Raw genomic sequence first — 222287 nt, forward strand, 5'->3', positions numbered from 1 at the left:
GAGACGCCCCAGGCCGGGTTCCAGCTTGCCTCGACATGATGGATGATCCGGCCGTCCTTGAGCGAATAGGAGCCGGAATAGGCGAGCATGGAATCAAACAGTGCCGCTTTTTCGTCGTGAGACGGCACGAGTCCTTTGAGCTGCGGTCGATCGCGTTTCACCACAACGGCGGTCATCCGGCCATCGGGAAAGTACGAGAGATAGCCGATAGGATCAGGGCCCATGGCATCGGTGACCTCGCCAGTGGCGACGACCTCGCGCGTCCAGGAAAGCATCTTCCAGGTGCCGAGCAATCCAGACTCGTCCGCCATGACCCACCTGTTTGATTTTAGGGTAAACTAAAATAGCAGATGCTTCCTGTCCGGCAAAGCCGGGCCGATCCCTAGGATGAGATCAAAGAAAAGGGCCCCCGACGCGCGGGAGCCCTTCGTTGTTTCTTGCGCCGCTCGGGCGCAGCCCGAACGTAGCTGGTCAGTGTTCGCCGAGGTCGCGCACAGCACCGCGGTCGGCGGAGGTGGCAAAGGCGGCATAGGCCTTGAGTGCCGTCGTCACCTTGCGCTTGCGCTGTTCGGTCGGCTTCCAGCCCTGGGCGTCCTGCTCAGTGCGGCGACGGCTAAGTTCCGCCTCGTCGACGCGCAGGCTGATCGTGCGGTTCGGGATGTCGATGTCGATCATGTCGCCTTCGCGCACCAGGCCGATCGTGCCGCCATTGGCCGCTTCCGGCGAAACGTGGCCGATCGACAGGCCCGAGGTGCCACCGGAGAAGCGGCCGTCGGTGATCAGCGCGCAGGCTTTGCCGAGGCCCTTCGATTTCAGGTAGCTCGTCGGATAGAGCATTTCCTGCATGCCCGGGCCGCCCTTGGGGCCTTCATAGCGGATGACGACGACGTCGCCGGCCTTGATCTCGTTGCCGAGGATCGCCTTGACCGACGCATCCTGGCTTTCGAAGACGCGGGCCGGGCCGGAGAACTTCAGGATGCTCTCGTCGACGCCCGCGGTCTTCACGATGCAGCCGTCGATCGCGATGTTGCCCTTCAAGACGGCGAGGCCGCCATCCTTGGAGAAGGGATGTTCGACCGAGCGGATGACGCCCTTTTCGCGGTCGGTGTCGAGCTCGTCCCAGCGCGCTTCCTGGCTGAAGGCCACCTGGGTCGGGATGCCGCCCGGTGCCGCGCGGAAGAAGTTGCGAACGGTTTCGCTGGTCGTGCGGGTGATGTCCCAGCGGTCGATGGCGTCGCCGAGCGTGGCGCTGTGGACCGTCGGGCAATCGCGGTTGATGAGGCCGCCCTTCTCGAGTTCGCCGAGGATCGACATGATGCCGCCGGCACGGTGCACGTCTTCCATGTGCACGTCGCTTTTCGCCGGAGCGACCTTCGACAGGCAGGGAACCTTGCGCGACAGGCGGTCGATATCCGCCATGGTGAAATCGACCTCGCCCTCATGGGCGGCGGCGAGAATGTGCAGCACGGTGTTGGTCGAACCGCCCATGGCGATATCGAGCGCCATGGCGTTTTCAAACGCCTTCTTCGAGGCGACCTTGCGCGGCAGCACGTTCTCGTCTTCCTGCTCGTAATAGCGGCGGGCGAGATCGACGACCAGGTGGCCGGCCTCGACGAAGAGGCGCTTGCGGTCGGCGTGGGTGGCGAGCGTCGAGCCGTTGCCGGGCAGCGACAGGCCGAGCGCTTCGGTCAGACAGTTCATCGAGTTGGCGGTGAACATGCCGGAGCAAGAGCCGCAGGTCGGGCAGGCCGAGCGTTCGATGACCTTGACGTCCTCGTCCGAGACGTTGTCGTCGGCTGCGGCGACCATGGCGTCGACCAGGTCGAGTGCATGCGTCTTGCCGTGCAGCACGACCTTGCCGGCTTCCATCGGGCCGCCGGAAACGAAGACGGCGGGGATGTTGAGGCGCAGCGCCGCCATCAGCATGCCGGGCGTGATCTTGTCGCAGTTGGAGATGCAGACCATGGCGTCGGCGCAGTGGGCGTTGACCATGTACTCGACGCTATCGGCGATGATTTCGCGCGACGGCAACGAATAGAGCATGCCGTCGTGACCCATGGCGATGCCGTCGTCGACGGCGATGGTGTTGAATTCCTTGGCGACGCCGCCGGCAGCCTCGATCTCGCGGGCGACGAGCTGGCCAAGATCCTTAAGGTGCACGTGGCCGGGCACGAACTGGGTGAACGAGTTCACCACCGCAATAATCGGCTTGCCAAAATCGCTGTCCTTCATGCCCGTCGCGCGCCAGAGGCCGCGGGCACCGGCCATGTTGCGGCCGTGGGTGGTGGTACGTGAGCGATAGGCAGGCATGGCATGTTCCTTCACGGACAAGGGGTATTGCTCGGGAATGGCGATCCCTGATCGCCACCGAAGGGGCTACCTAGCGCAAAATTGCGCGCGCGTCATCTTTTGCGTCAGATTATTTCGACGCTGCGCGCGCTGTCGCGCCAGGCTTTCGCCGCTTCGGAAATCAAATCTAGACCGCGGCCGGCGCCTTGGACAACACCCGCCGAAGCGCTTTACGGAAATCTTATGTCGAGCGCCTGAAGTCGCAATCGAAACTGGACGCCTGACGGGTCTAGCCTTGCCGCATCGAATAGGGATGCGTGCCATGTCTCTCCAGGATTTCAACATCCACCGTCATTTGCCCGGGGCTCTACGCGAGGTCGATGCGGGCCCTGAGCTCACCGGTGGCGAAAGGGCTCCGGAGGCGCTCGATGCGCTCATGCTGCGGCTCACCGCCGTTCGCCGCCTGCGCGAGCACCATGTCTGGGAGGCGGTGCGGGTGATCGCGGACCTGCCGGATCTGGCGGCTGGAGAATGGCCGTCGCGTCGGTACCGTGAACTGATGGCCGCCGATGCACTGGTCGATGCCGTCATTCACCTGACGTCGGCGACCGAAGCGAAACTGTGCCTTCGAACGCTCAGTCACGAGTTCGGGCTGTGGACCTGCGCGCTGCGCTATCAGCCACCCGGAGCCGGCCGCATCACCTTCAAGGCACGGCATGCCGACCTTGCCGCGGCGATCCTTGGCGCCTTCCTGCGCTCCTGCCGCGGCCATCAGCTTGCGGCTGCTGCCGGCCGTGGCCAACTTCCCACCTGAAGGATATTTCCATGAACATACATTCGCTGCGCCTCGAAGGCGCGATCACGGCGCTCGTCACACCGTTCCGGGACGGCAAGGTTGATGTCGTCGGCCTGATGTCGCTCGTGGAATGGCAGATCCGACACGGCATTTCCGGCATCGTCGCCTGCGGCACCACCGGCGAGGCGCCGACGCTCTCGCGGGCGGAACGGGCCATGGTGATCGAACGCTGCGTCGAGGTGGCGGAACGCAAGATCCCGGTTATCGCCGGAACCGGCACCAACAGTACTGCGACGACGATCGAACTGACGGCGGAAGCCAGGACGCTCGGCGCCGACGCGGCGCTCGTCGTTGCGCCCTATTACAGCAAGCCTTCGCAGGAGGGGCTCTATCGCCACTTCGAGGCGGTCGCCCGGGCGGTGGATCTTCCCATCATCATCTACAATGTGCCCTCGCGCACCGGGGTCGATCTCGCCGCGCGGACGATCGAGCGGCTGGCGGAGCTTCAAAATGTCGTCGGCATCAAGGATGCCACCGGCGACGTCGGTCGCTTCCAGTCTTCGTCGCCAGCCCTCAAGGCCAGACTCATGCAGCTCTCGGGTCACGACCAGACGGCGCTGCCGTTCAATCTCTGCGGCGGTCACGGCACTATCTCGGTGGCGTCCAATGTCGTGCCGCGGCTGGTGGTCGCCATGCACCAGGCTGTCACGACCGGAAATGTCGCAGCGGCGCTCGCCCTTCATGAGCGGCTCCGCCCGCTGCTCACGGCGCTCGAGCGCGAGACCAATCCGGGGCCGGTGAAATACGCATTGCACCTGGTGCGGGCGCTCAGCCCGGAGGTGCGTCTGCCGTTGACGCAGGTGGCGCCGGAGACGGCGGCCGAGATCCGCGCGGCGCTCGAACCGCTGACCGAGCTTCCAGCCTCCACCCAGATCGGCCGCGGGGTGCGCATCGCGCTTGCTGGCTGACGGTTCGTCCTCGCACGGATCTGTCGTGCCCGATTGCCGCGGCGGCTCCCGCCGTCCGCATCCATCTCACCCGAAAGGAAAGACCATGTCCCGTTTCCCCCATCTTGCCGCGCGCGCCGCTGAGCGCCGGCGCGTCGAAAGCAGCGAGCGCGCTGAGCGCCTTCCGCCCAGGGACAGCGCCGTTCGCGATGCCTTTCTCGGCATCGGCATCAGGCTCGCCGTCGTCCTCGGCCTTGCCTACGGCATCCAGGCCGCACTTCCGTGGATTGCCGGCTAAGGCTTCGCTTTCGTCAACAAGGATTGTTCGATCATGGGCAGTATGCAGCAGATCCGTCGTGGTTTCCTGGCGCGCGCGCGTTTCGTCGTCGGCCGCGACCGGCACGGCTGGTGGGTCGTATCCGACCGCAAGGGTCTCGTCGGCGGCCTCTTTACCAATGAGAGCGCCGCAATCCATTTCGCCGTCGAAGCGAGCGACCGGCATCCGGAGGAGGTGTGCCGCGCGCCGGAAGGGGCGGCCATCGATCTTGATACGTTTTCGCGCCGGCCGAGGGCCATGCGACAGCGCCGGCGCGGCGCCTATGCCTGACGCCGCATCCTGATGCAGGCGTAAGGAAGAAACCCCACCAGCTCGGCGCTGGCGGGGTTTTCTCTTGTCGGGGCGCCGCGCTGGCGGACGGTCAGCCGAGCGAAGCGATCGCCTCGTCGATCAGCGCCACGATCTCCTTGGCGTGCGAGGCAAGGGAGGCGTGGCTGGCATCGAGCGTGATGATCTTCTTCGCCTTAATGCGCTCGGCCATCCATTGTTCGGTTTCCGGCGGGATCATGTGGTCGTGGCGCGAGACCTGGTACCAACTGGGCTTCGTCTTCCAGGCGGGAGCCCCGGCCTTGTCCTCGAAGCAACGCCCGGCGATCGGTTTCTGTGCGACCGCCATGACCAGTGCTTCGGTCTCGCTCAGGTCCTGGCCGAAACTCTCACGGAACGTATCCTGCGCCAGCCAGAGGAAGCCGTCCTTGTCGGGACGGATGCTGGCGGCGCCGGATGGCGGCTCGCGCCTTGCAAAGATGCTGCCGAGGCTGTCGCCTTCATCCGGCGCGAAGGCCGCGACATAGACGAGCCCGACGACGTTGGCCGCATGACCGGCGCCGCTGATAACAGCACCACCATAGGAGTGGCCGACGAGCAGGGTCGGGCCCTCGAGCGATTCGGCCAGCTTGCGGGTGCGCTCGACGTCGTCGGCAAGCGAGGTCAGCGGGTTCTGAACCGCGGCAATTCTGTAGCCCTTGGCGTGGAGCGGCGGAATGACGTGGCGCCAGTGGGAGGCATCGCCCCAGGCGCCGTGCACAAGCACGATGTTCTTGACTGCCGGCATGATCAGTTCCTTTCGCTCGAATGGAGAGGTGCTCGGTTCGGCATCACACTCGCTCGTGGTGAGGCGAGGCATGCTGCCCGTCGTCGGTTTTGGTGGGTTCCCTTGCTTTGCGCCTGGCGCATGGCAAGGCGTTGAGATTGCGGACGTAAATTAGGGCGGGAAGGCGTGCGTTCCATGACGCAAACCACAAATTTTCGTGACGGAAGACCAACCCTGCGCGTCCCCGCAGGCGGTGGCCGCGATGGCAGGCCGATGGCGACAGGATGAGGAGAAGACGGGGTCCCAGAGCGGCGTATTGGGGCTACGGGGCATCGCTCTGGGACCGGTTGCGCCCAGGAGGCGGGCTGTGCTTCCGGGCGCATCGGCATCAAGTCACTGCGAAGCCGATTCGACAATGCGCCCCGGACCTTTGCCGGCCCCCGTCGGACCAAAGTCTGAGCGTTGGCTGTGGGCAACTTGGCGCACAGCGTTTTGACCAAGGCCGCGGCGAGCTGGCCGTTCGTCTGTTGCTGCCAGGAAGAAATCGAGGGAAACGAAAAAGGCCTTTCGATTTCTCGAAAGGCCTTTGAATTCGAATGGTGGGCGTGACAAGGATCGAACTTGTGACCCCTACGATGTCAACGTAGTGCTCTCCCGCTGAGCTACACGCCCATCCGATGTGGCGCATAGACCACAAAAGCCGTTGTCGCGTCAATAGGGTTTTCGAAGGTTTTTTGACAGAAATTTAGAGGCGGTGATTTTCCCCATGGGGGCGGCGTCGATGAGACACCGGCAAGACGCCGGATTTGCTGGGTTTCCGCTAAGGTATTGAAACGAAAAGACCGCCGGAGATCCCTGTGGATCGCGGCGGTCGGTTCTAAGTCGCATTCTTTACAGTCGCGGGACGTCGCGCCTGTGGAAAACTGACTTGATCAGGCAGCAGCCAGCATCTTGTTGACCTCGTCGACGAGGTCACGCAGGTGGAAGGGCTTGGACAGCACCTTGGCATCCTTCGGCGCCTTGCTGTCGGGGTTGAGCGCAACGGCGGCAAAGCCGGTGATGAACATGACCTTGAGGTCCGGGTCGAGTTCCGTCGCGCGCCGCGCCAGTTCGATGCCGTCCATCTCAGGCATGACGATGTCGGTCAAAAGGAGCGAGAACGGTTCCTCGCGAAGCCGGTCGTAAGCGCTGGCGCCGTTGTCATAGGACATGACCTTGTAGCCGGCCTTTTCCAGCGCCTTCACCAGGAACCGGCGCATGTCGTTGTCGTCTTCGGCAAGAAGGATTTTCGCAGTCATGAATTGGGCCGTGCTTCTCTTTATTCAGTTCATTGCGCGTAGATTGCGGCGTTTTATCCAAACCGCAACGCGGTAAATATCTCGTGAACGCGGGACGTCAATTCCCCGGGATGCTGTGATTGGCCACTATGGACACAGAGCGGGCCAACTGGCAACATGATGACAATTGCAAGTACCGCATATGGTAAAAAAGGGTTCAGATGGGGGAAATTGCGGAGAGGGAACTGTTCGAGGTCCTTGAACCTCCAATCCAGCGCATTCCCTTTGTGTTCAATTCGCCGCACAGCGGCCGCTCCTATCCCCAGAGTTTTCTCGACCAGTCCAGGCTCGACGCGCTTTCGATTCGCCGGTCGGAAGACCACTATGTCGATGAGCTGTTCCAGAACGCGACGTTCCTCGGCGCGCCGATGCTGCTTGCGCATTTCCCGCGCGCCTTCCTCGACGTCAACCGCGAGCCATACGAACTCGATCCGCGCATGTTCGACGGGCCGCTACCGCCGCATGCCAACATCAGCTCGATGCGCGTCGCAGGCGGGCTCGGAACGATCCCGCGGCTGGTGGCCGAGAACATGGAAATCTATCGTGGACGGTTCCCGGTCGAGGACGCGCTGACGCGGATCGAGACGATCTACAAGCCCTATCACGCCACCTTGCGCAAGCTGATCGCGCGCACACACGTGCAGTTCGGCCTCTCGGTGCTGATCGACTGCCACTCTATGCCGGGCAATGTGCATCTGCCGGGCAGCGCCCAGCGGCCCGACTTCATCATCGGCGACCGTTACGGTACCAGTGCTGCCGGTGAGCTTTCGCGCGCTGCGGTTGATCTGCTGCAGCAGCTCGGCTACAGCGTCGTGCGCAACAAGCCCTATGCCGGCGGCTTCATCACCGAGCATTACGGCCGACCGACGCGCGGGCTGCATGCGCTGCAGATCGAGATCAACCGGGCGCTCTATGTCGACGAGGCGACGCTGGTGCGCAAACCTGGCTTCGGTGCGCTGGTTGCCGATCTCACGACCTTCATCGGCTCGCTTGCCCGCCACGTCGAGGACTACGGCGCTTACCTGCCGCTGGCGGCCGAGTAGCCTTTCCCAAAAACCAGGAACAACCGGCAAAGCGGGATGGCGTCCAGCAAGGTACTGGCGACGCTTGGTATTTTGCTGTCGGGGAGGTTCAAAAAAAACCGCGCCAACGGCGCGGTCAAGTCTAGGGAGGAAACACCCAAGGAGGGTATTTACAGTCACAGGTGACTGTAGGAAAACCATAATATTGCACTGCACAAATGTCAAGTTTGCTGGTGAAAACTTTTGCGTCGCGTCAAAAGTTTTTCAGCCAGAAATGGCGAATCAACCGATTGAATTCTCCAAAGTCGCGTTTGAAGTGCGAAGCGGTCGTGGTGCAGTGCGAAATGCTCCGGCCCTGACGCCGACGACGCCCGCAGGTGGGCGTGCTCGGTCGTTTGCCTTTCGACAAATTTCGTCTATGCAGGACGTACCTTCCTCCATGTTTTTCAGAGAGATCGCCATGTTGCCTGACCGCGCCTTCTTCGATCGCCTTGCAGATGCCGCCAAGGCGGAAACCCTGCCGCGCTTTCGGATCGGGACCAGCGTGGTCAACAAGCTGGAGAGCGGCTTCGATCCGGTAACGGAAGCGGACCAATCGGCGGAAGCGGCGATCCGCGCGCTGATCGAGGCGCATTTCCCGGACCATGGCATTCTTGGCGAAGAGTACGGCAATATTGGCCTCGACCGCGAGTATGTCTGGGTCATCGACCCGATCGACGGCACGCGCGCCTTCATTTCCGGCTTGCCGGTCTGGGGCACGCTGGTCGGCCTCTATCGCAATGGCGATGCGGTCATGGGCCTGATGGACCAGCCTTTCACCGGCGAGCGCTATTTCGCCGACGGCACGAAATCGGTCTACCGCGGGCCGGGTGGCGAGCAGGTGCTTTCGACCCGCGCCTGCAGATCGCTTGACGACGCGGTGCTTTTCACCACCTCGCCGCATCTCTATTCCGGCGATCTCAAGACCCGCTATGAGACGGTGCAAAGCAAGGTGCGTCTGTTCCGCTACGGCTGCGATTGCTACGCATTCGCACTTCTGGCCGCCGGCCATGTCGATCTGGTAATCGAATGCGGGCTGAAGCCCTATGATGTCGGCGGGCTCATCCCTCTGATCGAGCAGGCCGGCGGCATCGTCACCAACTGGCAGGGCGGTCCGGCGGAAATGGGCGGCGAAGTTATTGCTGCCAGCAATGCCGAACTGCACGCGCAGGCGCTGGAAATCCTGAAGGGCTGATGCGCCCTGCGCCTCGCGCGGCGGTCCAGACATCCGTAAAATCAACGTGTTACAGTGACCTTTGCGCGTCTGATAGGACGTGCGGCGCTGTGTAGCGCGAGCGACCGCTTGCTTCAGGCGGCGGTGGTTTCGCGCGCGTCGCCTTCTTCGGGGATGACGAAGGCGAGGATCGCCGCCATCGCCTGGGCGCGGTAGCGGTCCGCCTCGTGCAGCAGCTCGTGTCGGGCGCCGTCGATCGGGATCATCTGGGCGGCGCGGAAATTGCGCGCCAGCCATTCGACGGCGATATGGGGTACCAGCCGATCGGCCGTCGGCGCCAGGATGATCGTCGGCAGGGTGATGCGGGTCAGATGCTCGCGGCGGATGACCCGGCGCATGGCGTGGAAAGCCTCGCTCAGCCAGCGCGCCGTCGGGGGCCCGAGCCTCAGTTCCGGATGCGCATCGGTTAGCGCGATGTTGCGGGCGTAGCGGCGGCGATCGGCCGTCAGCACGTTGTTTTCGAAGGGGCGGTTGCCCTTGTCGGGGTGTGCCGGCAGGGCGCCGAGGCCGACCAGCCGCATGAAGGTCGCAACCGTCGCGATGCTCTTTTCGCCGAGCGCCTGGCCGCCAAGGCCGACGAAGGGTGCGAGCACTACAAGCCGATCGATGCGGCTTGCCAGCATCGGGGCGAGGGAGAGGGCAACGAGAGCGCCCATGGAATGGGCGACGATCGAGAAGGGCAGGCGGGTATCGGGCAGCACGATCTGTTCGAGGAAGGTGCTGAGGTCGCGCTCATAGTCGGAAAAGTGGTCGACATAACCGCGTCCGGGGTGCGCCAGCAGCCGCTCGGAGCCGGCCTGGCCGCGCCAGTCGAAGGTGGCGACCCAGAGGCCGGCCGCAGTCAGATCAGCAATCGTCTCGAAGTACTTCTCGATCGATTCGTTGCGGCCCTGCAGCAGAACGACCGTGCCGCGCGCCACCGGCTGCTTCGTCTTGAAGATTGCATAGCGGATCTTGCGGCCGCCGATGCCATCGAAAAAGCCAGCGACATGATTGTCCGGGATCGGATTGTCCGGTGTCGCGTGGAGGATCGAGGTCATGGGGTCGTGGCCGGAGGTGAAAGCGTGTTGATCGGTAGCATCAAGGGATAGGCGGCAGGGTCTTCGCCGTCAAAGAAAAAAGCCGGAAACGGTGGGTGAAATCCGGACGATCACCGTTTCCGGCCGCTGAAGGGGAAGGGACATGTCACTTCAGCCTGGGCGTTGCGGCCCAGGATTTCGTTTTAGTCCCGCCGGGCTGAACGGAAGCCGAAGCCGGCGTTCATGTCGGGTTCACGGAAAAATCGTCGGCGGGGGCGTCTTGAAGTCGTCAAATCGCCTCCCCAAATCAGGGTCACGGGCGCCGAAGACGGGTCCGTTCACCGGTCCTGCCACTGCCAGAATGGGGTGGCCGACCAGACATCGCAAAAGTTGCTCCAAGGAGGACACCATGCGTCACTTCGATTTCTCTCCCCTTTACCGCTCGACCGTCGGATTCGACCGCCTGTTCACCATGCTCGACAGCCTCGGCCAGCCGGGTGAAGCCCAGACCTATCCGCCCTACAACATCGAGCGCACCGGCGAAAATGCCTACCGCATCACCATGGCCGTTGCCGGTTTCGACGAGAGCGAGCTTTCGATCGAGGCGCGTGAACACACGCTGACGGTCAAGGGCGAAAAGGCCGAGGACAAGGGCGAAGAAAGCCAGTTTCTCCATCGCGGCATTGCCAAGCGCGCCTTCGAGCGCCGCTTCCAGCTCGCCGATCACGTGGAGATCAAGTCCGCTTCGCTGAAGAATGGCTTGCTGCACATCGATCTTACCCGCGAGATCCCGGAAGCCGCCAAACCCCGCCGGATCGAGATCGCGTCGGTCGCATCGCAGCCGAAGCAGATCGAGGCTCAGACCCTCTGAACATCACGCCCGAACAGGGCATGAAACAGACCTCCCACAAAAAACGGCGTCCTCTACGGGCGCCGTTTTTTGTTGTCGGATCAATCAGGGCTGGGCCGGTACCGGCATGGCGGAAGCAGCCGCTTTCCTTGCTGCATAACGCTGGGCAATCACCGCGCAGGCCATCAGCTGGATCTGGTGGAACAGCATGACGGGCAGCACGATCGCGCCGATGTTCTGGCCGGCGAAGATGGCGCTTGCCATGGGGACGCCGCTCGCAAGGCTCTTCTTCGAGCCGCAGAAGGTGATGGCGATCTCGTCGGCCTTGTCGAAACCGAGCAGGCGGCTGCCGTACATGGTGACGGCAAGCACGAGCGCCAGCATGACGATTTCGATGACGACGAGCACGCCGAGATCGGTCAGAGAAAACGTCTGCCACAGGCCGGAGGTGACCGCCTGGCTGAAGGCGAGGTAGACGACCATCAGGATCGAGCCGCGATCGACCGGCGCCAACAGTCCCTTGCGGGCGCGGATCCAGTTGCCGATCACGGGCTGCAGCATCTGGCCAATGAGGAAGGGGGCAAGCAGCTGCAGCAGGATCTGCTTGACCGCATCGAGCGTGACGGTGCCATGGCCGCCGGCGGAAAACAGCAACCCGACGAGCAGCGGCGTCAGGAACATGCCGAAAATGTTGGAGGCCGACGCCGAGCAGATCGCGGCCGGCACATTGCCACCGGCCATGGAGGTGAATGCGATCGACGACTGCACCGTCGAGGGCAGCACGCAGAGGAAGAGGATGCCGGTATAGAGCGATTGCGGCAGGATCGAATCCGGCACGAAGCCGACCGCAAGGCCGATGAGCGGGAAGAGCACGAAGGTCGAGGCAAGGATGGTCAGGTGCAGGCGCCAATGCAGGATGCCGGCGATCACCACGTCGCGCGACAGGCGCGCCCCGTGCAGGAAGAAGACCATTCCGACAGCCACCTTCGTCGCCAATCCGAACCATTCGGTTGCCTCGCCATGGATCGGCAGGACGGATGCAAGCAGCACCGTCGCCAGAAGCAGGATCGTGAAGGTATCGGGAAGGTAGCGGCGCATATCAGCTCACTTGCTCGTTAACGAACGTCTTGCGGGGATCGCTCATTGTGAAGCAGGATGCAAGGAATAACAGTTATCACGAAATGAGATGAGCCATGTTGGATCTCGTGCAGTTGCGCAGTTTCGTCGCCCTCGAACAGATGGGCAGCTTCACGCTTGCAGCGGAAAAACTATCGCTCGGGCAATCGACGGTCAGCCAGCATATCCAGCGGCTCGAAGCCTCGCTCGGACGCACGCTCGTCGACCGCGATACGCACCGCGTTTCGCTGACGGCAGACGGGCAGGCGCTGCTTGCCCACGCGCGTTCGATGCTGGCGATCGACGGCGAGGTCCGGGCGCTGTTTGCCGAAAGCAGTTTGCGCGGCCGTCTCCGCCTCGGGGTCTCCGAGGACTTCGTCATGAGCCGGCTGCCGGCGGTGCTGGAAGACTTCGTCCGCGCCCATCCGTCGGTCGATCTGGAACTGACGGTGGCCTTGAGCGGCGTGCTCTACCAGATGCAGGACAATGGCGAGATCGATCTGGTGCTTGCCAAGCGCAGGCTCGGCGGCCTCAGGGGCGAGCTCGTCTATCGCGAACCACTGGTTTGGCTGGCGCGCGATCCCGAGAGGATCAAGCGCGACAAGGTGCTGCCGCTGATCGCCTTTCCGCCGCCGAGCATCACCCGCAGCGTCGCGCTCGAAGTGCTCGACCGTCACCGTCTGCCGTGGCGGATCGTATGCACTTGTGGCAGCCTCAGCGGCCTGACGGCGGCGGCCCGTGCCGGCATGGGCGTGCTCGTGCAGCCGCGCAGCATGGTGCCCTCGGGGCTGAAGGAAATCCGGCCGGGCTCCTGCCGCCGCTCGAAGACGTGGAATTCGTGCTGGTGCCGAGCAAGGGCGTCGACCGAAAGCTGAGTGCGGCGCTCTCGGTCGAAATCCTCGCCAATCTGAGGACCCTGCAAGGGCAGTCTTGAAGGCAGGGCTGATACCGATACTGCTCAGCAGCTGGCGACGAAGCGGTCGACGTCCTCGGCCTTGGTCGCAAAGCTGGTGACGAGGCGATAGAGGCCCTCGTTCTTAGCAAGCTTGCCCTCGAGGTCGTGCGGCACTGGCCAGTCGTAGAAGACGGCGCCATCCTGCCTGAGCTTCGCCGCCACATCCTTGTTGATGATGGCGAAGACCTCGTTGGCATCGGCCTGCCAGGCAAGCCGGCTCGTCTTTGCGGCGGCAATGCCCTCGGCCAGGCGTGTGGCCATGGCGTTGGCGTGACGGGCGAGATTCAGCCAGAGATCGCCGGCGAAATAGGCGTCGAACTGCGCCGAGACGAAACGCGACTTGGAGAAAAGCTGGGCGGAGCGCTTGCGCAGGAAGTGCATCTCGTGGGCCTTGGAGAGGTCGAACAGCACCAGCGCCTCGGCGCACCAGCAGCCGTTCTTGGTGCCGCCGAAGGAGACGAGGTCGACGCCGCGCTTCCAGGTCATTTCGGCGGGCGTTACGTCGAGGCTGACCAGCGCGTTGGCGAAGCGCGCACCATCCATGTGCAGCGGCAGCTTGTGTCCCTTGGCGACGGCCGAGATCGCTTCGATTTCGGCGAGCGAATAGACCGTGCCGCTTTCCGTCGCCTGCGTCAGCGATACCGCACTGGGCTGGCCGCCATGGACGTTATCGAGCGGGAAGCGCCGGATCTCGGCTTCAAGGCGGGAGGCCTCCATCTTGCCCCGCGGTCCGTCGACGGGTTTCAGTCGGGCGCCATGCGAAAAGAATTCGGGCGCGCCGCATTCGTCGGCGATGACATGGGCCTCGCGATGGCAGAAGGCGACGCCGCCGGCGCGGTTGGCTGTTGCCAGTGCCAGCGAATTGGCGGCTGTTCCGGTGCCGACGAAGAAGACGGCGACGTCCCTTTCGAAGATGTCCGCGAACTTCTTCTCCACCTTCCGGTCAAGCTCGCTGGTGCCATAGGCCGACGCGTAGCCGCCGGCATGGGCCATCAGGCTTTCGGCAATCGCGGGATGGGCGCCAGCCCAGTTATCAGACGAAAAAATCATCACTTCTCACCCTGTTTCACCGTCAATTCGACGGCTTTTGCCGACCTTAGCCGAGTTTATAGCCGGATCAATCACGGTCAGCGGCCGAAAGGCCAACAGGAGACCAGTTTGAAACCAAAATGAAGAAAACGACGATATGCCGTAATTTAATTATAAAAGCCGGAAATTTCCGGCAATGTTCGGCAAAATCTTCTCCATTATTTGCTGATATGCCTCTTGCAGAGGGGGGTGGTTTCTGGCATAGAGCACATGAAATAGGACAGGTTTGCTGTCCTATTTCGGTCTAGGGACCGGAACAATCGCCGTGAGTGCCTAAAAAAGTGGCATCCGGCGTGCGAAGCGGGAGGATTGGCCGGATTTCATCCGGTTGTTATCGCCTGCCGTCAGGATGGTCGCAGACATCAGTGCCTGATGATGCCGTGCTTATTTGCGACCTGATCAGGATCATGAGACGATGAGTGCCCCGGCTTTTCGGCGTGTCTTTGCACGCAACGAAGAGTCATGCGCGGGCGGTGCCATGCCCGGCGGTGCCGGGTTCAACAGGAGGGAAAACGATGACGGATCATTCGCCATCACAGCAATCTGGGCTCAACCTCGCACACAGCGTTGCGACGGCTGAAAAAACGCCCGCATTCCCGACTGGCCTGCCGCGAAAACAGGGGCTCTACGATCCGCGCAACGAACATGACGCCTGCGGTGTCGGCTTCGTCGCCCATATGAAGGGTCAGAAGTCGCACCAGATCGTGCGCGATGGCCTCTTCATGCTCGAAAACCTGACGCACCGTGGTGCCGTCGGCGCCGACCCGCTGATGGGAGATGGCGCGGGCATCCTCGTGCAGATTCCCGACCGTTTCTTCCGCGAGGAGATGGCCAAGCAGGGCATCACCCTGCCGAAGGCGGGCGAATATGCCGTCGGCCACATCTTCATGCCGCAGGACGATGCGCTCGTCGAACACTTCAAGCAGGTGATCAAGGACGTCGTCACCGAAGAGGGCCAGGTGCTCATCGGCTACCGCGACGTGCCCGTCGACAACGCGTCGCTGTCGAAGGCGCCGGAAATCGCCGCGACCGAGCCGCGCCATGTCCAGATCTTCATCGGTGCCGGCCGTGACGCCGCCACGAACCCGGAGTTCGAGCGCCGTCTCTTCACGCTGCGCAAGGTGATCTCCAACCGCATCTATGACGAATACAAGGGCGAGGAGAGCAACTTCTACCCCGTGTCGCTGTCGTCCTCGACGATCGTCTACAAGGGCATGTTCCTCGCTTACCAGGTCGGCGCCTATTACAAGGATCTGTCCGACCCGCGCTTCGAAAGTGCGGTGGCGCTCGTTCACCAGCGCTTCTCGACCAACACGTTTCCGTCGTGGAAGCTCGCCCATCCCTACCGCATGGTCGCCCACAACGGCGAAATCAACACGCTGCGCGGCAACGTCAACTGGATGGCAGCGCGCCAGGCCTCGGTTTCCTCGCCGCTCTTCGGCGACGACATCTCCAAGCTCTGGCCGATCTCCTACGAAGGCCAGTCGGACACCGCCTGCTTCGACAACGCACTCGAGTTCCTGGTGCAGGGCGGCTATTCGCTGTCGCATGCCGTCATGATGCTGATCCCCGAGGCGTGGGCCGGCAACCAGTTGATGTCGCCTGAGCGAAAGGCGTTCTACGAATACCACGCAGCGCTGATGGAGCCGTGGGACGGTCCGGCAGCTGTCGCCTTTACCGACGGTCGCCAGGTCGGTGCGACGCTCGACCGCAACGGTTTGCGTCCGGCCCGCTACATCGTCACCTCGGACGACCGCGTCATCCTCGCGTCGGAAGCCGGCGTGCTGCCGGTCGACGAAGACAAGATCGTCAAGAAGTGGCGCCTGCAGCCGGGCAAGATGCTGCTCATCGATATGGAACAGGGCCGCATCATCTCCGACGAGGAGGTGAAGTCCTCGCTCGCGCAAAAGCACCCCTACAGCAAGTGGCTCGAAGACACCCAGCTGATCCTCGAGGAGCTGAAGCCGGTGGAGCCGCGTGCGCTCCGCCGTGACGTTTCCCTGATCGATCGCCAGCAGGCCTTTGGCTACACGCTCGAAGACACCAAGATCCTGATGTCGCCGATGGCGACGACCGGCCAGGAAGCGATCGGCTCGATGGGCACCGACACGCCGATCTCGGCGATGTCGGACAAGCGCAAGCTGCTTTACACCTATTTCAAGCAGAACTTTGCGCAGGTCACCAACCCGCCGATCGACCCGATCCGCGAGGAGCTGGTGATGAGCCTCGTCTCCTTCATCGGTCCGCGTCCGAACATCCTCGACCACGAGGGCATGGCGCATGCCAAGCGGCTCGAGGTGCGCCAGCCGATCCTAACCAACGGCGATCTCGAAAAGATCCGCTCGATCGGTCACACCGAGGATCGTTTCGACACCAAGACGCTCGACTTTACCTATGACATTTCGCGCGGCGCCGAAGGCATGCCGGAAATGCTCGACCGGCTCTGCGAACGTGCGGAAGCGGCGGTGAAGGGCGGCTACAACATCATCGTTCTGTCGGACCGCCAGGTCGGACCGGACCGCGTGGCTATCCCGGCGCTGCTCGCGACCGCGGCCGTGCACCACCACCTGATCCGCAAGGGTCTGCGCACGTCGGTCGGCATCGTGCTTGAATCCGGCGAACCGCGCGAAGTGCATCAGTTCTGCCTGCTCGCCGGCTACGGCGCCGAGGCGATCAACCCCTATCTCGCCTTCGATACGCTCACCGACATGCACAAGCGTGGCGAGTTCCCCAAGGAAGTCGACGGCAGCGAAGTGGTCTACCGCTACATCAAGGCCGTCGGTAAGGGCATCCTCAAGGTCATGTCCAAGATGGGCATCTCGACCTACCAGTCCTATTGTGGCGCGCAGATCTTCGACGCCGTCGGCCTGTCGTCGAAGCTTGTCGACCAGTTCTTCTTCGGCACGGCGACGACGATCGAAGGCATCGGCCTCGAAGAGATCGCCGCCGAAACCGTCGCCCGCCACAAGGCGGCCTTCGGCGCCGACCCGGTTCTCGCCAACTCGCTCGATATCGGTGGCGAATATGCCTTCCGCATGCGCGGCGAAAGCCATGCCTGGACGCCGGACGCGATCGCCTCGCTGCAGCACGCCGTTCGTGGCAACGCAGAGGACCGCTACCGCGAGTTCGCCGAGATGGTGAACAACTCGGCGCTGCGCATGAACACCATCCGTGGCCTGTTCACGATCAAGAGCGCCGAAGCCCTTGGCCGCAAGCCGATCTCGGTCGACGAGGTCGAACCGGCCGTCGATATCGTCAAGCGCTTCTCGACCGGGGCCATGTCCTTCGGCTCGATCAGCCGCGAGGCACATACGACGCTGGCGATTGCCATGAACCGGATCGGCGGCAAGTCGAACACCGGCGAAGGGGGCGAGGAAAGCGACCGCTACCTGCCGCTGCCCGATGGTTCGATGAACCCGGAACGCTCGGCGATCAAGCAGATCGCGTCCGGCCGCTTCGGCGTGACCACCGAGTACCTGGTCAATGCCGATATGCTGCAGATCAAGGTGGCGCAAGGGGCCAAGCCCGGTGAAGGCGGGCAGCTGCCCGGCCACAAGGTCGATGCGACGGTTGCCAAGACTAGGCATTCGACCCCGGGCGTCGGCCTGATTTCGCCGCCGCCGCACCATGACATCTACTCGATCGAAGACCTGGCGCAGCTGATCTACGATCTGAAGAACGTCAATCCGGAAGCCGACGTTTCGGTCAAACTCGTCTCGGAAGTCGGCGTCGGCACGGTTGCCGCCGGCGTTGCCAAGGCGCGTGCCGACCATATCACTGTCGCCGGCTTCGACGGCGGTACCGGCGCTTCGCCGCTCACCTCGCTGAAGCACGCAGGCAGCCCCTGGGAAATCGGTCTTGCCGAGACCCAGCAGACGCTGGTGCTGAACGGCCTGCGTTCGCGCGTCGCCCTTCAGGTCGATGGTGGTCTGAAGACCGGTCGCGACGTCATCATCGGCGCGCTGCTCGGTGCCGACGAATTCGGCTTCGCCACCGCACCGCTGATCGCCGCCGGCTGCATCATGATGCGCAAGTGCCACCTCAACACCTGTCCCGTCGGCGTTGCGACCCAGGATCCGGTGCTGCGCAAGCGCTTCAAGGGCACGGCCGAGCACGTCATCAACTACTTCTTCTTCGTGGCCGAGGAAGTGCGCGAGATCCTGGCGTCGCTCGGCGTCAGGAAGCTCAACGACATCGTCGGCGCTTCGGAACTGCTCGAAAAGGACAGTGCGCTTGCGCACTGGAAGGCCAACGGCCTCGACTTCTCGAAGATCTTCCACAAGGTGGAAGCCAAAAAGGAAGAGACCTACTGGACCACGCGCCAGCAGCACCCGATCGACGATGTTCTCGATCGCAAGCTGATCAAGGAAGCGGCGGTCGCGCTCGAAACCAAGGCTCCGGTCAAGATCGAAGCCGAGATCAAGAACGTCGACCGTTCGGCCGGCGCGATGCTTGCCGGTGCTCTTGCCAAGCGCTGGGGCCACAAGGGCCTGAAGGACGACACCATCCACGTGACCCTCAAGGGCACGGCTGGCCAGTCCTTCGGCGCGTTCCTCGCACGCGGCATCACCTTCGATCTCGTGGGTGACGGTAACGACTATGTCGGCAAGGGTCTTTCGGGCGGTCGCATCATTGTCCGGCCGCCGGAAAATGCGACGATCGTTCCGCAAGAATCGATCATCGTCGGCAACACCGTGCTTTACGGCGCGATCTCGGGCGAGTGCTACTTCAACGGCGTTGCCGGCGAACGTTTCGCAGTGCGCAACTCCGGCGCGGTCGCGGTCGTCGAGGGCGTGGGTGACCACGGCTGCGAATACATGACCGGCGGCGTCGTCGTCGTGCTCGGCGGAACGGGGCGCAACTTTGCGGCCGGCATGTCGGGCGGTGTCGCCTATGTGCTCGACGAGGAAGGCGATTTCGCCCGTCGCTGCAACATGGCGATGGTCGAGCTGCAACCGGTTCCGGAAGAGGACGACATGCTGGAGAAGCTGCACCACCACGGCGGCGACATCATGCACAAGGGCATGGTCGACGTGTCGGGCGACATGACGCGCCACGACGAGGAGCGGCTTTATCAGCTCATCTCCAACCACCTTCACCACACGGGTTCGCCCCGGGCGAAGGAGATCCTCGATCACTGGACGGATTATCGGCCGAAATTCCGCAAGGTCATGCCGGTCGAGTACCGCCGTGCGCTCGAGGATATGGAACGCATGAAAATGGCAGAGGCGGCCGAATAGGAGGCCCCGGTGACCAAGGCTCCCGGTTCATCACAGATCGGTTCGGGGGCCCCTCACGCGCGCTCGCAAAAAGCGCCTGTTCAGACGCACAGCTTTCAGGATGAAACGATGGGTAAGGTAACTGGATTTCTCGAGATCGACCGGCAAGTGGCAAAGTACCAGCCGGCGTCCGACCGCATCCGCCATTTTCGCGAATTCACCATTCCGATGTCAGAACCGGAAGTGCAGAAGCAGGCTGCTCGCTGCATGGACTGTGGCATCCCCTATTGCCATGGGCCGACCGGCTGCCCGGTGCACAACCAGATCCCGGACTGGAACGATCTCGTCTACAACGGCAACTGGGACGAGGCGATCCGCAACCTGCATTCGACCAACAACTTCCCGGAATTCACCGGCCGCGTCTGCCCGGCGCCGTGCGAGGAAGCCTGCACGCTGAACCTCGAAGACACCCCGGTCGCGATCAAGACCGTCGAACAGGCGATCGCCGACAAGGCCTATGAAATGGGCTATATCGTGCCGCAGCCGGCCGTCACAAAGACCGGCAAGAAGGTCGCGATCATCGGCTCGGGACCTGCCGGCATGGCCGCGGCCCAGCAGCTTGCCCGCGCCGGCCACGAGGTGCACGTCTACGAGCGCGAAACCAAGCCCGGCGGCCTGCTGCGCTACGGCATCCCGGACTTCAAGATGGAGAAGAACTTCATCGATCGCCGCGTCGACCAGATGCGCGGCGAAGGCGTCACTTTTCACTGCGGCATCAATGTCGGCGTCGACGTTCCGATGCAGCGCCTGCTCGACGAGCATGACGCCGTGCTCTACTGCGGTGGCTCCGAGACCCCGCGCGACGCGGGCATCCCCGGCGTCCAGTTCGCCGGCGTGCATGACGCGATGCCCTATCTCGTCCAGCAGAACCGCCGCGTCGGCCGCGAGAACATCGACAGCGTCGGCTGGCCGTCGCAGCCGATCCTTGCCGGCGGCAAGCATATCGTCGTCGTCGGCGGTGGTGATACCGCGTCCGACTGTGTCGGCACCGCTTTCCGCCAGGGCGCCGTCAAGGTGACCCAGCTCGACATCCGTCCGCAGCCGCCGGAAAAGGAAGACAAGCTCGCCGTCTGGCCGTTTTGGGCGACGAAGATGCGCACCTCCTCCAGCCAGGCCGAAGGCGCCATCCGCGAGTTTCAGGTGGCGACGCTCGAATTCATCGGCGACGAGGACGGCAACCTGACCGGCGTGAAGTGCTGCCAGGTGGATGATCGCCGCAAGCCGGTCGCCGGCACGGAGTTCATCATCAAGGCGGATCTTGCCTTCATCGCCATCGGTTTCAGTGGTCCCTTCACCAACAGCGTGATCAAGGACCTCGGCGACAAGCTGACGCTCAACACCGACCGCCGCGGCTCGACCAACGTCGTCGCCAACGAGCGCGACTACAAGACCTCGGTCGACAAGCTCTGGACGGCCGGCGACGTGCGCCGAGGCCAGTCGCTCGTCGTCTGGGCGATCCGCGAAGGCCGCCAGGCGGCACGTGCGATCGACGAGGCGCTGATGGGTTCGACCACCCTGCCGCGGTAACCCAAGTTTACTCCCAAGCATGAAAAAGCCCCGCAGCGATGCGGGGTTTTTTTGTGGCAGGGCCAGAAGGCCGAATGGGGATCGTCGACCTAGTTGCGGATCACCGGGTTGCTGATGACCGTGTTTGGCTTCGAGAGGCGGAAGTCATCGACGCGGCCGGCCGGAGCGGCGGCGACGTCACCCTTGCCAACCAGCAGGTCGCGTGGGCTCTTGCCGTTGCCCTTGTCCGGTGCGGCGCTGCCGAGCAGGGACGCGGCGCCATCCAGCGCCGGATCGGTCAGCCCGATCGGCTGGGTCTTGACGATATCCTCGTTGCCGAGCGGTGCGGTCACCACCAGGTCCTTGAGCTCGTCGGCGCCCGGCACGTTCTTGTCGGTGGCGGCGGCATCGCCGAGCAGCCGCCGGATGTCCTTCTCGACGTAGAAGGCAAGCTTGCGCTTGCCGGCCTTGGTGAGGTTGACGCCGTCGGCGCCGCGCAGGCGCACCTGCTGGCCGTTGATGTCGGAGCCGGTCAGAACGAACTTGCCGCCCTCATCGACGAAGCCGTCCCAGATGTCGACGAACTGTCCGCCGACCTTCTCGATCTCCTCGCGATAGATGCCGTTGAAGGTGACCATGTCGGCGGTCATCGCGGCCGACTGGAACGGCGGCATGCCGACCCAGAGAACCGGCAGCTTTTCCTTGCGCGCAAGGGCTGCCAGCGCGTTGACACGCTTGCGATATTCTTCCGTCCAAAGGTCGGAGCGGAACTTCTCCTTGGTGCTGCCGATCTGCATCTGCTGGCGATCGTTGGCGCCGAGGCTGATGATGATGACCGACGGCTTCACTTCGCCGACATAGCCCGGCAGCGTGCCCGGCCAATTGAAATAGTCTTCGCGCACGAGACCGGACGAACCGTTCGCCCGCGTCTCGATGGTGATGCCGGGCGTCATCTCGAAGGCGGTCTTCAGGCCATCGCCGAGGCTGCCGGCCATGAAGTCGCCGACGACGAGCACCTTCTTGGCATCTGGCGCCTTCTCCACCACTACCGGCGCCGGGGCAGGGGTGTCGGCAACCTTTGGCTTCTGCTTCTGCTGCCCCTGGCCCTTCTGCCGCTGCTGCGGCTGGCGCTGGCGCTTCGGGCGCGGCTGTTCGGGATAATAGTCGCGATCCTGGTAGGCCGGCCGTTCTCGGGTCAAGCCGCCGAAGAGCATCTGAAACAAGGTGCGGCGTTGAACGCGCTCCTGCGCCTCGGCAAAGCTCGCAAAAAGGCTGACGGTGAGCATCGCCACAAGGGCAATGCAGATCGTCGCAATCCCGAACGGCGTACGGCTATCGTGCCTGCGGCGCCTGCTGATCATCTGCTTTCTGCCCCGTTCATCGCGTATTCGGGCGGCCTTGCCGCGCCAAAGTTTCAGCGCGCCGCACGGGGGTGCAGCGCGCTTGCCCTATTGTATCTCACGGATACTCAGATCGTGAAACCGTTTCGAACCTGCTAGTTGCGGAGCGCCCGCAGCAGCATCTGCGTCGGCTCACCATCCGGCGCCAGTCCGTTCTTCGACTGGAATGCCTGGATCGCGGCCTTGGAGCCGGAGCCGAAGTTGCCGTCGACTTCGCCACTGTAGTAGCCAAGCTCCTTCAGCCGGTTCTGCAGCTCGAACTTCTCGCTGATGTCAAGCGAACCGTCCGGACGCGGCCAGCGCTGCTGCATGCCCTGGTAGCCGGCGATCTGGTCTGCGAGCAGGCCGACGCCGAGCGCGTAGCTGTCCGAAGCGTTGTAACGCTTGATGACGAAGAAGTTCTTGGTCATCAGGAAGCCGGGGCCGTTGCCACCGCTCGGCAGCTTGAGCTCGGCGCGTGTGCTGCCGTTGCGGAAGCCCTTGCCGTTCGGCCGGGCAAAACCGAGCGACGCCCATTCCTTGAGCGTCTTCGTCTGGCCCGAATACTTCGCGGCGTTGGCTGGCGGGGCGACTTCGTAGCCCCAGGTCTCGCCCGGCTGCCAGCCATTTTTCTTCAGAAGGTTGGCGGCGGTCGCCAGCGCGTCTGGCACCGAGTTCCAGATGTCGCGGTGACCGTTTCCGTCTGCGTCGACCGCATAGAGCAGGTAGCTCGTGGGGATGAACTGGGTGTGGCCCATGGCGCCCGCCCAGGAGCCCGTCAGCTCACGTGGGGTGATATCGCCCTTCTGCAGGATTTTCAGCGCGGCGATCAGCTGCTTCTTGGCATAGTTCGACCGCTTCGGATCCGCATAGGCAAGGGTCGCGAGCGCGCGCGGCACGTAGTGCAGGCGGTCATCCTTCTCCAGCACGGCGCCGTAGTTGGACTCCATCGACCAGATGGCCAGCAGGATGGTCTTGTCGACGCCGAAGTGTTTCTCCAGCGCGTTCAGCGTGCGGGCGTGCTTGGTCGCCATCTCCTGGCCGACGCGCTTGGTGTAGGGGTTCACGCGGGAATCGATATATTCCCAGATCTTGTGCTTGAACTCCGGCTGGTAGTTGGCCTTGTCGATCACCGTCTGGTCGGGCGACTTTACGCCGGCAAAGGCCTGGCGATAGGTCGCCTTGGTGATGCCGGCCTGGGCGGCGGTCGCGTAAAACTCGTTGATCCAGTTCTGGAACCCGGTATCGGCGCGCGCGGGGGAGGTGCCGAGCGTGGCGGCGGATAGGACGAGGGCGGCTGCGATATGACGGAAAAACGTCCTGCGGTTTCTGATCATCAGCTGTCGGTTCCGTTTCTCTGCGGAGCTTCGGCCGTCATGGCCCGAATCACTCCGCAAGGTGGCAGTCTGGGGCCAGCCTGGACGGTGGGGGCAGTCGTCGGCGGCTCCTGTTTCGGATCCGGCCGCGCTTGTTGCATTGCCGGATTGCAACGAATCTACAGAAACGTGGTCAACAAACCCTTTACCATGAAAATGTGGTGGCGTCTTCGGCCACAGAAAATGTCAAGCCTTGGTCGTGGAGTTCGCATATGCATTTGTTTCGTCGGTTCATGCTGTGTTCAGCTGACGGCATAGAGATTGCGGCTCCATTACGGAGCGCTGTATGGTTCGGGACGGATTGACGTCCAGGACCATTCGGCAAGAGTTATGAGTGAAATCCTTTCAAGGAGGTATCGATGACCGACAAGCGTAAAGTCCGCAAAGCCGTGTTCCCGGTCGCAGGACTGGGCACCCGTTTCCTGCCGGCAACCAAGGCCGTGCCGAAGGAAATGCTGACGGTGGTGGACAAGCCGGTCATTCAATATGTGGTCGACGAAGCGCTGGAAGCCGGTATCGAGCACCTGATCTTCGTGACCGGCCGCAGCAAGGCTGTCATCGAGGACTATTTCGACATTCAGGTCGAGCTCGACCAGACGCTGCGCGAGCGCAACAAGAAGGCCGAGATCGCGTTGCTCGACGGCATCCTGCCGAAGGCCGGTACCACCAGCTTCACGCGCCAGCAGGCGCCGCTCGGCCTTGGCCACGCGGTCTGGTGCGCCCGTGAACTCGTCGGCAACGAGCCCTTCGCGCTGCTCCTGCCCGACATGATCATGAAGGGTGAGAAGGGCTGCCTGAAGGGCATGGTGGAGCTCTATGAGCAGAGCGGCGGCAACGTCATCGCGGTTGAGGAATGCGCGCCGGACCAGGCGCACAAATACGGCATCGTCGGCGTCGGCGACAAGGTCGGCGAAGGTTTCAAGATCACCAAGATGGTCGAGAAGCCAGCACCGGGCACTGCCCCCTCCAACTTCTTCATCAACGGCCGCTACATCCTGCAGCCGGAGATCTTCCCGATTCTCGAAAAGCAGGAGCGCGGCGCCGGCAACGAGATCCAGCTGACCGACGGCATGCTCAAGCTTTCCGACAACCAGCAGTTCGCCGCTTACCACTTCCGTGGCGATACCTATGACTGTGGCGCCAAGGACGGCTTCATTCTGGCCAACGTCGCCTTCGCGCTCGAGCGTGGCGATATCCGTCCGACCGTCGAAGGCCCGCTGAAGAGCCTGCTCGGCAGCCTGAAGTAATCGGCTTTCTCTTCTCGAAGGCAAGAAAGGCCGCGTCCATCGGGCGCGGCCTTTTTTTTATCTGGATGATGGGATTGCCTTAGCGGCGCAGCGTCAACCCGACGCCGACGCGGGTGATGTCGGTGGTGTCGCCCTGATCGCGGGTGGTGCGCTCGTAGCTGACGTCGCCCGTCAGCGCCAGGTAGCGGTTGATGTCGTAGGTGAGGCCGGCGCCGGTGCGCCAGGTAGTCTCGTCCGACGAGCGGGCGTTCGAGGGGTAGTTGCGCAGCGTCAGGCTGTTCGTCAGGCGCGCGACCAGATCCGAGCGCATCTGGTGGGTGATGATGTTGGTGAGGTTGTAGTCGATCGAACCAGCGTCGCCGGGCGTCGTCGACGGGTTGAGGTCGGTCGACACGGCGAAGAGCACGTCGGTGCCGCGTTGCGGCGACCAGTTGAGGCGGCCATCGACCGACAGGCCGCGGAGTTCGCCAAGCCGGTCATCCTCGAAATTGTAGGTTTCGTAGCCGAGGCCGAGCTCGCCATAGAGTTTCTCGCCGAGGTCGAGCTCGATACCGCCGCGTGCGGCATAGGTCTGATAGGAGCGTTCGAAACCGAGCGGATCTTCGCGCAGATCGTAGAGCGACTTGCCGACGGAGGCTTCGAGGAACGGGATCAATGCCGGCGACAGTTCGTAGCCGACGCGGGCCGTGAGCACACCGGTGTTGCGGTTTCGATACTTGACCGAAAGGTTCGTGCCGTTTTCGAGTTCGACATCACCATAGGTGCGCCGGTCGAAATCGATACCGACCGAGCCGCGGATCAGACCGAAATCACGCTCAACGGCCGCGCCGAGGCGGTAGGTGTTGACCGCGGACTGGTTTTTGGCGTTGGAGATCGCGTTCGGGTCGTCGGCGTCCTCGCGCTCGAAACTGTAGCCGGCGCGCAGACGGGCGATCGTTTCGTCCCAGAGATCGAGCCGCAGTTCCGCATCGACATTGGCGCGGGGCTCTTCCTCGCCCTCGCCGGAGATGTTGTTCTGCAACACGCCTTCGCCGGTGACGGTCAGCTGATGCCGCGACCAGTCCGAGGTCAAGGTGCCGCGGATTCCGGTTTCGAGATAGCCGCGGTTGGTCTTGGTGTCGCCGTCCTTGCGCCATTCGTGGTTGATGGTCTCGCTGACGCTGGGGCGCAGCGTGAAGGTGCCGATTCGGATGCCCGGGGCGCGATCGTATTCGGGGTTATCAGTCCGCAACCGCAGACCGTCGATCGTCGGCTCGCGCTGGTTCAGGCGAAGGTAATCCTCGTTAGAGGCCGGGGTCAGGTCGTCAGCGCTGACGGCGCCGGTGGTCTGCGGATCGGTGATTGCGGGCGTCGCGGCCGGAACGGCTGAAGGCGCTGTGCCCGCGCCATAGGTGGTCGTCGTCGGAGCGGTGGCGGGTGCGGTCGTGGCCGTCTGGGCGTTCAAGGATGCGGGGGCAAGCATCGCCGTGCCGGCCAGCAGCAACGCCAGCGACGTCGAACGCCGCGCGCCTCCTTTGATCGAGCGAGATGAGCCTGGCACCATATGCCGTTTGTCCACGAGCCTGATTGCAATCCTTTCGCAACCGTAAAGCGACGTGGTTAATCAATCGTTTCCAAACGGAAAAAACGTCGTGGCATCAGCCGCTTGCGGTTACGCTTTCGACGGTCAGGTTGCGGCCGTGGGTGGAAACGACGCGCACCCTTGTACCGGCCGGCAGGTCCGGTCCCTCAACGACCCAGAACGTGTCGTCGAGCCGGATGCGCCCTCGGCCTTCGGCGATCGGTTTTTCCAGGACCGCGGTGCGGCCGACGAGGCTTTCGGCGCGCTGGTTCAAAAGCGGCTCGTCGGTGGTCTCGGATGTGGAGAGAACGAAGCGGCGGCCAAGGAGAACGGCCGCCACCGAGAGCAGCGCGAACAGCACGAGCTGGACCTGCCACGTCCAGAAGCCGACCTCCCAAAGCATGAGGGAGAGGATGCCGACTGCCAAGGCGGCGACACCGATCCAGATCAGGAACACGCCGGGGGCGATGAGCTCGGCGGCGAGAAGCACGAAGCCCAGAACCCACCAGCTCCAGGGCCCGAGTTCTTGAATGGCGCGTTCGATCATCGTCTACTTCCCTTGCGCGGGATCGGTCGGGAAAGCCGGCGTGGTGCGTGGCGTCGACTGGCGCGGGCGGGTCGCTGGCGCCGTCTGGCTGTCGCCAAAGACTTCCTTGGCGATGGCGCCGATGCCACCGAGCGAACCGATCAGCGCGGAAGCTTCCATCGGCATCAGCACGATCTTCTGGTTGTTGGCGGTGCCGATCGAGGCGAGTGCTTCGGTGTACTTCTGGGCGACGAAGTAGTTGATCGCCTGCACGTCGCCGGCCGCAATGGCCTCGGAGACCACCTTGGTTGCCTTCGCCTCGGCCTCGGCCAGGCGCTCGCGCGCTTCGGCGTCACGAAACGCCGCTTCGCGCTGGCCCTCGGCCTGCAGGATCGCCGACTGCTTGGCGCCTTCGGCGCGCAGGATCTGGGCGTTTCTGGCGCCTTCGGCTTCGAGCACCTGCGCGCGTTTCTCGCGCTCGGCCTTCATCTGGCGCGCCATGGCATCGACGAGATCCTTCGGCGGGGCGATATCCTTGATCTCGATGCGGGTGATCTTGATGCCCCAGGGGCTGGCAGCTTCGTCGACGACGTGCAGCAGCCTGTCGTTGATCGTATCACGGTTGGAGAGCAGTTCGTCGAGGTCCATCGAACCCATGACCGAGCGGATGTTGGTCATCGTCAGGTTGAGGATGGCGTTTTCCAGATGCGCGACCTGGTAGGCGGCCTGCGCCGCATTCAGGATCTGATAGAAGGCGACGGCATCGGCCGAAACGCTGGCATTGTCCTTGGTGATGACTTCCTGGGTCGGAACGTCGAGCACCTGTTCCATCACGTTCATCTTGGCGCCGATGCGGTCGATGAACGGCACGATCAGATTGAGGCCCGGCTCCAGCGTTTTGGTGTAGCGACCGAAGCGCTCGATCGTATAGCGGTAGCCCTGCGGCACCGTCTTGATCCCCATGAAGAGGACCAGGATGATGAGCACCACGAAGCCAATGACGACGATATCCATTCCGCCCAAGACTTACCCCCTTAAATTGCAATCTCGACCTGTGGCTGCAGTCTAGCGTATTCCGTTTCCCTTCGGAATCGGTTTTCCGCGGATTGCGCGTAAATTCAAAATGTTAGATTGCCGCGCTCGCCGGTGGGCAAGAGCGCGGCTCCTTCATCCTGAGTTGGCGGCCAGCGCGCCGTTCAAGTGGGGTGATGGGACGCTTAAAGCCAGCCGGCAAGCTCCCGGCGCACGACGTGTTCGAGCACGGCCATGCCTTCGGCGCTGTCGTTCAGACAGGGGATGTGGGTGAACTTCTCGCCGCCATTGTGATGGAAGCTTTCGGCCGCCTGCTCTGCGATCTCTTCCAACGTTTCCAGACAGTCGGAGACGAAGCCCGGGTTGAGGACGGCAATGCGCTTGACACCGTCCTGCGCAAGTTTTTCGACCGTCTTGTCGGTATAGGGCTGCAGCCATTCCTCAGGCCCGAAGCGCGACTGGAAGGTGACCTGCAGCTTCTCCTTCGACCAGCCGAGCTTTTCGCGCAAAAGCCGCGCGGTCTTCTGGCACTGGCAGTAGTAGGGATCGCCCTTGTCGAAATAGCTCTTCGGAATGCCGTGGAAGGAGGTCAGAACCACCTCCGGCTCCCAGTCGAGCGTCGCCAGGTGACGCTCGATCGAGGTTGCCAGAGCGTCGATGTAGACGGGATCGTCGTGGTAGGGCGGAACGGTGCGCAGTGCCGGCTGCCAGCGCATCTTCAGAAGCGCCTCGAAGGCCTTGTCATTAACGGTGGCGGTGGTGGCGGCGGCATATTGCGGATAGAGCGGGAAGACGAGAATGCGTTCACAGCCGGCCTTCTGCAGTGCGTCCATGCGCGAGGCGATCGACGGCTGGCCGTAGCGCATGCCCCAGTCGACGATGACGTTAGGCTGGTCGGCGAAGGACTTCGCCATCAGTTCGGACTGGTTGCGGGTGTAGGTCCGGAGGTAGCTTTCGTTCAAGTCCTTGTTCCAGATCGTCTCATAGGCCTTGCCGACCTTGCCGGGGCGGGTGTTGAGCACGATGCCGAACAGGATCGGGTACCAGAACAGTCGCGACCACTCGATCACCCGGCGGTCGGTCAGAAACTCCTTCAGGTAGCGGCGCATCGAGGTGTAGTCGGTGCCATCAGGCGTGCCGAGATTGACCAGCAGGATACCGACCTTTCCGGATTTGACGGACGGGTGGCTGGCAGGGGTGGTCACGGCAAGCTGATCGGTCATCTTCATCCTCGTCGGGTCCCCGTATCGGGACGCCGCTTTCGTTCCTTCGGTTTCCAGTCCTTCTAAAAAGAAAAGCCGGCGCGGGGAAGCCGCGCCGGCTCTGAAAGTAGAGGCAAATTGTCTTACTTTGCCGGAATCTCCAGTTCCTTGCCGACATGCAGGTGGCGCGGCGCCGGCTTGCCGTTGGCGTCGGAGATCTTCTTCCAGAGCGCGCCTTCGCCGTAGAAGGCCTTGGCGAGATCCCAGAGCGTGTCGCCCTTGGTGATCACGTGCTTCTGCGGGCCGCTCGCTGCCGCCGTGCCGCCGGCCGTTGTTGCCGGCTGGGCTGCCGTGGCGTCGGCAGCAGGCTTTGCGTCCGCCGCCGACTCGGCCGTTGCCGCACCGGCCGCCGAAGCGACCTCGGTGATGCGGCCGTCGGTATAGGGCTTGAACGGCTGGTGGGCGGCAAGGTAGTCGGCAAGCACGGTTTCGAGGCCCGGACCGTAGTCGTAGGCGTTTTCACCCTTCTCCTTGAAGACGTCGTAGCCGTCGCCGCCATTGCGCATGTAGTTGTTGGTGACGAGCGAATAGGTCTTGGCCGGATCGAGCGGGACGTAGGCCTCGCCTTCCTTCACCTCGACCGAGACGACGCGGCTGCCGACCGGCTTCGACTTGTCGAAGGAGAACTTCATGCCGGCCACCTGCGGGAAACGGCCGCCGCCTTCCTCAAGCTTGCTGAGACCGTTTTCCAGGGCTTCATGAATGCCGGCGCCCTTCATCTGGAAGGTCGCAACCGTGTTCTGGAACGGCAGGACCGTAATGGCTTCGCCCATCGAAACGTCGCCGGCATCGATGGAGGCGCGCAGACCGCCGCCGTTGGTGATGGCGATGGTCACACCCTGGCCCTTGACGCGGTCGAGCATGGCGTCGGTGAGCAGGCTGCCCATTTCGCACTCTTTGGTGCGGCAATTCTCGCGCGAGCCGTCGATCGGCGCCTCGGTCTTGGCGATGATCTTCGAGCGCAGCTCTTCGATCGGCTTGCCGAGTTCGGCGACGCGGGCAAGCACCGCCTCATCCGGCTTGACCGAGCTGTCGACCAGGATCGGGTCGCCCTTGGCGGCCTTGACCACGCCCTTGTCGTCGAATGTGACGACGAGATCGCCGAGATACTTGGTGTAGGAGCCGGCCTGGACGACCGGAACCTTGTAGCCGCCTGGGTTGTCGACCATCGTCGGGTAAGGGCCTTCAGCCTTCGCATCGGTGTTGGACAGCAGGCTGTGCGAGTGGCCACCGACGACGACGTCGACATCCGGGATCTTGGCGATGGCCGCGAGGTCGCGCGGATAGCCGACATGGGTGAGCGCTATGATCTTGTCGACGCCCTGCTTCTTCAGCTCCTCGACGGCTGCCGTGGTGGTGGCGACGTCGTCGCCGATCAGGATGTCCGGGCCGGGGGAAGAGAGCTCCGGCGTGTCGTTGGCAACGGCGCCGACGATGCCGACCTTCTGGCCACCGACGTCGAGCACGATCGACGGCTTGATGCGGTCGCCGATCTTCGACTTCTGGCTCGGCAGCACGTTGGCGGTCACGACCGGGAAGGCGATCTTGTCGAGGAAGCCGGCAAGGCCGTCCTCGCTCTCGTCGAACTCATGGTTGCCGACGGTCATCGCGTCGAACTTCATCAGGTTGAGGAATTCGGCTTCCGCGAGGCCCTTGTAGGTGGTGAAGAACAGCGAACCCTGGAAGTTGTCGCCGGCGTTGAGCAGCAGCACGTTCTTGCCCGAGAGGTCCTGGCGCTTCTGGTCGATCAAGGCCTTGAGGCGCGCGACGCCGCCGAAGCACTCGTTCTTGCCCTCCTCTTCCGCCGAGCAGGTGGAATCGAACTTGTTGATCGATTCGATGCGGGAATGGAGGTCGTTGATATGCAGGATGTTCAATTCATAATCGGCGAAGGCTGCGCCCGAGGAGAGGGCAAGAATGGACGCGGTCATCAGGCCGGTCCGCACGTGTCTGATCATGATGTTCTCCTGTTTTGCCGGTTGTCGCCCGACCGCATCCGGTCCGCCGAAACGGATCCGGTCCCCACGGTCGGGGTGGCTTTGCCGGGCCGGATGTTTTCATCACTTGAAGGCGACTTCAAGCGCTAAAACCATGCCCTGGTTGTCGGGTTTACCGTTAAGGTTAAGTCGTGGCCCGCAAACGAAAAAAGCCTCCGGACGGAGGCTTTTGCAATTTCGTGTTTTCTGTTTTAGCCGCGACGCGCGAGCGAGAACTGTGCCCCGGCGTCGGTGGTGCAGTTGAGCTGGTTCTGCGTGACCAGAGCGCAAGCGACCTTCGACTGGGTGTTGCGCACCAGCGAGGTCATATTGATCTCGACAAGCGTCGGGCTCGTCTTGACGTAGTTGCCCGAGGCGAGCAACTGGTTGGTGTCGGTCGTGCGCGTGGAGAAGGTACCACCGGCAAATGTCGAGACGATACCGTTCGGGTCTACCCAGGAGCCCTCGACGCCCGAAGCCTGGCGTGCCGGCTGCCCACCCTCATCGATGATCCGTGGCGACGACTGGCAGGAGGCAAGCGCGGCCGCGGTTGCGATTAGGGTCAGAACGGCGAATGGCTTCATAGGCGATTTCCCCCGCGTTTGGGTCGAGCGGATTGTTTCATTCCGGCAGACCATGCCGCGATCATGAGTTGAAAGCAAGAGCGGCAGGCCGCGGCCTCGGGCTTTTCCGCCAGAGATGAAAAGGCCCGGGGCACGTTCGTGTCCCGGGCCGGATGCGCTTACGTCTCAGCAGCTTAGCGAACGAGGATGTTCTTGAACTGCCACGGATCCTTGGTGTCGATGTCTTCCGGGAACAGGCCCGGGCGACCGTCGAGCGGGGTCCAGTCGGTGTAGTGACCTTCGACCGGGCCGAGGTAGGGCAGTTGGACTTCGAGGCAACGCTTGTAGTCCATCTCGTCGGCTTCGACGATGCCGGCCTTCGGGTTCTCGAGAGCCCAGACCATGCCGGCGAGAACGGCCGAAGTGACCTGCAGACCGGTCGCGTTCTGGTAAGGCGCGATGCGGCGGGTTTCTTCGAGCGACAGGCGCGAGCCGAACCAGTAGGCGTTCTTGTCGTGGCCGTAGAGCAGCACGCCGAGTTCGTCGACGCCGTCGACCAGTTCCTTTTCGTCAAGGACGTGGTGCACCGGCTGGGCGTTGCCGCCGTTGCCGAACATTTCGTGCAGCGACAGAACGGCGTCGTTGGCCGGATGGTAGGCGTAGTGGCAGGTCGGGCGATAGGTGACTTCGCCTTCCTTGTCGCGAACCGTGAAGAAGTCGGCGATCGAGATCGCCTCGTTGTGGGTCACGAGGAAGCCATACTGCGGGCCGGGGGTCGGGCACCAGCTGCGCACGCGGGTGTTGGCGCCCGGCTGCTCCAGATAGATCGCTGCCTTGCAACCCTTCTTGTGCTTCTTGGCGTTCTTCGGCATCCAGTTTTCATGTGTGCCCCAGCCGAGTTCGGCCGGCTGCAGGCCTTCCGAGATGAAGCCTTCGACCGACCAGGTGTTCCAGAAGGTGTTGAAGGGCTTCGGGTTCTTGGTGCGCTGGGTGTCGCGCTCGGCGATGTGCACGCCCTTGACGCCGACCTTCTTCATCAGCTTGGCCCAGCCTTCGCGGTCGTCCTGATGCGGCTCTTCGAACTTCACGCCAAGGTCGTTGGCGAGGTTGAGGAGGCCCTGCTTGACGAACCAGGAGACCATGCCGGGGTTGGCGCCGCAGGTGGAAACCGCGGTCGTGCCGCCCGGGTTCTTTTCCTTTTCCTTGCGCACGGTTTCGCGCAGCGCATAGTTGGTGCGCTCGGAATTGTCCATTTCGGCGTCGAAGTAGAAGCCAAGCCACGGCTCGACGACCGTATCGACGTAGAGCACGTCGAGCTTGCGGCACATCTTCATCAGGTCGAGCGACCCGGTGTCGACCGACAGGTTGACGCAGAAGCCCTGGCCTTCGCCTTCGGTCAGAAGCGGCTTCAGCAGTTCCTTGTAGTTGTCCTTGGTCACATGCGCGCGAACGTGACGAACGCCATGGCGTTCGAAGATCTCGTTGTCGGCAGCATCCTCACGGGGCTCGACCACGATCAACCGGTTCTTGTCGTATTTGAAGTGGCGCTCGATCAGCGGCAAGGTGCCGCGACCGATCGAACCGAAACCGATCATCACGATCGGACCGGTGATCTCGCCATAAACCGGATAGGTGGTATCTGCCATTTTTGTCTTACTCCTGAGAAAACTTTCCCTGTGGCGGTGGGTGACTAAGCATGAGGAAGCGGCTGTGGCCGCTGTTCTGGCTCGTATGAATGTGCCGACGGCCGCGATGCCCGTGGGGCACGCGGCGCTGTAGAGCATAGATTGCTGTCACAATAAAGAGCCGGCGGGTCAACCGCTATTTGCGTCTGTGCTTAACCGGCGATCGTGAGCAGTGCTTCAATCAGCCCGTCCCGCTTGCTGACAAGCCCCTTGTAGGCGGCCTGCGGCAAGGTCAGGGCGCGCAGCTGCTCGACGAAGGACGCGGCCAGCGCCGCGGCATCCGGTCGCTTGCGCAGCATCGTCAGCGGGTCCGAATAGATGCGGATAGTGAAGACGAGCGCACCGGTCTCAGGCAGCTTGCGCAGCGTCTGCCGTTCGATGCGGATGAAGGTCCGCTCCTCGGTCATCTCGACCGCACCGGCGGCGATGCCTTCGGATTTCGATTTCGGCAGGTGCAGCGCGCCGTCGACATTGACCGCCCAGTTGAAACGCTCGACGAAACGGCCGGGCGGCAGATTGTCGAACATGCGGGCAATCAGGTCGGCGTTGCGGGTGCCATGCTCGAAGCCCGGGACGGGGCCATGGATCTCGTTCATGGTGCGGCCGTATTTTTCGGCGAGCGACCAAGACGAGGGAAAGGCGACATAGGCGGCGTTGAGGCGCCAGCCGTCGTCGGTCTTCTGCATGATGGCGAGGTCGTCCTGAACGAGCGAGCCGGAAACGACCAGCGGCACATCGCCGTCGAGCGGCACGGGCGCATCTCCGACGATCATGCTGTCGCCGTCGCGGCGGTAGATCTCGGGATAGGCGGTCGGCAGGTAGTCGACCAGAATGCCGAGCAGTTCGCGCTGGGCGTCCTGCGTACCGTCGGCTGCGGCAAACACGGTACCGCGCGCTTGCGCAAGCAGCCGCTTCTTTTGGGAGAGATAGTGCTGCAGCTGGTCGTCCGGCTCAATCCAGCGATCGGGGTCGAGCTGGGCAAGGCCGATGGTGAAGGGTTTTGAAGAACCGTCGTAAGGCGTATGCTTCATGCGGAGCGACCGGTCGAGGTTGCGATTTAACCATATTCCCTATCGTTTCGCACGGTGAAACGCTTGTCACAAGCGGTTCGTGCTATAGCTACGGTAGAAGCATCCGCTTCGCGCCATAATTGATTAGTTCCCGGAGGCGTGACAGACCGTGACCGGTAGTCATCTCAAGGCTCTTGCGGCCCTACAGAGTAAAACACCCGTGCTGATCGCACTTTATGATCAGCACGATCGACTGCGCTTCGCCAATCCGGCGTTTCGCGCGGCCTACCATGTCGGTCCGGACGAGAGCCCGACCTGGGAAGAGATCATGCGTCGGAACCATGCCGCCGGACAGGGCACCATCCTGAAGTCGGAAGACATCGATGCCTGGATCGCCTCGACATTGCACCGGCGCGGCAAGGTGCCGTTCCGCGCCATGGAAACAGACCTGCACGACGGTCGCTGGCTGTGGATGACGGAGACGGTGGATGCGGATGGCTGCATGCTGTGCATCGCCGTCGACGTCACGACGATCCATGCGGAAGAACGGGAACTGCGCCAGGACCGCGACTTTGCGCTTCGGGCCGCCCAGGTCGACGAGCTGACGAGCGTGCCCAACCGCCGCTACACGATGGGGCGTCTCACCGAGTTCATCGCCAACTGCGCCGAGAACCCGCATATGTGGGGCTGTGTCGCGATCATCGATATCGATTACTTCAAGGCGATCAATGACCGCCACGGGCACCAGCGCGGCGACGAGGTTTTACTCGACTTTGCGCGCCAGATGCAGGAGTTCGTGCGCCGTTCGGACTGCTTCGGCCGGATTGGCGGCGAGGAATTCATGCTCATCCTGCCTGATACCACCATCAGCGAGGGCCACCGCATTCTCGATCGTCTGCTCGAACGGGTGCGCAATTCCCGACCGCTCGAGAACATCCCGGAGTTCTTCTACACCTGTTCGGTCGGGGTTGCGGAGTATCGCGACGGGGACACGGTCAGCGACCTCTATGCACGCGCCGATCAGGCGCTCTATCTCGCCAAGCGCGATGGACGGGACCAGGTCAGGCGCCACACGCTTCCCGGCTCAGACCAGGAGGTTCACCCGGATCAGGCCCCGTAGCGAGTTGCCGAAATAAACGTCGCCGCGGGCGAGGTCGTTAAGCGAAAGCCGCGCAACTCGCGCGCGGCGCTGGCAGATGAGCTCGGTACGCAGCACGCCGGCAAGCAGGCCGCAGGCGATCGGCGGCGTCTTGAGGATGCCGCTGCCGTCGTCGAGGAAGACGGAGGTGATCGTGCCTTCGCAGACCTCATCCTTCTCGTTCAGAAGCAGAACTTCGTCGGCCTCGCTCGGGCCGAACTCGCCGCGGGCTGCCTCATAGGCAGCGCGGCGACTGGTCTTGTAGCGCAGCAGCGGATCGCCCGACTTGAGCCGGGTGCTGGCAACCCGTACCCGCCAGACCGTATCTTGGGGGAGCGGCGCGAAGGGGGCGGTCTTCACCTCGATATGGCCGTCCGGGAAGAGCTCGAGGCGAACGCGAAGCGCGGCGCCGCCATCGCCGGCCTTGACCGCTGCAAGCAGCGCGGCCTGCGCGCCATCGGCGCCCGAAATGCCGAGACGACGGGCGGATCGGACCAGCCGGGCGAGGTGCAGACGCAGGCGGATGAAACCGGCTTCGGGCTCGTAGCGCAGGGTTTCGATCAACGAGAAATCCGTCATCGGACGACCGCGTCGTCGGCGGGCGCGACATCGCCTTCGCCGAGCGCGATCCTATCGTCGCCAACGGCAAAGCGGGCCTTCAGGAGGCACTCTTCGTATTCGGACTGGGCGGTGCTGTCGAAGACGATGCCGCCGCCGACATTAAAGACGGCATCGCCATTTTCGAAGAGCGATATCGTCCGGATCGCGACGCTGAAGCGCATCACGCCGTTCGGGGCGATGAAACCGATGGCGCCGCAATAGGCGTCGCGGGGACCGTCTTCCAGGTCGTGCAGGATTTCCATGGCGCGCATCTTCGGCGCCCCGGTGATCGAGCCGCAGGGGAAGAGCGCCGTGAAAATATCCTTGAGGCTGATCTCGGGGAGGAGCTTTGCTCGGACGTGGCTCACCATCTGGTGCACGGTCGGGTAGGTCTCGATGTCGAAGAGCTTGGGGACATCAAGCGTGCCGACCTCGGTGATGCGCGAGATGTCATTGCGCAGGAGATCGACGATCATTCGGTTTTCGGCCTGGGTCTTTTCGTCGGCGCGCATGGCGGCGATGATCTCGGCGTCTTCCGCGGCCGACGCGCCGCGCTTGGCCGTGCCCTTCATCGGGTGGGTCTCGATCCAGCCGTCCGCATCGACTCGGAAGAAAAGCTCCGGCGAGCGCGACAGGAGCACTGGCCCGTCGAGCGCGACGAGCGCGCCGTACTTGACCGGCTGCCGGTCGATCAGCGACCAGAAGGCTGCGCGCGGGTCGCCGGACCAGCGGGCATGGATCGGCATCGTCAGGTTTGCCTGGTAACAATCGCCCTTTCGCAGATGCAGGTGCAGGCGGTCGAAACGTTCGCGGTAGGTATCGAAATCCCAGCCGGCGCGCGGTCCGCTCAAGAAGGGTTCGTTCTCGGTTCGCCGCTGCGGCTCGGCGAGGGGATGATCCTCGCTCGGCGCATCGAAGATGCCGAATGACATCAGCGGCGTCTTGCGATTTTCCTCGGCAAAGCCTTCGAGCTTTTCCTCGAAGAGATGGCCGGCCTCATAGGACATGAAGCCGGCAATCCATTTGCCTGATTTGTGCGCGCGTTCAAGCTCGGCAAGGCCGCGGACAAATTCGGCCTTCGTGCGGGCCGTTATGACGCGCGAAGGCGATGCGAAAACCGTGGTGCGGCTTTCGCTGTCGTCCCGGAACAGCACATAGGGTGCAGTGTCGTTCATAAAGTCGTCTTGTCGATCGCGCCGCGATCCGGACCCTTGTCCGGATCAGGCCTTATCAAGCGCTTCGAGTTCGTCGATGAGCCCTTCGATCATCGACAGTCCCTGTGCCCAGAACGACGGATCGGTGGCATCGAGGCCGAAGGGGGCGAGCAGTTCGGAATGGTGCTTGGTACCGCCGGCCTTCAGAAGCTCGAAGTACTTGTCCTGGAAGCCCTGTTCGGCGTTCTGGTAGACCGCGTAGAGCGAGTTCACCAGGCAGTCGCCGAAGGCATAGGCATAGACGTAGAAGGGCGAATGGATGAAGTGCGGGATATAGGCCCAGTAGGTCTCGTAGCCTTCGGAAATCCGGATGGCCGGGCCAAGGCTCTCGTTCTGCACCGACAGCCACAGCTTACCGATATCGTCGGCCGTCAGCTCGCCTTCCTTCCGCGCGGAGTGCACCTTGCGCTCGAACTCGTAGAAGGCGATCTGGCGCACGACCGTGTTGATCATGTCCTCGACCTTCTGGGAGAGCATGGCCTTGCGCTCGCGCTTGTCCTTCGTCTGGTCGAGAAGCGCGCGGAAGGTCAGCATCTCGCCGAAGACAGACGCGGTTTCGGCGAGCGTCAGCGGCGTCGAGGCCATCAACGCGCCCTGTCCGCCGGCAAGCACCTGGTGCACGCCGTGGCCGAGCTCGTGGGCGAGCGTCATCACGTCGCGCGGCTTGCCCATGTAGTTGACGAGCACATAGGGGTGAGCCGACGGCACCGTGGGGTGGGCGAAGGCGCCCGGCGCCTTGCCGGGCCGCACCGGCGCGTCGATCCAGCGCTCGTCGAAGAAACGGCGGGCGATATCAGCCATTTCCGGCGCGAAGGCATTATAGGCGGAGAGCACCGTGTCCTTGGCCTCGTCCCAGGAGATCAGCGCGTTCGGCGTTTCCGGCAGCGGCGCGTTGCGGTCCCAGAAATCCATCTGCTCCATGCCGAGCCACTTTGCCTTCAGCGAATAGTAGCGGTGCGACAGGCGCGGATAGGCGGACTTGACCGCTTCGGCGAGCGCATCGACGACCTCGCGCTCGACGCGGTTGGCCAGATGCCGGCTGTCGGCAATATCCTTGAAGCCGCGCCAGCGGTCGGAGATTTCCTTGTCCTTGGCGAGCGTGTTGGTGATCAGCGTGAAGGTGCGGATATTGGCCTTGAAGGTTTCCGCCAGCGCCATCGCCGCCTTCTTGCGAACGTCGCTCGACGGGTCCTGCAGCAGGTTCAGGGTGACCTCGAGCGGCAGCGCTTCACCGTCGACAGTGAAGGTGAGGCTTGCCATAGTCTCGTCGAACAGCCGGTTGAAGGCGGCGGCACCGGTCATCGATTTTTCCAGGAAAAGCTGCTCCAGCTTGTCGTCGAGCTGATAGGGCTTGTCCATGCGCAGGTCGGTCAGCCAGGGCTTGTAATGGGCGGCGAGCGCGTCTGTTTCGAGTGCCTTGTCGAGGATCGCGTCGTCGATCCGGTTCAGCTCCAGGGAGAAGAACAGGAGATGCGCCGACATGTCGGTGAGCTTCGACTGCACATCGCCGTAGAGCTTGCCATTCTCTGGCTTGGACGTGTCCGAAAAATAGGTGAGGCCCGCAAACGACGCGATGCGGCCCATGATGTCTTCGAGCGCTTCGAATTCCCGCACGGCAGCGCCGATGCCGGCTTCGCCGCTCTGCGTCGCCGCTTCGGCCAGCTTGCCCTTCCACTTGGTCTCGAAGGCGATCGCGTCGGCATCGGCCTTCTTCATATCGTTGCGAAACGCATCCGAGGAAGCGGAGGCATAAAGATCCTCCAGCCGCCAGGAGGGCAGGTCACCGAGGTCGGCAGCGGCGCCATGGCTCTGGCCGGCGGCGGCGCGGACAACAAATTGCTCGGGGGCGAAGGGGCGGAAGGTCATCGTCGGATTTCTCTCGTTCGTGACAGGAAGAGGCAGCGATATGGGCCCCATTGCTATCGCCGGCAATGGATAAAATGCAAGCATTTCTCAAAACATGATGTTCAGCCCTTTATGGCACAGATGCCTGACGTGATTTGGCACATGAGGTTGGCCAAAGAGTACCGCGTGTCCAGAGCAGGAGGCTTCCGTGACATCACACATTCTGGTCATTGATGACGATCCGGTGCAGCGCCGGTTGCTGACGAACATGATCGAGCGTCTCGGTCATGTGGCGCATCTCGCCGATAACGGCCGCAGCGGTCTGGAACTGCTGGAGCGCAAGGGCGGCATGATCAATGTCATCCTTCTCGATCTCCTGATGCCGGAAATGAACGGCCACGGCTTCCTCGAAGCGCTGGCCGAGCGCGGCGTCGACACGCCGGTCATCGTCCAGACCGGACAGGGCGGCATCGAGACCGTGGTGCACGCGATGCAGGCCGGCGCCTTCGACTTCCTGGTCAAGCCGGTCTCTCCGGAACGGCTGTCCGTGGCCATCAGCAATGCGCTGAAAATGGCAAGCCGTGACGGCAAGGTCAAAACCTCGCGCCGTCCGCGCGGTGGCGCCGTCGGCTTCGACGATATCGTCTCGGCAAGCCCCGCGATGATCCGGGTGATCGACCTTGCGCGCCGCGCCGCGCAGTCCAACATCCCGATCGTGCTCGAGGGCGAATCCGGCGTCGGCAAGGAAATGGTGGCGCGCGCCATCCAGTCGGCAAGCGACAGGGTCGGCAAGCCCTTCATCACCGTCAACTGTGGCGCCATCCCGCACAATCTGGTCGAGAGCATTCTCTTCGGTCACGAAAAGGGTGCCTTTACCGGCGCGACCGAAAAGCACACCGGCAAGTTCGTCGATGCGGACGGAGGAACCCTGTTCCTCGACGAGATTGGCGACTTGCCGCTCGAGGTTCAGGTGAAGCTGCTGCGCGCGGTTCAGCAGGGCGAGGTCGAGACGATCGGCGCGCGCCATCCGCAGAAGGTGAACGTGCGGCTGATCTCGGCCACCAACAAGGATCTGATCAACGAAGTGCGCGAAGGGCGGTTCCGCGAGGATCTCTACTACCGCCTCAATGTTTTCCCGATCACCATTCCGGCGCTTCGCCGACGCAAGGAAGATATCCCGGTGCTGGTGCGCTCCTTCGTCGAGCGCTTCGCCGCCGAGCAGCGGCTGAACCAGCCGCTGACGGTATCGAGCGGTGCGCTCGCGCTTCTGACCGCCTATGATTGGCCGGGCAACATTCGCCAGCTCGAGAACGCGATCTTCCGCGCCGTCGTGCTTGCCGAGGGCAACGAACTGACGGTGAAGGATTTCCCGCAGATCGCCACTCAGATACCCGGCTACGTGGTTTCCGATCGTTCGGGCTTCTCCTGGGGCGAGGGCGGACCGGAGCGGGCGCCGGCTGGCGGCGAGACGGCATCAAGCGTCTATCCAGACTTCGCGAGTGCGGCGAAATCCATGGAGGCGGAAACCTCCAGCGACCCGCGCATGGAGAATGCGATCGCCAGCGTCGACGAGGGCGGAGACGTGCGCAAGCTTGCCGAAGTCGAGGAGGAATTGATTCGTTTTGCGCTGAAATTCTACCGCGGCCAGATGAGTCAGGTGGCCCGAAAGCTCGGTATCGGCCGGTCTACCCTCTACCGCAAGCTGAAGGATTATGGCATCGATCCCGATAACCCTTTGAGAGAGGCGGCATAAAATCGACGCATTCACGATTCATTAGCCGTGCTATTCAGTCACCGCCGTTTAGACCTTGTTAGTGAAGTATTCACTATATTATAAGGGGCGGTGACGACTGTGGCAAATTTGCCATGCTGTCACCTTATTTGACAGTCATCTGAGACAGCGAAGCACGGTTGTCCGTCGGACGGGGATTGAATGCCAAATTTGTTCGGTTTTAAGAAGCCGCTCGGCTCCTTAGCGAGAGTCTGCGCGGCGGTCACCCGCCGGGTGCCGCAGGTTCTGACATCCGTTGCTCTTGCGGCTGCCCTCGTTACGCCTGGTTTTGCTCCTCCCGTGGAGGCCGCAGGCCAGACCCGGACACTGAAGCTCTATTTCATTCATACTCAGGAAAAGGCGCAGATCACCTTCAAGCGCAATGGCCGCTACGACGCCAAGGGTCTGCAGGAAATCAACCGTTTCCTGCGCGACTGGCGTCGCAACGAGCCGACGAAGATGGACCCGCGCCTGCTCGATCTCGTCTGGGAAGTCTACCAGAAGAGCGGATCGCGCGATTACATCCACGTCGTTTCGGCCTATCGTTCGCCGGCGACCAACGGCATGCTGCGTTCGCGTTCGAAGGGCGTCGCCAAGAAGAGCCAGCACATGCTCGGCAAGGCGATGGACTTCTATCTGCCGGATGTGAAGCTGAAGACGCTGCGTGAAATCGGCGTGAAATTCCAGGTGGGCGGCGTCGGTTACTACCCGACTTCCGGCTCGCCTTTCGTCCATATGGATGTCGGTGGCGTTCGCGCCTGGCCGCGCATGAGCCGTGCCGAATTGGCGCGCCTGTTCCCCGACGGCAAGACCATGCATCTGCCGTCCGACGGCAAGCCGCTTCCGGGTTATGACCAGGCGGTTGCCGACTACAAGCGTCGCGTCGGCGCGTCGGCGATCCAGGTCGCTGGTGGCGGCGATACGGGCCCGGGCGATACGGCGAGCGGCAAGCGCCGCGGCAACCTGTTCGCCATGCTCTTTGGCGGCGGCGGTGATGAGGATGAAGAACCCTCGGCAATCGCAGCCGGCCCCGGTGCCGACGATGAAGGTGGCGCAGCTCCTGCTGCCAAGGTGCAGACGGCTGCCGCGCCCGCCGCTCAGGAAGCGCTGCCCGGCGTCGCCGGTTCTGTCGCCGCCGAGCCGACGGTTGCTGCCGAACAGAACATCAATGCGCCGGTCCCGGCGGTGCGGCCTGCCTTCAAGCAAGCGCCTGCCGATGGTGGCGTAGCCGTGGCCCTGGTGGCGCCGGAGAAGAACCCGGCGCAGGAAGCCCTTGCTGCCGCCCTGCCGCCAACCTCGGAAATGCCGAGCGAGTTTGCCGACCTCGGCTCGATGAAGGTTCCTGTGCCGCAAATGCTTGACCGCCGTGACATGAACACGCTCGTCGCATCCGCCGATGCCGAGCCGGACATGCAGGCGCTCGGTTTCGTGCCGGTTCCGGCCGTGCGGCCCGCGGGTGACGCGGCGCTTGCCGCCGTTGCCGATGCACAGGTCGTGATCCCCTCCTTCGCGGAGCGCCCGGTCGTGGCATCCGCCGAACCGCCGCGCGACGTGGCGGCCGAAGCCAAGACCCGTGTCGCGCTTGCCCAGCCGACGCCAGCTGAACGTCAGCCGGTTGCCCAGCCGCAGCCGATCGAGATGGCAGCCTATGCGCCGCAGTCGGGTACAAATGCGCGCGCCGCGATCTTCGACAGCGCCTTCGACACGCAGGCGGAAGCTCCGGCCAAGGGCGGCCGACCGAAGAAGAACGACGCCGATGCCGCGACCCGCTCATCGGTGCGCGCCGAGCCGAAGCTGACCCAGAAGATCATTTCCGAATGGGCGCTTTCGACCGGCCGCGTCGCAACGCTTTCCAAGCCGGTGAAGGCGCCGCGCTTCGTCAGCAAGTCTCTGCGTACTGCTCCGACGACAGTCTATGCCGCCGGCTTCTCCAGCAGCGCCGGACCAAACGTCGACACGGCCCGGTTCAGCGGCAATGCCGTCAACTTCATGGAAGTGAAGAAGTTCAGCACCAACTGAGCTTCCACCAAACCATAGACACGAAAAAGCCCGCCGACCTGGCGGGCTTTTTCGTATCTGCATTCTGTCTTCGCCTTATGTCGGCTCCCGGCTGCATTGAGAGCCTCTGCTGCCGGCGTTCACGCGCGGAAGGCGAAGGCCGCCGACAGGCGGCCTTCAAAAAGGCTTGCTTATTCCTCGTCGGCTGCCGGCACCATGCCGAGCGCCTGGAGGTAGGTGTCGAGGATCGCTTCCTGTTCCATGCGCTCGTCGTGGTCCTGCTTGCGGATCGAAATGACCTTGCGCAGGATCTTGGCGTCGAAACCTGTGGACTTGGCTTCGCCATAGACGTCCTTGATGTCGTCGGCGATGGTCTTCTTTTCTTCTTCCAGGCGTTCGATCCGTTCGATGAAAGCACGAAGCTGATCGCGTGCGACGCCGTGAGCATCCGACATGGTCTTCTCCTTGATAGGGGGAATAGAATTTCTTGGGTGCCGTGACGTGCCGCGAACGGCCGCCAAGGTCAAGGGTGATTGCGCAACAACGCGGTCATTTCCGTGGCAGAGGCGGGCGAAACGACCCTTATTCCTTTGATCACGACGGTTTGCGTCGGCTCGATCCAGCCATCATTTTCAAGCGGCTTACGAGTTAGAGTGGAATGCCGCGGAAACCCGCACACGCCTTTCCTCACTCAGCGTTGGGCCGGTTGAGCTCGAACGCCGCCTTTTGTTCTGCGGATGCTTCCCTCTGGTTGCGCTCGCGCCATTCCTCGTAGGGCATGCCGTAGATGATCTCGCGCGATTCCTCCTTGGCAAGCGGAACGCCCGCCTGTTCGGCGGCTTCGCGATACCAATTGGACAGGCAGTTGCGGCAGAAGCCGGCGAGGTTCATCAGGTCGATGTTCTGGACGTCGCCGCGCTCGCGCAGATGATTGACCAGCCGGCGAAAGGCGGCGGACTCGAAGGCGATCTGTTGCTCCGGGGTCAGTTCGGTCATGGTCGCTCGTCCTTTTCATCATAGGCGCCGGTGCGCGAGACGTGGCGCTCATAGCGATGCAGCTCCGGCATGGCATTGAGGCTTGCCAGGATCGGCGCCAGTCGCTCGGCCCAGGCGGTAACGCCTTCAGCGTCGGCGATCAGGTCCTGCCGCACCTCGATCAGCGCATGCGCAATGCCCGGCACCATGCAATGCCGGAACATCGTATCGCCACGCAACGCTCCGTCATAGGGTTCATTGTTGCCGACGACGATATCGCCCGGCGCCTTGAGCTTGTCGATCAGCGGCAGCACGGCACGGCCGTCGCTGTCCCAGAGGACGGCGGCGTGCCAGGGACGGGCGACGCCCTTCCAGGCCGGCGTGTAGGAATGGATGGAGATGACCAGCGGTGCTGCGCCATGCGCCTCGGCGCTTCGGCCGATCGTCTCGGAGACGGCGCGGTGATAGGGACGATGGAACCGGTTCAGCCGGTTTTCGCACTCCTTATCGGTGATGGGATGGTTTCCCGGAATGATCGCTCCGTCGGAAATCCGCATGATCAGCGTCGGGTCGTCCTCGCCGCGATTGGGATCGATCAGCAAGCGCGAGAAGCAGCCGAGAACGGCCGGCGCATCGAGCATCGCAGACAGGCGCCGCACGAGCGCTTCGACACCGATATCATAGGCGATGTGCCGCTCGAAGGCCGCGGCGGGAAGGCCGAGACTGCCATACTCGGCAGGCAGCCGGTTCATCGCGTGATCGGCAAGGAGCACGAGCCCGGTTGTGGGCTTGGCTTCGATAATCTCATAGGGAGAATAGTGTTGCATGCCGTTCCAGTCCGTTTCAGCGCCCCGTCTCGCTGATCGCACGCGAGGGCGTCAATCGCAAGAAAAACGCAACTGTTTATCGAAATCCGAAAGCAATTTACCGATTGTAATCGATTAGAGTTACGTTGACTTTCGGGGCTGCCCGTCGCAAGAAAGTGCCACGCAAATCAAAACGGAGTTCCATCGGAAACCGTGTCCAGATATCCTTTTTCCAAAGCGAAGCCGGGGCTGACGACACTGGGAGGCATCCTCCTGTTTCTCCTGGCAACATCAAGCTCATTTCTTTTCGCCAGCGACGCACGCGCCGACTTCCGCGTGTGCAACGGCACCCAGACACTGGTCGGCGTAGCCATCGGCTACCGAGCCAAGGACGGCTGGATGACGGAAGGCTGGTGGCAGGTGCCTGCCAACACCTGCGCGACCCTGATCGAGGGCGAGCTACAGTCACGATATTATTATCTTTACGCGGAAGATGCGGCCCGTGGCGGCCGCTGGACCGGTGACGTCAACATGTGCGTTGCCGAGAACGAATTCAAAATCACGGGCGTGCAGGACTGCTTCGCCCGCGGCTTCCAGCGCATGGGATTCAAAGAGTACGACACGGGACGGCAGGGAAGCTGGATGGTTCAGCTTTCGGATCCGTCCGGCACGCAGGAAAGCCAGAATTGATGAAGCGGAACAGAAAAGTCAAAATCCTCGCAACGCTCGGACCGGCGTCTTCGGACGAGCAGATGATCCAGAAGCTGCACGAGGCCGGGGCCGATCTGTTCCGCATCAACATGAGCCATGCGAGCCACGACGTGATGCGCACGCTGGTGCAGCGCATCCGCGCAGTCGAGGCGCGCTGTGGCCGGCCGATCGGCATCCTCGGCGACCTGCAGGGACCGAAGCTGCGCGTCGGCAAGTTCGCGGAAGGCAAGGTGGACCTGAAGGTCGGCCAGACCTTCACGCTCGACAACAAGGACGAGCCTGGCGACAACACCCGCGTCTATCTGCCCCATCCGGAGATCCTCGAAGCGGTCAAGCCCGGCCATCGCCTGCTGATCGACGACGGCAAGCTGCACCTGAAGGCTGAAAAGACCGATGGCAAGAGCATCGTCACGACGGTCGTCGCCGGCACGAAGATCTCCGACCGCAAGGGCGTCAGCCTGCCCGATACGCTGCTTGCCGTCGGCGTACTGACCGACAAGGATCGTGCCGACCTCGACGCCGTTCTGGCGACCGGCGAATTCGACTGGGTGGCGCTCTCCTTCGTGCAGCGTCCGGAAGACCTGGCAGAGGTTCGCAAGATCGCCCGCGGCCGCGTCGGCCTGATGTCGAAGATCGAAAAGCCGCAGGCGCTCGACCGCATCGACGAGATCATCGAGCTCTCCGACGCACTGATGGTTGCCCGCGGTGACCTCGGCGTCGAGATGCCGCTGGAATCGGTGCCGGGCCTGCAGAAGCAGCTGACGCGCGCATGTCGCCGCGCCGGCAAGCCGGTAGTGGTCGCCACGCAGATGCTGGAATCGATGATTTCGGCTCCGGTCCCGACGCGTGCCGAAGTCTCCGACGTCGCGACGGCCGTCTTCGAAGGTGCGGACGCCGTCATGCTTTCGGCAGAATCGGCCTCGGGCGAATATCCGGTGGAAGCCGTTTCGACCATGGCGTCGATCGCCAGCAACGTCGAGCGCGACCCGCATTATTCCAGCATCATCTACGCGCAGCGCACGCCGCCGGAAGCCACCGGTGCCGACGCGATTTCGCTTGCGGCCCACCAGATCGCCGAGACGCTGCGGCTCTCTGCCATCGTCTGCTACACCTCGTCGGGTACGACGGGTCTGCGCGCCGCCCGCGAGCGGCCGCAGGTGCCGATCATCGCGCTGTCGCCGATCGTGCAGACGGCGCGCCGCCTCTCGGTCGTCTGGGGCCTGCATTGCGTGGTCACCGAGGATGCGACAGACCTCGACGACATGGTCAACCGCGCATGCCGCATCGTTGCCTCGGAAGGCTTCGGCAAGCCGGGCGAACGCATCATCATTTCGGCCGGCGTGCCGCTCGGTACCCCGGGCGCGACCAACATGCTGCGTATCGCCTATATCGGCTCGGACGGCATGAGCGGCGTCTGACGCCCGCTCTCTTTCTCGGACTGCAACGAAACCCCAGGAGCGCTGATCCGCTCCTGGGGTTTCGTGTTTTGTTGATGATGGCAGCTAGCGGGATAACGGGCGCGCCGAGAAAGGCTGCCAGATGAGGTGCGGCCCAACGGATGGCCTGGCACGATCAGGGTGTCTTGGCGGCGGCAAGCCTTTCTTCGGCGCGCTTTACTGCCGCATCCAGATCCCCGGGCTTGCCGGCCAGCTTCTCCACCGCGGCGACGATGACATCGGTGACCACATAGTCGGGCTTATGGCCGAGATTGCCGATCCAGAGCAACTCGGCGCCGGGGATATCGCGCGCCAGCCCGCGTGAGTGGATATCGGCCAGCACGATGCCATCGCTGTCGCCGGTGATGATCACCGTCGGTGCGGCGATCTCCCGGTAGCGCGGCGCGGTCGCGGTCAGATAGGCGTGCAGGTTGGCGATGTCGCGGGCATTGCTGAGGAAGGTCGAGGGACGCAGCACGAGATGCGGGCCAGTCTTGTCGATGTAGTCGGCCGGCCGTGGATTGGGCGAAAAGATCGAGTGTGTGCCGCCCTCGATGCGCCGCTGCCCGAGCGGCGTCACCAGCGTGTGGGCGAAGAGCCAGCCGACGAAGGGCAGGGCCGTCAGGCGGTAATACCAGTCGATGCCGCCGGGCCAGGGATGGGTCGCCGGCGCCAGCAGGACGAGGCCGGCGGTCTTGTCCGGGTGGTTAAGGGCGAAGCTCGCTGCAATCGCGCCGCCGAAGGAGTGGCCGACGATCACGGCGCGACGAATGCCGCGCTTGTCCATCAGCTTTGCGGTCGCGTCCGCCTGACCGTCCGGCAAGTCGTTTTCCGGCCCGCCGCGCTCCGAGTAGCCGTGGCCCGGGCGATCGACGAACAGCATCTCGGCGCGGCCGTCAAGGGCCGGTGCGAAGGCATGCAGCTGGTCGAGCAGGTTGCCGCTGGCGCCATGGATGAAGACGACGGGCAAGAGGTCGGCTTGTCCGCCGGCGGGCAGGTGTACGCTGTTCATGCGGTAGCCGCCGATGTCGATCAGTTCGCCGACATTGGGAAAGCGCCGGGCGAAGCTACGCGCGTGCCAGAGGCTGTAGGCGACGCCGGCGAGTATCAGTGCAAGGGACAGGAGCGCAACTGGGAACATAGTCTCTATTTGTCTTCCGGCGCCCGGCTTTCAAGGCGTAAGCGAACCCTTGGGGCCACCGGCACTTATCCTTTGCCATTGCGGCCAGATGTCGTCCACGGCGCGCCGGCGGGCCAGCACGAACTCTGGCAGCGCCCCATCCCGGTTGCCTTTGTTGTAGCGGTTGTCCGTGCGATCGACAACGAGGACCGGAGGCGCGCCGAATTGATCGGCTGTGATGTCGACGACGAAATCGCCGCATTCGACCCAGGCATGGCTTTGCCAGCTCTTCCCGCAGTTGAAGCCGAACGGTCCGATTTCAGGCTCCAACGGCCCGCTGCGCGGCGTTCCGCGGACCCAGTCGGCGCTGAAGCCTTGGGTGCTCAAGACGCGCTGCAGGAACAGGCTCGTGCGGCCGCAGGTGCCTTGCGAGGCGATCGTGGGGCGGTCCGCGCCGGCGTGACGATGCCATTCGATCCAGATCGGTTCGATGAAATGGCGCGCGGCTGTCGCGATCTTCAGAAGCGATGTCCTGTCGGAGAGGATGGGCGGTGGCGGGCTTGGCAATCGACTGGAACACGCGTTGTCAGGTCTTGCTGCCGGCGAGTTTTTCGGCAAGTTCGCCCAGTTGTTCCTGCGCCTTGCGATCGGCGGGATAAATGTCCAGGAACTGTTCCCAGGCCCGCATGGCAAGCTCATCCTTGCCGGAGGCGCCGAGGATCGCCGCCATGCCGGCAAGCGCGCCAAAGTGGCGGGGCTCGATCGACAGCACGCGATTGATGTCCGACATGGATTTCCGGTAGTTGCCCATCGCGTAATGCAGTGTCGCGCGGCGGTTCCAGCCTTCGACATAATTGGGTGCAAGGGCGATAACCTGGTCGAGGATATCGAGAGCGGCCGGCTGCTTGTTGTCGGTGATCGCCTTGTCGGCCCATTGCATCAGCAGGTTGACGGTGGCGCTGCCGGAATCCTGCCACTCGATGCGGATCTGGTTGGAGAGCTCGCGTGCCTTGTCGGGGTCGCGTTCCTTTTTCAGGTCGGCGAACAGGGTGTCGAGGCGCTGCTTCGGGGTGGTGAGGCTGGTTGCTTCCGGTTGGGTCGAGGCTTCCGCCGCGAAGGAAACATTGCCAGCTCCCGTGGAGGTGGCGAGCAGGGCGGAACACGCCAGAATCAAGGGTATAAAAACTCGCATGGCGAGCATGTTAGCTCGCCACGGAATAACTTCAAAATCAATTCTGGGACATCGCTTGAGCGCTGTCCCCAAGTCCCCTGTCGGGTCTCAGCCCTGACGAGCCTTGAAGCGCGGGTTGGACTTGTTGATGATGTAGATGCGGCCCTTGCGACGAACCAGACGGTTTTCGCGGTGGCGGGTCTTGAGCGACTTGAGCGAATTCTTGATCTTCATTTTCCTGATCCGCAGGTTTCGGGGAATGAAAATTCGCCCGGTATCTCTAACAATCAAAAGCGCGCCCGTGAGCGCGCTCCTTTAAGGTGGGATGGCAAATACCGTGTCACCCCTGGTGTGTCAACCACAAGACGCCCCATTTTGGTGTCTTGCCCCGCATTTCTATGGTCCTCAGCCGCGGACGAGCCGCGTGACGTGGCCCATTTTGCGGCCGGCGCGGGCCTCGGTCTTGCCGTAGAGGTGCACCAGCACGTCATCCTCGGCAAGCCATCCGGGGACCGTGTCGAGGTCGTCGCCGATCAGGTTCTGCATGACGCAGTCCGAATGGCGACGCGGATTGCCGAGCGGCAGTCCGGCGACGGCACGGATATGCTGCTCGAACTGCGAGACGACGCAGGCAGCTTCCGTCCAGTGGCCGGAATTGTGCACGCGGGGCGCCATCTCGTTGACGATCAGGCTGCCGTCGGCGAGCACGAAGAACTCGACGCCGATGACGCCGACATAGCCGAGCGCATCGAGGATCGCCTTGGCGGCAACCCGTGCCGCTGCGCCGGCCGCAGCACCGATCTCTGCCGGGACCGTCGAGGTATGGAGGATGCCGTTGCGATGCACGTTTTCCGCCGGATCGAAACAGGCAACGGCGCCATCGGGCGCGCGGGCTGCGATGATCGAGATTTCGCGCTCGAAGGGCACGAAGCTTTCGAGGATCAGCGGTACGCCGCCGAGTGCTGCGAAAGCGCCCGCCGGGCTGTCTGCCGTCGAGCGGAAGACGCGCTGTCCCTTGCCGTCATAGCCGAGGCGACGGGTTTTCAGCACGCCGGTCCCGCCGAAATCCGCAAGGGCCGCTTCAAGGTGGGCCTGGCTGTCGACGGCATGGAAGCGCGCCGTGGCAATGCCGCAGCCGTTGATGAAGCGCTTCTCGGTGAGGCGGTCCTGCGCGACTTCCAGCGCTTTCGGTGGCGGGAAGACGGGGCGTTTTGCCGCCAGTCGCTCGGCAGCCGCGACCGGAACGTTCTCGAATTCGTAGGTTATGATGTCGCTGACTTCAGCAAGCTTTCCGAGCGCGGCTTCGTCGTCATAGGCAGCGACGATCTGGTCGTTTGCGACCTGGGCAGCCGGACAGTCGACCTGCGGCTCGAGGATGACCGTGCGGAAGTTCAGTCGGGCGGCTGCCATCGCCAGCATGCGGCCGAGCTGGCCGCCGCCGATAATGCCGATGGTGGTCATGCTTCGTCCACCGGATACTCGGCAACGGCAATGGTCTGCTGTTCGCGCCAGTCGTCGAGCCGGTCGGCGAGGTCCTCGTCGCCAAGCGCAAGGACGGCTGCGGCAAGGAGGGCTGCGTTGACGGCACCGGCGCGGCCGATCGCCAGCGTTCCGACCGGGATGCCGGCCGGCATCTGGACAATCGACAGCAGGCTGTCCTGGCCGGAAAGCGCCTTCGACTGCACGGGGACGCCGAAGACCGGCAGCGGCGTCATCGAGGCGCACATGCCGGGCAGGTGCGCAGCACCTCCGGCACCGGCGATGATGACCTTGAAGCCCTCGTCGCGGGCGCCCTTGGCGAAGCTGACCAGCCGATCGGGCGTGCGATGGGCCGAAACGATGCGTGCCTCATAGGGAATGTCGAGCGCGTCGAGCGTATCGGCGGCGTTCTTCATCGTCTCCCAGTCCGACTGGCTTCCCATGATGATGGCGACGGGTGGGGTCGTGGTGTCGATCACGTCTGTCCTGTTCCGCGTTCAGGCGATGATATCGGGAATGATCTGGTCTTCGATCTTGCTGATCTTGTCCTTGATCGCCAGCTTCTTCTTCTTCATGCGCTGCACTCTGAGCGCGTCGCAGCCGGTCTCGATCATGGCGTTGATGGCAGCATCATAGTCTTCATGTTCCTGCCTCAGCCGCGCGGCGGTCAGTCTGAGTTCGGCCTGGTCCTGGTCCGGCATGCAAAGCGATCCCCATCAGCCCGGTTGCGAAGTCCTCCTCGAACCGGAATTTCATGCGCCGCTCTATCACATCTTGGGCGGTAACGGGAAGTTATCCCTCGTCATCATTTCGCCTTCGACAAATGAAAAATGGCATGGCACAGTAGTAAGGTTACAACCATGAAACATCCGGCATTTGCGTGCCGGATGCAAGCAAAAGGAAGGGACTGCCAAATGACTGTTGAGGCTCATCTTGCAACGCTTGAGAAAAAACATGGCGCCCTGGAGCAGGAGCTCCACGTAGCGATGAATCAGCCGTCCGTGGAAGACGAACTGATTACCGATATCAAGCGAAGGAAGCTGCGCATCAAGGACGAAATCGAAAGGCTTCGCTCCTCGACTCACTGATTATCAACGGTATTTCCCAGAGCCATCGGGAAGCGCCATCTCCCCTCTGAGTAGGCGCAACAAGGTTTAGAACCAATCCCCCACAGTGGAATATACGGAATTTCGGGCCGGGCTTGACGCCCGGTCCTCTTGTTTTCCGGGTCGTCGCTTCCAAGCTCAAGACCAGAACTGGTCGAGCCAGAGGTTGAGGCGGTCAAACCCCGGCCGGTTGATCGCATAGATCCGCCGCGTGCCGCTCGCCGAGACCGAGACCAAATTGCAGTCCAGCAAGGCTTTCAGGTGCTGCGATACGGCCGGACGGCTGATCGGCAAGCCTTCGGCCAGCTCGTTCACGGTTTTCGGCGCGCGCCGCAATTCCTCCAGCAGGTAGCGCCGGTTCGGGTCCGCAATGGCATCGAAAGGGTCCGCGATCGTCATGGGCGGACGTTAGGCGAATTTTTGCAAGGCAGCAAGAATTTTGTGCGGTGCGAAACGCTAATTTTGCTTTGCAATATTTCCGTAATACTTGGGTGGCGGCTCAGCCGCCCGCAGCGAGGCCGACGATACCGTCCCAGAGCAGCTTCGAGCCCGCGATGAAGGCCATGCTATACATGAAGGGGTAGAAAATCTGCGGCTTCATGCGGCGAACGATAAAGGCGCCGCACACGGTCGCGACGATCGCCAGCGGAAAGAGCGTCGCCGAGATTTTCAGGTTGCTGAGGTCGAGTTGCCCGAGCGCGAAATAGGGAATGAGCTTCACCGCGTTCAGGATCGCGAAGAAGCGCACGATCGTGCCCGTATATTCACGCGGGTCGAGCTGCAGTGGCAGCGCGTAGATCTGGAAGGGCGGGCCTCCGGCATGCGCAACGAAGCTGCCATAGCCGGCGAACGAGCCCCAAAGCGCCGCCGGCCCGGCCCGCTGCGTCTTCGGCGCGATGGTGATGCCGAGGCGCATGCGCCAGATGTTGTAGACGTAGCGAAGCACGAAGAGCACGGTGATCAGGCCGATGATCAGGCGGAGCAGGTCACGCGAGACATAGGCGGAGGTTGCCCAGCCGATGACGATGCCGGCAATGGCGCCGGGCAAAAGCATGAAAAGGGTCTTGCGGTCGCCATGCTTGCGCCACATCCAGAGCGATACAAGATCCATCGCGATCAGGATCGGCAGGAGAAGGGCGGCGGCCTGGACGGGCGACACCGCCATCGACAAGATCGGTACACCCATGAGCGAAAGTGCCTCCCCCATGCCGCCCTTGCTGAGGCCGACAAGCAGAACGGCCGGGATGGCGATAAGGTAGAAGTCGAGATCCGGAAGCATGGGTGGCTGTTGATCCTTTTGCAGTCTCCGTCTATCGGTTTTCGGAAATGAAATCGAGCGCTGGTTTCGCGGCTTACGCGGCACAGCCGGAAATGGATATCTGAGCATGACAACAGAACGCTGCCGCCTGGTGCTGATCGCGCCCGACATGCCCGATGCGGCGGAACGTGCCAAGGTACTAGCCGACGCGCTCAAGGGTGGCGACGTCGCCTCGGTGATCGTGCCGCAATACGGGCTCGACGATAGCGAGTTCCAGAAGCATGCCGAGCGCCTGGTGCCGGTCATCCAGGAGGCGGGCGCCGCAGCACTGATCGCGGGTGACTCGCGCGTTGCCGGTCGCGCCAAGGCGGATGGCCTGCATGTTGCCGGCAATGCCGAAGTGCTCGGTGAGGCGGTCGAGAAGCACACGCCGAAGCTGATCGTCGGCGGCGGCAACGCGGCCGACCGCCACCATGCGCTGGAGATCGGCGAAGTGCGCCCGGACTACGTGTTCTTCGGCAGGACCGACGGCGACATCAAGCCGGAGGCGCATTCGAAGAACCTCGCGCTTGCCGAATGGTGGGCGTCGATGATCGAGATCCCGTGCATCGTCATGGGCGGCACCGATCCGCAATCGGCGCTTGCAGTGGCGGAGACCGGCGCCGAGTTTGTGGCGCTTCGTCTGGCCGTCTTCGGTGAGCCGGAACAGGCGCCCTCCGTCGTTGCCGCGGTCAACGCGTTGCTTGACGAAAAAGCGCCACGGTTTGAAGATTAAGACGTTTCGATGTTGAACCGTCCGTCTTCCAGATTGAGTCGAGGTCTTTCCCTTGTCGCCCTGGCCGTTGCCCTGGCGCTGCCGGCGCATGCGCAGGAGAAGCCGTCCGCAAGCGACGATGCCGGCGTCGAAAAGCGTGGCCGCATCACGCCCTTCAACGGCGCGGCGATGCCCGAAGGAGCCGAGACTGGCGACAAGTCGAACTCGGCTCCGGACAAGAAGCCGGCGGACGGCACGGCGCCATCTGGAGGCGTGGGTGTCTTTGATCGCATGGGCGCCGAATTGCCGGCGCTGCCGGCCGAAAAACCCTTCGCCGGCAAGGTCGACGACGCCTACGGCGCGTTTCAGCGCGGCTATTACCTGACCGCGATGGATCTGGCGCTGCCACGGGCGCAGCTCGGCGATCCTGCGGCACAGACGCTCATTGCCGAAATCTTGCAGCAGGGGCTTGGCGTCGTGCGCAACCCGCAGCAGGCTGCCTTCTGGTATGGCCAGGCGGCGGAAAAAGGCGACCCGGCGGCGATGTTCAAATATGCCCTGATCCTGATGGAGGGGCGCTACGCCAAGCGTGACCGGAAAAAGTCCGAAGAGCTGATGAAGAAGGCGGCCGATCTCGGCAATGGCTCGGCACAGTTCAATTACGGCCAGACGCTCGTTGCCGACAATCCCGGGCCGAAGGGATTGAAGCTGGCGATGCCCTATTACGAGAAGTCGGCCGAACAGGGCATTGCCGACGCGCAATATGCGTTGTCGCAGATCCTGGTCAATGTCGACGGCATCGAGGAAAGCAAGCGGGCGCGTGCCCGCGAATGGCTGATCCGTGCGGCGCGGGCGGGCTTCGATACCGCCCAGTTGGACATCGCGATCTGGATGATCGAAGGCATTGCCGGTGATCGGAACCTGGAGGACGGCTTCGGCTGGATGCGCCGGGCGGCCGAGGGCGGCAACGTGGTGGCGCAGAACCGTCTCTCGCATCTCTATGTCAATGCCATCGGCACGAGGCCCAATCCGGTCGAGGCGGCGAAATGGTATGTGCTGTCACGCCGTGCCGGTCTCAAGGACGATGCGCTCGAGGACTTCTACCTCGGTCTCAATGAAGAGCAGCAGAAGCAGGCGCTGAGTGCGGCCAACAGGTATCGCCGGAGCTGAGCGAGGCGGAATCCCGTCGCCGCCGGCCGGCAAAAATGCTATTTCGCTTGAACTCGCGGGGCTTTTGTGGTTCTGAGGCCGCGGTTTTGCTCGTGGCGCCATGACAGTGGCAGCAATGCGCGAGCGGAGTGAGACTTCACTCGGTTTTTTGACGACGGAACACGGTTTGCAGCTTGCTCTTGGGGCCGGCAATGCGCCTATGTTTCGTCAAGCAGGTTCAACGTCCGATCGAACGCGTTCGATCGGCCTTCGTTTTTCAAGGGATCGCCAGATGGCCCGTTCAGCACTTCTCAATGTCATGGTTCAGGCCGCCTTCAAGGCGGGCAAGTCGTTGTCCCGCGATTTCGGCGAAGTCCAGAACCTGCAGGTCTCGCTCAAGGGACCGGGCGACTATGTTTCGCAGGCCGATCGTAAGGCCGAAAAGCTCATTCGCGAAGAACTCCTGAAGGCTCGCCCGACCTATGGCTTCCTCGGCGAGGAAGGCGAAGAGATCATCGGCACCGACGGTGCGCACCGCTGGATCGTCGATCCGCTCGACGGCACCACCAACTTCCTGCACGGCATTCCGCATTTCGCCGTTTCGATCGCACTGGAGCGCCAGGGCGAGATCGTCGGCGCTGTCGTCTTCAACCCGGCAACCGATGAACTCTACACGGCCGAGCGCGGCGGTGGCGCCTTCCTCAACGACCGTCGTCTGCGCGTCGCTGCACGCAAGCATCTTTCCGATGCCGTCATCGCCACCGGCACGCCGCATCTTGGCCGCGGCAACCACGGCAAGTACCTGATCGAACTGCGCCATGTGATGGGCGAAGTTGCAGGTATCCGCCGCATGGGCTCGGCTGCGCTCGATCTTGCCTATGTCGCTGCCGGCCGTTTCGACGGCTACTGGGAGCGCGACCTTGCCGCTTGGGATATTGCCGCCGGTGTGCTTCTCATTCGCGAAGCCGGTGGTTGGACGCACGATATCAACGGCGGCGCCCGCCCGGTCGATGACGGTTCGGTCATCTGCGGCAACGAATACATCGTCAAGGCGCTGACGGAAGTCGTTCACCGCCCGGTGCCGACGAAGTAAGTCGCAATCCCGTTCGTTCCGAAGCCTCCGATGCGCATCCCGCATCGGAGGCTTTGTTTTTGGCGCGAAGCTGGGCGGTGCAACACGACACCGCCACAGGCCTGTGCCTAACTGGCGACCTGCAGGCCGTGGCGTGATCCCGGCTGCATACACAAATTGGCCCTTGAATCGATTTCGGTTTCAGGAATTATGCGATAGGCTCCGGGCCGGCGCGGCGCCGTTCCGTCAAGTGAAGCGGGAGATACTCATACCCATGACGAAACTGCATCTGTCCGGGTGGAACGGTCGGGAAGGTATGGAAGACGGCTACAACCCGCACAAGCTCTCGAGCCCCATGCACTATTTCTGGACGATGGTGGTCTTTCTGATCATCGTCGGCTTCGTGGGTGCGATCCTCTTCCGTCAGGCCCAAAACGCCTTTCTCGCCAATCCGGGCCTCAACGGCCTGATCCTCGGTGTCCTTCTGATCGGCATCCTGCTCGTCTTCAACCACGTGCTGGGCTTGCGCCCCGAGGTGCGCTGGTTCAACTCGTTTCGTGCCGCCGGCAGCGCGGACAAGGTCGGGCGCGATCCGGTGCTGCTTGCGCCGATGCGGGCGCTGATCGGCGGTCGCCAGACGGCGATCTCGACCACGGCGCTGCGGTCGATCCTCGATTCCATCGCCACCCGCCTCGACGAATCGCGCGACATTTCGCGTTACCTGACCGGGCTTCTGGTGTTTCTCGGCCTGCTCGGCACCTTCTGGGGCCTTCTTGGAACGATCGGCTCGATCAACACGGTCATCCAGTCTCTGGATGCCGGATCGGGAACGACGGAAGACATCCTCTCGGCTCTGAAGAATGGCCTGTCGGCACCGCTCACCGGCATGGGCACGGCGTTTTCGACGTCGCTTTTCGGCCTTTCCGGTTCGCTGATCCTCGGCTTTCTCGATCTGCAGGCCGGGCGCGCGCAGAACCGGTTCTACACCGAGCTTGAAAACTGGCTCTCCTCCGTGACGGACGTCGGCTCGGAACTTTCGCCGGCGCTCGATCTGCCCGCCGGCGCGCCGGTCGAGGAGCTGAAGAGGCTCACCGACCAGCTCGTCCGCCTCAACCATGAGGGCGGCGCGAACCAGCGCACGACCGCGGCCATGGCAAGCCTCGCCGAAGGCATTCAGGGGCTGGTCAAGAACATGCGCGGCGAACAGCAGATGCTGCGGGATTGGATCGAGGCTCAGCAGGACGAAGCCAAGGCGATGCGCAAGACGCTCGACAAGCTGGCATCGCGGGTCGGCATCTCCGACCGGTCGCCGGCGCATGACAAGCCGGCCGTGTCGGCCAAGGCGCGCGTGGAAGAGGCCGGAGGAGAGTAATCCATGGCGCTTGCCCGAAAAGGCCGCTCTCAGCGCACGATCGACTATTGGCCGGGCTTCGTCGACGCGCTGTCGACGCTGCTGCTGTCGATCATGTTCCTGCTGACCGTCTTCGTCCTTGCACAGTTTCTGCTCAGTCGCGAAATCAGCGGCAAGGACGAGGTGCTGACGCGGCTGAACAGCCAGATCAACGAACTCACCCAGCTTTTGGCGCTCGAAAAGAGCGGCAAGCAGGATCTCGAGGATTCGCTTGCCAATCTGCAGGCGTCGCTCGCCACGTCCGAAGGCGAACGCTCACGGCTGCAGGCCCTGCTCGACCAGGGCGCCGGGAGCACGGACGCCGCCAACCAGAAGATCGGCCGTCTCGGCTCTGAGCTTGAGACCGAGCGTGAAGTCAGCGCCCGGGCCATGAGCCAGATCGAGCTGCTGAACCAGCAGATCGCCGCGCTCCGCAGCCAGATCGCCGCCATCGAAGTCGCGCTTCAGGCGTCGGAAGCCAAGGACCAGCAGTCGCAGACCAAGATCGCCGATCTCGGACGCCGGCTGAACGTGGCGCTTGCCCAGCGGGTGCAGGAACTCAACCGCTACCGCTCGGACTTCTTCGGACGCCTCCGGGAAATTCTCTCCGACCGCGAGAACATCCGCATCGTCGGCGACCGCTTCGTCTTCCAGTCGGAGGTGCTGTTTCCCTCTGGTGGCAACGACCTCAATCCGGAGGGGCAGGCGGAAATGGCCAAGCTCGCCACCGCGCTGCTCGACCTCGCCAAGGAAATCCCCTCCGAAATCAACTGGGTGCTGCGCGTCGACGGCCACACGGACAATGTGCAGCTTTCAGGCGCCGGGCGCTTCGCCGACAACTGGGAGCTTTCGTCGGCGCGTGCAACCTCCGTGGTCAAGTTCCTGATCTCGAAGGGTGTGCCAGCAGATCGGCTAGTGGCTGCGGGCTTTGGCGAGTACCAGCCGATTGCACCGGGTGAAACCCCTGAGGCGCGGGCGCAGAACCGCCGCATCGAGCTCAAGCTGACCGAGAAATAGAATTCGCTCTCCGCGTATCCCGTCGTCGGGCGACGCAGCCTGAAGCTTGAATTGACCTTGACGTACGCGTAACAATTTCCGCAGCCATTCAGATGGCTGCGGCGGCCTTTGCGTGTCAGTGCGTGGGGGGCCGGATGGGATGCGAGGGGGAGAGCATTTCATGGATTGCGACGTTTTGGTTATCGGCGCGGGGCTTGCCGGCCTTGTCGCCGCAGCGGAGGCGGCGGCACTCGGCCGCAGGGTCATCGTGCTCGACCAGGAAGGGGAACAGAATCTTGGCGGACAGGCCTTCTGGTCGCTTGGCGGCCTGTTCTTTGTCGACAGCCCTGAACAGCGCCGCATGGGCATCCGCGACACCCGCGAGCTTGCCGGGCAGGACTGGGTGGGCTCCTCGCAGTTCGACCGTCCGGAGGATCACTGGCCACGGCTCTGGGCCGAAGCGTATCTCGACTTTGCCGCGGGCGAGAAGCGCTCCTGGCTGCACTCGCTCGGCATGCGCTGGTTTCCCGTGGTCGGCTGGGCGGAGCGCGGCGGTGGGCTCGCCCACGGGCACGGCAATTCGGTGCCGCGCTTTCACGTCACCTGGGGTACCGGCCCGGCGGTGCTCGGACCGTTCATCCGGTTGACGCGCGAGGCGGAAAGTCGTGGTCTCGTGCGCTTCCGCTTCCGCCATCGGGTGGATGAACTTGTGACCACCGACGGCCGCGTGACGGGTGCGCGCGGTGCGCTGCTCAAGGACGATCCGGTCGGGCGCGGTGAGCGCAGCTCCCGCGACATCGTCGGCGATTTCGAGATTTCGGCGGGCGCGATCGTCGTCACGTCAGGCGGTATCGGCGGAAACCATGATCTGGTGCGCCGCAACTGGCCGCGCAAGCGGCTCGGCCAGCCGCCGGCGACGATGGTCGCGGGCGTGCCCCACCATGTCGACGGGCGCATGCTGGAGATCGCCAGCCAGGCGCGCGGCGCGGTCATCAATGCGGATCGCATGTGGCACTATACGGAGGGGTTGAAGAACTTCGATCCGATCTGGCCGGACCATGGCATCCGCATCCTGCCGGGGCCTTCGTCCTTCTGGTGCGACGCCGACGGCAACCGTTTTCCGGCGCCGGCCATGCCCGGCTTCGATACGCTCGGCACGTTGAAGGCGATCCGCGACAGCGGTCATGATTACAGCTGGTTCGTGCTGACGCGGGCGATCATCAAAAAGGAGTTCGCGCTTTCCGGTTCGGAGCAGAATCCCGATCTCACCGGCAAGAGCATCGCCCTTCTGTTAAAGCGGCTCGGCAAGAACCCGCCGGGGCCGGTCCAGGCGTTCATGGACAAGGGCGAGGATTTCATCGTGCGCGACCGGCTCGAAGACCTGGTGCCGGCGATGAATGCGCTAACCGGTGAGAACCGGCTGTCGCTGGAGCACTTGCGGCAGCAGATCGAGGCGCGCGACCGGGAAATCACCAACGCATTCTCCAAGGACGCGCAGGTGACCGCGATCCGCGGTGCGCGCGCCTATCGCGGCGACCGGCTGCTACGCACGGCCAAACCGCATCGGCTGCTCGATCCCAAAGCCGGCCCACTGATTGCCGTTCGGCTGCATATCCTGACGCGCAAGACGCTGGGCGGGCTTCAAACCAACCTGTCAGGCCAGGTGTTGGAGCAATCGGGCGAGCCGGTGCCCGGTCTCTACGCTGCCGGCGAAGTCGCCGGCTTCGGCGGGGGCGGCATGCATGGCTACAACGCGCTCGAAGGCACGTTCCTCGGCGGCTGCATCTTTTCCGGCCGGGCCGCGGGGCGGGGTGCTGCCGGGGTGTGATGGCTCCTTCCCGCGTATTTGCCCCTCATCCTAGCCCTCTTCTCGTCAAGCGGGGAGGTGACGGTCGATTGTGCAACGATACCCTCACGTGTAATCGCCGCCGAGGCGGCGCGGTACATCGAGGTTCAGGCAACCGAGTAACATCGTATGTGCTGGCGCATACGCACGGACCGCGCCACAAGTCCCTTCTCCCCGCCTGCGGGGAGAAGGTGGTGGCAGCCGGATGAGGAGCCTCGCTCGTTCTGATCGTCAATCCATCTGCACATTGGCGTCACGAACGACCGGCGTCCACTTCGCCAGTTCGGCTTTCACATGGGCTTCCAGCTCTTCCGGCGTCGAGCCGACGATCGTGGCGCTGAATTCCTTCATGCGCTCGACGACAGCGGGATCCTTCAGCGCCTTGTTGGCCGCCTCGTTGAGGCGGGCGACGACCGGCTGAGGTGTTTTGGCCGGGGCGAAGAGCGCGTTCCAGGTGTAGGTCTCGTAGCCCGGAATGCCGGCCTCGGCGACCGTCGGCACATCCGGGAAGGACGGTGCCCGTTCCGCCGTGGTCACCGCAAGCGCCCTCAGCGTTCCCGCCTTGATGTGGCTGGAGGAGGAGGGGAGGTTGTCGAACATGATCGGCACCTGGTTGCCGATGACATCGTTCAGCGCCGGGCCTGCGCCCTTGTAGGGGATGTGCTGCATGCTGACGCCGGCCATCTTCTTGAAGAGTTCGCCGGAGAGGTGCAGCGGCGTGCCGTTGCCGGAAGACGCATAGCTATACTCGTCGGGCTTGGCCTTCAGGAGTGCCAGCAGTTCCGCAACGTCCTTGGCCGGGAGTTCCGGATTGACGACGAGCACGTTGGGCACGACGACGAGCAGGGAGATCGGCGCGAAATCCTTTTCGGGGTCGTAGGGCTTGGTCTTCAGGATCAGCGGATTGAGCGCGTGGGTGGCGACCGTGCCCATCAGGATCGTATAGCCGTCCGGATCGGCGCGGGCGACATTGTCTGCGCCAAGATTGCCACCGGCGCCGGCAACGTTCTGGACGATCACCTGTTGGCCGAGGTCCTCCGACATTTTCTGCGCGACGATGCGGGCAACCACGTCGGTGGAACCGCCGGCGGCAAAGGGAACGACGAGCGTTATCGGCCGGTCGGGGAAGTCCTGGGCGAGTGCCGTCGAGCCAAGGGGTAGCGCCGTCAGCGCCATCAGGCCCAGCGCCAGAGTGGCACGCCGGGTCAGGTGCGAAAATGCCATGCGGTAGTCCTCCCGATCAATTCAGCAGAAAGCGATACCGGCCTCCTCGGCCGGCCCCCTAACAATAGGGCTCGGCCTCCCGTCGGCAACCGCTTTACGGCAAATCGGAGGACGCTTTTCGCGCCGTGCGGTGCGTTTAGCTCTGCACGTTGACGAACAGGGCCTCTGCGCCATGGTTGAACTGCAGCCGCGCAAGCTTGGCGTAGAGTCCGCCTTGACGGATGAGGGAGGCGTGGGTTCCTTCCTCGACGATGCGGCCGTGATCGAGCACCAGGATACGATCGGCCTTCAGCACGGTCGCCAGCCGATGGGCGATGATGATGGTCGAGCGCTCGTGCAGCAGGCCGTCGAGCGCCTTCTGGACCAGCGTCTCGCTCTCGGCGTCGAGGGCCGAGGTTGCTTCGTCGAGAAGCAGCACCGGCGCGTTCTTGAGGATGGCGCGGGCGATGGCGATGCGCTGGCGCTGGCCGCCGGAAAGAGTAACGCCACGTTCGCCGACATAGGTGTCGTAACCCTTGTCGAGCCTGTTGATGAAATCGTCCGCCTGCGCGGCGACGGCGGCGGCACGCACCGCCTCGCGGCTGGCATTCGGCATGCCGAAGGCGATGTTGTCATGCACGGACGAGGCGAACATCGTCACATCCTGCGGCACGATCGCAATGCGGTCGCGCAGATCCTTCGGATCGACGGTGCGAATGTCGACGCCATCAACGCGCACTGCGCCCTTGGCAGGGTCGTAGAAGCGAAGCAGCATGGAGAACACAGTGCTCTTGCCGGCGCCGGACGGTCCGACGATCGCAACGGTCTCGCCGGGCGCGATGTTGAAGCTGAGGCCGTTGAGGCTCTTGTAGTCGGGTCGCGACGGGTAGGCGAAATGAACGTCGTCGAAGGCGATGGCGCCGGTCGCCGGGACCGGCATGGCGACCGGATTTTCCGGCGCCTGGATCTCGGGGACTTCGGTCAGAAGCTCGTTCAGCCGCTCGGCAGCTCCCGCTGCCTGCGAAAGCTCGCCCCAGACTTCCGAGAGCGAACCGAGGCTTCCCGCGGCAAAGACCGAGTAGAGCAGGAACTGGCTGAGCGTGCCGGCGGAGAGATTGCCTGACAGCACGTCGTGCGCGCCGAACCAGAGCACGGCGACGACGCTGCCGAACACCATGGTGATGGCGAAAGCGGTCAGCACCGAGCGCGCCTTGATCGCGGCGCGCGCGGCGCCATAGGCATCCTCGACGGCGGCTCCGAAGTGGCTGTTGGCAAGCCCTTCGCCGTTAAAGGCCTGGACTGTGCGCGATGCGGCAATCGCCTCGCCGGCATAGGCCGAGGCGGCAGCGAGCGTGTCCTGCGCCTGGCGCGAGCGGCGGCGGACGGAACGGCCGAAGCCGACGAGCGGGAAGACGATGATCGGAATGGCGATCAGTACCAGGCTCGACAGCTTGGGGCTGGTATAGACCATCATGCCGATGGCGCCGAGACACAGGATCAGGTTGCGCAGCGCGACCGAGGCGGTGGCGCCGACCGCGGATTTTACCTGCGTGGTGTCGGCGGTCAGCCGCGAGACGATCTCGCCGGACTGGTTGACGTCGAAGAAGGAGGCGGAAAGGCGGGTGACGCGATCGAAGACATTGCGCCTCAAGTCGGCAACGATGCGCTCGCCGAGCGTGATGACGAAGTAGTAGCGCGCCGCACTCGCCAGCGCGAGCACGATGGCGAGCATCATCAGCATCGAGAAGTAGGTGTTGATGAAGCCGCTGTCGGGACTGGAGAAACCGTTGTCGACCATCCGCCTAACAGCGAGCGGCAGCGCCAGCGTGGTCACGGCAGCGAGGATCAGCGAAATGCCGGCGCCGACGACCAGATGGCGGTAGCGGGCGAGATAGGGGAGGAGCGTGGCGAGCGGGCGGATGGACTTGCGCGCAGGCGCCTGGTTTTCTCTTGACGACACTTGACCCCTTTCGCCAGACACGGAGGAAGGGATTGCCCATGAGTCTTCCGTGCGGCACTTGTTATCGCGCAGACCTTGATGTATAGGCACGGCATCGAATTGGGAAGCCGTGGCCGTTCAGCCGGTGCGCGGCTTCATTTACGTGTTCGGTCTCGAAGTCGCAATGCCTTGCGACAATTGGACCCTGGAACTCTAGGAAGATCGTTATGAAGGCAGACATCCATCCCGATTACCACGTCATCAAGGTAGTCATGACCGACGGCACCGAATACGAAACCCGCTCGACCTGGGGTTCTGAAGGCGCCACCATGAACCTGGAAATCGACCCCAAGTCGCACCCGGCCTGGACCGGCGGTAACCAGCAGCTCATGGACCGCGGCGGCCGCGTCTCCAAGTTCAAGAAGCGCTTCGAAGGCCTCGGCCTCTAATCGAGCGCCTCTTCGGCAGATTCAAAAAGCCCGGGTCATTTGCCCCGGGCTTTTTTCTGTCTTGGTTCTGGGGGATAGGCCGGGCGAGGCGGTGACATGGCGCCGTGCCATGGACGCGCTGTGGCCACTGGCGCTCCGTCGCTGTGCCAGGCAGGGAGCAGGATGACGGCGTTATGTCGCGGTTCCTGACCCGACCAGCCGGCGCTTTTCGCAAGCGGTAACGCCTCTTCCGTCAGGAGATCGAGATGCCCTTGTGTGGCGTCGATCGGATAGGCGCCCTCGGTGAGGTTTCTCCAGGAGTTTTCGCAGTCGAGGCCAGGGCGCGCCAGCGCCGCCATGTGCTGCCGGTCGCAACGAAAAACCCGCCGGCAAATGCTGTTGCGGCGGGTTTGATTTCTCAGGTCTATTTTCTGCGCGGCGTCAGTTGGTTCCGAAGGCCGTCTGCAGCAGCTTGATCTGCGCCTTGACGCCGTTCTGGTTGTCCGGGACGATCGCGGCCGCTTCGTTCGGGCGATAGATCTCGCGGTCGAGCAGGGCGACGCGGTTCTGCAGGCGCAACGAGCGCTCGATCAGGTCGCGGAAGGATTCCGGCAGTTCGGCCCAGCCGGGCGCCGCCTTGTCGACGTTGAAGCTGTCGAGGCGAACCTTGCTCTTTTCCGACATCACCTGATCGCGGCTCATCTCGCCGTTGTTGACGGCGCGCTGCAGGAGCAGCCAGGAAGCCATCTGCATCAGGCGGGTGGTGAGCCGCATGGATTCGGCTGCATAGAGAACCGATGCCATGCGCGGCAGGACCTTGGAAGCGGCGCGGCCGGGTCCGTCGAGATAGGTGGCCGTTTCCTCGACCAGTCCCATGCCTTCCGAATAGAGGGTCTTGAATTGTGCCGAGGACGCCGCGTGTCCTGCGAAACTGACCGTATTCAATCCTCTCTCGGACATGACCTGTTTTCCCTGGTTCAAACGCATCACGACAGTCAGGTAGTGGACGGTTATGGGAAATAAATCCTTGCCCGTCTCTATGCTTGAAGAATGATCCGATAGCGCATTTCGCGCAAGGGCATTCTTAAGAAAGGGTTAATCTCCACAGTTCTTTGGATAAACCTATGCCAAAACAAAAAAAGAGCCGCGGAAAGCGGCTCTCAAGGTAAAACAGGGAGAAAAATCAGACCCATTCGCCAGTCGGTGAAATTGTCTGAAACCGGAAAGCTCCGGATGCCCTGACAATCGCAGATAATGCTTAATGCCGCGTTAAACGCGCTTCGTTTTGCTGCGGTGCGACCTTACGCCGCCGGATCAGCGAAACAGGTTCTCGGCGGCCGAGCGGCTGGCGGACTTGCGTGTCCGCTCCGCCTCCAGCCGTGCAATCTCCTCGGTCAGAAGGGTGATGCGTTGCGTCAACTCGTCAACCGACAGCAGCGCGAGATCGCTGCCAATTTCATGGGCCACCTTCTTTTGCGGCCGATCATCGTCAAACAGGCTCATCGGACTGATCCTCCCATTCCGGACCTTTGTCTGGCTCGTTGCGTGTCTCGTCAAACGGCGCCGCGCGCGGCGAAAGCTGCAGGCTTTCCGGCGTCGTCGGCGTGCCGGCGTTGACCGGCGAGAAGGCGTCGCGGTCGGAGACCGGGACCGGTGCGCGCATCCGGCTGCGGATGATGGCGTAGGCGGTGATCAGGATATGGGCGCAGGCGGTGATCATGAACAGGCCGTAGGGGCCCGCCGCCGTCATGACCGGGCCGCCGATCGTCGGCCCGATGATGGTGCCGATGCCGTAGAGCAGCAGCAGGCCGCCGGAGACCTTGACGAAGTCCTCGGCCGTCGCGAAGTCGTTGGCGTGCGACACGGCGATCGGATAGAGCGCGTTGGCCGCCGCACCGTAGATCGCAATCAGCGTCAGCACGATCCAGACCTGGGTCGGCTCGACCAGGAAGATCAGCAAGCCTGCGAGAGCGCCGACCCCGGCAAGTGCTGCCAGGACGTAGCGCCGGTCGATGCGGTCGGACAGCCGCCCGGCCGGCAACTGCATGACGGCGCCGGCAAAGATCGCCACGCTCATCATGGCGGCGACGGTGCTGTCGGAAAGGCCCGCCTGGCGGCCAAAGACGGCGCCGAGCGTGCCGAACGCGCCGTTGGCAATACCGACGAGCAGGATGCCGAGGAAGGAAACCGGCGAGTTGCGGTAAAGGCCGCGCAGGTCGAGGCTCACCTTCTTCAGCGGTTGCGGCGAGGCAGCCTTGGACAGAAGCGTCGGCAGCATGGCGACGCAGTAGAGGATGCCGCAGATCATGAATAAGATGGTGGTGGAGGTATCGCCGAAGGGGATCATCATCTGGCCGCCGACGACGCCGAAGAGCGTGATGGCAATATAGAGCGAGAAGATGACGCCGCGGCTCTCGTTGGTGGCGCGCTCGTTCAGCCAGCTTTCGATGATCATCGAGGTGCCGGCGGTGGAGAAGCCTGTCAGCGCCCTGAGGATCAGCCACCAGGTCGGATCGATCAGGATGCCGGTCAGTAGCGCGACGATGGCGATGAGCGAGGCAAAGACGCTGAAGGCGCGCACGTGGCCGATGCGCTTGACGACCGTGGGCGCAAAGAAGCAGCCGAGAACGAAGCCAGCAGCCCAGGATGTGCCGATCAGCCCGAGGATGGTGGTGGGATAACCTTCAGCGGTGCCGCGCACGGGAAGAAGAAGCCCCTGCAGACCATTGCCCAGAAAGAGAAACAGCGTGCCGAGCAGGAGGGCGGCGACCGGGAGCAGGTTCTTTCTCATCATTCATCCGAAATTCGTTCTGCCGTCAGCAAGTTAGGGCGGTGCCTGGTGAATTGCCAGCCGGTTTCTGATTGCAGCGTCTGGCAGTGCCGCAGGTTTTGTCCTTCGATGGGAGACGAATGACGCAACATGCGGCGGCCGGTCATTGCAAATCGCCCGCGGAAACACTAGCCCTTTTTGCCAAGCGCAACGTATCGCTAGTCCTCGGGGGAGGCGGTGCTGCGTGCGACGAAGAGTGCCGGTGTTGCGAACGCTTCACCGGTCGAGGCGGCCTCCCGGTAGACGAGGGCAACATGCAGAAGGCGATCGCCCTTTTTCTGCTTCTGATCATGGCCATTCAGCTCCTCTGGCCGATCGGCATTCCGGGGCTGCGCCGCCGTCGCGATTTCTGGAAGATCGCGGTCTTCGCCATCGTGATGATGATGGTGACGGTGTTGATCCGTCCCTGACCCGGCCGCCCCGCCGCAACTCCCCGTTACCTTTGGAACTCCATCGCCTCCGGCTCGCCGCTACCTTGGTTGCGAAACCTGTCGTTTCAACCAGAAAAGGGCGCAGGACAGATGGGAAAGAAAGCGCTAAAGTGCGAACCTCATTCGGGAGATGACTTCGAGGGTTTCTTGGAACGCCGGCTTGCTGCCATTCTCGCTGCCGATGTCGTGGGGTACAGTCGCCTGATCGGCGCTGACGAAACCGGCACGCTGGCCGCCATGAAACGGCACAAGAGCGAACTCGTCGATCCGAAGATCACCCGTCACAAGGGACGCATCGTCAAGCTCACCGGCGACGGCATCCTGGTCGAGTTCGCAAGCGTCGTGCACGCGGTCGCCTGCGCCGTCGATATCCAGCGCGGCATGCTGCTGCGCAACGAAAGCGTGTCGCCGCTGAAGCGCATCGAGCTCAGGATCGGCGTGCACCTCGGCGACATCATCGTCGAGGATGGCGACATCTTCGGGGACGGCGTCAATGTCGCGGCGCGTCTCGAAGGCCTCGCAGAGCCGTCGGGCATCGCCGTCTCGGCTTCCGTGCGCGATCATGTAGGGTCGCGCCTGGATGTCGGCTTCGTCGACAAGGGCGAACACACGCTGAAGAACATCGCCGCCGGCGTTCACGTCTATTCGGTGGCGCTCGGCGCCCCGACGAAGGTCGCGTCGGCACCGAACGGATCGTGCCCGGTGGTGCTCGACGATGGCTACGGGCTCTCGGTCGGCGTGCTTCCCTTCACCAATATGAGCCACGATCCGGAGCAGGAATACTTCTCCGACGGCATCACCGAAGACATCATCACCGATCTTTCGAAGATCTCGAAGCTGCACGTCGTCGCCCGTAACACCGTGTTCACCTACAAGGGGCGGTCGGTGAAGGTGAAGCAGGTGGCCCAGGAATTGGGCGTCCGCTACATCCTCGAGGGCAGCGTGCGCAAGGCGGGCGCGCGGGTGCGCATCACCGGCCAGTTGATCGATGCGCTGACCGGCACGCATCTCTGGGCCGACCGCTACGACCGGGACCTGACTGATATCTTCGCGATCCAGGACGAAATCACCCATGCGATCGTCGACCAGTTGAAGATCAAGCTGCTGCCGGCGGAGAGGCGGGCGATCGAAAGCGACCCGACGACAAGCGTCGAGGCCTATACCTACTATCTGCGTGGCCGGCAGTTTTCCCACGCCTGGACGCGCTCCTATCTCCTGCTCGCGCGGCGCATGTTCATGAAGGCGGTGGAGCTCGATCCGGATTTTGCCCGCGCCTATGCCGGCATTGCCGACTGCGAGTCGGCGCTTCGCGACTGGCACGAGGATGAATTTCCGCTGCAAGGCATCCTGTCCATGACCGACAAGGCGCTGGCGCTCGACCCAGACCTCGCGGAGGCCCATGCGTCTCGCGGTCTCGTGCTGCACCAGGACGGCCAATGCGACGAAGCCGTCGCCGCCTTCGAGCAGGCGCTGGCGCTGGATGCCGGGCTCTACGAGGCGAATTTCCACTATGGCCGCTTCCTGTTCATGCAGGGCGCGTTCGAAATGGCGATTCAGTTCTTCAAGCGTGCCGCCGATATCCGGCCGGACGACTACCTGTCACCGATCCACCTGATGAGCGCCTATCGCACGCTCGGCCGGGATACTGAACGCAAGCAGTGGGCGCGCATCGGCATCGCTCGGGCGGAGCGGGCGCTGGAGCTCAACCCGGAAAACTCGGGCCCGGCCCACCGCGGCGCGCTGGCGCTTGCCCATATGGGCGAGGCCGACCGTGCGCGCGAATGGGCAGCGCGGGCGCTGGCAATCGATCCCGATGACGTGGTCGCCCGCTACAACACGGCCTGCGTCTTCTGCATCCTTGGCGATATCGACGCGGCCCTCGATCTTCTCGAAACCTTGCTGCCGCAGAGCTCCTGCTACCAACTGCTCTGGTTCAAGCAGGATTCCGACCTCGACGCGGTGCGCCACCATGTTCGCTTCCAGGCGATGGTCGAGGCGATCGCGAAATGCGAAGCCGGATTGCGCTGACCGCCGGACAGTCGTTTCCATCCGGCGGCTCGAAGCTTGCTGTTAGTGGTGGCCCGCCTGGCGGGATCCCTGAGGGGTGCTGACGCGCCCGGCCGTCAGCCACCAAATGGCCGCCCCGGTCACGAACAGCATTGCTGTTGCCACCATCACGACCGCGGTAAACGCTCCTTCGAAGGCGAGGCGGGCACGGCTCACCAGTTCGCTCGCCACATCCGCCGGCAGCTTCTCGGCGAGGAGCAGGGCTTCATCGAGGCTGTCGCGCGCCATCGGCGGGATTGCAGCCCCCTCCGGCAGGACGAGGAAGGCGGTGTAGACGACCGACATGACTGTGCCAAGCACGGCAATGCCGATCGCACCGCCAAGCTCGAACGAGACCTCCTCGATCGATGCTGCCATGCCGGCCCGTTCCGGCGGGGCGTTGAACATGATGGCGCTGGAGGCGGCGGTCATGGAGGCACCGATGCCGAGGCCGAGGACGACGAGGGTGACGATCTGGGCGAGCGCGCCGGTTTCATGGACGAGCAGATAGCCGCCAAGACCGAGAGCCGCCAGGATGAGGCCCGAGCGCAGCACCACTTCGGCGCCCAGGCGCGGCAGCAGGGTGCCGGTCAGCGGGCCGGCGACGAAAGCCGCAAGCGGGATCGGCAGAATGAAGACACCCGCCTCGAGCGGCGAAAAGCCCTCGACGAGCTGCAGCTGCTGGCTCAGCACCAGTTCGATGCCGACGATCGAGGCGGATGCCACGAGCGCTGCGGCAACGCCGGAGGAAAACACCGCATTGCGGAAGAGGCTGAAGTCGATCAGCGGATGCGGGCTGCGGCGCTGGCGGCGCACGAAGAGAAAGAGCGCGATAGCGCCGATCACGGCGGCAGCGAGACCCGCTTCCAGCGACGGCTCGCGCTTGCTCGTTTCCTTGACGGCATAGGCAAGGCCGATGAGGCCGACCATGATCTGCAGCGAACCGATCGCGTCCCAGGGGTGTTTCGGATTGCCGGCGTTGTTCGGCAGCACGACGAGGCCGAGCACGAGGGCCATCGCGACGACCGGCACGTTGATGAGGAAGACCGAGCCCCACCAGAAGTATTCGAGCAGGAAACCGCCGAGCACCGGGCCGATCGCGGCACCGCCCGAAGCGATCGCTGCCCAAACGCCGATCGCCAGCGCGCGTTCGCGTTCGTCGGTGAAAGTGAGCCGGATGATCGACAGCGTCGCCGGCATCATGAGGGCAGCGCCGACGGCGAGCAGGACGCGACCACCGATCAGGATCGCCGGTGTCGGCGCATAGGCGGCGATCAGCGAGGCGATGCCGAAGACGGCAAGGCCGACGATGAAGGGCTTCTTGTGGCCGAGCCGGTCGCCGAGCGTGCCGAGGCCGGGTAGAAGACCAGCGACGACGAGAGCATAGGCGTTGACGATCCAGAGCTTCTCCGACGCGGTGGCGCCGAGATCGTGGGTCAGGCGGGGCAGGGCGGTATAGAGCACCGTCATGTCGACGACGATCAGAAAGAGCGCGCTCGATACTATGGCCAGAATGAGCCAGCGATTTTGCGGAAGCATGGTACACCTCGGTGGCCGCCACTGGGAAATGGGGGCTGGGCCTTGTTTAAATCAGGGGCGTTGGTTATTTGAATACGTACGTATGGATTTGAAATAGGAAGTCAAGATGGGACGGCGACGAACAATCGATCGGGACAAGGTTCTGGACGCGGCGGAGGCGGTGGTGAATTCCGTCGGCGCGGCCGGCCTGACGATCGATGCCGTCGCCAAGGCTTCCGGCATCACCAAGGGCGGCGTGCAATATTGCTTCGGCAACAAGGACGGCCTGATCGACGCGATGATGCAGCGTTGGTTCGACGAGTTCGATACCGCGGTAGCGGCGGAGGGTGGCGACGATCCTGATCCGATCAAGGCGATGCGTGCCCATGCATCGGTGACCGCCCGGATGAACACGGCCGACAATGCCCGCACATCCGGCATGATGGCGGCGCTGCTGCAGCGGGAAGAGCACATGGCGAAGAACCGCGCCTGGTACCGCGCCCGCCTCGATGGTCTCGACCTCTCGACGGAGGAGGGGCGCAGGGCGCGAATGGTGTTTCTCGCGACCGAAGGCGTCTTCCTGCTGCGCGGCTTCGGCTTCCTCGAGATGGACGACGCCGAATGGCAGGATATGTTTGCCGATATCTTGAAGCTTCTGCCGGAGCGCGACCGCGCCTGAGGGCGAGGAAGGACGCTCTAGAGGTCGATCAGCCCGCGCATGGCGCTGACGCACTGGCCGGAAAGGCTGACCTTGCGAACGACACCACCCTGCTTTCGGACATGCGCGCCGATGAGGCTGCGGCGCCCCATCTCCACACCCTGCTCGATGATGATCTCGACATCGATATCCTGCTCCTGGATGAGCGAGACGAGATGGGCGGAAAGTGCTGCCGAGGCGCTGCCGGTTGCCGGGTCCTCGTTGACATTGTCGAGCGGCGCGAACATGCGTGCCCGGATCTGCCATGGCGCCTCTGCCGAGCGAGCGTAGAGGAACAGGCTGAAACTGTCTTCCTCGGGTTTGTAGCGCGCGTTGGCCGCCTGGAAGGCGGTGACATTGGGTTGGGCGGACGACAGCGTCGCGACATCCTTGATTTCGGCGACGGCGAAGGGCAGCCCGACGGAAAGCCGGGTCGGCGCATGCACGCGTCTGCTGACGGCTTCAGGCGCGAGCGACGCGCAGGCGGCGATGGTGTCGGCGTCGATTTCGGGGCCGACGGTCAGGCTGCGCGGTACGACGATGGTGGCGCCCACCACTACACCGCCTTCCCGCAGCAATGTGGCCTCGACAAGGCCGGCCTTTTCCTCGAACCGCAGGATTTCACCGGGCGCGCGGCCGAAGATTTCCTTTTGCCCGCCGAGCACGAAGGCCGTGCCGACATTGGGATGACCGGCAAAGGGGATCTCCGTCGTCGGCGTGAAGATCCGGACTTCCGCCGTGTTGGCGGGGTCGCGCGGCGGCAAAACGAAGGTGACTTCGGAATAGCCGAATTCGGTCGCGATCGCCTGCATCTGACGATCGCTCAAGCCGCGGGCGTCGGACATGACAGCCAACTGGTTGCCGGCGAAGCGCTCGTCGGTGAAGACGTCGACGGTGACATAGGCAACGGATTTCGGCGCGGTGTCAGAGGTCATGGTCCTGGCTTTCGCTGGTTGGGCGCCGTTGGCGCTCATCGTGTCGGCTCTGAAGCCAAGGCTTAAGGCAGCCGACACACCGCACAAAGACGCGAACTTGTCCGGGTGACAAGTTCCCCGACGCCGACGAAGCCGTCACCTCGCAGGCGCGCCAACCCTTTGGCAAAAAAAAGGGCCGGCGGACGGCCCCTTCTCATCCGGTAGACCTGGCTTAGGCAGCCTTCTCGAGTTCCTTCTTCCACGTACCCCTGGCGGCAAGGCTGCACATCTCGGCGCGATGCGAGAAGGCGCGCTGGCCGGCGCCGATGTTGTCGGCCTTGCCGTGCCAAGCATTGAGCGCCTCCTGCTGCAGCGCGCGGCCATAGGAGAAGGTGAGCTTCCAGGGCAGGTCGTGGCTGGCATTCATTGCCGAGAGGTGGGCGGTCGCTTCCTCGGTCGACTGGCCGCCCGAGAGGAAGGCGATGCCCGGTACCGCCGAAGGCACCGTGCGCTTCAGCACCCGGATGGTGCGCTCGGCCACTTCGGCGACGGAGGCATTGCGGGCCTTCTTGCCGTCGATCACCATGCTCGGTTTCAGGATCATGCCTTCGAGCTTGACGCGCATGGCCGCCAATTCTTCGAAGGTTGTCCGCAGCGTCCACTCGGTCACCTGTTCGGAGCGATCGATCGAGTGATCGCCCGGCGCGCCGTCCATCAGCACTTCCGGCTCGACGATCGGGACGATGCCGGCGTCCTGGCACAGGGCGGCGTAGCGGGCGAGCGCATGGGCATTGGCGCGAACCGCACCGGCGGTGGGCAGCGTATCGGAGATGGAGATCACGCCGCGCCACTTGGCAAAGCGTGCGCCGGCCTCGTGATATCTCGCCAACCGCTGGGCAAGGCCGTCGAGGCCTTCGGTGATTGTCTCGGCCGGGAAGTTCGTCATCGGCTTGGCGCCCGCATCGACCTTGATGCCGGGGATCGAGCCGGCCGCCCGGATGATGTCGACGAGCTGGGTGCCGTCGACCGCATGCTGGAACAGGGTTTCCTCGTAGAGGATGACGCCGGAGATGTATTTGCGCATCGCCTTTTCGGCGCGCAGCAGCATCTCGCGGTAATCGCGCCTGGAGGTTTCGGTGGATTCGAGACCGATCGTATCGAAGCGCTTCTTGATCGTTGCCGTGGACTCGTCAGCGGCAAGCAGTCCGCGGCCATTGGCGACCATGGCGACGGCGATGTCTTCCAGTTTTTCCGTCATGCTTTTTCTCTCCCTAGACAGCGCCGATCATCAGGATCAGGCGAACACTGAAACAGTTGCAGGGCCGACGGTGCACGGGGCAACCGCCACGCTCCCAACAGGAGCGCGAGTAACAGGTGAAATTGTCCAGGAAAATGGCGGGAAAATCGACTGAAACGATTTAAAATTTTTTAATCGTTTGAATAAATGAGGTTTTTTCTTGATGGCCGGCGCGTGAGAGTGCTTCCCACGCGCCGGTTGTATGACTTACTTCTGCTTCAGGATGTCGACGCCCGGAAGCGGCTTGCCTTCCATCCACTCCAGGAATGCGCCGCCGGCGGTCGAGACGTAGCTGAAATCGTCGGCGACTTCGGCATGGTTCAGCGCCGCGACGGTATCACCACCGCCGGCAACCGAGACCAGCGAACCCTGACGGGTGCGGGCAGCCGCATGCTTGGCAACGGCAACGGTGGCCTTGTCGAAAGGCGCGATTTCGAAGGCGCCGAGCGGACCGTTCCAGACCAGCGTTTCGGCCTTGGAGATCCAGTCATTGACGGCCGCGATCGACTTCGGGCCGACGTCGAGAACCATGGCATCGGCGGGAATGGCGTTGATGTCGACGACTTCGTTGTCGGCGCCGGCCTTGAACTCACGGGCGATCACGCCGTCTTCCGGCAGCACGATGGCGCAGCCGGCCTTGTCGGCAGCGGCGATGATCGCCTTGGCGGTGTCGGCGAGGTCATGCTCGCACAGCGACTTGCCGACATTGATGCCCTTGGCAGCGATGAAGGTGTTGGCCATGCCGCCGCCGATGACGAGCGCATTGACCTTGGTCACGAGGTTCTGCAACAGGTCGATCTTGGTCGAGACCTTGGCGCCGCCGACGATGGCGACGACCGGGCGCTTCGGCTGGCCGAGACCCTTTTCGAGCGCTTCGAGTTCGGCCTGCATGGTGCGGCCGGCATAGGCCGGCAGGTGATGGGCAAGACCTTCCGTCGAAGCATGGGCGCGGTGGGCGGCCGAGAAGGCGTCGTTGACGTAGATGTCGCCATTGGCGGCGAGCGCCTTGACGAATTCGGCCTCGTTCTTTTCCTCGCCCTTGTGGAAGCGGGTGTTTTCCAAGAGCAGCACGTCGCCGTCGCTCATTTCGGCGATCGCGTTCTTGGCCTTGTCGCCGATGCAGTCGGCGCCGAAATGAACGCGCTGGTCGAGCACGTCCTCGACGGCAGGAGCGATCGTCTTCAGCGACATGTCGGCGACCGGCTCACCCTTCGGACGGCCGAAATGGGCGAGCAGGATGACCTTGGCGCCCTTCTCGGACAATTCGCGGATGGTCGGCGCGACGCGCTCGATGCGGGTCGCGTCGGTGACCACGCCGTCCTTGACCGGCACGTTGAGATCGACGCGCACCAGAACGCGCTTGCCGGCGATGTCGGTCAGATCGTCGAGGGTCTTGAAAGTCATCAGATAGTCTCCGGTGATAGTCTTTGGAAAAGGGTGGGGTAGTCGATGACGAGGCCGTCCTCGTCTACGGGCAGTTCCGCGGCAAAACTGCGGTCCTCGGCCTCGTAGCGATAGAGCCTGAAATCATCGAGGCAGGTGTAGTGCTGGCCGTCCACAACAGGCTGAAACGTGTCGAACGGCACGTAGAGCATCTTCAGTCTGGCGGTGCCGGACTGGCTCACAAGGCCGAGGCGGCGGATCGGCAGCGTGTTGGTGAAGGGCGTTCCCGCGAGGTCGATATCGATACAGCCGTCGAATTCGGGGAGGGGCGTGCCGCGTGCCGTCGCCCATTCGCCCGGAACGTCCGAGCGCAGATGCAGGCTGCGGCCATCGGTGGTGTCGACCATCAATTTGCGAACGTGCCAGCTGTCGTCGCAGTCGATCCGGTAGCGCGCGCCATAGGGCGTGCCGCCGCGGCTGCCGATCAGAACGCCGACGGCGCGGATGACCGCGCCGTCGGTGGTGTCGATTTTTGTCAGCGTCAGGTGTTCGAGCCCTTCCCCTTCCAGCGGACGCCAGCGGACCGTCGTTGAGGAGAGGGCGCGAAACATCTGTCTTAGATGAGCTTGGCGAACGCGACCGCCGTGTCGGCCATGCGGTTCGAGAAGCCCCACTCGTTGTCGTACCAGGTGAGGATACGCACGAAGTTGCCTTCGACGACCTTGGTCTGGTCGATCGCGAAGATCGAGGAGTGGCTGTCATGGTTGAAGTCGCGCGAAACGAGCGGCTCTTCCGTGTAGCCCAGAACGCCCTTGAGCGCGCCATTGGAGGCGGCCTTGATGGCGTTGGTGATTTCCTCGACCGAGGTGTTGCGCTTGGCGACGAACTTGAAGTCGACGACGGAGACGTTCGGGGTCGGGACGCGGATCGACGTGCCGTCGAGCTTGCCCTTCAGTTCCGGCAGAACCAGGCCAACGGCCTTGGCGGCACCGGTCGAGGTCGGGATCATCGACAGAGCGGCAGCGCGGGCGCGGTACAGATCCTTGTGCATCTGGTCGAGCGACGGCTGGTCGTTGGTGTAGGAGTGGATCGTGGTCATGAAGCCGTGGTTGATGCCGATGGTATCGTTCAGGACCTTGACGACCGGAACCAGGCAGTTCGTCGTGCAGGATGCGTTGGAGATGACCAGGTGGTCCTTGGTCAGCTGGTCGTGGTTGACGCCGTAGACGACCGTCAGGTCGGCGCCGTCGGCCGGAGCCGAGACGATGACGCGCTTGGCGCCGGCGGTGAGGTGGGCTGCAGCCTTGTCGCGGGCGGTGAAGATGCCGGTGCACTCCATCGCGATGTCGATGCCGAGTTCCTTGTGCGGCAGCGTTGCCGGATCCTTGATCGCGGTCACCTTGATCGGCTTGCCGCCGTTGATGGTGATCGTGTCGCCTTCGACCTTGACCTCGGCCGGGAAGCGACCGTGGATCGAGTCATAGCGCAGCAGGTGAGCGTTGGTCTCAACGGGGCCAAGGTCGTTGATCGCAACGACTTCGATGTCGGTGCGGCCGGATTCGACGATCGCGCGGAGCACGTTGCGGCCGATGCGGCCAAAACCGTTGATGGCGACTTTCACTGTCATGGGTCTCTCCCTGTCTGACTGACGTGGTACGAAAAAAAGCGGGGCGCACCTTTCGGCGCGCCCCGCAGATTGATCAGGCGAGCTTCGTTTCCGCGGCGGCGACCACCGCCTCGGGCGTGATGCCGAAGTGCTTGTAAAGCTCCTTGTAGGGGCCGGAAGCGCCGAAGCTCGACATGCCGATGAAGGTGCCATCGCTGCCGATGAAGTGATCCCAGCCCTGACGGATGCCGGCTTCGACGGCGATCTTGACCGGCGAGTTGCCGATGATCGCCTGCTGGTAGTCTTCGCTCTGCTCGGCGAAAAGCTCGAAGCAGGGAACGGAGACGACACGGGTCGAGATGCCCTTGGCGGTCAGCGTCTGGCAGGCCTTGACGGCGATTTCGACTTCCGAGCCAGTGGCGAAGATCGTGACCTTGGCGTCGGCGGCCGAGATCAGGTCATAGGCGCCGCGGGCGCAGAGGTTTTCTTCCTCATACTCGGTGCGAACGGCCATCAGGTTCTGGCGCGTCAGCGCGATGCCGGACGGACGGTTGTGGCTTTCGAGCGCCAGCTGCCAGCACTCGGCCGTTTCCGTGGCGTCGGCCGGACGGAACATCAGGAGGTTCGGGATGGCGCGCAGCGCTGCCATATGCTCGACAGGCTGGTGCGTCGGGCCGTCTTCGCCAAGGCCGATGGAATCGTGCGTCAGCACGTGGATGACGCGGATGCCCATCAGAGCGGCAAGGCGGATCGACGGACGGCAATAGTCCGAGAAGATCAGGAAGCCGCCGGAATAGGGGATGACGCCGCCATGCAGCGCCATGCCGTTCATGGCAGCGGCCATGCCGTGCTCGCGAACACCCCAATGGATGTAGCGGCCGGAGAAGTCGTCAGGGGTGATCGACTTGGTCTGGCTCGTCTTGGTGTTGTTCGAGCCGGTCAGGTCGGCCGAGCCGCCGATGGTTTCGGCCAGAACGCCGTTGATGACCTCGAGCGCGTCTTCGGAAGCCTTGCGGGTTGCCGGCGACGGCTTGGTTTCGGCGAGCTTCTTCTTGTAGTCGTCGATGGCGGAGGACAGACGGCCTTCGAGCTCGCCGGAGAAGCGGCGAACGAACTGGGCCTTCTTCTCGGCCTCGCTCTTTTCAAGACGGTCTTCCCACTCCTTGCGCGCCTTGGTCGAGCGCAGGCCGGCCAGACGCCAGGCGTCGAGAACGTCCGAAGGAACGACGAAAGCTTCGGCTTCCCAGCCGAGTGCCTTGCGGGTGGCGGCGATTTCCTCGGCGCCGAGCGGCGAGCCGTGAACCTTGTGGGTGCCGGCCTTGTTCGGTGCGCCGAAACCGATCGTCGTCTTGCAGGCGATCATCGTCGGCTTGTCGGACTTCTGAGCCTGGTCGATCGCAGCGGCGATCGCTTCCGGATCATGGCCGTCGACGGCAATGGTGTTCCAGTTGCTGGCGCGGAAGCGGGCGTGCTGGTCGGTCGAGTCGGCGATCGAGATCGGGCCGTCGATCGAGATGTTGTTGTCGTCCCAGAAGACGATCAGCTTGTTGAGCTTCAGGTGGCCGGCGAGCGAAATCGCTTCCTGGCTGATGCCTTCCATGAGGCAGCCGTCACCGGCGAGCACGTAGGTATAGTGCTCCATCAGGTCGGAGCCGAATTCGTCGCGCAGCTTGCGCTCGGCGATCGCCATGCCGACGGCATTGGCAATGCCCTGGCCGAGCGGACCGGTGGTCGTCTCGATGCCGGCGGCGTGGCCGTATTCCGGGTGGCCGGCGGTGCGGGCGCCAAGCTGGCGGAAGTTCTTGATCTCGTCGATGGAGATGTCTTCGTAGCCCGTCAAATAGAGCAGCGAATAGAGCAGCATCGAGCCGTGGCCGGCCGACAGCACGAAGCGGTCGCGGTTCGGCCAGGAGGGGTTCTTGGGGTCAAAGCTCAGATAGCGCGTGAAGAGGACTGTCGCTATGTCGGCTGCACCCATGGGCAGGCCAGGGTGGCCGGAATTTGCCTTCTCGACGGCATCCATGGAGAGGAAACGGATCGCATTTGCCATCCGGTCGTGTTTTTCGCGAGAGATCATGACTGTTCCGTTTGCGTTCGGTGGTCAGGGAACGGTCTCTATCCTCCAAAGACCGCGCAAGAAGCGGCTGACACATAGCAGGTGCGCCGTGCGAGTCAATAAATACGGGGCTTCCGCGGCCATTTGACGGCAGCTTGCTTCGGTCCCTGCCCGAGTGCTTGTTCCGCAATGCAATAAGCCTGCTGCACTGCCGTTGAAGAAAGCCGGCTACGCAATCCATCCACAGCTTCCGCTGTTGTTTGCTGTACTTGGCATTGTTGAGACTTACGTAATAGGTTTAAAAAAGATCGAGCCGAAGCGGCGGACGGGATTCGGGCGATTCGGCCTCATGGGCGAGGTATTCGGAACACATGCCGGCAAAGACTGTCAAAGCGGCGATCGACGAACTGCGAAACGCAGTGCAATCCCTGGAGAATGCGATCGACGGTCGGTTTGACAGGGAGCGGGACTTCAGCGAGTTCGAGGGCGAGGTGCGACGCGTCAACACCGACCGGTCGCGGCTGGCGCAGGAACTCGATCAGTCGCAGTTCCGGGCAAACCGGCTCGAGGAGGTCAACCGTGAGGTTTCCCGTCGCCTCGTGACGGCGATGGAAACCATTCGGGCGGTGCTCGACCGCTAGGAACAAGCGACATGGCGCAGGTGACAGTTTCGATCGATGGCAAGGCCTATCGCATGGCCTGCGAGGAAGGGCAGGAAGATCATCTGATCGAGCTTGCCACCAATTTCGATCAGTATGTCGGACACCTCAAGACCCAGTTTGGCGAGATCGGCGATCTGCGCCTGACCGTCATGGCCGGCATCATGGTCATGGACGAGCTCAGCGAGGTCAATCGCCGGCTGAAGAACCTCGAAGCCGAGGTCGGAAACCTGACGAATGGGCGCGACGCCGCGCTTTCGGATCAGCTGAAGAACGAGGAGGCGCTGGCCTCGGCGCTCGGCGAAGTGACCCAGCAGATCCACGGTATCGCCGCCAAGCTGAACGGCCGCCCCACGACGCCGTCGAGCTGACAAGGTTTCGTCGGCGAGCCACTGGCGCGAAGCACCGAGACACTTTATATATCGAATGCGGTCTGCGCTCCCCGACAGGAACCACAATCCCCGGGGCCATACTCGATCCTAAGGGAGCTGTCCCTGTTCGGACCCGTGGGTTCGGACACATGGCGCCCACCTACTTTGTAGGCACCCGGGATCGTAAAATATCCATCGGTTGTGTGGATCGCACTTCTCCCTCTTTCCGTTGCTCATTCACTCCCCGGCAAAGGCCCGGCGGATGGCGTCGGCCATGGCCTCGACGATCCGGTCCTTGCCGTTTCCGGCCTTTGAAATCCGCAGCACGACATTCGAGTGATCGATCACGGTGTAGCCGTCATCGGCGGTTAGTTCGCGGCAGCCGGCCGGAATGCTGCTGCGGGCAAGCGGCGCGATGGCGAGGCCGGATACCACCGCCGCCATCAGGCCGCCGCTGGTGCGGCTGACATAGGCGACGCGGTTTTCGATGCGGCATTTCCTCAAGTTGCGCTGAGCGAGGTCGTCGCACCAACCGCCTTCGAGATAGGTATAGGTCGCGATCGGTACCGGGCGGCGCTCGTCGGTCCGGTGCTGCTCCGACGTCACCCAGACGGTCGGATCCATCATCAGCACTTCGTTTCTCGTCTTTCCGCCGGGCTCGAAGACGACGGCAAGGTCGATCTCGCCCGCTTCCAGCGCTGCGACATTGGTCATCGACGCGCCCTGCTGCACGGTCACTTCGACGCCCGGGTGGATGGCGGCGAAACTGCCGAGCGCCTTCGGCAAGGTCGAGTTGATGTATTCCTCCGGCAATCCGATCCGGACCGCGCCGTCGAGCGCGGGTTGGCGGAGCGCGGCGGCCGTGTCGTCGAGCAGGGTAACGATGCGCCTGGCATTATCGACGAGCCGCAGTCCCTGCGGCGTCAGCACCACACCGCGCGAATGGCGCTCGAACAGGGCGTCGCCGAGCACATCCTCGAGCTTCCTGATCTGCATGCTGACGGCCGACTGGGTGCGCCCGACGATGTCTGCGGCGCGCGTGACGCTGCTGGTATCGACAACCGCGAGAAAGGTTCTGAGCAGATCGCTATCGAGGGGAAGGGGCATGGCTTCAACCATCAGATTTTCTGATGACAGTCATGCTTGCAATTCGTTTGTCAGATGTCAATGCGAGGGCGAAGATCGTCCCGTCAGATCATCTTGCGCCCGAGTCCTTGCCATGAGCGTGCTTGCCGTTCTCGCCTTTTCCGAAACGTTCGTTACCGCCCGACGCAGGGCAAGGCAATGGACTGTCGATTTGCTGTTTGTCGAGGCGTCCGTCGAGGTGCCGGCAGACAAGCCGTTGCTGCTGCGCGACGTCGGGATCTCGGCAGGCGACCCCGACCTTCGGCAGCGGGAGCGGATCTTGGGGCAGGCGGTCTATCGGTCGCACTGGATGCTCTAGGCCGTCCCCGCGCCAATCCTTACGAGATGAGATCGAGCCTTGCGGCACGAAAGACGGCTTCGGCTAGATTGCCGGCCTGCAGCTTGCGCATGGCGTCTTCCAGCGCGCGGTCGATCCGGTCGAGCGGAATGTCGGTTTCGCGCATCATGTCCTGGCGCGTGCGGCCGCGGGCTGCAAGCGTCAGGCAACGCAGTTCCAACGGTTCGAGTTCTTTCATCTGGTCCTTCATGGACGTCGGCTTTTCCACTGCTGCCTGCAGGAGCGCGTCCATACATCGAACGCGGGCATTAGTTCCTGCTAATTATTTGAAATCGCGTCTTTATTTGCATGCGCTCGCCAATGCGCGAAAGCGGAACCGTCGTCCATGATGAACGGAACGCTAATGCTGTGCCGAACCGGGAAGGCGCTGGCAGTGCTGTCGCAAACCGCGGCAAAAGCGGCGATGCGGGTGAATGTGCACGGGCGACATCGGGTATATAGGCTGGTGATTGAGCCGGGAATCGGCGAGAAAGTGACGGGTTGTGCCATTTCGGGAGGAGAATTCGTCCGCGACGATGGCATGAGGCAGGAGAGGGCACGATGTCACCGAAAGACCTGAAGGCGGCGCTGCGCAACGAGCGGCTGGCATTGCGCGATGCGATGCCCGCGGAGATACGGATCGAGGCGAGCCTGACCATGGCCGACCATGCCGGCGACGTCATTGCGCTCGATCCGGGCCACATCGTTTCCGGCTTCTGGCCCATCCGCTCCGAGGTCGATATCCGGCCGCTGATGGCGCGGCTGAAGAGTCGCGGCGCCCGGCTCTGCCTGCCTGTGATCATGGACAAGAAGACGATCGTCTTTCGCGAACTGCTCGATGGCGTCGACATCATCTCAACCGGCTTCGGCACGACGGGGCCTGGCCCGGATGCTCCGGTGCTCGACCCGGATATCATGCTCGTGCCGCTTTCTGCCTTTGACGCGACCGGTCACCGGATCGGCTACGGTGCCGGTTATTACGACCGGGCCATCGACCGGTTGCGCAACAAGGGGCATCTGCCGAAACTGATCGGCATCGCGTTCGACTGCCAGGAGGTGGCTGCCGTGCCGGCCGAACCGCACGATGTGGCGCTGGATGCCGTTCTCACCGAGAGCGGATTCCGGCATTTCTAGGTCATTGACGAAGCTGAGCGACGGCCCGGCGCTTTGAAATCGCGCGGGCCGAGGCGGAAGATTGGTTCGCGATCCAACGCGGAATCGATCTTGGGCGTTTCCTGTCGGCCCAGGATCGTGTAGACGCTCTACCTCTTTGTTTTACGCAGGTCCGGCCGCCACAACCGCTGACGCGCTTCCGCCGGAACTGCCCTGGTGGGATTTGAGCGAGCATGAGGCTTCTGTTTCTGGGAGATATGGTGGGCAAGACGGGCCGCACGGCGGTCTGGGAGCGGCTTCCGGGACTGATCGGCGATCTTAAGCTCGATTTCGTCATCGTCAACGGCGAGAACGCCGCGGGCGGCTTTGGGATCACCGAAGACATCTTCCTCGAGACGATCAACGCCGGCGCCGACGTGGTGACCACCGGCAACCACGTCTGGGACCAGAAGGAAGCGGTGGTCTTCTGCGAGCGGCACGACCAGTTCCTGCGCCCGGCCAACTATCCGGCCGGCACGCCCGGCCGCGGATCCAACCTGTTCTTTGCCCGCAATGGCGCGCGCGTGCTGGTCGCCAACGTCATGGGCCGCGTCTTCATGCATCCCGAACTCGACGACCCCTTCAAGTCGGCCGAGGCCATCCTCGATGCCTGCCCGCTCGGCGAGCAGGCGGATGCGATCGTGTTCGACTTCCATGCGGAGGCGACCAGCGAGAAGCAGTGCTTCGGCCATTTCGTCGACGGTCGCGCCAGCCTCGTCGTCGGAACGCATACGCACGTGCCGACCGCCGACCACCAGATCCTCAACGGCGGCACCGCCTATATGAGCGATGCCGGCATGTGCGGCGACTACGATTCCTCGCTCGGCATGGACAAGGAGGAGCCGCTCAACCGCTTCATCTCGAAGATGCCGAAGGGGCGCTTCGAGGCGGCCTCGGGTCCGGCCACCATCTGCGGTCTCGGGGTCGAGATCTCCGATCGCACCGGGCTCGCCGAGAAGATCGCGCCGCTGCGACTTGGGCCGAGACTGGCGGAAACGATCCCGGATTTCTGGTCTTAAGGCCAAGTCAGGCGGCATTCTGAACGCAGCGCGAAGCTGCGCGCGGGCACCTTTGGTTGTCCCGTATCGCCTTATTGGAATTGATTTTTTTCAAGGTGACAACCCCATCAAATGATGGCAGGTTATCGCGAAATCACGCCGGGCCGGGGCGTGATGTATTCGTGGGTTTTTGCAGAATGAATGGTGTGCGCAGTCCTGGATTGCGGGCATGTGCTGTTGTCGCTGCGCCACGGGCAATTGCTCGCTGCCCAGCGAATTTGACCTGACAGCGTTCGCGGGCCGAAGGGCGCAAGGCTGCTGTATCATTTGATTGCTTGTGTGACTTTGCCTCTCGGATCGCTGCCGATCCGAGGATTTGTGCGGAGCGGGACGGGTAATGCGGCTGTTTTGCGCACAGGCCCCGCTCTGAAATATTCAAAGCGATCGCGGTGGTCTGGTCGATTGGCTGCCCCTCGTGATCCAAGTGCATTCGGAGGGCATGCATGTTGTCTCAGTGGCATTTGCCGATGATCGTCGGCGCTTCTCTTTGCCTTCTATCCGCAATCGGTGCCCAGGCGCAGGACGCGCAACTGCCCGTGGTGACCGTCGCCAAGCCGGTCGTGCGGGACGTCATCGATAGCGACGAGTTCATCGGCCGTTTCGAGCCCGTCGACGAGGTGCAGGTTCGCGCCCGCATCGGCGGCTATCTCGACGAGGTCAATTTCACCGATGGCGCCCTGGTGAAGAAGGGCGACAAGCTCTTCGTCATCGACCAGCGGCCCTATCGTACGGCTCTCTCTCAGGCCGAATCGACGCTGGAATCGGCGCGCTCGTCGCTGGAATTCGCCGAGGCCCAGTTCAAGCGGACGCAATCGCTGACGGGCACCGGCACGCTTTCGGTCTCGACGCTCGACGATCATCGCCGCGAACTCCTGTCGGCGCAGGCGCTGGTGCGCGGCGCGGAAGCGGCGGTCGAGCGTGCCAAGCTCGACCTTGACTACACCACCATCACCGCGCCGCTCAGCGGCCGCGTCGACCGGCGCCTGCTGTCGACGGGCAATCTCGTCCAGGCTGACCAGACGGTGCTGACGACGATCGTGTCGCTCGACCCGATCGATTTCTACTTCGACGTCGACGAACGGCGGCTGCTTTCCTATGCACGGGTCGCGCGCGAGCGCGGCAGCGCGCTGCAGGAAGGCGGCGGCTCGCTCGAAGTGCTGGTCACCATCGCCGACTCGCAAGAGGAGCCGTTCAAGGGCAAGCTCGACTTCGCCGAAAACCGCGTGGATCCGCAGAGCGGCACGATGCGCGTGCGCGCCCGTCTCGATAACCCGAGCCTCGTGCTGCAGCCCGGTCTCTTCGGCCGTGTGCAGATCGAAGGCTCGAACACCTACAAGGCCGTCCTCATTCCGGACGAAGCGATCGGCGCCGACCAGAACGAGCGCATCGTCTATGAGGTGACCGGGGATGGAACGGTGGTGACCAAGCCCGTGCGTCTCGGCCCGAAGCTGCATGGCTACCGCGTCATCCGCTCCGGCATGACCGGCGACGAGACCATTGTCGTCAACGGTCTGATGCGGGCGCGGCCCGGCACCAAGGTGAAGCCCGAGACGGTGCAGCTTCCCCCCGAAGCGCAAGCAGCGGGGGCGGCGCAATGAGGTTTGCTCACTTCTTCGTCGACCGGCCGATCTTCGCGTCGGTGCTGTCGATCGTGCTGCTGATCGTCGGCAGTATCGCCTATTTTCAGCTTCCCGTGGCGCAGTACCCGGAAATCGCCCCGCCGACCATCGTCGTTCGCGCCGCCTATCCGGGTGCTGACGCCGATACCGTTGCCAACACCGTCGCGACGCCGCTCGAACAGGAAATCAACGGCGTCGAGAACATGCTCTATATGTCCTCCTATTCGACCGCCGACGGCTCGATGGCGCTGACGATCACCTTCAAGCTAGGCACCGACCTCGACCAGGCACAAGTGCTGGTACAGAACCGCGTGTCGATCGCGGAGCCGCGGCTGCCGGAAGAAGTCCGGCGGATCGGCATCACCACGGCCAAGAGTTCGCCCGACCTGATGATGGTCGTGCATCTCTTGTCGCCGACCGAACGCTATGACCAACTCTACGTCTCGAACTATGCGCGCACCCGCATTCGCGACCTGCTCGTCCGGCTCGATGGCGTCGGCGACGTCATCCTGTTCGGCGAGCGCGAATATGCGCTGCGTGTCTGGCTCGATCCGGAGAAGCTGTCGGCCTATGGCATGACGGCCGGTGACGTGGTGCAGGCTTTGCGCGAGCAGAACGTGCAGGTCTCCGGCGGTTCGATCGGTGGTCCGCCGGCGCCGGGCGACAGCGCGTTCCAGTACACGGTCACGACGGACGGCCGCTTCAGCGACGCGCGGCAGTTCCGCTATGTCATCGTCAAGGCGACGGAAAGCGGTCGCCTCGTGCAGCTGCAGGACGTCGCGCGTGTCGAGCTCGGTGCTCGCGAATACGTCAACAACAGCTATCTCGACGGCAGCCCGGCGGTGGCGCTCGGCATCTTCTCGCGGCCGGGCACCAATGCGCTCGACGCCGCCGAGCAGATCCAGAAGGTGATGACCGACGTTTCCAAGGACTTCCCTGACGGGCTCGAATACCGCATCGTCTACAACCCGACAGAGTTCATCTCGGAATCGATCAACGAGGTCTACAAGACGATCGCCGAGGCGGCCATTCTCGTTGCCATCGTCGTTCTCGTCTTCCTGCAATCGTGGCGCACGGCGATCATCCCGATCGTCGCAATCCCCGTGTCACTCGTCGGCACCTTCGCCTTCCTCTATGCCTTCGGTTTCTCGCTGAACATGCTGACGCTGTTCGGCCTGGTGCTGGCGATCGGTATCGTCGTCGACGATGCGATCGTGGTGGTCGAGAATGTCGAGCGAAATCTCGCGCGAGGGATGACCCCGCGCGAGGCGTCGCATGTGACCATGGACGAGGTGGGGGCGGCCGTCATCGCGATCTCGCTGGTGTTGACCGCGGTGTTCGTGCCGACGGCCTTCATCCCCGGTATCGCCGGCCAGTTCTACCTGCAGTTCGCCGTGACGATCTCGGTCGCAACGGTGATTTCCGCCTTCAACTCGCTGACACTGTCACCGGCGCTGGCGGCTATCCTGTTGAAGCCGCACGAGAACGGCCATCATGAAAGCCGCAATCCGCTGACGCGCTTCGGCAAGGCCTTGGCGAACGGCTTCAACAACGGTTTCGACCGGATGGCGTCGGGCTATGCATGGGTCGTGCGCAAGCTCGTCTCGACGAAGGTGGCGCTGGCCGCGGCCCTTCTCGTCTTCGTCGGGCTGCTGGGGGCCACCTGGTACATGGCGCAGATCGTGCCGCGCGGCTTCGTGCCGACCATGGACCAGGGCTATGCGATCGTCGTCATCCAACTGCCGGACGGCGCATCGCTCGACCGGACGGACGCCGTCGTCAAGCGGGCCTCGAAGATCATCCAGGACGTGCCGGGCGTGAAAAGTGCTGTCGCCTTTGCCGGCTTCAACGGTGCGACCTTTACCAACGCGTCCAATTCGGGCGTGGTCTTCGCCTCCTTCGAAAGCTTCGAAGAGCGGCTGAAGAACGGGCAGGGGGCCAACCAGATCATCGGCCAGCTCTATGGCAGCCTGCAGAGCATCCAGGAAGCCTTCATCATCGCCGTGCCGCCGCCCTCGGTGCGTGGCATCGGCAACTCCGGCGGCTTCAAGATGCAGATCATGGACCGGCAGAGCTCCGACATGCGCCGCGCGCTCGGGCTTGCCTACCAGATGATGGGCGCTGCCAACCAGACGGAAGGGTTGACCGGGGTCTTCACCACCTTCTCGGCCTCCAGTCCGCAATACTTCCTGGCGATCGACCGCGACAAGGCGCGCACACTCAACGTGCCGATCCCCAACATCTTCGAGGCGCTGTCGATCAACCTCGGTACGTCCTACGTCAACGACTTCAACGCCTTCGGCCGCGTCTACCAGGTGCGGGCGCAGGCCGACCAGCAGTACCGCGTCGAGCGCGACAACATCCTGGCGCTGAAGGTGCGCTCGGCAACCGGTGCGCTGGTGCCGATGGGTACGCTTGTCGAGATCCAGGATACGGCCGGTCCGACGCTGGTGCAGCGCTACAACATGTACGTCTCGGTGCCGATCCAGGGTAACCCTGCGGTCGGGGTCTCGACGGGTACGGCTCTCGACAAGATGGAGGCGCTCGCCGCCCAGATCCTGCCGCAGGGCACGACCTTCGAGTGGACGGAACTCGCCTACCAGGAGCGCCAGACAGGCAACACCGCGGTGTTCATCTTCGCACTGTCGGTCGTCTTCGTGTTCCTGGCGCTGTCGGCCCAGTACGAAAGCTGGGTTCTGCCGCTGGCGATCATCCTGATCGTGCCGCTCGGCGTGCTGGCCGCATTGGTCGGCGTGTTCATCCGCGGGCTCGACAACAACGTGCTGACCCAGATCGGGCTCATCGTTCTGATCGGTCTTGCAGCCAAGAACGCGATCCTGATCGTCGAGTTCGCGCGGCAGGGCGAAGACGAGGGCAAGACGCCGATCGAGGCGGCGGTAGAGGCGAGCCAGCTTCGCCTGCGTCCGATCCTGATGACCGCCTTTGCCTTCATCCTCGGCGTGGTGCCGCTGATGATCGCGACCGGCCCGGGTGCCGAAATGCGCCAGTCGCTCGGCACGGCGGTGTTTTCGGGCATGCTCGGGGTAACGTTCCTCGGCCTGTTCCTGACGCCGGTGTTCTACGTCGCGCTCCGGTCGTTCCGGCGACGCAAGGCGGCGGTGAGCGAACCGGCGCCGCACCCGGCCGAATAGGGCAGGCCGGACGACAATCAGACGAATGCCCCGGCAGCAATGCCGGGGCATTCGGCTTTGAAGAGGCTATCATTGCCTTATCGGCCTCAGGGTCGGTGACGTAAACGTGAGCACCGCCTGCCGTTTGTAACTGGACGTGGCCGGGCCCTTGAACAATTCTTTCCGCGCCCCGTGACGCCACCGTTCGGTCGAGCGAAGGCAAAGGCTTCCATTCGCTGTTCAATACCTGCCTGCCGCGTGCCCCCAAGGCCCGAGGTCAGGCGGCAAGTGAGAGAGGTGAAGGCTGATGCTCCGGTACTTTGTCTACACATTCGCCGCCATATGGTTCATCCACGCGTTCTGGCCATCGGTCGCCCATGCGCAGCAACAGCCGCGCCCTGTCAGCCAATGCCAGGCGATCGCCGAAACGCTCCCCCAGGCAACCTTTGCCAGTTTCACGCCCGCGGCTGCCACCAAGGGGCAGACGACGGCCGGCGAGGTGACGATCAGCTATCTCGGCCATTCCACCTTCCTGATCGAGACGCCCGGCGGCGTCTCGATCGCAACCGACTATAGCGGCTGGTATGCACCGTCGATGCCGCCGATGGTCGCGACCATGAACAAGGCGCATTCGAGCCACTACACGCTGACGCCGGATCCGGCGATCAAGACCGTGCTTCATGGCTGGAGCGATAGCGGCCAACCGGCGCGCCACGATCTCGTGGTCGGCGACGCCCACATCCGCAACGTGACGACCGACATCCGCGCCGGCGGCGGCGCCATGGAGCACGACGGGAACTCGATCTTCATCTTCGAGGTGGCGGATCTCTGCATCGGCCATCTGGGCCATCTGCACCATGAACTCGACGACAGCCACTACAGCCAGATTGGCCGGCTGGACGTGCTCATGGTGCCTGTCGATGGCGGCCTGACCATGGGTGCCGAGAGCATGAGCCGGGTGGTCAGCCGGCTGCGCGCCTCGCTGATCCTGCCGATGCACCGCCGTGGCCCGCCGATCGACGCCTTTCTGGACATGTTCGGCGACGACTACGATAAGCGTTACGCCGACAGCGCCAGTATCAAAGTATCCCTGCGTTCCTTGCCAAGCAAACCACTGATTTATATCCTCAAGGGCGTTTGAACATCCTGGGATCGCCCGATGAAGTTGCTCGTGGTTGGCGTATCGTTCTTTCTCTCCTTCTCGACTCTTGCCGAGGCCGGTGGCGCGCCGCCGCCGCGCATGCCGTCTCCCGAGGGGCAACAGCCGCAAAGCCAGCCGGAGACCACGGTCCGACCGGCGGGTGAGCCGGAGATCTTCGCGATGCCCTCGGGCAATATCGGCTGTATCTACACGCCGGCTGGCGGCACGTCCGTCTATCAGCCCGCCGATGGCGGTCCGGAGCTGGCCTGCGATATCGTCGCGCCGCGTTATGTCAGGGCGACCCTTGGCCGGGCGGGAGCCGCCACGCTCAATCCCGCCGTCGGCGATCCCAGCTGCTGTTCGACTGGGACTGTGCTCGACTATGGGCAAAGCTGGTCGCGAGGGCCGTTCTCCTGCGTGTCGGAACGCACTGGCCTTTCCTGCCGCCGTGACGACGGACACAGCTTCCTCTTGAGCCGCGCGCAGGTCTCGGCCAACTGAAAAACCGCCCCCCGGCTGGACGGAAAGCGGCAATAAAACTATAAGGCGCCCCATTCCATTCAAATTAATGCATGCAGAGGGTGCCATGGCTGGCCATTCACAGTTCAAGAACATCATGCACCGCAAGGGCCGTCAGGATGCGGTGCGCTCGAAAATGTTTTCCAAGCTCGCGCGCGAAATCACGGTTGCCGCCAAGTCGGGCATGCCCGATCCCGCGATGAACGCGCGCCTGCGCCTGGCGATCCAGAACGCCAAGGCGCAGTCGATGCCGAAGGACAACATCGAACGGGCGATCAAGAAGGCCTCCGGCGGCGACGCGGAGAACTACGAAGAAGTCCGCTACGAGGGTTATGGCCCGGGCGGCGTTGCCGTCATCGTCGAAGCCTTGACCGACAACCGCAACCGCACCGCCTCGAACGTGCGCTCGACCTTCACCAAGGCCGGCGGCGCGCTCGGCGAAACCGGCTCGGTTTCCTTCTCCTTCGATCGCGTCGGCGAGATCACCTACAAGCTCTCCGTCGGTGACGCCGACAAGGTGATGGATGCGGCGATCGAAGCGGGTGCCGACGACGTCACCACGGACGAGGACGGCCACACGATCATCTGCGGTTTCGAAGCGATCGGCGAAGTGTCCAAGGCGCTCGAAGACACGCTCGGCGAAGCCGAAACGGTCAAGGCGATCTGGAAGGCACAGAACACCGTTCCGGTCGATGAAGAAAAGGCGCAGTCGCTGATGAAGCTCATCGACATCCTTGAAGACGACGACGACGTCCAGAACGTCTATTCGAACTTCGAAGTCTCGGACGAGATCCTGGCGAAGCTGTCGGCCTGATTGGGACGACCATCGCTCGCAGAATTTTCACCCGCGTCCGAAAGGCCGCGGGTTTTTCTTTGGATGGCCCGATGACCTATGAATTCGCGATCTTCGATTTCGACGGCACGCTTGCCGATACGGCGGCGAGTTTCATGACGGCGTGCAACGCGGCTGCACGGCGCTACGGCTTCCGCGAACTCTCGGTCGAGGAGTTCCAGTCGTTGCGCACCATGGGCAGCCGCGAGATCATCGCGCATCTCGGCGTGCCCGTTTGGAAACTGCCGCAGATCGCCACCTTCATGCGCCGTGCTATGGCGACTGAAGCGGCAAGCGTCCGGCTGTTTCCGGGCGCCGCTGAGCTTCTCTGGAAATTGAAGGCGGCGGGCATCGGCATTGCGATCGTGAGTTCGAACGCGGAGCAGGGTATTCGCGCCGCACTCGGCGAAGCGGCAGCGACGATAGATCTCTTCGAATGCGGTGCCGCGCTTTTCGGCAAGGCACAGCACTTCAAGCGTGCGATCCGGCACTCCGGTCTCGATGCGGCTCGCATCCTGGCGATCGGCGACGAGGCGCGCGATATCGATGCGGCGCGAAAGGCGGGCGTGGCGGCCGGTGCGGTTGCCTGGGGCTATGCCGACCCGGTCTTCCTGCAAGGGCTCGGGCCGGATCGGTTCTTTGCCAATCTGGAAGAGATCGCACCCGCCTTCGGGGCGATCTGATCGGCCGGCTTTACGCCGCCTTGGCGAGATCGCGCTGGGCGTCGGCGAAGAGGCGAAGCGAATTCAGCCGCGCCTGCATGTCGAAGATCGGCATGGAGATGATCAGTTCGTCGGCCTTTGTCTGCTCGAGGAACGCCCCGATCTTGCGCCGGATCGTCTCTGGCCCTCCGACCACCGCATACATCATCGAATGGTCGACGAAGATCTTCTCGTCATAGCTCCAGAGCCCATCCATCGACTGGACCGGCGGCGGAAACTGCCCGCGCGCGTTGCGGCGCAGGGCCACGAAGGATTGCTGCATGGAGGTGAAGAGGTAGTTCGCCTCCTCGTCCGTATCGGCGGCAACTCCCATGACGCCGACCATCACCTGCGGCTTGGCAAGGGTCTCGGAGGGGGTAAAGCGCTCGCGGTAGATCTCCAGCGCCGAGAGCAGCATGTCCGGCGCGAAATGCGAGGCGAAGGCGAAGGGCAGGCCGAGCATGCCGGCGAGATGGGCGCTGAAATGGCTTGAGCCGAGCAGCCAGATCGGCACATTGGTGTCGGCGCCGGGCACGGCGATGATCTTCTGGTCCTCGGCGACGGGGCCGAGCAGTGCCTGCAGTTCGACGACGTCGTTCGGGAAGTTGTTGCCGCTCGCCTCCATGTTGCGTCGGAGGGCCTGGGCGGTGCGCATGTCGGTTCCGGGCGCACGGCCGAGGCCGAGGTCGATGCGGCCGGGGTAGAGGGCGGCGAGCGTTCCGAACTGTTCGGCGATGACAAGCGGCGAGTGGTTCGGCAGCATGATGCCGCCGGAGCCGACACGGATCGTCTTCGTCGCTGCCGCCACGTGCGAGATCACGATCGAGGTCGCCGCACTGGCGATGCCCTTCATGCCGTGATGTTCGGCCAGCCAGAAGCGGGTGTAGCCGTTCTCCTCGGCCGCCTGGGCCAGACGGCGCGAATTCTCCAGCGATTGGGCGACGCTGCCGCCTTCAGTGATCGGGGAAAGATCGAGGACGGAGAAAGTCGCCATGGCAAAGGCCTTTATTGAGAGAAATTGATGCAAGGCTATGTAAGCTCAATTTTCCTCAATCCAAGGGCGGTGCCGAAGAAAACCTGAGGCCGCGCCTCAACTGTGCGTATGTTTTTGTTTTGTTCACTTTTTGCTGGCAGCGTCCGGACTGACATCATAGGGTGAAATTCATGCAGACCACGATTCGCATCATCGGCATCGATCCGGGGCTCCGTCGTACCGGCTGGGGCATCATCGAGACGCTCGGCAATTCGTTGCGTTTCGTCGCCTCGGGCACGGTGACGTCGGATGGCGACATGGACCTCGCCTCCAGACTTTGCCAGCTGCATGACGGCCTTGCCGAGGTGGTGCACAGCTATCAGCCACACGAGGCGGCGGTGGAGCAGACCTTCGTCAACAAGGACGCGACAGCGACGCTGAAACTCGGCCAGGCGCGCGGCATCGCCATGCTGGTGCCGGCGCGCGCAGGCCTCAGGGTCGCCGAATATGCGCCGAACGCGGTCAAGAAGGCGGTGATCGGTGTCGGCCATGGCGAGAAGCAGCAGATCCACATGATGCTGAAGGTTCTGATGCCGAAGGCCGAGTTCAAGGGCAACGATGCGGCGGACGCACTAGCGATCGCTATCTGCCATGCCCACAACCGGCAATCGGTGACGAGCCGGCTTGCCGCATTGATGGCGTAGTTGCGCCCGACACGATAATTTCCGATGGTCCGATGACCATCCAGAACCCACCGCGAGAGACGCCACATGATCGGCAAATTGAAGGGTACCATCGACGAGATCGCCGAGGATCACGTCGTGCTCGATGTGCACGGCGTCGGCTACGTTGCCTTTTGTTCGGCGCGCACGCTGTCCAGGCTCGGATCGGCGGGCGAGGCGGCGGTGCTCTTCATCGAGACGTATGTGCGCGAAGACCAGTTGAAGCTGTTCGGCTTCCTGACGGCGCTGGAGCGGGAATGGTTCCGGCTGTTGCAGAGCGTGCAGGGGGTCGGCTCGAAAGTGGCGCTGGCCGTGCTTTCCACCCTGACGCCGGGGGAATTGGCCAATGCGATCGCGCTGCAGGACAAGACCTCCGTCTCCCGTGCGCCCGGTGTCGGGCCCAAGGTGGCGGTGCGCATCGTCACGGAACTGAAGAACAAGGCGCCGTCCTTCGCCGGCGAGATGTCGGCCTCGATCGGCCTCAAGCAGGAGCTTGGCGAAGGCGTCGCCTCCGCGCCGGTTTCCGATGCGGTTTCGGCGCTCACCAATCTCGGCTACTCGCGCGACCAGGCGGCCAATGCCGTTGCGGCGGCCTTGAAGAACGGCGGCGAAGGCGGCGACAGCGCCAAGCTCATTCGCCTTGGCCTGAAAGAACTGGCGCGATGAACGCTTGCCTTGGCCGGGCACAGAAGGCAGAACGCATCGTGCCCGGCATGATGACGGGTTGCAGCGCTGAGCTGCCCGACCGAATGGAACGAACGCATGACTGACGCCGCACGCCTGATAACGCCGGAAAAGCGCGGTGAAGACCTCGATGCGACCATGCGCCCGCAGACGCTGGATGACTTCACCGGCCAGGCGGAAGCGCGCGCCAACCTGAAGATCTTCATCGAGGCGGCAAAAAATCGCGGCGAGGCGCTGGACCACGTGCTCTTCGTCGGCCCTCCCGGGCTCGGCAAGACGACGCTGGCGCAGATCATGGCCAAGGAGCTCGGCGTCAATTTCCGCTCGACCTCCGGCCCTGTGATCGCCAAGGCCGGCGATCTCGCAGCCCTGCTCACCAATCTCGAAGAGCGCGACGTGCTCTTCATCGACGAAATTCACCGGCTCAATCCGGCCGTCGAGGAAATCCTCTATCCTGCGATGGAGGACTTCCAGCTCGACCTCATCATCGGCGAAGGCCCGGCGGCGCGGTCGGTGAAGATCGACCTGTCGAAGTTCACGCTGGTGGCGGCAACCACCCGCCTCGGGCTTCTGACGACGCCGCTTCGCGACCGTTTCGGCATTCCGGTGCGGCTCAATTTCTACACGGTCGAAGAGCTGGAATCGATCGTCCGGCGTGGCGCCCGGCTGATGGGCCTCGGCATGACCGACGACGGCGCCCGCGAGATCGCCCGCCGCGCCCGCGGTACGCCGCGCATCGCCGGCCGACTGTTGCGCCGGGTGCGCGACTTCGCCGAAGTGGCGCGTGCCGAAGCCGTGACCAAGGAGCTCGCGGACGAGGCGCTGACGCGGCTGCTCGTCGACAATATGGGCCTCGACCAGCTCGACCGGCGCTACCTCTTCATGATCGCGCAGAACTTCGGCGGCGGTCCCGTCGGCATCGAAACCATCGCTGCGGGCCTTTCGGAGCCGCGTGATGCGATCGAAGACATCATCGAGCCCTATCTGATCCAGCAGGGCTTCATCCAACGCACGCCGCGCGGCCGTATTTTGACCGCCAATGCCTGGAAACATATCGGCCTTAATCCCCCCAAGGAGATGGAGGCGACCCAGTTTCGCCTGACATTAGAGGACGACGACTAGATGATCAGCCGCCGCGGATTGTTGAAACTGATCGGCGGCGGTGTCGTCAGCATGGCGGCACTGGGCGGCTACGCCTTTGCCGTCGAACCTCTGGCCCGGCTGAACGTCACCCGATACAAATTGACGCCACCCAATTGGACACCGGGCCTCAAGCTGCGCGCCGTCGTGCTCACCGACATCCACGCGTGCGAGCCCTGGATGCCGGCAAGGCGTATCGCTTCGATCTGCCGGCAGGCCAACAGCCTTGGCGGCGATATCACGCTGCTGCTCGGCGACTATGTGGCCGGCATGAACCTCGTCACCAGCTATGTGCATTCCAGCGAATGGTCGAAGGCGCTGGCCACACTCGAGGCGCCGCTCGGTGTCCACGCGGTCATGGGCAATCATGACTGGTGGGAAGACCGGACCGCGCAGAAGAACGGCGGTGGGCCGACCTTCGGGCACAAGGCGCTGCAGGACGTCGGCATCAACGTCTATAGCAACCGGGCGGTGAGACTGGAGAAGGAGGGACAGGGCTTCTGGATCGCTGGCCTCGAAGATCAGCTTGCCTTGGTGCCCGGCAAGAAGTGGCAACGCAAGCGCATGAGCGGTCTCGACGATCTCGACGGTACGCTCGCCCAGGTGAGCGATACCGATCCGGTCATCCTCATGGCGCATGAGCCGGATGTCTTCCCGCGTGTTCCGTCGCGTGTCGCGCTGACACTGTCAGGCCATACCCATGGCGGCCAGGTGCGGTTTCTCGGCTATGCGCCGGTCGTGCCCTCGCGTTTCGGCGAGCGTTACGCCTATGGCCATGTGACCGAGAACGATTGCAATCTGATCGTTTCCGGCGGTCTCGGCTGCTCGCTTGCGCCGGTTCGCTTCGGCATGCCGCCGGAGATCGTGGTGATCGATCTCGGCTGAGCGACAAATTCCGGGTTCGTCCGGTCTTGCGCTGAAAGAGCCTGGCATCAAGACGACGCCAGGCCTGTTTGCTTCCGCCCGCCCGCTCTGTTGAGCCGAGCAGGGCGCCCGTTTGTCACGGTGCGTCAGGCGGCCCTGATGGCTCCGCTTCGCACTGCGCCCCGCAGGCCGGACGCCACCTCATAGGTGTCGGTGACCAGCAGCAGGCCGTCCGCGCACTGGTACCATTCCCCCTCGCTCATGCTCTTTACCGACGCACTGAGTGTTGCCAGTTCAACAGAGCCGGGCGGTGTGCTGATGATGCGTTCGGCGATCCAGCTATCGAGCCAGGCCTGGTTTGCCGGCGAAACGGCCTCGAGCGCGATTTGCGGGTGCTGGTCGAAGTAGGTCTGGACGGCCAGGTTGGTTGGCGCGATGACGATCTGGTCAAGATTGCTGTCGCCGAGCGCATCGATCACACGAGAGTTTTCCAGCGCTGCCAGGAAGGTGTCGGTCTTGCCGTCCCGACCGGTCGAAGAGGCGAGGGAGCGCAATGTCTCCAGTATCGTCGGCAGCGGCGGAATAACCTCGATGTCGCTGGTGCCCGTCCTGGTAAGGGACTGGTAGACGAGATCGATCTCGGGCGTGAACGACCGCTTGCGAATGCCGCGCGTCCAATTGAACTCGAAGTCCACTTCGAAGCGCCCTTTGAAGTTGGGCGTCGCGCCTTGCGGGACCTCGATGATCGCGGCCGCATTCCAGATGTAACCGGCATAGGATGGGCGACCGGGATTTGCCGGCACTCCCGCCGAAACCCAGCCGACATGGGGCAATCTCGCCTGCCACTCGATCGATTGCGTTGCGGGGCGTGCCGCAAACGAAACCTCGGAGGCCGTGAAGCTGACACCGACATTGGCGCTGAGCGAGGCGCCGCCCTTCGGGCCTTCCTTGCTGTATTCGGCGCTGAGCTCGCCGCCGATCGAGAAACTGATCGTCGCTTGCTCGACGGTGCTGTTCGGCCCGAACGTTACGAGCCGCGCCTGCTGCGAGTTCGTCTCGAGGCGCAGCTTCATGTGATTGGCGTAAAAGCCGACCGATACCCAGTTGGACGACGGAGTGGACGGCGAACCCTGGATGCCGTGATAGACATCCCCGACGACGAGGTAGTAGTCGCGCGTCAGATTCTGGTTGCCGCGCATCAGCTTGTAGACCGAAAGCAAGGCGTTTGCAGTCAAGGTTTGCGATGAGGTCTTGACCGTGCCCCAGCCGAAATCCTTGCCGCCATTCGTTTTCCATTCACCGTTCAAAGTGCCGACAAGCTTCCAGACTTCAGGATTCAACGTCTCGATAGGCATGATTGATTTCCTTCGAAGCGCCGTCGATCGACGGGAGGGTTGAGCTTTTGCACGGACCGGAACCGTTCCGCGCAGCCAACATAGCTCGGATTTTCGGCGGCAACCTGGGGTATTAAATTGTAAATTAATACTCCTTAAAGGAGTCCTTGATCGACACAGAACGGCTCTACGCAGCGTCTCAGCCGAGCAGCTTTTCGATCGTATCGTGCAGCCGCGGGAGCCCGCCCGGCGTCCAGCCGAGCGCGCGCAGACGGCCACAGTCCATCGCGTTGAATTCGGTCAATGCGGCCGGTTCGGGCAGGTCGTTCATACAACCGGTGATTTGGCGAACGATTTCCAGAATGATGCTGTTGTCGACGAGGATATCGGAGACGTTGAAGACCGAAACCGGTGAGCGGCGCGTTTCCGCTTCGAGCACGAGGCGCACGGCGGCTGCGACATCGTCGCCATGCACTTCCGTGCCGGCCCGCGGTGCAACCGGGCGGCCTTGCAGATAGTCGTCGAACAGGGCCTGCCATTTGTGCGACGCCCCGTTGCCCGGTGCTCCGTAGACGCCGGTGACGCGTAGGCTTGCTGTCCTGAAGTCGTCCGTGCCCAGCAGTTCTAGTTGCCGCTCCGCCGCAAGCTTGAGCGCGCCATAGAGGCTCTCGGGATGGCAGGTCGATCCCTCCGACAGCACGGCGCCTGCTGGGTGCGTTCCGTAGACGGCGCGGCTCGACAGGAAGATGCAGCGACCTACGCCCTGTTCGCGTGCCGTTCCGAAAAGCCGGACCGAACCATCGAGATTGGCGCGGCGGAAGCTCTCGGGATCATCGCCTTCGCCGCCTCGATATCGGCCAGGGATGTGCTGGAAGGCGGCATGGACGAAACACTGGACATTGCCAAAGGCCGCGCTGTGATCGCTCGTCGGATCGAGCGACAGGGGCACGAAACCAACAGGCCCGCTGAAGAAGGTGTTTGGGGCCCGCGTGCGACCGCCGATCACAACCTCGTACCCCGCCTGCAGCAGATGCTCGACGATGAAGCGGCCGACGAAGCCCGTGCCGCCGGAGACAAGCACCCGGGTCATCGGCGGACCGGGTTGGTGAGCGATGCGATGTCCGGAATATCCTCTCCTGTCAGGTAGCCATGCCAGAGATCGATAAGCGGCTGCAGGGCCTCCCGGCGCGGATGATCCGTCTCCCAGGGCTTTTCATACTGGTAGTGCAGCACGCCGATTGAGCCCCAGTCCCAGAGTTCGGGCAGGTTGAACCAGACATATTGCAGCATGTTCATCGTCACTGGCAGACCGTGCCAGTCCGGGAAGAAGGCTTGCAGGAAGGTCTGGTCGGTGCGCGGCCAGAAGGCGTCCGGCGCATCAAGCTGGGTGATCATCCTGTCGAAGGTCGCCATTGACGGTTCGGCGACGAAGACGCCGGAATTCAGCCGATGAAAGTCCGCAAGGCTTTCGTAGACATTGGGGGCAGCGGAGAATTCCGGATAGGCAAACAGCCGGTCGATGTTCCGGAGCACGACCGCATCGGCGTCGATGAAGACGCAGCGCCGATATTCGGTAAGCTGCCAGAGCCGGAGCTTGCAGAAGTTGTCGAGCGGCGAGTGGAAGTCGGGCTTTCGGCCTTTCGTGAAGGGCGCCTTATCATGCACGTTCCGGCGCTGGTGGCGCGCGTTGAAGGCGTCGGAAAGCGGCAGAAGGTCGGTCTCCACCAGCCGGCAGCCGAATTCGGCAAGCGGCGCCATTGCATCGACAGAAACGCCGCCCGTGTGCAGCACGACGATATCGGCCTTCGTGCCCGTGCGTGTTATGGAGCGCGCCAGTGCGCGGGCGCCAAGCGCATAATCGGCATTGGTGACGAGCGTCACATAGGCATGGTCGGCTTGGGGAGGCGAGGAGGGGCGGAGCCCCTCCGAAGGATCGTTCGATGTCATGAAACGGATTTCAGCCGCTTGCCCTCTGGGTCGTGGTTGATCAGCGGCGCGATGTCCTTGGTCCAGGCGGAGACGGCGGGCACGCGCGTTCTGTCGACACGATAGGCGAATTTCTTGGCGACATCGACGATTTCCGAAAGCAATCCGTCCTGCAGCCGCGTCGGGTTGAGACCGAGGCTCAGGAATTTCTCGTTGTGCACGACGAGTTCGTTCTCGGCAGCTTCCTTGCGCGGGTTCGGCAACCGGGCGATCTCGGCCCCCGATATCGAGGCGATCATTTCGGCGAGATCGCGCACCCGGTGGGTCTCGGTCATCTGGTTGAAGATCTCGACACGGCTGCCGCGCGCCGGTGGGTTCGTGAGCGCCAGCTCGATGCATCGCACCGAATCCTGGATGTGAATGAAGGCGCGGGTCTGGCCGCCGGTGCCGTGCACGGTCAGCGGATAACCGATTGCCGCCTGGATGAGGAAACGATTGAGCACGGTGCCATAGTCGCCGTCATAGTCGAAGCGGTTGATGAGCTGGGCGTGGCGGCGCGTCTGCTCGGTATGCGTACCCCAGACGATGCCCTGGTGCAGGTCGGTGATCCGAAGCCCGTCGTTCTTGGCATAGAACTGGAAGAGCAACTGATCCAGGCACTTGGTCATGTGGTAGATCGAGCCGGGATTGGAGGGGTAGAGGATCTCCTGGCTGACGGTCTCGCCGCCCATCGTTTCGATGCCGACAGGCAGATAGCCCTCGGGGATCGCCGCGCCGATGGTGGAGTAGCCGTAGACGCCCATGGTGCCGAGATGCACGAGGTGGGCGTCGAGGCTGAGTTCGACCAGCGCGTTCAGAAGATTGTGCGTGGCGTTGACGTTGTTGTTGACCGTGTAGTTCTTGTGGCGGTCGCTCTTCATCGAATAGGGCGCGGCACGCTGTTCGGCAAAATGCACGATGGCGTCAGGGCGATGGTCGGCGAGCCAGTTCTTCAGGAGTTCGTAGTCGCGGGCGAGATCGATCAGGTTGAAATGGATGCGCCGGCCGGTTTCGGCATGCCAGATACGCGTGCGTTCCTGGATCGAATCCATCGGCGTCAGCGATTGTACGCCCAGTTCCGTGTCGATCCAGCGGCGGGAGAGATTGTCGAGGATATGAACGTCGTGACCGGCATCGGACAAATGAAGGGCCGTGGGCCAACCGACGAAACCGTCGCCGCCGAGAATCGCAATCTTCATGCACGTTCTCCTGATCGCAAAGGAAGTCCGTCACGTGATAGGATAGGATTGTGACAAGGCTGCAATGCTTGCAAACGGCTTTTTGTTCCTGCACAGGAAACGGGAAATTCTTTCGGAGAAAAGTATGTCCCTGATTTCGCTCGCAGGCGAACTGACCGAAAACGGCCATCAGCTGATCCAGCGCGTCTATTACGAAGACACCGACTTTTCCGGCGTCGTCTATCACGCCCGCTACCTGCATTTCATGGAGCGCGCCCGCACCGATTTCCTGCGGCTGCTCGGCGTCGAGCAGGCAACGCTGGCGATCGAGGGCGACAGCGAAGGCCTCGTCTTCGTCGTCCATCGCATGGAGATCGACTTCAAGCTGCCGGCGCGCATGGATGACATCCTGACGATTACCACCGTCACCGAGAAGGCCGGCGGCGCCAAGATGGTGCTGCAGCAGGAGATCCGCCGCGGCGAGCAGTTGCTGATCGCCGCCAAGGTGATCATCGCCGTGATCAACGGCCAGGGTCGGCCACGGCGGCTGCCCGAGGCGCTCGCCTACAAATTCCATCATGCGAAGGAGAGCGCGGGCTAGGGCTCTCCTTCAGTCGAACGGAGACACGGCGCCCCTTCCAGGGGCGTTTTTCGTTGGTGGACGCGCGTTTTCACTGCATTCGATTCAGTGCATTGACAATAATACGTACGTACGTATTATTTCGCCATGTCCAGAAAATCGATACGCGAAAATCTTCTGAAGGCGGGCGATCAGCTCGTCTGGAACACAGGCTACGCCGGGACCGGCGTACGCGACATCGTCGAGGCTGCGGGCGCCCGTCCTGGGTCCTTCACCAATCACTTCACGTCCAAGGAAGACTTCGTCATCGAGGTGCTCGATCGCTACTTCGCCTATGTCTCGGGCCTCGTGGAAGAGGCGCTTGGCGACAGAAGCGTGCGCTCAGTCGACCGGTTGCGTCGCTACATCGACCTCATCACCGGCAAGCTGGCTGACGCCGACTACAGCCGCGGCTGCATGATCGGCAATCTCAGCCTCGAAGCCTCCTTCGACAATGAACGGCTCAGGGCACATCTGTCGAAACTCTTTGCGACCTGGCGCGGTCCCTTCGAGGCCTGCATCGCCGAAGGGCTGGAGAAGGGCGAAATCGCTCCGCTCGGCTCGGCGGCCGAGCTTGCCGACTTCCTGCTCAGCGCCTGGCAGGGGGCCATGCTGCGCATGAAGGTCGATCGCAGCCCGGCGCCGCTTGCAACGTTCAGGACGATCGTTTTTTCAACCGTGTTTGATGGAGGGAAGCATGCGTGAAGAGGCATTCGCAGCGGGCAAGTCATTCGTCGACATTTTCGGATCGTCGATGGCCTATATCGAAAAAGGCACGGGACCGACGGTCCTGTTTCTCCACGGCAACCCGACGTCGTCCTATATCTGGCGGAACATCTTGCCGCATGTGACACCGGTCGGGCGCTGCGTTGCACCGGATCTGATCGGCTATGGCCAATCCGACAAGCCCGACATCGCCTACACCTTCCTCGACCAGTTCCGCTATCTCGAAGCCTTCATCGAAAAGGTCGCCCCCGGTCCACTTTTCCTGGTCGCGCAGGATTGGGGAACAGCGCTTGCCTTCCACTTTGCCGCACTCAATCGGGAGAAGGTGCTCGGCCTCGCCTTCATGGAATATATCCGGCCGGCTGAAACTTATGAGGCGTTTCATCAAAAGCCGCAGGCCCGCGAACTGTTCAGGGCGTTCCGAACTGAAGGCGTCGGCGAGCGGCTGATCCTGGAGGAAAACGTCTTCATCGAACGGGTCGTACCGAACGCGATCCTGCGTCAACTGAACGACGAGGAAATGGCTGCTTATCGGGCACCGTTTCCGAATCCATCTTCCCGCCGCCCCGTGCTGCGCCTGCCGCGTGAACTGCCGATCGAGGGCGCGCCTTCTGAGTTCTACGCTACCAGTACGGCAGATCACGCCACGCTTCGCGCCTCAGGATATCCCAAGCTATTGTTCTCGGGCGACCCTGGTGCGCTCATCTCGCCGGCGGAGGCGGAAGCTTATGCCGACGAGCTTGCGAATTGCCGCCTGGTGAAACTCGGCGCGGGCGCGCACTACCTGCAGGAGGATCATCCGCACGCGATCGGGACGGCATTACGCTCGTGGATCGAGGGATTGCGCGGGGCGTCGGCGGCCTAGTCAGCCTCGTTCACGCCGATTTTGCCCAGGATCGTCTTGGTCAGGGATTGCCTGATCTTGGACACATCCTGCCAGGGGTCTGCGCCATTTTCGATCCGCTCGAGGATGTCCGGGATGTGGAAGCTGTTGGCCGACTTGAGATCGGCAAGTTCTTCCCAGTTGATGGGCGTCGCCACCGGTCCGTCAGCGCGCGCCCGGGTCGAGTAGGGGGCAATGGCGATCGCGCCGCGCTCATTTCTCAGCCAGTCGATGAAGATGCGTCCTTTGCGCTTTTCCTTCGACATGGTGGCGATGAACCGGTCCGGTTCGCGATCGGCGAAACCTTGCGCAAAGGTCTTGGCGAAGGCCTTGGCTTCCGGCCAGCTGGCGCGGGCCGTCAGCGGCACGATGACGTGGACGCCCTTACCGCCCGTGACCATCGGAACCGATTTCAGCCCGATCTCGTCGAGCGCATCGCGCAAGGCCACGGCCGCACCCTTGACCATCTCGAAGTCGAGACCCTCGTCAGGATCAAGGTCGAAGACGAGTCGATCGGGGATCTCCAGCTTGTCGACATGCGATCCCCAGATATGGAACTCCAGCGTGCCCATCTGGACCGCAGCGACCAACCCCTTGGCGTCGCGCACATACATGTAGTTTTCCGTTTCGCCGGAGCTTTCCTCGACGGGGACTTCCTTGATCTCGTCGGGAAAACCGTCGCTCGCATGTTTCTGGTAGAAGCGCGGACCCTTCACGCCCTGCGGCGCACGCACGAGCGACAGGAGACGCTCGGCCGCATGGGGCAATATGCGATCGGCGACGACGGCGTAGTAGCGGGCGAGATCGAGCTTGCTGATGCCCTGGTCGGCAAACAGGACGCGATCCGGATGGGTGATGCGCACCCCAAGCACGGTTTCGTCCGACATGACTTGCTTCGCCTTTGCCGGCTTTGCTGCTCTGTCCTTGGGCTTCGTTGCGGTTTTGGATGTTTTGACTGTCACGGCCTTCGCCTCCTTGTCCTCCCCCTTGGAGGTCCAGACATGCTTCTTGCGTTCGCCCTTCCCATCGGCAATCTCGGCCATGGTGCGGCCGGTGCTGACGCTCGTCAGATGGTCCTCCAGCAGAACGTCGCCATCCTCGGCTGCAATTTCGTCACCCTCCTTGATCAGCAGCCAGTTCTCGCGCTTTTCACCGGGGCGTGACCGCATCCGCACCAATGCCCACCCGCCTTGCATCCGCTGACCGTGAAGATGGAATGTCAGCTTGCCGTCGCGCAAGCCCTCGTCCGGATCGTTTTCCGGCTCCCACCAGCCGCTGTCCCATAACATGACGGTGCCGCCGCCATATTGCTTTTCGGGGATTGTTCCTTCGAAATCGCCATAGGCCAGCGGATGATCCTCGGTTCTCACGGCAAGTCGTTTGTCTTCCGGATTGAGGCTTGGTCCGCGGGTGACCGCCCAGCTCTTCAAGACACCGTCCCATTCCAGCCGCAAGTCGTAGTGGAGCCGGGTGGCGTCATGCTTCTGCACGAGAAAGCGCATGCGGCCGGACCGGCCGCGACCAAGCTTGCCCTTTGGTTCGCGCGTCACGCCGAAGTTGCGGCGTTTGTTGTATTCGGCAAGCGGGCTGCGAAGGGACGCCATCACCCGCCTCCACGGAGACCCCGGACGGTCGGCGCGTCCTTAGCCAGAATTGCGGACCGGGCCGCATCGCGGGCGAGGACCCGTTCGATGCGAACAATGTCCTCCTCGGTCACCACGGGAACCGGATCGGAGATGATGGCCTGGAGGATTTCCAGCGATACGACGCCGTGGGCGAGTGCGTCCTCCAGGGCGGCGCGGGTTTCCCGCTCGGCCTTGAGCTCGGCGTAAAGGGCGAGGATCAATCGGTCCCGGGGATCAAGATCCGGTGAGGACTCTCCTTCGCTTCGTTGTCTTGTCGTTCGGTGGGCCATCCCTAGGAACGTACTCGACAACGCTAAGTTCCGACCGCCGGGTGATACTGCAAAGACACACAACGGTAACGGTCTCTTAACCATAATGGTGTCTTAATCATCGCATCAGGATTTGTGCAGTGCACGTCATCCTTTGACCAAAATTGACGGCAAGAAGGCAACCTAAAGCTAATTAAGGTCGCGATGGTGCGATCTGCGGCGGTGCCGGGCACTCTTGCAAACAGGACGTTTGGGCTACCCGGTCACGAGCATGAACCGCTCTTGCCGGGTGTTTGGATTCGGGGACTGAAGACGATGGAACAGGTTGGATTGGCCGCGGCAACACACGATGTGAGCCTTTGGTCGCTATTCATGCAAGCGGGCTTCGTCGTGAAGCTGGTCATGCTGGGGCTGGTCGCAGCCTCCGTCTGGACCTGGGCGATCGTCGTCGACAAGACGCTGAACTACGGCCGCGTCCGCCGCCAGCTCGACAGCTTCGAGCAGGTGTTCTGGTCCGGCCAGTCGCTGGAAGAACTCTACCGCACGCTCGCCGACCGCCAGACGGCCGGCATGGGTGCGATCTTCGTGTCCGCCATGCGCGAATGGAAGAAGAGCTTCGAGCGCGGCGCCCGTTCGCCGATCGGCCTGCAGATGCGTATCGACCGCGCTATGGACGTGACGCTCGCCCGGGAATCGGAATCGCTGGAAGCCCGTCTCGGCTCGCTCGCGACCATCGGTTCGGCCGCCCCGTTCATCGGCCTTTTCGGTACGGTCGTCGGTATCATGACCTCGTTCCAGGCGATCGCCGGTTCGAAGTCGACCAACCTCGCGGTCGTGGCGCCCGGTATCGCCGAAGCACTGCTCGCCACCGCGATCGGCCTGCTCGCCGCTATCCCCGCGGTTATCGCCTACAACAAGTTCTCGGCCGACGCCGGCAAACTGTCGGCACGCATGGAAGCTTTCGCCGACGAATTCTCCGCCATCCTGTCGCGGCAGATCGACGAGAAGCTGCAGAACCCGCGCCAGGCCGCGCAGTAATCGCCAGAGAGTACGGAGACCACGCTGATGGGTATGTCGGTTGGCGGAGCCAAGGGTTCGGGTGGCGGACGTCGTCGTCGCGGCGGCAAGAAAGCCATGATGAGCGAGATCAACGTGACGCCGTTCGTCGACGTCATGCTCGTGCTCCTGATCATCTTCATGGTGGCAGCACCGATGATGACGGTCGGCGTGCCGATCGATCTGCCGGAAACGCAGGCAAAGGCGCTCAATTCCGATACGCAGCCGATCACTGTCTCGGTCAACCCGGCAGGCGAGATCTACCTGCAGGAAACCGCGATCGCCATCGACGAAGTGGTGCCGAAGCTCGAGGCGATCGCCACCACCGGCTACAACGAGCGCATCTATGTGCGCGGTGACACCAATGCCGACTACGGCACGGTCATGAAGGTCATGGCCCGCATCTCGGCCGCCGGTTTCAAGAACCTCGGCCTTGTCACGCTGCAAGAACAGGAAAAGTGATCGTCCACGATGAAGGGCAGTCTCGCTACATCTGCTGTCCTCCACGCCATGGTCTTGACCTGGGCGCTGGTGTCGCTTGGCAGCCCGGCTGACTTCCAGGTCGCCGACGTCGAGGCTTTGCCTGTCGACATCGTTCCCTATTCGGAGATGACGCAGGTTCAGCAGGGCGACAAGAAGGCGCCGAAGAAGGAGACCTCGTCGCCGGTTCCGACCAAGCGGCCGGAGACCAACCAGCCTGCCGAAAACATCGGCGACAACGATACCGACCTGAAGACGCCGCCGACGCCGAACGCCAAGCCGTCGAAGAGCGAAGCCACGGCCTCTCCGGAAAAGAACGAGAAGCCCGAGCCGACGCCCGATCCGGTCGAGCAAGAGATCAAGAAGGTCGAGGAATCCAAGCCCGCCTCCGAACCTGCGACCGAAGTTGCCGCTCTGCCCGAACCGAAGCAGGAAGTGAAGCCGGAGACGAAGCCGGAGCCGGCACCCGCCGAGGAAAAGCCGGCCGAGAACCCGGAAGCCGAAGCGCTGCCTGAGAAGGTGCCGACGCCGGCGGCAAAGCCGAAGGTCGAAAAGCCCGCCCAGAGCGCCAAGACGCCAGACCGCAAGAACGAGGCGACGCCGAAGGAACAGAAGAAAGCTGCCTCCACCGAGGAAAGCAAGTTCAACGCCGACGAGATCGCCGCCCTTCTCAACCGGCAGGATCCCTCCGCCGGTGGTGCCAAGCGCTCGACACAGGAAGCGGCGCTCGGCGGCAAGAAAACCATTGGTGTGGGCTTGAGCGCCAACGAGATCGATGGCGTCAAGGGCCAGATCCAGGGCAACTGGTCGCTGACGCCAGGCCTGACCGGCGTTGAGGAAGTGCGTGTCACGGTGCGCGTGCAGCTGGATCCCGCCGGCAATATCGTCGGCACACCCGAGGTTACCGCAACCGGCGGTCCGGAAGGTACGCGCCGTGCCGTTGAAAGCAGCACCTTGCGCGCGATCCGCCGTTCGGCCCCGCTACAGAACCTGCCGCCTGAAAAATATGAGGGCGAAAAAGGATGGAATACCCTCGTGCTGAATTTCGACCCCTCGGAATTCGCACTCTAGAGCTGCCGGGATTGGAACCCATGCCGGATAGCAAACCACCCCTGCAAACCCTTCGTACGAAGCTGAAAGGCTTGTCCCTATGATCAAGGTCTCTCTTTTCCGCGCCCTGATGGTGGCCGCGGGCATGTTAGCCGCCGTCGTGGCGGCGGTGACACCGGCAAATGCTGAAGTTGAAATCAACATCAACAAGGGCAACGTCGAACCGCTGCCGATCGCTGTCACGGACTTTCTCCAGGGCGAACTCGGCCAGAAGATTTCGGACGTGGTTGCGGCGGACCTGAAGCGTTCGGGCCTGTTCGCGCCGATCAACAAGGGAGCGTTCATCGAGAAGATCAGCAATCCGGATGCGACGCCGCGTTTCGAGGACTGGAAGGTCATCAACGCGCAGGCGCTCGTCACCGGCCGCGTGACGCAGGAAGGCGACGGCAGGCTGAAGGCCGAGTTCCGCCTGTGGGATACGTTCGGTAACAAGCAGATGACCGGCCAGCAGTTCTTCACCCAGCCGGAAAACTGGCGCCGCGTGGCCCACATCATCGCCGACGCCATCTATCAGAGCGTCACCGGTGAAAAGGGCTACTTCGACACCCGCATCGTCTATGTCGCCGAAAGCGGCCCGAAGACGGCACGCAAGCGTCAGCTCGCCATCATGGACCAGGACGGCTTCAACGCCCGTGCGCTCACCAATTCCAACGACATCGTTCTGACGCCGCGCTTCTCGCCGAACCGGCAGGAAGTCACCTACATGTCGTTCGAAAACCAGCAGCCGCGCGTCTACCTGCTGCAGCTGGAAACCGGACAGCGCGAGGTCGTCGGCAACTTCCCCGGCATGACCTTCTCGCCGCGCTTCTCGCCGGATGGCCAGCGGGTCATCATGAGCCTGCAGCAGGACGGCAACGCCAACATCTACACAATGGACCTGCGCTCGCGGACCACGACGCGCCTGACCAACACCGCCGCGATCGATACCGCCCCGTCCTATTCGCCGGATGGCAGCCAGATCGCCTTTGAAAGCGACCGCGGTGGCCGCCAGCAGATCTACGTCATGGGTGCCGACGGCTCCGGCCAGCGCCGCATCTCCTTCGGCGACGGCTCCTATTCGACGCCGGTCTGGTCTCCGCGTGGCGACCTCATCGCCTTCACCAAGCAGTCGGGCGGCAAGTTCTCGATCGGCGTGATGAAGACCGACGGTTCGGGCGAACGTATCCTGACCACCGGCTTCCACAACGAAGGCCCGACCTGGGCGCCGAACGGCCGTGTCCTGATGTTCTTCCGCCAGGGTGCCGGTTCCGGCGGACCGCAGCTCTATTCGATCGATCTGTCGGGTTACAACGAGCAACTGATCCAGACGCAGGGCTTCGCATCCGACCCGGCCTGGTCGCCGCTGCTCGAGTAGTTCACGTGGCTTTGGGTCGCCCGATCCAAAGCCAGTAACGTGATCGCCCTCTCGTCCGCTTAAGGGCGGGAGGCCGGCGGAAAGCCGCCTCCTTTTTTCCTGATCCCGCTGCAGGCTGATCCGATTTGCGGCGGGAAAATGTGGCAATGATGCCGCTTTCTCGCCGCAAAGTGCTGGTCTAGCAGGGCCCGAGCCGAAATTATCGATTTGTTAACCATAACTGTTGAATAGCGATTAACCGCTTCCGGTTACAGTCTGGCAACCGTGAATTCAGACACTTCTCAAGGAGACCGGCGTATGAGCCGAATTGACACCCCGGCCGCAGGCCGCATGCAGACCATCGCTCGCAACCCGGTCATGATCGCCCTGGTCATGACGCTTGCCCTGGCTGGCTGTGCATCGAAGAAGAACCTGCCGGGCAGCGCTGGCGAACTCGGTCTCGGTGGCGCCGGTTCGGCAACGCCGGGCTCGCAGCAGGACTTCACCGTCAATGTCGGCGATCGCATCTTCTTTGACACCGACTCCACCTCTATCCGCGCCGACGCGCAGCAGACGCTCGCTCGTCAGGCCCAGTGGCTTGCCAAGTACCCGAACTACGCGATCACCATCGAAGGCCATGCCGACGAACGCGGCACGCGCGAGTACAACCTGGCGCTCGGCGCCCGCCGTGCGGCCTCGACCCGCGACTACCTGATCAGCCAGGGCGTTCCGTCGAACCGCATGAAGACGATCTCCTACGGCAAGGAAAAGCCGGTCGCCGTTTGCGACGACATTTCCTGCTGGTCGCAGAACCGCCGCGCCGTTACCGTTCTCGGTGGCGCCGGCATGTAATGATGCCGCGGCCGCGCGCATCGCGTGGCCCGGAATCACGACTTGATCCCAGGAGGCGTTGCGTGTTCCGGAGATCACAGATCGCTAAATTAAAAGGGCGGCCCTTGGCCGCCCTTTGCTTTTTTACCACACTTTGGCCGAACTCCGTTGCTTTTTCAGGGCAATTGGAAAACTGTGCGGCAATCACCCAGATGACTCGGCGAGATGTATTGCGGGCCCCTGGTCAAGGGTGGGACAACCGGTATTCGAACAGGACAAATGAAATGAAGAAATTTGTCGTGGCGGGCCTGATCGGTCTTGCGACCCTTGCGGGTCTCGGCCAGACGGCGAACGCCATGCCTCTTTCAGGGCTGCTGGCCCGAACGACTGAGACCAACAGCGGCGCGCAGAACCTGCCCGTCGTAAAGGTGCAGTCGGCCGAAACCGCACGGATTGGCCAGCTCGAAGAACAGATCCGCTCGCTTAACGGGCGTATCGAGGAAATGAGCTTCCAGCTCTTGCAGATGCAGGAGCAGATCCGGAAGTTCCAGGAGGACAACGAGTTCCGCTTCCAGGATCTGGAAAGCGGCAAGGCCTCCCCCAAGAAGAGCGGCGCTCTGCAGACGCCGAAAACCAGCGATCAGGCGTCCGTCACCCCGGGGGTGACGGATAGCCAGACCATGGCGCCCGCAGCCGGCGGCAACGACATGGCGTCTTCGGGCGTTTCGCCCGGAGCAAGCCAGGGCGGCAACGGCGCGGCCCCGCCGTCGACACTCGGACAGATCGTGTTCGACGAGAACGGCAATCCGGTCGCAGCGACGACGGATGGGCGGCCGGGCGCAAACGCCACGCTTCCCGGCGTCGATTCCGGCGCACCGGCCGACGGCGGCTTGAACAGCAATCCCGGCAGCCAGCAGACTGCATCGCTCGACAATCCCGGCGACCTCTACCAGTCGGCCTACGGTCATGTCCTTTCGGGCGACTACAGCACTGCCGAGCAGGAATTCGGCGACTACCTGGCCGCGTTTCCGAAGGGCGACAAGGCGGCCGATGCCAGCTTCTGGCTGGGTGAAGCCCAATATTCGCAAGGCAAATACAGCGACGCCGCCAAGACCTTCCTGAACGCACATCAGGCCCACGGCAAATCGCCGAAGGCGCCCGAAATGCTGTTGAAACTCGGCATGTCGCTCGGTGCGCTCGACAACAAGGAAACCGCCTGCGCGACGCTGGGCGAGGTCAACAAGCGCTATCCCAAGGCCTCGCCTGCGGTGAAGGCGAAGGTGACGAGCGAGCAGAGCCGCTTTGGCTGCTGAGGCTCCAGCGCCGACAGCCGTTGTCGAAACGGCAAAACGATTTCTCGCCTCCTGTCTTCGCCCGACGCGTATCCTCGTTGCCGTCTCCGGCGGGAGCGATTCCAAGGGTTTGCTTCTCGCCCTGAACGAGGCGATCGAGGCAAGCGACCCCAACAGATTTTCCCTGGCCGCATGTACGGTCGATCACGCCCTGCGGCCGGAATCGGCTGCGGAAGCGCAAGGCGTTGCCGCGTTCTGCGCAAGCATCGGCGTTCCGCACCTCATCAAGCGTTGGGATGGCCCTAAACCGCTGACCGGCATTCAGGCGGCGGCGCGCGAGGCGCGCTATCGGCTACTGGCGGATGCCGCCGAGCGGCTTGAGGCCGGCTGTATCGTCACCGGCCACACCAGCGACGACCAGCGCGAAACGATCCTGATGCGGATGCAAAGGGCGCAGGGGCCGGGCGCTTCCGGCATGGCGAGTGCCACCCTCTATGACCGCCGGATCTGGGTGCTGCGGCCGTTCCTCGACCTAGACCGAGCGTTGATCCGTGCCTTTCTCGCGACGCGCGACGTGACCTGGTTCGATGATCCGAGCAACGCCAACCCGACCTTCGAGCGGGTCCGCGTCCGGGCCGAACTGGCGCAATCACCGCGGGCGGAAGAGGGTGTATGGGATGCTGGAGCCAGGGCCCGGTCGTCGGCAAGGGCTGCCGCCTTCATCACCCGCCATGTGCGCGTGCATGCAGGCCTGGTGGTGGAAATCCCGCTTGCTCTCGACGACCATCGCGACAACGTCGATTGGCAGCGGGCGCTGCTCGCGCTGGTGGCCGTGGTCGGCGGCCGCGCGCATATCCCCGCCGCAGATACGGTGAAGCGGGTGGCGGCGTTTCTGCGAGAGACAACGCTCGGTAGGATGACGGCCGGAAGATGCGTGTTCGACCGCCGCGCAAGCGGGCTCTACCTCTATCGCGAGGCGCGGGGCCTGACGACTTTGACGCTTGCAGGCGGCGAGACCGCAACATGGGATGGCCGCTTCCATGTGCGAAATGGCGGAAGCGCGCCCATCTCCGTCGCGGCAGAGGGCCGAGGCGGGCCACAACAGCAGAGACTTATTGCCGCAGGCTTGCCACCGGGCGTTGCCGGTCGTGCATCGCTTACGGCGCCGAGGGTCCTGTCTGAGAACGGCGAAAGTGTCGCATCCATCACAATCGAGCCGCGGATCGGGCTCTACGACACCTTTTTGCCGGGTTTCGACCGGATCATGGCCGATCGGATCGCCGGATTGTTCGGACGAGAGCCTTATCCTCCGCCGCCGGTTCACGATCTATTGACAGAAATGGAACGCTAGCCGGCGGTTTGCCTTGGCAATACGTCACCAGAACCCTATGTTAGGGAGCAAGACAGCGGCTCGCGAAATGCGCGGGTCGTGACAGGTTCCGGGGAGTTCGATGAACCCTAATTTTCGTAATCTTGCCCTTTGGGCAATCATAGCGCTTCTGCTGATCGCGCTGTTCAGCATGTTCCAACAGCCGACGGAGCGCACCGGCTCGCGCGAGATTCCGTTCTCGCAATTCCTCAAGGACGTGGATGCGAGCCGCGTCAAGGAAGTCGTGATCACCGGCTCGAAAGTGATCGGCAGCTATTCCGAAAGCGGCGCAACCTTCCAGACCTACGCGCCATCAGTCGATACGGCGCTGACCGAGCGCCTCGAAGCCAAGGACGTGACGGTCACGGTTCGCCCGGAAACCGACGGTTCGTCCGGGTTCCTCAGCTATATCGGTACCCTGCTTCCGATGCTTCTGATCCTCGGCGTCTGGCTGTTCTTCATGCGCCAGATGCAGGGCGGCTCGCGTGGAGCGATGGGTTTTGGCAAGTCCAAGGCCAAGCTTCTGACCGAAGCGCATGGCCGCGTCACCTTTGACGACGTCGCCGGCGTCGACGAAGCCAAGCAGGACCTGGAAGAAATCGTCGAATTCCTGCGCGACCCGCAGAAGTTCCAGCGCCTCGGCGGTCGCATTCCGCGCGGCGTGCTGCTCGTCGGTCCTCCCGGTACCGGTAAGACGCTGCTGGCCCGCTCGGTTGCCGGCGAAGCCAACGTGCCGTTCTTCACGATCTCCGGTTCGGACTTCGTTGAAATGTTCGTCGGCGTCGGCGCCAGCCGTGTGCGCGACATGTTCGAACAGGCCAAGAAGAATGCGCCCTGCATCATCTTCATCGACGAAATCGACGCTGTCGGTCGTCATCGCGGCGCCGGTCTCGGCGGCGGCAACGACGAGCGCGAACAGACGCTCAACCAGTTGCTGGTCGAGATGGACGGCTTTGAAGCCAACGAAGGCATCATCCTGATCGCCGCGACCAACCGTCCTGACGTTCTCGACCCGGCATTGCTGCGTCCGGGCCGCTTCGACCGCCAGGTCGTCGTGCCAAACCCGGATATCAACGGCCGCGAACGCATCCTCAAGGTTCATGTGCGCAACGTGCCGCTGGCGCCGAACGTCGACCTCAAGGTGCTCGCCCGTGGTACGCCAGGCTTCTCCGGTGCCGACCTCATGAACCTCGTCAACGAGGCCGCCCTGATGGCCGCCCGTCGCAACAAGCGTCTTGTCACCATGCTCGAGTTCGAGGATGCCAAGGACAAGATCATGATGGGCGCGGAGCGTCGTTCGTCGGCGATGACCGAGGCCGAGAAGAAGCTGACCGCCTATCACGAAGCCGGTCACGCGATCCTCGCGCTCAACGTTCCCTCGGCCGATCCGCTGCACAAGGCGACGATCATCCCGCGCGGTCGCGCGCTCGGCATGGTCATGCAGCTGCCGGAAGGCGACCGCTACTCGATGAGCTACAAGTGGATGGTCTCGCGTCTTGCCATCATGATGGGTGGACGCGTCGCCGAAGAACTGACCTTCGGCAAAGAGAACATCACTTCGGGCGCGTCCTCGGATATCGAGCAGGCCACCAAGCTTGCCCGTGCGATGGTGACGCAATGGGGCTTCTCCGACCAGCTCGGCCAGGTTTCCTATGGCGAGAACCAGCAGGAAGTCTTCCTCGGCCACTCCGTTGCTCAGCAGAAGAACGTGTCGGAAGCGACCGCCCAGAAGATCGACAACGAAATCCGTCGTCTGATCGATGAGGCATACGAGACCGCCCGCAAAATCCTGACGGAGAAGAACCACGAGTTCGTGGCGCTTGCCGAAGGGCTGCTCGAATACGAAACGCTGACCGGCGAAGAAATCAAGGCGCTGATCCGCGGAGAGAAGCCGGCACGTGATCTCGGCGACGACACGCCGCCGCATCGTGGCTCGGCCGTTCCCTCGGCCGGTGCCAAGAAGGAAGGCTCGGCGGGCAAGGGCGAAGAGTCCGAAGGCGGGTTCGAGCCACAGCCGCAATAGCCGACAGCTGTCGGCCATGTATTGAAGCCGCCGTTCCTTGATTGGAGCGGCGGTTTTTCGTTGGCGATTTTGCACCTGGCATTTGGTAACGGGATGTAATGATTTCTGATGCTAGGCTCGCTGCCGTTTGCTGCGCTTTTGTGTCAAAGAAGACTCATGTGTTGCGATCGCATGGCCATTGGTGGGCACGACGATCGGAGGCGTACGGCAACCGCCGATATGAAATGAGGTCCGGTCAATGAAACCCAGTCGCGCACCCCGCAGACAGGCGAAACTGGCAAAGCCAGCGCTGACCCGGCAGAACGATGGAGCTCTTATGAAGCGCAAGTATTTCGGCACCGACGGTATTCGCGGCCAGTCCAATATGTTTCCGATGACGCCGGATCTGGCGATGCGGGTCGGCATCGCCGTCGGTACGATCTTTCGCAATGGCGCCCATCGCCACCGGGTGGTGATCGGCAAGGACACGCGTCTTTCCGGCTACATGCTCGAAAACGCGATGGTGGCGGGCTTCACCGCGGCCGGTCTCGACGTCTTCCTGCTCGGGCCGATCCCGACGCCGGGTGTGGCCATGCTCACCCGCTCGCTGCGCGCCGATATCGGCGTGATGATTTCGGCGTCCCACAATCCCTTCCAGGACAATGGCATCAAGCTGTTCGGCCCCGATGGCTACAAGCTCTCCGACGACATCGAACAGAAGATCGAGGCGTTGCTCGACCAGGATCTCTCGGGCCAGCTGGCGAAGTCGGAAGACATCGGCCGCGCGAAGCGCGTCGATGGCGACATCTATCGCTATCTCGAACATGCCAAGCGCACGCTGCCGCGCGATGTCACGCTGCAGGGCCTGAGGATCGCCGTGGATTGCGCCAATGGCGCGGCCTACAAGGTGGCGCCGACCGCCCTTTGGGAACTGGGTGCCGAAGTCGTTACCATTGGTACGGAGCCGAACGGCCTCAACATCAACCTCGACTGCGGCTCGACGCATCCGGCTGCTCTTTCCAAGAAGGTCCATGAAGTGCGCGCCGATATCGGCATCGCGCTCGACGGCGACGCCGACCGCGTGCTGATCGTCGACGAGAACGGTACCGTCATCGATGGCGATCAACTGATGGCCGTCATTGCCGACAGTTGGGCCGAGGACGGCATGCTGCGCGGCGGTGCCGTTGCGGCGACCGTGATGTCCAATCTCGGTCTCGAGCGTTACCTTAAAGGGCGCGGCATCGACCTGCGCCGCACCAAGGTCGGCGACCGCTATGTCGTCGAGCAGATGCGCCAGGACGGACTGAACGTCGGCGGCGAACAGTCGGGGCATATCGTGCTTTCCGATTTCGGCACCACCGGCGACGGTCTTGTTGCGGCCCTACAGATCCTTGCGGTGATCAAGCGTCAGGGCAAGACGGTGAGCGAGATCTGCCACCGCTTCGAGCCAGTGCCGCAGGTGCTGAAGAACGTGCGCATTTCGGCCGGCAAGCCGCTTGAAGACGCGACCGTGCGCCAGGCGATTGCGGACGCGGAAGCGGAGCTTGCGAAATCCGGTCGTCTGCTGATCCGCCCGTCCGGCACGGAGCCGCTTATCCGCGTGATGGCGGAAGGCGACGATCGCGGCCAGGTCGAGCGCATCGTCGACGAACTGGTCAATGTCATCGGCAGCGTGCGCAACGCCGCCTAAGCCGGTACCAATCGACTTCCCTCCAGGGCCGGTGCGAAGCGCCGGCCTCTTTTTTTTCCCGTTGCCTGTTGCTTTTGCCCGGTAGTGTCGCTGCAGTCCGGGCCATTTTCCCGTTAGAACTCCGCTGGGGAACAGAACCTGCAACCATCACGACAAAAGAGAGTGTTGTTCTGCCGTTCTATTTAGCTCTACCTTATGTGATCTCGGGCAGCAGGCAGTAAACTGCACGACAACTACAAGAATATGCCGATTCCTTAACAAACGCGGTAAACGTTTGTAGTTAATCGGAACTTAACCTTTGCTCCTCATTATCCACAACAACAACGGGATTTGGGCACCGCTTTCACGGTGATCCAAGCAACGGAATCTATTGGAGTGGGCCATGAAGAGAATTTTGAGTGGCGTTGTTGCGATCTTGCTCAGCGGCACGGCAGCTCTTGCTGCGGATGTCTATCAACCGCCTATCGAGCCGGTGCCGGAACAGCCGGTCGAAGTCATCCAGACCAGCGGCTGGTACCTGCGCGGCGATGTCGGTTACGCCTGGAACAATCTGCGCGGCGCGAACTACTACCAAGGGGGCCCCGGCGGCTCCATCACCAGTTTCGAAACGGCCGATATCGATGATTCCTGGGTCGCCGGCGTTGGTGTCGGTTACCAGTTCAACAACTATCTGCGCGCCGACATCACGGCCGACTACTGGGGCGGCGCCGACTTCACTGGCTCGACTTTGGGCAACTGCGGCAGCGTGGTCGGTCCTTGCCGGTCGCGTGACGTCACCTCCGTTTCCGCCTGGAGCCTGATGGCCAATGCCTATGTCGACATCGGCACCTACGGCGCCTTCACGCCTTACGTCGGTGCCGGTATCGGTGCCACCCACGTCAAGTGGGACAAGCTGCGCAACACCAGCTGCAGCATCGCCGATCCCAGCCAATGCGACCCGACGACCGGTCATGACGGCGAGAGCAAGTGGCGCTTCACCTATGCGCTGATGGCCGGTACTGCCATCGACCTCACCTGCAATCTCAAAGCCGACGTCGGCTACCGCTTCCGCCAGGTCGACGATGGCGACATGTTCGGCTACGCCAACGGTGGCGGTCCGGGCTCCGACGAGGGCTTCTACATCCACGAGGCGCGCGCTGGTCTGCGCTACTCGTTCGGCAGTGTCTGCGAAGTGCCCTACGAGCCGGAGCCGATCGTCTACAAGTGATCGGCCAGACCAGATGATACAAAAGGCCACCTTCGGGTGGCCTTTTTCGCTGCCGCCATTCTTTGCTTGTTTCCTAACAGGCATGGTTAACCGGGGGTTAACCAGTCGCTGCCAATAGTTAACGCTGAACGAAGCGGTGACGGCAGTGCGCCATCCCGCACCGATAGCAGTGGTGAAAGGGCATGGGCATGGATTGGCGAAACGGGTTCTGCGGGGCCGCTTTTGGTGCCGGCCTGCTCCTTTCCGGCGCGGCATTCGCTGCCGATGAGGATCTCCTGAATGCGCCGGAGATCACCATCGAAAAAGAATCGGCTGGCGCGAGTGCGATCTATCTGCGCGGCGATATCGGCTATGCGCCTTGGCGTAGCGAAGGCGATCCCTATTACCGGACCTTCGATGCGGGCACGTCGACCTACGACAGCACCACCTTCGACAACGCCCGTTTCGACAAGCCGTTTTCCGGGTCGCTTGGCGTCGGCTACCAGTTTACCGACACGTTCCGCGCTGACCTGACGGCGGAGTATTTCGAGGGCCGGTTCAACGGTTCATCCTCATCGGCAAGCCCGTGCGCGGGGCAAGGGGCGGGAACATCCTGCGCGTTTTCGACCGGGGCCGACTATTCCGCTCTCGGCCTGATGGCGAACGCCTATGTCGACTTCGGCACGCTCGCCGGCTTTACCCCCTACGTTGGCGCCGGTCTCGGCGCGACGCGTCTCAACTGGGATACGGCGGTTGAAAAGGTGACCTGCGTTGCCGGTGGCGGCGCCTGCGCCGGAGCGGCCGGCTCCACCTCTTACGAGGGGCGCGACAGCTGGCGGTTCACCTATGCGCTGATGGCTGGCGTTTCCTACGACCTCAGCGATCAGCTGAAGCTCGATGTCGGCTACCGCTACTCCCATATCGCCGACGGCGAGATGTTCGGCTTCGGCACTGAGGCGCTTGCGGGCGCACGTGGCGACAAGGGCTTTGACGACGGTCTTTCCCGTCACGAAATCCGAGCGGGCCTGCGCTTCTCGTTCTAGCGCCATCGGCCGCGGGAAAGTCGAGCAGGTTCGCTGCGTTCTTTCCCTAAGAGATTCAACCTGTTGCCCACATGAAGGCGTTGCCTGGCAACAATCGTTCGGCGGTGGCCGCCTGTCTTTTCATATGTTGCCCGCGACGCCATTAATTTTGTCGATTGCGACAAAGCGCTTGACTTCCGATCCCGCCGCCAATATCGACGACGGCGGGACACCCTTCCCCAACGAAGGGCTATCTATCTGGAAGGATAGCACATGGCAAAGCCTGCACAGCCGGACCTCCGTCCGAACAATACCCATTTCTCTTCTGGCCCTTGCTCGAAGCGCCCCGGTTGGACGCTCGACGCTCTCTCCGATGCTCCGCTCGGTCGTTCGCACCGCGCCAAGATCGGCAAGACGAAGCTGAAGCAGGCCATCGATCTTACCCGTGACATTCTTGAAGTGCCGGCCGACTACCGTATCGGTATCGTGCCCGCTTCCGACACCGGCGCCGTCGAAATGGCGCTCTGGTCGCTGCTCGGTCCGCGCGGCGTCGACATGGTCGCTTGGGAAAGCTTTGGCGCCGGCTGGGTGACCGACGTGGTCAAGCAGCTGAAGCTCGCCGACGTACGCAAGTTCGAAGCCGGTTACGGCGAACTTCCCGACCTTTCGAAGGTCGATTTCGACCGCGACGTGGTCTTCACCTGGAACGGCACGACCTCGGGCGTGCGTGTGCCCAACGGCGACTTCATCCCGGCTGACCGCAAGGGCCTGACGATCTGCGATGCGACCTCGGCCGCCTTCGCGCAGAACCTCGATTTCGCCAAGCTCGACGTCGTCACTTTCTCCTGGCAGAAGGTTCTTGGCGGCGAGGGCGCCCATGGCGTCATCATCCTGTCGCCGCGCGCCGTCGAACGGCTGCTGACCTACGTGCCGGCCTGGCCGCTGCCGAAGATCTTCCGCATGACCTCGGGCGGAAAGCTGATTGAAGGCATCTTTACCGGCGAAACCATCAACACGCCGTCGATGCTTTGCGTCGAAGATTACATCGATGCGCTGCTTTGGGCGCAGCAGGTCGGCGGGCTCAAGGGCCTGATGGCCCGGGCTGATGCCAATGCGCAGGCAATCTTCGATTTCGTCGCCGCCAACGATTGGATCGCAAACCTGGCGGTCAAGGACGAGACCCGCTCCAACACCTCGGTCTGCTTGAAGATCGTCGACAAGGACGTGCTCGCGCTCGACGCCGACGGACAGGCGGCCTTTGCCAAGGGCGTGGTTGCGCTCCTCGAAAAGGAAGGCGTCGCCTTCGACATCGGCCATTACCGCGATGCCCCGTCCGGTCTTCGCATCTGGGCCGGCGCCACGATCGAGGCCGCCGACATGACGGCGCTGATGCCATGGCTAACCTGGGCTTTCGAGAGCCAGAAGGCAACGCTGGCACAGGCCGCGGCCTGATCGGACAAAGGGTGAGGACAATGAACTTCGCCCGCATCTCACACTGATTTGAGTGATCCGCTTCGCTCCCCATGGGAGCGAGGCCTGGCTACCCGCATTCCCATTCAGACCTGATCTTTAAGGAGGCCTCCCATGGCACCTCGTGTTCTCGTATCCGACGAACTGTCGGAAACCGCCGTCCAGATCTTCCGCGACCGCGGCGTCGAAGTCGATTTCCAGCCGAAGCTCGGCAAGGACAAGGACAAGCTCGCCGAAATCATCGGTAACTATGACGGTCTTGCCATCCGTTCCGCCACCAAGGCGACGGAAAAGCTGATCGCCGCTGCGACCAACCTCAAGGTCATCGGCCGCGCCGGCATCGGCGTCGACAATGTCGACATCCCGGCCGCTTCGCGCCGCGGTATCATCGTGATGAACACGCCCTTCGGCAACTCGATCACGACCGCCGAACACGCGATTGCGCTGCTCTTTGCCGTTGCCCGCCAGCTTCCGGCCGCCGACACCTCGACGCAGGCCGGCAAGTGGGAGAAGTCCCGCTTCATGGGTGTCGAAATCACCGGCAAGACGCTCGGCGTCATCGGCGCCGGCAACATCGGCTCGATCGTCTGCTCGCGCGCCATCGGCCTGAAGATGCATGTGCTTGCCTACGACCCGTTCCTCTCCAAGGAGCGTGCCGAAGAAATGGGCGTCACCAAGGTCGAACTCGACGAACTGCTCGCCCAGGCTGACTTCATCACCCTGCACGTGCCGCTGACCGACAAGACCCGCAACATCCTGAGCGCCGAAGCGCTTGCCAAGGCCAAGCCGGGCGTGCGCATCGTCAACTGCGCCCGTGGTGGTCTGGTCGACGAGAAGGCGCTTGCCGAAGCGATCAAGTCGGGCCATGTAGCCGGCGCCGGTTTCGATGTTTTCGAGGTCGAACCCGCAACGGAAAGCCCGCTCTTCGGCCTGCCGAACGTCGTCTGCACGCCGCATCTCGGCGCTTCGACCACGGAAGCCCAGGAGAACGTCGCGCTGCAGGTGGCCGAACAGATGTCGGACTATCTGGTCAAGGGTGCGGTCTCCAACGCCATCAACATGCCGTCGATCACCGCTGAGGAAGCACCGATCCTGAAGCCGTTCATCCGGCTTGCCGATGTTCTCGGCGCCTTCGTCGGTCAGGTGACCGAAAGCGCGATCAAGGAAATCGAGATCCTCTATGACGGCTCGACCGCCGGCATGAACACCAAGGCGCTGACGAGTGCCGTGCTTGCCGGTCTGATCCGGCCGCAGGTCGCCGACGTCAACATGGTTTCGGCGCCGGTCATGATCAAGGAAAAGGGCATCATCCTGTCCGAGGTCAAGCGTGACAAGACCGGCGTCTTCGACGGCTACATCAAGCTGACGGTGAAGACGGCGAACCAGACACGTTCGGTCGCCGGCACGGTGTTCTCGGACGGCAAGCCGCGTTTCATCCAGATCAAGGGCATCAACCTCGATGCGGATGTCGGCAACCACATGGTCTACATCACCAACACCGACGTTCCCGGCATGATCGGCTTCATCGGCATGACGCTCGGCGATGCGGGCGTCAACATCGCGAACTTCCAGCTCGGCCGCGAGAAGGAAGCCGGTGACGCGATCGCGCTGCTCTACGTCGATGGCGCTGTTTCCGAGGCCGTGCTTGACAAGCTGCGTGCCAATCCGGCAATTCGCCAGGCAAAGCCGCTGGTCTTCAACATCGATTGATACCAGCCCAGCAAGTGGCAGCACGGTCTGCCACTTTGCCGACCCACTCACGGGACATATCGAGGACGCACCGGCCGACCGCCGGTGCGTTTTCCTGTTTCGAACGCATGTGACGAGATATGACCGAAATGACATTCCGCTGGCGTGAGGCAAGCCTGCCCGACCTCGCATCCGTATCGGAGATCCAGCTCGTGGTTCACCAGGCCTTTCCCGAGGATGACGCCGTGCTCGCCGACCGCATCGCGCTCAGCCCTGCCGGTTGTTTCATGCTGGACTCAAAGGGCCTGTCGCGCGGCTATGTGTTGAGCCACCCCTGGCTTCGCGGTGCGCCGCCGTCGCTGAATAGCATGCTTGGCGAAATCCCTGAGACTGCCGATACCTGGTACATCCATGACCTCGCCCTTCTGCCCGAAATGCGTGGCTCCGGGGCAGGGGGCGGCGTGTTGCCGATGCTTGCCGATGTTGCACGGACGGAAGGGTTCCGGTCGATGTCGCTCGTTTCCGTCAACGGATCCCGCCGCTTCTGGGAGCGACAGGGCTTCGAGGTTCGGATGGACGAACGGCTGGTGCAGAAGCTTTCAAGTTATGGCGATGATGCGCTCTATATGGAGCGGCATCTCCTCTGAAGGAAAATGGCGCCGATTGGCGCCATTTTCGTTTTGTGCTGGATCAGGCCGCCCGCTGCGCCGAGGGCCGCCACGTTTTCTCCTCGACCGTGAACTGGGCAAGCCGGCCGGATAGCACGTTGCTTTCGCCGGCGAGCGCCTGGCTTGCGGCCGAGGTCTGCTCGACCATGGCGGCGTTCTGCTGGGTCATCTGGTCCATCTGGTTGACGGCGGTGTTGATCTCCCGCAGCCCGACCGACTGTTCGCGGGCGGCCGTCGCAATGGCGACGATGCGGTCGTTGATCTCGTTGACCCGCCGCTCGATGTCGCCGAGCGCCGAGCCGGTCGCCTCGACCAGACGCACGCCGGCCGAAACCTCGACGCCCGACGCGGTAATGAGCCCCTTGATCTCCTTGGCCGCCGTTGCCGAACGCTGCGCCAGTTCCCGCACCTCCTGCGCGACGACGGCAAAGCCCTTGCCGGCATCACCGGCGCGTGCCGCCTCGACACCGGCGTTCAGCGCCAGGAGGTTCGTCTGGAAGGCGATGTCGTCGATGACGCCGATGATCTCGCCGATCTTCGAAGACGAGTTTTCGATGCGGCCCATGGCGGTGATTGCGTCGCGAACGACCTCGCTCGAGGTGGCCGCACCCTTGCGGGCCTCCGCGACCATGCGGGTCGCCTCCTCGGCGCGGTTGGTGGAGTTCTGAACTGCTGAGGTGATCTCGTCGAGGGCGGCTGCGGTTTCTTCGAGCGACGCTGCCTGCTGCTCGGTGCGCTGCGACAGGTCGTTGGCTGCCCTGCTGATCTCATTGGCATTGCCGGTGACAACTGAGGTGGAATCGGCGATCGCGCTCACCGTCGAGCGAAGTGCGGCGACGGCGGTGTTGAAGTCCTGGCGCAGCTTTTCGTAGTCGGCGCCGAGATCCGGCACATGGGTCGTCAGGTCGCCGCTCGCCAGCCGCTCGAGCGCACCGCCGATCGTGCTGACGACATGGGCCTGCACGCGGGCGGTCGCCTGCTGCATTTCCTCGTTGGCGCTGCGCTCGCCGTCGAGCGCCACCTGCTGTTCGCGCTGGCGAACTTCAAGCGCGTTGCGTTCGATCACCGAGGCGCGCAACACGACGAGGGCATCGGCCATGTGGCCGATCTCGTCGCGGCGGTCGGTATCCGGAACTTCCGAACGGGTGTCGTTGTTCGATACTTCGAGCATCACGTCTTTCAGCCGGTTGATCGGTACCGGCTGATCGAGCGGCCGATCGCCATGGCGGCAGCAAGCGTCGCGATCGCGGCGATCGCCGTGGTGATGATCGTCATCAGCAGAGATGCATTGTACTTGGCGGCGAGATCGTCGGCATAGACGCCGGTGCCGACGCCCCAACCCCAGGGCTTGAAGCCCTGAATGTAGGAGTACTTCTCGACCGGCTCCTCATGGCCGGGCTTGTCCCAATAGTAGTTGACGATGCCGGTGCCGGGGTTCTGCGCCAACGCGATGAGCTCGACGTTAAAGGCTTTGCCGTTGGTATCCTTGAGGCCGCGCACGTCGGTGCCGACGAGCTTCTTGGCGAGCGGGTGGGCGATCATCATGCCGTCGAAGCCGTTGATGAAGAAGTAGCCGTCCTGGCCGAAGCGCATGGCCATAACGGCGGAAATAGCGCGGCTCTGGGCTTCCTCATGCGAGAGCGTGCCATTGCGCTCCTGCTCCTCGAAGCTTGCGATCGTCGAGATCGCCGCTTCGGTGACGTTGCGCAGCATCTGCCGGCGCTCGTCGCTGACTTCCGAGTTGGCGACTTGAGTCTTGTAGGCCATGGCGGCTGCCATGAAGACCAGCGCCATCGCCGTCAATAAGTAGATACGTGTCGAAATTCTAATATTTTTCACTGCCTTAGCCCCAAGGAAAATCCTGGCGGCGACAGAAACACCCATCTGCTAATCAAGCCTTAAGTCGCCTCCCGAGTTCTAGCGATTGCATCGCCCGAAACTTGCCCGGCAGGCGCGAGACTTCTCTAGCGCGGGCGACCTTTTTCGGCGATCGCGATCCCGCCGAGCACCAAGAGCAGGGCGACGAGGTGGAAGAGGTGGAAGGTCTCGCCGATCAGCATCACCGACAGCAGCGTGCCGAAAACGGGAATGGCGTTGATGAACAGGCCGGCGCGGTTGGCGCCGATCATCTCGACACCGCGCACATAAAGCACCTGCGACATCAGCGACGGGAAGATCGCGGCATAGAGAACGATGACCCAGCCCGTGGTATCTGGGACTATCGCCGTGCCTGTGCCGATCTCCCAGAACAACAGCGGGATGGCGCTCAACAGCGCGCCGAAGGCGGGGGCGGCGATGAAGCTCTGCCAGTGCATGGTCGGCTTGTAGCGCAGCGCCACGGTGTAGCCGGCATAAACGATGCAGGCCGCGATCATCAGCGCATCGCCGAAGTTGAATTCGAGCGACAGCAGGCTGGTGACGTCGCCATGGGCCGCCGTCACCAGCACGCCGACGAGGGTGACGGTAAAGCCGATCACTTGGGCGATCGACGCCTTGGTGCGGAAGAGCACGAAGTTGAAGAGAAAGATCAGCATCGGGATGCCGGCCTGCAGAATGACGGCATTGATGGCGCTCGTATATTTGAGCGCCGAGTAGAGCAGGGCATTGAAGGTGGTGAAGCCGATCGCGCCATAGGCAAGAAGTTGCAGCCAGTGCTTGCGGATCTTGTCCCAGTCGCGGCGGATCTGCGGCGTCATCAGCACCAGGATGACGATGAGCGCGAAGACCCAGCGCAGGGTCGTCAGCATCATTGGGCTCACATGGCCAACGGCCATCTTTCCGGCGACGGAGTTGCCGCCCCAGAAGAGAGCGGTGATGCACAGATAGAAGTAGGCCCTGGAATTCACGATGGTCAGACCTGCATGGGGATGGCGACCGGCTGTCGCGATGGCGGGAGAGCGGAAGATATAGGCTCTATATCCCGGCCTTGTCATGCAAAAAGGGCGGAACGCCCGACATAACGGGGTCGCTTTCCAGATTACAACACAGTATAGATGCGCGGGTTTGAGAACAGCGCAGCCTCGGTTGCGCGCCTGAACAGGAAGAGAATTATGACGAATGTCGTAGTGGTCGGCTCCCAATGGGGTGACGAAGGCAAAGGCAAGATTGTGGATTGGCTCTCCGAGCGCGCGGATATCGTCGTGCGCTTTCAGGGTGGTCACAATGCCGGCCATACCCTGGTGATCGACGGCGTCAGCTACAAGCTGTCGCTCCTGCCCTCCGGCGTCGTGCGTCCCGGCAAGCTTGCCGTCATCGGCAACGGCGTCGTGATCGATCCGCACGCGTTGATCGCCGAAATCGACAAGCTCGGCAAGCAGGGCATTGCGATCACGCCGGACAATCTGCGCATCGCCGACAATGCCACCCTGATCCTGTCGCTGCACCGCGAGCTCGACGGCATCCGCGAGGACGCCGCCTCCAACAGCGGTACGAAGATCGGCACCACGCGCCGCGGCATCGGTCCGGCTTACGAAGACAAGGTCGGCCGTCGCGCCATCCGCGTCATGGATCTTGCCGACCTTGACACGCTGCCGGCCAAGGTCGATCGCCTGCTGACGCACCACAACGCGCTGCGCCGCGGCCTCGGCGAAGCCGAGATCAGCCATGACGCGATCATGCAGGAGCTTTCGTCGGTCGCCGCCAAGGTGCTGCCGTTCATGGACACCGTCTGGGTGCTGCTCGACAAGGCTCGCCGCAAGGGCGCCCGCATCCTGTTCGAAGGCGCGCAGGGCACGCTGCTCGACATCGACCACGGCACCTATCCGTTCGTCACCTCGTCGAACACGGTCGCCGGCCAGGCTGCCGCCGGCTCGGGCATGGGCCCGGGTTCGCTCGGCTATATCCTCGGCATCACCAAGGCCTATACGACGCGCGTCGGCGAAGGTCCGTTCCCGACTGAGCTTACCGATGAAATCGGCCAGTTCCTCGGCGAGAAGGGGCATGAGTTCGGCACGGTCACGGGTCGCAAGCGTCGCTGCGGCTGGTTCGATGCGGCTCTGGTGCGTCAGTCGGTCGCCGCCAACGGCATCACCGGCATCGCGCTTACCAAGCTCGACGTTCTCGATGGTCTCGACGAACTGAAGATCTGCATCGGCTATACTCTGGATGGGCAGCAGATCGACCATCTGCCGGCAAGCCAGGCGCAGCAAGCTTCGGCAAAGCCAGTGTATGTTACGCTTGAAGGATGGAAAGAATCGACGGTTGGCGCGCGCAGCTGGGCAGATCTTCCGGCGCAAGCGATCAAGTATGTCCGCCAGGTGGAAGAACTGATCGGTGCACCGGTTGCTCTTCTTTCGACCAGCCCGGAGCGGGACGACACAATACTTGTGACGGACCCCTTTGAGGACTAGTGTCGGCGAACTGACATTGCGTCGTGATCGCAAAGACATACCTGGGCGTATGAGAAAGTACTAATGGCGGACTTTGTTGCAGTTATTCGCAGGACCGTTGACGGCCTGTCGGAAAACACACCTGAAATGCGGGACAGGGTATACGAGAAGGCGCGCGCGGCCGTGCGCCGCCAACTCGAAAACATGAACCCGCGTCCGTCGGACGACATGATCAATCGCCAGCTGGCGAAGCTCGAAAATGCGATCGCCGAGGTCGACAGCGAACATGCCGAGGCCCTGCCGGCGCTCGATGAGCCGGAGGTAGCCGAGGCGGAGACCGTCGAACCGGTTGCCTCGGACGCTGCCGTAGACGAGCCCGTTCCGGAACCGGAACCGGAACCGGAACCGGAACCGGAAGCTCAGTCTGCGCCGGTTGCCGAAAGCGAACCGGTGGCTGTTGCCGAGCAGGTCGAACAGCCGGCCGCGGAACCGGAAAGCGCCGCCGAGCCCTACCACCATGTCGAGGCTTATGAGGAACCGATGCATGTCGTCGAGCCTCATGCTGAACTGGCCGAGGAAACTCCGGTCGAGCCGGTAGAATACGAACCGGTCGTTGAGCCTGCCGAAGCCGTTGCGGCGCCGCTGGACGAAAGTCCCGTCGTGGCTCAGCCGCAAGAAGACGCGCCAGCCTACGAAGCGCCCGAGTATTCGGAGCCGGTGGCAGAAACGCAGGACACATCGGAGCCTTCCCCGTCGGTCGAGGCGCTGCACCATGCCGCGCATGAGCCGGCCTGGGAGGAAGCGCCGGCGGCAAGCGCCGAGCAGAAGCCGGCACTCTCGGAGTGGGACCTGCCCGAGTGGGAGACCGTTGGTCCGACTTCGACCGTCGCCCCGGTTGCCGAACACCTCAGCGACGAACGTGCCGCCGAGGCCCACGAACCGGATAACGCGCCCGAGCTCCTGGGGATGCACCCGGTTACCGAGCCGGACCAACATGCGCCTGAGGCGACGCCGAAGGCGGACCCGGTGCGCGGCTGGTCGTTTGACGACAATGACCCCTTCGCGGCGATCGAAGAGCGGCGGGCCGAGAAGACTTCCGAACCGGAGATCAGCGACTGGTCATGGCCGGTCGAAAAGCCAGTTCAGGCTACTGCCGCACCGGCGGCACAGAACCAGCAGGAACGCGCTGGTACCGCCTGGGATCATATCGATGACCTGCTCGGTTTCGAGGACGCGGCCAATACTGCTGCGGCGGGAGCCGGAGCTGCGGCCGCAGCACGCGAGCCGGAACGGGCTGGCGAAGCAACCCCGGTGGCGCCGAGGCCGACATCTTACCGGGCCACGCCGAAGCCGTCGCGCTTCAGCATTAAGCGTCTCGCGATTGCGGGTGTCGCCCTGCTGGCGCTTGGCGGCGGCGGGTTTGCCTACTGGCAGAACCGCGAGGCCGGCAATGCCTGGATCTCCGGCATGGTGGCGTCGATAACCTCGGTGGTGTCAAACATCGGCGGAGCGCCGGCAGAACAAAGCACGCCGCCGCAGCCCGCTGGCGAAACCGCCACGCAGGAACCGGCTGCGCACGACGATACCGTCGCTCCGGACAACAGCTCGACCAAGTTCACGCAGCGCCTGATGGCGGACGGATCGGAGACCGACGACGGCCCGGCGAACCCAACCGGCGAGAGCGCGGCGCAGGAAGGCAAGTCCGTGGCGCCGCAGACGGAGGCAGGCAAGCCTGTCGAAGCCGCCGCCGGGCAGGGCGGCACGGCCGGCCAGGCCGGAGCGCCGGCGACAGGACAGCCGTCGGGCCAGCCGAACCAGCCTGAAGTCGCGCTTGCGACCGGCGAGAAGATGTTCCTCTACGAGGAGCGCCTTGGCCAGTCTTCGCCCACGGCCGTTCCGGGAACCGTGGCATGGACGGTGAAGGAGGAGTCGCCTGGCGGCGATGCCAAGCCCGAACCGGCAATCCAGGCCCAGATCACCGTTCCCGACCGTGGCCTCACCGCGCTGATGACGATCAAGCGGAATGCGGATCCGTCGCTGCCGGCAAGTCACGTCATCGAATTCGTGTTCTCGCTGCCGTCGAACTTCGAAGGCGGCGCTATCGACAGCGTCCAGCGCGTATCGATGAAGCGGACCGAGCAGGACCGGGGAGACGCCTTGATCGCGGTTCCGGCCAAGATCACCGACGATTTCCACATGATCGCGCTGAACGATGCGACGGACGCCATCGGCAACAACACCGAACTGCTGCGCAGCCGCAGCTGGATCGATATTCCGCTCACCTATCGCAACGGCCGCCGCGCGCTGCTGACGCTTGAAAAGGGGCAGAGCGGTACGGATGCCTTCAACCAGGCGATGCGCGCCTGGTCGACGACGGGAACGGCTGCCGAAAGCAACAGCCAGTAAGCTCGATAAGAGCGGTAGATACAGAAAACCCGGCGGAAGCAACCGCCGGGTTTTTTGTTGGTTTTCGCGCTCTGTTGAAGTGCTGCAGTCGCCTCAGGCGCCTTCGACGACGCGCAAGGAATTGGCGCGCTCCAGCGCTGCCTTGCGCACGGCATCCTGAACCTTTTCGAAGGCGCGAACTTCGATCTGTCGGACGCGCTCGCGGCTGATGTCGAACTCGGCCGAAAGATCCTCAAGTGTCAGCGGATCTTCGGTCAGACGGCGTGCTTCGAAGATGCGACGCTCACGGTCGTTGAGCACCTTCATCGCGTTCGCCAGCAGCGCCCTGCGGCTTTCGAGCTCGTCCTGCTCGATCAGGATTTCTTCCTGGTTGTCGTGATCGTCGACGAGCCAGTCCTGCCATTGGCCGGAATCGCCTTCGCTCGCCTTGATCGGCGCATTGAGCGAGGCGTCGCCGGACAGGCGGCGGTTCATCGACACGACTTCGTCCTCGCTCACCTTGAGCGTGGTGGCGATTTCCTTGACCTGCTCCGGCTTCAGGTCACCCTCGTCGAGTGCCTGGATCTTGCCCTTGAGGCGGCGCAGGTTGAAGAACAGCCGCTTCTGGTTGGCGGTCGTGCCCATCTTGACCAGCGACCACGAGCGCAGGATGTACTCCTGGATCGCCGCCTTGATCCACCACATTGCGTAGGTGGCGAGACGGAAGCCGCGATCGGGTTCGAACTTCTTCACGGCCTGCATCAGGCCGACGTTGCCCTCCGACACGACTTCGCCGATCGGCAGGCCGTAGCCGCGATAACCCATCGCGATCTTGGCGACGAGGCGAAGGTGGCTGGTGACGAGCTTGTGGGCCGCTTTGCGGTCGTCATGTTCCTGGTATCGCTTGGCGAGCATGTACTCTTCCTGCGGCTCCAGCATCGGGAACTTGCGAATTTCGTCGAGGTAACGATTGAGGCCGCCTTCTCCAGCGGCAATGGACGGCAAATTGTTTCGGGCCATATGAAGCACCCCCCTTTTTAGTCTCCGGCCTCCGGTCGGCAAGCCGGGCATGTGGGTCTTCGTCAAGACCCCACGAACGTAGAAAATAAGTACGGCGAAAGCATGATTCAAGGAGTCCGGTTCACAAGCATGTGACGCCGGAGCGACGGAAATGTCACGAATAGAGGCTCGCCTTAAATCGGAATTCTTTCGCCGGATTTCAAGGGGCGGTCACTCCCCGCTGCGCAGCGCGTCGATCAGCGCTGCCATGTCGGCCGGCATCGGTGCTTCGAAATGCATGGTCTCGCCGGTCGAGGGGTGTTCGAACTGCAGCATGAAGGCATGCAGCGCCTGGCGGTGAAACTGGTTGACGACGGTCTTGGCGGCCTCCGGCAGAAGGTTCGCCTTGGTTCTGAAGGCGGCGCCGTATTCGGGGTCGCCGATCAGCGGGTGGCCGATATGAGCCATGTGCACGCGGATCTGGTGGGTCCGGCCCGTTTCCAGGTGGCATTCGATGGTCGAGGCGAGCGAGGTGCCGTCGGGCTTTTCGAGATAGCGCTCGACCACCTCGTAATGGGTAATCGCCTCGCGGGCGTCGTCGCTGTCCTCGCGCTTGACCGCGCGCTTCGTCCGGTCGCCGGCGCGGCCGAGCGGCGCGTCGATCGTACCCTTCAGTTGCCGTGGCCGCCCCCAGACGACCGCCCGGTAGGCGCGCTCGAGCGGGCCGGTGCGGCCGTGGTCGGCAAACTGGTCCGAGAGATGGCGATGGGCCGCATCGTTCTTGGCGACGACCATGACGCCGCTCGTCTCCTTGTCGAGGCGATGGACGATGCCGGGGCGCTTGACGCCGCCGATGCCCGACAGGCTGCTGCCGCAATGGTGGATCAGGGCGTTGACCAGCGTGCCGGTCCAGTTGCCGGCGCCCGGATGCACGACAAGGCCGGCCGGCTTGCACAGCACGATCAGGTCGCTGTCCTCATAGAGCACGTCGAGGGGAATGTTCTCGCCCTTCGGCTCGGGATCTTCCGGCTCGGGCAGGTCGATCTCGAAAACGTCGCCCGGTTGTACCTTCTTTTTCGGTTCGTTCACCGGCTTGCCGTTGACCGACACCGCACCCTGTTCGATCAGGGCCTTGATGCGGTTGCGGGAGAATTCACCCGAAAGTGCGTCCGTCAGGAAGGAATCGAGCCGCCCTGCGGCATCCTCGCCCGCCGTCAGGACTTTCCTATTGGCCGTTGCTTGTTTAAAGGGGTCGTTCATTCCGCTAAAAATCCGAAAAAAGGCCAGCCATGACCGCAATCGAGCCCGACGACCAGGAAGACAAGCCGCTAGATCCGGCGATGGAAAATGTCCGCCGCAAGATGGTGAAGCTGCAGCTCGTCTCGGCCGGCGTCATGTTGGTCATGCTTATGGCTGTCCTTGGAACGATTGTCTACAAGCTGACACGCACGGATGAGAAAGCGCCGGCCCAGACGTCCGCTGCCGTCGTCCCGAGCGAGGCACCGCTCAACGCCGTTGCCGCGCTGCCCGCAGGCTTCACCGTGACAAATGTCGCGCTTTCGGGCTCGCAGGTGCTGTTCTACGGCAACCTGCCCGGCGCCGAGCCGCGCGCCATCGTCTTCGACATCGGCACCGGCCGCATCGTTGCGGATATTACCGTTCGGACGAACTGACGGCATGCCAGGCGCCCTCCCGCCCGTCTTGCGCATCGACGATCCCGCCGATCCCCGGATCGCCGGTTTCGTCTCGATCAAGGAGCGCGATCTGACGGGGCGGCAGGGTCGCTTCATCGCCGAAGGCACCGTGGTGCTGCGCATGCTGGCTGCCGCGCACGAGACCGGCCGTGGCTTTGCGGCCGAGGCCCTCCTGCTTCTGGAAAACCGTCTGGAGGGCGTTGGCGACATTCTTCGGCGTTTCCCGCCTGACGTGCCGGTCTATGTGGCGAATGCGCAGGTGTTCGACGCGATCGCCGGCTTCAACATGCATCGCGGCGTGCTGGCACTGGGGCGCCGCGAAGGCGAGCCGGATCGCGACGCGCTGATCGCGTCGCTACCCGCGTCGAGCCTGGTGCTGGCGGCCTGCGGCATCTCCAACCACGACAATATGGGTGCGCTTTTCCGAAACGCCGCGGCCTTCGGGGTCGATGCGGTGCTGATGGACGAGACGAGCTGCGATCCGATGTACCGCAAGGCGATCCGCGTTTCCGTCGGTTCCGTGCTGACGGTGCCTTTTGCCCGCGAAGGGTCCGTTGCCGTCATGCTGCAGCAGCTGCAGGATGCGGGCTTTGCAATCTGGGGCCTGTCGCCGGCGGGAACGATCGACATCGGGGCGATCCCGGCGGCGCAGCGCACGGCGCTTCTGATGGGGACCGAGGGCGAGGGGCTGCCGCAATCGGTGATGACGGCGATCCAGACGGCGCGCATCCGCCAGCGTCCTGGGCTCGACAGCCTCAATGTGTCGACCGCGGCGGGCATCGCATTGCACCAGGTGGCATTGATCAACGGCCGGATCTGACGGTTCGCACTGGTGGAAGGGCAGATGATTCCGACGGCTGCGTGCACTACTCGCGCGGCAGGATGTCCTTGACGCGCTTTGCCAGGCTTTTCCTGTTACCGGTGCCTTCATCCTCGCCCGAGAGCAGGCCGAGGATGGGGGAGGCGGCGCCTTCGTTCGTCGCCGTCAGTGCGACCATGCCCGCGGCGATTGCTGCGACTTCATCACGAAGCGCCTCGTCATGGGCTGCGGACTTGGAGTTGGTCAGGCGCTCCGAAAGGGCGGTGGCGCGATTGCGCAGGTCGTCGGCGGCGACGATGGAGCCGGGCTCCCCTCCTACGGATTGGGCCGGTTCCGCGGCGCCGTTGGCGGCCGGTTCGGATGCCGGCTTGCGGTCGCGGCGCAGGGGAAAGGCGACGCCCGCGGCGCGGAGAGCCTTGGCGGCGTCACGCATTTCCTGGTTGGTGTCCTTGACCTTGGCTTTCAATCTCTCGATTTCCCCGGCGCGCCTTTCGAGCGCGCTCTCGCGATCGGCGCTGGTCGCCATTTCGCGCGCAAGCTTGTCTTCCAGCCGGTGAAGGCGGGTCCCGTCGCGCGACAGGCGGAGCTCCATTTCCTTTGCATGGGTGGTCTCGGTCTTCAAGTCGCTGCGCAGGGCTTCGCGCTCGTCGCGCAGCGTGGCAATCCGGCTCTTCAGATGCTCGACCTCGGTCTCGCGCGCAGCCAGATCGATCCGCAGATTGTCGGTCTGGGCCGCATCCTGGGCGAGCTGGGCGTCGCGCTTTCTGATCTCGTCAGCCTTGCCGGCGTTGTCCCGCTCGACGCTGTCGAGGGTCGCCTTCATGCGTTCCAGCCGCTGTTCGAACTGGCGGATGGCCGAGCGCATGTCTGCCGCCTCAACGTTCATGTCGGCCAGCTGGGCGTGCAGATCGGCGTTTTCGCCGCTGAGGCGACGGGCTTCCTGCAAGCTCTTCTCATTTGTGAGCATCAGTGACACGCCCTTGTCCCGTTCGCGCTTCAGGGCCTGAAGCGTGCGGGCATTCTCGGCGGCAAAGGCGGCGCGGGCAGCATCCTTTTGCGCGCGCACCTCCTGAGGGCTGAGCGGCATCGTCGCTTTCAGCCGGTCCTCGGCGAAACGCACGATACGGCGGTGGATCGCCGGTGCGACCAGGAGACCGATGATGATCGCCGTCAGAAAGCCCAGGGCAAAGAGAAGCGAGAATTGGATCACGAGCTGGCCGTTTCGAAACTGGACCGGAAACCGAACCGCCTGCCCGGCCACAAAGGGCGCGGCAGGCGCTCCATCTTCCGCTTCCTTGCACTAAACATGACGTTTCGTGCGCTGCAAGTCTATGGTGCCGGATTTTGCGACAGGCAGGTCCGGCAACGGTCTTAGAAGGGATTCCAGGTGGGGGTCTGGGTCATCTTGAGGTAGCCGACATTGACGCCGAGGCGCGCGCCGATGCCGGTGCGGATCGGCACCACGACGATGTTCTCGTCGGTCAGCACCGTCATGCCGACGCCGGCAACCACATAGGCCGAGCCGGAGACGCCGCCGAAGCGCTTGTAGAGCGCCGGCACGCTCGGCAGATTGTAGACGAGCATCATCGCGCGGCTGCCCTGGCCACCCCAGTCGATGCCGAGCGACGGCCCCTGCCAGAAGACGCTGTGCTGTCCGGCATTCTTGGTGTTGAGCTCGCCTTCGCCATAGGTGAGGCCGGCGATGAACGCGCCTGAGCCTTCCTGCCCGAGAATGTAGCCGTTCGGCAGGCCGTAGCGTTCAAAGGCACGTTCGACGACCTTGGCAAGGCCGCCCGAGGTTTCGCCGAAGAAGCCGTGACCGGCATCGACGATTTCCTGCATTGTGTATTGGCTGTTGTTGTTCGCCGACTGGGCGTGCGCAGCGGACAGGGCGCCGGCGACCAGAAACATCGTGGCCAGGACAACACGGCCAGCCGATGTGGCTGCCTTCATGATCTGATGCATCATATCCTCCGTCAGGCGCGAAAATTGCTCGCTTGCGGGTTTGCAGTGGCCGACAGTCAGATCACCGCTCGGCCAGTTGGGGTCTGGACCAATGCCATGCAATTTGAACTGATGGTCTTAACAATCGGTTTACCAAATGTGGTGTCATTATGTTCCACTGATGAACGGCTGCGCCGGGCAGCTCATGACTTGCGTCTTCACGCGTGAGGGTTTACCGGCGTGACCACGGCGCGTGCTCCAGGCGACGGCCGATGGCACCAAACAAGGAACTAAGATGGCAACGAATCCGAACCTGACATTGACGGGACCCGATCTGGCCGCGCTTCTGTGCAGCCGGGTTTGCCACGACATCATTTCCCCGGTCGGCGCCATCAACAACGGCCTGGAACTGCTCGACGAGGGCGGCGCCGATGCCGATGCGATGGACCTCATCCGCACGAGCGCGCTCAACGCCTCTGTCCGGCTGAAGTTTGCGCGCCTTGCCTTCGGTGCCTCGGGTTCGGTCGGCGCGTCGATCGACACCGGCGAAGCGGAAAAGGCCGCCAAGGATTTTGCCGCTGCCGAGAAGAAGACCGAGGTCAATTGGCACGGCCCGCGGGCGATCATCGCCAAGAACCGGGTCAAGCTGCTTCTGAACCTCTTCCTGATTGCCTACGGCGCCATTCCGCGCGGCGGCTCGATCGACGTGACGCTCGAGAATCCGGAATTCGACGCCGCGTTCACGCTCGTTGCGAAGGGCCGGATGATGCGGGTACCGCCGAGGCTGGTGGAACTCCTGTCCGGCACGCCGGAAGAGGCGGTCGATGCCCATTCGATCCAGCCCTATTACACCGTGCTTCTCGGCGAGGAGGCGCGCATGGAAATCGCCGTTACCTCGACCGGCGAGGAAATCATCTTTACGGCCAAAATGCAGCCTGAGGTTTAATTCGACGGCGCCAGGTATTCCTATTTCTTGACTTCTCGACAGCCGCCGGGTGCCATCGCATCCGGCGGAAACGTATCTGCCATATGCGTTTCGATCTCGCTCGCATTCTGGAAAATTTAATGTTTTCAGAGTGTTGATCCCGCATGAAAAAGCTTCGTTAAGCAAACTCCGTAACGAAATCTTTCCCAAATTTGTATAGAGTTGTTTCAGGAATGCCGATACGCGTATAGGTAAGTGGCGAAGGGAGTTGGACATGCGACGTTTGATGATTGCCGACGGCTCGGATGTCGTGCGGAAAGTTGGAAAACGTATCCTCTCCGGCATGGGCTTCATGGTTTACGAGGCGTCGAACAGCCTCGAGGCGCTTGTGCGCTGCGAAGCGGAACTCCCGAACATCCTGATCATCGACGCGGGCCTCGAAGGCGCGCTCGAGCTCATCGGCAATATTCGGCGGTTGCCGAACGGCCCTTCGGTGCGGATCTATTACTGCGTCGTCGAGGCAGACCTGAAGAAGATGATGGCCGGCAAGCGCGCTGGCGCGGACGACTTCCTGCTGAAGCCTTTCGACCGCAAGATCCTGACCAGCGTTTTCGCGAGCCAGTCGATGGCGGCCTGAGCCGCCTTATCCTGATCTGTTTGCAGCAAAATCAAGCCGTGGCGTTTGCCGCGGCTTTTTGTTGTGTGCGGAGCGGGCGAGCGGATCAGATTTTCGAGCGTCGGGGAAGGGGAGGGTGCAGGCGCGCGCAACCCTGGCATCCGCCGGGCATTGCAGGACCGGCAAGCGTGGTCGTTTGCGCGCAAAACAAAACCCGCCTCATAGGCGGGTTTTGCGAAACTCTTGAATGTCGGGCCCGCATCATGCGGGGATCGGTGCAAGCCCTGGCGGGGAATCAGGCAGTTTCGGCGTATTCGGCACCATCCGGCTCGCGCAGCACATAGCCGCGGCCCCAGACGGTTTCGATGTAGTTGGCGCCGCCGGCGGCGTTTGCAAGCTTCTTGCGCAGCTTGCAGATGAAGACGTCGATGATCTTCAGTTCCGGCTCGTCCATGCCGCCGTAGAGGTGGTTCAGGAACATTTCCTTGGTGAGCGTCGTGCCCTTGCGCAGCGAGAGCAGCTCGAGCATCTGGTATTCCTTGCCGGTCAGGTGGACGCGCTGTCCGCCGACTTCAACCGTCTTGGCATCCAGGTTGACGATGAGCTCGCCGGTGGAGATGACCGACTGGGCGTGGCCCTTGGAGCGGCGGACGATCGCATGAATGCGAGCGACCAGTTCGTCCTTGTGGAACGGCTTGGTCATGTAGTCGTCTGCGCCGAAGCCCAGGCCGCGAACCTTGTCTTCGATGCCGGCCATACCCGAAAGAATCAGGATGGGTGTCTTCACCTTGGAAAGACGCAGCGTTCTCAAGACTTCGTAGCCGGACATGTCCGGCAGATTGAGGTCGAGAAGGATGATGTCATAGTCATAAAGTTTGCCGAGATCGACGCCTTCTTCACCGAGATCGGTGGTGTAGACGTTGAAACTCTCGGACTTGAGCATCAGCTCAATGCTCTGAGCCGTTGCACTGTCGTCTTCAATTAATAGAACCCGCATATTCTTCCCCTTTTCCGCCGCCCAAGGTTGTCGTGGCACCCTTACGCGATACGGATCCAGTCGTTGCCTGATTTGGAGGCTGCCACCAAATGGTTAACAAATTCTGATTCCCTCTGGCAAGGTGTATCGAGTTTGTTAAATATTTTTAGCAGTCTCCTGATTTCAAACGTGAATCCAGAACGGCTAATCTCATGTGAAACATGAGGAAATGCCGTTATCTGACTCTTCTGACTCGTTAATGCCGGGGCGGTCACATTTCGTGCCTCAGCATTTACGGAGCCTTAAATCATCACGCCTATGATTAACGATGCCCGTAAACGAAAGGTTACCAGCGGTAGGCTTTTGTTAATATCGCTGAAGATTTTTCGTTTCCGGCCCTGTTCGGGCCGGCTCGCGGGCAAATCAGTAACCGGGGTCTCGTTATCCACGGGAGTATTGCGTATGAAAGCACGTGAGAGCCTTGTCCGCCTGAAGGAATTTCAGGTCCGGGAGAAGCAGCGTCAGCTGAACCAGCTTCAGATGATGATGGCTGAGTTCGAACGGATGACCAAGGATCTGGAAAATCAGATTATTTTCGAGGAGAAGAAGTCGGGTATCTCCGATCCCCAGCACTTCGCCTATCCCACCTTCGCCAAGGCCGCACGTCAAAGAGCCGACAATCTTCAGGTTTCCATTCGCGAACTGAAGACGCAGCAGGATGCTGCCGAACTCGCGCTCGAAGAAGTGCAGGCTGAATACGCGAAGGCGGCGGCCCTCGAAGAGCGGGACACGTCGACCCGCCTGCGGGCATAGCTGCGGCTCCTGCGCCAAAATCCGGCGCAGCGGGCCGTAACGCCTTGTTCCAAAGGTGATTTGAACCCCGAGCCGGATCCGGCAAGGGGGGTTTGTCCGTTGGACGGGCCGATTGCCCGTTTCGGAGCAGATGGTTCCATCCTTGACGGATCATGCGGCTGGCATGATCCGATCCGGCACGATCGTGACAAGACAAAAAGACCCGCCCGATGCCTCGGCATCCGGGCGGGTCTTCTCATTTTGGGGCCTGCAGGGCCGCGCCTCTTTCAAGACGCGCCAAGGTCGCGATTTCGATTTAAGATTTGTGCCGTGGCTGCCGCGGTTGTCTCAACCCTGGATGACATCCTGCCATTCGGGATGCCGCATCGCCTGGGCCTTCATGAAAGGGCAGAGCGGAATGATCTTCCAGCCGCCCTTGCGGGCTTCCTCGATCGCATGCTTGGCCAGCGCCTGGCCGACACCCTTGCCGCGCAGAGCATCCGGAACGAGCGTATGATCGACGGTGATCAGTTGAGGCGAGGTGCGCGAATAGGTCATTTCGCCGGTATGGCCTTCGACTGACGTCGAATAGCGGCCGTGCGATCCGGTTTCCTCGTGCATGATTTCCATGGCAGCCTTCCTTGATGAACGGGTTTGTCTGCGTGGAAGCTAGCGCAGTTTTCCGCAAATCGGAATCGCCTGCCCCGCCATCGCCGGTGCACAGAGCGTTCGTTAAACGCAACCAATGCCGGTGCGCGCGGGACCTGGAAAAACGACGGCGGCGACCCCGGGAAACCCGGAGCCGCCGCGCGACCTATGGCCCTGTGATGGGCGAACTAGTGGCGATACTGCTGGATGCGAGTGGTGCGCAGGCCGGCGAGACCGTGATCGTTGATCGAGGACTGCCAGGACAGGAACTCCTCGACGGTAAGGGTATAGCGTTCGCACGCCTCTTCCAGGCTCAACAGGCCACCGCGCACGGCGGCAACAACCTCAGCCTTCCTGCGGATCACCCAGCGCCGGGTATTAGCCGGCGGCAGATCCGCAATCGTCAGAGGGCTGCCATCGGGGCCGATGACATATTTCACGCGTGGTCGCATCATTTCGGTCATGGGACTCTCTACACAAACTCAAGACCATATGACCGTGACCTTAGCCTGCCACATTTAACATTTGCCTAAGCGTCAAGTAACAATTTGCTCATAATTTGAGACACTTCCGGCGGGCTTTTATCCGCGTGTGGCGCCCCTTAGATCTTGGGGCAATATTTCCCCGACTTGTGGAAACGCTTGAGAACAATCCGGATTCTCCCGGAATTGACATGGGAGCCATGCAAATACCACATTTCACTTTAACTAAAATTTTTGGTAACGAAGCCCCGAAATAAGGATGAGCGTCGTATGTACGCTCCCGCATTCATTCTTGGTGCATCGTCATAGTTTTCACAACCGGGCGCGTTTCTTTCGCGGGCAGGCCGGGAGCGGCAGTTTTATTTCGCCTGTCCGGTGAATTTCATGCTCCTGAAGATGTGGGGCGTTGTTTGTATTTCTCTCGACCGGTGCGGTGGCGCCGGGGATGTGGTGATCGCAGATGAAGGAATCGCATGAACCGGCCTTGCTGCGCGAGGCTGAAACGGTGGAGATGTTTTCGGACATCGATACGGCCACCGTCCGCACCGAGTACGAACTTCTGCATCTCATGCGGCGGTTGATCGCGCGCTATGGCTTCGGCCATTTCATGATCGCGCGCATGCCGCTGGCCGAACAGCAGCGCTTTTCCGAGCGGCTGGTGCTCAGCAACTGGCCGTCCGAACTGGTGCGCCAGTACGACGCCTGCGAGACTTTCCAGTCGAGCGGGCTGGTCGAAAAGTTGCGATTCACCAAGCTGCCGGTGACCGGCGGGGCCGAGCTGCTCGATGTTGCAGCCAAGCCCGCGGACGAGGCCATGGTGCACCGCCTGCTGGCCCATCCGGAGATGGCGCGCCATTTCGCGGTGCTGCTGCACACGAGTGGCGGCGATCCCTTCATCGCCATGCTTTCGGGCCGTCGCGAGGCACCTGCCGGCGTCGAGCGGGCGACGCTGTATCTCACGCTGGTCCAGCTTTTCGAATGTCTGGAGCGCACCTTCGACACCGGCAATACGGCACGTGAAAAACTCTCGAGCCGCGAGTTGGAATGTCTGCGCTGGGCGGCTGCCGGCAAGAGCAGCGACGAGATCGGCATCATCCTGGGGATCTCGACCTACACGGTCAGCAGCTACTTCAAGAGCGCGACCCGCAAGCTCGATGCCGTCAACCGCATGCAGGCGATTGCCCGCGCCATGCGATTGAAGCTGATCTGACGCCTTTAAGGCCGGGCAGCGGCAGCGGCCGGCCTTGCCGCCGGACGGACAAGTTTCTATATGTCGCGGAACTGAAAGTACTGCGACGCGCTCTATGCATCCGATTGATGCCGGCCGCCGCGGAGCCGAAGATGCCGTGGGCCGAGAGTTCCTCGGCAAAGCATCGCATGAAGCGTGAAACAGGGCAGGCGCAAGGTTGCCGCCCGAAGGCCGGATTGGATCCCGTGAACAGTCTCGATTTTGACCGCAAGCCCGAAGATACGCGTGTCGTCGTTGCCATGTCCGGTGGCGTCGATAGTTCCGTCGTTGCCGGCCTGCTCAAACGCGAGGGCTACGACGTTCTCGGCATCACGCTGCAGCTCTACGATCACGGCGCCGCCGTGCACCGTGCCGGCTCCTGCTGTGCCGGCCAGGACATCGACGATGCACGCCGCGTCTGCGAAACCCTCGGCATTCCCCACTACGTGCTCGACTACGAAGCGCGCTTCCGAGAAACGGTGATCAATCCCTTCGCCGAAAGCTATATCGCCGGCGAAACGCCGATCCCTTGCGTTGCCTGCAACCAGACGGTCAAGTTTGCCGACCTGCTTTTGACCGCCAAGGAGCTTGGCGCCGATGCGCTGGCGACCGGCCACTACATCCGCTCGCGCCCGAGCCCGAAACCGCGCTATGCCGGCCAGCGGGCGCTCTACCGGCCGACGGATGCCGATCGCGACCAGAGCTACTTCCTCTTTGCAACGACGCAGGAGCAGATCGACTATCTGCGCTTCCCCTTGGGGCATCTCTCCAAGGCCGAGACCCGCAAGCTCGCCGAGGAAATGGGCCTCGTCGTCGCCCAGAAGGCAGACAGCCAGGACATCTGTTTCGTGCCCCAGGGCAAGTACAGCGACATCGTGTCGAAGCTGAAGCCGAATGCAGCGCTTTCCGGCGAGATCGTGCATCTCGACGGCCGCGTGCTCGGCACGCATGAGGGCATCCTGCACTACACGATCGGCCAGCGCCGCGGCATCGGCGTTGCGACCGGCGAGCCGCTCTACGTCGTCTATCTCGACGCCCGCTCGCGCCGCGTCATCGTCGGCCCCAAGGAGGCGCTGGAAACGCGCCGCGTCTACCTGCGCGACGTCAACTGGCTGGGTGATGAGGACGTCGAAGTGGCCGCTGCGCGGGGCTTTGAATGTTTCGCCAAGGTGCGCTCCACCCGCCAGCCGGCGCCTGCCGTGCTCGCGATGGACGAAGAGGGCATCTATGTGGAGCTTGCGGAAGGCGAAGCCGGTATTGCACCCGGCCAAGCCTGCGCACTCTATTCCGGCGTCGGCGAGGATGCGCGCGTCTATGGCGGCGGATTTATTCGCAAATCGGAACGCGAAGCCGGCGCAGAAGCCGCGCTGAAGGCGTTGCTTTCGGCGCAGGCAGCCGCCTGAAGCCCTTGATTTCCGGGCTGTTGTGAAAACTTCACATTTTCCCGGAGACTTGGGTTGACAGTGGGCGGAAGCGGGCCGTATAAGCCGCCCGTCCAGTCAAGACGGCTTCCACTTCGAAGCCCTGACGCGGTACCCGGCGGAGTAGCTCAGTAGGTTAGAGCAGAGGAATCATAATCCTTGTGTCGGGGGTTCGAATCCCTCCTCCGCTACCATTTTTTCCCGAGTGAATCGATAATAGTTTGCTTGTGCGGCATGCGTTACCACCTCGTGGCGAATGAGGTGATCGATTCATTACGCGCGCTGAATAAGTTGCTGAAAAGGCGCCAAGCGGGCACTCTGTTTGAATGCTCTTAGCCATCCGCAGTGTGCAAATGTACACGTGCTGCCGTGTTCGGCAGGAAATCGATGACGGGTACCCTCAGCCTAAAATCAATCGGTCTTTCCGTACCGTCTTCATATTGTGCGTTTACAATGATCTCAGCGATCGTTGCAGTGCTAAGACCCCCAATGAGTTCGATGAAGTCTTCAACTTCTTCCTGGAAGAGCAGTTGGAAGTCGAAGATATCTGGACGACCTTGTCTGTCTATCCAGCCTTCTACGCCAGGCACTGTGTTGAGCCATCCTGCCGCATTGATCCCGCAGTCGTTGACGACTCCGCCGGGCGTGAATTGGTCCTCAGACCAGCGAAACTTGATCGGCATGGGAATTGCGACATCCGCGCACCGGATCCTGATCCGGTGAATGGCGAGGGTACGCCTGTTCCAATTGATGAAGCGCAGAACCGCACGTGTGTGGTCGAAAGCGTAGACGTGGACCTGAAAGACGGGATCGCCATCTCCGAGCGCGAATGCAGTTTGTCGCCTTTGTTCCGCCAATTGGTGATAAACGAAGTATGCGCCGACCGCGGCTGCGAGAAATCCCACCCAGCCGGCCGTCGCTGCCAGCCAATCCTGTACGGTGCATCTCGACGCTTCGCAGAGCTCCCAGTTCGTCACATCTGGAAAGAAGCGAATAAGCAGTACAAAGGCGGCCAAGGTCAGCGCGCTTAGAACCGGAATGTAGAAGCCTCTGTCGTTCATAGGCATATCCCCCATCCTACGCATGGTAAGCGGGGACGGTTCCATTCCGCAATCTGGAGATGACTGCTCGTGGCTGGCCGGTTACGGCATCAATCTCTAACGATTTTAAGATTGCAATGATTGATGAGGTAGATCTGACGCGATAGCGCTCGTCTGAGGCACGCACAATCGCCGTCAATGGTGCGGCGGCTTCAAGGGCAATGTCAGCGCCGGTCCGCTCTTGACCCCGAACTGTCTGCGGAACTGCCTTGATGCGCTGCCGTCAAAGAGCGATTGCGGCAGCGGGGCGCCGATGGCCCATTTGTATTTGGCGTCCTGATCGTTGCTCAGCGCCTGATGCGCCACGGCGCTCAGGGGCAGGACGTATTCCGGCTTGCGCAGGCCTCTTTCGGAATTGCCGAGCCAGGTCAGTACCACCAGGATTTCGCCGCCGAGTTCCAACGCATCGAGTGCGAGCGGTTTTCCGCCGACGGAGGCGCGGACGGCCTGCTCGTGGAACTTGAACGCGCTGAGTTTCAGTTCGTTTTGCGGATCCGTCATTTCGGGCCTTCCTGGATATGCTGCCAACGCTGTCTTGAGCGGCGATTCGTTCAGTCAGCGTTCCCTATCATAATCCCTTTGGCCATACATGGAGCCGATGATCGATGCAAAAGGCGCCGCCATCATCGATGGCAGCGCCTGCAGATGCGGCTTGAGAGGGTGTGCGTAGAAACCAGTCAGGCATGCTGCCCGGCTGCCGCCGCGGGGTAGGTCGCTTCAGCGATGAATCGACGAAGTGATCGTCGTGTAGTCCGGCAGGTCGATGTTGGCGATTTCGGCTGCGCGATATTGGGACAGGGCGAAGTGCATGATGGCGATCACGGTGATCGAGAAGACCAGTACGGTGACGTTGACGCCGAAAGCGGTTTTGATCATGTCCTTGTCCTCCAGTCCCTGCGTTCGTTGATGTGTGGCTAAGAACCGTGACATGGAGACTATCGTGTGGCGTCAATCGTGCTGTTCCCCGGGGAACATGGAATATGGTTGCTGAATTCTTAACCGGCGTGGCCTGAAAACCGCAGGTGCGGAGATCGCTTGCGATCGTCGGGGCTGCGGATAAGGTGCGCGGCTCGGCCGGTGCGGATCAGGACCGGACATCTTCACAGGCTGGCGCCCTCGCAAAGTCGCGTTGGCCACAGCCGGACGCGCGGCACGCCTCGCGCCGCCGCATTTTCAGAAGCGATTGCATCATGACCATCTCCATCCGCCCCTCCCGTCCATCCGATTTTCCGCGCACCTTCGAGATCTGGCGCAGCGCCGTTGTCGCCACCCATGATTTCCTGACGCCGGAGGATTTTGCTGCGATCGAGGTCCTGGTGCGCGACCAGTATCTGCCGGCCGCCGAGTTCTGGATCGCCGCGGATGAAAATGACCTGGCGCTCGGTTTCATGGGCATGAGTGGGGCGCAGATCGACTCGCTCTTCGTCCAGGCCGAGGCGCGCGGCGCTGGCGTCGGTCGGCGGCTTGTCGAGCATGCGATGAGCCTGCATCCGGTGCTGACGGTTGACGTCAACGAGCAGAATGTGTCCGGCGCCGGTTTCTATCGGCGAATGGGTTTTGAGGTGGTCGGGCGTTCGCCTGTCGACGATGCAGGCCGGCCCTATCCCCTGCTGCATCTGAGGCGCGGCTGAACGACGCGGACGGCGCCCGATCAGGCGGCCGGCTCGTCGATAGTGATCAGGAAGAGGACGGCAGAGGCCGTCGGTTCGATGGTTAAGGAGGCTGCGCCCGTCAGCACGGCCGTGTCGCCCGCTGCCAGGTCGGCCGTGGCGTCACTTGCGGTCAACCGCACGGCGCCGCCGTGGCATAGCACGAGGATCGTGCCCCCCAGGTTTTCTGCCCTATGCGGATGATCGAGTGCCAGTCGCTGAACCGAGTGCGTGAGCCTGCCGCGCCGTGTCATGACGTTGAGGTCGACGATCGGACCGTCGACGAGGGTCGCTGACGTCGCAACGTCGGCCGGGAAGGGGAGCGGCGCCGTTCCTCCGGTCATCAGGACGGGCTCACGGCCTTCGATCATAAGCCGCATGCCCTTGCCCTGGAGGATGGAGAGCGTGCGGTCGATGCCGGGGAAGCTGGAGAAGGGGCCGTCAGTGGCCACCGTCGCCATGCTCACGCGCCAGTCGAAATCGGCAAGTGATGTCGTTGCCGGGAAGACCGCGATCTCGACCGTCTCGCCGCCGCCGTTCTTCCAGGGCATGCGCTTGTAGGAACTGGCGCGCAGGATCTTCATGGTGTCGCCTCCTCGATGATCGTGCGCATGCGGGTAAAGTCGCCGTTGAGCGGCCGGTCGTCGGCATAGGTGGGGATTTCCGAGCGGATGCGCCGGTAGAGCGCGTCGGTGCGCGCGGCGCGGCCACGCGGCTGCAGGTCATAGGCCTGCGACGCCGCAAGCAGTTCGATCGAAAGGATCGTTTCGAGGTTGTCGGCGATGGCAAGTGCCTTCCAGGCGGCCGGCGTCGCATGGGTCAGGATGTCCTCCTGCAGCGCCGAGGTGATTCCGCCATCGAGGCTGGCGGGGGCGGCCAGGCGTCGGTTTTCAGCGGAAAGGGAAGCGGCGGTGTACTGGGCGATCATCAAGCCGGAGGCAACACCGCTATCACCGGCGAGGAAGGCCGGCAGGCGGCTCACCAGCGGATTGACGAGCCGGTCGATGCGGCGCTCGGAGATGGCAGCGACTTCGGCAACGGCGACGGCCAGGCTGTCCATGGCAAGGCCGAGAGCAGCGCCCACCGCATGGGCCTGCGAATGCACCTCCGGCGCTTCGGGCGTGCCCGACACGGCCGGGTTGTCGGTGAGGCTTGCAAGCTCGCGGTCAACGACTTCGGCGACGTGGGCCAGTGCATCGCGGGCAGCGCCATGCACATGCGGCACGGCACGAAGGCTTAAAGGATCCTGCGTGCGGGTGCCCGCGGTCTCGGCGAGCATCGGGCTGCCGGCGAGAAAATCGCGCAGGGATGCTCCGACCTCATCCAGCCCCTTGGAGCGGCGAAGCGCCAATGGACCGGCGGCAAAGGCATTCGCCTGGCTGCCGAGGTTTTCATAGGTCATCGCGGCGGCGGCATCCGCCCAGTCGAAGAGGTGCGTAGCGCGCGACAGTGCCAATGCCGCAAGGCCGGTGGCGCAGGGCGTGCCGTTGACAAGGCTCAGGCCCTCCTTGGCTTCGAGCCTGAGTGGCTTGAGGCCGATCCGCGCGAGCGCCTCGACGCCGCTGATCTTGCCCTTGCCGTCATCGACGGTGCCGTGGCCGATCAGCACGAGGCCGATCGCGGCCGCATGGGTGAGATAGCCGACCGAGCCGCGCGAGGGGATGTCGGGGATGAGGTTGGCGTTGAGCAGTGCCAGCAGCGCCTCGACCGTCTCGATGCGCACGCCGGAATAGCCGTGGGCGAAGTTGGCGATCTGGGCGGCGATCACCGCCCGGGCTTCGGGCCGGGCGAGCGGTTCGCCAACGCCGCAGGAATGGCTGAGGATGATGTTGCGCGATAGCGCCTGCTGGTTCTCGCGGTCGATGACGACGTCGCAGAGCGCGCCGACACCGGTGTTGATGCCGTAGCCGCGGATGCCGCGCTCGACCAGAGCGTCGACGACCCGGCGAGCGTGGACGATGCGCTGGCGTGCTGCATCGGAAAGCGCGAGCGGTGCGCCATTGGCGACCGCTGCGATTTGCTTCCAGGTCAGTGGTGCATCGAGGACTACATTCTCACTCATGGGCTTCCGGTCGTCCCTGTCGGCGTTGCACGAAGCGGGCAACGTAATCGTTGGCCGGCCGTCCCAGAATATCGTCCGGCGTGCCGACCTGCACCACCTGGCCGTCCTTGAGGATGGCGATTTCCGAACCGATGCGCAGCGCCTCGTCGAGATCATGGGTGATGAAGACGATGGTCTTTGAAAGGTTCTGCTGCAACTGCAGCAACTGGTCCTGCATGTCGGCGCGGATCAAGGGGTCGAGTGCCGAGAAGGCCTCGTCCATCAGGATCACATCGGTATCGGCGGCCAGCGCCCTAGCCAAGCCGACGCGCTGCTTCATGCCGCCGGAAAGCTGATGAGGGTACTTGGCGTCGTAGCCGGCAAGGCCGACGGTCTCGATCCATTTCATGCCGATGTCGCGGGCCTCGGCCTTGGGCAGGCCGCGCACGCGCTGGCCGTAGACGACGTTCTGCAGCACAGTGCGATGCGGCATCAGCGCAAAACTCTGGAACACCATGCTGACGCGGTGCATGCGGAAGGTGCGCAGCGCCTTGGCGTCGAGGTCCAGGATGTTGCTGCCGTCGAAGGCCACTTCGCCGCTGGTCGGTTCGATCAGCCGGTTGATGTGGCGCACGAGGGTCGACTTGCCGGAGCCGGAAAGCCCCATGATTACGAAGATCTTGCCGGCGCCGATCGTCAGGCTGACATTGTTGAGGCCGACGCTGCAGCCGGAGCGGGCGAGGATTTCGGACTTGTTGAGCCCTTCCTTGGCCATGGCGAGTGCGGCTTTCGCGTCCTGCCCGAAGATCTTGTAGACGTTGCGGATCTCGATATCAGCCATTGCGGGGATCCTCCGTCCGGCTCTTGCCGAAGCCTTGCGTGATGCGGTCGAGAACGATCGCGAGAATGACGATGCCGATACCGGCTTCCAGCCCCTTGCCGACGTCGAGCGTCTGGATGCCGTTCAGCACCTGCTCGCCGAGGCCGCGGGCGCCGATCATCGAGGCGACGACCACCATCGACAGCGCCATCATGATCGTCTGGTTGAGGCCGGCCATGATTGTCGGCGTAGCGAGTGGCAGCTCGACACCGAAGAGGATCTGGTTGGGGCTGCCGCCGAAAGCGGTCGCAGCTTCCACCACTTCATGGTCGACCTGGCGGATGCCAAGATCGGTAAGGCGAATGAGTGGCGGCACGGCATAGATGATGGTGGCGAGGATCGCCGGGACCTTGCCGAGGCCGAAGAGCATCAAGGCCGGGATCAGGTAGACGAAGCTCGGCATCGTCTGCATGACGTCGAGCACCGGCAGGGTGATGCTGCGCACGGTCCGGCTCTTGGCGACGAAGATGCCCATCGGCACACCGATGACGACGGAGACGATCGTTGCCATCAGCATCAGGGCGAGCGTCTGCATCGTCAGGTCCCAGAGGCCGAGCACGCCGACGAAGAACAGCAGCACGCCGACGGCGACCGTCAGGGTCCAGCGCTTCGAGCTTTGCCAGGCGAGCGCCATGAAGATCAGGATGACGACCCACCAGGGCAGGCCGCGCAGGATCCATTCGATGAATAGAACCGCTTTCAGAATGACGGCGCTGATCGCCTTGAAGACCCAGCCATAACCGCTGACCAGCGCCTGGATGAAATCGTTCACCGGCCCGCGAATGGAGAGATTGAGAGAATCCGGAAACATCGGATGCGTTCCTTGCTCGGGCTGCCAGCGGACACAGATCGGCCGCCGGCGGCACTTGCCACGGGTATGTGGCCGGCCGCCGGATCAGGATTCATCGCCGCGCTAGACGCGGCGATGAAGCCCAAGTCAGCGGCTGGTCGCGATTACTTGAGGCTGGCTTCGATCTTGCCGCGGGCTTCGTCCGAAACCCACTTGCCCCAGACATCGGCCTTGGTTTTCAGGAACTCGGCGGCCGCTGCCGTCGCGTCGACCTTATTGTCGGCCATGTAGGCGAGGCTGCCGTTGACGGCGTCGAGCGGGAAAGTCGCCTTTTCGAGGATGGCGATGATTTCAGGGGCTTCCTGCGCGAAGGTGCTGTTGACGCCGTAGGAGACGTCGACCGACGGGAAGGCGCAGCCCTGCTCGCGCTTGCCGTTGGCACTCGAAAGCTCCTTCCAGCACTCCTCGCTATAGGCCGGCTCCTCGAGTTGCACGAGCTTGAACTTGCCCATGATCGCCGTCGGCGACCAGTAGTAGAAGAGGATCGGTTCGCCCTGGAGGTAAGCGGACGTAATGGCGGAATCGAGCGCCGTGCCGGTGCCCGGGCGGAAGTTCACATAGGTTTCGCCGAGCTGGTAGGCTTCGAGCTTGGCGGAGCTGACGCCCTCGCAGGTCCAACCCGAAGGGCAGTTGAGGAAGCGGCCCTTGCTGGGCTCTTCCGGATCGGCGAAGAGCTCGACGATCTTCGGATCGGAGAGCTGCGACACGCTCTTCAGGTCCGGCGCCTTGGCTTCAAGGCTGCGCGACGCATCGCCCTTGATGACGTATTCCGGGACGAACCAGCCTTCGCTGGCGCCGACGAAGGTCTTGCCGACGGCGACGACCTTCTTTTCCTCGACCGCCTTGTTCCAGACGTCCGAACGGCCGAGCCATTCCTCGGCGAAGATCTGGACGTCGTTGTTGGCGGTTGCCTGTTCCAGCGTCACCGAGTTGCCGGGGATCGAATCCACCTGGCAGTCGTAGCCCTTGGCAAGAATGGTCTTCATCACTTCGGTGATGAAGGCGCCGCTTTCCCAATCGATGCCGGCGAACATGACGGTCTTGCCGTCGCCGCAATACGAAGCGCTGGCGCTGCCGGTGGAGGCCGCGAGCACGAGGCCGGTTGCGGCCAGGGTGAGTTTCAATTTGTTGATCGACATTAAGCTGTTCCCTGATTTGATTTTTGGCTTTGACGATTACTTCAGTTTCATCAGCACCCGCGCAAAGGCGCGGTCGATATCGTCCTCCCGGTCGTGGCGTCCGTTCCGGATCTTCCACGCGCCCGCGACCATGACGTCGCGGACAGTCTCGCCGCCGAGTGCAAAGAGCCAGCGGTCGAGGATCTGGTTGTCGGTGGCGGCGGCGATGTAGGGATTGCTGCCGTCAAGCACGACGAAATCGGCGCGCGCGCCGACGGTGATGCCGGCCGCCTTCTGACCGGCGGCCTGGGCGCAGCCCTTGAGCGCCGCGTCGAAGATGGTTCGGCCGATCGAGGCGCCCGGCCCGGTGGCCAGCCGGTTGCGGCGGCGGTCGCGCAGGCGCTGGCCGTATTCGAGCAGCCGCAACTCCTCGGCGACGCTGGTCGCCACGTGGCTGTCGGTGCCGACGCCGATGACGCCGCCTTCGGCCATGAAATCGACCGCCGGGAAAATGCCGTCACCGAGATTGGCCTCGGTCGCCGGGCAGAGGCCGGCAACGGCGCCCGAACGCGCCAGACGCTGCCGTTCGCTTTCCGTCAGATGCGTTGCGTGGATTGCGCACCAGCGTGCGTCGACCGGCATTTCATCGAGCAGCCACTCGACCGGGCGGCGGCCGCTCCAGGCGAGGCTGTCGTCGACTTCCTTGGTCTGCTCGGCCACATGGATGTGGATCGGACCGGCAACGGGTGCGGCATCAAGGATGATGCGCATCTCCTCGGGCGTTGCGGCGCGCAGCGAATGGATGGCGTAGCCGAGCGTATGGCCGGCGTCGCGGCAGAGCGGCGCGAGCCGCTCAAGCAGTGCGAGGAAATGATCAGGATCGTGCAGGAACGGCCGCTGGCCGGGATTGGGCGCGACGCCGCCGAAATTGGCGTGGGCGTAGAAGACAGGCAAATGCGTTAGGCCGATGCCGGTCGTGCGGGCGGCGGCGAGAATGCGCAGCGACATCTCGGCCGGGTCGGCATAGGGGGTGCCGTCGGCCTGGTGGTGCAGATAGTGGAACTCGGCGACGTGGCCGAAACCGCCCTTCAGCATTTCCATATAGAGCTTGGCGGCGATCGCCTCGACGTCGTCAGGGTTTACCAGCCCGAGGGTGCGATACATTTCCTCGCGCCAGGTCCAGAAGCTGTCGTCGCCGCTGCCCGCCACTTCGGCAAGGCCGGCCATGGCGCGCTGGAAGGCGTGGGAGTGAAGGTTGGCGATCGCCGGGATCAGCGGCCCGGCCGTGCGCTCGTCGCTGCTAGCGGCGGTGCTGCCGGTTTCGATCGCTGCGATGCGACCGGAAGCGTCGAGCGAAATCGCGACGTTTTCGGCCCAGCCGCCGGGCAGGAGAGCCCGTTCTGCAAAGATCCGGTTGACGGGAAAACTAGCCATGTGCATTTTCCTGTACGTAGTTGTATATGGAACTATAGATATTTTACGCTGGCGCGCAAGCGTGAAATGAACGAAAAGATTCGAGGGCGAATGCGCATGATTTGTTCGGCGGCGCGGAAAGGCGGGGCTTGAGTTGATGACGGCACTGGGAAAACGGAACGAGACAATCGCTTTCGAAGACGGCCCGATGCCGCGCTACGAGGCGGTCAAGCAGTTCATCCGCAGCCGCATCGAGAGCGGTGAATGGCCCGCCCATCATCGCATCCCCTCGGAAAACGAGATCGTTGCCGACCTCGGCGTCAGCCGCATGACCGCCAACCGGGCGCTCAGGGAGCTGGCAACCGAAGGCGCGATCACGCGGGTGCAGGGCGTCGGTTCTTTCGTCGCTGCGCACAAGGGCAGCACCGCGCTGCTTGAAGTCCGCAACATTGCCGACGAGATCCATGAACGTGGCCACGCCCATACGTCGTTGATGACGCTGCTCAAGGAAGAGGTCGCGACGCCTGACATCGGCTATGCACTCGGGCTTGCCACCGGCGCCCGCGTCTTCCATTCGATCATGGTGCACTCGGAAAACGGCCTGCCAATCCAGATCGAGGATCGTTTCGTCAATCCGGCGATCTGCCCGCGCTATCTGGAGCAGGATTTCCAGGCGATGACGCCGAACGCCTATCTGACGGCGATGGCGCCGATCACCCGCACCGAGCAGATCGTCGAAGCGGTCGCACCGCAGCTCTGGGAATGCAAGTTGCTCGGCATCGACCGCAACGAACCGTGCCTGATGATCCGGCGCCGCACGTGGTCGGACGCAGGCAATGTGACGACAGCGCGGCTGCTTTATCCCGGCACGCGCTATCGGCTCGAAGGCATGTCGCAGTAGGTTGCGGGTGGGTGCAATCGGGAAACCGCACATCTTTTCCTTGATCCCGCTCTATTCTCGACAACATTCCGGTCGATTCGGAGGATCGACCGCCTAAGGGGAGGATGACGAGATCATGGTTGAGGACCCGCTGAAGCTTCGCACCGAGCTCCCGAGACCCGATGTCGGCGCCGAGGAGGCGCGTTCGCTGCTCGCCGAACACTATGGCCTGTCGGGCACGATCAGCGAACTCGGCAGCCAGCAGGACCGCAACTACCGTCTCGACACCGGCGAGCGGCGCTATGTGCTGAAGATCTGCCGGGCGGAATACGAGCCGCTGGAACTGGAAGCGCAGAATGCGGCCTTGCGGCACCTTGGCAAACGTCTGCCGACGGCACGCGTTGCGGAGGTCGTGCCCTCTCTCAAGGGCGAGGCGATCGAGAGCGTTGCCGTCCGCGGCGCGGATTATCGCATCCGCTTGCTCACCTATCTCGAAGGCGAACCGCTCACCCGGCGCAAACATCTGTCGCGCGAAGCCGTGGCTGCTCTCGGCGGCCTGGCGGGTCAGCTCGCGTCGGCATTGGAGGACTTCGAGCATCCGGGGCTCGAGCGGGAACTGCAATGGGATCTGAGGCGCGCCGGCCCCGTCGTCCTGCATCTGCTTACCGATATGGCGGACCAGCAGCGCAAGAAGCGCATCGCTGAAGTGATGGTCGGCGCCATGCGGCGGTTGCAGCCGCTTACCCCTGAACTCAGGACCCAGGCGATCCACCATGACGTCACCGACGACAATGTGGTCAGCCGGCTCGACGCCGCCGGCCGGGCGATGCCGGACGGCGTCATCGATTTCGGCGATATCCTCAATGGCTGGCTGGCTGCCGAACTCGCTGTCACCTGCGCCTCGCTGCTGCATCATGCGGATGGAGACCCGTGGTTCATCCTACCCGCGGTCAAGGCGTTTCATGCGGCATGCCCGTTGACCGAGGTGGAACTGAAGGCGCTTTGGCCGCTGATCGTCGCGCGCGCTGCGGTGCTGGTCGCAAGCTCCGAACACCAGCTCTCCCGCGAGCCCGACAATGCTTACGTCGAGGGCAATGCCGCGCATGAGCGGGAGATCTTCGAGGTCGCGTCGTCGGTGCCTTCTGCGCTGATGGAGCACGCCATTCTTTCGGCCGTCGGCTTTGCGCCGGTATCGGCCCAGGTGACCGGGGAGAGCCTCATCCAGGGGCTCGGCCCCACTGACGTGCGCCAGATCGACCTCTCGATCCTGAGCCCGCTGTTGCCAGAGGAGCGCTGGCAGCACCAGGGATTGCCGATCTCGCTGCTGCAACACGCCGCCCATGCAATCGGCATCGCGACGACGCGCTATGGCGAATACCGGATGACGGAGACCCAGTTGCGGTCACCGAAGCCCGATGCCACCTTCGCACTGCATGTCGACATTTGCCTGGAGGCCGGTCGCGAGATTGTCGCTCCCTTTGCCGCCCGTATCGTCCGGCAGGACGGGCTGCTGGTGCTCGAAGGGGCCGAAGCCAGCCTGTTTCTCGAGGGCGTGGAAGCCGGTGCCGACCTCGAGGGGACGATCGTTGCTGGTGCCGTGCTGGGCGTCGTCTCTGGTGAACAGCACTCCTACGGCCTGATCCGCGTCCAGCTTTGCCGCGAGCAGGGTCTCGTGCCTCCGCTTTTCGTCGTGCCGCGTCAGGCGGCGGCGTGGAAGCACCTGTGCCCGTCGCCGGCCGGCGTCCTCGGCTTCGAATGCGATGGGCCGGAGCCGCACAGCGAAACACTGCTTGCCCGCCGCCAGCAGCACTTTGCCAGGCCGCAGAAGAACTACTACCTGAAACCACCGCGGATCGAGCGCGGCTGGAAGGACCATTTGTTCGACATCGAGGGCCGCAGCTATCTCGACATGGTCAACAACGTCACCATTCTCGGCCATGGGCATCCCCGGCTTGCAGCCGCGGTGGGGCGGCAATGGTCGCTGCTCAACACCAATTCGCGTTTTCACTATGCCGCCGTCGCCGAATTCTCGACGCGGCTTGCAGCGCTCGCGCCGGATGGGCTTGACACGGTGTTTCTGGTCAACAGCGGCTCGGAGGCGAACGATTTGGCACTGCGGCTCGCCTGGGCCTATTCCGGCGCGCGCAACATCGTGAGCCTGCTCGAGGCCTATCACGGCTGGACGGTCGCGAGCGACGCGGTGTCGACCTCGATCGCCGACAATCCGCAGGCGCTCGAAACCCGCCCGGCCTGGGTACATCCGGTTACCGCGCCCAACACCTATCGCGGCGAGTTCCGCGGCGCCGACACGACCGACAGCTATGTGCGCTCCGTCGTCAAGAAACTGACCGAGCTGGACGCGGCGGACGAGAAGCTCGCGGGCTTCATCTGCGAACCGGTCTACGGCAATGCCGGCGGTATTCCGCTGCCGAAGGGCTATCTCGACGCGGTCTATGCCATGGTGCGGGCCCGCGGCGGCGTCTGCATCGCCGACGAGGTGCAGGTCGGTTATGGTCGTCTCGGAGACTATTTTTGGGGCTTCGAGGAGCAGGGCGTCGTGCCCGATATCATTACCGTCGCCAAGGGCATGGGTAACGGCCATCCGCTCGGCGCCGTCATCACCCGCCGCGAGATCGCCGATGCGCTGGAGAAGGAGGGGTACTTCTTCTCGTCCTCGGGCGGCAGCCCGGTGAGCTCCGTCGTCGGGCAGGTGGTCCTGGATATCCTGACCGAAGAACGGCTGCCGGAAAACGCACAGGTGGTCGGCGGCTATCTGAAGGCGCGGCTCGAAGCGCTAGGGCAGCACTTCCCGCTGATCGGCGCGGTGCATGGCATGGGACTCTATCTCGGCGTCGAATTCGTGCGCGATCGGGAGACCCTGTCGCCGGCGACCGAGGAGACGGCGGCGATCTGCGACCGCCTGCTCGATCTCGGCGTCATCATGCAGCCGACTGGCGACCACCTGAACGTGCTGAAGATCAAGCCGCCGCTCTGCCTATCCCGCGAGAGCGCCGACTTTTTCGCCGACATGCTGGGCCGGGTGCTGGAGGAAGGCTGGTAAAGGCGAAAACGCCGCGGGGAGGGCCGCGGCGTCTCGTTGGCGCTTTTCCTTGGATGAGCAATTCCAAACGGGAGACTTTGCCGGAACTGCTCCTGGGATCAGCGTGCCGGCGGGGCGTACATCAGGCCGCCCTGGCTCCAGAGTTTGTTGAGACCGCGATCGATCTTCAGCGGGCTGTCCTTGCCGAGGTGGCGTTCGAAGACTTCGCCATAGTTGCCGACGGCGGAAACCACCTGGTAGGCCCACTTCGGATCGAGCCCCAGCGACTTGCCGGCTTCGTTCTCGATGCCGAGGAAGCGCTTCTGGGCGTTCGTGCCGCTTTCGAGAAGCTTTGCGGCATTGTCTTTGGTGATGCCGAGTTCTTCGGCTTCGGTCAGCGCGAACAGCGTCCAGCGCACGATCTTGAACCACTGATCGTCACCCTGGCGGACGGCCGGACCGAGCGGCTCCTTGGAGATGACTTCCGGCAGCACGACGAAACGATCGGGGTCGTTCAGCGTCAGGCGCTGGGCATAAAGCGCAGAAGCGTCGGTCGAATAGACGTCGCAGCGGGCGGTGTTGAAGGCCTGGATCGTTTGGTCGGCCTTTTCGAAGGCGACGACCTGGTACTGGATGTTGTTGGCGCCGAAATAGTCGGCCATGTTCTGTTCGGTCGTCGTGCCGGTCTCGGTGCAGACGGAGGCGCCCGAGAGTTCCTTGACGCTCTTCACACCGAGGTCGTTGCGCACCATGAAGGCCTGGCCGTCATAGTAGTTGACGCCGACGAAGCTCATGCCGAGATCGGTGTCGCGCGACAGCGTCCAGGTGGTCTGGCGCGACAGAAGGTCGGCCTCGCCCGACTGAAGGGCGGTGAAGCGGTCCTTGGTCGACAGCGGTACGTATTTCACCTTGTCGGGATTGCCGAGCGCTGCCGCAGCCACAGCGCGGCAGAAATCGATGTCGAAACCGGTCCATTCGCCCTTGTCGTTGGGCGCGGAAAAGCCGAGCACGCCCTGGCTGACACCGCAGCGAAGTTCGCCGCGTTCCTTGATGACGTCGAGCATGCCGGCGTTGGCGGCGGTGCCGGCAAGAAACGCCGTGCTCGCCAGTGCCAGAACTCCAAATTTCACTCCAAGTTTCATTGTCCTGTTCTCCTCATTGATGTTTTTAGGGCATGCGTCTTCGTGCCGGGATGCGTGTCGGGCACCCCGGTCATTGCGTTTGGTTTTTCTGCTGTTCGAGCCGGCCTTAACCGAGCGTCCTTGCGACGTCCGCAAAAGTCTCTTCGAGCACGGCGAGCAGGTGATCGGCATCGCGTTTCGAGAAGATCATCGGCGGGCGCATCTTCAAGATGTTGTCATGCGGGCCCTCGGTGCCCATCAGCACGCCGCGGCGGCGGGCGCCGTTGGAGACGGCGCGGGCGAATTCGGTTGCGGGTGCCTTGGTCTTGCGGTCGGTGACAAGTTCGATGCCGAGGAAGAGACCCATGCCGCGCACATCGCCGATCACCTCGTAGCGGGTCTGCATGGCGCGGAAGGCATCTATCAGATAGTTGCCGACCGAAAGCGCATTGCCGCGCAGATCCTGCCCTTCGATCACGTCGAGCACCGCGAGACCGACGGCGCAGGAGACCGGGTTGCCGCCGAAGGTATTGAAATACTCCATGCCGTTGTTGAAGCTGTCGGTCACCTCGCGGGTGGTGACGACGGCTGCGAGCGGATGGCCGTCGCCGATCGGTTTGCCCATGGTGACGACGTCAGGCACGACGCCTTGGGTCTCGAAGGCCCACCAATGGCTGCCGACGCGGCCGAAACCGACCTGCACTTCGTCTGCGATGCAGACGCCGCCGGCCTCGCGTACGAGGCGATAGACTTCCTTCAGGTAGCCCTCCGGCAGGAACACCTGGCCGGCGACGCTCGGGATCGATTCCGCGATGAAGAAGCCCGGGCCTTCGCCCTTGGCCTTCATGGCCTGGATCAGTTCGGCGACGCTTTCGGCAAAACGCTTGCCGTGTTCCTCGGCCGGCCAGTCGGCCGGCGCATGGTAACTGTCGGGAATGGTTGCCACATGCACATGCGGCTTCGGACCCTTGCCGCCCTTGCGGCGGAACTTGTAGGGGCTGATGTCGATCAGCTCCTGCGTCGTGCCGTGATAGGACCAGTCGAGCGTGATCGCATTCTCGCGGCCCGTATGGGCGCGCATCAACCTCAGCGCCAGGCTGTTGGCCTCCGAACCGCTGTTGACGAAACCGGCGACCGTCAATTCCTTCGGCAGCGTTGCCGTCAGCCGCTCGGCATAGGCGACGATGTTGTCGTGCAGGTAGCGGGTGTTGGTGTTGAGGATCGCCGCTTGCTTTGCCATCGCCTCGACCACTGCCGGATGGGCGTGACCGATGTGGCAGACGTTGTTGAAGCAATCGAGATAGGCGCGGCCGCTGTCGTCGATCAGCCAGACGCCTTCGCCGCGCACGAACTTGATCGGCTTGTCGTAGGAGATCGAAAGGTTCGGCAGGAGCAATTCCTTGCGGCGCTTGACGATCTCCTCGTGCGAACGACCTTTCTTCTCGTAGAACTCCTCGGCGATGCCGGCGAAAGTGCGCGCATCGGGGAAGAGTTCGGTCCAGACGTCGAGGAACTGCGGCTCGCCGACGCCGAGGATTTCGGTCGCCGACAGAGCGGTGTCGGTCGAAAGCTGCAGGTGCAGATGCGGCGCCCAGCCGCCATTTTCCTTCGGCGCTCCCATCTCGCCGACAAGCGCGCCGGCCGCAAGCCGGTCGCCGGCCTTGATGCGTCCCATGGCTTCGTGCGCCATATGACCCCAGAGCGTGACGAAGGGCGGGCATCCCTCGGGCTCATGGCGAAGTGCTATCAGGCAGCCATAACCGAGCGGGTCCTTCTCGATCTCGACGCTGACGACGGTTGCGGCAAGCGGGGTGTAGAGCCTGGTGCCGGCGGCCATGAACAGGTCGAGCCCGAGATGGCGAGTGCGGCGGGTGTGGTCGATGAAGCGCGATACGAACATCTCGCCGGCATAGACGGTGCGTTCCTCGCCAAAAGGTCCGATGCCGAGTTCGACGCCATGCGCGCGGCAATAGTCTTCCCAGATCGCCTGGGCTTCATCCGGCTGTTCGCCAGCGGATTTTACCGTCATCGGGTGGGTGGGGTCGCCATAGGGGACGAGCGCTGCCGGATAGGTGGCGGCGGGGCGTTCGAGCAGTGGCTTCAGCGACTTGCGGTTCGCGTTGATCCAGGCGGCAACCTTGCGGGCGCCGGATGTTGCCTCGAAGCCGCAGGCATGCCGCAGGATGGCGGTGGCGAAACGCGGGTTCATCCGGTCGAGCTTGCGCAAAAGCGTCCAGGCCGGCCGTTCGCTGATGGCGAGATAGGGATTGTCGTCGGTATGGGCGCGGCGGGACGCCGAGATCGTGACCGACGTGACGAGGCGCATGGCGATGAGATCGAAGAGCAGATCGACCTCTTCTTCCGCCAGCGGATACTCCGCATGGAAGCCACGGGCGATTGCCGCAGCGGCGCCGATCGGATCGGGATGGTCGAGCCCGGCATAGGCGGCGGCGATCGCCACCTCTGCAATCACGGGCGCATGCAGGGCGTCGCCGAAATCGATGAGGCCGGAAATGGTATCGTGATCGACTTTATCGACCAGCACGTTCCAATCGTTGGCGTCGTTGTGAATGACGGCGGCACGAAGGGTTGCAAGTCGTGGCGCCACGGTCTTTTCGAAGCGGACAAGGAAGCGTTCGAGCAAAGCACGGTCTTCGGCCGAGGTGACGTGGTGCAGCCGGTCGGCCGAGCGGCCGGCATGGCGGATATCCCAGTCGAGATCGCGCAGCGCGCCCGGATGCATGAAGCCCTTGAGCGAGGCATCGAAGCGGCCGAGCATCCGTCCGAGCGACTGTAGCGCCGCATCGTTGCGCCCGGTTTCGGCAAGCGGCAGGCCCTCGACCCAGCTGACGAGCCGTAGCCGATGGGTGACGCCGCGCGCGCTCGTCGTCGAAGCAAGGCTCGCGCCTGACAGCGTCGGGCGGATATGCGGCACCGGCAGGTCGGCAGCATGGGCGCCGACGTGACTGAGCAGTGCGGTCTGGAAATCGCTTTCGACCTCGGGCTCGGCACCATTGATGATCTTCAGAATCGAGATGCTGCCGTCCTCAGCCGCGACCTTGAAGTTCTGATCGCGTTCGCTGGCAAGCAGCGAGAGTGCGCCGGAGAGGCCGTAATGCTCCTTCAGCAAGGCGGCTGCCGCTTCGGTCGAAAAGTCGGGCGTGGTCTTCAGCATATCGTTCATGGGGATCCTCATCTCGATGACGAGATTTGCATGGGCTGTGCTTCGATGCATCCGGCAATATGCCGGTTGCACCGGCACTATGTTTATAATAACCGTCATCTTGTCGGCGGGCACGGAGGAGGGGACATGCAGGACATCGACGCGATCGACCGCACCATCCTCAGCATTCTGTCGCAGGAGGCGCGGATCCCGATGAAGTCGCTGGCGGGCCGGATCGGGCTCTCCAGAAGTGCGACGACCGAGAGGGTCACGCGACTGGAAAAGGCCGGCGTCATTCGCGGCTATCGCGCCGATATCGGCCAGCTGGACGAGGGCACGATTCAGGCCTTTCTGCTGGTGACGCTGAAGCGCACGCCATCGATCGGCGTGCTCGACCGGCTTGCCGGTTTCTCTACGGTCCGCAAGGTGTCCTCCGTCAGCGGCCAGCTGGATCTCGTCGTCGAGGTCGAGGTCGGCTCGATCAATGCGCTCAACGAGCTGCGCAACGAGGTGGCGACGATGGACAATGTCGAGGATCTGACCACCTCGATCGTGCTTAGGCGGGATATCGAGCGAAGCTGATACGCCGCCAGCAGAACCGAGGGCGCCTCGTCAGCCCTCGCTCAGCATCTCCGCCTGCGGAGCAAGCCGTTCGAGCAGCGAGCGGCGCACGCGGCCGATGTCGCGCATCGGTGGCTCGCCGAAATGGCGGGCATATTCGCGACTGAACTGCGACTGGCTTTCATAACCCACCTGATGGCCGGCATCGCCGGCGTCGAGGCTCTCCTCCAGCATCAGCCGCCGGGCCTCCTGCAACCGAAGCTGTTTCTGGTATTGCAGCGGGCTCATCGCGGTGATCGCCTTGAAGTGATGGTGTAGCGACGAGACGCTCATGGAGACACGGTTGGCGAGATCGTCGATCCGGAGCGGCCGCGAATAGTGTTCCTTCAGCCAGGCGACTGCGCGGCCGACCTGATGCGGCTGGCTGTCGGTCGTCGCCATCTGTCTGAGGCGATGGCCGTGCGGCCCGGTCAAAAGCCGGTAGAGGATTTCCTGCTCGATCAGTGGCAGCAGCGCCGGTATATCGTCCGGCCGCTCAAGCAGACGCAGCAAGCGAAGTGCGGCATCTTCGAGTTCGATAGTGATCTTGCTGACGCTCATGCCGCGCACGGAAGCGGCGGGTGCCGGCAGCTGCGACAGGGACGCAAGCAGCGCCTGGATCTTGCCCGGGTCGAGCGTGAAGGCCATGCTGAGATAGGGCTCGTCTGCGGAGGCCTGGCAGACTTGGGACAGAACCGGCAGGTCGATCGACGTCAGCAGATAATCCGATGCGCCGTAGATCAGCGTCTCTTCGCCGAGCACCACGCGCTTTGCTCCTTGCACGATGATCGCCAAACTCGGCCTGTAGGCGGAGCAGTTGACCGGGGCGTCGCCGCCGTGGCGGTGCAGGCTCAGGCCGGCAATCTGCGTCATGTGATCACCATCGATTTTGGCAAACCGGGCAATGACGTCGATCATCTCGGGACGGGCAGTCTGTCGCGTGGCTGTCATAATCTCAGGTCTTTCCAGCGGCTTAGCGTTGTGTGAGGCAACGCTCAGATAGGGTCTCGACGTGCCATCTCCAGGATGTCGCTGTCAATCTTGTAGGATCGTGCAAAAACTTTGCAGGATCGCTCTAACGCTTGCAGCGTGCGCACCCTCATAGTCCTGATGCGCCAGGCCGGGCTCCCTCCGGACCTGCACCCTTTCCCAAAATGAGGACAGACTGATGGCCATTGCAAGAGGATATGCGGCGACCGATGCGTCGAAGCCGCTGACGCCCTTCACCTTCGAACGCCGCGAACCGCGCGACGACGATGTGGTGATCGAGATCAAATATTGCGGCGTCTGCCACTCGGACATCCACCAGGCCCGCAACGAATGGGGCAACTCGGCGTTCCCGATGGTTCCGGGCCACGAGATCGTCGGCATCGTCACGGCGGTCGGCTCCAAGGTGACCAAGTTCAAGGTCGGCGACCGCGCCGGCGTTGGCTGCTTCGTCGATTCCTGCACCACCTGCGCTACCCGCGATCTGGATCTGGAACACTACATGCCCGGCCTGGTCGTGACCTACAACGGCGTCGAAGCTGACGGCAAGACACCGACCCAGGGCGGCTACTCCGACAGCATCGTCGTCAAGGAAGGCTACGTTCTGTCGATCCCCGAGAACCTGCCGCTCGACGCTGCGGCACCGCTGCTTTGCGCCGGCATCACGCTCTATTCGCCGCTGCGCCACTGGAAGGCCGGTCCCGGCAAGAAGGTCGCGATCGTCGGCATGGGCGGTCTCGGACATATGGGCGTCAAGCTGGCGCATGCCATGGGCGCAGACGTGACCGTTCTCAGCCAGACGCTTTCCAAAAAGGAAGACGGGCTGAAGCTCGGCGCCGATCACTACTATGCCACCAACGACCCCGAGACCTTCACGGCGCTGGCGGGCACGTTTGACCTGATCATCTGCACGGTTGCCGCCGAGATCGACTGGAACGCCTACCTCAACCTGCTCAAGGTCGATGGCGATCTGGTGCTGGTCGGCATTCCGGAGAACGCCGTGCCGGTGCATGCCTTCTCGCTGGTGCCGGCGCGCCGCAGCATTTCCGGCTCGATGATCGGCTCGATCAAGGAGACCCAGGAAATGCTCGACTTCTGCGGCGAGCACAACATCGTCTCGGAAATCGAAACGATCCGCATCCAAGAGATCAACGAAGCCTATGAACGCGTCGTCAAGAGCGACGTGCGTTATCGATTTGTCATCGACATGGCATCGCTGCAGGACGCCGCCTAAGCTGAAAGCAGACGGCCCGGGATCTGTGTAGATCCCGGGCCGTTCTTTTATTTTTCTGCGACAGAGGCTCACACCAGCGGCAGCGGCCCGTCGTTCTTGATCTCTTCCATGACAGCATAGGTGCGGGTCTCCTTGACGCCCGGGAGCGTCCAGAGAACCTGGCCGAGGAAGTTGCGGTAGGCCGCCATGTCCTCGAACCGCGTCTTGACCAGATAGTCGAAGCCGCCTGCCACCATGTGACATTCGAGCACGGCCGGCGCCTGTTTGACGGCGGCGGCGAACTGGTCGAAGACGTCGGGCGTCGTCTTGTCGAGCATGACCTCGATGAAGACCAGCAGCCCGAAGCCGAGCTTCTGCGGGTCCAATCGCGCGCCGAAGCCCGAGACGTATCCTTCCTTCAACAGCCGGCGCAGACGTTCGCTGGTCGCGGTCGGCGACAGGCCGATGCGATCGGCAAGCTCCAGATTGGTGATGCGGCCGTCCGCCTGGAGAATGTTGAGAATTCGTCGGTCAATCTTGTCGATCTGATGCATCGTGCCTCCCAACCGTGCCTCAGGCGGCAAGTCGCGTTTCCGCGAGCTTCACCCAGTAGGAAATGCCGTGCGGGATCGCCTCGTCGTTGAAGTCATAGGCCGGGTGATGCAGCCCGGCGGTGTCACCGTTGCCCATGAAGATAAAGGCGCCGGGGCGGGCAAGCAGCATGTAGGAGAAATCCTCACCGCCCATCATCGGATCGAGCGACGGCTGGACATTGCCGGCACCGGCAATCTCGGCTGCCGCCTGCAAGGCATAACCGGTCTCGTCGGCATGGTTCACCGTTACCGGATAGTTGCGGTTGTAGGAGACCTGGACGGTCGCGCCGTAGATCTGGGCAACACCCTCGGCAATCGTGCGGATGCGGCTTTCGCCGATCTCGCGCACCTCAGGCATGAGGGTGCGCACGGTGCCGCCAAGTACGGCTTCCTGCGGAATGACGTTGTGGGCGAAACCGGCATTGAACTTGGTGACGGAGACGACGACGGAGGCGAGCGGATCGACTGTGCGCGACGCAATCGTCTGCAAGGCGGTCACGATCTGCGTTCCGACGATGATCGGGTCGATCGTCTTGTGCGGCTGGGCCGCATGGCCGCCGCGGCCCTTGATGGTGATGGTGAACTCGTCGGTCGAGGCCATGATCGGGCCGACGCGGCTGCCGAACTGGCCGACGGGCATGCCCGGCATGTTGTGCATGCCGTAGACTTCGGCAATGGCGAAGCGCTCCATCATGCCGTCCTTGACCATCTCGTTGCCGCCGCCGCCGCCTTCTTCTGCAGGCTGGAAGATCACCGCGACTTGGCCGGCAAAGTTACGGGTCTCGGCGAGATACTTCGCCGCCCCGAGAAGCATGGCCGTGTGGCCGTCGTGGCCGCAGGCATGCATCTTGCCGGATGTCTCAGAGGCCCAGTCCTTGCCGCTCGTCTCGGTGATCGGCAGCGCGTCCATGTCGGCGCGCAGACCGATGGTGCGGCCCGCGCCGAGATTGCCGCGGATGAGGCCGACGACGCCGGTGCGGCCAAGCCCCGTCACGATTTCGTCAACGCCGAACTCCTTCAGTTTCTTTTCGACGAAGGCTGCCGTATTTTCGACCGCGAACAGGAGCTCCGGATTCCTGTGCAGGTGGCGCCGCCATTCGGTGACTTCATTCTGGAGCTCGGCGGCACGGTTAAGTATCGGCATCGTTTCGTCCTGTCGGTCTGTTCGATCACTAATTGTATCTGCGTATCGGTGTGGATTGGCACGACTGCCCGTGAATGGGCTTTGCCATCTCCTCGCCATATAGGCTAAATAGCCGGACGAGACGAGGCAACAGCGGATTTTCGAGGTCCTATCGTGGTGACAGCAGGATTTTTCACGCGTGGCAAGATGAAGGCGCTCGGAGTGACGGCGGCGACATGCGCCACGCTTCTTGCGGCGCTGCCGGCTGCGGCCAATCCAAGGCTGGTCGTCGACGTCAATTCGCTGAAGGTTTACGAGCATCAGGATATCTTCCAGAAATGGTATCCGGCGTCGCTGACCAAGCTGATGACGGCCTACACGGCCTTCCGCGCCATCAAGTCCGGTCAGCTCACGCTCGAGAGCCCGGTCATCATGACCAAGAACGCCGCCGCCGAGCCGCCGAGCAAGATGTTCTACAAGCCCGGCCAGGCGATGACGCTCGACAGCGCGCTGAAGATGATGCTGGTGAAGTCGGCAAACGATGTTGCGGTCGCGATCGCCGAAACGGTCGCCGGTTCGGAGCCCGCCTTCATCGAGCGGATGAATGCCGAGGCCCGCCGCATCGGCATGACCTCCTCGAACTTCATTAATCCCAACGGTCTGCCTGGTCCCGGCCAGTACACCACCGCCCGCGACCTTGCGGTGCTCGCGATCACGCTCAAGCGCGAGTTTCCGCAATACGCCTCCTATTTCTCGCTGGAAGGTTTCACCACCGGCAAAAAGGATTATCCGAACTACAACATGCTGATCGGCCGCTTCGAAGGGGCTGACGGCATGAAAACCGGCTTCATCTGCGCTTCCGGCTTCAACCAGGTTTCATCCGCCACCCGCGAGGGGCGCAGCGTCGTCTCGGTCGTGCTCGGCGAGGACAGCCTCGGTGCGCGTGCGGATGAGTCCGCACGGCTCCTGCAGATGGCACTGACGACGAACGGCAACGGCAAGCCGTCGCTGGTGCAGATCCCGGCCTATGGCGAGACGCGCGACATGGTGGCCGATGTCAGCAAGCAGATCTGCTCGAAGGCGGCCGCGAAGGTTCGCAGCGAGGGCCGCGACGAAGCCGGAGCCGCCAGAAGCTGCTCTCGCCCTATATCCACGAAATCAACCGGCCACTGAAGCTTGCCTTCGCCGGGCTGATCGCCGGCAGCGGCGAAAAAGCGCCGAAGCTTGCCGGCGACCCGGCCGGCCAGGGCGATGTCGCCAATGTGCCGATCCCGGTGCCGCGGCCGACCTTCTGATCGGAGTGCATGATGGTTAGTCCCTTGTCGGCGGTGCCGGTCTCGATCCTCACCGGCTTCCTCGGTGCGGGCAAGACGACGCTGCTCAACCGGCTGCTGAAGGATCCCGATCTCTCGGATACGGCCGTTATCATCAACGAGTTCGGCGACGTGTCGATCGATCATCTGCTGGTGGAAGCCTCCAGCGACGGGGTCATCGAGCTTTCCGACGGCTGCCTCTGCTGCACCGTGCGTGGCGAACTGGTCGATACGCTTGCCGATCTCATGGACCGCATGCAGACCGGCAAGATCAAGCCGCTGAAGCGCGTCGTTATCGAAACCACCGGCCTTGCCGACCCGGCGCCAGTGCTGCAATCGGTGATCGGCAATCCGGTCATTGCGCAGAACTTCCGGCTGGATGGCGTGGTCACCGTCGTCGACGCCGTCAACGGCCTGCAGACGATCGCCAATCACGAGGAAGCGCTGAAGCAGGTCGCCGTTGCCGATCGCATCGTCATCAGCAAGACCGGCCTTGCCGAAACGTCGGAGCGTGATGCGCTGACGGCGCGGATCCGCGCGCTCAATCCGCGCGCGCCGCTGATCGATGGCGACAGCGCCGAAGCAGGGCGCGCAGAGCTGTTCGATTGTGGCCTCTACGACCCGTCGTCGAAGATCGCTGATGTCGGCCGCTGGCTGCAGGACGAGGCGCACCACGACCACCATCATCATGACCACGGTCACGATCATCACGACCACGATCACCACCATGATCATGGGCACGATCATCATCACCATCACGATGTGACGCGACATGGCGGCGACATCCGCTCCTTCAGCATCGTGCACGACCGGCCGATCGAGCCTATGGCGCTCGACATGTTCATCGATCTCCTGCGCTCGGCGCATGGCGAGAAGCTGCTCCGGATGAAGGCGATCGTCGCGGTTGCCGACAGGCCGGACCGGCCGCTGGTGCTGCATGGCGTGCAGAACGTCTTCCACACGCCGGAGCGGCTCGCCGCCTGGCCGGACCCGAACGACCGTCGCACGCGCATGGTGCTGATCACCAAGGGGTTGGAAGAGGCCTTCGTCCGCGACCTCTTCGACGCCTTCACCGGCAAGCCGCGCATCGACCGGCCAGACGCCCAAGCGTTGTCCGACAATCCGCTCGCCGTGCCAGGCATGCGGTTCTAAATCACGTCAGTAATCGAAGCGTTGCCGCGCGGCAGACGTGGCGTCTTACGAGCCCTTGCGGATGAGGAACCGGTGGCCGCCGTCGGCGGGTGCGGCCTCTACAAGCTTGTGGCCGTCCTCGTTGCAGAAATGCGGAATGTCGATCACCGCCAGCGGATCGGTGGTCTCAATCTCCAGCAATGCGCCCGGCGCCAGCGAAGTCATGCGTTTACGCGTCTTCAAAACGGGAAGGGGGCATTTAAGCCCCCTCAGGTCATAGACGATCTTCTGTTCGTCCGGCATCAATTGCCCCAGATCTTCCAGAACGGCCGCTTCTTCGGCGGCTCTTCCGTCATAACAGGCGCTTCGGCGGCCGCATCGGCTGACGGTGTCGTTGCCGTGGTCACGGCAGCGGCCTGCTGCTGGGCGGCAGGGGCCGGCGCCTTCGCCTGCTTTGCGGTCGTTGCCGGGGCGGCTTGCGTCTGCGGTGCGGCAGTAGCCTGCTGTTCAGGCGTGATGACGACCGGGGCCGGCATCTGCAATTCCGGCTCGCTCTTGAAGAACAGGCTCCAGAAGGATTTCTTCGGCTGCTCGACGGCTGCCTGCATCACCGGCTGCGGAATGGGATTGGCGGCCGGGACCGGGACGTGCTTGCCGCCATCGGTCGCCTTTTCGAGTTCCTTCTTCTGGATCTCGACGGCCTGCTTGGTTTCTTCCGCTTCCTTCTGCAAGGCGATCTTCTTTTCGAGATCGCTCGCCTTCATCATCTTGCCGGCGTCAAGCGAGTTTCCGGTCGGCGCATAGGCGAGTTCGCGGCCGACGCGCTGCTTGGCGACAATCGCCTTGCGCTCGGCTTCGCTTGGTTCGTACCAGACCATGCCGTCATACTTCTTCATCGCCTTGTCGTAGTCGGTCTGGTAGCTCTTTTCGAAGCTCGCCATCGCCACCTGCAGGGCCGGCGGCGTCGACATGGCGGGGCACTGGCCACCCGGATTGAACGGGCCGGAGGCCTGCTGGTTGAAGACGTACTTCTTCTCGCAGACATTGACTTCCGGCGGACGCTTGGTGACTTCGAACTGGTCGTAGCCGACCTTCAGCATCTTCCAGAAGTCGATATTCGGATTGTCGCGGTGCCGCGCCATGTTCTCCGCGGTCATGCGGAAGGGGAAGGCCTGCAGCTGAACACTTTCCTGGCCGCCCTTGAAGCTATCGCGGGCGAGCGCAAAGATCTCGATCATCTGCTCGTCGGTCATCGAGTAGCAGCCCGACGACGAGCAGGCGCCGTGGATCATCAGGTGTGTGCCCTGGCGACCGTTCGCCTTGTCGTAGGCGTTGGGATAGCCGGTGTTGATCGCCAGATAGTAGTTGGAATTGGGGTTCATCTGGCGCGGGAAGAGCGGGTAGAAGCCTTCCGGCGCCTGCCGGTCGCCTTCCTTCACCTTGGGCCCAAGCTTGCCGGACCAGGCGCAGATCTTGTAGGTCTTCAAAAGCTGGAAGCGGTTGGCGGTATTGGCCTTCCAGACCTCGAGCGTGCCTTCTTCCTTGAAGATGCGCAGTGCGATCGGGGCTTGCTTCTGCATCCCGAGCTCGCTCATCTTTTTGACCATCGGGGCAGAGACCTGATACTCGGTCTTGTTCCTGACGGACTTGATATCGACCGATGTCGTCGCATCCAGCGTTTCGTTGGTGCAGCCGGCAAGCGCGGCGACAATGGCGGCGGAAGCTAAAAGGTTCCAGAAACGCATCAGCAGAGGCCCGTTCAAACCCAAACTCGACTAGGAAAGCCCAAGTCCGCGAGGGTGGGCCTTTTACAGAATCACTAAGCGATTATACTTCACGAATTCTTAACCCTGCAGGGTGGCCCTGCCGATGCGCTGTTCATGACCTCATGAATATGGCCAAGATTTGGCCACACTCCGCTTTGCAGTTGCGAAATCCGCTTCCGCAATCGCGGGCCATCAGATCGGGCGAGGGGAAGGTCGTGGGATTTCCGCCCCGCTCCCGCTTAAGGACTGCCGATCCGGCTTAGAGGTTACGGCCGATATTCAGATATTTTTGTCGGCGATCGGTGCGCAACTGGTCGCCATCGCGTCCGGAAAGTTCCTTGAGCGCGTCGGCGATCACGGTTCCGGTGCGGCCGATGACCGCGTTCGGGTCGCGGTGCGCGCCGCCGACCGGTTCCTGAATGATGCCGTCGATGACGCCGAGCGCTTTCAGATCCTCGGACGTGATCTTCATGTTGCTGGCCGCTTCCTTGGCGCGGGTGGAATCGCGCCACAGGATAGAGGCTGCACCTTCCGGCGAGATGACGCTGTAGATCGCATGCTCGAGCATGTAGACGCGGTTGCCGGTGGCGATCGCAATCGCACCGCCGGAGCCGCCTTCGCCGATGACGACGGTGACGATCGGCACGCGAACGTTGAGGCACATCTCGGTGGAGCGGGCAATCGCTTCCGCCTGGCCGCGCTCTTCGGCGTTAACGCCCGGGTAGGCGCCTGCGGTATCGACCAGCGTGATCAGCGGCAAGCCGAAGCGGTCAGCCATTTCCATGACGCGGATCGCCTTGCGGTAGCCTTCTGGACGGGGGCTGCCGAAATTGTGCTTGATGCGCGACTTGGTGTCGTTGCCCTTTTCCTGGCCGAGAACGGCGACCGGCATACCGCGGAAGCGCGCAAGGCCGGCCTGGATGGCGTCGTCGTTGGCGAAGTTGCGGTCGCCGGCAAGCGGCGTGAACTCGGTGAAGAGCTCGGCGGCATAATCCAGGAAGTGCGGGCGCGAGGGGTGGCGGGCGACCTGGGTCTTCTGCCACGGCGTCAGCTTGGAATAGATCTCGACCATCGCGTCGCGGACGCGCGTCTCCAGGCGTTCGATCTCATCCGAAGTGTTCACACTCTCGTCTTCGCCGGCGAGCTTCTTCAATTCGAGAATCTTGCCTTCGAGGTCGGAGATGGGTTTTTCGAAATCGAGATAGTTGTGCATGAGATGCGTTTCCGATCATTTTGCGACAAGGGTCTGCGGGCCGAAACCAGCCTGCCCGGCGGTCCTAATCCTGTTTTTTCGCCTGTTTGGCAAGAGGGTGATGGTTTTGCACCAGGTTGTGCAGCCGTTCTTCCAGAACATGTGTATAGATTTGTGTCGTTGAAATGTCCGAGTGACCGAGCAGTTCCTGCACCGCGCGAAGGTCGGCGCCATTGGCCAGCAGGTGGCTGGCGAAGGCATGTCTAAGCACGTGCGGGGAGATCGTGGCGACACGAATGCTGGCGCGCGCGGCCAGCGATTTCAGATCGCGGGCAAAAACCTGGCGCGGCAGGAACCCCTGCTTGCCCGAGGAGGGGAAGAGCCACGGGCTCTCTCGGTTGCCACTTTCCTCGCGCGCAATCTCCTCGGCGAGCGCCTCGCCATAGGCCCGCATGGCCCGGATCGCTGCCTGTGATAGCGGAACGAGGCGGTCCTTGTTGCCCTTGCCGCGGATGACGAGGAAGCGGCCGTTCTGGGCGAGCACGCTTGCCGGCAGCGACACCAGTTCGCTGACGCGCATGCCGGTCGCATAGAGCAGTTCGATCAGCGCATGCATGCGCAATTTGGCGAGGTGGTCGGTACCGCCGGCTGCCGCCTCGGTCTCCGCCTGGCCGATCAGGCGCGAGACGTCGTCGACGCTCAGCGTCTTCGGCAGGCTACGTCCCTTCTTCGGCGCGTCGAGGATCCCGGTCGGGTCGTCGCCGCGCATGCCTTCGGCGTAGAGGAATTTGTAGAACTGCCTGAGCGCCGAAAGCCGCCGCGCTTGCGAGGAGGCCTTGAAGCCCTGACCGGCGAGATGGGCGAGATACCCGCGAAGGTCATCTGGTGTCGCCCCGGTCAGCCCGGTTCCGAGCGTGCGCAGATGCGAGGAGGCATCTTCGAGGTCACGCTCGTAGGATTGCAGCGTATTGACCGCTGCACCCCGCTCGGCGCTCATCATTTCGAGGAAAGCCTCGACATGGGCGGCGGAAAGATCGCTCATTGGGTCTTGTTCACCCGTTCGGACGGGATCTTCACGGTGACGTCGCGCTCCGTCGGCTCGACGAAGGTGACGAGAGAGATCATCGTGCCGTACACTATCCCGGCAATTACGGCGCAGAAGAACAGGAACCGGAAGAGGGTCGGCATTTCAATCTCCTCTGCATGTGCCTTTCGATCGAAGCGGACGTAAGGATACATGCAGGCGTTCAAACGGCCAGTGCGTTTCAGGCGCTCGGAATGAGCGCGCGACGCTGTGGCGGGTGCCAGACCTATATGAACGCCGCTTCCGCCGAGTTCAAGAACCGTGAGCGGACGCGCGCGACGACTTGACGCTACACCCCGATTTGTCGATACCGAAAGGGAATGGGGAATAAGAAGTCCAATGAACGACGTGATCGAACCGGTTTCCGCAACGCTTGCCGAGCGGGCGAAGCTTGTACTCGGTAAACGTAATCTCGTCTTCATCGGCCTGATGGGCGCCGGCAAATCGGCAATCGGTCGTTTGACGGCTCAGGCGCTTGGCATTCCCTTCGTCGATTCCGACCATGAGATCGAGCGCGTCTCGCGCATGACGATCAGCGATCTCTTTGCCCGCTATGGCGAAGACGAGTTCCGGGCGCTTGAAACGCGGGTGCTGAAGCGGCTCTTGCGCAGCGGTCCGCGCGTGGTCTCGACCGGCGGCGGCGCCTATATCAACGAGCGCTCGCGCCGCCAGATCAAGAAGGGTGGCCTGACGGTCTGGCTGAACGCCGAGCTCGACGTGCTCTGGGAGCGGGTCAACAAGCGCGACACCCGGCCGCTGCTGAAGACCGAGAACCCGAAGCAGACGCTCGAAAACCTGATGAATGCGCGTTACCCGATCTACGCCGAAGCGGACCTGACGGTGCTGTCGCGCGATGTGAAGAAAGAGACGATGGTCGAGGATGTCCTCACCGCCGTCATCGAGTACCAGGACAAGAAGACCCATGAATAGCCATGCGATGCCTGCAGCCGAACGCAAGGTCCGTGTCGACCTCGGTGACCGTTCTTACGACATCCTGATCGGTCCCGGGCTGATTGCGGCGGCCGGTGAGGAAATCGCCGCCCGCCTCAAGGGGCGCAAGATGGCCGTCATCACCGATGAGAACGTCGCGCCGCGCTACCTTGAGCCGCTCATGGCGAGCCTTGGGGAGTGCGACATCGACGCCGTGTCGCTGGTGCTTCCCGCCGGCGAAAAGACCAAGAGCTTCGAACATCTGATTCCGGTCTGCGAAACGGTGCTTGGCGCCCGGATCGAGCGCAACGATGCGGTGATCGCGCTTGGTGGTGGCGTCATCGGTGACCTCACCGGCTTTGCCGCCGGCATCGTGCGCCGCGGCTCGCGCTTCATCCAGATACCGACCTCGCTCTTGGCGCAGGTGGATTCCTCCGTCGGCGGCAAGACCGGCATCAATTCGCCGCACGGCAAGAACCTGATCGGTGTCTTCCACCAGCCGGATCTGGTGCTGGCGGACACCGACGTGCTCGACACCTTGAGCGAGCGCGAATTCCGCGCCGGTTATGCCGAGGTCGCGAAATACGGGCTGATCGACAAGCCGGACTTCTTTGCCTGGCTCGAAAACAACTGGCAGGCGGTCTTTGCGGGGGGTAGCGCCCGCATTGAGGCGATCGCAGTCAGCTGCCAGGCCAAGGCGGACGTCGTGGCGGCGGACGAACGCGAAAATGGCCTGCGCGCGCTGCTCAATCTCGGCCACACCTTCGGCCATGCACTGGAGGCGGCGACCGAATACGACAGCGCCCGGCTGGTGCACGGTGAGGGCGTTTCGATCGGCATGGTGCTGGCGCATCAGTTCTCGACGCGCATGAACCTTGCGAGCGCCGACGATGCAACCCGTGTCGAGGCGCATCTGAGGGCCGTCGGCCTGCCGACGCGCATGTCGGAAATTCCCGGTACACTGCCTCCGGCAGAACGGCTGATGGACGCGATTGCCCAGGACAAGAAGGTCAAGGGCGGCAAGCTCACCTTCATCCTGACGAAGGGTATTGGCCAGTCCTTCGTCGCTGATGACGTCCCATCCTCCGAGGTTCTGAGCTTCCTGAGGGAAAAGCACCCGCAATGACCGGCGAAGCCTTCATTGCCTTTCTGGCGGAGTACTGGCTGTCGATCCTGTCAGTCTTCTGCCTCCTTGTGCTTTCGGGCTTCTTTTCGGGTTCGGAGACGGCGCTGACCGCCGCGTCGCGCTCGCGTATGCATACGCTGGAAAACAACGGCGAAGAGCGCGCCGGCATCGTCAACCGGCTGATCGAGCGTCGCGACCGGCTGATCGGCGCGCTGCTAATCGGCAACAATCTCGTCAACATTCTTGCCTCGTCACTGACGACGAGCCTACTGATCGGTCTCTTCGGCGACAGCGGTGTGGCGATCGCCACACTCGCCATGACCGTGCTGCTCGTCATCTTCTCGGAAGTACTGCCGAAGAGCTGGGCGATTGCCTCGCCGGATCGTTTCGCGATTGCCGTGGCACCGCTCGTCCGTCTCTTCGTCGCCGTCGTCGGCCCGGTTTCGAGCCTCGTCAACGGCATCGTCCGGCGCCTGCTCAACATCTTCGGCATCAACCTGGCCTCCGACATGTCTATGCTGTCGGCGCATGAGGAACTGCGCGGCGCCGTGGACCTGCTGCACCGCGAGGGCTCGGTGATCAAGGCCGACCGCGATCGACTCGGCGGCGTGCTCGATCTTGGCGAGCTTGAAATCTCCGACATCATGATCCACCGCACCAGCATGCGGGCGATCAATGCCGACGAGCCGCCGGAAACCTGCGTCCGCGATATTCTCGAAAGCCCGTTCACGCGGCTGCCGCTCTGGCGCGGGTCGACCGACAACATCATCGGCGTCGTGCATTCCAAGGATTTGCTGAGAGCGCTGGCCGAACCCAATGTCGAGCCGGAAAACCTCGATATCGTCAAGATCGCGCAGAAGCCCTGGTTCGTGCCGGACACGACCAACCTCAAGGATCAACTCAACGCGTTCCTGCGTCGCAAGCTGCATCTGGCGATCGTCGTCGACGAGTATGGTCAGGTTCAGGGTCTGGTGACGCTGGAGGACATTCTGGAGGAAATCGTCGGCGATATCGCCGATGAGCACGACCTCGACATTCAGGGCGTGCGCCAGGAAGCCGATGGCTCGATCGTCGTCGATGGCTCGGTGCCGATCCGCGATCTCAACCGCGCGCTCGACTGGTCGCTGCCGGACGAGGAGGCGACGACGGTGGCCGGTCTGGTCATCCACGAGTCCAAGAGCATTCCGGAGGAGCGCCAGGCCTTCACCTTCCACGGCAAACGCTTCATCGTGATGAAGCGGGTGAAGAACCGCATTACCAAGCTGCGCATCCGTCCGGCGGAAGAGGGTGCTCCGCCTGCGTGATGGCCGCGATTGCCTCTACCAGCGGGTCGGCTCGCCGGGGGCTGCCGGCTCGACGGCGAGCGCATGCAGGCCGGCGTCGAGTTCTGGCTTCAGGAGATCATTGATGGCGCGGTGGCGGGCGACGCGGCTCATGCCGGCAAAGGCGCTAGAAACGATACGCACGCGCATGTGGGACTCGCCGGTACCATCGAACCCCGGCTGATGGCCGGCATGCTGATGGCTCTCGTTGATGACCTCGAGCCGTTCAGGGTGGAAGGCCTCGATCAGCTTCTTTTCGATGGTCTCGGTGAGCGACATTCTTCCGTCCCATTTTGCTGTTTGCTTGGCGCCCCCTCGCAGTTAAGAACCCGGTAATCGCTGGCACGGCGGCGCAAAATGCCCGCACAAAGCCAGCAACATTCCGCTTTGTCAATTCTTGTTGTGACTCCCGCCAAACCCCATAATGAGCGCCATGAGACTCGATTCAAAATACTTCGATCGCATTCGAACCCGGCGCAAGGTCGAGCCGCAGGCAGAGCCGGCGGCTCCCGTCTGTCAGTGGGACGGCTGCGATCAGAAGGGTGTGCACCGGGCGCCCGTCGGTCGCAACGCCGAGGGGCAGTACTTCATGTTCTGCTTCGAGCACGTGAAGGAATACAACAAGGGCTACAACTTCTTCTCCGGCCTCTCCGACAGCGAGGTCGCCCGCTACCAGAAGGAAGCGATCACCGGTCATCGGCCCACCTGGACCGTCGGCGTCAACAAGAACGCCAAGAACGGCCCGACCCAGTCGCAGACGCGGTCTGGCTCTGCCGGCGCCCAGGCCCGCATGCGCGATCCCTTCGGCTTTGTCAGCGAGGCACGGGCGCGATCCGGTCGTCCCGAGCCACGTCAGCGCAAGCTGAAGACGCTCGAGGCGAAGGCCTTCGAAACGCTTGGTCTCGGAGCCTCGGCGACCACTGCCGACATCAAGGCGGCATACAAGGACCTCGTCAAGAAGCATCACCCCGATGCCAATGGCGGAGATAGAGGATCGGAAGAGCGTTTTCGCGCGGTTATTCAGGCCTACCAATTGTTAAAACAGGCTGGTTTCTGCTAACAACCCGGATTAATACAGAAGCACTTTTGCAGGCGAATGCGCGGGTGCCGTCCGGTGGCCGCTCTGGAGACATGATGAGCAAGATTGACCTCGACATTTCCAACCTCCCCGACACCACGATTTCCGTCCGGGAGGTTTTCGGCATTGATACGGATTTGCGCGTTCCTGCCTATTCGAAGGGCGACGCCTATGTCCCGGATCTGGATCCGGACTACCTCTTCGACCGCGAAACGACGCTCGCCATTCTCGCAGGCTTCGCCCACAACCGACGCGTGATGGTGTCGGGCTATCACGGCACCGGCAAGTCCACCCATATCGAGCAGGTCGCCGCGCGCCTCAACTGGCCGTGCGTGCGCGTCAACCTCGATAGCCATGTCAGCCGTATCGACCTCGTCGGCAAGGACGCGATCGTCGTCAAGGACGGCCTGCAGGTCACCGAATTCAAGGACGGCATCCTGCCCTGGGCCTACCAGCACAATGTCGCGCTCGTCTTCGACGAATACGATGCCGGCCGCCCGGACGTCATGTTCGTCATCCAGCGCGTGCTGGAATCCTCCGGCCGCCTGACGCTGCTCGACCAGAGCCGTGTCATCCGTCCGCACCCGGCCTTCCGCCTGTTTGCGACCGCCAACACCGTCGGCCTCGGCGACACGACCGGCCTCTATCACGGCACGCAGCAGATCAACCAGGCGCAGATGGACCGCTGGTCGATCGTCACCACGCTGAACTACCTGCCGCACGACAAGGAAGTCGACATCGTCGCCGCCAAGGTCAAGGGCTTCACTGCCGACAAGGGCCGCGAGACCGTCTCCAAGATGGTACGTGTCGCCGACCTCACGCGCGCTGCTTTCATCAATGGCGATCTCTCGACCGTCATGAGCCCGCGTACGGTCATCACCTGGGCCGAGAACGCCCACATCTTCGGCGACATCGCTTTCGCCTTCCGCGTGACCTTCCTCAACAAGTGCGACGAGCTTGAGCGGGCGCTGGTCGCCGAGCACTACCAGCGCGCCTTCGGCATCGAGCTGAAGGAAAGCGCTGCCAACATCGTGCTCGAAGCCACCGCCTGATCCCACGGCCTGCCGTCCCCTTTGGGAGGGCGGGTCATGACGCTGTGGCAAACCGGATGACGCCCCACTGGGGCGCCGTCGCCTCTGGCTGAAGAAGGAACTGTCGTGAGCTCGAATTCGAAGGCAAAGCCAACCACGCGCGAGAATGCTGCGGAACCGTTCAAGCGGGCGCTTTCCGGCTGCATCCGATCGATCGCGGGCGATGCCGAGGTGGAAGTCGCCTTCGCCAACGAGCGGCCGGGCATGACCGGCGAACGCATCCGTCTGCCGGAACTTTCCAAGCGCCCGACCCTGCAGGAACTTGCCGTGACCCGCGGGCTCGGTGACAGCATGGCGCTGCGCAAGGCCTGTCACGATGCGCGGATCCACGCGACCATGTCGCCGCAAGGGGCGGACGCCCGCGCGATCTTCGATGCGGTGGAGCAGGCTCGTGTCGAGGCGATCGGGTCGTTGCGCATGGCGGGTGTCGCCAAGAACCTCAACGTCATGCTCGAAGAGAAATACGCCAAGGCGAATTTCGCAACCATCGAGCGCCAGGCGGACGCGCCGCTCGGCGAGGCCGTAGCGCTGCTGGTGCGCGAGAAGCTGACGGGCCAGAAGCCGCCGGCGTCTGCCGGCAAGGTGCTCGACCTCTGGCGCGAGTTCATCGAGGGCAAGGCTGCCGGCGACATTGAGCACCTGTCGTCGACGATCAACAACCAGCAGGCCTTTGCCCGGGTCGTTCGCGACATGCTGACCTCGATGGAAGTCGCCGAGAAATACGGTGACGACGACAACGAGCCGGACGAGCAGGAAAGCGAGACCGACGAAGACCAGCCGCGCAGCCAGGAGCAGGACGAGAACGCCAGCGACGAGGAAGCCGGCGACGATGCCGCACCCGCCGACGAGAACCAGGCTGCCGAAGAGCAGATGGAAGAAGGCGAGATGGACGGCGCGGAGATCTCCGACGACGATCTCCAGGACGAAGGCGACGAGGACAGCGAAACGCCCGGCGAGGTCAAGCGTCCGAACCAGCCCTTCGCCGACTTCAACGAGAAGGTCGACTACGCCGTCTTCACCCGCGAGTTCGACGAGACCATCGCCTCGGAAGAGCTTTGCGACGAGGCCGAGCTCGACCGGCTGCGCGCCTTCCTCGACAAGCAGCTTGCCCATCTTCAAGGCGCGGTCGGCCGGCTTGCCAATCGGCTGCAGCGCCGCCTGATGGCGCAGCAGAACCGCTCCTGGGAGTTCGATCTCGAAGAGGGCTATCTCGACTCGGCGCGACTTCAGCGCATCATCATCGATCCGATGCAGCCGCTCTCCTTCAAGCGCGAAAAGGACACCAACTTCCGCGATACCGTCGTGACGCTGCTGATCGACAATTCCGGCTCGATGCGAGGCCGTCCGATCACGGTTGCGGCCACCTGCGCCGATATCCTGGCGCGCACGCTCGAGCGCTGCGGCGTCAAGGTCGAGATCCTCGGTTTTACCACCAAGGCGTGGAAGGGTGGGCAGTCACGCGAGAAGTGGCTGGCCGGCGGCAAGCCACAGGCCCCGGGTCGCCTCAACGACCTGCGACACATCGTCTACAAGTCTGCCGACGCTCCGTGGCGCCGCGCACGACGCAATCTGGGCCTGATGATGCGGGAAGGCCTGCTCAAGGAAAACATCGACGGCGAGGCGTTGATTTGGGCGCATGAGCGGCTGATGGCGCGGCGCGAACAGCGGCGCATCCTGATGATGATTTCGGACGGCGCGCCGGTCGACGACTCGACGCTGTCGGTCAATCCAGGAAACTATCTGGAGCGTCACCTGCGCGCGGTCATCGAGCAGATCGAAACGCGCTCGCCGGTGGAACTGCTGGCGATCGGTATCGGCCACGACGTGACGCGCTACTATCGCCGTGCCGTCACCATCGTCGATGCCGATGAGCTTGCCGGCGCGATGACCGAACAGCTGGCCGCACTCTTCGAGGACGAAAGCCAGCGCCGCGGTTCTTCGCGTCTTCGCCGCGCCGGGTGATGCGTCCCCCTTGGGGGCGGTGGAACATCGCCTCCGAGCTGCCAATCGGCACCTGCACGCATCGCTGGCGGCCGAAGTCAATTTACGGACATAGTTTTACAGTCTACCAAGCTACCATGCGTGGCGGGCTCACTGTGAGCGCACGCCGCGTCATTCCCGATGCCCCCCCTGAAGGTACTTCTCTTGATGCTTGGCCGCGGTCTCCTAGCCCTTTTCCTCCTGGCTTCGGCCTGCCCGGCATGGTCCGCTTCCGATAGCGAAGACCTGCCGATCCGCAGCCGCCAGATCAGTAATTTCGCTGTCGGTTCCAGCGCCACCCGGTTTGGCGCCCTGGAGTTTCTCGGCGGTCTGGAGATGACCTCGTCAAATCCGCTGTTCGGCGCGGTTTCGGCAATCCGCTTTCGTCCTGACGGCAGCTCTTTCGTCGCCGTCATGGATACCGGCCACTGGCTGGAAGGTGCGGTAACCCGCGACGAGCAGGGTCGGCTTTCCGGTATCACCAACCTGACCGCCACGCCGATGGCGGATCGTAACGGTGATGTCGGCCTGGCGAAATGGAAGGTGGATTCCGAAGGGCTTGCCCTTCGTGAAGGCCAGGCGATCGTCAGTTACGAGCAGGCCCATCGCATCGACATCTATCCGGATCCGGGTTTTGCCGGCTCTAAGCCGATCGGAAGCCTGGCATTGCCGTTTCCGATCAGCGAGCTGCGCAGCAACGCCGGCATTGAGACGATCGCGGTCTCGCCGAAGGACAGCCCCCTCGCGGGCGCCATGATCGCCATTGCCGAACGCAGCGTCGACAAGGCGGACAATCTTTTGGCCGGCATCCTCGACGGGCCACAGCGCGGCGCATTCAGCGTCGTGCGCAAGGATCCCTATGCGGCAACCGATGGCGCCTTCCTGCCGAACGGCGACCTCTTGCTGCTGGAGCGACGTTTCTCCTTCGGCTCGGGTCTCGGCATGCAGATCCGTCGGATCCCAGGTGATAAGATCAAGCGCGGCGCGGTCGTCGACGGCGAAGTCCTCTTCGAAGCGGACATGGGCTACCAGATCGACAACATGGAAGGCCTCGACGTCGTCGTGCGTCCCGACGGCGACGTGCGGGTCATCGTCGTCTCCGACGACAACCATTCGATCCTCGAGCGCAACCTGATGCTGGAGTTCCGGCTCACCACCGCGCTGACACAATAAGCCAGCCAACTCCTGAATAGTGCGATCCGCCCGATCGTGTGGAGATCCGGCCAAGCGCCGGTGAAGGATCGAGCCGTCTCGCTGGGCGCGGCTGCGCAGAGGCCCGAACAAGCCCGTCCGATGCTTGACGGTGTCCCGGCAAATGCCTATTGGCCGATTGTCCGTTGAAGGAGATTTATGCGCAGAGGCTGAAAATTTACCCGCATTCGCGGTTGTTCAAGGCGCCGAACAGGCGTCCCTCTTGACGCATATCTATTGAACGGAAAAACCATGAAAAAAATGGATGTGATGATCCGCGCCTATCGGGCTGCGGATTTGGAAGAACTGTCGGCCATCTGGTTCGAGGCCTCGATAACGGCGCACGCATTTGTCGGCGAGGCGCGGTTGCGTGAACAGCGCCTGTTGATCGAGACCGTCTATCTGCCGAACGCGGAGACTTGGGTCGCCATCCGGGGCGGCGAACCGGCCGGGTTCGTCAGCTTGCTCGACGATTTCATCGGCGGGCTCTTCGTCTCGCCGCGACACCAGGGTGCCGGCATCGGCCGCTTGTTGGTTTCGCATGCCCTGCAGCTGAAGGGGCAGCTCCGCTTGGAGGTCTACACCGCCAATTCGCAGGCCTATGCCTTCTACGAGAACCTCGGCTTTGAAGAACAGTCCCGGCGGTCGGAAGACGACGAAGGGCTGCCATTCGAAAACGCTCAGATGCTTTTGAAGCAGGGCTAGAAGGTGAGGCGCGGGGAAGGGCGGCTGCCACCTCTTCCCCGTGCCTTGCAATCGACGCCCGGTCGCCGCTTCGGCGCGGGCCGAGGCGGGCCGGCAGGCGGCCCTTAGGCCGCCTGCTTTTCCGCAGCGGGCATGGGCTTCACGATGCTCATCAGCGCGCCATAGGGGAGCAGCATGACGAGGCCGCAGAGGATCTTCACGCTCAAGTCACCGACCGCCCAGGAGATCCAGCGCGGTGCTTCAGCCGCAAGTACGCCGAGGAGCGGTGCGGTTTCCAGCGCAAAGCTGTCGTTCGGGCCGAAGAACACGAAGAACGGTGCGAACGCAAAGGAGAAGAACATTGCGGTATCGAGCGCCGAGCCGATCAGCGAGCCTGCGAGCGGCGCATGCCACCAGCTCTGACGGCGGAGCCGGTTGAACACCGATATGTCCAGGAGTTGACCGAACAGGAAGGCCGAGCCCGACGCGATAGCGATGCGCGGCGTGGCGGCGACGATGGAGAGCAGAATGGCGACGATGAAGCCTGCGACTACCACGCGACGCGCGATGCGCGGCCCGAACTGGCGGTTGGTAAGGTCGGTCACCAGGAAGGCGAAGGGATAGCTGAAGGCGCCCCAGGTGAGGAGATCGCCGAGCTGCATACCGGCAATCGAGCCCGGTAGCGGAAACTGAACGAGGATGTTCGAGGCGACGACCACGAGGGTCATCAGCGCGACATAGACGAAGAAAGTGCGGTTGATCAGCATTTTTTTATCCTGGGGTATGCCACCAGCTAGAGGGATGAAAGCAGGGTAGTGCACCCGGCCGATGAAGGCAAAAGCGCGTATCGGTTAAGAAACGTGCGCACGAGAAAAAGGCTTGCCGGATGAACCCGCAAGCCTTTTAAACGCGTGTCAAAGACGGTGCGCTGGCGCCGATTAGGCGGCTTCAGCAACCTTCTTGACGATCTGGCGACGCAGCAGGCGAGCGCGCATGCTCAGCTCGTTCTCGTCCGACTTCAGCAGGAAGGCGTCGAGGCCGCCACGGTGTTCAACCGAGCGGAGAGCAGCTGCGGAAACGCGCAGGCGGTAGCGCTGGCCGAGAGCATCGGAAATCAGCGTGACGTTGCACAGGTTCGGAAGGAACCGGCGCTTGGTCTTGTTGTTGGCGTGGCTTACATTGTTGCCCGACTGGACGCCCTTGCCGGTCAATTCGCAACTACGGGACATGGTACACCTATTCTCTTTATCGCCGCCGGACAATGCGGTAGCGGGCCCAGAGCCCAGGCCGCGTTCCTAGGCCATTATTGGAAAGTCGCGGTTCTATAGTCAGAGACGGCCCGCCCGTCAAGCCAAACCTCTTGCATTCTCGGAAAACCGCGGTTTTTCCCGGCCGATCTGCCCATGCGAAGCGCTGTCCGGGCAACAATAATGGTGCGCGAGACCCATTCCAAGCGGTTTTGCTATGCGCTATTTCTTGACCGAGGACGCACGACGGTTTGGTTCCGTGATTGGACCGACCGCGTAGCCGGCGACAGCGAAATGGCGCAGAAAAGCCGTAAACACCCTGCATTTCAGGGTATTGCGGCGATGTTCAAGTGATGGATTCCTAAAGGCATGAAGTTGCGAAATGGCTTTCGCGGGGCAATGCTGCTTTCGGCGGTCTTGTTTTCCACAGCATCATCGGCCGCCGATGCCGAGCATCTGACGGATTACAGCATCTCGCTGTCCGGTCTGCCGGTGGCGCGCGCCTCATTCCACACAGAGGTTCAGAAGAATCGCTACACGATATCGGGGACGCTGAAATCGGCGGGCCTGCTCGATATCCTCAGCCGCACGTCGGGCCAGACACAGGTTTCCGGCGTTGTCGACAAGGATTACCTGCGCGCGTCGCAATATTCGATGTCCTATCGCAGTGGCTCGAAGAGCCGGGCGATCAGCGTTACCTACCGCAACGGCAATGTCGTGCATGCGAGCATGACGCCGAAGCGCACGCCCTTGCCGAAGAATTGGGTGCCGGTCACCTCGCGTGACATGCGCAACGTTCTCGATCCGCTTTCGGGGCTGATCATTCCGGCGCAAGCGCGCGTCTGCCCCAACACCCTGCCGATTTTCGACGGCGAGTCGCGGCTCGACATCAAGCTTTCGCCGAAGGGCACCAGGCCTTTCAAGACGAAGGGCTTCGAAGGCGAGGTGATCGTCTGCGGCATCCGCTTCGTGCCGAAGGCCGGCTACAAGAAGGGCCGCGAGGACGTCGAATATCTGCGGCGACTGCAGACGATGGAAATCTGGTTCGCCAAGGCTGAGACCATGAATGTCTATGCCCCCGTCTATGTCCGCATCCCCACCAAGCTCGGGCCGGTCACGGTCTCGGCGACGCGATTTGGTGGTTGACGCGCGATCGCGTGCAACTAAAAGGTTAAATACCAGCAAGCACCGTGATTTTGACGGCGCAGGTTTCCGTTGAGAGAAATCGCGCCCGGGGACGACTATGAAACTCAAGGCAACTCTGATCGGTTTTTCGGCCATCCTGATGTGGTCGCTGCTCGCGCTGTTCACGGCGGCATCGGGCAAGATGCCGCCGTTCCAGCTTTCGGCAATCTGTTTCCTGATCGGCAGCCTGCCCGGCCTTGCGGTGCTTGTGGCAAAACCGGAGCGCCTGGCGTTGCTCAAGCAGCCGGCGAAGGTCTGGATTACGGGCATTGCCGGCCTTTTCGGCTATCACTTCCTCTACTTCACGGCGCTGCGCAATGCGCCGGCGGTGGAGGCCGGGCTGATCGCCTATCTCTGGCCGCTCTTGATCGTTGTCGGTTCGGCACTGCTGCCGGGGGAGCGGCTGCGCTGGTATCACATCGCCGGCGCGCTTGCGGGCCTCGTCGGCACGATCCTGATCGTCGCGCGCAACGGCGTCGCCTTCGACGATGCCTATCTCATCGGCTATGGCGCGGCCTTCCTCTGCGCCTTTACCTGGTCGGGTTATTCGCTGATCACACGCCGCTTCGAGGCGGTTTCGACCGATGTGGTCACCGGCTTCTGCCTTGCCACCTCGATCCTGTCCTTCGTCTGCCATCTCGCGCTCGAAACGACGGTCTGGCCGGCGACGACCTTCGAGTGGCTGGCGGTCGCGGGCCTCGGCCTCTTGCCGGTGGGGGCGGCCTTCTATGCCTGGGACTTCGGGGTGAAGAACGGCGACATCCAGCTTCTCGGCGTTTCGAGCTATGCAGCACCGGTGCTCTCGACGCTGATCCTGATCCTCTTCGGCTTTGCAGAGCCATCCTGGCGCATAGCGCTTGCCTGCCTGTTCGTCACCGGCGGGGCGGTGCTCGCCGCCCAGGATCTGATTTTGCGCAAGGATGCCGCGGCCACCCAGCCGGCGGAGTAGTCCGAAAGATCGCTATCGGGTCGGCGGCTGCCAGTCGGGGGCTGCCATCTCGAAGGCGGCAAAATCGAAGGCTGGCGCGACCGTGCAGCCGACCAGCGTCCAATCGCCGAGCGAGGCAGCCGACTGCCACCAGTTGGCCGGTACTACGCCCTGCGGCCGCTCACCGTCCCGGATGTCGGGCCCAAGCCGCAACGTCTCGGCGGGCTTGCCGTCCTCGGCAATGCTGAGTTCGAGCGGCGCGCCGGCGTGGTAGTGCCAGATCTCGACGGCGTCGCGGACGCGGTGCCAGTGCGAACGGTCGCCACGCTCAAGCAGATAATAGATCGCCGTCGAATGGCCCCGCGGGCCGCCGGCCGTGTCACGGAAGGTTTCGATGTACCAGCCGCCCTCCGGATGGCGTGTGAGGCCGAGCGCCTCGATGACCTCTTCCGCCGTCTGTGCTTCAGCCATCAGAAGTTATCCTTCCGCTTGCGGATTTCCGCAAAGACCGCGGCATCGTCGGCATCTCGCAGGCCGAGATGGGCGCGAATGCCGGGATCGGCGGCGCGCAGGAACGGGTTCGTACGCTTCTCCAGGCCGATTGTCGTCGGCGCGGTGAAGCCGCCGTCGCAGCGGATTTCCTCGATCTCGGCAGCGCGTGCCTTGAGTTCGGCATTGTCGGGATCGACGGTGACCGCGAAGCGGGCATTGGAGAGCGTGTATTCGTGGCCGAAATAGACGGTCGTGTCGTCCGGCAAGGCCATCAGCCGGCTGAGAGACTGCCACATGGTCGCCGGCGTCCCCTCGAACAGACGGCCGCAGCCGAGCGCAAAAAGCGTGTCGGCGGCAAAGAGCAGCTTGTCCTGTGGAAAATGGAAGCAGATATGGCCGGCGGTATGGCCGGGTGTTTCGATCACCTCGACGTTGCGGCCCGCAAACTCGAAGCGTTCGCCATGACGCACCGTCTTGTCGAGGCCCGGAATTTTCGCGGCCTCGTTGAACGGACCGATGATGATGGCGCCGAAGCGGGCTTTCAACGCGTCATTGGCTGCGACGTGGTCGCCATGATGGTGCGTCGTGAGAATATGGGTGAGCGTCCAGCCGCGGCGTTCCAGCGCCTCCAGGATTGGCGCCTCCTCGGGCGCGTCGATCGAGGCGGTCAGGCCGCTTTCGGGGTCGTGGATCAGCACGCCGAAATTGTCGGTGCGGCAGAGGAAAAGATCGAGTTCGAGCGCGGCCATGGCAGGTCCTCCGGTCAGGAGAGGGGAGATGCTGCCGAATGTAGCGAGCCTTACCTTGAAGTCTACCGCTTCGAAGCTAACATGTTGCGAATGCATACCGATATTGTCGACCTTCGCGAATTCTATCACTCCGAGCTTGGCCGGATGGCGGAGCAATCCGTCACCATGGCGCTTTCGTCCGTCTGGGCGCGGCTGCCGGACGAGCGGCTGGTCGGCCTCGGCTATGCCGTTCCCTATCTCGAGCGGTTCCGCAAGGACACGGAGCGCACCTTCGCCTTCATGCCTGCGGGCCAGGGCGCGGTGAACTGGCCGGTTGCCGAGCTTTCCTCGACGGCGCTGGTGTTCGACGAGGAATTGCCGCTGCCGGACGCATCGATCGACCGGGTGCTGATGGTGCATTCGCTGGAATTTGCCGAAAGTCCGCGCGAGACGATGAAGGAGATCTGGCGGGTGCTGGCGCCGGGCGGCCGGCTCGTGATCGTCGTGCCCAATCGGCGCGGCGTCTGGGCACGCATGGAGCATACGCCCTTCGGCTCCGGCCGACCCTATTCGCGCGGACAGTTGACGGCGCTGTTGCGCGAAACCAACTTCACGCCGGGGGCTACGGCCGACGCGCTGTTCTTCCCGCCGTCGAAGCTCCGGGCGATCCTGCGGCTGCGCCGAGGCTTTGAGCGGCTCGGCCGCTGGCTCTGGCCAGTGTTCTCAGGTGTCATCGTCGTCGAGGCGCAGAAGCGGCTTTACCAGGGGCTGCCGGTCGCAGCGCGCGCGTCCCGCCGTGTCTTCGTGCCGGTGCTGGCGCCGCAGGGCGTGCCGAGCACACGCGAACGGCCACGCCTCACCCGATAAGGCGCTGCGTACAGGCGGCGGACCCTCGACAAAAGCCGCTTGCGCCGGTAATGGCTTGACCTCTTTTCCTGCCTATAGCGCCCCGCGCCTTCCAAGGCGCGACAAAGGTCGCTGTGGCATTTTGATGGCCATAGAAAGCTGACCCGATGAGCCTTGCTTCGAAGAGCCCTGAGCCGCGTCCCGGCATCCTTGACATTGCCGCCTATGTGCCGGGCAAGGAGCATGCGCCGGGTGTCGCCAAGGTGCATAAGCTCTCGTCGAACGAGACGCCGCTCGGTGCCAGCCCGAAGGCGATAGAAGCCTTCCAGGCGATGGCCTTCAATCTGGAGCGCTATCCGGACGGCCAGGCGCGGGTACTGCGGGAGGCGATCGGGGCCGTTCACGGGCTCAATCCGGCAAACATCATGTGCGGCAACGGCTCGGACGAATTGCTCGGGCTGCTGTGCCACACCTATCTCGGCCCCGGCGACGAAGGCATCATCACCGAGCACGGTTTCCTGGTCTACAAGATCCAGATCCTGGCGGCCGGTGCGACGCCCGTGACCGTCGAGGAAAAAGATGCACGCGTCGATGTGGACGCCATCCTTTCCGCGGTCACCGAGCGGACCAAAATGGTCTTTCTCGCCAATCCCGCCAATCCGACCGGCACCTATATCCCGGTCGACGAAGTCCGCCGGCTGCATGCGGGCCTGCCCGAGGGCGTGCTCCTGGTGCTCGACGCCGCCTATGCCGAGTATGTGCGCCGCAACGACTATGCCGCCGGTCTTGAGCTCGTCTCGGCCAGCCGCAACGTGGTAATGACCCGCACCTTCTCGAAGATCTATGGTCTTGCCGGCCTGCGCATCGGCTGGATGTATGCGCCGCCGGAGGTGATCGACGCTGTCGATCGCGTCCGTGGCCCTTTCAACCTCAGCGCGCCTTCCATTGCGGCGGGGGCTGCGGCGATCCGCGACCAGGCTTTCGTGGCAACCGCGGTCGATCACAACCTCACCTGGCTTGCCCGCGTTGCCGAAGCGCTCGAGGCGATCGGGCTCCGCATCACGCCGTCGGTCACGAATTTCGTGCTGATCCATTTCCCCGACGAGGCCGGCAAGCGGGCGGAGGAGGCCGATGAGTTCCTGACCCGCCGCGGCTATATCCTCAGGGCAGTCCGCAGCTACGGCTTCCCGAATGCCTTGCGCATGACCATCGGCTCCGCGGAAGCCAACGAGGGCGTCATCGCGGCGCTGACCGAATTCATGGGACGGAAATAATGGCTCAGCAGTTTGAAACGATCGCCCTCATCGGCATTGGTCTGATCGGCTCGTCGATCGCGCGCGAAATCCGCGAGAAGCAGCTCGCCGGCACGCTCGTGGTCTCCACGCGCAGCGAGGCGACGCTGAAGCGGACGCAGGAACTCGGGCTCGGCGATCGCTATACGCTGTCTGCGGCGGATGCCGTTCGCGACGCGGATCTCGTCATCGTCTCGGTACCGGTCGGCGCGTCCGGCGCTGTTGCCGCCGAGATCTCAGCCCATCTGAAGCCAGGCGCCATCGTCACCGACGTTGGTTCGACCAAGGGTTCGGTGATCGCACAGATGGCGCCGCACTTGCCCGAGAACGTGCATTTCGTGCCGGGGCATCCGATTGCCGGTACCGAGCATTCCGGCCCGGATGCCGGCTTCGTCGGCCTCTTCCGCGGCCGCTGGTGCATCCTGACGCCGCCCCCTGGCGCGGATGAGGAAGCGGTGGCGCGGCTGCGGCTTTTCTGGGAAACGCTCGGCTCGATGGTCGAGGAGATGGACGCCGAACACCACGACAAGGTGCTGGCAATCGTTTCGCACCTGCCGCACATCATTGCCTACAACATCGTCGGCACGGCTGACGATCTCGAGACCGTTACCGAATCCGAAGTCATCAAATATTCGGCTTCGGGCTTCCGCGACTTCACGCGTCTGGCGGCATCCGACCCGACCATGTGGCGCGACGTCTGCCTGCACAACAAGGATGCGATCCTGGAGATGCTGGCGCGGTTTTCGGAAGATCTCGCCTACCTCCAGCGGGCGATCCGCTGGGGCGACGGCGACAAGCTGTTCGATCTCTTTACCCGCACCCGGGCCATTCGCCGCTCGATCATTCAGGCCGGCCAGGACACGGCGATGCCGGACTTCGGTCGCCATGCCATGGATCAGAAATAGCCTGAGCAGATCAAGGAAGACCGTGGAGCGGTCTTCCTTCCTATGAGGCGTATGATCGTAGCCTAGAGGGTCGGCAGGACGCCGATCGGGATGAAGGCGAGGAATGCCGTGCCGTCGCGCACGTTGAGCTTCACGGTCGCCTCGTTCTTGCCGTTGGCGAGAGCCTTCAGCATGTTGGCGGTGTTGTCGACGAGGTTGGCATCATCCGGGATCAGGGTGACCAGATTGGCGCGCCAGGCCTCGATATTGGTCATCGTCAGCGAGAACTCGCCAGAAATCAGTCCCTGATCATTGACCGAGAACGGCCCGGAAAGCTTGGCGTTCATGCCTGAGCCGAGGTCGAGGGTGAGCTGTCGCAGCTCGCCCTTGCTGCCGCGAAACATCTCAGGCGTCGGCGGGGTTGTCATCCATCCGGCCCGGTCGGTGAAGGTCAGGTCGGCGGCGACGGTCGCCGGCGGTGCGAGGCTCGGGCCTTCCTCGGGCCGAACGTCCAGTTTGTCGACGCTCAAGGCGGCGTCGAGATCCGCGCCGTTCTGGCGCAGGTGCAATTCGCCGTGGCTGGCGCCGAAGCCAAATCCGTCGCCTTCAAGCGGCAATCGCAACCGGCCCGTCAGGTTGTCGTAGGTTAGCGACGTGCGGTCAACGCCGGACAGGGTCGCGCGCACGCTCGCATGCAGCAACGTCCAGTCGGCGAAGATGTTGAGGCCGGGGGAAGCCCGGATCTCGGCCGGGCCGTCAAGCTCGATCACCGCATGGCCCGGCTGGTAGACCTGGGCAGCGGTCCTCAGCGCTCCGAACGAGGCCGAGGTGCCGTTGCGGGTGTCGTCCAGATGGACCTTGTCGCAGAAGAGGCCGATGCGGAACGGGAAGCCGCGCACGTCCATGTTGGTGCATTCGCCGCCGAGGCCGGCCGCCTGTCCTTCAGCGAGGCGGGTCGCAAGCCGCTTCTCGATCTGGTCGGCGGCGAGAAACCAGCCGGCCGAATAAACGCCGGTGACAAGCACGATGCCTGCCAGGAGCCAGCGGAATTTCCGGCTGACCGGCGATGGGTTGGAGACTGCGGTGGCCGACATGGGCGGGGGTACCTCACTCAAAACAGGATGGAGGCTGCCTTTCGGGTGGCGCCATCGATCCGCAAAACTATTCTTTCCTTCGGCCGCAGGAGGACGACCTTGTCTCTTTCGTGCCGGGATGCTGTGCCGTAGAAACCGAAAATGGCTCACCGTCCCACGCGACCGATCGTGATTCGGCAGTGAGAACAGCAGCGCGGGTTGAATGACAGTGGATATGGACGAATTTTGGGTCTTTGGCTACGGCTCGCTGATGTGGAACCCGGGCTTTGCCTTCGAGGAGAAGCTCACGGCACGTGCCTTCGGTTTTCGCCGCTCACTCTGCGTGCATTCCTGGGTTCACCGTGGCACCGAACAGCGGCCGGGGCTGGTGCTTGGGCTCGACCGCGGCGGCTCCTGCATCGGGACGGCGTTTCGCGTCCAGCGCGGACAGCAGGCGGATGTCGTCGACTATCTGCGCGAGCGTGAACTGGTGACCCACGTCTACAAGGAACGCACCATGCCGGTGCTGCTTGCCGACGGCCGCCGCGTTCCGGCGCTCGCCTACGTCATCGACCGCGCCCACGTCCAGTATGCGGGCTCGCTGACCACCACGGAGGCGGCCGGCATCGTTGCGGTTTCGACGGGAAAATCCGGGCCGAACAGCGAATACGTGTTCAACACGCTCGCCCATCTCAAGGAGATGGGCATCCGCGATCACTGGCTGGAAGAGGTGGTCGGATTGCTGCGGCAGGCGCCGCGTTCAGCCCGGGCCTGAAGGTTCAGGCCCGGCCTTCTGCCTTCAGTTCCTTCAGCCGCTGCTCGGCGGTCGGCGGCAGCGGCAGGTGCGGATTGGCCTTCACGGTTTCGACGAGCAACTCGTCGCTCGCCCTCTCGGTTACCTCGACGAGCTTCGCCAGGAAAGCGTCCGGGTCCATGCCGGCCTCGATGGGCGGCAGGATGCGAACCTTGAAGTGGCCGGGAAAGCGCAGGAACTTGCGGCGCGGCCAGAAGAGGCCGGGATGCATGGCGACCGGCACCACCGGCACGCTGAGGTCGCGGTAGAGGCGGGCGATGCCGTATTTGTATTCCGGCGGAGCGCCCGGCGGGCGACGCGTGCCTTCCGGGTAGATGATGAGCTCGCGGCCGGTTGCCATTTCCTGCTTGGTGCGGTCCATCACGCCGGTCATCGCCTTGCCGCGCGCCGCGCGATTTACCGGAACCATGCGTTGCTTGAGCACATACCAGCCGAAGAGCGGGATCCAGGTGAGCTCGCGCTTCAGGATATAAAAGGGATCGCTGAGCCAGGGGAGCAGCGCATAGGCATCCCAGAAGGACTGGTGCTTGGGAGCGAAGATATAGGGAACCTCGGGGATATTCTCCAAGCCTTCGATCTCGAAGGTCGTGCCGACCATCTTTTCCATGAGCCAGTGGTTGCTGCGCACCCAGTTCTTCGGCACGAACCACGCCTTCTTGCGCGGCAGCAGGAAGTAGATCGGGGTCAGCACGATCATCTGCACGATCAGGTTGGCGTAGAACACCATGTTGAAAAGGATCGAACGCAAGACGATCATCAGGCACGCTCTCGTAGGCGAGGTCTCAAGGGGACCGGCGTCTTTGAGCCGGTTGATCGCTGCCTACACGATTAAGTGCTGAAGGAAAACTGCTCTGTTTCACTTTGCAGCGGCGAAGGCTGTTCCTGCCGGCCCTTATTCTTCGGCGGGCGTCGCGCGCGATGCGTCGGTGCGCAGGCCGCTGGTCGGGCGGGCGCCGGCGAAGTCGCGTATCGAAGCCACCGTATACTTGCCGAATTCCAGAAGGATCGACTTCAGCACCATCGGATTGCGCAGCCAGTTTGTGGTCTTCAGATCGGAGTTGACGACCGGGTAGGGGATGAACTCCGTTTCCGGCCGGGCGCGGCGCAGTTCCAGGAGGCTGCGCGGCATGTGATAGTTGTTGGTGACGACGAGCACGCTCGCATAGCCGCGATCATGGATCCATTGCGCCGCTTCCGTGGCATTTCCGATGGTATCGATCGCCTCATGGCCGATGTCTACGCAGCACTTGAAAAGGTCGGCCGAGCTCTGGGTGTTGCGGCGGATCTGGCTGCCTGTGGTCGCCGGGTGAACCCCGGAGATCAGCAGGCGCTTGCCGGCGCCACCCTTCAGAAGATCGACCGCCTGGTCGATGCGCTGGAAACCGCCGGTCAGGACCACGATCGCGTCGGCCTTCGGATGACCCGGCGGCTGCAGGGAGGCGACCGTGTCGGCAAAGTTCAGGAAGGCGGCGATCAGGATTGCCAGCGGCAGGAGCAGGACGAAGAAGGTTCGGCGGAGGATTTTGCGCAGGAGACTGCGGGACCGCCGGCGATCGTCGGCTTGCCCGTGCCATTTATCTCCTCCGGCCATTCCGTTCCCGCGTAGCTCTCGCGCCATCATGATTCTCTTCACATAGCCGCAGATTGCGGCAAGGAATAGATCGAGTGGCGGCGAAACATCAGGCGGCTCAGCTTTGGTAGAGGTCGGTACGGCCGGGGTCCGAGCGGATGAGGTCGATTTCGTAGATCGTGCGGGTAACCGTCAGCCGCGCCGTAACGGTCGTCAGGATGGCGATGACGACGATGATCGCGGCAATGCCGAGATAGCCACCATAGCCGATGGTGAAGGTACCGAAGAGGGCGGTGGCCTGATCTGTCTCGGGGGTCGCCAAGGTCCGTGACTGCCAGAAACCCGCGAGCGCAAAGAAAAGTGCCGCGAGCAGACCGCCGGCGCCGGCGCCCTTGAGGCTGATCCTGAGGAAGTGCTTCTGGAATTCCGACGCGACGAAGCCGGCTTCGGCACCGACGAAATGCAGCACCTCGACGATATGGCGATTGCCCGACAGCGCGCCGCGCGTTGCGAAGACCACTGTCAGCACCATGGCGGAAAAGACCAGGGTCAGCACGCCGGTGCCGATCATGGCCGTGGTGTTGGCCATGGCGACCAGCCGGTCGACCCAGGTGCGGTGGTCGTCGAGGAAAGCCTGCGGGATTATTTCTGTCAGCGCCTTGCGCATGGCCGCAAAGTCCGGCGGATTGCTTTCGTCGATGGTGATGATGACGAGGCGCGGCACGGGCAATTCGTCAAGATCGAGGCCTTCGCCGAGCCAGGGTTCGAGCAGGCGGGCGGTGGCGGCCCGGTCGACGATCTTGCCGTCCGTCGTGCCACTGAAGGTCAGCGCCAGGTCGCGGGCATCCGCCAGCGCCTTTTCCATGTCGAGATTGTCGTCGGGCTTGATCTGGATGGTGATCTCGCGGGAGATCTGCGACTGCCAGCTCTGGGCCGTGGCTCGCACCATGCTGACGCCGCCGAGCGTCAGGCAGGCGAGGAACGACATGATGGCGATGACGCACATCAGCGCATGGCCCGACACATTGCTCGACGGCACGATCGGGCCGGTCGGGCGCACGCGCATTTCCGTCCGGCGCTGTTGTGCCTCCGGTGCCTGTTCGGGCACATCCTTTTGGTGTTTCGTGCGGCTGTCACTCATAGATGTCGAGCCGCCCTTGCGAAAGGATCATGCGCCGCGCCTCCACCTGGTCCATCAGCGACAGATCGTGGGTGGCGATCACGACCGCCGTGCCGAGCCGGTTGAGCTCGAGGAAAAGATTGAGCAGGCGCCTTGCCATCGGCGGATCGACGTTGCCGGTCGGCTCGTCGGCAAGCAGGATCTCCGGCCGGTCGATCAGCGCCCGAGCGATGGCGGCGCGCTGTTTTTCACCGCCGGAAAGGACCGGTGGCAGCACGTTGATGCGCTCGCCGAGACCCACCCATTTCAAAAGCTCCAGCACGTCTGCACGGTAGCTCGTTTCCTCCTTGCCGCGCACGCGCAACGGCAGCGCGACGTTCTCGTAGGTGGTGAGATGATCGAGCAGGCGAAAGTCCTGGAAGACGATGCCGACGCGCCGGCGCAGCATCGGGAATTCTTCGCGCGGGATCGACGAAATGTTGCGGTCGAACATCCGGATCAGGCCGCGTGTCGGCTGCAGCGAGAGGAAAAGAAGCCGCAGCAACGTGGTCTTGCCGGCGCCCGACGGACCCGTCAGGAACTGGAATGAACGGCGTGGAATGTCGAAGGTCAGGTCCCGGAGGATTTCCGGTCCCATGCCATAGCGCAGTCCGACGTTCTCAAAGTGAATCAAGCGGCAGCCCAGTCTCTCTCACGGCCCTGCAACCGACGGCCGGTTCCGGTCCTCCGCGCATAGGACGACCAGCCAAGAAAGGCAAAACCGCCAGCGGAATCATGGTTAAGTGACGGTTAATTTTTCATGAAAAGGCGCCGCTTTCGCGACGTCTTTCCGAAACATTAACCATTCCGGTTTACGTGTCGGAAAGATTTGATGCAATGCCTAGTTCTTGCACCGCATGAGGCTTGGCATTGCCCGAGGGTTGCGCAGACAAACTGGCCGCCTGCGGCCGTGTTCTCTTGCGGGACAGGAGGAAATGATCATGCAGGCATTCCGGACCAAATCCGCCAGCAACAACGCCGATACAGATTTCCTGCCGCCCGAGCGCGGCGGACGCGACGGGGCTTCAGCGCCGAGGCGCGCCGACTATGTGGATGCGGAATTCGAGGTGATATCCGCTTCGTCGCGCCGCACGCCCTATCCTGTTTTCAACGACAATGCACAAACGGGCAGCCGCAGGCGGCCGACGCTGACGGTCGTGGAGCAGGAGCCGTCGCTCGGCGCTCGATTGTTGCGTCTTGCCGAAACGCGGCTGCGCGACATGCCGGCACGCCGCTTTGCCGGGATGGTCGCGGGCGTTGCGCTTGCTTCCTTCCTGGCGATCGTCGGCTTTGCCGGCGATGGACAGGCCGACGTCCAGCCGCTGACGATATCGGGGATCAAGAGTGGGCTCGACTACTCCGGCGGCATGCGTGTGCTGTCCGTCTATGGTTCGATCGACAATCGCTCCGATATCGAGCAGCGATTGCCGCTCGTCGTGGTGGAGATTGCCGCCAACGGGCGCAAGGTCACGACGACACGGGTGATGCCCGAGGGTGCTGCCGTCGCGCCCGGTGAGAGCCGTCATTTCATGACGAGACTGCCCTATGCGGGTGGAAAAATGCCGGATGTGACGGTTTCCTTCGCCGAAAACGGTGTTTCGGCCCGCTGATTGTGCTAAGCGGCGCCAAAGGGAAGGCTTAAGGTCTTCCGGATGAAACGCTGGAGAAGCCTTGATGCCCGTTGTTCGCGGTAAGAATATCGAACCTCTCTATACGGCCGAAACCATCGCTGCCCGCAACAGCGAGCTCGCCGGAATGATCGTCAACGGCCCGCACAAGGATCTACTGGTGATCGCGGTGCTCAAGGGATCGTTCATCTTCGCGGCCGATCTGATCCGCTCGATGCATACGGCCGGTCTGGCACCGGAAGTCGAGTTCATCACGCTGTCGAGCTACGGCACCGGCACCGTTTCGCAGGGCGTCAAGATCACCAAGGATATCGACAGCGACGTGCATGGGCGCGACGTTCTACTGATCGACGACATTCTCGAATCCGGCCGCACGCTGCGTTTCGCCAAGGAACTGATGTACGAGCGCGGCGCCCGCAACGTGACGATCGCCGTGCTGCTCGACAAGCGGGTCAAGCGCAAGGTCGAGCTCGAGGCGGATTATGTCGGCTTCGAATGCCCCGATCACTTCGTCGTCGGCTACGGCATGGACGTCGCCTATGCCTTCCGCGAGTTGCCTTTTGTCGGTGTTGTCACCGGCGACGCCGAGTAAACGTCTCGATTTGGGGCATGCGCCCTGAAATCCAGTCGTTCGGCGTTTACCGAACACAAACGAAAAACTGGTTGTTTTGGTGCGTGCCGCAGTGATTCTCGACGGGGATCGGCGGCGCTGCAGCGCCAGTGTGTCTCCCGATGATCCACGCCCGCTGTACTTTTGGATCAGGTGCGGGTGCCGGCGTGAACGCCGGACTCGAAAGCGAACGCGGAGGCCATGATGGCGAAGATCCTGATTACCGAGGACGAGGATGCATTGCGTTCCTTCGTCGCACGGGCCCTGAGGCTCGACGGCCACGAGACGGTCGAAGCGGGCGATGGGGCCGATGGCCTTGCTCGCCTGGAGGCCGAGGCGTTCGACCTTCTGCTCTCCGATATCCGTATGCCCGTGATGGACGGCATCGAGCTGACGCACCAGGCGTCGGCGGCCTTTCCGGCCATGAAGATCCTGCTGATGACCGGCTATGCCGAGCAGCGCGAGCGGGCTGACGATCTCACCGACAAAATCGTCGACGTCATCTCCAAGCCCTTCTCCCTTCCCGATATCCGCAAGGCAGTCGCGCTGGCGTTGGCCGCCTGACGGCCAGACCTGCCGGCCCACAGCAACAGGACTGCGACCCGGCGCATCGATTGGATGCGACGGGAGCCGTTGTCATGTTCTGCCGTGATGAGGCAAAGGGCTGAGCCGGGCGCCCGGCTCAGCGCATGTCGAGCAGGCGTTCGAGGTACTGGCGCTCCTGCTCCGGCGACAGGCTGTCGCCCAGCCTGCGGCGAATCTCGTCAAGGATTTGTCGGGCGCGCTGAGAATCGATCTCGTCTGGAACCTTGACCTGGTCGCCGAAATTCGGGCCGAGATTCTGTTGCCGTCGTCCCAAAGGATCGCGGCCGTTTTGACCGTATTGCGGAACACCCATGCCAGGGCCGCCCTGACCTTGGCCCTGCATCTGGTTCATCATATCCTGGGCGCCTTGGCGCAGGGCCTGTAGCGCGCGGCCCTGATTGCCGACGGCTTGTTCGCCCTGGCCCTTGCCGAGCGCGCCGGAAGCGCCGTCCATTTCGCGCTTGGCTTCGCCGAAGCCCTTGCCGGGCTTGATGCCCATGCTTTCCAGGCCCTTGTTCAGCTCACCGAGCTGTTTTCCGAGCGCGTCCTGCTGCTCTTTCAGCTGTTTCAGTGCATCCTTGAGCTGTTCGGCGGTCATGTTGTCGAGTGGGTTGGGCTGACCATTCGGATCGCCCTGCTGACCTGGGTCCTGCGGCATTTCCTGACCGAAGAGCTCGTTGTCTTCGCCCTGCAGCGGGTCGCCCCGCTGCATCCGGTCACGCAGGGCCTGGTCGAACTTGAAGGTCTCGTCCATCAACTGCTGCTGTTGCTGCATCAGCTTGCCGAGCTTGTCCATCTGCTGGCGCATGGCGTCGTTCTGCTCGCCCATCTGCTGCTGGCTACGGCCAGCCTGCAGGTTGTTCATCATGCGCTGCAGTTCCGAGAGCATCTGCTGTGCCTGATCGCGCGCGCCCGAGCGCGCCAGATTCTCGATCTGGTTCATCATCTTCTCGAGGTCCTGCTGGCGCAGGATGTTGTTCGGGTCGAGCTTGCCGGTCATGCGTGGATTTTTCATCGCCTGCTCGGCGAGCGCCTGCATGTATTCCTGCATCGCCTGGCGCAGTTCCTGCATCAGCTTGGCGATTTCCTGGTCCGAAGCGTTGCGCTCCAAGGCGTCCGACAGCGCCTGCTGGGCTTCGCGCAGGCGGCGCTCGGCAAGCGACAGGTCGCCGTCCTCGATGCCGAGCGCGATCTCCCAGAGGTATCCGGCGGCATCGCGCAACATGTCGTCGTTATAGGCGAGCGCCATCCGGGTGCGCGCCGATTTCAACAGCAGGAAATGAGTGAGGTTCGGGATCCAGTCCTCAGCAAGCGCCGTGACGGCGTCGTTGAGGTCGATGGCGCGCGGCAGGTCGTTGGCATTGAGCGCGAAAACCTGACGCTGTTCGGCGACGGCGCCGGCGAGCGGCTGCGAGAACTGGCGGGCAGGCAGGATCATGTCGTGCGGCGGGCTGCGGCCTTCCTGTCCGGCAGCATCCCGGGCGACGAGCGTCACCGCTACCCGCTTGCCGGCGAGCGGATGCTCGCTGAGGTTTCGGCTGGTCGTGCCCTTTGCCTCGCGCGCGTTACGGCGCGGCAGATCGAGCCGGTATTCCGGTAGCGGATAGAGCGCGCGGGCGCCTTCCGCCGGTTCGTCGAGCGGCTTGATCTCCGCCCAGGCCTGGGCGATGCCGTAATCGTCGTTGGCCGTAAACGTGATTTCGAGCGCCGCGTTGATGGTCGGATGGGGGATTCCGTCAAAGGCGATCTGAGGCACGCCGTCCGGGGTGATCTTGAACGCCCAGCGCTGGCTGGCGACGATAAGTTCGCCATCCTTGACGACCTTGTAGACGTGGTTGCGCACGGCATTCGGACTGCGCGCCGGCTCCGTTGCAACCATTTCGGCAACCTTCGGGCTGGCATCGTCCACTTTCGGCTTGCTCTGCTTTTCCTCGGCCTTTTCGCCGGCCACCGGAATGGCGATCGGTTTGCTCCCGCCGGTTTCCGCGTAGCGCACTGGCGCGTCCGCACCGGCGCCGGTGACCCGTACGGTGATGTCGCTGAACTGCGGGATGGTGATCGCCCCGGCGTCTTCATTCACGGCAGCGGCGGCTTCCGGCTTGCCCGTCAGGAAGATTGGCGCCCGCCCGGTATAGGGCGGCGGCGTTACCCAGGCATCGACGCGGATATTGGCTGCTTCGATCGACGTCTGCGGCAGCCGGAACGCATCACTCAGCAATCCGGCGCGGTTGGAATAGGAATAGGCAAAGGCGACGCAAGCGAGCAGCACAGGCACGGCCCTGAGCGCGAAGGGATCGTGCCTGGCGATATCGGGCCGCGGCAGGCCAGTCTCGAGGGTGCCGATCATGCGAGCCATGCGCGCCTGGTGTTCGCGCCAGAGCGCCTCGCCCAGAGGGGTGTCGGTCGCGGGGCGATCGTCCTGGACGCGGATGGCCTGATGCGGCAGCGCATTGCGCTCTTCGAGCATGCGATCGGCATCGGCATTACCGTGAAGCCGCAACCGGCTGAGCGGTAAGAGAGAGGCGAGGAAGGTTAGCGCAAAGGCAAAGAGCGCGACCGCATGTAGCCAGAAAGGTGCAGCGCGAAAGAAGCCGAGCCAGGCGAAGGCAAGAAACAGAAGGGCGATCGCACCGGGCAGAAGGATACGCGGCAGGACCTGCTCGGCGACCAGCACCGCGCGCGCCAGCCATCTCTTCAGCGCCAGAGTTCTCGAAAACGGCTTCGGTTGTGGCGTTTCATCCTGCCGGAATTGCGTCATCCGCCCAAGTTTCCTTTCGGTCGCCCATCAACGCTTGTGGCTGACCCAATGTAGTGAGGCGACGGCCGAGCTCAAAAATGCACGCAACTTCGCCTATCCCGCTTGCGTTCAGGATACCATCGTTTGTGGCGAAGACGAGGGCGCAAACACAATCGTGATCGGCCGGGCGGCCGATCCACAGATTGTCGTTGTCGCGCCCGGACGGGTCAGTCGAGCCAGTCCGGCACCGAATCGAGACCGATCAACGCGTCATAGTCCTGGCGCGGGCGAACGACGTGGAAACGGTCGCCCTTGACCAGAACTTCCGAGATCAGGAGGCGTGAATTGTAGGTGCTGGCCTGCACGGCGCCGTAGGCGCCGGCCGAGCTGATGGCAAAGAGATCGCCAGGCTTCGGCATCGCCATCTCGCGGTCGAGCGCCAGATAGTCGCCGGTTTCGCAGACCGGGCCCACGACGTCGGCGCGGATGCGCGGCGCGTTGGCGGCGGAAATGCGGACCGGGCGGATCTCGTGATAGGCCTCATAGAGGGTCGGGCGGATGAGATCGTTCATCGCGCCGTCGACGATGACGAAGGTCTTGTCGCCGCCGTCCTTCACGTAGATGACTTCGGTCACCAGAATGCCGGCATTGCCGACGATCAGTCGGCCCGGTTCGGTGACGATCTTGCAGCCGAGCGACTGCAGCTGGCTCTTGACGATTTCCGCATAGGCGTCCGGCAGCGGGGGCGGATTGTTGTCGTCCTTGTAGGGAATGCCGAGGCCGCCGCCGATGTCGACGTGATCGATCGAGTGGCCGTCGGAACGCAGCGTATCGACCAGTTCGCGCAGCAGCTTGAAGGCGTCGTCGAAGGGCTGCAGTTCGGTGATCTGGCTGCCGATATGCATGTCGATGCCGGTCACCTCAATGCCGGGCAGCGTTGCGGCATGGGCGTAGACCGCACGGGCGCGCTCCCAGGAAATGCCGAACTTGTTTTCCTTCTTGCCCGTGGAAATCTTGGAATGGGTCTTCGCGTCAACATCAGGGTTGATGCGGAAGGACACATGGGCGCGCTTGCCGGCACGAACGGCGCGCTGGTTCAGGACCTCGAGTTCCGGCTCGGACTCGACGTTGAAGCAGTAGATGCCGGCTTCCAGTGCGAGATCCATTTCCAGCGGCGTCTTGCCGACGCCGGAGAACATGATGCGGTTTGCCGGGATGCCGGCCGCCAGCGCCCGGCGCAGCTCACCGCCAGAGACCACGTCGACGCCGGCGCCGAGGCGGCCGAGCGTCTTCAGTACCGCCTGGTTCGAGTTGGCCTTCATCGCATAGCAAACCATCGCATCCACATCGGCGAAAGCCTTGGAGAACACCGTGTAGTGGCGCTCGAGCGTGGCGGTCGAGTAGCAGTAGAAGGGTGTGCCGACGGCGCGGGCGATATCGGTCACCGGCACATCTTCGGCGTAGAGAATTCCGTCGCGGTATTGAAAATGGTTCACGTCACGCAGCTCGACTTTGAGCAATTCCAGGAAAGTGCGAAGCGGCTTCCGTTCGGAATTGCGTAATTTCTACTAGAGGAGGGGATCGAGCAGGAACGAACGCTCGTCTGCTTTTTCCTTCTGCTCGACAGTTCCTGCCGGCGCCTTGGTGTTGATCGGCGCGGTCGAGCCGGGGCGATCGAGGTCGCCCTTGCGTCCACAACCGACAAGAACCAGCCCGGGGATCGCCAGCAGAAGTGCAAGCCGGGCCGCCTTCGTGAATGTCATCGTGATTTTCCTTCGCGGGAACTGATGCAGGTGCGATGTCTTACCGATTTTTCAGGCACTTGTGCACCCTGTTTCTGCGGGCGAAGAGCCGCCCGCAGCGGGCTTGGGAGCAGATGTCTTAGTTGCGGGCGCGCCACCAGGCGATCTGCTTGCGAACCTCGTTGGGCGCTGTGCCGCCGAAGGAGGTACGGCTGGCGACGGAGGCTTCGACCGTCAGGACATCGAAGACCTTCTCGGTGATGTCGGCGTGGATCGACTGCAGGTCGGCAAGCGAAAGATCCGCGAGGTCGCAGCCGTTCTGTTCGGCAAGCGCCACGGCGCGGCCGGTCACATGGTGGGCGTCGCGGAAGGGCAGGCCCGCCTCACGCACCAGCCAGTCGGCAAGGTCGGTCGCGGTCGAATAGCCGGAGCCGGCGGCGGCCTTCATGCGATCGCTACGAATGGTCATGTCACGAACCATGCCGGTCATGGCGGCGATCGCCAGCTCGAGGCTTTCGGCTGAGTCGAAGACCTGTTCCTTGTCTTCCTGCATGTCCTTGGAATAGGCGAGCGGCAGACCCTTCATGACCGTGAGCAGCGCGATCAACGAACCGTTGATGCGGCCGGTCTTGGCGCGCACCAGTTCAGCGGCGTCGGGATTCTTCTTCTGCGGCATGATCGAGGAGCCGGTCGAAAATGCATCCGACAGGCGGATGAAGCCGAACTGCGGCGTCGACCAGATGACGATCTCTTCGGCCAGCCGCGACAGGTGCGTGGCAGTGATCGAGGCCATCGACAGGAATTCGAGCGCGAAGTCGCGGTCCGATACCGTGTCGATCGAGTTGCGGGTCGGGCCGGCAAAGCCGAGCGCCTTGGCGGTCATGTGACGGTCGATCGGGAATCCGGTGCCGGCAAGGGCGGCGGCGCCGATCGGGCTCTCGTCCATGTGCTCGATGGCGTGACGCACGCGCGAGCGGTCGCGGCCGAACATCTCGACATAGGCCATGCAGTGATGGCCGAAGGTGACGGGCTGCGCGGTCTGCAGATGGGTGAAGCCGGGCATGACGGTATCTGCATGTTCCTCGGCGCGGTCGAGGAAGGCGGCGATCAGCGCCGTCAGCGCTTTCTCGGTGCGCTGCAGCTCTTCCTTGACCCAGAGGCGGAAGTCGAGCGCCACCTGATCGTTGCGCGAGCGGGCGGTGTGGAGGCGGCCGGCAGCCGGACCGATCAGGGTCGCGAGCCGGGCCTCGATGTTCATGTGGATGTCTTCGAGGCGGCGCGAGAACTCGAACGCACCACTTTCGATCTCTGACAGGATCGTGTTCAGGCCGTGAACGATCTTGTCTTTGTCGTCGGCCGAAATGATGCCTTGATGCGCCAGCATCGTCGCATGCGCTATTGAGCCGCGGATGTCCTGGGCATAGAGCTTCTTGTCGAAGCCGATCGAGGCATTTATTTCCTCCATGATCGCGTCCGGACCCGAGGCAAAGCGACCGCCCCACATCTGGTTGGAGGATTTCGTCTCGGAATTGCCGTCAGCCATGAAGAATGCCCGCCTTGGAGAATGAAATGCCCGACCAGAAGAAATCCCCCCCGGCCGTGAAACTGTTCGCGCTCGCCGCCCTGTTTGGCGTGATCGTCGGTGCGGCAGCGGTATACGTGAAGGAGACCGGGTCTGGCAATGGTGAGGCAACCGAAACGGCCTCCGCCAGTTGCCCGCTGACCTCGGCCAAGGTCGCTGCGCTGACACCCTTCATGAAGGGGCAGGTCGCCGCGATGTCGCCGGCGTCGTCGCCGCGGCCGATCGGGCTCGACTTCAACGGTCCGGACGGCAAGCCGACCAATGTCTCGGCCTTTGCCGGCAAGACGCTGCTCGTCAATCTCTGGGCGACGTGGTGCGTTCCCTGCCGCGAGGAAATGCCGGCCTTGAACGCCCTGCAGAAGTCGCTCGGCAGCGACAAGTTCGAAGTGGTGGCGATCAACATCGACGTCGGCGACGACGAGAAGCCAAAGGCTTTCCTCGACGAGACGGCCGTGCACGAGCTTGGCTATTATCGCGACGCCTCGATGGGCGTGTTCAACAACATGAAGAAGGAAGGCCTGGCCTTCGGCCTGCCGGCAACCTTGCTGCTCGACGACAAGGGCTGCCTGATCGGCTCGATGAACGGGCCGGCCGCCTGGGACAGCGACGACGCCAAGGCGCTGATCAGCGCGGCGCTTGCTCCTGCTGCGGGAAGCTGAAGGAGACTAGATCTGGACAAAGAAAAACCCGGCGGATCGCCGGGTTTTTCTTGTCAAATGCTGACGGAATTAGCGGGTGGGAACCGGCACTTCGCCGCGATAGTCGTAGAAGCCGCGTCCGGACTTGCGGCCGAGCCAGCCGGCTTCGACATATTTCACCAGCAGCGGGCAGGGGCGATACTTCGAGTCCGCCAGGCCGTCATAGAGCACCTGCATGATCGACAGGCAGGTGTCGAGGCCGATGAAGTCGGCAAGCTGCAGCGGGCCCATGGGATGGTTGGCGCCGAGCTTCATGGCGGTATCGATCGCCTCGACACTGCCGACGCCTTCATAAAGCGTATAGATCGCCTCGTTGATCATCGGCAGCAGAATGCGGTTGACGATGAAGGCCGGAAAATCTTCGGCGACTGTCACGGTCTTGTCGAGCGTCGCGACGAATTCCTTGGCGGTCTTGAAGGTCTGTTCGTCCGTGGCGATGCCGCGCACGAGCTCGACCAGCTTCATCACCGGAACCGGGTTCATGAAGTGGATGCCCATGAAGTGCTCGGGGCGATCGGTGGCGGAGGCCAGGCGCGTGATCGACAGGGACGAGGTATTCGTCGCGAGAATCGCTTCCGGCTTCAGGATCGGACAAACCTGACCGTAGATCTTGCGCTTGATCGTTTCGTCTTCGGTGACGGCTTCAATCACAAGATCGGCCTGGGACAGGTCGTTGATATCGGAAGAGCCCTTGATCAGGGCAAGGGCTGCCTTGCGGGCCTCGTCGGTCATCTTGCCGGAGGAGACCTGACGGGCAAGGTTGCCGTTGACGGTTGCAAGGCCCGCTTCGATCCGTTCGGCGGCCAGATCATAGATCTGCACCTTGTATCCGGCGATTGCCGAAACATGTGCGATGCCACAGCCCATTTGCCCGGCACCAATAATTCCGACCGTCTTGATCATCGCGGCGAACATCCATCTTCAAGGGTTGGCGGCAAGGCCGCCATCAGACACGCAAACCGGGCCGGTTTGGCCGGCCCGGTAGATTGTTAATGCCAAGTCCCCGCTTTTGCCAGCCCTTTTCATGGGTGCGGAGGGTGGCATCGATTTGGGCTTACAGCGCCTTCTGCAACTCCGGCAGAGCGTCGAAGAGATCGGCAACCAGGCCGTAGTCGGCGACCTGGAAGATCGGCGCCTCTTCGTCCTTGTTGATGGCGACGATGACCTTCGAGTCCTTCATGCCGGCGAGGTGCTGGATGGCACCGGAAATGCCGCAGGCGATGTAGAGATCGGGCGCAACGACCTTGCCGGTCTGGCCGACCTGCCAGTCGTTCGGAGCGTAACCGGCGTCGACCGCAGCGCGCGAAGCGCCGACGGCAGCGCCGAGCTTGTCGGCCACCGGCAGGATCACTTCCTGGAACTTTTCCGACGAGCCGAGCGCACGACCGCCCGAGATGATGATCTTGGCAGACGTCAGCTCCGGGCGGTCCGACGACGACAGCGCGTCGGCGACGAAGGAGGAAACGCCAGGGTTGGCGGCAGCCGAGACGGTCTCGATCGCCGCCGAACCGCCTTCAGCGGCAGAGGCGAAGGAGGCGGTGCGCACGGTGATGACGCGCTTGGCTTCGGTCGTCTGCACCGTCTGGATGGCGTTGCCGGCATAGATCGGACGCTTGAAGGTATCGGCCGAGACGACCTCGATGATTTCGGACACCTGGGAAACGTCGAGCAGCGCTGCAACGCGCGGCATCACGTTCTTGCCGACCGAGGTGGCGGCGCTCACGATCGTGTCGTAGCTGCCAGCGAGCGAGACGATCAGGGCAGCGAGCGGCTCTGCCAGGTTGTTGGCAAGCGAGGCGTCGTCGGCAACGAGCACCTTGGCAACGCCGGCCAGCTTGGCGGCCTGTTCGGCTGCAGCCTTGGCGCCGCTACCTGCGACCAGCACATGCACATCGGCTCCAGTCCCACTGGCGATTTTCGAGGCCGCGCTCAGCGCCTTGGCGGTCTGGTCGGAAAGGTGGTTGCTGTCGTGGTCAGCCAGAAGAAGAATGGCCATGATAAAATCTCCCTTCCTTAAATCAGAGGACGCCGGCTTCGGTTTTGAGCTTTTCGACGAGCTCGGCGACCGACTTGACCTTGATGCCGGCCTTGCGGCCCGACGGCTCCTCGGTCTTCAGCACCTTGAGGCGGGCGGCGGTGTCGACGCCGAAGTCGGCCGGCGACTTCTTGTCGAGCGGCTTCTTCTTCGCCTTCATGATGTTCGGCAGCGAGGCGTAGCGCGGCTCGTTCAAACGCAGGTCGGTGGTGACGACGGCCGGCAGCTTGATGTCGATGGTCTGCAGACCGCCGTCGACTTCGCGCGTCACGGTTGCTTTGCCATCGCCGATCTCGACCTTGGAGGCGAAGGTGCCTTGCGCCCAGCCGAGCAGCGCGGACAGCATCTGGCCGGTCTGGTTCGAATCGTCGTCGATTGCCTGCTTGCCGACGATGATCAGGCCCGGCTGTTCAGCCTCGGCCACACCCTTGACGATCTTGGCGACGGCGAGTGGCTCGATCTGGTCTTCGGTCTCAACCAGGATGGCGCGGTCAGCCCCCATGGCGAGCGCCGTGCGCAGGGTTTCTTCGGCCTTGGCCGGACCAACGGAAACGACGACGACCTCCTCAGCCTTGCCGGCTTCCTTCAGCCTGAGCGCCTCTTCGACCGAGATTTCGTCGAAGGGGTTCATCGACATCTTCACGTTCGCAAGCTCGACGCCCGAACCGTCTGCCTTCACCCGGATCTTGACGTTGTAGTCAACGACCCGCTTCACCGTCACAAGTATTTTCATGGATTCTTCCCTCCAAGAGCTTTCGCAGGAAAATGCGCCTTAACGGAGCCGCCTGATTGTCGGTTGGCGACATCGATACGCGTTTTTTCTCCAATTACAATCGCTGTACATGGCGCTAAATCGATATAATCCCGAGAATTGGAATTACGTTTACGTACACGTAAGAATGATCGATGGCAAGTGGCTTGGGGCCTGATGCGGCACTGTCCCGGCAGGGCCGGGCGCGCTTCAGGCAAGCCATTGAAATAACGGATCATCCTCGTTGAAGGCTGGCGATTGCCGGTGTCAGGATCCGGTCTGGCGTCCCCAGGGAACGGGCGATCTTGTCGCATCTGACGACGGCAGTTGGCTTGCGGTGACCGGTTCGGCCTTGTGCCGGACGGCGCGCGGCGTGACGATCGTGCGGTCGAAAAGCGGCACATCGCGGCGTCGCAAAATGACAACCAGAACCAAGCCCGCGACGATGCCGCCGACATGGGCGCTCCAGGACACGCCGCTGCCGGGATCGACGACCAGCATGAAGAACTGCTGGCCGATCCAGAAGGCAAGCGGGATGGCCGCGGGCAAGGGCAGCGGGATGCGGAAGAAGACAAGCACCCAGACGCGCACCTTCGGGTGCAGCAGGAAATAGGCGGCTACGACGCCGGAGATCGCGCCCGATGCGCCGATCAACGGCGCCTCGGAGGCCGGGTCGAGAAGCCCATGCGCCAGTGCGCCTGCAGCCGCGCAGAGAAGATAGAAGGCGAGATAGCGGAAGTGCCCGAGCGCATCCTCGACATTGTCGCCGAACACCCAGAGGAACAGCATGTTCATGGCGAGGTGCATGAAGTCGCCATGCAGGAAGGAATAGGTGACGAAGGTGAAGCCGTCGGGGACGACGACGAGCGAGGGATCAAGCTGCGCGTAGTCGAAAATGAGCGCCGGGATATAGCCGAAGCCCAGCAGCGCGGCGTTGGTGAATTGCTCGGAGGCAATCGGTCCGGTGATCAGCCAGACGGCAATGTTGATGACGATCAGGCTGATCGTGACGTACTGGACCTTGATGTGCTTCAGGGTGTTCGTATCGTGAAGCGGTATGAACATGCGGTCTCCCGAAGCACAGGTTATTGCCCGTTTCTCCCGCCGAATCTCGATCGGGCGCGACAATGCGCGAGCCGACGTTATCTGTTTTTTCCGGGAATCCAAAGGACGTCGGCTTGACCTTTGTCATTTGCAAAGCGCGCCGCGACGAACAGGAAATCCGACAGGCGATTGATATAGGCGATGGCTTCCGTGCTGACGACTTCACCTTCGATCTGGGCAAGGGCCACCACCTGGCGTTCCGCACGGCGTGCGACCGTGCGGGCGACGTGGAGGGCTGCGGAGGCGGGGCTTCCGGCCGGAAGCACGAAGGAGCGCAAGGGATCAAGTTCGGTATTCAGCCGGTCGATTTCGGTTTCGAGCCAGGTCACCTGCGCTGCGACGATGCGCAGCGGTTCGTATTGCGGCGGCTCGCCGGTGTCGGGTGTTGCGAGATCCGCGCCGAGATCGAAGAGATCGTTCTGGATCCGCATCAGTGCGGCGTCGAGATCGACGTTGCCGGCCGTATGCTGCCGAGCCAGGCCGACGAAGGCATTGGTTTCGTCCACTGCGCCATAAGCATCGACGCGCAGATCGCTCTTCAGCCGGCGCGGGCCGGAGACGAGCCCGGTGGTGCCGTTGTCACCCGTCCGGGTATAGATCTTGTTGAGCTTCACCATGGGCGGACGCAGTCCTCTAGCGCAATTTCAGGAACGGTGTGGAACGGTTGTCCGTTCGGAATTTGCGTCAGGTCGGACGGCCGCCGCCGGTGATCCAAAGGGTCACCATGATGAGCACGATCGCGATTGCCTGCAACAGTACACGCGCCTGCATCAACTTGTTGGACGTGTTGCCGCTGCCACCCTTTGCCATGTTCACGAGGCCGCGGATCAAAACGATCACGACCAGGCCCATGACGAACAGGGTCAAGCCGGTAAAGAAGCTGGACATCGAACTCTTCCTTGCAATTCTGCTTCAGCCAAGTCGGCCGATGATGCGATAAAACAGTGCCGCCGGCAGGAGCTTCTTCAGAAGCGCGCCCTGTCTGGCTGGCCTTGTTACAATATAGTGCGGTTTCGGTTTCTTTGCTGTCAGTGCGTGCTTCAAAACCGCATAAACCGCCTCCGGGCCGAGCTTTCCGGCCGCGGGTTTGCTTTCGCCTTTCAGGCGTCGCATCTGCCGCTCGTATTCGACGCGGTGCACCGAATTCTTGAGGTCGATGAAGCGCTCGATATAGGTGACGGCATTGGCGGTGAATTTCGATGTGATCGGCCCTGGCTCGATCAGGCTCACCTCGATGCCGCTGCCGGCCAGCTCCATCTTGAGGGTGAGGGACAGGCCCTCGATCGCAAACTTGGAGGCGTTGTAGGCGCCGCGCCAGCGATAGGGCACGATGCCGAGGATGGAGGAGCACTGCACGATGCGGCCGCTGCCGCGCGCCCGCATCGCGGGGATCACCCGCCGCGTCAGGTCGTGCCAGCCAATCACGTTGGTCTCGAGCTGGAGCCTCAGCGCCTCGGTCGGCAGATCCTCGACCGCACCCGCCTGGCCATAGGCGCCGTTGTTGAACAGCGCGTCGATGCGCCCGCCGGAAAGCGCCAGCACCGTATCGGCCAGGGCAGCGATGCTCTCCGGCTTGGTGTAGTCCATCAGAAAGGTCTCGATGCCCTCGCTTTCAAGCGATTGCCGGTCCTCTTCCCGGCGCACGGTCGCAAACACCCGCCAGCCGTCGGTATGAAGCGCGCGTGCGCAATGGGCGCCGATTCCGGAGGAGCATCCGGTGACAATGATTGTGGGGCGATCCGTCATCCGGTCGAATCCTGTAGAAATCCTGCCTCGGTTTCCCATATTCATCGGCGGGATACAATTGAATTGCGCAAGCCGGAACCCGCCAGCGTTGCCGCCGTTGGGGTCATGCGAAGCCAAGGAAACGGCGCCGAGACGGACGTACTGATCGGGTAGTCCCGGCGCCTCGTAGGATTGGAATGGAATGCCAGCGTTTATACGCATCACCTGGAAAGTCGTGTTCGATGCGCTCTGGCACTTCAGCCTCGACGACGGTTGGGCGATGGCGAGCCATGTGGCGCTGTCGTCGCTGCTCGCCGTCTTTCCCTTCCTGATTTTCGGCACGGCGCTCGGCAGCTTTCTCGGGGCCGACCAGTTTGCCGAAACGGCGGTGCATCTGATTTTCGATGCCTGGCCGGAATCGATCGCCAAGCCCATCGCCGACGAAATCGTGCGGGTGCTGACGATCCCGCGCGGTGGGCTCTTGACCGTTTCGGTGCTGGCCGCCGCCTATTTCGCCTCCAACGGCGTCGAGGCGCTGCGCGTCTCGCTCAATCGCGCCTATCGAGTGACCGAGAGCCGCTACTGGTACGTCACTCGGCTTGCGAGCCTCGGCTTCGTGCTTGCCGGCGTCCTGATCCTGGCCGCACTCAGCATTCTGCTCGTCGCCGTGCCCCTGGCGGTGCGTTATGCCGGACAGTGGCTCCCCTGGCTTGGTGGCGTGCTTGCGACCGTCGACAACTGGAGCCTGCCGCTCGCTCTCGTCGTGCTGACCAGCGGATTGCTCGTGTCCCATCTCTGGCTGCCGGATGGGCACCGTAAAGTGATCGACGTTTTGCCGGGCATCGCGCTGACGCTCGTTTGCTGGACGATCGGCGCTTATGCCTTTGCTTCGTACCTCGCGACCTTCGCCACCTATGTGTCTACCTATGCTGGCCTGGCGTCGATCATGATCGTGCTGGTGTTTCTCTACATGATCGCTGCAATCTTCATCATCGGCGCCGAGATCAATGCGGCGATCCTCAAATACAGGGTCAAGAGCATGGTGCGCCGCAGCTTCCAGCTGCGCAATGGCAACGACGCGACCCGCGAGGAGCAGGACCTAGCCGATTAGCGCGCGGATTTCCTCCGCCGTGCGACCGGCGGCGCGGAAAGCGGCGATGCCGGTATCCTGGTTGCTCTTCGACAGCTTGCGCCCATCCGGCCCGAGGATCAGCCGGTGATGGTGATAGAGCGGTTCCGGCAGATCGAGAAGCCGCTGCAGCAGCCGATGCACGGATGTCGCATGATAGAGGTCGCGGCCGCGCACCACATGGGTGATGCCCTGCAACGCGTCGTCGACGACGACGGATAGATGGTAGCTTGACGGCGCATCGGAGCGCGACAGGATCACGTCGCCCCAGGCGGCGGGGTCGGCGATGATGGTGCCGGTTTCGTCCTCAGGGCCATGGCCGCTCTCGGCCCAGCTCAGGTGGTCTTTTCCCAAAAGCGCGATGGCCTTCTCCATGTCGAGCCGCCAGGCATAGGCCTTGCCGTCCGCGCTGAGAGCCGCGCGCTCGGTTTGGGGCAATTCGCGCTCGCGGCCGGGATAGAGCGGGCTGCCGTCCGGATCGCGCGGCCAGGTCTGGCCGCCGGCTTCCGCATCGGCAACGGCGGCCTTGATTTCGCCGCGGGTCATGACCGAGGGGTAGATGACACCCAGCATGTCCAGCCGTTGAAGCGCCGACGCGTAGGCGTCGAGATGTTCCGATTGCCGGCGCACCGGGCGCTCCCAGTCGAGGCCGAGCCAGGCAAGGTCTTCGAAGATCGCCGCCTCGAATTCCGGGCGGCAGCGGATCTGGTCGATATCCTCGATGCGCAGCAGGAAACGCCCGTTCGCGGCCTTCGCCATGTCATGGTTCAGCACCGCGGAAAGCGCGTGGCCGAGATGGAGCAGCCCGTTGGGGCTCGGGGCAAAACGGAAAACGGGTGGCGTGTCAGGCATGCTTTCCCTTTGCCATGGAAGGGGTATAAAAATCATCCGCTTTGTGGAGGCGTCATGCGGATCATCCGGACACATGAGGATATCGAGGCCGGGCTGTCAGGCCTGGTGATGCTCGATGCGCGCCTCGGGCACGTCGTTGCGAGAGCCGGCCCGGTGCCGCTCCGGCGCACCGATCCCGGCTATCGCGGCCTTGCCAGCATCATCGTCTCGCAAATGGTCTCGAAGGCAAGCGCGGCTGCGATCTGGCGGCGCATGGAAGAAAAGCTCGGCGAGGTCACGGCGGCAGGCGTCAATTCGCTGAGCGACGAGGATTGCCGGGCGATCGGGCTGTCGCGGGCGAAGGCCGAGGCGCTGAGGCGCGTGGCCGAGGTGGTCGTCAGCGGTCAGATCGATCTCGACGCGATCTGCAACATCGAAGGATCGGAGGCGATCCGGGAGCTGACGGCGATCAAGGGGGTGGGGCGCTGGACGGCGGAAGTCTATCTGCTCTTCTGCGCCGGCCACCCGGACGTCTTTCCCTCCGGCGACGTCGCGCTGCAAAACGCGATCGGTCACGGACTGGGCCTCGAACTGCGCCCGAGCGCACGCGAAATTGATTCGCTCGCCGCTTCGTGGTCGCCCTGGCGCAGCGTCGCCGCACGCCTCTTCTGGGCCTATTATTCACAGGAAATGCGTCGTGATGCTGTTCCTGTGACACCTTGAAGGAAAAAGCGAATCCAGCGCACGCATTTTTGTTTCCGGCTTCACAATCCTGTTGCAACGGGCCTAATATAGAAGGTGCAGATGCCGAATCGATCAGGAGAATACGCTTGACGATTGCAGTCTCACCACAGGCCTTGCCGGCGCTCGTCTTGAACGCTGACTATAGGCCGCTGAGTTACTACCCCTTATCGCTTTGGTCCTGGCAGGACGCGATCAAGGCCGTCTTCCTTGACCGTGTAAATATCCTTGCCGAGTACGAACATTCGGTGTCGTCTCCGAGCTTCTCGATGCGACTTCCGAGCGTTGTTTGCCTCAAGAGCTACGTGCAGCCCTCACGCCACCCGGCCTTCACCCGGTTCAACGTGTTCCTGCGCGATAAATTCGAATGCCAGTATTGCGGTTCGCCCGACGATCTCACCTTCGATCACGTGGTGCCCCGCGCTCACGGCGGCCAGACGACCTGGGACAATGTCGTCGCAGCCTGCTCGCCCTGCAATCTACGCAAGGGCAGCAAGCTGCCGAAGCAAGCCGGCATGTTCCCGCACCAGAGGCCTTTCCAGCCGACGGTGCAGGACCTGCACAACAACGGCCGGCTCTTCCCGCCGAACCATCTGCATGAAAGCTGGATGGACTATCTCTACTGGGACGTCGAACTGCAGCCCTGACGCTGTTCGTGCCTTCTTGCCGGATCTAAGCCCAAAGCGGGGTCAGGAGAGGTGCGCGCGCTCGCGAACCCCTTGTCGGGGCGTTGCCTGTTTCCCGAGAGCGATCTGGGATCAGCGCGCCTTTGCCGCACCGCGCAAGGCGATTGCTGCGAGGATGAGGCTGGCGACCACATTCCATCCGGCAAAGGAGAGCCCGAGCACCCGCAAGGAGGCTTCGGTGCAGGACGGGCCATGCTTGGAATCGAGATCGCCCAGCAGATCACCGACATTCGACGAAATCCCTTGCGCGGTCGTGGCGCAGGTGGACGGTCCTTCCCAGAAGCCCCATTCCGCGCCCGAATGGTAGACGCCCATGCCGGCGCCGACCAGCATCAGGATGCCGACGATGAGAAGCAGCGTGCGTGTCGTCCACGCCGGCAGTTTGAACGCGCTCGTGGCGATTGCCAAAACACCGACCGGGATGCCCCAGTAATAGGGATCGCGCTGCAACAGACAGAGCGCGCAGGGAATATAGCCACCGACATGCTCGAAGCCGAGCGCGCCGCCCACGGTCGCCGCCATGCCGAGTGTTACGATAACGGCGATCAGCAAATGCTGGCGGTATTGGGGGGCGGCGTCGATCATCTATACCTCGCGGGCGGCAACTCGAAACCGAGGGATGCCGCAGTGCAAACTGGATGGCGCCTTCTTAGGCAGGATCGTGCGCGCTGTAAATCGCAGCGGCTGCGACCGGCCCGCACGCTTTCGTGATTGTTGGTCGTGCATCCTGAAAATGATGGTTGACCACGGCGAAATCCTTCGTGTAAATCCGAGCCGCTGATATCGCACTTCCCTGAGCCCCATTGGCGGAATTGGTAGACGCGCTCGACTCAAAATCGAGTTCCGAAAGGAGTGCTGGTTCGACCCCGGCATGGGGCACCACCACATACACTTTCTTCACATCCATCGTCCGACATGCCTGAACGCCGCCGCAGTCATTGAACTGTCGCTTGCGAAGGTGTTAGGTGCGCTGCAGCAAGAAAACTGTCATGGCAGCGTCATGTTACCGAGAATAGAGACCTACGACGAACTCTACCGCGCCTTCCGCTGGCAGATTCCGGAAAAGTTCAATATCGGCGTTGCCGTCAGCGACGCCTGGGCTGAGCGGGCGCCGGAGCGTGTCTGTCTCCAGCATTTCGATCCTGGCGGTGCGCATCAATCGCTGACCTATCGTCAATTCGCCCGGCAATCCTCGGCCTTTGCCAGGGGGCTGACGGGGGAGGGTATCATGCCCGGCGAACGGGTGGCGATCCTGTTGCCGCAGGGGTTCGAGACGGCGATTGCCCATGCAGCGATCTATAAGCACGGTGCCATCGCGCTGCCGCTGGCACTGCTCTTCGGCGTCGAGGCGCTCGAATACCGGCTGCGCGACGCCGGCGTGGCGGCTGTCATCACCAACGGCTTTGGCTATGAACGCATCGCGGCGATCCGTGAGCGGCTGCCTGACTTGCGGCTGGTGGTGCTGGCGGATGATCAGCCGCGTCCGGGCACGATTGTCTTCTCTGACTTGGCGTCGGGTGATCCCTCTGGCTTTGTTGCGGCCGATACCGGCCCCGACGATCCGGCCTTGATGATCTATACGTCAGGCACGACAGGGCCGCCGAAGGGGGCACTGCACGGGCACCGGGTGCTGCTCGGCCATCTGCCGGGCTTCGAGTTTCACCATCACTTCCTGCCGCAGCCGGGTGACCGCATGTGGACGCCGGCCGACTGGGCCTGGGCGGGCGGGCTGCTCAACGCGCTGTTACCGTCGCTGCTGCACGGCGTACCCGTCGTGTCGTCGCCGGCGCAGAAGTTCGACCCGCATACTGCCTTTCGCATCCTGGAAGAAATGGACGTGCGCAACGCCTTCATTCCGCCGACGGCGCTCAGGCTGATGAAGGCGGTCGAGAATCCGCGCGAGCGCTATCGGCTTAATCTCCGAACCATCGGCTCGGCTGGCGAGTCCCTCGGCCGCGAGACCTATGAATGGGCAAAGGCGGCGCTCGGTCTCGAGGTCAGCGAGTTCTACGGCCAGACCGAGTGCAACATCGTCATTTCGTCAGCCGCCGATCTCGGCGTCGTCAAGCCGGGGTCGATGGGCAAGGCCGCACCCGGCCACCGGGTGGCGATCATCGACGGCGAAGGCCGCGAACTGCCGGCCGGCAGCGTCGGGCAGGTGGCGGTGAAGCGGCCGGACCCGGTGATGTTCCTCGGCTACTGGGGCAACGCGGGGGCGACGGAGAAGAAGTTCATCGGCGACTGGATGACGACAGGCGATCAGGGCGTGATGGACGAGGAGGGCTATTTCACCTTCTTCGGGCGTGACGACGACGTCATCACCTCGTCGGGCTATCGCATCGGCCCGGGCGAGATCGAGGATTGCCTCGCCGGCCATCCGGACGTGCAATTGGCCGCCGCTGTCGGCAAGCCCGATCCGGTGCGCACCGAGATCGTCAAGGCCTATGTCGTGCTACGGCCGGGCGTCGTTGGCGACGCGCGTGTGGCAACCTCCATCCGCGAGTGGGTGAAGACCCGGCTCTCGATGCACGAGTATCCGCGCGAGATCGCCTTCGTCGACAGCCTGCCGCTGACGACCTCGGGCAAGGTGATCAGACGGTTCCTGCGCGAGGAGGCGGCGGCGGAAGCGCGCGGGGCGATCGAGGTTTCCGAAGCGTCGTAGTCCCTCGGCCGCCGCGCGATTGATTTGAATTGGCCGGAGCAGGATGCGGGCGGAAAACGGCGCACCCTTTTTCCTCATCCCGCTCTAGCGTCCGGCAAGCGCCTTGATCTTGTCGCGCAGGATCCGCGCCATGTTGCGGGTGTTGCGATAGAGGTGGAGCTGGGCTGCCACCTGGCGCACTTCGCGGTCTCGGGTCTGCTGCAGGCCGATCACCATCGTGCCCATGTCTTCGCGCTCCTGCCAGAAACGGCTCATGATCGGGTGGTCCGGCACCGCGCAGGAATCGGAGCGGGCGATGTTGGCGTCGTCGAGATGCCATTCCGTCAGTTCGGCGAGAAGCAGTTTGCCCGGCGAGAACCTGGCATAGCGCTCGTCATAGGCCGTCTTCCAGGTATAGGCCTCGCCCGACATCAGGAAGACGACCATCGAGGCGATCGCCTTGCCGTCGAGATCGAGCGTGTGGATGCGCACGCTGTCGCCGTCGGCCAGATTGGTGATCGCCTCGCGGGCAAAGGCGGCCCGGAAGCGGTCGAGCACCATGGCGCTGCGCGCCTTGCCCTTCCAGCCGGATGCTTCCAGCGCCAGGAATTCCTCCATGCGCAGGCGGACGTCGGCGGGCTGACGGGCGACCGAATAGACGAGCTCGCCCTCTTTTTCGAGATTGTTCCACTGCCGCCGCAGTTCGCGGAAATGCGCCGGGCTGATTGCCTTGCGCAGGTAGGTCGGGCCGTCGAGCAGGCTTTCGAGCATCGGCCGGCTGAAGGTGTCGGTCACCGTCAGAGGCAGGTTGCGGCCGATGGCGACGGCGCGGGTGAGGCGGGCGACCTTGCCGTTGAGCCGCATGTCGGGCAGCACCAGGATCGAGGGCAGCCCGGTTGCCGGCGCGGCAAAGGCTTCGAACAGGTTGTCGATGGTCTCGGCCGCATCCTCGGCGTCGAGCAGTGGCACGCCCAGTGGCCCGAACGGGTTCGACCAGGCGCGAATGATCGGCGCGCCGATCGAGAAGCCGGGCTTTTCGATCGAGAACGGCATCAGGAAACGCAGCCGGCTGCGGCGCTCGTCGTTGTCGCGCATGATCGCTAGCCGGATGACTCGCTCTTCCAGGCGTGGCATGGCCGGCGCCAGGAAGCGTCCGGTGAAGAAGACGTTCGGCTCCAGCGCCCGGTTCGACAGAAAGTCGAGTTCGCGCTGCAACTCGTAGCCGGCCCTCGCCGGATAGATGGCAAGATGCCGTCCGGGACGTCCGACCTCGATCAGATGCTCTGCGGTCGGTCCGCTTTCGCCGTCCTGCGCCAGACCGCCGAGAACCCGTGCGGCCCGGCTGTTTGCATCGCTCGGAAGATTGGTATTGCCGATCATGGATGGACAGCCCCGTTGTTTTCATTGCCGGCCCGCGCTCTTGCGAAGGCAAAGAGCGCAAAGCCGAAGGTACGCCGGACGGCGAGGTGCAGCAGCATCGCCTCTACGAACATAGCACCAGCGGTTGCAAAAGCAGCACCGTTCAGTCCGAAAAGAGGGATGAGGCTGAGGTTGAGTGCGATGTTGACCACCAGCGCGCCGGCGTAGAGGATCACGCACAGCGTCTGCTGGCCGGCCATCGTCAGCAGCGTTTCGGCCGGGCCGACGAAAGCCTTGGCGAGGATGCCCGCGAAAAGCACCATCATCAGCGGCAGCCCGGTGACGAAGGCCGGGCCGAAGAGCGAAAGCAGGAACGGCCCTGCCAATAGCACCAGCGCGCCGACCAGAAGCGACGGCCAGAAGGCCCAGCGGGCGCTTTCGATCGCGATGCCAGGGATGTGGCCGGGATCGCGGGCCATCGCGTTGGAGACGCGCGGGCCTGCTGCTGCCTTGACCGCGAACATGACGAAATGCACAAGCGCCATGGTCTTGGCGGCAGCGAAATAGATCGCGACGTCGTCCGGCTCCAGGTAGAGGCCGACGATCACCACATCGGAATTGGTCAGCAGGAAGCCGAAGCCATCGACCAGGAAGACGGGGATCGAGACCTTGAGCCAACGGCGAAGCTCGATGCGTCGCGGTCCCGGAACGTAGCGCGAGCGAAGACGGTAGGTGAGCGCGAGAAACTGCGAGACACTGGTGACATAGGCCGCGGCCATGGCTGCCATCATGGCGGTTTGCGCGGTGTGGGGCGCGCCGGTGGTGACGGCGAGCACCATGAAAACGAGCACGAGCAGCGGCCGGATGATGAAGGTGGGGCTCATCGCGGCAATCGGCCAGCCATGGGCACGCGCCGTTCCGTCCATGACGTCGCCCAGCGAGATCATCGGCAGGGTGAAGAGGCCGAGATAGAGGGGCACAAGGTAATAGGCCTCGATGTGCCCGGAAAAGAACCAGAGGCCGGCAAGGCCGAGGACGGCGACCGTGGTGGCGGAGGAAAGCGCGAAGATGCGCACCGTCGTCGTCACGCCGCGGATTTCGTCCATGGCGGCCGAGGCCTGGTATTCCGGCAGGAAGCGGATGACGACCGAGTGGAACCCGACGCAGGAGAGGCTGCCGAACAGGATGACCAGCACCCAGACGAAGACGAAGATGCCATATTCGAACTCGCCCATCAGCCGCGCGAGGATGATCTGCGACAGAAAGGCGATGGCGGCGCTGACGATGCGAACCGAAAAGGCGACGAGCGCCATGCGGCGCGCGGCGTTCTTGGCGTCCGAACTGGTCAGGATGGGGAGAAGCCGGGCGATTATTGCGGACAGGCGGTGTCTCAGTGCCGACGGCAGCATTCGTCCGGCCGTTTGACATACCGCCATGAACACGAGAACACCCTGAGATTACGCAATACAGGGTTTCAGTACTGCCAGAACAGCGTTAACAAAGGGTGCAGCGCGGTTGTAAGGAATGGGGGCAACCATGCCGATTGAGGACAGCGAGCGGCAGCGGATTATGCAGGCGAAATCGATTGGCCGCGCATGGTCGGCGATCTCCAGGAGATCGGCATCGAGCGGCTGGACGACCTGACGGTCGCCAACGCGGAAGACCTCGCACTCCGTATCAACGCCACGCTCGGCCGCCGCCATATCAACAGCACCGGCATTCGCGCGCTCGAAAACCTGATCGCCTACGCCAGGGCGTGCGATCGCTAGCAAACAGGCTCCAGGAAACGAAAATGCCGCCCGGAGGCGGCATTTCTGAAGGGCAGGGGGGCGCAGACAGTACCTGCATTCCGCGGCCGGCTTATGCCTCGTAGATGCCGTGGCAGTGCTTGTACTTCTTGCCCGAACCGCAGGGGCAGAGCTCGTTACGCGAGACCTTGCCCCAGGACAATGGGTTGGTTGCGTCTCGCTGCACTGGCGGGGCGGCCAGCAGCGTGCCGTCGCCGAAATCGTCCTCGCCGGTGAGCGGATCGATATGGTGGCCATGCATGACAGGCGGAGCCGGCTGCGGCGCTTCGGCTGCTTCGCGCACCAGCTCGACGCGCATGAGCTGTGCGGTCACGGCCTGGCGCAGGTTGCCGAGCAGGGCCTGGAACAGCTCGAAGGCTTCGGACTTGTATTCCTGCAGCGGATCGCGCTGGGCGTAGCCGCGGAAGCCGATGACCGAACGCAGGTGATCGAGGTTGACGATGTGCTCGCGCCACAGATGGTCGAGCGTCTGCAGCACGACCGAGCGTTCGACATACTGCATGATCTCCGGACCGAAGCGTTCGGCACGGTCGGCGGCTTCCTTTTCGGCAGCGGTCATGACGCGCTCGAGAATATCGGCTTCGTCGATGCCTTCCTCGGCAGCCCATTCGGTGATCGGCAGGTCGAGATTGAGGTATTGCTGCACGTCGGCCTTGAGACCGGCGACGTCCCACTGCTCGGCATAGGCCTTCTCGGGAATGCGCTTGCTGACCATGTCTTCGACGACTTCGGTGCGCATGTCGGTCACGGTTTCGGTGACGCTTTCGGCATCCATCAGCTCGATGCGCTGCTCGAAGATCACCTTGCGCTGATCGTTGAGAACGTCGTCGTACTTCAGAAGGTTCTTGCGGATATCGAAGTTGCGGGCTTCAACCTTCTTCTGGGCGCGTTCGAGAGCCTTGTTGATCCACGGATGGATGATCGACTCGCCTTCCTTGAGGCCCAGCTTCTGCAGCATACCGTCCATGCGGTCGGAGCCGAAGATGCGCATCAGGTCGTCCTGGAGCGACAGGTAGAACTTCGATCGACCCGGGTCGCCCTGACGGCCGGAACGGCCGCGAAGCTGGTTGTCGATGCGGCGGCTTTCGTGGCGCTCGGTAGCCAGAACGTAAAGCCCGCCGGCGGCCAGCGCTTTTTCCTTCAGCTGCTGCACTTCGGCGCGGATCGCCTGTTCGCGCTGTTCGCGCTCGGGGCCGGGCTCGACTTCCGAGAGCTCCTGCTGGATGCGCATGTCGACGTTGCCGCCGAGCTGGATGTCCGTGCCGCGACCGGCCATGTTGGTGGCGATCGTGACGGCGCCGGGCACGCCGGCCTGGGCGACGATGAAGGCTTCCTGCTCGTGGTAGCGGGCGTTGAGAACCTGGAAGTTGGCAAAGCCGGACTTCTTCAGAAGATCGGCCAACTGCTCGGACTTTTCGATCGACGTCGTGCCGACCAGCATCGGCTGGCCGCGCTCGTGCGCCGACTTGATCTCGTCGATGATGGCGTTCAGCTTTTCGCCCTGCGTACGGTAGACCTCGTCATCCTCGTCGATACGCTTGATCGGCAGATTGGTCGGAACTTCAACGACTTCCAGGCCGTAGATGTTGCCGAATTCTTCCGCTTCGGTGGAGGCCGTACCGGTCATGCCGCCGAGCTTGGAGTACATGCGGAAGTAGTTCTGGAAGGTGATCGATGCGAGCGTCTGGTTCTCTGGCTGGATCTGCACCTTTTCCTTGGCTTCGAGCGCCTGGTGCTGGCCTTCCGAATAACGGCGGCCCGGCATCATGCGGCCGGTGAATTCGTCGATGATGACGATCTCGCCGTTGCGAACGATGTAGTCCTTGTCGCGCTGGAACAGCTTGTGGGCCTTGAGCGCATTGTTGACGTGGTGGACGATTGCGACGTTTTCGATGTCGTAGAGCGATTCACCCTTGAGCAGGCCCGCCTCGCGCAGCAGGTTTTCGAGCTTCTCGGTGCCTTCTTCGGAGAAGTTGGCCGAGCGCTGCTTCTCGTCGATCTCGTAGTCCTCCGCCGAAAGCAGCGGAATGAATTCGTTGATTGTGTTGTAGAGATCCGAGCGGTCGTCGAGCGGGCCGGAGATGATCAGCGGCGTGCGCGCTTCGTCGACGAGGATCGAGTCCACTTCGTCGACGATGGCGAAGAAGTGGCCGCGCTGAACCATCTGTCCGCGCTCGTACTTCATGTTGTCGCGCAGATAGTCGAAGCCGAGCTCGTTGTTGGTGGCATAAGTGATGTCGCAGGCATAGGCGGCTTTGCGCTGCTCGTCGGTCAGGCCGTGGACGATTACGCCCGTGGTCATGCCGAGGAAGCTATAGATGCGGTCCATGGTGCCGGCGTCGCGCTGGGCGAGGTAGTCGTTGACGGTAACGACGTGCACGCCCTTGCTCGCAAGCGCGTTCAGGTAGACCGGAAGCGTCGCGACGAGGGTCTTGCCTTCACCGGTCTTCATTTCGGCGATGGCGCGCTCGTGCAGGATCATGCCGCCGATGAGCTGGACGTCGAACGGGCGCAGGCCGAGCACGCGGCGGGCCGCCTCGCGGGCGACCGCAAAGGCCGGAACCAGAAGGTCGTCGAGCGTCTTGCCTTCTTCCAGCTGCTTGCGGAATTCCACCGTCTTGCCGGCGAGCGCCTCATCCGACAAAGCCTTCATGTCGGCTTCAAGTGCGTTGATGGCGTCCACCCGTGCCTTGTAGCCACGCACGCGGCGATCGTTGGAGGAGCCAAACAACTTGCGGGCTAGGCCGCCGAGACTGACCATACGAATGGTCCTTTCATTTTTGTTGCCTTGGGTCTCATGGCCGCGCCGCGAAAACCGCGCAATGCCGTGAAACGCCCGGAAACTGTTCTGGACGCGAGGTTGCGTGACAGATAAGAGGGGGGTCGAATTATGTCAACGCAATTGCACTGCCGGACGGCTACAGAACCGCCACATTCTGGTGTTGTGCAGCCGCTACAAGCTGCAGGCAATTGCGCCGAAGGCCAATGTGAAAGGTTAGTGAGCATGACCAAGTTGAAAACCCTGGCCGCCGTGGCACTGGTTGCGGCGATGGCCGTACATGGTGGCGCGCGGGCGGAAGACGCCGATCCGGTGGTCGCCAAGGTTGGCGGCGAGGACGTGCGTCAGTCCGAACTCAATCTTGCTCTGGGTGGCCTCGACCCGCAGCTGCAGCAGATGCCGGAAGAACAGAAGCGCGCCGCAGCACTGTCGGCGATCATCGACGTTAAGCTTCTTTCCGCCACGGCCGAGAAGGAAGGCCTGCAGGACGACGCCACTTTCAAGCAGCGCGTCGCGTACCTCACCGAGCGCGAACTTCACAACGCCTACTTCAAGAAGCATGTCGTCGACGCCATCACCAAGGAAGAGGTGAAGGCACGCTACGACAAGGAAGTCGCGGCCATTCCGGTTCAGGATGAAGTGAAGGCCCGCCATATCCTGGTCAAGACGGAAGACGAAGCCAAGGAAATCATCAAGGAACTCGACGCTGGCAAGAGCTTCGTCGAGCTTGCCAAGGCGAAGTCCACCGATCCGAACAAGAACGACGGCGGCGACCTCGGTTACTTCACCAAGGGCCGCATGGTGCCGGAATTCGAAACGGCTGCCTTCGCTCTCGAGAAGGGCGCCTACACCAAGACCCCGGTCAAGACGCAGTTCGGCTTCCACGTAATCCTGGTCGAAGACAAGCGCCCGCAGGCCCCGCCGCCGCTCGAGCAGGTCGAGCAGCAGGTTCGTCAGCTTGTCATGCGTGACAAGTATGTCGAGCTGCTTGCCGCCGCCAAGAAGGATGCAGGCGTCGAAATTTCCGACCCGGCGCTGAAGCAGGCCTATGACGAGGCCAACAAGGCGCAGGAAGCGCAACAAGCCAAGTAATTCGATCGGCGGGCCCTGCCACTGGCGGGGCCTGTCGTCACCGCTTTTTGTCGATGCCCGGCGGTGAAAACCGTTCGGGCATTTGTCGCAAGATGGATCTGGAGCCGTTTCGGTTGTAGACCGCTCCGGATCCTTGTTCTTAGGCATTTCCTGAAGGCCGCCAGGCTCTTTTGGAAGTGCTTTGGCTCCAACACGTCACAGCAGGTTTCCCATGTCCGGCTCCGTTTCTCCGCTCGCTCCGAAAACCTTTGCCGAAATGCCCTCCGTGCGCGGCGTCCGCATGGCGACCGCAGCCGCCGGCATCAAGTACAAGAACCGCACCGACGTGCTGATGATGGTGTTCGACCGGCCGGCCGTCGTGGCCGGCGTCTTCACCCGTTCCAAGTGCCCTTCGGCCCCTGTCGATTTCTGCCGCAAGAACCTTGCCGGCGGTGTCGCGCGCGCTGTCGTCGTCAACTCCGGCAACGCCAATGCCTTCACCGGCAAGAAGGGCCGCGAAGCGACAGAACTGACGGCAAAGTCGGCGGCAAAGGCTGTCGGCTGCGCGGAGAGCGAAGTCTTCCTGGCGTCGACCGGCGTCATCGGCGAGCCTTTGGACGCGACCAAGTTTGCCGGCGTGCTCGACGATCTGGCTATTGCCGGCAAGGAGGACTTCTGGTTCGAAGCCGCCAAGGCGATCATGACGACGGATACCTATCCGAAGGTAGCGACACGCAGCGCCGAAATCGACGGCGTCAAGGTGACGATCAACGGCATCTCCAAGGGCGCCGGCATGATCGCGCCCGACATGGCGACGATGCTCTCCTTCGTGGTCACAGATGCCGACATTGCGCCTTCGGCGCTGCAGGCCCTGCTTTCGGCCGGCGTCGGCCCGACCTTCAACTCGGTCACGGTCGACAGCGACACTTCGACGTCCGATACGCTGATGCTGTTCGCTACGGGCGCGGCATCGGCCGACGGCCAGCCGGCAATCTCCGATGCGACCGACCCGCGTCTTAATGCCTTCCGCGCCGCACTGAACGACCTTTTGCGCGATCTCGCGCTCCAGGTCGTGCGCGACGGCGAAGGCGCTCGCAAGATGGTCGAGGTGACTGTCGAAGGCGCCGAGAATGATGCGGCCGCCAAGCGCATCGCGCTTTCGATCGCCAATTCGCCGCTCGTCAAGACGGCGGTCGCCGGTGAAGACGCCAACTGGGGCCGCGTGGTCATGGCCGTCGGCAAGTCCGGAGAAATGGCCGAGCGCGACCGGCTGGCGATCTGGTTCGGCGACGTGCGCGTCGCCGTCGAGGGGGAGCGCGATCCCACCTATTCTGAAGCTGCGGCCACGGCCGTGATGAAGGAAGAGGACATCACGATCCGCGTCGAAATCGGCCTCGGTTCCGGTCGGGCCACTGTCTATACCTGCGACCTGACGAAGGAATATGTCGAGATCAACGGCGATTACCGGAGCTGAGGCACCGGTTATGTGATGGTGAGCGGCCTGGCGCGCCAGGCCGTAGAGGTAGCAAGATGACATCGAATGATATTCGGCCCGTGGCGGGCAAGGCACAGGCCGAAGCTGGGGAAGTGGCAATGGTGGATCTTCCGAACGTGCGCCGTCTCGAGGCCGTGGGTTTCCGCGCCTGGCCGGCAGCGTCCGTACAATATGATGGCAGCTGGCTGATCCGGCTCAATGCAGGCCATGATTCCAAGCGGCTGAATTCCGTCAATCCGCTTGATCCGTCCGACTATCGCGACATCCCGGTCCGTCTCGAAAAGGCTGCCCGGCGCTTTGCCGACTACGGCCGGCCGCTGACTGTGCGCCAGACGCCGCTGACGCCGCCGCAGCTTGTCGCCCATATGGATGCCGAGGGCTGGAATGCGTTCAGCCGCAGCCTGGTCATGAGCGTCGACCTGGTCGAGCGCGAGTTCGGTGACGGCATCGATCATCTGCCGATCAAGGATGTCGGCCGGTTCGTCGATGCGTGCATCGGGATTGCGAAGAGCGATCCGAAGCGCAAGGCGGCGCTGGCCGAAATCATCAACGCGATCAAGCCGGAGAGTGGCCTCTTCCTGTTCGAGGATGCCGAGATGGGGCCGACGGCCGTGGCGCTCGTCGTCCAGGACAACGATCTTGCCGGCATCATGCAGTTTGCCGTGGACGAGCGGGTCCGTGGCCGGGGCGTCGGCAAGGCGATGCTCGACGTCTGCCTGCGCTGGGCGCGTCTGCGCGGAGCCAAGAAGGCCTGGCTGCAGGTGGAAGCGGATAACAGCTCGGCTATGGCGCTTTATCGCGGCGCCGGTTTCTCCGAGGTTTACAGCTACATCTATCGAACGCCGGGAGCTTGAGGCCATGGATGCCAACGGAAAGAAGATCGTGCTTGTCGCGGCCTGCGCGCTTGTCGATTCCGATGGTCGCATCCTGCTCGCGCAGCGGCCGGAAGGAAAATCGCTTGCCGGCCTATGGGAGTTTCCGGGCGGCAAGGTTGAAGCCGGCGAGACGCCGGAGGAAACCCTGATCCGCGAGCTTGAGGAAGAACTCGGCATCCGCACCAAGGTCGCATGCCTGGCGCCGCTCACCTTCGCCAGCCACACCTATGACGACTTCCATCTGCTGATGCCGCTCTATGTCTGCCGCCGCTATGAAGGGGTTGCGATCGGGCGGGAGGGCCAGGCGATCAAGTGGGTTCGGCCAAAGGCCCTGCGCGATTTTCCGATGCCGCCGGCAGACGAACCGCTTATCCCGTTTCTTATGGATTTGCTCTGAACCTACCCGAAATCTGATTGATTATTAATCGATCGTTTATCTCCCTGGCGCAAAGATAGCTCCAATTCAGTTTTGGTACGTATCGTTGGCAACGGCGTATCGATTTCAGGCAGTGCGGTGGAACCAAGCTTGGGAAGGGCGCTTGCGTTCGCCGTATTTTGCGCGTTTGTGAGGCTGGGATGGTGGACGACGATTTCTGGAACACGGTTCAGGAAAAGGATCTGATGAATAATCAGTCCCGCCGGACAGGTGTGCTCAATCTGTCGCTGTTGTTCGGAACGGCGGTGATCGCGCTGACGCTGATCCTGACGCCCATGCTGTCATCCAAGACCGACAAGCGCATCATGGCGAACACGCCCGTCGATTACGACAACATTTCCACCGGCTCCATCCCTTCGAAGGGGACCACCAAGCGCTACACGGTTCGGCGCAGCGTCCTTCAGGAAATGCCCGGAGCGGTTTGCATTATCGATGCCGACGGCCGCAAGAGCGGCTGCTGAGGCGAACGCCATCGGCCCGTTTGGCGCTGGCGTCCGATTCGGATTGAACACAAATCTGGCTGGGGACGCATGGAAACGCTTAGACGCTTGTTTGGTGGCAAGGACGGCGGCATCGCCATCGAGTATGCGCTGATCGCCGCCCTCGTCTCCCTCAGCTTAATCTTCGGGGC

The 222287-nt window shown here is 63.0% G+C and carries 210 protein-coding genes, 3 tRNA genes, 1 other RNA gene and 3 pseudogenes (2 of these 217 running past the window's edge); 109 read left to right on the plus strand and 108 right to left on the minus strand.

All coding sequences use genetic code 11. The features are described from left to right. Positions 1-311, minus strand: partial view of a lipocalin-like domain-containing protein gene (locus tag OVA00_RS21895; protein WP_034786824.1) — the 5' portion only. It extends 118 nt beyond the left edge of the window; the window shows 311 of its 429 coding nt (coding positions 1-311); it begins with the start codon at positions 309-311; its stop codon lies beyond the left edge, outside the window. A gap of 160 nt (positions 312-471) precedes the next feature. Then, positions 472-2310 carry a dihydroxy-acid dehydratase gene (ilvD, locus tag OVA00_RS21900; RefSeq protein ID WP_034786822.1) on the minus strand — a complete coding sequence of 613 codons (1839 nt, stop codon included), beginning with the start codon at positions 2308-2310 and terminating at the stop codon, positions 472-474. A gap of 301 nt (positions 2311-2611) precedes the next feature. On the opposite strand from ilvD, the gene OVA00_RS21905 reads away from it, so the two are divergent. From OVA00_RS21905 to OVA00_RS21920, 4 genes are all read left to right on the plus strand, one after another. After that, complete coding sequence (locus OVA00_RS21905; protein WP_060604752.1) at positions 2612-3103, plus strand: hypothetical protein; 492 nt, start codon at positions 2612-2614, stop codon at positions 3101-3103. 11 nt (positions 3104-3114) lie between these two features. Next, complete coding sequence (gene dapA, locus OVA00_RS21910) at positions 3115-4053, plus strand: 4-hydroxy-tetrahydrodipicolinate synthase (RefSeq protein ID WP_089044965.1); 939 nt, start codon at positions 3115-3117, stop codon at positions 4051-4053. A gap of 85 nt (positions 4054-4138) precedes the next feature. After that, a complete protein-coding gene (locus tag OVA00_RS21915; RefSeq protein ID WP_060530585.1) occupies positions 4139-4330 on the plus strand; it encodes a hypothetical protein in 192 nt (63 codons plus the stop codon). A gap of 33 nt (positions 4331-4363) precedes the next feature. Further along, the gene (locus OVA00_RS21920; RefSeq protein WP_051659088.1) at positions 4364-4639 is read left to right on the plus strand and encodes a hypothetical protein; all 276 of its coding nucleotides are present in this window, start codon (positions 4364-4366) and stop codon (positions 4637-4639) included. Between the two features lie 91 nt (positions 4640-4730). Here the strand turns inward: OVA00_RS21920 and OVA00_RS21925 are convergent, their stop codons facing one another. The 3 genes from OVA00_RS21925 to cpdR1 all read right to left on the minus strand — a co-directional run bounded on the left by OVA00_RS21925 (position 4731) and on the right by cpdR1 (position 6700). Then, entirely contained in the window at positions 4731-5423 is a 693-nt protein-coding gene (locus tag OVA00_RS21925; RefSeq protein WP_034786814.1) for an alpha/beta fold hydrolase, read from the minus strand. Positions 5424-5999: 576 nt separating this feature from the next. After that, positions 6000-6074, minus strand: a tRNA-Val gene (locus tag OVA00_RS21930). Positions 6075-6334: 260 nt separating this feature from the next. Continuing rightward, positions 6335-6700, minus strand: coding sequence for a response regulator CpdR1 (cpdR1, locus tag OVA00_RS21935; RefSeq protein WP_034786813.1), 366 nt, complete (start codon positions 6698-6700; stop codon positions 6335-6337). 200 nt (positions 6701-6900) lie between these two features. Here cpdR1 and OVA00_RS21940 point away from each other — a divergent pair, with 200 nt between their 5' ends. Together OVA00_RS21940 and hisN are read left to right on the plus strand one after the other, a co-directional pair. After that, positions 6901-7782, plus strand: a complete 882-nt coding sequence (locus OVA00_RS21940; protein WP_060517614.1) for an N-formylglutamate amidohydrolase — start codon at positions 6901-6903, stop codon at positions 7780-7782. A 439-nt stretch (positions 7783-8221) separates the two neighbouring features. Continuing rightward, positions 8222-8995, plus strand: a complete 774-nt coding sequence (hisN, locus tag OVA00_RS21945; protein WP_268090354.1) for a histidinol-phosphatase — start codon at positions 8222-8224, stop codon at positions 8993-8995. Positions 8996-9108: 113 nt separating this feature from the next. Here the strand turns inward: hisN and OVA00_RS21950 are convergent, their stop codons facing one another. Further along, positions 9109-10074, minus strand: coding sequence for an alpha/beta fold hydrolase (locus tag OVA00_RS21950; protein WP_060604764.1), 966 nt, complete (start codon positions 10072-10074; stop codon positions 9109-9111). Positions 10075-10462: 388 nt separating this feature from the next. On the opposite strand from OVA00_RS21950, the gene OVA00_RS21955 reads away from it, so the two are divergent. Beyond that, the gene (locus OVA00_RS21955; protein ID WP_034786801.1) at positions 10463-10924 is read left to right on the plus strand and encodes an Hsp20 family protein; all 462 of its coding nucleotides are present in this window, start codon (positions 10463-10465) and stop codon (positions 10922-10924) included. Between the two features lie 84 nt (positions 10925-11008). Here the strand turns inward: OVA00_RS21955 and OVA00_RS21960 are convergent, their stop codons facing one another. After that, positions 11009-12001, minus strand: a complete 993-nt coding sequence (locus OVA00_RS21960; protein WP_060604767.1) for a bile acid:sodium symporter family protein — start codon at positions 11999-12001, stop codon at positions 11009-11011. A 95-nt stretch (positions 12002-12096) separates the two neighbouring features. On the opposite strand from OVA00_RS21960, the pseudogene OVA00_RS21965 reads away from it, so the two are divergent. Continuing rightward, a pseudogene (locus tag OVA00_RS21965) lies at positions 12097-12953 on the plus strand (LysR family transcriptional regulator). 24 nt (positions 12954-12977) lie between these two features. Here OVA00_RS21965 and OVA00_RS21970 read toward each other — a convergent pair. Further along, positions 12978-14024: a threonine aldolase family protein gene (locus tag OVA00_RS21970; protein WP_268089615.1), complete on the minus strand. Its 1047-nt coding sequence runs from the start codon at positions 14022-14024 to the stop codon at positions 12978-12980. Positions 14025-14578: 554 nt separating this feature from the next. Here OVA00_RS21970 and gltB point away from each other — a divergent pair. Both gltB and OVA00_RS21980 read left to right on the plus strand, forming a co-directional pair. After that, complete coding sequence (gene gltB, locus OVA00_RS21975; protein ID WP_034786790.1) at positions 14579-19303, plus strand: glutamate synthase large subunit; 4725 nt, start codon at positions 14579-14581, stop codon at positions 19301-19303. 108 nt (positions 19304-19411) lie between these two features. After that, the gene (locus OVA00_RS21980; RefSeq protein WP_034786787.1) at positions 19412-20869 is read left to right on the plus strand and encodes a glutamate synthase subunit beta; all 1458 of its coding nucleotides are present in this window, start codon (positions 19412-19414) and stop codon (positions 20867-20869) included. A gap of 89 nt (positions 20870-20958) precedes the next feature. Here OVA00_RS21980 and OVA00_RS21985 read toward each other — a convergent pair whose 3' ends face one another. Both OVA00_RS21985 and OVA00_RS21990 read right to left on the minus strand, forming a co-directional pair. Continuing rightward, positions 20959-22209, minus strand: a complete 1251-nt coding sequence (locus tag OVA00_RS21985; RefSeq protein WP_442780545.1) for an SGNH/GDSL hydrolase family protein — start codon at positions 22207-22209, stop codon at positions 20959-20961. A gap of 134 nt (positions 22210-22343) precedes the next feature. After that, the gene (locus tag OVA00_RS21990) at positions 22344-23564 is read right to left on the minus strand and encodes a lytic murein transglycosylase (RefSeq protein ID WP_060581304.1); all 1221 of its coding nucleotides are present in this window, start codon (positions 23562-23564) and stop codon (positions 22344-22346) included. Between the two features lie 398 nt (positions 23565-23962). Here OVA00_RS21990 and galU point away from each other — a divergent pair, with 398 nt between their 5' ends. Beyond that, positions 23963-24850 carry a UTP--glucose-1-phosphate uridylyltransferase GalU gene (gene galU, locus OVA00_RS21995; protein ID WP_034786782.1) on the plus strand — a complete coding sequence of 296 codons (888 nt, stop codon included), beginning with the start codon at positions 23963-23965 and terminating at the stop codon, positions 24848-24850. A gap of 79 nt (positions 24851-24929) precedes the next feature. Here galU and OVA00_RS22000 read toward each other — a convergent pair whose 3' ends face one another. The 8 genes from OVA00_RS22000 to OVA00_RS22035 all read right to left on the minus strand — a co-directional run bounded on the left by OVA00_RS22000 (position 24930) and on the right by OVA00_RS22035 (position 34486). Beyond that, on the minus strand, positions 24930-26393 hold the full coding sequence (locus tag OVA00_RS22000; RefSeq protein ID WP_060581305.1) for an outer membrane beta-barrel protein: 1464 nt from the start codon (positions 26391-26393) through the stop codon (positions 24930-24932). A 94-nt stretch (positions 26394-26487) separates the two neighbouring features. Continuing rightward, on the minus strand, positions 26488-26958 hold the full coding sequence (locus tag OVA00_RS22005; RefSeq protein WP_034786778.1) for an NfeD family protein: 471 nt from the start codon (positions 26956-26958) through the stop codon (positions 26488-26490). 3 nt (positions 26959-26961) lie between these two features. Next, positions 26962-27960, minus strand: coding sequence for an SPFH domain-containing protein (locus tag OVA00_RS22010; RefSeq protein WP_268089616.1), 999 nt, complete (start codon positions 27958-27960; stop codon positions 26962-26964). 194 nt (positions 27961-28154) lie between these two features. Beyond that, positions 28155-29192, minus strand: coding sequence for a ferrochelatase (gene hemH / locus OVA00_RS22015; protein WP_192438887.1), 1038 nt, complete (start codon positions 29190-29192; stop codon positions 28155-28157). A 122-nt stretch (positions 29193-29314) separates the two neighbouring features. Continuing rightward, on the minus strand, positions 29315-31189 hold the full coding sequence (locus OVA00_RS22020) for a 5'-nucleotidase C-terminal domain-containing protein (RefSeq protein WP_268089617.1): 1875 nt from the start codon (positions 31187-31189) through the stop codon (positions 29315-29317). Between the two features lie 230 nt (positions 31190-31419). Then, entirely contained in the window at positions 31420-31791 is a 372-nt protein-coding gene (gene omp10, locus OVA00_RS22025; RefSeq protein WP_034806089.1) for an outer membrane lipoprotein Omp10, read from the minus strand. A 173-nt stretch (positions 31792-31964) separates the two neighbouring features. Continuing rightward, entirely contained in the window at positions 31965-33416 is a 1452-nt protein-coding gene (locus OVA00_RS22030) for a homospermidine synthase (RefSeq protein ID WP_034806092.1), read from the minus strand. A 191-nt stretch (positions 33417-33607) separates the two neighbouring features. Then, positions 33608-34486 carry a heme-dependent oxidative N-demethylase family protein gene (locus OVA00_RS22035; RefSeq protein WP_268089618.1) on the minus strand — a complete coding sequence of 293 codons (879 nt, stop codon included), beginning with the start codon at positions 34484-34486 and terminating at the stop codon, positions 33608-33610. A gap of 148 nt (positions 34487-34634) precedes the next feature. On the opposite strand from OVA00_RS22035, the gene OVA00_RS22040 reads away from it, so the two are divergent. Continuing rightward, positions 34635-35585, plus strand: coding sequence for a sensor domain-containing diguanylate cyclase (locus tag OVA00_RS22040; RefSeq protein WP_034806098.1), 951 nt, complete (start codon positions 34635-34637; stop codon positions 35583-35585). Here the strand turns inward: OVA00_RS22040 and OVA00_RS22045 are convergent. From OVA00_RS22045 to OVA00_RS22055, 3 genes are read right to left on the minus strand one after another with little or no spacing between them, the layout of a single operon-like run. Next, on the minus strand, positions 35550-36182 hold the full coding sequence (locus OVA00_RS22045; RefSeq protein WP_112976714.1) for an aminotransferase class IV family protein: 633 nt from the start codon (positions 36180-36182) through the stop codon (positions 35550-35552). The genes OVA00_RS22040 and OVA00_RS22045 overlap by 36 nt on opposite strands. Next, entirely contained in the window at positions 36179-37378 is a 1200-nt protein-coding gene (locus OVA00_RS22050) for an aminodeoxychorismate synthase component I (RefSeq protein ID WP_113187393.1), read from the minus strand. The genes OVA00_RS22045 and OVA00_RS22050 overlap by 4 nt, the downstream gene beginning before the upstream one ends. 45 nt (positions 37379-37423) lie before the next feature. Next, entirely contained in the window at positions 37424-39283 is a 1860-nt protein-coding gene (locus OVA00_RS22055; protein WP_268089619.1) for a M3 family oligoendopeptidase, read from the minus strand. A gap of 187 nt (positions 39284-39470) precedes the next feature. Between OVA00_RS22055 and OVA00_RS22060 the strand changes: the two genes are divergently transcribed. Both OVA00_RS22060 and OVA00_RS22065 read left to right on the plus strand, forming a co-directional pair. Beyond that, a complete protein-coding gene (locus OVA00_RS22060) occupies positions 39471-41015 on the plus strand; it encodes a sigma-54-dependent transcriptional regulator (RefSeq protein WP_089044545.1) in 1545 nt (514 codons plus the stop codon). A 180-nt stretch (positions 41016-41195) separates the two neighbouring features. Next, entirely contained in the window at positions 41196-43052 is a 1857-nt protein-coding gene (locus tag OVA00_RS22065; protein WP_034806108.1) for a DUF882 domain-containing protein, read from the plus strand. Positions 43053-43222: 170 nt separating this feature from the next. Here the strand turns inward: OVA00_RS22065 and OVA00_RS22070 are convergent, their stop codons facing one another. The 3 genes from OVA00_RS22070 to OVA00_RS22080 form a co-directional block, all read right to left on the minus strand. Then, on the minus strand, positions 43223-43486 hold the full coding sequence (locus OVA00_RS22070; protein WP_034806111.1) for a DUF2312 domain-containing protein: 264 nt from the start codon (positions 43484-43486) through the stop codon (positions 43223-43225). A 232-nt stretch (positions 43487-43718) separates the two neighbouring features. Next, positions 43719-44027, minus strand: coding sequence for a DUF1244 domain-containing protein (locus OVA00_RS22075; protein WP_268089620.1), 309 nt, complete (start codon positions 44025-44027; stop codon positions 43719-43721). After that, on the minus strand, positions 44024-44833 hold the full coding sequence (locus tag OVA00_RS22080) for an N-formylglutamate amidohydrolase (protein ID WP_268089621.1): 810 nt from the start codon (positions 44831-44833) through the stop codon (positions 44024-44026). The genes OVA00_RS22075 and OVA00_RS22080 overlap by 4 nt, the downstream gene beginning before the upstream one ends. 192 nt (positions 44834-45025) lie before the next feature. Between OVA00_RS22080 and OVA00_RS22085 the strand changes: the two genes are divergently transcribed. Further along, a complete protein-coding gene (locus OVA00_RS22085) occupies positions 45026-45502 on the plus strand; it encodes a DUF1036 domain-containing protein (RefSeq protein WP_051659725.1) in 477 nt (158 codons plus the stop codon). Further along, complete coding sequence (gene pyk, locus OVA00_RS22090; RefSeq protein WP_060518631.1) at positions 45502-46941, plus strand: pyruvate kinase; 1440 nt, start codon at positions 45502-45504, stop codon at positions 46939-46941. The genes OVA00_RS22085 and pyk overlap by 1 nt, the downstream gene beginning before the upstream one ends. A gap of 154 nt (positions 46942-47095) precedes the next feature. On the opposite strand, the gene OVA00_RS22095 is transcribed toward pyk, so the two are convergent. From OVA00_RS22095 to OVA00_RS22125, 7 genes are all read right to left on the minus strand, one after another. Beyond that, complete coding sequence (locus OVA00_RS22095) at positions 47096-48100, minus strand: alpha/beta fold hydrolase (RefSeq protein WP_090299710.1); 1005 nt, start codon at positions 48098-48100, stop codon at positions 47096-47098. A gap of 30 nt (positions 48101-48130) precedes the next feature. After that, a complete protein-coding gene (locus tag OVA00_RS22100) occupies positions 48131-48646 on the minus strand; it encodes a hypothetical protein (protein WP_268089622.1) in 516 nt (171 codons plus the stop codon). Positions 48647-48665: 19 nt separating this feature from the next. Then, the gene (locus OVA00_RS22105; protein WP_034806119.1) at positions 48666-49280 is read right to left on the minus strand and encodes a tetratricopeptide repeat protein; all 615 of its coding nucleotides are present in this window, start codon (positions 49278-49280) and stop codon (positions 48666-48668) included. Between the two features lie 78 nt (positions 49281-49358). Further along, positions 49359-49484, minus strand: a complete 126-nt coding sequence (ykgO, locus tag OVA00_RS22110) for a type B 50S ribosomal protein L36 (protein ID WP_034806120.1) — start codon at positions 49482-49484, stop codon at positions 49359-49361. Positions 49485-49655: 171 nt separating this feature from the next. After that, entirely contained in the window at positions 49656-50711 is a 1056-nt protein-coding gene (locus OVA00_RS22115; protein WP_268089623.1) for a 5-(carboxyamino)imidazole ribonucleotide synthase, read from the minus strand. Then, positions 50708-51172: a 5-(carboxyamino)imidazole ribonucleotide mutase gene (gene purE, locus OVA00_RS22120; RefSeq protein ID WP_034806641.1), complete on the minus strand. Its 465-nt coding sequence runs from the start codon at positions 51170-51172 to the stop codon at positions 50708-50710. The genes OVA00_RS22115 and purE overlap by 4 nt, the downstream gene beginning before the upstream one ends. Positions 51173-51226: 54 nt before the next feature. Next, entirely contained in the window at positions 51227-51430 is a 204-nt protein-coding gene (locus OVA00_RS22125) for a YdcH family protein (RefSeq protein WP_034806122.1), read from the minus strand. A gap of 213 nt (positions 51431-51643) precedes the next feature. Between OVA00_RS22125 and OVA00_RS22130 the strand changes: the two genes are divergently transcribed. Further along, on the plus strand, positions 51644-51817 hold the full coding sequence (locus OVA00_RS22130; protein ID WP_034806123.1) for a YdcH family protein: 174 nt from the start codon (positions 51644-51646) through the stop codon (positions 51815-51817). Between the two features lie 156 nt (positions 51818-51973). Here the strand turns inward: OVA00_RS22130 and OVA00_RS22135 are convergent, their stop codons facing one another. Continuing rightward, entirely contained in the window at positions 51974-52234 is a 261-nt protein-coding gene (locus tag OVA00_RS22135) for an ArsR/SmtB family transcription factor (RefSeq protein WP_090299717.1), read from the minus strand. Between the two features lie 100 nt (positions 52235-52334). Further along, a complete protein-coding gene (locus OVA00_RS22140) occupies positions 52335-53114 on the minus strand; it encodes a sulfite exporter TauE/SafE family protein (protein ID WP_034806126.1) in 780 nt (259 codons plus the stop codon). A 106-nt stretch (positions 53115-53220) separates the two neighbouring features. Between OVA00_RS22140 and OVA00_RS22145 the strand changes: the two genes are divergently transcribed. The 6 genes from OVA00_RS22145 to OVA00_RS22170 all read left to right on the plus strand — a co-directional run bounded on the left by OVA00_RS22145 (position 53221) and on the right by OVA00_RS22170 (position 60282). Then, entirely contained in the window at positions 53221-53868 is a 648-nt protein-coding gene (locus OVA00_RS22145) for a thiamine phosphate synthase (RefSeq protein WP_060518623.1), read from the plus strand. Positions 53869-53877: 9 nt separating this feature from the next. Continuing rightward, entirely contained in the window at positions 53878-55017 is a 1140-nt protein-coding gene (locus OVA00_RS22150; protein WP_060518622.1) for a tetratricopeptide repeat protein, read from the plus strand. Positions 55018-55288: 271 nt separating this feature from the next. Beyond that, positions 55289-56089, plus strand: a complete 801-nt coding sequence (locus tag OVA00_RS22155) for an inositol monophosphatase family protein (protein WP_034806132.1) — start codon at positions 55289-55291, stop codon at positions 56087-56089. Between the two features lie 253 nt (positions 56090-56342). Next, complete coding sequence (locus tag OVA00_RS22160) at positions 56343-57440, plus strand: MotA/TolQ/ExbB proton channel family protein (RefSeq protein ID WP_034806134.1); 1098 nt, start codon at positions 56343-56345, stop codon at positions 57438-57440. 3 nt (positions 57441-57443) lie between these two features. After that, complete coding sequence (locus OVA00_RS22165; RefSeq protein WP_060518618.1) at positions 57444-58475, plus strand: peptidoglycan -binding protein; 1032 nt, start codon at positions 57444-57446, stop codon at positions 58473-58475. Positions 58476-58635: 160 nt separating this feature from the next. Then, positions 58636-60282, plus strand: a complete 1647-nt coding sequence (locus OVA00_RS22170) for an FAD-binding dehydrogenase (protein WP_089044534.1) — start codon at positions 58636-58638, stop codon at positions 60280-60282. Between the two features lie 249 nt (positions 60283-60531). Here the strand turns inward: OVA00_RS22170 and OVA00_RS22175 are convergent, their stop codons facing one another. Further along, positions 60532-61524, minus strand: a complete 993-nt coding sequence (locus tag OVA00_RS22175; RefSeq protein WP_113079933.1) for a Bug family tripartite tricarboxylate transporter substrate binding protein — start codon at positions 61522-61524, stop codon at positions 60532-60534. 136 nt (positions 61525-61660) lie between these two features. Then, complete coding sequence (locus OVA00_RS22180; RefSeq protein ID WP_112976706.1) at positions 61661-63463, minus strand: ABC transporter transmembrane domain-containing protein; 1803 nt, start codon at positions 63461-63463, stop codon at positions 61661-61663. A 206-nt stretch (positions 63464-63669) separates the two neighbouring features. Between OVA00_RS22180 and rpmE the strand changes: the two genes are divergently transcribed. After that, entirely contained in the window at positions 63670-63891 is a 222-nt protein-coding gene (gene rpmE, locus OVA00_RS22185; protein WP_034806140.1) for a 50S ribosomal protein L31, read from the plus strand. A gap of 420 nt (positions 63892-64311) precedes the next feature. Here the strand turns inward: rpmE and rcdA are convergent, their stop codons facing one another. The 3 genes from rcdA to OVA00_RS22200 form a co-directional block, all read right to left on the minus strand. After that, the gene (gene rcdA / locus OVA00_RS22190; protein ID WP_034806141.1) at positions 64312-64830 is read right to left on the minus strand and encodes a protease adaptor protein RcdA; all 519 of its coding nucleotides are present in this window, start codon (positions 64828-64830) and stop codon (positions 64312-64314) included. A 354-nt stretch (positions 64831-65184) separates the two neighbouring features. Then, positions 65185-65373, minus strand: a complete 189-nt coding sequence (locus OVA00_RS22195) for a DUF1192 domain-containing protein (protein WP_034806142.1) — start codon at positions 65371-65373, stop codon at positions 65185-65187. Continuing rightward, the gene (locus OVA00_RS22200; RefSeq protein ID WP_090299727.1) at positions 65360-66661 is read right to left on the minus strand and encodes an MFS transporter; all 1302 of its coding nucleotides are present in this window, start codon (positions 66659-66661) and stop codon (positions 65360-65362) included. The genes OVA00_RS22195 and OVA00_RS22200 overlap by 14 nt, the downstream gene beginning before the upstream one ends. A 293-nt stretch (positions 66662-66954) precedes the next feature. On the opposite strand from OVA00_RS22200, the gene OVA00_RS22205 reads away from it, so the two are divergent. Together OVA00_RS22205 and OVA00_RS22210 are read left to right on the plus strand one after the other, a co-directional pair. Beyond that, positions 66955-67110 carry a hypothetical protein gene (locus tag OVA00_RS22205; RefSeq protein WP_090299729.1) on the plus strand — a complete coding sequence of 52 codons (156 nt, stop codon included), beginning with the start codon at positions 66955-66957 and terminating at the stop codon, positions 67108-67110. 168 nt (positions 67111-67278) lie between these two features. Continuing rightward, positions 67279-69159 carry a TPR end-of-group domain-containing protein gene (locus OVA00_RS22210; RefSeq protein WP_034806145.1) on the plus strand — a complete coding sequence of 627 codons (1881 nt, stop codon included), beginning with the start codon at positions 67279-67281 and terminating at the stop codon, positions 69157-69159. A 42-nt stretch (positions 69160-69201) separates the two neighbouring features. Here OVA00_RS22210 and OVA00_RS22215 read toward each other — a convergent pair whose 3' ends face one another. Then, positions 69202-70716, minus strand: a complete 1515-nt coding sequence (locus OVA00_RS22215) for an MFS transporter (RefSeq protein ID WP_192438880.1) — start codon at positions 70714-70716, stop codon at positions 69202-69204. Positions 70717-70822: 106 nt separating this feature from the next. Here OVA00_RS22215 and OVA00_RS22220 point away from each other — a divergent pair, with 106 nt between their 5' ends. Further along, positions 70823-71374 carry a TetR/AcrR family transcriptional regulator gene (locus OVA00_RS22220; RefSeq protein WP_268089624.1) on the plus strand — a complete coding sequence of 184 codons (552 nt, stop codon included), beginning with the start codon at positions 70823-70825 and terminating at the stop codon, positions 71372-71374. Positions 71375-71391: 17 nt separating this feature from the next. On the opposite strand, the gene OVA00_RS22225 is transcribed toward OVA00_RS22220, so the two are convergent. From OVA00_RS22225 to tkt, 6 genes are all read right to left on the minus strand, one after another. Then, positions 71392-72327 (minus strand): PhzF family phenazine biosynthesis protein, encoded by a 936-nt coding sequence (locus OVA00_RS22225; protein ID WP_192438878.1) that lies wholly within the window; start codon positions 72325-72327, stop codon positions 71392-71394. A 211-nt stretch (positions 72328-72538) separates the two neighbouring features. After that, positions 72539-73564, minus strand: coding sequence for a class I fructose-bisphosphate aldolase (locus OVA00_RS22230; protein ID WP_192438877.1), 1026 nt, complete (start codon positions 73562-73564; stop codon positions 72539-72541). A gap of 246 nt (positions 73565-73810) precedes the next feature. Beyond that, a complete protein-coding gene (locus OVA00_RS22235; protein WP_192438876.1) occupies positions 73811-75007 on the minus strand; it encodes a phosphoglycerate kinase in 1197 nt (398 codons plus the stop codon). Further along, on the minus strand, positions 75007-75597 hold the full coding sequence (locus tag OVA00_RS22240; protein ID WP_060605923.1) for a putative glycolipid-binding domain-containing protein: 591 nt from the start codon (positions 75595-75597) through the stop codon (positions 75007-75009). The genes OVA00_RS22235 and OVA00_RS22240 overlap by 1 nt, the downstream gene beginning before the upstream one ends. Positions 75598-75602: 5 nt before the next feature. Next, positions 75603-76613 (minus strand): type I glyceraldehyde-3-phosphate dehydrogenase, encoded by a 1011-nt coding sequence (gene gap, locus OVA00_RS22245; protein WP_077959779.1) that lies wholly within the window; start codon positions 76611-76613, stop codon positions 75603-75605. Between the two features lie 73 nt (positions 76614-76686). Beyond that, positions 76687-78669 carry a transketolase gene (gene tkt / locus OVA00_RS22250; protein ID WP_060605920.1) on the minus strand — a complete coding sequence of 661 codons (1983 nt, stop codon included), beginning with the start codon at positions 78667-78669 and terminating at the stop codon, positions 76687-76689. A gap of 350 nt (positions 78670-79019) precedes the next feature. Here tkt and OVA00_RS22255 point away from each other — a divergent pair, with 350 nt between their 5' ends. The 3 genes from OVA00_RS22255 (at position 79020) to ssrS (ending at position 79892) form a co-directional block, all read left to right on the plus strand. Further along, on the plus strand, positions 79020-79289 hold the full coding sequence (locus tag OVA00_RS22255) for a DUF4164 domain-containing protein (RefSeq protein WP_034806184.1): 270 nt from the start codon (positions 79020-79022) through the stop codon (positions 79287-79289). 11 nt (positions 79290-79300) lie between these two features. Next, on the plus strand, positions 79301-79678 hold the full coding sequence (locus tag OVA00_RS22260; protein ID WP_268089625.1) for a cell division protein ZapA: 378 nt from the start codon (positions 79301-79303) through the stop codon (positions 79676-79678). Positions 79679-79734: 56 nt separating this feature from the next. Beyond that, positions 79735-79892: non-coding RNA, 6S RNA (gene ssrS / locus OVA00_RS22265), on the plus strand. A gap of 23 nt (positions 79893-79915) precedes the next feature. Here the strand turns inward: ssrS and OVA00_RS22270 are convergent. Next, complete coding sequence (locus OVA00_RS22270) at positions 79916-80785, minus strand: LysR family transcriptional regulator (RefSeq protein ID WP_268089626.1); 870 nt, start codon at positions 80783-80785, stop codon at positions 79916-79918. Between the two features lie 112 nt (positions 80786-80897). Here OVA00_RS22270 and OVA00_RS22275 point away from each other — a divergent pair, with 112 nt between their 5' ends. Continuing rightward, a complete protein-coding gene (locus OVA00_RS22275) occupies positions 80898-81122 on the plus strand; it encodes a hypothetical protein (protein WP_113187385.1) in 225 nt (74 codons plus the stop codon). A 19-nt stretch (positions 81123-81141) separates the two neighbouring features. On the opposite strand, the gene OVA00_RS22280 is transcribed toward OVA00_RS22275, so the two are convergent. Beyond that, positions 81142-81393 carry a transcriptional regulator gene (locus tag OVA00_RS22280; protein ID WP_089044528.1) on the minus strand — a complete coding sequence of 84 codons (252 nt, stop codon included), beginning with the start codon at positions 81391-81393 and terminating at the stop codon, positions 81142-81144. A gap of 308 nt (positions 81394-81701) precedes the next feature. On the opposite strand from OVA00_RS22280, the gene OVA00_RS22285 reads away from it, so the two are divergent. The 8 genes from OVA00_RS22285 (at position 81702) to OVA00_RS22320 (ending at position 91275) form a co-directional block, all read left to right on the plus strand. Beyond that, positions 81702-82274 (plus strand): 5-formyltetrahydrofolate cyclo-ligase, encoded by a 573-nt coding sequence (locus OVA00_RS22285; RefSeq protein WP_034806194.1) that lies wholly within the window; start codon positions 81702-81704, stop codon positions 82272-82274. 212 nt (positions 82275-82486) lie between these two features. Then, positions 82487-83311 (plus strand): TIGR00282 family metallophosphoesterase, encoded by an 825-nt coding sequence (locus OVA00_RS22290; protein WP_034806196.1) that lies wholly within the window; start codon positions 82487-82489, stop codon positions 83309-83311. A 482-nt stretch (positions 83312-83793) separates the two neighbouring features. Next, positions 83794-84948 carry an efflux RND transporter periplasmic adaptor subunit gene (locus OVA00_RS22295; protein WP_113553917.1) on the plus strand — a complete coding sequence of 385 codons (1155 nt, stop codon included), beginning with the start codon at positions 83794-83796 and terminating at the stop codon, positions 84946-84948. Next, positions 84945-88121 carry an efflux RND transporter permease subunit gene (locus OVA00_RS22300; protein ID WP_060581110.1) on the plus strand — a complete coding sequence of 1059 codons (3177 nt, stop codon included), beginning with the start codon at positions 84945-84947 and terminating at the stop codon, positions 88119-88121. Before OVA00_RS22295 ends, OVA00_RS22300 begins: the two co-directional genes overlap by 4 nt. Before the next feature lie 283 nt (positions 88122-88404). Further along, entirely contained in the window at positions 88405-89241 is an 837-nt protein-coding gene (locus OVA00_RS22305) for an MBL fold metallo-hydrolase (RefSeq protein ID WP_090299742.1), read from the plus strand. An 18-nt stretch (positions 89242-89259) separates the two neighbouring features. After that, complete coding sequence (locus OVA00_RS22310) at positions 89260-89742, plus strand: hypothetical protein (protein ID WP_268089627.1); 483 nt, start codon at positions 89260-89262, stop codon at positions 89740-89742. Positions 89743-89827: 85 nt separating this feature from the next. Continuing rightward, positions 89828-90574, plus strand: coding sequence for a YebC/PmpR family DNA-binding transcriptional regulator (locus tag OVA00_RS22315; RefSeq protein WP_043625539.1), 747 nt, complete (start codon positions 89828-89830; stop codon positions 90572-90574). Positions 90575-90645: 71 nt separating this feature from the next. Then, positions 90646-91275, plus strand: a complete 630-nt coding sequence (locus OVA00_RS22320) for an HAD hydrolase-like protein (RefSeq protein WP_034806206.1) — start codon at positions 90646-90648, stop codon at positions 91273-91275. Positions 91276-91285: 10 nt separating this feature from the next. Here OVA00_RS22320 and OVA00_RS22325 read toward each other — a convergent pair whose 3' ends face one another. Continuing rightward, positions 91286-92287 (minus strand): LLM class flavin-dependent oxidoreductase, encoded by a 1002-nt coding sequence (locus tag OVA00_RS22325; RefSeq protein ID WP_060518594.1) that lies wholly within the window; start codon positions 92285-92287, stop codon positions 91286-91288. Between the two features lie 170 nt (positions 92288-92457). Between OVA00_RS22325 and ruvC the strand changes: the two genes are divergently transcribed. The 4 genes from ruvC to OVA00_RS22345 all read left to right on the plus strand — a co-directional run bounded on the left by ruvC (position 92458) and on the right by OVA00_RS22345 (position 95697). Further along, positions 92458-92970, plus strand: a complete 513-nt coding sequence (gene ruvC, locus OVA00_RS22330) for a crossover junction endodeoxyribonuclease RuvC (protein WP_034806209.1) — start codon at positions 92458-92460, stop codon at positions 92968-92970. A 66-nt stretch (positions 92971-93036) separates the two neighbouring features. Beyond that, positions 93037-93654 carry a Holliday junction branch migration protein RuvA gene (ruvA, locus tag OVA00_RS22335; RefSeq protein WP_034806211.1) on the plus strand — a complete coding sequence of 206 codons (618 nt, stop codon included), beginning with the start codon at positions 93037-93039 and terminating at the stop codon, positions 93652-93654. 96 nt (positions 93655-93750) lie between these two features. After that, on the plus strand, positions 93751-94794 hold the full coding sequence (gene ruvB / locus OVA00_RS22340; RefSeq protein WP_034806214.1) for a Holliday junction branch migration DNA helicase RuvB: 1044 nt from the start codon (positions 93751-93753) through the stop codon (positions 94792-94794). After that, positions 94795-95697 (plus strand): metallophosphoesterase, encoded by a 903-nt coding sequence (locus OVA00_RS22345; protein ID WP_268089628.1) that lies wholly within the window; start codon positions 94795-94797, stop codon positions 95695-95697. A 125-nt stretch (positions 95698-95822) separates the two neighbouring features. On the opposite strand, the gene OVA00_RS22350 is transcribed toward OVA00_RS22345, so the two are convergent. The 4 genes from OVA00_RS22350 to OVA00_RS22365 all read right to left on the minus strand — a co-directional run bounded on the left by OVA00_RS22350 (position 95823) and on the right by OVA00_RS22365 (position 100174). Then, on the minus strand, positions 95823-97031 hold the full coding sequence (locus OVA00_RS22350; RefSeq protein WP_268089629.1) for a hypothetical protein: 1209 nt from the start codon (positions 97029-97031) through the stop codon (positions 95823-95825). A gap of 178 nt (positions 97032-97209) precedes the next feature. Next, positions 97210-98100 carry an NAD-dependent epimerase/dehydratase family protein gene (locus OVA00_RS22355; protein WP_268089630.1) on the minus strand — a complete coding sequence of 297 codons (891 nt, stop codon included), beginning with the start codon at positions 98098-98100 and terminating at the stop codon, positions 97210-97212. Continuing rightward, positions 98097-98957, minus strand: coding sequence for a glycosyltransferase (locus OVA00_RS22360; RefSeq protein WP_113187377.1), 861 nt, complete (start codon positions 98955-98957; stop codon positions 98097-98099). The genes OVA00_RS22355 and OVA00_RS22360 overlap by 4 nt, the downstream gene beginning before the upstream one ends. Further along, positions 98954-100174, minus strand: coding sequence for an NAD-dependent epimerase/dehydratase family protein (locus OVA00_RS22365; protein ID WP_034806229.1), 1221 nt, complete (start codon positions 100172-100174; stop codon positions 98954-98956). Before OVA00_RS22365 ends, OVA00_RS22360 begins: the two co-directional genes overlap by 4 nt. 124 nt (positions 100175-100298) lie before the next feature. Here OVA00_RS22365 and ybgC point away from each other — a divergent pair, with 124 nt between their 5' ends. The 3 genes from ybgC to OVA00_RS22380 all read left to right on the plus strand — a co-directional run bounded on the left by ybgC (position 100299) and on the right by OVA00_RS22380 (position 102363). Further along, a complete protein-coding gene (ybgC, locus tag OVA00_RS22370) occupies positions 100299-100754 on the plus strand; it encodes a tol-pal system-associated acyl-CoA thioesterase (protein ID WP_034806232.1) in 456 nt (151 codons plus the stop codon). 126 nt (positions 100755-100880) lie between these two features. Next, positions 100881-101477 carry a TetR/AcrR family transcriptional regulator gene (locus tag OVA00_RS22375; protein ID WP_034806234.1) on the plus strand — a complete coding sequence of 199 codons (597 nt, stop codon included), beginning with the start codon at positions 100881-100883 and terminating at the stop codon, positions 101475-101477. Beyond that, positions 101470-102363 (plus strand): haloalkane dehalogenase, encoded by an 894-nt coding sequence (locus OVA00_RS22380; protein WP_113135985.1) that lies wholly within the window; start codon positions 101470-101472, stop codon positions 102361-102363. The genes OVA00_RS22375 and OVA00_RS22380 overlap by 8 nt, the downstream gene beginning before the upstream one ends. Here the strand turns inward: OVA00_RS22380 and ligD are convergent. After that, positions 102360-103985 (minus strand): non-homologous end-joining DNA ligase, encoded by a 1626-nt coding sequence (ligD, locus tag OVA00_RS22385; RefSeq protein ID WP_268089631.1) that lies wholly within the window; start codon positions 103983-103985, stop codon positions 102360-102362. The genes OVA00_RS22380 and ligD overlap by 4 nt on opposite strands. Next, complete coding sequence (locus tag OVA00_RS22390) at positions 103985-104296, minus strand: hypothetical protein (protein WP_113553913.1); 312 nt, start codon at positions 104294-104296, stop codon at positions 103985-103987. Before OVA00_RS22390 ends, ligD begins: the two co-directional genes overlap by 1 nt. 294 nt (positions 104297-104590) lie before the next feature. Here OVA00_RS22390 and tolQ point away from each other — a divergent pair, with 294 nt between their 5' ends. The 14 genes from tolQ (at position 104591) to OVA00_RS22460 (ending at position 121452) form a co-directional block, all read left to right on the plus strand. Further along, on the plus strand, positions 104591-105313 hold the full coding sequence (gene tolQ, locus OVA00_RS22395; protein ID WP_034806243.1) for a protein TolQ: 723 nt from the start codon (positions 104591-104593) through the stop codon (positions 105311-105313). 27 nt (positions 105314-105340) lie between these two features. Then, positions 105341-105793, plus strand: coding sequence for a protein TolR (tolR, locus tag OVA00_RS22400; protein ID WP_034806246.1), 453 nt, complete (start codon positions 105341-105343; stop codon positions 105791-105793). A 9-nt stretch (positions 105794-105802) separates the two neighbouring features. Next, positions 105803-106882, plus strand: a complete 1080-nt coding sequence (locus OVA00_RS22405; RefSeq protein ID WP_034806249.1) for a hypothetical protein — start codon at positions 105803-105805, stop codon at positions 106880-106882. 79 nt (positions 106883-106961) lie between these two features. Then, positions 106962-108275, plus strand: coding sequence for a Tol-Pal system beta propeller repeat protein TolB (gene tolB, locus OVA00_RS22410; protein WP_034806253.1), 1314 nt, complete (start codon positions 106962-106964; stop codon positions 108273-108275). 297 nt (positions 108276-108572) lie between these two features. Further along, positions 108573-109106 (plus strand): peptidoglycan-associated lipoprotein Pal, encoded by a 534-nt coding sequence (gene pal, locus OVA00_RS22415; protein WP_034806256.1) that lies wholly within the window; start codon positions 108573-108575, stop codon positions 109104-109106. 263 nt (positions 109107-109369) lie between these two features. Continuing rightward, positions 109370-110398: a tol-pal system protein YbgF gene (gene ybgF / locus OVA00_RS22420; protein ID WP_034806258.1), complete on the plus strand. Its 1029-nt coding sequence runs from the start codon at positions 109370-109372 to the stop codon at positions 110396-110398. Continuing rightward, positions 110388-111728: a tRNA lysidine(34) synthetase TilS gene (tilS, locus tag OVA00_RS22425; RefSeq protein ID WP_089044518.1), complete on the plus strand. Its 1341-nt coding sequence runs from the start codon at positions 110388-110390 to the stop codon at positions 111726-111728. Before ybgF ends, tilS begins: the two co-directional genes overlap by 11 nt. 100 nt (positions 111729-111828) lie before the next feature. Beyond that, a complete protein-coding gene (ftsH, locus tag OVA00_RS22430; protein WP_034806263.1) occupies positions 111829-113769 on the plus strand; it encodes an ATP-dependent zinc metalloprotease FtsH in 1941 nt (646 codons plus the stop codon). A gap of 316 nt (positions 113770-114085) precedes the next feature. Beyond that, positions 114086-115438 (plus strand): phosphoglucosamine mutase, encoded by a 1353-nt coding sequence (gene glmM, locus OVA00_RS22435; RefSeq protein WP_112985586.1) that lies wholly within the window; start codon positions 114086-114088, stop codon positions 115436-115438. Between the two features lie 382 nt (positions 115439-115820). Beyond that, positions 115821-116645: an outer membrane protein gene (locus OVA00_RS22440; protein WP_060581121.1), complete on the plus strand. Its 825-nt coding sequence runs from the start codon at positions 115821-115823 to the stop codon at positions 116643-116645. Positions 116646-116833: 188 nt separating this feature from the next. After that, entirely contained in the window at positions 116834-117667 is an 834-nt protein-coding gene (locus tag OVA00_RS22445) for an outer membrane protein (RefSeq protein ID WP_268089632.1), read from the plus strand. Between the two features lie 252 nt (positions 117668-117919). Next, entirely contained in the window at positions 117920-119098 is a 1179-nt protein-coding gene (locus OVA00_RS22450) for a phosphoserine transaminase (protein ID WP_034806423.1), read from the plus strand. A gap of 132 nt (positions 119099-119230) precedes the next feature. After that, the gene (gene serA, locus OVA00_RS22455; RefSeq protein ID WP_034806426.1) at positions 119231-120826 is read left to right on the plus strand and encodes a phosphoglycerate dehydrogenase; all 1596 of its coding nucleotides are present in this window, start codon (positions 119231-119233) and stop codon (positions 120824-120826) included. A 119-nt stretch (positions 120827-120945) separates the two neighbouring features. After that, a complete protein-coding gene (locus OVA00_RS22460; RefSeq protein WP_268089633.1) occupies positions 120946-121452 on the plus strand; it encodes a GNAT family N-acetyltransferase in 507 nt (168 codons plus the stop codon). A gap of 43 nt (positions 121453-121495) precedes the next feature. Here OVA00_RS22460 and OVA00_RS40065 read toward each other — a convergent pair. Continuing rightward, positions 121496-123312: pseudogene (locus OVA00_RS40065) on the minus strand (methyl-accepting chemotaxis protein). Between the two features lie 125 nt (positions 123313-123437). After that, positions 123438-124319, minus strand: coding sequence for a DMT family transporter (locus tag OVA00_RS22475; RefSeq protein ID WP_034806435.1), 882 nt, complete (start codon positions 124317-124319; stop codon positions 123438-123440). Positions 124320-124523: 204 nt separating this feature from the next. On the opposite strand from OVA00_RS22475, the gene OVA00_RS22480 reads away from it, so the two are divergent. Together OVA00_RS22480 and OVA00_RS22485 are read left to right on the plus strand one after the other, a co-directional pair. Next, entirely contained in the window at positions 124524-125822 is a 1299-nt protein-coding gene (locus tag OVA00_RS22480; protein WP_034806437.1) for an adenylosuccinate synthase, read from the plus strand. Positions 125823-125885: 63 nt separating this feature from the next. Beyond that, positions 125886-128207, plus strand: coding sequence for a hypothetical protein (locus OVA00_RS22485; protein ID WP_268089636.1), 2322 nt, complete (start codon positions 125886-125888; stop codon positions 128205-128207). A gap of 93 nt (positions 128208-128300) precedes the next feature. Here the strand turns inward: OVA00_RS22485 and rpoH are convergent, their stop codons facing one another. After that, positions 128301-129206, minus strand: coding sequence for an RNA polymerase sigma factor RpoH (gene rpoH, locus OVA00_RS22490; protein ID WP_034806441.1), 906 nt, complete (start codon positions 129204-129206; stop codon positions 128301-128303). 210 nt (positions 129207-129416) lie between these two features. Beyond that, the gene (locus OVA00_RS22495; protein ID WP_034806444.1) at positions 129417-130445 is read right to left on the minus strand and encodes an RluA family pseudouridine synthase; all 1029 of its coding nucleotides are present in this window, start codon (positions 130443-130445) and stop codon (positions 129417-129419) included. A 29-nt stretch (positions 130446-130474) separates the two neighbouring features. On the opposite strand from OVA00_RS22495, the gene OVA00_RS22500 reads away from it, so the two are divergent. Together OVA00_RS22500 and OVA00_RS22505 are read left to right on the plus strand one after the other, a co-directional pair. Then, positions 130475-130858 carry a hypothetical protein gene (locus tag OVA00_RS22500; RefSeq protein WP_034806447.1) on the plus strand — a complete coding sequence of 128 codons (384 nt, stop codon included), beginning with the start codon at positions 130475-130477 and terminating at the stop codon, positions 130856-130858. Positions 130859-130862: 4 nt separating this feature from the next. Then, positions 130863-131699 carry a TrmH family RNA methyltransferase gene (locus tag OVA00_RS22505; protein ID WP_034806450.1) on the plus strand — a complete coding sequence of 279 codons (837 nt, stop codon included), beginning with the start codon at positions 130863-130865 and terminating at the stop codon, positions 131697-131699. 46 nt (positions 131700-131745) lie between these two features. Here the strand turns inward: OVA00_RS22505 and OVA00_RS22510 are convergent, their stop codons facing one another. Both OVA00_RS22510 and OVA00_RS22515 read right to left on the minus strand, forming a co-directional pair. After that, on the minus strand, positions 131746-132909 hold the full coding sequence (locus OVA00_RS22510; RefSeq protein ID WP_268089637.1) for a hypothetical protein: 1164 nt from the start codon (positions 132907-132909) through the stop codon (positions 131746-131748). Between the two features lie 161 nt (positions 132910-133070). Next, complete coding sequence (locus tag OVA00_RS22515; RefSeq protein ID WP_268090356.1) at positions 133071-133610, minus strand: DUF1134 domain-containing protein; 540 nt, start codon at positions 133608-133610, stop codon at positions 133071-133073. Between OVA00_RS22515 and OVA00_RS22520 the strand changes: the two genes are divergently transcribed. From OVA00_RS22520 to OVA00_RS22530, 3 genes are all read left to right on the plus strand, one after another. After that, on the plus strand, positions 133515-133871 hold the full coding sequence (locus OVA00_RS22520) for a hypothetical protein (RefSeq protein ID WP_268090394.1): 357 nt from the start codon (positions 133515-133517) through the stop codon (positions 133869-133871). The two genes, OVA00_RS22515 and OVA00_RS22520, sit on opposite strands and share 96 nt — an antisense overlap. 67 nt (positions 133872-133938) lie before the next feature. After that, entirely contained in the window at positions 133939-134589 is a 651-nt protein-coding gene (gene chpT / locus OVA00_RS22525; RefSeq protein ID WP_034806457.1) for a histidine phosphotransferase ChpT, read from the plus strand. A gap of 253 nt (positions 134590-134842) precedes the next feature. Next, on the plus strand, positions 134843-135205 hold the full coding sequence (locus OVA00_RS22530; RefSeq protein ID WP_034806707.1) for a response regulator: 363 nt from the start codon (positions 134843-134845) through the stop codon (positions 135203-135205). Between the two features lie 274 nt (positions 135206-135479). Here OVA00_RS22530 and ctrA read toward each other — a convergent pair whose 3' ends face one another. Further along, on the minus strand, positions 135480-136181 hold the full coding sequence (gene ctrA / locus OVA00_RS22535) for a response regulator transcription factor CtrA (protein ID WP_025424706.1): 702 nt from the start codon (positions 136179-136181) through the stop codon (positions 135480-135482). 441 nt (positions 136182-136622) lie between these two features. On the opposite strand from ctrA, the gene OVA00_RS22540 reads away from it, so the two are divergent. Next, on the plus strand, positions 136623-136973 hold the full coding sequence (locus OVA00_RS22540; protein ID WP_034806460.1) for a flagellar export protein FliJ: 351 nt from the start codon (positions 136623-136625) through the stop codon (positions 136971-136973). A 327-nt stretch (positions 136974-137300) separates the two neighbouring features. On the opposite strand, the gene OVA00_RS22545 is transcribed toward OVA00_RS22540, so the two are convergent. Beyond that, on the minus strand, positions 137301-137582 hold the full coding sequence (locus OVA00_RS22545; protein ID WP_060605870.1) for a GNAT family N-acetyltransferase: 282 nt from the start codon (positions 137580-137582) through the stop codon (positions 137301-137303). A 206-nt stretch (positions 137583-137788) separates the two neighbouring features. Continuing rightward, a complete protein-coding gene (gene sciP, locus OVA00_RS22550) occupies positions 137789-138064 on the minus strand; it encodes a CtrA inhibitor SciP (protein ID WP_003527546.1) in 276 nt (91 codons plus the stop codon). A gap of 478 nt (positions 138065-138542) precedes the next feature. On the opposite strand from sciP, the gene OVA00_RS22555 reads away from it, so the two are divergent. The 3 genes from OVA00_RS22555 (at position 138543) to OVA00_RS22565 (ending at position 140925) form a co-directional block, all read left to right on the plus strand. Beyond that, positions 138543-139292 carry a helix-turn-helix transcriptional regulator gene (locus OVA00_RS22555; RefSeq protein ID WP_034806462.1) on the plus strand — a complete coding sequence of 250 codons (750 nt, stop codon included), beginning with the start codon at positions 138543-138545 and terminating at the stop codon, positions 139290-139292. 167 nt (positions 139293-139459) lie between these two features. Beyond that, a complete protein-coding gene (gene mnmA, locus OVA00_RS22560; RefSeq protein WP_051659745.1) occupies positions 139460-140713 on the plus strand; it encodes a tRNA 2-thiouridine(34) synthase MnmA in 1254 nt (417 codons plus the stop codon). A gap of 135 nt (positions 140714-140848) precedes the next feature. Further along, a tRNA-Met gene (locus OVA00_RS22565) sits at positions 140849-140925 on the plus strand. A 138-nt stretch (positions 140926-141063) separates the two neighbouring features. Here the strand turns inward: OVA00_RS22565 and OVA00_RS22570 are convergent. From OVA00_RS22570 to OVA00_RS22580, 3 genes are all read right to left on the minus strand, one after another. Continuing rightward, a complete protein-coding gene (locus OVA00_RS22570) occupies positions 141064-141792 on the minus strand; it encodes a hypothetical protein (RefSeq protein ID WP_162741128.1) in 729 nt (242 codons plus the stop codon). 174 nt (positions 141793-141966) lie between these two features. Beyond that, positions 141967-142332, minus strand: a complete 366-nt coding sequence (locus OVA00_RS22575) for a hypothetical protein (protein WP_034806483.1) — start codon at positions 142330-142332, stop codon at positions 141967-141969. Between the two features lie 216 nt (positions 142333-142548). Beyond that, the gene (locus OVA00_RS22580; RefSeq protein WP_156133954.1) at positions 142549-142707 is read right to left on the minus strand and encodes a hypothetical protein; all 159 of its coding nucleotides are present in this window, start codon (positions 142705-142707) and stop codon (positions 142549-142551) included. A 314-nt stretch (positions 142708-143021) separates the two neighbouring features. Between OVA00_RS22580 and OVA00_RS22585 the strand changes: the two genes are divergently transcribed. Next, a complete protein-coding gene (locus tag OVA00_RS22585; RefSeq protein WP_113079938.1) occupies positions 143022-143462 on the plus strand; it encodes an acetyltransferase in 441 nt (146 codons plus the stop codon). 20 nt (positions 143463-143482) lie between these two features. Here the strand turns inward: OVA00_RS22585 and OVA00_RS22590 are convergent, their stop codons facing one another. The 6 genes from OVA00_RS22590 to hutF form a co-directional block, all read right to left on the minus strand. Then, positions 143483-144064: a HutD/Ves family protein gene (locus OVA00_RS22590; protein ID WP_268089638.1), complete on the minus strand. Its 582-nt coding sequence runs from the start codon at positions 144062-144064 to the stop codon at positions 143483-143485. Continuing rightward, positions 144061-145542: an HAL/PAL/TAL family ammonia-lyase gene (locus OVA00_RS22595; RefSeq protein ID WP_268089639.1), complete on the minus strand. Its 1482-nt coding sequence runs from the start codon at positions 145540-145542 to the stop codon at positions 144061-144063. The genes OVA00_RS22590 and OVA00_RS22595 overlap by 4 nt, the downstream gene beginning before the upstream one ends. Then, positions 145535-146362 (minus strand): quaternary amine ABC transporter ATP-binding protein, encoded by an 828-nt coding sequence (locus OVA00_RS22600; RefSeq protein WP_192438861.1) that lies wholly within the window; start codon positions 146360-146362, stop codon positions 145535-145537. Before OVA00_RS22600 ends, OVA00_RS22595 begins: the two co-directional genes overlap by 8 nt. After that, positions 146355-147212: an ABC transporter permease gene (locus tag OVA00_RS22605; RefSeq protein WP_034806492.1), complete on the minus strand. Its 858-nt coding sequence runs from the start codon at positions 147210-147212 to the stop codon at positions 146355-146357. Before OVA00_RS22605 ends, OVA00_RS22600 begins: the two co-directional genes overlap by 8 nt. A 143-nt stretch (positions 147213-147355) precedes the next feature. After that, complete coding sequence (locus tag OVA00_RS22610) at positions 147356-148390, minus strand: ABC transporter substrate-binding protein (RefSeq protein WP_268089640.1); 1035 nt, start codon at positions 148388-148390, stop codon at positions 147356-147358. 36 nt (positions 148391-148426) lie between these two features. After that, on the minus strand, positions 148427-149803 hold the full coding sequence (hutF, locus tag OVA00_RS22615; RefSeq protein WP_268089641.1) for a formimidoylglutamate deiminase: 1377 nt from the start codon (positions 149801-149803) through the stop codon (positions 148427-148429). Positions 149804-149939: 136 nt separating this feature from the next. Between hutF and hutC the strand changes: the two genes are divergently transcribed. Beyond that, positions 149940-150683: a histidine utilization repressor gene (gene hutC, locus OVA00_RS22620; protein WP_034806500.1), complete on the plus strand. Its 744-nt coding sequence runs from the start codon at positions 149940-149942 to the stop codon at positions 150681-150683. A 115-nt stretch (positions 150684-150798) separates the two neighbouring features. Then, positions 150799-153723 (plus strand): aminotransferase, encoded by a 2925-nt coding sequence (locus OVA00_RS22625; protein ID WP_268089642.1) that lies wholly within the window; start codon positions 150799-150801, stop codon positions 153721-153723. 98 nt (positions 153724-153821) lie between these two features. Here OVA00_RS22625 and OVA00_RS22630 read toward each other — a convergent pair whose 3' ends face one another. Further along, on the minus strand, positions 153822-154844 hold the full coding sequence (locus OVA00_RS22630; protein WP_442780546.1) for an amino acid ABC transporter substrate-binding protein: 1023 nt from the start codon (positions 154842-154844) through the stop codon (positions 153822-153824). Positions 154845-154950: 106 nt separating this feature from the next. Further along, complete coding sequence (locus OVA00_RS22635) at positions 154951-158007, minus strand: aminotransferase class III-fold pyridoxal phosphate-dependent enzyme (protein ID WP_268089643.1); 3057 nt, start codon at positions 158005-158007, stop codon at positions 154951-154953. Between the two features lie 126 nt (positions 158008-158133). Between OVA00_RS22635 and OVA00_RS22640 the strand changes: the two genes are divergently transcribed. Then, positions 158134-158568, plus strand: a complete 435-nt coding sequence (locus OVA00_RS22640; RefSeq protein ID WP_043617453.1) for an Lrp/AsnC family transcriptional regulator — start codon at positions 158134-158136, stop codon at positions 158566-158568. 30 nt (positions 158569-158598) lie between these two features. Here OVA00_RS22640 and OVA00_RS22645 read toward each other — a convergent pair whose 3' ends face one another. Beyond that, entirely contained in the window at positions 158599-159537 is a 939-nt protein-coding gene (locus OVA00_RS22645) for an AraC family transcriptional regulator (protein ID WP_268089644.1), read from the minus strand. A 217-nt stretch (positions 159538-159754) separates the two neighbouring features. Between OVA00_RS22645 and OVA00_RS22650 the strand changes: the two genes are divergently transcribed. Further along, complete coding sequence (locus OVA00_RS22650) at positions 159755-160807, plus strand: NAD(P)-dependent alcohol dehydrogenase (RefSeq protein WP_268089645.1); 1053 nt, start codon at positions 159755-159757, stop codon at positions 160805-160807. 68 nt (positions 160808-160875) lie between these two features. Here OVA00_RS22650 and OVA00_RS22655 read toward each other — a convergent pair whose 3' ends face one another. After that, the gene (locus OVA00_RS22655) at positions 160876-161340 is read right to left on the minus strand and encodes an Lrp/AsnC ligand binding domain-containing protein (RefSeq protein WP_034806518.1); all 465 of its coding nucleotides are present in this window, start codon (positions 161338-161340) and stop codon (positions 160876-160878) included. A gap of 19 nt (positions 161341-161359) precedes the next feature. Further along, the gene (locus OVA00_RS22660) at positions 161360-162523 is read right to left on the minus strand and encodes a M20 aminoacylase family protein (protein ID WP_034806520.1); all 1164 of its coding nucleotides are present in this window, start codon (positions 162521-162523) and stop codon (positions 161360-161362) included. Positions 162524-162724: 201 nt separating this feature from the next. On the opposite strand from OVA00_RS22660, the pseudogene OVA00_RS22665 reads away from it, so the two are divergent. Further along, positions 162725-163797 (plus strand): annotated as a pseudogene (locus tag OVA00_RS22665) (D-alanyl-D-alanine carboxypeptidase family protein). 12 nt (positions 163798-163809) lie between these two features. After that, on the plus strand, positions 163810-164967 hold the full coding sequence (locus OVA00_RS22670; protein ID WP_089044497.1) for a CobW family GTP-binding protein: 1158 nt from the start codon (positions 163810-163812) through the stop codon (positions 164965-164967). Positions 164968-165012: 45 nt separating this feature from the next. On the opposite strand, the gene OVA00_RS22675 is transcribed toward OVA00_RS22670, so the two are convergent. The 5 genes from OVA00_RS22675 to OVA00_RS22695 form a co-directional block, all read right to left on the minus strand. Beyond that, the gene (locus OVA00_RS22675) at positions 165013-165249 is read right to left on the minus strand and encodes a sulfurtransferase TusA family protein (RefSeq protein ID WP_060518528.1); all 237 of its coding nucleotides are present in this window, start codon (positions 165247-165249) and stop codon (positions 165013-165015) included. Continuing rightward, positions 165249-166691 carry a L,D-transpeptidase family protein gene (locus OVA00_RS22680; protein ID WP_268089646.1) on the minus strand — a complete coding sequence of 481 codons (1443 nt, stop codon included), beginning with the start codon at positions 166689-166691 and terminating at the stop codon, positions 165249-165251. The genes OVA00_RS22675 and OVA00_RS22680 overlap by 1 nt, the downstream gene beginning before the upstream one ends. Positions 166692-166971: 280 nt before the next feature. Beyond that, positions 166972-167925, minus strand: coding sequence for an acetyl-CoA carboxylase carboxyltransferase subunit alpha (locus tag OVA00_RS22685; protein ID WP_034806530.1), 954 nt, complete (start codon positions 167923-167925; stop codon positions 166972-166974). 64 nt (positions 167926-167989) lie between these two features. Beyond that, positions 167990-168946 carry a site-specific tyrosine recombinase XerD gene (gene xerD, locus OVA00_RS22690; RefSeq protein WP_060518526.1) on the minus strand — a complete coding sequence of 319 codons (957 nt, stop codon included), beginning with the start codon at positions 168944-168946 and terminating at the stop codon, positions 167990-167992. Next, on the minus strand, positions 168943-169092 hold the full coding sequence (locus OVA00_RS22695) for a hypothetical protein (RefSeq protein WP_034806731.1): 150 nt from the start codon (positions 169090-169092) through the stop codon (positions 168943-168945). Before OVA00_RS22695 ends, xerD begins: the two co-directional genes overlap by 4 nt. A gap of 235 nt (positions 169093-169327) precedes the next feature. Here OVA00_RS22695 and OVA00_RS22700 point away from each other — a divergent pair, with 235 nt between their 5' ends. From OVA00_RS22700 to OVA00_RS22710, 3 genes are read left to right on the plus strand one after another with little or no spacing between them, the layout of a single operon-like run. Continuing rightward, positions 169328-169918: a shikimate kinase gene (locus OVA00_RS22700; protein ID WP_034806536.1), complete on the plus strand. Its 591-nt coding sequence runs from the start codon at positions 169328-169330 to the stop codon at positions 169916-169918. Further along, on the plus strand, positions 169911-171044 hold the full coding sequence (aroB, locus tag OVA00_RS22705; RefSeq protein ID WP_034806539.1) for a 3-dehydroquinate synthase: 1134 nt from the start codon (positions 169911-169913) through the stop codon (positions 171042-171044). Before OVA00_RS22700 ends, aroB begins: the two co-directional genes overlap by 8 nt. Then, on the plus strand, positions 171041-172348 hold the full coding sequence (locus OVA00_RS22710) for an HlyC/CorC family transporter (RefSeq protein WP_034806542.1): 1308 nt from the start codon (positions 171041-171043) through the stop codon (positions 172346-172348). Before aroB ends, OVA00_RS22710 begins: the two co-directional genes overlap by 4 nt. Before the next feature lie 15 nt (positions 172349-172363). Here OVA00_RS22710 and OVA00_RS22715 read toward each other — a convergent pair whose 3' ends face one another. Then, positions 172364-172645, minus strand: coding sequence for a BolA family protein (locus OVA00_RS22715; RefSeq protein ID WP_060518522.1), 282 nt, complete (start codon positions 172643-172645; stop codon positions 172364-172366). 145 nt (positions 172646-172790) lie between these two features. Between OVA00_RS22715 and OVA00_RS22720 the strand changes: the two genes are divergently transcribed. The 5 genes from OVA00_RS22720 (at position 172791) to OVA00_RS22740 (ending at position 178411) form a co-directional block, all read left to right on the plus strand. Further along, a complete protein-coding gene (locus OVA00_RS22720; protein ID WP_034806549.1) occupies positions 172791-173426 on the plus strand; it encodes a J domain-containing protein in 636 nt (211 codons plus the stop codon). A gap of 74 nt (positions 173427-173500) precedes the next feature. Continuing rightward, a complete protein-coding gene (cobS, locus tag OVA00_RS22725) occupies positions 173501-174496 on the plus strand; it encodes a cobaltochelatase subunit CobS (RefSeq protein WP_034806552.1) in 996 nt (331 codons plus the stop codon). A 105-nt stretch (positions 174497-174601) separates the two neighbouring features. Next, entirely contained in the window at positions 174602-176497 is a 1896-nt protein-coding gene (gene cobT, locus OVA00_RS22730) for a cobaltochelatase subunit CobT (RefSeq protein WP_034806554.1), read from the plus strand. A 186-nt stretch (positions 176498-176683) separates the two neighbouring features. Then, positions 176684-177688, plus strand: a complete 1005-nt coding sequence (locus OVA00_RS22735) for an esterase-like activity of phytase family protein (RefSeq protein ID WP_268090358.1) — start codon at positions 176684-176686, stop codon at positions 177686-177688. 270 nt (positions 177689-177958) lie between these two features. After that, on the plus strand, positions 177959-178411 hold the full coding sequence (locus OVA00_RS22740; protein ID WP_192438854.1) for a GNAT family N-acetyltransferase: 453 nt from the start codon (positions 177959-177961) through the stop codon (positions 178409-178411). 104 nt (positions 178412-178515) lie between these two features. Here OVA00_RS22740 and OVA00_RS22745 read toward each other — a convergent pair whose 3' ends face one another. Next, positions 178516-179157, minus strand: a complete 642-nt coding sequence (locus tag OVA00_RS22745; RefSeq protein WP_034806565.1) for a VUT family protein — start codon at positions 179155-179157, stop codon at positions 178516-178518. A gap of 171 nt (positions 179158-179328) precedes the next feature. Beyond that, positions 179329-179619 (minus strand): 50S ribosomal protein L28, encoded by a 291-nt coding sequence (gene rpmB / locus OVA00_RS22750; protein WP_034806568.1) that lies wholly within the window; start codon positions 179617-179619, stop codon positions 179329-179331. A 201-nt stretch (positions 179620-179820) separates the two neighbouring features. Here rpmB and OVA00_RS22755 point away from each other — a divergent pair, with 201 nt between their 5' ends. The 3 genes from OVA00_RS22755 to yddG all read left to right on the plus strand — a co-directional run bounded on the left by OVA00_RS22755 (position 179821) and on the right by yddG (position 181771). After that, positions 179821-179991: a hypothetical protein gene (locus OVA00_RS22755; RefSeq protein ID WP_162733057.1), complete on the plus strand. Its 171-nt coding sequence runs from the start codon at positions 179821-179823 to the stop codon at positions 179989-179991. 15 nt (positions 179992-180006) lie between these two features. Next, positions 180007-180783 carry a DUF3108 domain-containing protein gene (locus OVA00_RS22760; RefSeq protein WP_034806574.1) on the plus strand — a complete coding sequence of 259 codons (777 nt, stop codon included), beginning with the start codon at positions 180007-180009 and terminating at the stop codon, positions 180781-180783. 97 nt (positions 180784-180880) lie between these two features. After that, positions 180881-181771, plus strand: a complete 891-nt coding sequence (gene yddG / locus OVA00_RS22765; protein ID WP_089044491.1) for an aromatic amino acid exporter YddG — start codon at positions 180881-180883, stop codon at positions 181769-181771. Positions 181772-181783: 12 nt separating this feature from the next. Here yddG and OVA00_RS22770 read toward each other — a convergent pair whose 3' ends face one another. Beyond that, positions 181784-182221: a cupin domain-containing protein gene (locus OVA00_RS22770; protein ID WP_060518510.1), complete on the minus strand. Its 438-nt coding sequence runs from the start codon at positions 182219-182221 to the stop codon at positions 181784-181786. Beyond that, the gene (gloB, locus tag OVA00_RS22775) at positions 182221-182991 is read right to left on the minus strand and encodes a hydroxyacylglutathione hydrolase (RefSeq protein ID WP_034806583.1); all 771 of its coding nucleotides are present in this window, start codon (positions 182989-182991) and stop codon (positions 182221-182223) included. Before gloB ends, OVA00_RS22770 begins: the two co-directional genes overlap by 1 nt. 81 nt (positions 182992-183072) lie before the next feature. On the opposite strand from gloB, the gene OVA00_RS22780 reads away from it, so the two are divergent. The 3 genes from OVA00_RS22780 (at position 183073) to OVA00_RS22790 (ending at position 186013) form a co-directional block, all read left to right on the plus strand. After that, on the plus strand, positions 183073-183837 hold the full coding sequence (locus OVA00_RS22780; RefSeq protein WP_089044490.1) for a class I SAM-dependent methyltransferase: 765 nt from the start codon (positions 183073-183075) through the stop codon (positions 183835-183837). A 146-nt stretch (positions 183838-183983) separates the two neighbouring features. Further along, the gene (gene hisC / locus OVA00_RS22785; RefSeq protein WP_113506093.1) at positions 183984-185090 is read left to right on the plus strand and encodes a histidinol-phosphate transaminase; all 1107 of its coding nucleotides are present in this window, start codon (positions 183984-183986) and stop codon (positions 185088-185090) included. Next, on the plus strand, positions 185090-186013 hold the full coding sequence (locus OVA00_RS22790; protein ID WP_034806590.1) for a prephenate/arogenate dehydrogenase family protein: 924 nt from the start codon (positions 185090-185092) through the stop codon (positions 186011-186013). The genes hisC and OVA00_RS22790 overlap by 1 nt, the downstream gene beginning before the upstream one ends. 62 nt (positions 186014-186075) lie before the next feature. Here OVA00_RS22790 and OVA00_RS22795 read toward each other — a convergent pair whose 3' ends face one another. Then, entirely contained in the window at positions 186076-187086 is a 1011-nt protein-coding gene (locus tag OVA00_RS22795) for a DUF2125 domain-containing protein (RefSeq protein ID WP_034806594.1), read from the minus strand. 202 nt (positions 187087-187288) lie between these two features. Here OVA00_RS22795 and OVA00_RS22800 point away from each other — a divergent pair, with 202 nt between their 5' ends. Next, positions 187289-187840: a gamma-glutamylcyclotransferase gene (locus tag OVA00_RS22800; RefSeq protein ID WP_060518502.1), complete on the plus strand. Its 552-nt coding sequence runs from the start codon at positions 187289-187291 to the stop codon at positions 187838-187840. 4 nt (positions 187841-187844) lie between these two features. Here the strand turns inward: OVA00_RS22800 and OVA00_RS22805 are convergent, their stop codons facing one another. From OVA00_RS22805 to ftsE, 4 genes are all read right to left on the minus strand, one after another. After that, positions 187845-188636 carry a lysophospholipid acyltransferase family protein gene (locus tag OVA00_RS22805; protein WP_060605800.1) on the minus strand — a complete coding sequence of 264 codons (792 nt, stop codon included), beginning with the start codon at positions 188634-188636 and terminating at the stop codon, positions 187845-187847. A 135-nt stretch (positions 188637-188771) separates the two neighbouring features. Then, positions 188772-189470: a YdcF family protein gene (locus OVA00_RS22810; RefSeq protein ID WP_060528852.1), complete on the minus strand. Its 699-nt coding sequence runs from the start codon at positions 189468-189470 to the stop codon at positions 188772-188774. A gap of 97 nt (positions 189471-189567) precedes the next feature. Further along, positions 189568-190590: a cell division protein FtsX gene (locus OVA00_RS22815; RefSeq protein WP_034806606.1), complete on the minus strand. Its 1023-nt coding sequence runs from the start codon at positions 190588-190590 to the stop codon at positions 189568-189570. Further along, positions 190583-191206, minus strand: coding sequence for a cell division ATP-binding protein FtsE (gene ftsE, locus OVA00_RS22820; RefSeq protein ID WP_268089647.1), 624 nt, complete (start codon positions 191204-191206; stop codon positions 190583-190585). Before ftsE ends, OVA00_RS22815 begins: the two co-directional genes overlap by 8 nt. Before the next feature lie 343 nt (positions 191207-191549). On the opposite strand from ftsE, the gene OVA00_RS22825 reads away from it, so the two are divergent. The 3 genes from OVA00_RS22825 (at position 191550) to OVA00_RS22835 (ending at position 193410) form a co-directional block, all read left to right on the plus strand. Further along, positions 191550-192218, plus strand: a complete 669-nt coding sequence (locus tag OVA00_RS22825; protein ID WP_060518649.1) for a hypothetical protein — start codon at positions 191550-191552, stop codon at positions 192216-192218. A 64-nt stretch (positions 192219-192282) separates the two neighbouring features. Then, entirely contained in the window at positions 192283-192828 is a 546-nt protein-coding gene (gene hpt, locus OVA00_RS22830; RefSeq protein ID WP_034806612.1) for a hypoxanthine phosphoribosyltransferase, read from the plus strand. A 222-nt stretch (positions 192829-193050) separates the two neighbouring features. Further along, positions 193051-193410, plus strand: coding sequence for a response regulator (locus OVA00_RS22835; RefSeq protein WP_112985371.1), 360 nt, complete (start codon positions 193051-193053; stop codon positions 193408-193410). A gap of 118 nt (positions 193411-193528) precedes the next feature. On the opposite strand, the gene OVA00_RS22840 is transcribed toward OVA00_RS22835, so the two are convergent. The 4 genes from OVA00_RS22840 to argH all read right to left on the minus strand — a co-directional run bounded on the left by OVA00_RS22840 (position 193529) and on the right by argH (position 199453). After that, positions 193529-196189 carry a TIGR02302 family protein gene (locus OVA00_RS22840; RefSeq protein WP_268089648.1) on the minus strand — a complete coding sequence of 887 codons (2661 nt, stop codon included), beginning with the start codon at positions 196187-196189 and terminating at the stop codon, positions 193529-193531. Positions 196190-196395: 206 nt separating this feature from the next. Next, positions 196396-197664, minus strand: a complete 1269-nt coding sequence (lysA, locus tag OVA00_RS22845; RefSeq protein ID WP_268090359.1) for a diaminopimelate decarboxylase — start codon at positions 197662-197664, stop codon at positions 196396-196398. A gap of 72 nt (positions 197665-197736) precedes the next feature. Further along, positions 197737-197931, minus strand: coding sequence for an LPS translocon maturation chaperone LptM (lptM, locus tag OVA00_RS22850; RefSeq protein WP_034806616.1), 195 nt, complete (start codon positions 197929-197931; stop codon positions 197737-197739). Positions 197932-198049: 118 nt separating this feature from the next. Further along, complete coding sequence (argH, locus tag OVA00_RS22855) at positions 198050-199453, minus strand: argininosuccinate lyase (RefSeq protein ID WP_268089649.1); 1404 nt, start codon at positions 199451-199453, stop codon at positions 198050-198052. A gap of 26 nt (positions 199454-199479) precedes the next feature. Between argH and tlpA the strand changes: the two genes are divergently transcribed. Beyond that, entirely contained in the window at positions 199480-200151 is a 672-nt protein-coding gene (gene tlpA / locus OVA00_RS22860) for a thiol:disulfide interchange protein TlpA (RefSeq protein ID WP_113553897.1), read from the plus strand. A gap of 69 nt (positions 200152-200220) precedes the next feature. On the opposite strand, the gene OVA00_RS22865 is transcribed toward tlpA, so the two are convergent. The 7 genes from OVA00_RS22865 to OVA00_RS22895 form a co-directional block, all read right to left on the minus strand. Continuing rightward, entirely contained in the window at positions 200221-201093 is an 873-nt protein-coding gene (locus tag OVA00_RS22865) for a 3-hydroxybutyryl-CoA dehydrogenase (protein WP_034806743.1), read from the minus strand. Between the two features lie 151 nt (positions 201094-201244). Next, positions 201245-202186, minus strand: a complete 942-nt coding sequence (locus OVA00_RS22870) for an electron transfer flavoprotein subunit alpha/FixB family protein (RefSeq protein ID WP_268089650.1) — start codon at positions 202184-202186, stop codon at positions 201245-201247. Positions 202187-202208: 22 nt separating this feature from the next. Beyond that, positions 202209-202958: an electron transfer flavoprotein subunit beta/FixA family protein gene (locus OVA00_RS22875; RefSeq protein WP_268089651.1), complete on the minus strand. Its 750-nt coding sequence runs from the start codon at positions 202956-202958 to the stop codon at positions 202209-202211. A gap of 285 nt (positions 202959-203243) precedes the next feature. Continuing rightward, positions 203244-204041 (minus strand): rhomboid family intramembrane serine protease, encoded by a 798-nt coding sequence (locus tag OVA00_RS22880; protein WP_192438849.1) that lies wholly within the window; start codon positions 204039-204041, stop codon positions 203244-203246. Positions 204042-204118: 77 nt separating this feature from the next. Next, on the minus strand, positions 204119-204697 hold the full coding sequence (locus tag OVA00_RS22885) for a cob(I)yrinic acid a,c-diamide adenosyltransferase (RefSeq protein WP_034797864.1): 579 nt from the start codon (positions 204695-204697) through the stop codon (positions 204119-204121). 67 nt (positions 204698-204764) lie between these two features. Beyond that, positions 204765-204968, minus strand: coding sequence for a twin transmembrane helix small protein (locus tag OVA00_RS22890; RefSeq protein ID WP_034797863.1), 204 nt, complete (start codon positions 204966-204968; stop codon positions 204765-204767). Between the two features lie 24 nt (positions 204969-204992). Continuing rightward, a complete protein-coding gene (locus OVA00_RS22895; protein WP_268089652.1) occupies positions 204993-205826 on the minus strand; it encodes an SDR family oxidoreductase in 834 nt (277 codons plus the stop codon). Positions 205827-206007: 181 nt separating this feature from the next. Here OVA00_RS22895 and OVA00_RS22900 point away from each other — a divergent pair, with 181 nt between their 5' ends. Next, the gene (locus tag OVA00_RS22900; protein WP_060518489.1) at positions 206008-206916 is read left to right on the plus strand and encodes a YihY/virulence factor BrkB family protein; all 909 of its coding nucleotides are present in this window, start codon (positions 206008-206010) and stop codon (positions 206914-206916) included. On the opposite strand, the gene gluQRS is transcribed toward OVA00_RS22900, so the two are convergent. After that, entirely contained in the window at positions 206905-207786 is an 882-nt protein-coding gene (gene gluQRS / locus OVA00_RS22905; RefSeq protein ID WP_268089653.1) for a tRNA glutamyl-Q(34) synthetase GluQRS, read from the minus strand. The two genes, OVA00_RS22900 and gluQRS, sit on opposite strands and share 12 nt — an antisense overlap. 54 nt (positions 207787-207840) lie before the next feature. On the opposite strand from gluQRS, the gene OVA00_RS22910 reads away from it, so the two are divergent. Both OVA00_RS22910 and OVA00_RS22915 read left to right on the plus strand, forming a co-directional pair. Continuing rightward, positions 207841-208488, plus strand: coding sequence for a DNA-3-methyladenine glycosylase family protein (locus OVA00_RS22910; protein WP_034797859.1), 648 nt, complete (start codon positions 207841-207843; stop codon positions 208486-208488). Between the two features lie 107 nt (positions 208489-208595). Next, positions 208596-209153 (plus strand): HNH endonuclease, encoded by a 558-nt coding sequence (locus OVA00_RS22915; RefSeq protein ID WP_034797858.1) that lies wholly within the window; start codon positions 208596-208598, stop codon positions 209151-209153. A gap of 111 nt (positions 209154-209264) precedes the next feature. Here OVA00_RS22915 and OVA00_RS22920 read toward each other — a convergent pair whose 3' ends face one another. After that, entirely contained in the window at positions 209265-209777 is a 513-nt protein-coding gene (locus OVA00_RS22920; protein WP_268089654.1) for a disulfide bond formation protein B, read from the minus strand. Positions 209778-209989: 212 nt separating this feature from the next. Here OVA00_RS22920 and OVA00_RS22925 point away from each other — a divergent pair. Then, positions 209990-210074: transfer RNA gene (locus tag OVA00_RS22925), tRNA-Leu, on the plus strand. 118 nt (positions 210075-210192) lie between these two features. Next, on the plus strand, positions 210193-211854 hold the full coding sequence (locus OVA00_RS22930) for an AMP-binding protein (protein ID WP_268089655.1): 1662 nt from the start codon (positions 210193-210195) through the stop codon (positions 211852-211854). 84 nt (positions 211855-211938) lie between these two features. Here the strand turns inward: OVA00_RS22930 and OVA00_RS22935 are convergent, their stop codons facing one another. Together OVA00_RS22935 and OVA00_RS22940 are read right to left on the minus strand one after the other, a co-directional pair. Further along, positions 211939-213213 carry a GNAT family N-acetyltransferase gene (locus OVA00_RS22935; protein WP_034797746.1) on the minus strand — a complete coding sequence of 425 codons (1275 nt, stop codon included), beginning with the start codon at positions 213211-213213 and terminating at the stop codon, positions 211939-211941. After that, positions 213210-214601 carry a lipopolysaccharide biosynthesis protein gene (locus tag OVA00_RS22940; RefSeq protein ID WP_250806449.1) on the minus strand — a complete coding sequence of 464 codons (1392 nt, stop codon included), beginning with the start codon at positions 214599-214601 and terminating at the stop codon, positions 213210-213212. Before OVA00_RS22940 ends, OVA00_RS22935 begins: the two co-directional genes overlap by 4 nt. Positions 214602-214787: 186 nt before the next feature. Between OVA00_RS22940 and OVA00_RS22945 the strand changes: the two genes are divergently transcribed. After that, on the plus strand, positions 214788-214961 hold the full coding sequence (locus OVA00_RS22945; protein ID WP_250806450.1) for a hypothetical protein: 174 nt from the start codon (positions 214788-214790) through the stop codon (positions 214959-214961). 91 nt (positions 214962-215052) lie between these two features. Here the strand turns inward: OVA00_RS22945 and secA are convergent, their stop codons facing one another. Next, a complete protein-coding gene (secA, locus tag OVA00_RS22950; protein ID WP_060518382.1) occupies positions 215053-217761 on the minus strand; it encodes a preprotein translocase subunit SecA in 2709 nt (902 codons plus the stop codon). Between the two features lie 243 nt (positions 217762-218004). Here secA and OVA00_RS22955 point away from each other — a divergent pair, with 243 nt between their 5' ends. The 6 genes from OVA00_RS22955 to OVA00_RS22980 form a co-directional block, all read left to right on the plus strand. Beyond that, positions 218005-218871 (plus strand): peptidylprolyl isomerase, encoded by an 867-nt coding sequence (locus OVA00_RS22955; protein WP_034797733.1) that lies wholly within the window; start codon positions 218005-218007, stop codon positions 218869-218871. Between the two features lie 211 nt (positions 218872-219082). After that, the gene (gene argJ, locus OVA00_RS22960; RefSeq protein ID WP_268089657.1) at positions 219083-220324 is read left to right on the plus strand and encodes a bifunctional glutamate N-acetyltransferase/amino-acid acetyltransferase ArgJ; all 1242 of its coding nucleotides are present in this window, start codon (positions 219083-219085) and stop codon (positions 220322-220324) included. A 56-nt stretch (positions 220325-220380) separates the two neighbouring features. Further along, entirely contained in the window at positions 220381-221199 is an 819-nt protein-coding gene (locus OVA00_RS22965; protein ID WP_370689635.1) for a GNAT family N-acetyltransferase, read from the plus strand. Between the two features lie 4 nt (positions 221200-221203). Then, entirely contained in the window at positions 221204-221617 is a 414-nt protein-coding gene (gene mutT / locus OVA00_RS22970; RefSeq protein WP_060518377.1) for an 8-oxo-dGTP diphosphatase MutT, read from the plus strand. 179 nt (positions 221618-221796) lie between these two features. Continuing rightward, a complete protein-coding gene (locus OVA00_RS22975) occupies positions 221797-222117 on the plus strand; it encodes a hypothetical protein (protein WP_034797725.1) in 321 nt (106 codons plus the stop codon). 69 nt (positions 222118-222186) lie between these two features. Continuing rightward, positions 222187-222287: the 5' portion of a Flp family type IVb pilin gene (locus OVA00_RS22980; RefSeq protein ID WP_268089658.1), read on the plus strand. It continues 67 nt past the right edge of the window; only the first 101 of its 168 coding nucleotides appear in the window; its start codon is at positions 222187-222189; the stop codon falls past the right edge of the window.

The organism is Ensifer sp. SL37, from assembly GCF_026672675.1.
GTDB lineage: Bacteria > Pseudomonadota > Alphaproteobacteria > Rhizobiales > Rhizobiaceae > Ensifer > Ensifer adhaerens.

Bases quoted from the DNA above. Each gene is read 5' to 3' on its own strand.
- ilvD (WP_034786822.1), bottom strand. From the start codon at position 2,310: ATGCCTGCCTATCGCTCACGTACCACCACCCACGGCCGCAACATGGCC.
- OVA00_RS21905 (WP_060604752.1), top strand. From the start codon at position 2,612: ATGTCTCTCCAGGATTTCAACATCCACCGTCATTTGCCCGGGGCTCTA.
- dapA (WP_089044965.1), top strand. From the start codon at position 3,115: ATGAACATACATTCGCTGCGCCTCGAAGGCGCGATCACGGCGCTCGTC.
- OVA00_RS21915 (WP_060530585.1), top strand. From the start codon at position 4,139: ATGTCCCGTTTCCCCCATCTTGCCGCGCGCGCCGCTGAGCGCCGGCGC.
- OVA00_RS21920 (WP_051659088.1), top strand. From the start codon at position 4,364: ATGGGCAGTATGCAGCAGATCCGTCGTGGTTTCCTGGCGCGCGCGCGT.
- OVA00_RS21925 (WP_034786814.1), bottom strand. From the start codon at position 5,423: ATGCCGGCAGTCAAGAACATCGTGCTTGTGCACGGCGCCTGGGGCGAT.
- cpdR1 (WP_034786813.1), bottom strand. From the start codon at position 6,700: ATGACTGCGAAAATCCTTCTTGCCGAAGACGACAACGACATGCGCCGG.
- OVA00_RS21940 (WP_060517614.1), top strand. From the start codon at position 6,901: ATGGGGGAAATTGCGGAGAGGGAACTGTTCGAGGTCCTTGAACCTCCA.
- hisN (WP_268090354.1), top strand. From the start codon at position 8,222: ATGTTGCCTGACCGCGCCTTCTTCGATCGCCTTGCAGATGCCGCCAAG.
- OVA00_RS21950 (WP_060604764.1), bottom strand. From the start codon at position 10,074: ATGACCTCGATCCTCCACGCGACACCGGACAATCCGATCCCGGACAAT.
- OVA00_RS21955 (WP_034786801.1), top strand. From the start codon at position 10,463: ATGCGTCACTTCGATTTCTCTCCCCTTTACCGCTCGACCGTCGGATTC.
- OVA00_RS21960 (WP_060604767.1), bottom strand. From the start codon at position 12,001: ATGCGCCGCTACCTTCCCGATACCTTCACGATCCTGCTTCTGGCGACG.
- OVA00_RS21970 (WP_268089615.1), bottom strand. From the start codon at position 14,024: ATGATTTTTTCGTCTGATAACTGGGCTGGCGCCCATCCCGCGATTGCC.
- gltB (WP_034786790.1), top strand. From the start codon at position 14,579: ATGACGGATCATTCGCCATCACAGCAATCTGGGCTCAACCTCGCACAC.
- OVA00_RS21980 (WP_034786787.1), top strand. From the start codon at position 19,412: ATGGGTAAGGTAACTGGATTTCTCGAGATCGACCGGCAAGTGGCAAAG.
- OVA00_RS21985 (WP_442780545.1), bottom strand. From the start codon at position 22,209: ATGATCAGCAGGCGCCGCAGGCACGATAGCCGTACGCCGTTCGGGATT.
- OVA00_RS21990 (WP_060581304.1), bottom strand. From the start codon at position 23,564: ATGATCAGAAACCGCAGGACGTTTTTCCGTCATATCGCAGCCGCCCTC.
- galU (WP_034786782.1), top strand. From the start codon at position 23,963: ATGACCGACAAGCGTAAAGTCCGCAAAGCCGTGTTCCCGGTCGCAGGA.
- OVA00_RS22000 (WP_060581305.1), bottom strand. From the start codon at position 26,393: ATGGTGCCAGGCTCATCTCGCTCGATCAAAGGAGGCGCGCGGCGTTCG.
- OVA00_RS22005 (WP_034786778.1), bottom strand. From the start codon at position 26,958: ATGATCGAACGCGCCATTCAAGAACTCGGGCCCTGGAGCTGGTGGGTT.
- hemH (WP_192438887.1), bottom strand. From the start codon at position 29,192: ATGACCGATCAGCTTGCCGTGACCACCCCTGCCAGCCACCCGTCCGTC.
- OVA00_RS22020 (WP_268089617.1), bottom strand. From the start codon at position 31,189: ATGATCAGACACGTGCGGACCGGCCTGATGACCGCGTCCATTCTTGCC.
- omp10 (WP_034806089.1), bottom strand. From the start codon at position 31,791: ATGAAGCCATTCGCCGTTCTGACCCTAATCGCAACCGCGGCCGCGCTT.
- OVA00_RS22030 (WP_034806092.1), bottom strand. From the start codon at position 33,416: ATGGCAGATACCACCTATCCGGTTTATGGCGAGATCACCGGTCCGATC.
- OVA00_RS22035 (WP_268089618.1), bottom strand. From the start codon at position 34,486: ATGAAGCATACGCCTTACGACGGTTCTTCAAAACCCTTCACCATCGGC.
- OVA00_RS22045 (WP_112976714.1), bottom strand. From the start codon at position 36,182: ATGACGGATTTCTCGTTGATCGAAACCCTGCGCTACGAGCCCGAAGCC.
- OVA00_RS22050 (WP_113187393.1), bottom strand. From the start codon at position 37,378: ATGAACGACACTGCACCCTATGTGCTGTTCCGGGACGACAGCGAAAGC.
- OVA00_RS22055 (WP_268089619.1), bottom strand. From the start codon at position 39,283: ATGACCTTCCGCCCCTTCGCCCCCGAGCAATTTGTTGTCCGCGCCGCC.
- OVA00_RS22065 (WP_034806108.1), top strand. From the start codon at position 41,196: ATGCCAAATTTGTTCGGTTTTAAGAAGCCGCTCGGCTCCTTAGCGAGA.
- OVA00_RS22070 (WP_034806111.1), bottom strand. From the start codon at position 43,486: ATGTCGGATGCTCACGGCGTCGCACGCGATCAGCTTCGTGCTTTCATC.
- OVA00_RS22075 (WP_268089620.1), bottom strand. From the start codon at position 44,027: ATGACCGAACTGACCCCGGAGCAACAGATCGCCTTCGAGTCCGCCGCC.
- OVA00_RS22080 (WP_268089621.1), bottom strand. From the start codon at position 44,833: ATGCAACACTATTCTCCCTATGAGATTATCGAAGCCAAGCCCACAACC.
- pyk (WP_060518631.1), top strand. From the start codon at position 45,502: ATGAAGCGGAACAGAAAAGTCAAAATCCTCGCAACGCTCGGACCGGCG.
- OVA00_RS22095 (WP_090299710.1), bottom strand. From the start codon at position 48,100: ATGTTCCCAGTTGCGCTCCTGTCCCTTGCACTGATACTCGCCGGCGTC.
- OVA00_RS22105 (WP_034806119.1), bottom strand. From the start codon at position 49,280: ATGCTCGCCATGCGAGTTTTTATACCCTTGATTCTGGCGTGTTCCGCC.
- ykgO (WP_034806120.1), bottom strand. From the start codon at position 49,484: ATGAAGATCAAGAATTCGCTCAAGTCGCTCAAGACCCGCCACCGCGAA.
- OVA00_RS22115 (WP_268089623.1), bottom strand. From the start codon at position 50,711: ATGACCACCATCGGCATTATCGGCGGCGGCCAGCTCGGCCGCATGCTG.
- purE (WP_034806641.1), bottom strand. From the start codon at position 51,172: ATGGGAAGCCAGTCGGACTGGGAGACGATGAAGAACGCCGCCGATACG.
- OVA00_RS22125 (WP_034806122.1), bottom strand. From the start codon at position 51,430: ATGCCGGACCAGGACCAGGCCGAACTCAGACTGACCGCCGCGCGGCTG.
- OVA00_RS22130 (WP_034806123.1), top strand. From the start codon at position 51,644: ATGACTGTTGAGGCTCATCTTGCAACGCTTGAGAAAAAACATGGCGCC.
- OVA00_RS22135 (WP_090299717.1), bottom strand. From the start codon at position 52,234: ATGACGATCGCGGACCCTTTCGATGCCATTGCGGACCCGAACCGGCGC.
- OVA00_RS22140 (WP_034806126.1), bottom strand. From the start codon at position 53,114: ATGCTTCCGGATCTCGACTTCTACCTTATCGCCATCCCGGCCGTTCTG.
- OVA00_RS22145 (WP_060518623.1), top strand. From the start codon at position 53,221: ATGACAACAGAACGCTGCCGCCTGGTGCTGATCGCGCCCGACATGCCC.
- OVA00_RS22150 (WP_060518622.1), top strand. From the start codon at position 53,878: ATGTTGAACCGTCCGTCTTCCAGATTGAGTCGAGGTCTTTCCCTTGTC.
- OVA00_RS22155 (WP_034806132.1), top strand. From the start codon at position 55,289: ATGGCCCGTTCAGCACTTCTCAATGTCATGGTTCAGGCCGCCTTCAAG.
- OVA00_RS22160 (WP_034806134.1), top strand. From the start codon at position 56,343: ATGACGAAACTGCATCTGTCCGGGTGGAACGGTCGGGAAGGTATGGAA.
- OVA00_RS22165 (WP_060518618.1), top strand. From the start codon at position 57,444: ATGGCGCTTGCCCGAAAAGGCCGCTCTCAGCGCACGATCGACTATTGG.
- OVA00_RS22170 (WP_089044534.1), top strand. From the start codon at position 58,636: ATGGATTGCGACGTTTTGGTTATCGGCGCGGGGCTTGCCGGCCTTGTC.
- OVA00_RS22175 (WP_113079933.1), bottom strand. From the start codon at position 61,524: ATGGCATTTTCGCACCTGACCCGGCGTGCCACTCTGGCGCTGGGCCTG.
- rpmE (WP_034806140.1), top strand. From the start codon at position 63,670: ATGAAGGCAGACATCCATCCCGATTACCACGTCATCAAGGTAGTCATG.
- rcdA (WP_034806141.1), bottom strand. From the start codon at position 64,830: ATGTCCGAGAGAGGATTGAATACGGTCAGTTTCGCAGGACACGCGGCG.
- OVA00_RS22195 (WP_034806142.1), bottom strand. From the start codon at position 65,373: ATGAGCCTGTTTGACGATGATCGGCCGCAAAAGAAGGTGGCCCATGAA.
- OVA00_RS22200 (WP_090299727.1), bottom strand. From the start codon at position 66,661: ATGAGAAAGAACCTGCTCCCGGTCGCCGCCCTCCTGCTCGGCACGCTG.
- OVA00_RS22205 (WP_090299729.1), top strand. From the start codon at position 66,955: ATGCAGAAGGCGATCGCCCTTTTTCTGCTTCTGATCATGGCCATTCAG.
- OVA00_RS22215 (WP_192438880.1), bottom strand. From the start codon at position 70,716: ATGCTTCCGCAAAATCGCTGGCTCATTCTGGCCATAGTATCGAGCGCG.
- OVA00_RS22220 (WP_268089624.1), top strand. From the start codon at position 70,823: ATGGGACGGCGACGAACAATCGATCGGGACAAGGTTCTGGACGCGGCG.
- OVA00_RS22225 (WP_192438878.1), bottom strand. From the start codon at position 72,327: ATGACCTCTGACACCGCGCCGAAATCCGTTGCCTATGTCACCGTCGAC.
- OVA00_RS22230 (WP_192438877.1), bottom strand. From the start codon at position 73,564: ATGACGGAAAAACTGGAAGACATCGCCGTCGCCATGGTCGCCAATGGC.
- OVA00_RS22235 (WP_192438876.1), bottom strand. From the start codon at position 75,007: ATGACTTTCAAGACCCTCGACGATCTGACCGACATCGCCGGCAAGCGC.
- OVA00_RS22240 (WP_060605923.1), bottom strand. From the start codon at position 75,597: ATGTTTCGCGCCCTCTCCTCAACGACGGTCCGCTGGCGTCCGCTGGAA.
- gap (WP_077959779.1), bottom strand. From the start codon at position 76,613: ATGACAGTGAAAGTCGCCATCAACGGTTTTGGCCGCATCGGCCGCAAC.
- tkt (WP_060605920.1), bottom strand. From the start codon at position 78,669: ATGATCTCTCGCGAAAAACACGACCGGATGGCAAATGCGATCCGTTTC.
- OVA00_RS22255 (WP_034806184.1), top strand. From the start codon at position 79,020: ATGCCGGCAAAGACTGTCAAAGCGGCGATCGACGAACTGCGAAACGCA.
- OVA00_RS22260 (WP_268089625.1), top strand. From the start codon at position 79,301: ATGGCGCAGGTGACAGTTTCGATCGATGGCAAGGCCTATCGCATGGCC.
- OVA00_RS22270 (WP_268089626.1), bottom strand. From the start codon at position 80,785: ATGCCCCTTCCCCTCGATAGCGATCTGCTCAGAACCTTTCTCGCGGTT.
- OVA00_RS22275 (WP_113187385.1), top strand. From the start codon at position 80,898: ATGAGCGTGCTTGCCGTTCTCGCCTTTTCCGAAACGTTCGTTACCGCC.
- OVA00_RS22280 (WP_089044528.1), bottom strand. From the start codon at position 81,393: ATGGACGCGCTCCTGCAGGCAGCAGTGGAAAAGCCGACGTCCATGAAG.
- OVA00_RS22285 (WP_034806194.1), top strand. From the start codon at position 81,702: ATGTCACCGAAAGACCTGAAGGCGGCGCTGCGCAACGAGCGGCTGGCA.
- OVA00_RS22290 (WP_034806196.1), top strand. From the start codon at position 82,487: ATGAGGCTTCTGTTTCTGGGAGATATGGTGGGCAAGACGGGCCGCACG.
- OVA00_RS22295 (WP_113553917.1), top strand. From the start codon at position 83,794: ATGTTGTCTCAGTGGCATTTGCCGATGATCGTCGGCGCTTCTCTTTGC.
- OVA00_RS22300 (WP_060581110.1), top strand. From the start codon at position 84,945: ATGAGGTTTGCTCACTTCTTCGTCGACCGGCCGATCTTCGCGTCGGTG.
- OVA00_RS22310 (WP_268089627.1), top strand. From the start codon at position 89,260: ATGAAGTTGCTCGTGGTTGGCGTATCGTTCTTTCTCTCCTTCTCGACT.
- OVA00_RS22315 (WP_043625539.1), top strand. From the start codon at position 89,828: ATGGCTGGCCATTCACAGTTCAAGAACATCATGCACCGCAAGGGCCGT.
- OVA00_RS22320 (WP_034806206.1), top strand. From the start codon at position 90,646: ATGACCTATGAATTCGCGATCTTCGATTTCGACGGCACGCTTGCCGAT.
- OVA00_RS22325 (WP_060518594.1), bottom strand. From the start codon at position 92,287: ATGGCGACTTTCTCCGTCCTCGATCTTTCCCCGATCACTGAAGGCGGC.
- ruvC (WP_034806209.1), top strand. From the start codon at position 92,458: ATGCAGACCACGATTCGCATCATCGGCATCGATCCGGGGCTCCGTCGT.
- ruvA (WP_034806211.1), top strand. From the start codon at position 93,037: ATGATCGGCAAATTGAAGGGTACCATCGACGAGATCGCCGAGGATCAC.
- ruvB (WP_034806214.1), top strand. From the start codon at position 93,751: ATGACTGACGCCGCACGCCTGATAACGCCGGAAAAGCGCGGTGAAGAC.
- OVA00_RS22345 (WP_268089628.1), top strand. From the start codon at position 94,795: ATGATCAGCCGCCGCGGATTGTTGAAACTGATCGGCGGCGGTGTCGTC.
- OVA00_RS22350 (WP_268089629.1), bottom strand. From the start codon at position 97,031: ATGCCTATCGAGACGTTGAATCCTGAAGTCTGGAAGCTTGTCGGCACT.
- OVA00_RS22355 (WP_268089630.1), bottom strand. From the start codon at position 98,100: ATGACCCGGGTGCTTGTCTCCGGCGGCACGGGCTTCGTCGGCCGCTTC.
- OVA00_RS22360 (WP_113187377.1), bottom strand. From the start codon at position 98,957: ATGACATCGAACGATCCTTCGGAGGGGCTCCGCCCCTCCTCGCCTCCC.
- OVA00_RS22365 (WP_034806229.1), bottom strand. From the start codon at position 100,174: ATGAAGATTGCGATTCTCGGCGGCGACGGTTTCGTCGGTTGGCCCACG.
- ybgC (WP_034806232.1), top strand. From the start codon at position 100,299: ATGTCCCTGATTTCGCTCGCAGGCGAACTGACCGAAAACGGCCATCAG.
- OVA00_RS22375 (WP_034806234.1), top strand. From the start codon at position 100,881: ATGTCCAGAAAATCGATACGCGAAAATCTTCTGAAGGCGGGCGATCAG.
- OVA00_RS22380 (WP_113135985.1), top strand. From the start codon at position 101,470: ATGCGTGAAGAGGCATTCGCAGCGGGCAAGTCATTCGTCGACATTTTC.
- ligD (WP_268089631.1), bottom strand. From the start codon at position 103,985: ATGGCGTCCCTTCGCAGCCCGCTTGCCGAATACAACAAACGCCGCAAC.
- OVA00_RS22390 (WP_113553913.1), bottom strand. From the start codon at position 104,296: ATGGCCCACCGAACGACAAGACAACGAAGCGAAGGAGAGTCCTCACCG.
- tolQ (WP_034806243.1), top strand. From the start codon at position 104,591: ATGGAACAGGTTGGATTGGCCGCGGCAACACACGATGTGAGCCTTTGG.
- tolR (WP_034806246.1), top strand. From the start codon at position 105,341: ATGGGTATGTCGGTTGGCGGAGCCAAGGGTTCGGGTGGCGGACGTCGT.
- OVA00_RS22405 (WP_034806249.1), top strand. From the start codon at position 105,803: ATGAAGGGCAGTCTCGCTACATCTGCTGTCCTCCACGCCATGGTCTTG.
- tolB (WP_034806253.1), top strand. From the start codon at position 106,962: ATGATCAAGGTCTCTCTTTTCCGCGCCCTGATGGTGGCCGCGGGCATG.
- pal (WP_034806256.1), top strand. From the start codon at position 108,573: ATGAGCCGAATTGACACCCCGGCCGCAGGCCGCATGCAGACCATCGCT.
- ybgF (WP_034806258.1), top strand. From the start codon at position 109,370: ATGAAGAAATTTGTCGTGGCGGGCCTGATCGGTCTTGCGACCCTTGCG.
- ftsH (WP_034806263.1), top strand. From the start codon at position 111,829: ATGAACCCTAATTTTCGTAATCTTGCCCTTTGGGCAATCATAGCGCTT.
- glmM (WP_112985586.1), top strand. From the start codon at position 114,086: ATGAAGCGCAAGTATTTCGGCACCGACGGTATTCGCGGCCAGTCCAAT.
- OVA00_RS22440 (WP_060581121.1), top strand. From the start codon at position 115,821: ATGAAGAGAATTTTGAGTGGCGTTGTTGCGATCTTGCTCAGCGGCACG.
- OVA00_RS22445 (WP_268089632.1), top strand. From the start codon at position 116,834: ATGGATTGGCGAAACGGGTTCTGCGGGGCCGCTTTTGGTGCCGGCCTG.
- OVA00_RS22450 (WP_034806423.1), top strand. From the start codon at position 117,920: ATGGCAAAGCCTGCACAGCCGGACCTCCGTCCGAACAATACCCATTTC.
- serA (WP_034806426.1), top strand. From the start codon at position 119,231: ATGGCACCTCGTGTTCTCGTATCCGACGAACTGTCGGAAACCGCCGTC.
- OVA00_RS22460 (WP_268089633.1), top strand. From the start codon at position 120,946: ATGACCGAAATGACATTCCGCTGGCGTGAGGCAAGCCTGCCCGACCTC.
- OVA00_RS22480 (WP_034806437.1), top strand. From the start codon at position 124,524: ATGACGAATGTCGTAGTGGTCGGCTCCCAATGGGGTGACGAAGGCAAA.
- OVA00_RS22485 (WP_268089636.1), top strand. From the start codon at position 125,886: ATGGCGGACTTTGTTGCAGTTATTCGCAGGACCGTTGACGGCCTGTCG.
- rpoH (WP_034806441.1), bottom strand. From the start codon at position 129,206: ATGGCCCGAAACAATTTGCCGTCCATTGCCGCTGGAGAAGGCGGCCTC.
- OVA00_RS22495 (WP_034806444.1), bottom strand. From the start codon at position 130,445: ATGAACGACCCCTTTAAACAAGCAACGGCCAATAGGAAAGTCCTGACG.
- OVA00_RS22500 (WP_034806447.1), top strand. From the start codon at position 130,475: ATGACCGCAATCGAGCCCGACGACCAGGAAGACAAGCCGCTAGATCCG.
- OVA00_RS22505 (WP_034806450.1), top strand. From the start codon at position 130,863: ATGCCAGGCGCCCTCCCGCCCGTCTTGCGCATCGACGATCCCGCCGAT.
- OVA00_RS22515 (WP_268090356.1), bottom strand. From the start codon at position 133,610: ATGTTTCTGGTCGCCGGCGCCCTGTCCGCTGCGCACGCCCAGTCGGCG.
- chpT (WP_034806457.1), top strand. From the start codon at position 133,939: ATGGCAACGAATCCGAACCTGACATTGACGGGACCCGATCTGGCCGCG.
- OVA00_RS22530 (WP_034806707.1), top strand. From the start codon at position 134,843: ATGCGACGTTTGATGATTGCCGACGGCTCGGATGTCGTGCGGAAAGTT.
- ctrA (WP_025424706.1), bottom strand. From the start codon at position 136,181: ATGCGGGTTCTATTAATTGAAGACGACAGTGCAACGGCTCAGAGCATT.
- OVA00_RS22540 (WP_034806460.1), top strand. From the start codon at position 136,623: ATGAAAGCACGTGAGAGCCTTGTCCGCCTGAAGGAATTTCAGGTCCGG.
- OVA00_RS22545 (WP_060605870.1), bottom strand. From the start codon at position 137,582: ATGGAAATCATGCACGAGGAAACCGGATCGCACGGCCGCTATTCGACG.
- sciP (WP_003527546.1), bottom strand. From the start codon at position 138,064: ATGACCGAAATGATGCGACCACGCGTGAAATATGTCATCGGCCCCGAT.
- OVA00_RS22555 (WP_034806462.1), top strand. From the start codon at position 138,543: ATGAAGGAATCGCATGAACCGGCCTTGCTGCGCGAGGCTGAAACGGTG.
- mnmA (WP_051659745.1), top strand. From the start codon at position 139,460: ATGAAGCGTGAAACAGGGCAGGCGCAAGGTTGCCGCCCGAAGGCCGGA.
- OVA00_RS22570 (WP_162741128.1), bottom strand. From the start codon at position 141,792: ATGAACGACAGAGGCTTCTACATTCCGGTTCTAAGCGCGCTGACCTTG.
- OVA00_RS22575 (WP_034806483.1), bottom strand. From the start codon at position 142,332: ATGACGGATCCGCAAAACGAACTGAAACTCAGCGCGTTCAAGTTCCAC.
- OVA00_RS22580 (WP_156133954.1), bottom strand. From the start codon at position 142,707: ATGATCAAAACCGCTTTCGGCGTCAACGTCACCGTACTGGTCTTCTCG.
- OVA00_RS22585 (WP_113079938.1), top strand. From the start codon at position 143,022: ATGACCATCTCCATCCGCCCCTCCCGTCCATCCGATTTTCCGCGCACC.
- OVA00_RS22590 (WP_268089638.1), bottom strand. From the start codon at position 144,064: ATGAAGATCCTGCGCGCCAGTTCCTACAAGCGCATGCCCTGGAAGAAC.
- OVA00_RS22595 (WP_268089639.1), bottom strand. From the start codon at position 145,542: ATGAGTGAGAATGTAGTCCTCGATGCACCACTGACCTGGAAGCAAATC.
- OVA00_RS22600 (WP_192438861.1), bottom strand. From the start codon at position 146,362: ATGGCTGATATCGAGATCCGCAACGTCTACAAGATCTTCGGGCAGGAC.
- OVA00_RS22605 (WP_034806492.1), bottom strand. From the start codon at position 147,212: ATGTTTCCGGATTCTCTCAATCTCTCCATTCGCGGGCCGGTGAACGAT.
- OVA00_RS22610 (WP_268089640.1), bottom strand. From the start codon at position 148,390: ATGTCGATCAACAAATTGAAACTCACCCTGGCCGCAACCGGCCTCGTG.
- hutF (WP_268089641.1), bottom strand. From the start codon at position 149,803: ATGGCTAGTTTTCCCGTCAACCGGATCTTTGCAGAACGGGCTCTCCTG.
- hutC (WP_034806500.1), top strand. From the start codon at position 149,940: ATGACGGCACTGGGAAAACGGAACGAGACAATCGCTTTCGAAGACGGC.
- OVA00_RS22625 (WP_268089642.1), top strand. From the start codon at position 150,799: ATGGTTGAGGACCCGCTGAAGCTTCGCACCGAGCTCCCGAGACCCGAT.
- OVA00_RS22630 (WP_442780546.1), bottom strand. From the start codon at position 154,844: ATGAAACTTGGAGTGAAATTTGGAGTTCTGGCACTGGCGAGCACGGCG.
- OVA00_RS22635 (WP_268089643.1), bottom strand. From the start codon at position 158,007: ATGAACGATATGCTGAAGACCACGCCCGACTTTTCGACCGAAGCGGCA.
- OVA00_RS22640 (WP_043617453.1), top strand. From the start codon at position 158,134: ATGCAGGACATCGACGCGATCGACCGCACCATCCTCAGCATTCTGTCG.
- OVA00_RS22645 (WP_268089644.1), bottom strand. From the start codon at position 159,537: ATGACAGCCACGCGACAGACTGCCCGTCCCGAGATGATCGACGTCATT.
- OVA00_RS22650 (WP_268089645.1), top strand. From the start codon at position 159,755: ATGGCCATTGCAAGAGGATATGCGGCGACCGATGCGTCGAAGCCGCTG.
- OVA00_RS22655 (WP_034806518.1), bottom strand. From the start codon at position 161,340: ATGCATCAGATCGACAAGATTGACCGACGAATTCTCAACATTCTCCAG.
- OVA00_RS22660 (WP_034806520.1), bottom strand. From the start codon at position 162,523: ATGCCGATACTTAACCGTGCCGCCGAGCTCCAGAATGAAGTCACCGAA.
- OVA00_RS22670 (WP_089044497.1), top strand. From the start codon at position 163,810: ATGGTTAGTCCCTTGTCGGCGGTGCCGGTCTCGATCCTCACCGGCTTC.
- OVA00_RS22675 (WP_060518528.1), bottom strand. From the start codon at position 165,249: ATGCCGGACGAACAGAAGATCGTCTATGACCTGAGGGGGCTTAAATGC.
- OVA00_RS22680 (WP_268089646.1), bottom strand. From the start codon at position 166,691: ATGCGTTTCTGGAACCTTTTAGCTTCCGCCGCCATTGTCGCCGCGCTT.
- OVA00_RS22685 (WP_034806530.1), bottom strand. From the start codon at position 167,925: ATGCACAACTATCTCGATTTCGAAAAACCCATCTCCGACCTCGAAGGC.
- xerD (WP_060518526.1), bottom strand. From the start codon at position 168,946: ATGAGCGATCTTTCCGCCGCCCATGTCGAGGCTTTCCTCGAAATGATG.
- OVA00_RS22695 (WP_034806731.1), bottom strand. From the start codon at position 169,092: ATGCCGACCCTCTTCCGGTTCCTGTTCTTCTGCGCCGTAATTGCCGGG.
- OVA00_RS22700 (WP_034806536.1), top strand. From the start codon at position 169,328: ATGAACGACGTGATCGAACCGGTTTCCGCAACGCTTGCCGAGCGGGCG.
- aroB (WP_034806539.1), top strand. From the start codon at position 169,911: ATGAATAGCCATGCGATGCCTGCAGCCGAACGCAAGGTCCGTGTCGAC.
- OVA00_RS22710 (WP_034806542.1), top strand. From the start codon at position 171,041: ATGACCGGCGAAGCCTTCATTGCCTTTCTGGCGGAGTACTGGCTGTCG.
- OVA00_RS22715 (WP_060518522.1), bottom strand. From the start codon at position 172,645: ATGTCGCTCACCGAGACCATCGAAAAGAAGCTGATCGAGGCCTTCCAC.
- OVA00_RS22720 (WP_034806549.1), top strand. From the start codon at position 172,791: ATGAGCGCCATGAGACTCGATTCAAAATACTTCGATCGCATTCGAACC.
- cobS (WP_034806552.1), top strand. From the start codon at position 173,501: ATGAGCAAGATTGACCTCGACATTTCCAACCTCCCCGACACCACGATT.
- OVA00_RS22735 (WP_268090358.1), top strand. From the start codon at position 176,684: ATGCTTGGCCGCGGTCTCCTAGCCCTTTTCCTCCTGGCTTCGGCCTGC.
- OVA00_RS22740 (WP_192438854.1), top strand. From the start codon at position 177,959: ATGAAAAAAATGGATGTGATGATCCGCGCCTATCGGGCTGCGGATTTG.
- OVA00_RS22745 (WP_034806565.1), bottom strand. From the start codon at position 179,157: ATGCTGATCAACCGCACTTTCTTCGTCTATGTCGCGCTGATGACCCTC.
- rpmB (WP_034806568.1), bottom strand. From the start codon at position 179,619: ATGTCCCGTAGTTGCGAATTGACCGGCAAGGGCGTCCAGTCGGGCAAC.
- OVA00_RS22755 (WP_162733057.1), top strand. From the start codon at position 179,821: ATGGTGCGCGAGACCCATTCCAAGCGGTTTTGCTATGCGCTATTTCTT.
- OVA00_RS22760 (WP_034806574.1), top strand. From the start codon at position 180,007: ATGAAGTTGCGAAATGGCTTTCGCGGGGCAATGCTGCTTTCGGCGGTC.
- yddG (WP_089044491.1), top strand. From the start codon at position 180,881: ATGAAACTCAAGGCAACTCTGATCGGTTTTTCGGCCATCCTGATGTGG.
- OVA00_RS22770 (WP_060518510.1), bottom strand. From the start codon at position 182,221: ATGGCTGAAGCACAGACGGCGGAAGAGGTCATCGAGGCGCTCGGCCTC.
- gloB (WP_034806583.1), bottom strand. From the start codon at position 182,991: ATGGCCGCGCTCGAACTCGATCTTTTCCTCTGCCGCACCGACAATTTC.
- OVA00_RS22780 (WP_089044490.1), top strand. From the start codon at position 183,073: ATGTTGCGAATGCATACCGATATTGTCGACCTTCGCGAATTCTATCAC.
- hisC (WP_113506093.1), top strand. From the start codon at position 183,984: ATGAGCCTTGCTTCGAAGAGCCCTGAGCCGCGTCCCGGCATCCTTGAC.
- OVA00_RS22790 (WP_034806590.1), top strand. From the start codon at position 185,090: ATGGCTCAGCAGTTTGAAACGATCGCCCTCATCGGCATTGGTCTGATC.
- OVA00_RS22795 (WP_034806594.1), bottom strand. From the start codon at position 187,086: ATGTCGGCCACCGCAGTCTCCAACCCATCGCCGGTCAGCCGGAAATTC.
- OVA00_RS22800 (WP_060518502.1), top strand. From the start codon at position 187,289: ATGACAGTGGATATGGACGAATTTTGGGTCTTTGGCTACGGCTCGCTG.
- OVA00_RS22805 (WP_060605800.1), bottom strand. From the start codon at position 188,636: ATGATCGTCTTGCGTTCGATCCTTTTCAACATGGTGTTCTACGCCAAC.
- OVA00_RS22810 (WP_060528852.1), bottom strand. From the start codon at position 189,470: ATGGCCGGAGGAGATAAATGGCACGGGCAAGCCGACGATCGCCGGCGG.
- OVA00_RS22815 (WP_034806606.1), bottom strand. From the start codon at position 190,590: ATGAGTGACAGCCGCACGAAACACCAAAAGGATGTGCCCGAACAGGCA.
- ftsE (WP_268089647.1), bottom strand. From the start codon at position 191,206: ATGGGACCGGAAATCCTCCGGGACCTGACCTTCGACATTCCACGCCGT.
- OVA00_RS22825 (WP_060518649.1), top strand. From the start codon at position 191,550: ATGCAGGCATTCCGGACCAAATCCGCCAGCAACAACGCCGATACAGAT.
- hpt (WP_034806612.1), top strand. From the start codon at position 192,283: ATGCCCGTTGTTCGCGGTAAGAATATCGAACCTCTCTATACGGCCGAA.
- OVA00_RS22835 (WP_112985371.1), top strand. From the start codon at position 193,051: ATGGCGAAGATCCTGATTACCGAGGACGAGGATGCATTGCGTTCCTTC.
- OVA00_RS22840 (WP_268089648.1), bottom strand. From the start codon at position 196,189: ATGACGCAATTCCGGCAGGATGAAACGCCACAACCGAAGCCGTTTTCG.
- lptM (WP_034806616.1), bottom strand. From the start codon at position 197,931: ATGACATTCACGAAGGCGGCCCGGCTTGCACTTCTGCTGGCGATCCCC.
- argH (WP_268089649.1), bottom strand. From the start codon at position 199,453: ATGGCTGACGGCAATTCCGAGACGAAATCCTCCAACCAGATGTGGGGC.
- tlpA (WP_113553897.1), top strand. From the start codon at position 199,480: ATGCCCGACCAGAAGAAATCCCCCCCGGCCGTGAAACTGTTCGCGCTC.
- OVA00_RS22865 (WP_034806743.1), bottom strand. From the start codon at position 201,093: ATGATCAAGACGGTCGGAATTATTGGTGCCGGGCAAATGGGCTGTGGC.
- OVA00_RS22870 (WP_268089650.1), bottom strand. From the start codon at position 202,186: ATGGCCATTCTTCTTCTGGCTGACCACGACAGCAACCACCTTTCCGAC.
- OVA00_RS22875 (WP_268089651.1), bottom strand. From the start codon at position 202,958: ATGAAAATACTTGTGACGGTGAAGCGGGTCGTTGACTACAACGTCAAG.
- OVA00_RS22880 (WP_192438849.1), bottom strand. From the start codon at position 204,041: ATGTTCATACCGCTTCACGATACGAACACCCTGAAGCACATCAAGGTC.
- OVA00_RS22885 (WP_034797864.1), bottom strand. From the start codon at position 204,697: ATGGTGAAGCTCAACAAGATCTATACCCGGACGGGTGACAACGGCACC.
- OVA00_RS22890 (WP_034797863.1), bottom strand. From the start codon at position 204,968: ATGTCCAGCTTCTTTACCGGCTTGACCCTGTTCGTCATGGGCCTGGTC.
- OVA00_RS22895 (WP_268089652.1), bottom strand. From the start codon at position 205,826: ATGACGGATCGCCCCACAATCATTGTCACCGGATGCTCCTCCGGAATC.
- OVA00_RS22900 (WP_060518489.1), top strand. From the start codon at position 206,008: ATGCCAGCGTTTATACGCATCACCTGGAAAGTCGTGTTCGATGCGCTC.
- gluQRS (WP_268089653.1), bottom strand. From the start codon at position 207,786: ATGCCTGACACGCCACCCGTTTTCCGTTTTGCCCCGAGCCCCAACGGG.
- OVA00_RS22910 (WP_034797859.1), top strand. From the start codon at position 207,841: ATGCGGATCATCCGGACACATGAGGATATCGAGGCCGGGCTGTCAGGC.
- OVA00_RS22920 (WP_268089654.1), bottom strand. From the start codon at position 209,777: ATGATCGACGCCGCCCCCCAATACCGCCAGCATTTGCTGATCGCCGTT.
- OVA00_RS22930 (WP_268089655.1), top strand. From the start codon at position 210,193: ATGTTACCGAGAATAGAGACCTACGACGAACTCTACCGCGCCTTCCGC.
- OVA00_RS22935 (WP_034797746.1), bottom strand. From the start codon at position 213,213: ATGATCGGCAATACCAATCTTCCGAGCGATGCAAACAGCCGGGCCGCA.
- OVA00_RS22940 (WP_250806449.1), bottom strand. From the start codon at position 214,601: ATGCTGCCGTCGGCACTGAGACACCGCCTGTCCGCAATAATCGCCCGG.
- OVA00_RS22945 (WP_250806450.1), top strand. From the start codon at position 214,788: ATGGTCGGCGATCTCCAGGAGATCGGCATCGAGCGGCTGGACGACCTG.
- secA (WP_060518382.1), bottom strand. From the start codon at position 217,761: ATGGTCAGTCTCGGCGGCCTAGCCCGCAAGTTGTTTGGCTCCTCCAAC.
- OVA00_RS22955 (WP_034797733.1), top strand. From the start codon at position 218,005: ATGACCAAGTTGAAAACCCTGGCCGCCGTGGCACTGGTTGCGGCGATG.
- argJ (WP_268089657.1), top strand. From the start codon at position 219,083: ATGTCCGGCTCCGTTTCTCCGCTCGCTCCGAAAACCTTTGCCGAAATG.
- OVA00_RS22965 (WP_370689635.1), top strand. From the start codon at position 220,381: ATGACATCGAATGATATTCGGCCCGTGGCGGGCAAGGCACAGGCCGAA.
- mutT (WP_060518377.1), top strand. From the start codon at position 221,204: ATGGATGCCAACGGAAAGAAGATCGTGCTTGTCGCGGCCTGCGCGCTT.
- OVA00_RS22975 (WP_034797725.1), top strand. From the start codon at position 221,797: ATGGTGGACGACGATTTCTGGAACACGGTTCAGGAAAAGGATCTGATG.